Genomic DNA, 230,686 nt, shown 5'->3' on the forward strand with positions numbered 1-230,686 from the left:
GGTTTGAACGCTGGGCTTTTGAAGCGACTCTTCGAGTTTACATGCTCCGAGCACCGCTCGAACCAGGCTGCTTTGAAGAGGATGTCTGTGATCGCAGTCCGGTTCCGAGTCGACCCTGGGGGCCACTCGCCGTCCTGCGGCGACCTGGAGAACACTACCCGCACTCCACGCACCCGGCAAACCGAACCGCCTGTGTCGCCGGTCACCCGACCTCCACCTCGGCTCCCCGCTTCGGCCAACACACGCCGTTCGCCCCTTCGGAGAGCCGGATCCGGCCCCCTCCTCGCGCGCGTACGCGCGTTCCTCTATTGCCCGCGTCGGCTCCCGGACCCGCAACGCTCACCCGACCGATGAATACCCGCTCCACCGAAGCTCACTTCATGACAAATGCACGACCCTTGCCCATTACTTGCACCGGCACGGGATCGTTTCGACTCTCACCAGCAAGTTTCTAATATCACCGCAGGTCAGAGACTTGAAATAATCATTCCAGTATCGGTCTCGAGGCTCACCCGGTGACAACCACGCGTCGGTGATCACTCACTCCGCGACGAAGAATCCCGTGCGCATCTGACCTACCTTCGCAGTACTCCGTGGAGTCACGAGGCGAAGGCTCCTCGGAGGGCGCGGACCGCTTCGCCCGTCCCCGTACTCCCCCGGAGACCGAATGCCGTCCTCAGTCGGTGGCCCGTCCACCCGGTCCAATCTGATCCACACCCTCAAGGTGGTGTCCGTACTCGTCAGGGCCGGGGTCTTCTCCGTCGGCCGCCCGGACAAGATCGTCCGCCAGCTACGCCAGCTCAAGACCTGGGGGGCGACCATCGCCGGTGGTTACGCCGCCGCGGGCGAGCGGGTCCCCGACCAGATCTCCGTGATCGACGACTCCGGGGTGACGACCTTCGGACAGATGAACCGGCTGGCCAGACAGCTGGTCCACGAGCTGAGGCGCCTGGGGGTCCGCCCCGGGTCCCGGGTGGGGATCCTGTGTCGCAACCACGCCGGGATGGTGCAGGCGGCCATGGCCTGTGGCCGCCTGGGCGCCGACGCCGTCCTGTTGAACACCGGGTTGGCCGCCGGTCCGTTGGTGGACGTGATCGAACACAACGAGGTGTCGTTGCTCGTCGCGGACTCGGACTTCGAGGAGTTGTACAAGGGGTTGCCGCCGGAGATCCCACGTGTGACGTCGTGGGGGGAGACCGTGGTGCCGGGTCCGCGGATCCCGACCAAGGTCGAGGAGCCCACCGAGCCCGACCCCGTCCCGCCCGAGAGTCCGGGTCGGTTGATCGTGTTGACCTCGGGGACCACGGGGGCGCCGAAGGGAGCACGGCGCCCGACCCCGAAGGGTCCGCAAGACGCGGCCTCGGTACTGTCGCGGATCCCGTTGAACTCCAAGGACCGGATCCTGGTGTCGGCGCCGATCTTCCACACCTGGGGGCTGGCCGGTGTCCAGTTGGGCATGTCGATGCGGTCGACCCTGGTGATGCGCCGGTTGTTCGAGCCGGAGGACGTGTTGCGGACCGTTCAGGAGCAGCGGTGCACGGCGTTGTTCGCGGTACCGGTGATGCTTCGGCGGATCATGGACCTGCCCCGGTCGACGCGGGAGAAGTACGACACCTCTTCGCTGCGGATCGTGGCGTGTAGTGGTTCGGCGATGAGCCCGCAGCTGATCGGCGACTTCATGGACGCGTTCGGCGACGTCATCTACAACCTGTACGGGTCTACCGAGGTGTCGTGGGCGACCATCGCTTCCCCCGAAGACCTGCGGACGGCGCCGACCACCGCGGGACGGCCGCCGCTCGGTACGCGGATCGCGGTCCTGGACGAACGGGGTCGGGAGGTTCCCCAGGGGTCGAAGGGCGCGATATTCGTCGGCAACGACATGCTCTTCGACGGGTACACGAACGGGAGGAACAAGCGGGTGTCCGACGGTCTGATGGAGACCGGCGACCGCGGTCACGTGGACGTACACGGTCTGCTGCACGTGGCCGGGCGTGACGACGACATGATCGTCTCGGGTGGTGAGAACGTCTTCCCCCGGCCTGTGGAGGAGGCGATCGTGACGCTGCCCTCGGTGCGCGAGGTCGTGGTGACCGGGGTTCCGGACGAGGAGTTCGGACAGCGATTCGCGGCGTACGTGGTGCCCTACGAGGGACGGTCGGTGGATCCGAACGGGATCCGGCTGCATGTTCGGGAGCTGGTGGGGCGTTTCTCCGTCCCGCGTGACGTGATCGTGTTGGCGGAACTGCCGCGCAACGCCACCGGGAAGGTGCTCAAGCGACGGCTTCCGGCCGGCACTCGTCCACCCGAGGGCTCCTGACCGTTCCCGTGGGTGGAGGTCGGTTCGCGGACGCGAGCCGACCTCTTTGCTCCATTTACATTGCGCACAAGGTGATTGTGGGCTTTGACATCGGGTGCGTGGTTACTACGATGTCGAGTGATGCCCGACCGTTCCCCCGCCCCCAAGGGCGACTTCGCACTCCCGCCAGTCGACGAGCAAATGTGCTTCGCGCTGTACGCGGCGTCCCGCGCTGTCACCAACCTGTACCGCCCGTTGCTCGATCCGCTCGGTCTGACCTACCCGCAGTACCTCGTGATGATGCTGCTGTGGGAGCGAGGCGGGTGCTCGGTCAAGGAGATCGGCGCGGTGCTCCAACTCGACTACGGAACCCTTACCCCCCTGCTCAAGCGGCTGGAGACCAACGGGCTGCTCCGTCGGGATCGTGATCCCGAGGACGAGCGTTCGGTGCGGGTCACTTCCACCGACGAGGGCCGCGCCCTCCGCGCCCGCACTCGGGGCATCCCCGAGGCGATCGGGCGGGTGATCGACCTTCCGGACGAGGAGTTCGAGGCGACCAGACTCGCGTTGCGCAGGCTGACCGCCAACGTGCTCGCGGGCGAGGCACGGGTCGCCGAGGAGACCTGAGGGGGAGGAGCGGAGGACGGGCACCACGGGGGTCGTGCCCGTCCTCCGAAGGCCGGGAGGGGAATGGAGCGGGGCGGGTGGGCCGATGGCCCGCCCGCCCCGCGTCTTTCGCTCAGCACCCGTCGACGGTGTGCTCCCAGTGGCCCGGTGAGGTCTCGGTGAGGGAGGTCGTCACGGCCGGGTTCCACAGGCCGAGCGGGTCGTCGGAGCCGGCCGCGTAGACCATTCCGAACCGGTGCTCCGCGCGCCCCTCGGTGACGTGGGCGTAGTTGCTCGCGGTGACGCACTCGCCCGAGGGCGGATCGGTGGGTTCCTCCGTCGGTGGGTCGGTGGGTCCGACCCCACCGTCGATCCCCCAGAACTGCGCCGTGTACCCACTGGAGCAGACCGCGTCGAGGAAGTAGGCGCCGGCGGTGCCGCAACCCGAGCCGGGGTCGACCGGGGTTCCGTGGCCCAGACCGGAGACGGAGTAGTGGGCGATGGCTGCGTCGTCGGGCCCGCCTCCGTAGTACGAGGCCGTTGTGGATCCGGGCAACTGCTCGGTGGTGTCCGGCTCGGTGGACACACCGCCCGCGTTCGCCCACTGGGCCACCGAGGCGTCCCCGTTGGCCGGGGCGACGGTGGTGTCGGAGGTACCGTGCCAGACCGCGACCCGGGGTAGGTCGGCCCCGTCCGGTAGCTTGGCGCGGATCTCGTCGCCCCACTGTTCGGGTGTGCGGTCCTTACCCGGGTTCATGCAGGTGAAGGCGTCGACCATGCCGGTGGCGCAGCCGACGGGGACACCCGCGACGATGCTTCCGCCGGCGAACACGTCCGGGTAGGCGGCGAGGAGTTCGGCCGCCATGGCACCGCCCGCGGACAGTCCGGAGACGTATACGCGATCCGCGTCCAGTCCGTGCGCGTCGATGGCGTGTTCCACCATCGAGCGGATGGATCGGGCCTCACCGGAGTCGCGGGCCACGTCGCCGGGTTCGAACCAGTTGAAGCAGCTCGTGGCGTTGTTGGCGCTGCTCTGTTCGGCGTAGACGAGGGCGAACCCGGAGGCGTCGGCCTGTTCCGCCCAGCCGGAGTGCTGGTGGTAGGCGGCGGCATCCTGGGCGCATCCGTGCAGGAGTACGACCGCGGGTGCGCCCGCGGGGAGGTCGTCGGGGACGTACTCGTACATGGAGAGGGCGCCGGGGTCGGTGCCGAAGGAGGGCACCGGGTCCAGGGTCGCGGCGGAGGCTCGTGGGGCCAGGGCGACGATCGTCGCGGCGACCAACAGGAAGGCCGCGGCCAGGGCGATGATCGGCGGCAGGTACCTGGCGGGGGCTGACGGAGGTGGACTGCTCTGGGGGTGCATGTACGGCTCCGGGGGTCGATCAGCGGGGGTGGTTCGGCCGAACCCTGACTTGGAGCCTAGGCAGATTGTGATGTGGACAACATGTGCGAGAGACCCCGATCACTTAGGCTGTTCGAGTGGGAACCCCACAGGAGACCCCTCGCCCATGGCGGATCACCACATGTCCCATCCCAGAGGTGTGTTCATCGGAGCTATCCCCCACGGTCCCACCCCGTCCTAGTTTGCTGACATGACGACAGAGGCTTCCCCCCACACCGCCCAGGTCGACCTCACCGACAGGATCGCGCTGGTGACCGGTGCAGCCGGCGGTATCGGCCTGGCCTGTGCCCGCAGACTGTCCGCCGCCGGAGCCTCGGTACGTTTGGTCGACGTCGACGGTTCCGCGCTCACCGCCTTGGAGAAGGAGGGCGTGGGCGAGGCCGTCGAACTGGACCTGACCGACCTGGATTCCGCGGAGGAGGCGGCGCGCGGCGCCGACATCGTGGTCAACAACGCCGGAGTGCAGACGGTCGCGCCCGTGCAGGACTTCCCCCCGGATCGCTTCTCCCTGATCCTGCGGCTCATGCTGGAGTCCCCGTTCCGTCTGGTGCGGGGCTCGCTGCCCCACATGTACGAACGTGGTTGGGGCCGGATCGTCAACATCTCCTCCGTGCACGGACTGCGCGCCTCCGCCTACAAGTCGGCCTACGTCGCGGCCAAGCACGGCTTGGAGGGGCTCTCCAAGGTGATCGCTCTGGAAGGCGCGGAGCGGGGGGTGACGTCGAACTGCGTCAACCCCGGTTACGTGCGGACCGCCCTGGTGGAGAAGCAGATCGCCGATCAGGCCACGGCGCACGGTATCCCCGAGGAGCATGTGGTGTCCGAGGTGCTGTTGGCCCGGACTCCCGTGAAACGCCTGATCGAACCCGCGGAGGTGGCCGAACTGGTCGCCTACCTGTGCAGTGACGACGCCTCGTTCATCAACGGAGCGTCGCTCCCCGTCGACGGAGCTTGGAGCGCGAGCTGAACACCACCCCGGAACCCCCTCGCGGGGATGGCCCGGCGGACGCCGGGCACCAGGCGTTCTTCCTGGATCTGCTGTTGCGCGACGCACCGGCCGTGGAGTACGAGCGGCCGGTGCTTCGCGCGCGTTCGGGTGGCGCGGACGCGGACACGGTCTCGGCGTTGGAGGAGGCCAAGTTCGCGGCGCTGCGGGTGCGGTCGGTCCTGCGTGACCGGCAACGCCGTGAATCCGAATTGAGCGCGTTGTTCGAGACCGCCAACGACCTGGCGGGGATGCGCAGTCTGGACCAGGTGTTGCAGGCCATCGTGGAGCGGGCCCGGCATCTGTTGAGCACGGACGTGGCCTACCTGACCCTGAGTGACGCGGAGGCGGGGGACACCTACATGCGGGTGACCGCGGGTTCGGTGTCCGCCGTTTTCCAGAAGGTGCGGTTGGCCCCTGGCAAGGGGCTGGGCGGTCTGGTGGCCACCACCGGACTGCCGTACGTGACCGCGAACTACTTCACCGACCCCCGTTTCGAGCACGCGGAGAACATCGACCACGCGGTACGCGAGGAGGGCCTGGTCGCGATCCTGGGCGTGCCGTTGAAGATGAACGGGCGGGGCATGGGGGTGTTGTTCGCCGCGAACCGACGGGAGCGGCCCTTCGCTCACTCCGAGGTGGCGTTGTTGTCGTCGCTGGCCACCCACGCGGCGATCGCGATCGACAACGCGAACCTGATCGACGACACCCGGCGTGCCTTGGACGAGTTGCACACGGTCAACGAGAGGTTGCAGCGGCACACCGCGTCGGTGGAGCGTTCGGCCGCGGCACACGACAGGTTCACCGACCTGGTGCTGGGTGGTGGCGGGGTGCGCGAGGTCGCGGCCGCGGTCGCCGAGGTGTTGGGCGGTTCGGTGCGCATCCACGACCGGACCTCGGAGGTGTCGGTGACCGCGTCGCCCTCGGGTGAGGTGAACGATCCCTCCCCGGGCGGCGATCCCTTGGCGGAGGGGGACGACGAGGTGGCCGAGGCGGTGCGTTCCTCCTTGGCGAGCGGCCGCGCGGTGGCCGTGGACGACGCCTGGGTGGCGGCCGCGGCGGCGGGAGGCGAGCCTCTGGGCACGCTCGTGCTGCGCGGCGTGGCGCTGGACGGCACGGACCAGCGGGTGTTGGAGAGGGCCGCCATGGTGACGGCCCTGCTGCTGCTCATCCGACGTTCGGTGAGCGAGACCGAGCACCGGGTCCGCGGCGATCTGCTCAACGAGTTGCTGGAGGTGCCGGCGCGGGATCCGGTGTCGTTGCGTCAACGGGCGGCGCTGTTGCAGGCCGACCTGGACGCGCCGCACGTGCTGGTGGTGGCCGAGGCCGTGGGCGCCGATCCACATCGGCTGCGATCGGCGGCGTCGTTCGTGGCCGAGACCACGGGCGGTCTGGCGACGAGCCGGGGTGGTCGGTTGGTGTTGGCGCTTCCGGGGTCGGATCCCTCCGAGGTGGGGCGGCGGGTGTGCGCGGAGCTGTCCGCCGCCGCCAACGGTCCGGTGACGGCCGGTCTGGCCGGGCCCACCGGCGGGCTCGGGACGTTCCTGGACACGTTCACCGAGGCGGTTCGCTGCCTGCAGACGCTGCGGGCACTGGGCCGGGAGGGCGATTGCGCGACCATCGAGGACCTGGGGTTCTCCGGTCTGCTGCTCGGCCAGAACCGGGACGTGTCCGGGTTCGTCTCCGCGACCTTGGGTCCACTGCTGGAGTACGACGAACGGCGGAACACACTGCTCGTGGAGACCCTGGGGGCCTATTTCGCGGCCGGGGGCAACCTGTCCCGCGCCAAGGACGACCTGCACATCCACGTGAACACCGTGGCGCAGCGCTTGGAGCGGATCGGGCAGTTGATCGGGACGGACTGGCAGCGCCCCGACCGCGCCTTGGAGCTACAACTGGCCCTGCACCTGCACGGTCTCCTCGACAAGGGCGTGGACCTGCTCGGCGACCAGGGCGGCACTTGAGGAGAACAGCGGGCTGTAGTGGTTGTCCTCGGGCAGTTCCGTGACGCGCACGGACTCGGGGAGACCGGCGAGCCGTTCGGACGTGTACAGGCCGGGGCTCTCGTCCATGAGTCCGCGCGCGGTCCACAGCAGGTGGGCCGGGCAGGGCAGGCGGTGGATCGCGCCGAGTACCTCCTCATCGGACACGACCTGGGCACCGTCGACCCGCACGGCCTCCTCGTCGCAGGCCGACCGCTGTCGCGGTGGTTCGCCGACCAGGTCGCGTAGGACGTAGTCGTCCACCCAGGTGCTCCAGCGCCCGACGAAGGCCGGGTGCTCCTTCCAGAAGTCCCGGTAGGCGTCGGGGGACTCGAAGGTCATGCGCAGGCGGGCCATCGCCGGGCCGATGACGGCCTCGATGTCGGTTCCGGGCGGCACGGGCAGACCGAAGCCGCCGTCCACCAGGAGCAGACCGGACACCCGCTCGGGGTGGCGTACGGCCAGTAGGGCGGCGACGAACGCGCCCATGGAGTGGCCCACGACCACGGTGCGCCGTACCCCGCGGCCGTCGAGTACGGCGAGGAGGTCGTCGACGTGGGCCGCCAGTCCGTGTGGTCCGGGCAGGTGCCCGCTGGCGCCCCGGCCGCGCAGGTCCGGGGCGATGGTCGGGGGTCCCCCGAGCTTCGCGAGTTCGGTCGCGGTGCGGGCGAACGAGTGACCGTTGGCGGTGATTCCGTGGACGGCCAGGACCGGGACCCCGGGGCCGGAGCCCCAGGTCGTCACGGCCAGGTCGCCCCCGACGACGGGGACGGTGTGTTCGTCCCCGTCGCTACGGGAGGGTGTGGTCACGCGTGGTCCGCCTTTCGTGTGCGTTCGGTACGCCGGTCCCGGACGGCGGCCTTGATCCGTCCCGGGAGGGCGACGAGGCCGCCGGGGAAGAAGAACACCATCAGGACGAAGAGCGTGCCGAGGATGAAGAGTGGTTGGGAGAGCGGGGCGCCGATCCAGGTGGGCAGGGCGTCGAAGGCCCCACCCGACTGAAGGAGCCGGTGTTCGGCGTAGGTGTAGAGGGCCGCTCCGAGGAGGGGTCCCCATCGGGTGCCCGCGCCGCCCAGGGCGACCATCACCAGGAGGGTGAGGGTGAACTCGGCGGTGGTGATGCCGGGGGTGACCCCTCCGTTGACCAGGAGGTAGGCCACGCCGCCGAGGGAGGCCAGGCCACCACCGACGGTGAAGGCGACCAGCTTGTAGGGGTAGGGGTTGATGCCCAGTACCGCGACGCGCTGTTCGTTCGCGCGGATGCCCTGCCAGACCCGGCCCACGGGCGAGGCGCACAGCCACCAGACCACACCCAGGACCACGACCAGGTAGCCGACTGCCACCCAGTACAAGTTGACGGTGTTGACCACGCCCACGAACGCGTCGGGGACGGCCTCGGCGCTGAGGGAGAGCCCTTCCTCGCCGCCGGTCCAACGGCCGGGGTCGCGGGAGATGAGGATGGATCCGGCCTCGGCGAAGGCAAGGGTGACCATGGCCAACGCGATGCCGTTGACGCGCAGCGACACCGCGCCGAGCAGTAGGGCCAGGAGGGTTCCACCGGTCACCGAGATCACGGCCGCCCACAACAGGGGCAGCTCCAGGACCGACATGAGCAGCGCGGCGACGTAGGCGCCGCAGGCGAAGTAGAGGGCGTGTCCGAAGGACAGCAGTCCCACCCGCCCGTAGAGCAGGTCGTAGCTGGTGGCCAGACCACCGAAGACCAGGCACAGCGCGAGCAGGTGCAGGGTGGACGGGCTGTTGAGGGCGCCCTCGAACAGCCCGGGGACGTACAGGGTGGAGAAGGGCAGGGACAGCGCCACCACGAGGACCACGGCGGGCACCGCCCACCAGGGCAGGGAACGGCGTCGCCGCACGTCGGAGATCTCGGGCCCCTTCGAGGGGCCGGTGGTCTCACGGAGGGTCGTGTCGGTGTCGGTCATCATGCCACCCTCTCCGCGGACTTCTTCGCGGTCAGGCCGCCCTGTCTGGTGAGCAGGACCGCGGCCAGCACGGCGACCACGGCGATGTCACCGAGGCCGGCGACGGTGTAGTAGTTGGCGAACTGCTGGATGAGGCCGACGGTCACCGAGGCGATCGCGCAGCCGGTCAGCGAGGTGGTGCCACCGATCACGACCACGATGAACGCGAAGATCAGTAGCGACATCCCCTGGGTGGGTGTGACCACCCCGAAGTAGAGGCCGCCCAGGGAACCCGCCAGCGCGGCGGCGGCCCCACCGATCGCGAACACCAGGGTGAACGACTTGCGCACGTCGATGCCGAGCGCGGTGACCATGGCGCGGTCCTGCACGCCCGCGCGGACGATGAGCCCGTAGCGGGTGCGGGAGTTGAACAGCGACAGGGCGACGAACACCACGATCGCGGCGAGGATCAGCAGGTAGCGGTCCTTGGGCACGTTGACGCCCAGCAGGGGGAGCGTGCCCGACACCAGTTCCGGTTTGGGGAAGGTGTGCGGGTCGGCGCCCCAGATCGCCTGGATGAGCGCAGGAACGGCCAGGCTCAGGCCGACGGTGGCGAGGATCTGTTCGCGGTGTCTGCCGTACAGCGGCCGGATCACGCATAGTTCGACCAGGACGGCGGCGAGCGTTCCGGCCGCCACACCGAAGACCATGGCCAGCAGGAAGCCCACCCCGGCCGGGCCGGCACCGGGCAGGTACTGGGCGGCCCACCAGGTGCCGTACGCACCGATCGCCAGGAACGCGCCGTGGGCGAAGTTGAGGACGTCCATCAGGCCGAAGATCAGGGACAGGCCCGAGGCGATGAGGAAGTACAGGGCACCGAGGCCGAGCCCGGTGATGATGAGGAGTACGACGGTGCTCATGTGGTGTCCACCCGCCTGTCGGTGGGTTCGTCGGTGGCGGTCCGTGCCACGCCGAGGAGGGAACGGACGCGCTCGGCGTCGTCGAGGAGCTCCGACGCGGAGCCGGTGTGGATGACGCTTCCGGCGTCGATCACCACGGCCTGGTCGGCGACCCGGCGGACCAGGGAGAGGTTCTGTTCCACGAGCAGCACGGGGACGCTCTCGGCGGCGGTGGCCACCGCGTCGGCGACCTCGCGGACGATCCGGGGCGCCAGGCCCTTGGTCGGTTCGTCGACGATGAGCAGCCGGTTGTCGTTGAGCAGGGCGCGTCCGATGGCGAGCATCTGCTGTTGGCCTCCGGAGAGGGTGCCCGCCGGTTGGTTCGCCCTCTTGCGCAGTTCCGGGAAGAGCTCGTGGACGAGGTCGTAGCGTGGTTCGCCCGGGCGTCGTTCGGCCAAGCGCAGGTTCTCGGCGACGGTGAGGGCCGCGAAGATCCCGCGTTCCTCGGGGACGTAGCCGATGCCCTTGGTGACGATGGCGTGGGTGGGTCGTTCGGTGATGTCGGCGCCGTCGAAGACGACCCTGCCGGTGCGCGGCACCAGGCCCAGGAGTGCCTTGACCGTGGTGGTCTTGCCGACGCCGTTGCGGCCGAGGACCGAGGTGACGCCATGGTCGGGCACGGAGAAGGACACTCCCTGGAGGATGTGCGATCCCTCGATCCACACGTGCAGGTCGTCCGCTTCCAGGAGCGGCGCGGGCGCGCTCACGCGCCGTCCCCGAGGTAGGCGGCCTGGACGTCGGGGTCGGCCATGGCGGTCTCGGGGTCGGCGTAGGTGAGAAGGGCACCGTGGTGCATGACGGCCAGTCGGTCGGCCATGTCGAGGAGCACCTCCATGTGGTGTTCGACCATGAGGACCGTGCATCCCTGTTCGCGGTGCACGTCCTGGATGACGTTGGTGAGTTCGCCGATCTCTCCGGCGCTGACCCCGGCCATGGGTTCGTCGAGGAGGATGAGCCGGGGCCCGCGGGCCAGGAGGAGGGCGAGTTCGAGCTTGCGTTTGTCGCCGTGGGAGAGATCCCCGGCGAGGTGGTCGACGCGATGGGAGAGCCGGACCAGGTCCAGGACCCGGGCGGCGTCCTTTCCGCCGGCGGGGGCGGCCAGGCGCCAGAAGCGGCGGGACTCCCCCGTGCGGGCCTGGACGGCCAGACCGACGTTGGCGCCGACGGTGAGGTCGGCGAAGACACTGGAGGTCTGGAAGGTACGGCCCATGCCCAGGCGTGCCCGGCGGTGGGACGCGTGGGGGGTGACGTCCTCGCCCGCCAGCCGGATCGTGCCGCCCGTGGGCTTGGTGAGGCCGCTGACCAGGTTGAACAGGGAGGTCTTGCCCGCCCCGTTCGGGCCGATGAGGGCGACGAACCCGCCTTCCTCGACGGACATGGTGATGTCGTCGACGATGACGGCGCCGCCCACGGACCAGCTCAGGTTCCGCAGTTCCAGGACGGACGTGGCGGTGTCGGGCGCGGTCGCGCCCCCGTCGGGCGCGGTGGTCGCGCCCGACGGTGGGGTGTGGGTGCTCATGACTACTCCGCGATCGCGGGTTCGACGTCGGCGGCGGGGATCTCCGCGACGAGTTCGGGGTGGGCGTCGTCTCCCTCGCCGACCAGTTCGACCTGGTACATCGGCTGGATGAGGGCGTGGTCCTCGGAACGGATGTGGATTTCGCCCTTGACGCCGTCGAAGGTCCAGCCGGACAGGGCGTCGACGCGGTCGGCGGTCTCGTCGCCGGCGGTGGCGGCCTGCACGACCATCTGTGCGGCGGTGAAGCCGTCGGGGGTGAACAGGTCGACCTCGCCGCCGTCGGCCTCGATGGTCTCCTTGAGGATCTGCGCGATCTCGGTTTCGGAGGCCCCGTCGAAGTAGTGGGACAGGAAGGAGATGCGGTCGCCGGCCTCACCGAAGATCGGGTAGGAGGGTTTGATGTCGAGCCCGGTGACGACCTCGGTGGAGTCGAGGATGCCCTGCTGGTCGAGGGACTGCCACATGGCGGAGGCGGTCTCGCCCGCCCAGGCGACGAAGACCAGGTCGGGGTCGGCCTGGTTGACCTGCTCGGCGAAGGGGGTGAGGTCGGTGGTGTCCGGTGGGGCCAAGACGCTGTCGACGTTGGCGCCCTCGGCTTCGAGGACCTCGGTCGCGGCGCCGACGTTGTCCTGACCGAAGGCGTTCTGTTGGGCGAAGACGACGACGTCGGAGTCCTCGGGGTCGTCCATGAAGCTGGCGGCGGCGAGGATGTCCTGGTAGGTCTGGCGACCGGAGCGGAAGGTGTTGTCGTTGATCCCGGTGACGGCGTCGGTGGCGGCGGCCCCGGAGATGAACAGGATGTCGTTCTGTTCGGCCAGGGGGGCGACCTGCACGGCGATGCCCGACGCGGTCGAGCCGGCGATGATGCCGTGCCCCTCGCCGATCAGTTCGCGGGCCGCGGAGACGGCCTTGTCGGGTTCGCCGGCGTCGTCGAGGTAGGTGACCTCGATCTGGCGGCCCTCGATCTCCCGGGTGTCGTTGGTGGCATGGTCGAGGCCGGCCTCGAAGCCCTGCCGGTACTGCTCGCCGTAGGTGGCCAGCGGACCGGTCGACGAGTAGACGATGCCGACCTTGATCGGCCCTTCGCCGTCGGTGCCGGCGGCGTCGCCAGGACTGCCGCAGGCGGTCATGGTGAGCGTGGCCGCGATGGCTCCGGCGGCCAGAGGGGTCTTTCGCATGTTCTTCCTCCAGTCGGCACCCGCCGTTGGTCGCGGCGCGACCCACAGGGGGATGAGGGGTGCCATCCCGAAGTTAGATCCGTGGTGATCGGTTTCACATGTAGCTGAGGCATACATTCGAACGCGAATCGGTGTAGTTAGTGCCCACAGAGTCGAAGTCCCCTCCGAAGGGGGTGTGGACGCTACCGATCAGCAGGGGCCTTGGTCGGACCAGGCGCCCCACTCACCGCCGACGTTCGGTGGGATGGCCATGGTCCACCGTCGGGCCTCGTACACGCGTCCCTCGTACTGGACACGGTCACCGGAGTCATAGGTGGCTCCCGAGTCCCAGGCCTGGGCGGAGCACTCGGCGGGTGCCTCCGGTTCCTCCGTGTCCGCGCCCTCCTCGGGGTCGGAGCCGGCCGCCTCGTCCTCGGTCCCCTCCGGTTCCTCGACCTCTTCCGGGCCGGTGGAAACGGTGAGGGTGACCTCTCCGTCCTCGGGGAGGACCGTGCCGGGTTCCGGGTTCTGGGCGGCGACCCACCCCTCGGTGACGGTCTCGCTGGACGTCTCCACCACGGTGGTGGTCAGCTCCAGTGATTCGAGGGCGGCGGACGCCTCGTCCCGCGTCATGTCGGTCAGGGTGGGCACGATGACCCCTTCGCTGACGTGGAGGGTGATCCCCTCCTCGCGGTCGCCGTCCTCGCCCACCTCGGGGATGGTGGACAGGACGGTGCCGGGGTCGTGGTCGGCGGAGTGTTCCCGGACCACCTCGATCTCGTCGAAGCCGCTGTCCCGCAGGAGGTCGCGGGCCTCCGACTCGGTGCCGCCCACCACGTCGGGCACCTCCACGTACCTCGCCCCGATGGACAACGAGAGCAGGACCGTGTCGCCCTCGCCCAGTTCCGTCCCGGCTGCGGGGTCGGTCGCCGCGACCTCGCCGGGTTGGGCATCGTCGCTGTAGGTCTCGTCGTAGGAGTACGCCAACCCCAGCTCCAGGGCTTCGAGCTCCACCTCGGCCATCTCGGTGGTGTAGCCGAGGAGGTCGGGGAGTTCGGCGGTGTCGTCGGGCACCAAGGCCCAACCGGCGGCGACGAGCACCAAGGCCAGGACAGCCGCGATCGCGAGGAACGGGGCGCGGCGCCACAGGGGCACGGGGTGCTTCGCCGTGGGTTCGGCCTGGGCTTCGACCACCGGGATCGGTTCCGTGCCCGGACCCGTGTCGCCGGCCGGTCCGGGCAGGGACCGCGCGACCTGTTCGACCATGGCGAGGTACTGGCCGGCGTCGCGAGGCCGGTTCCTCGGGTTGGGCTCGGTCGCGTCGGCGACGAGTTCGTCCAGCTCCGGTGCCAGGCCGGGGACCAAGGAGGAAGGGGACGGCACGGTGTCGTCGTCGAACCGGTGCGAACCCGTCAACAGGGTGTGGAGCAGGCTGCCGACCGCGTGGACGTCGGTGCGGGGGGTGACCCCCTCGATGCCGAGCATCCGGAAGCCGGTGACCGTCACCCGGCCCTCACCGTCCAGGACCACGCTCCGGGGGCCGAGCCCACCGTGGACGACGCCTTGGTCGTGGGCCTCGTTGAGCGCGGTGAGCACGCCGGTGACGATCGTCAGGGCGGCGTGCGGCGCGTACCGCAGTCCCCGTTCTCCCCCTTCGAGCACCTGGGCGATGGTCTGGCCGGGGAGGTGTTCGGTGACCGTGTACACGAGGTCGCCGTCGACGCCCTCTTCCAGGATCCGGGCCAGACCGGGGGCGTCGACACGGGCGAGGGACCGCGCGCGGCCGAGGAAGGCCTGCATGTTCGCGGGGTCGGCGGCGACCTCGGGGGCGAGAAGGGTCACCGTGACGGGCCGGTCGGCGTCGGTGCCGGAGTACTCGGACACCGTTCCGTCTCCTCGGAGGCGGTCACCGATGAGCACACGGCCGCGCAGCGTGAGACCGGTGTGGGGGTCGGGGGTCATGAGTCGGATTGTACGGTGCCGAACCCTCACATAACGTCTTCGATCAGGCCGAATTCGGACGATCACCCGGCGCTAGTCTGGTACTTCCGACCCTTCCACCGCCCCTGTGAGGTGCCGTGATCCCCTCCGCCGTGATCGACCGTGCCGCCGGCGCCCTGCTGGGCACCGCGTGCGGGGACGCCCTGGGCGTCCCCTACGAATTCGCCCCTCGTCTGGCCGAGGATCGAACACCCGAGATGGTCGGCGGCGGGTTGGGTCCCTACGAGCCGGGCGAGTACTCCGACGACACGCAGATGGCGGTGTGCATCGCCGAGGCGCTCCGCGACCACGACGAACCCCGTTCCCCGGATGCGCTGGAGCGGACCGCTCGGAGATTCCTGACCTGGTTCGGCGAGGGCGCCTCCGACGTCGGTGTGCAGACCACCCGAGTCCTGGAGGACACCGTTCGGGCCCTCGCCGAGCACGGGGGCGGCGCCGCCGAGGCCATGACCCGTCGCTCCGAGCGGATGTTCGAGGCGGGGGAGCGGTGCGCGGGCAACGGTTCGCTGATGCGCACGGCTCCACTGGCCTTGGCCCACCTGGACGACCCTGAGGGTCTGGCGGAGAGCGCCACCCGGTACAGCCGGCTCACCCACGGCGACCCGTTGGCCGCCCAGGCCTGTGTGCTGTGGTCCGAGGCGATCCGGCACGCGATCGTGCACGGCACCTACGACGGAGTGCGCGGCGGGCTGGACCTGTTGCCGCCGTCGGCGCGCGGGGATTGGGAGGCGCGGCTGGTCGAGGCCGAGAAGGAGCCGCCGTCCTTCTTCGCACCCAACGGTTTCGTGGTGTCGGCCCTACAGGCGGCCTGGTCGGCGATCGTCCACAGTCCCGTGGACGAGTCCTCGCCCGACCGCTACGCCGCACCAGTGATGGCCGCGGTGCGGGCCGGCGACGACACCGACACCGTGGCCGCCATCGCCGGGGCGCTGGTGGGTGCCAGGTGGGGGCGTTCGGCCATCCCCGCCCCGTACCTGGAGCTGGTGCACGGGTGGCCGGGCTACCGCGCTGCCGAACTCGGTGAACTCACCGAGGCGATCCTGCGGCGGCACTCCAAGTTCTGACAACCGAATCAGAGGTATAGACCACTATTTGAGCTTGGATACGGCACCGGCGATGGGGGAGATGCTCGCGAGTGTGGGTTCCGCGAGTCAGGCCCTCCCATCAACGTTTCGTCCTCCATCTCCGAGAAGTCCAGGACGTTCTCGGCTCGGTCGGGCTCGCCCCCGCACGTCTTCAGGGGACGGTCGACTTCGGAATACGACCGCCCGATGGCCGGGTACGGCCTTTTCCACTACCGGCCGTGCGGCATCATGGTGCCGCACGGTGCGGAACGCGAGTGGGGAGCGGTCATGACGGAGCGGATCGAGTGGGTGCCCGCGCTGGACCACCCTGAACTGATGGCCGAGCCGGTACGCAAGGCGGTGACCCGGTTCGACGGGTCGGTCCGTGCCGGAGCGATCGATCCGGAGGTCGCGGACACGGCGGCCTTCTGCGAGCGCTACGGACAGACCCTGGACACCAGCGCCAACTGTGTGGTGCTGGCGGCCAAGCGGGGTGGCGAGATCGAATACGCCGCCTGCATGGTCCTGGCCACGCAGCGGGCCGACGTCAACGGGGTACTGCGCAAGCACCTGGGCGCGCGTAAGGCGTCCTTCGCCCCGATGGACGAGGCCACCGAGATGACCGGCATGGAGTACGGCGGCATCACCCCGTTCGGGCTGCCGGAGGGTTGGCCGGTCCTGGTGGACAAGGCCGTCCATGACACCCCTTGGGTGGTCGTGGGCAGTGGCCTGCGCCGGTCCAAGCTGCGGGTCCCCGGCCCGCTGCTGGCGGAGTTGCCCGGTGCCGAGGTCCTGTCCTTGACGCGGTAGTCGCCATCAGTCGATTTGTCGACAAAACCATCTGTGGTCAAGGCGCGGCCCAGGTCGATTTCGACCCGGGCCGCGCCGTTTTGTCGATACGTCGCCCTCTCCCCAGGTCGACATGGCCACACGGCGACTTCTCGATATGCCTACAGCGGGGCGGCATGCCCTCTAGGTTGTTGCGGTAGCGCACCGCGACAGAAGGGTTCTCGACAGCTATGGGAGACGGGACCGGCGAGGACGGGCAGGTCGTACTTCGTGGCGTGACCGAACCCGCTACGGACCAGGCGTGGTTTTGGAACCCGGAATGGCGATCGGGAGAGCGGGAGGCCGACTGGCAGATCGCCACCGGTCGAACCGAGGAGTCCGAGAGCGCGAAGTCGATGTTCGACGCTCTCGACCGGTGAGGTGGACAAGCACCTTGGGGGCAAAGACATTGCAGCCATACCGGACCCGGTGGCACCTGACACCTTCACGGGGCAGAGGAACAAAAAGAGGGCCCACTCAGCTGAGGGGCCCTCGATTCCGACCTCAGCTTCTGCGGGTCGGTACAACAGCCAGCGTGGAAACCACTCCGTAGATCGAGCGGGCGGTGGATACCAGGGACCGAGTACTTTCCATGAGCTCCCCCACCTTCTTCATGGCCTCGCAGAGGCCGCTTACGCTCCACTTGCCTTCATCGTCGAGGATGTCCAGCTTCACCAGCACGAAAGGAAGGACTAGAATGAACGCGCCCGCTACTACCACCGGAATCGGACCGGTGACGCCGACGAAACTTATGGGCTCTACGAGTTATCAGCGCTCGAAGGGCGATATTCATTCCCATTATACAGTGAATATTTCATAAGCTCGTCTTCACCGGGGTCAGGCACAGACCCTGAGGTAGGTGCGGATCGCTTCGGTGAGGTCGTCGAACTCGCCCTTCCCGGAGTCGGCGAGCAGGTCGCCGACAGGTGCGTGGGGGCGGGGGAGCGGGGCGAGATAGGGACGCACCAGGGCGCCGGCGATCTGGTCCGGGTCGGGATAGTCGTCCTCCCAGCGCTGGGAGACCTCTTGGGCTATTGAGACCCAGGTCGGCGGGCTCGGGAAGTCGTCCGCCCGACTCCGGTGCTCGACCTGGCCACTCGGGAGCGCGAGTCGCTTCGGTGCGTTGGGAATGAAGAGTTGGGCCAGGACCGAGGCCAAAGTGAGGGCGAACAAGGCCCACAGGTGTTCGGTCAGGCTTCGGCAACGTCGGTGGTGTCGACCGATAGGGTGCTGCACGGTCATCCTCCTGGTGCTTGCAGGTGGTTGATCGGCCCGGTCCGGTGTGTCAGCACCGGTCCGGGCACTTTGCTTTTCAGGAGTAAGCGGCTGTCAGGGCTTCGTCGGCCGGTGGCCCAGGTGTCGGTGGGCGAGCAGGCGGAGCAGTTCCATGCGAGTGGGGGCGCTGATCCGTTCGTAGGGGTCGCCATCGCCGGACCAGCCGATGGGCCGGTAGGCGATGAACTCCTCGTGGGGTGGTCCGCCCTCGACGGTCATCTGCCAGTGCGGGTACAGCAGTTCGCACAGGACCCGTTCGGGCATCGGAAGAACATTCGCCCGAACCACCTGACGCTCGGCCGGTTCGACCAGGTCGATCAACTGCGTGGCCAGCTCGATGTCGCCTTCTTCGTGGGCCGCACGGAGGGCTTCGCGAACCAGGGCGAGGCGTTGGTTCAGAGCGTGGGTGGGAGCGGAGACTCGCAGTGCTTCCTCGGTGGCGACCAGGAAGTCGGTGGTGCAGGTGTCGATCATCAGCACGCCACCACCAGCCGGTGAAGCCCGGCCAGAACCGTGCGAAGGACTTCCAAGGGAGCGGTGTCCAACGGCCGACGCGGCGAAGGCACCGAGGGACGGGGCGAGCGCGGAGGACGGATCGCGGCGTAGGCGCGCACGCGGGACGCCCGGTGAGAGCGACGGCGGCTCGTGATCTCAAGAGCACACCGGCGCACATACGCCGGTTTGGAGAGGTTCAGGTAGCGCGGCATGGCGCGGCCCCTTCGTCAGGTGCCAGATGGGAGGTCCGGCCGATCGAGTCATCAGGAAGAGCACCGCATGATCGTGACCGCCAAGCCTGCCCATGCGGTGCCACGCTCAGCTCCGGCGGTCTCGGGCACACTGGATGTGTGATCGCCAACCACTCCACCGCCCACGCATCGGCGCCGAAATCGCCGAATTTATAGGGGCTAAACTTTCGCGCGTGACGACTGTAACCCCCCTCTTCGTTAGATGCAATAGGGGGGCTAAAGTTCTGGTGGAGTACCCGAAGTGAGGATTCACCTTGGACGCAAGGACATTGCATGACATCGCAGCCATGCCGGACCCGCTGGACAGAGCCCGCGCGGCTTCCGCCGCCATGACCAGTTTGCAAGGGCAGAGCGTGGAGCTCTCACGCATTCGCCGAGGAGCCATCATCGAGGCTCAACAGGGCGGGATGAGGCAGGAGGGCATCGCCCGGCACCTGGGTGTGTCCCCGGGCCGTGTGTCTCAAATGAAGAAGGCGGGCGGCGAGGAGCCCGCGCACAAAGCTCCGACCGGTCCGTTGGAACCTCAGCCCCGAGTTCTCGTCCAGCGCGCTCTGCCGACGCCGCCGAGCACACGCGGCTCCAAGTCGCTCTACCTGACCGAAGCCGAACAGCAGGGGCTCACTCCCGAGCGCAAGATGCTGTTCGTGGGCCAGGAGCCGGCGAACGAACATGTCGCCCAAGGCATGCAGGTAGAACCGGGAGATCCGATCATCGCCCGCCGCAAGATGTTCTGGGCCAACAGCGTTCCGGTCAGGATCTCGACGTCGTACTTCCGAGTGGACGTCGGCGAGAACACACGTCTCGATGGGGAGGGCTTCGTCCTCCCAACGCTCCAGGCTGCCATCGAGGACCTCGGGCACCGATTCGGCCATGCGGTGGAGACCCTGACCGCACGCCCCGCCACCCCTTACGAGGCCGATCTTCTGGAGATCCCCGGCGAGTGGGTCGTGCAGGTGCTCAGGGTCAGCTACTCCACCGACGACACTCCGATCCACGCCCTTGAAACGATCTGCGCGGCTTCCCGCCACACCTTCCCCATCGGCCAAGCTGTCGACAGCGATCAGTTCTGAGCACACAAGAATCGGCCCCGGCAGGCTACCGGGGCCGTTTTCTGTCCTGATGACTTTCCCGCACGCACTGTACCCGGGGATAGGGCGGCTGTGTAGACGATCCTGACCCCACTGAGCCGTTCCACATCAAGGATTTCAGGGCATTTCCAGGTGCAAGCGCAGCCGATCCGAAGGAGGTGGGCACACCGATGCCCACAGGAAACCCGTCGTATCTTCACTTCCGGAAGTCCAGCTACAGCCAACCCACCGGCAACTGTGTGGAGGTCGCCGACCTTCCTGGTGGGACCGCTGTTCGGGACACACAGAACAGGAAGAACGGTCACCTCGACTTCTCCACTGCGGAGTGGGTCGCGCTGATGTCCAGTGTGCGCCTGTAGTAGACGAGCGTTCAGGGATCAGGGCACGTTGAATCCTCAGCGGATGGGGCGACGGAAGCGGTACCACCGGGGGTTGGTCCGGTTCATGGGCCAGCCCAGGCCTTCGGTCGACGCGTCTTCCACGTCGACCAACTCCCATTCGGGGAATCCCGCCTCGACCTCCGCTCGCGACACCCCTTCGACCATTCGTCGATAGATCGACGGGCCGAAGGCGAGCATCAGCAGGGTGGCGCCCGGGTTGGCCAGGGCCGTGACCCCTCGCCCTTCGGCGGCGCGTTGACTCTCGTCGAGGCCCTGAAAGCAACCGATGTCGAGGAACAGGTCGAAGGTGCCGAGGTCGGGGGAGAGGTCGGTCGCGTCTCCGACGAGGTAGGTGACCTCGGCGGGGCCCTTCCGGCGAGCGGCTTCGATGGCGGCGGGAACGAGATCGACGGCGGTGGTCTCCCAACCACGTCCGACGAGTTCGGGGGTGAACTGCCCACGTCCGCAACCGATGTCCAGCGCGCGACCGGGGCTGTCTCGTTCCCGGGACTCGCGTTCGAGCCAGGAACGAAGTTGCGCCCCCGCGGCGGGACCGTAGCGCTCCCAGGGGGTGAAACCAAGACGGTACATCCGCGCGTAGTCGGTCATGGGTCCACGGTAAGTCGGCTTTCGAAGACGGCGAAAGTGCCCCGCGCCTTCCGCGGAAAGCACTGGTGGCACACGCTTGCGCAGGCACGGCCCTATTTACTGACCGATCGGTCTGTAATACTGTTCCAGCAGACCCGCCATCCGAGGAGAGGACCGTCAGGTGTCCGAAGTACTGGAGAGCTACGCCCAGGGGTCGTGGTTCACCCCCACGGACGAGGGCTCGCCCTTGGCCGACGCGAACACCGGCGAGACCGTCGCCCGCATCTCGAAGAACGGTCCCGACGTCGCCGGAATGGTCGAGTACGCGCGCACCGTGGGCGGCCCGGCCCTGCGAGAACTCACCTTCCACCAGCGGGCCAACATCCTCAAGGAACTCGCCAAGCACCTCATGGGGTACAAGGACGAGTTCTACGCGCTCTCCCACCGCACCGGCGCGACCGCCCGCGACACCATGGTCGACGTCGACGGTGGCTTCGGCACCCTCTTCAGCTTCTCCAGCAAGGGCCGCCGCGAACTCCCCAACGCGAAGGTCATCCTGGACGGCCCACTCGAACAGTTGAGCAAGGGCGGCACCTTCGTCGCCCAACACGTCTACACCTCCCGCCCGGGCGTGGCCGTGCAGATCAACGCCTTCAACTTCCCCGTCTGGGGCATGCTGGAGAAGCTCGCCCCCGCCTTCATCGCGGGCCTGCCCAGCATCGTCAAGCCCGCCGGTCAGACCTCCTACCTGACGGTGGCCGTGGTCAAGCGGATGGTGGAGTCCGGCCTGCTGCCCGAGGGTTCGCTCCAACTCCTGGTGGGCAGCCACCGAGGCCTGCTCGACGACCTGGGCCCGCAGGACATCGTCGGGTTCACCGGCTCGGCGTCCACCGGCACGATCCTGCGCAACCACCCGAACGTGGTCAGCGGCGGGGTCCAACTGAACGTGGAGGCCGACTCCCTCAACTGCTCGATCCTGGGTCCCGACGTCAAGCCCGAGGACCCCGAGTTCGACCTGTACGTCAAGCAGGTCGTCACCGAGATGACCGTCAAGGCGGGCCAGAAGTGCACCGCCATCCGACGCGTCATCGTCCCGACGTCGATGGCCGAAGCGGTCACCGAGGCCCTCATCGGCAGGCTCTCCAAGGTGAGGGTCGGCGCGGCCGACAACCCCGACGTGCGCATGGGCGCCCTGGTCTCACAAGACCAGCGCGAGGAGGTCCGCAAGGCGGTCAAGGCACTGCGCACCTCCAGCGAACTGGTGTTCGGTGACCCGGAGCGGGTCGAGGTGACCGGAGCCGACGACGAGTCCGGCGCGTTCATGTCGCCGATCCTGCTGCGGGCCGAGCCCGGCGCGAGGGAACCCCACGACGTGGAGGCCTTCGGTCCGGTCAGCACGATCATCACCTACGACACCGTGGGCGAGGCCGTGGAACTGGCCGCACGCGGCCAGGGCAGCCTGGTCGGTTCGCTGGTCACCAACGACGAGGACGTGGCCCGCGAGGTCGTCCTGGGCACGGCCCCCTGGCACGGCCGCATCCTGGTGCTCAACCGCGACGACGCCAAGGAGTCCACCGGCCACGGTTCCCCGCTGCCCGTCCTGGTGCACGGCGGCCCCGGTCGCGCCGGTGGCGGCGAGGAGCTGGGCGGTGTGCGCGGCGTCAAGCACCACATGCAGCGCACCGCGATCCAGGGCTCCCCGGACATGCTCACCGCGATCACCGGCCACTGGACCACGGGCTCGCGCCGGGACATCGGCGACGTGCACCCGTTCCGCAAGGACCTCACCGAGCTGCGGATCGGCGACACCATCGCGTCGGCCGAGCGCACCGTGACCCGCGCGGACATCGACCACTTCGCGGAGTTCACCGGGGACACCTTCTACGCGCACACCGACGAGGAGGCCGCCGCCGCCAACCCGCTGTTCGGCGGGATCGTGGCGCACGGCTACCTCGTGGTGTCGCTGGCCGCCGGTCTGTTCGTCGACCCGGCCCCGGGCCCGGTGCTCGCCAACTTCGGCGTCGACAACCTGCGTTTCCTCACCCCGGTGAAGGAGGACGCGGTCATCAAGGTGACCCTGACCGCCAAGCAGATCACCCCGCGCACCAACGCCGACTACGGCGAGGTGCGTTGGGACGCGGTCGTCACCGACCAGAACGACGAGGCGGTCGCCACCTACGACGTCCTCACCCTGGTCGCCAAGGGCGACGAGTAGCCGAACGGACAAGTAGCCGAATCGCCATGTAGCCGAGTCGACAGAGCGACAGAGCGACACACGCAGACGCCGCTGGTCCGAGCACACGCTCGGACCAGGGGCGCTGTCATGCTGGGGATCTCGACGAAGGGGGAGCGACGTGCGTGAACGTGACCGACGAGTCCCGCCCCGGCGCACCACCACGCTGCGGGTGACCGAGGACTTCCACGCCCCGGTGGAGCGGGTGTTCGCGCTGATCATCAGCGAGGCCGGGTTCCTGGACGCCATGCCTCCCGGGGTGGAGGTCCTGGAGTGGCCCGAACCGTTCGAGGCCGATGCCGTCATGGATCTGCGCTGGGGCACGGCCGGGCTCTACCCGGTGCGCTGGAACGCCGTGATCGACGCCTTCGAGGCGGGGCGTTCGTTCAGCGACCTCCAGGTACACGGCCCCTTCCGATACTGGCGGCACACCCACCGGGTCGAGCCGTTCGGATCGAGCACCCGGCACACCGACGTGGTCGAGTTCTCCACCGGTCTGGGCCCGCTGGGCGACCTGGCCCTGGCCACCGCGCTCCGTGGCGCGTTCGGCCCACGCCTGCGCCGGATGCGCGCCACCCTCGAAGACCATCGGGCATGAGAAGCGCCCCGTCGGGTGCCGACTCCCTCCGGGGCGCTTCCGTTCGGCGTCACCACTTATAGGCGGGCGATGGCCTTGGCCGGGGCCTCCATGGCGTCGGCGACCACGCGCATGAAGCCCGCCGCCGCACCGCCGTCGCAGACGCGGTGGTCGAAGGCGAAGGACAGCTGCGTGATCTTGCGGACCGTCAGCTCCCCGTCGACGACCCACGGACGGTCGATGACGCGGCCGAGTCCGAGGATCGCCACCTGGGGATGGTTGATGATCGCGGCGCTGCCGTCGACCCGCAGTGACCCATAGTTGTTCAGGGTGAACGTGCCACCGGTGAGTTCGGCCGGGGTGGCCTTGCCCTCGCGGGCCCTCCGGGAGAGCTCCTTGATCTCGGTGTCCAGTTCGGCGGTGGTGAGCCGGTGCGCGCCCATGACGGCCGGGGCTACCAGGCCGCGGTCGGTCTGGACGGCCAGGCCCAGGTTGACCCCGTCGTACTGGACGAGTTCCTCGCGCTCGGTGTCCACCAGGCCGTTGAGCTCCGGGTGGGCTCGCAGACCGGCCAGGGCGAAGCGGGCGACGTAGGCGAGCAGGCCGGGACCTTCCGGATCGGACCGGCGTAGGCGCACCAGTTCGGTGGCGTCCACGTCCACCCACACGGTCGCCTCGGGGATCTCCTGACGACTGCGGGAGAGCGAGGCGGCGACGGACCGGCGGAACGCGCCCATCGGGGCTCGCCGGGACTCGGCCAGGCCGGTGCGGGTGTCGACGGCGCCCGGGGCCACCGGGGCCGGGGTGGGCGGGGGAGCGGGGGAGTGGACCGCGATCGGGGCGGACGGGGCCGGAGCGGTGGTGGAGGCACCGGCCGCCTCGATCGCGGAGCTTACGTCCCGTCGGGTGATGAGCCCGCCGGGTCCGCTTCCCTGGATGTCGGTCACGCGCAGCCCGGCTTCCCGGGCCATCTGGCGGACCAGGGGAGAGGTCACCAGGGGGACCCGACGGGTCGGGTTCGCGGGCTGGGATCCACGCGCCGGCGGACGGTCGCGGGGCCTGCGGCGCCGTCCCGTGGCCTGCGCTTCGGGGGTGCCGTAACCGATGAGGACGTTGCCCGAACCCGAGCCGGCGCGTTCCTCCTCGCGGTAGCGCTCACCCGCGGAGTCGGCGGCCGTGCCGGAGTCCACGGTGATGAGCGGCTTGCCGACCGCCATCACCTCGCCCTCCTGTCCGTGCAGGACGGTGACCGTCCCGGCGTAGGGGGAGGGGACCTCGACGATCGACTTGGCGGTCTCGACCTCGGCGATCGGTTGGTCGAGGGTGACGGTGTCGCCGACGGCGACCAGCCACCGGACCACTTCGGCCTCGGTCAGGCCCTCCCCGAGGTCGGGGAGGTCGAAGTTCTGGGCGGTCACTGGTCCTCCCACTGCAGGTCGTCGACGGCGTCGAGGATGCGGTCCACGCCGGGCAGTTGGTACCGCTCCAGCTTGGGCGGGGGGAAGGGGATGTCGAAGCCGGTGACGCGGCGGATCGGGGCGGCCAGGGAGTGGAAGCAGCGTTCGGTGACCCGGGCGACGATCTCGGAGGCCACGCTGGCGTAGCCGCTCGCCTCGGCGATCACGACGGCGCGACCGGTGGAGCGCACGGCGGCGCACACGGTCTCGTCGTCGAAGGGGACGGGGGAGCGCACGTCCACGACCTGGAGGCTGCGCCCTTCCTGCGCGGCGGCCTCGGCGGCCTCCAGCGCGGTGGGCACGGACGGCCCGTAGGCGATGAGCGTGGCGTCGGTGCCCTCTCGGCGGACGACGGCCTTGCCCAGGGCGGGCACGGGTCGGTCGAAGTCCACCTCCTCCTTGGCCCAGTAGAGCTTCTTGGGCTCCATGAACACGACGGGGTCGGGGGAGGCGATGGCCTCGCGCAGCAGGTGGTAGGCGTCCTCGGGGGTGGCCGGGGTGACGACCTTCAGGCCGGGGGTGTGCGCGTAGTAGGCCTCGGAGGAATCGCAGTGGTGCTCGACGCCGCCGATGCCGCCGGCGAAGGGCACGCGGATGACGATGGGCAGACCGACCCGGCCGCGGGTGCGGTTGCGGGTCTTGGCCACGTGGCTGGCGATCTGTTCGAAGGCCGGGTAGGCGAACGCGTCGAACTGCATCTCGACGACCGGGCGCATGCCGTTCATCGCCATGCCCACGGCCATGCCGACGATGCCGGACTCGGCCAGCGGGGTGTCGAAGCAGCGGTCCTCACCGAACTCGGCGGTCAGTCCGTCGGTGATGCGGAAGACGCCGCCGAGCGGTCCGACGTCCTCACCGAACACGTACACGGAGGGGTCCTCGGTGAGGGAGTCGCGCAGCGCCCGGTTGAGCGCCTGCGCCATGGAGAGCTTCTCGGTCGCCATGTCAGTTGCCCTCTCTGCTCAGTTCGTCGGCCAGGAAGGCGGCCTGCTCGTTCAGCTGTGGGGTGGGGTCGGCGAACACGTGCGCGAACAGTTCGGCGGGATCGGGGTCGGTGTTCTTCGCGACGCCCTCGCGCATGTGGGCGGCGACGGCCTCCGCCGCTTCGGCGATCTCGGCCCGCTTGGTCTTGGTGAGCACCCGCTTGCGCTTGAGGTACTTCTCCATGCGCGTCAACGGGTCGCGCTCCACCCACGGGTCGACCTCGCCGCCGTCGCGGTAGCGGGTGTCGTCGTCGGCGTTGGTGTGCGCCTGCATCCGGTAGGTGTGCGCCTCGACCAACCGCGGGCCCCCATCGGAACGGGCCGATGCGACGGCGCGCTCCAGGACGGCGAGGACCGCGGCGGCGTCGTTGCCGTCCACTCGCTCGCCGGGAACGCCGTAGCCGATGCCCTTGTGGGCGAGTGAGGGGGCGGCGGTCTGTCGGTCCAGGGGCACGGAGATGGCGTACTCGTTGTTCTGTACGAAGAACACGACCGGGGCCTTGAACACGGCGGCGAAGTTCAACGCCTCGTGGAAGTCGCCCTCGCTGGTGGCGCCGTCACCGCACAGCGCCATGACGACGGTGTCCTCACCGCGAAGGCGCGCGGCGTGGGCGACGCCGACGGCGTGCAGGAGCTGGGTGGCCAGCGGGGTGGCCTGGGGTGCGACGTTGTGCGCGTAGGGGTCGTAGCCGGCGTGCCAGTCGCCCTTGAGGAGGGTGAGGACCTCGACGGCGTCGACTCCGCGCGCGATGACGGCGGCGGTGTCGCGGTAGGTGGGGAAGAGCCAATCTCCGTCGGCCAGGGCGAGCGCGGCACCGGTCTGGCATGCCTCCTGCCCGTGGGAGGAGGGGTAGACGGCGAGGCGGCCCTGTCGGACGAGGGCACCGGCCTGGTCGTTGACCCTGCGGCCGATCACCAGGGAGGTGTACGCCTCCAGGAGGCGCTGGTTGTCGGGCATCGCGAGCCCGGAGCCGTCGACCGGGGTTCCGGTCTCGTCGAGCAGCTGTAGCGGCCGCTCGGAGGGGAGTAGGCCCTGGTGTTCAGCCATGCTGCAACCTCCTGGTGCGCGGAAGATCTGTATGCGGACATGGTGCTGTTTCCGGCCATCTGTTCGCCACAAACCGGACAGAATCAAGAAAATGTCATGAGGGAAGGACCAATAAGTGACAAAAGGTCTGAATATGTGACCCAGGACACCGCCGCTCGTGGACATGTGGCCCACGACTCAGGGGCGAGTGACCCTCACCCCACGTGTCGACCCATCGATTCGTCCCCACCTCGACTCGTCGCCGAACCGACACCCGGTGGGCTCACCGCGCCGCCATTCGGGTACCCGGGCGTCGTTAGCATGTACCGGTGCGGCGGACGGCCTGACCTGCGAGACGCCGCCGCGAACCGGACAACGCCAGGGCTACCAGGGGGAAACCAGACCGTGAGCGACGAGCGCGAGAACCTGACCTACGAGCTCTTCGGCACCGCCATTCGCGAGATGGCCCAGACGATCGCCGACGACGGGTACGAGCCCGACATCATCCTGTCCATCGCACGCGGCGGCCTGTTCGTCGCCGGTGGTCTGGGCTACGCCATGGACGTCAAGAACCTGCACGTGATGAACGTGGAGTTCTACACCGGCGTCGGCACCACCCTCGACATGCCCGTCATGTTGCCCCCGGTCCCCAACGTGGTGGACCTGAGCAACAAGAAGGTCCTGGTGGCCGACGACGTCGCCGACACCGGCAAGACCCTCAAGCTCGTGCACGACTTCTGCTCCGCGCACGTCGCCGAGGTACGTAGCGCGGTCATCTACGAGAAGCCGCAGTCGCTGATCAAGTGCGAGTACGTGTGGAAGCACACCGACCGCTGGATCAACTTCCCCTGGTCCGTGCTGCCTCCGGTGGTCGAGCGCCCCGACCAGGTTCGCGACGCCTGACCCCACGAATCGGCGTCGGAAGCGTCCAGCCCCGGTGTTTCACGTGAAACGCGGGGCGCTCCTCCCCGTCGACCTTTCCTTCGGCAATTATTCGGTCACCTGGGCATCACTCAGCGCAACCACGGGCAGGGGAGTGAGGGGAACACGACCGACACGGGGGACCGCCGACATGACCGACGTATCCAGCCAGGGGCCCGAAGCAGGCGACGAGCGCGAAGTGCTCACCAATCGCCAGGGCCACCCGGTCTACGACAACCAGAACCAGCGCACGGTGGGCGAACGGGGGCCCGCCACCCTGGAGAACTACCAGTTCCTGGAGAAGATCAGCCACTTCGACCGCGAGCGCATCCCGGAACGCGTCGTGCACGCGCGAGGGGCGACCGCGTTCGGCTACTTCGAGTCCTACGGCAAGTGGGGCGACGAACCGATCGAGCGCTTCACCCGGGCCAGGCTCTTCCAGGGCGCGGGTCGGCACACCGAAGTGGCCCTGCGCTTCTCCACGGTGATCGGCGGACGCGACTCCTCCGAGTGCGCGCGGGACCCTCGGGGTTTCGCCATCAAGTTCTACACCGAGGACGGGAACTGGGACCTGGTCGGCAACAACCTCGCGGTCTTCTTCATCCGGGACGCCATCAAGTTCCCGGACGTGATCCACGCGCTGAAACCGGACCCGGTGACCTTCCGCCAGGAGCCGAACCGGATCTTCGACTTCATGTCCCAGACACCCGAGTGCATGCACATGATCGTCAACCTGTTCAGTCCCCGTGGCATCCCCTCGGACTACCGGCACCAGCAGGGGTTCGGCGTCAACACCTACAAGTGGGTGAACGAGACGGGCGACACCGTCCTGGTCAAGTACACGTGGATGCCCAAGCAGGGTGTGCGCAGCATGACCGAGGCCGACGCCGCCAACGTCCAGGCGGACGAGACCGGGCACGCGACCAAGGACCTGCACGAGGCCATCGACCGCGGTGACCACCCCGAGTGGGAACTGCTCGTGCAGATGATGAGCGACGACGAGCATCCCGAACTCGACTTCGACCCCTTGGACGACACCAAGACCTGGCCCGAGCAGGACTTCCCGCCCAAGCCGGTGGGTCGCATCGTGCTCGACCGCAACGTCTCGGACAACTTCGCCGAGAACGAGCAGATCTCCTTCGGTACCGGCGTCCTCGTCGACGGCCTGGACTTCTCCGACGACAAGATGCTGGTCGGCCGCACCTTCTCCTACAGCGACACCCAGCGGTACCGCGTGGGCCCCAACTACCTGCAGTTGCCGGTCAACCAGGCCAAGCACACCGAAGTGCGCACCAACCAGCGCGACGGGCTGATGGCCTACGGGCAGGACCAGGGCGGCGAGAACCCGCACGTCAACTACGAACCCTCCATCACCGGCGGGCTCCGGGAGGGGCGGTTCCCCACCCATGACGAGCAGGGGCCGCAGATCCGGGGGCGCCTGACCCGTAAGCGCATCGGTCGCGCCAACGACTATCAGCAGGCGGGGCAGCGCTTCAGGCTGATGGAGCAGTGGGAGCGCGACGACCTGGTGCACAACTTCACGGACCTGCTCTCCCAGTGCGTGCGCCCCATCCAGGAGCGAATGGTGTGGCACTTCCTCCTGGTGGAGGACGAACTGGGACTCCGGGTCGGCGAAGGGCTGGGGATCGCGCCCGGTGACGTGGCCGGCATGGAGCCCCTGCGCGGCCAAGACCTCACCGACGAGGACCGGGAGCGGCTGGCGAACCTGGGAGCGAACGGCCCCAGGGACGTGTCCGGGTTGACCATGACCCACTGCGTCCCCAACGAACGCCACGTGGTCGAGCGCTGAGGCGCCGTCCACCGAACGACGGCGCGGCCCCGGTTCGCCGTCGAACCGGGGCCGCGTCCCGTGTGAGGGGGCTACGTCTACTTGGCCCCGGCGACCTCCTCGACGTGCAGGTCGACGCCCTGGATGTCCTTCCTCACCAGGGAGACCGCCACGAAGGAGATCACGGACAGGACCACGATGTAGACGCCGATGGTCCAGGAGGCACCGAAGTTGGTCAGCAGCAGTTCAGCGATCATCGCGGCGAAGGCGCCGCCCAGGATGGCACCGAGCGCGTAGCCGATGGAGACACCCGAGTAGCGCACCTCCGCGGGGAACATCTCGGCGTACAGCGCGGACTGGGGGCCATAGCTCAGCCCGAAGGTCAGTGTGAAGACGAAGACGCCGAGGAAGTACATGTAGATGTTCCCGGTGTCGACCATGAACCACATCGGGATTGCCCAGGCGGCGAGTAGGACGTAGCCGATCTGGAAGGTGCGCACCCGGCCGATCCTGTCGCAGATCCAACCCCCGTACAGGGTGGAGATCAGCCAGCCGAAGGACGCCAGGGTGGTCGCGAGCAGGACCGGACCGCGTTCCATGCCCAGACCGAACTCCTCGACCGGACGCGAGGCGTAGGTCGCGAGGAAGGCGATGACCAGGTAGCCGGCGGCGTTGTTGGCGACGAAGATCAGCGCGGACAGGACGACCTCGCGGGTGTTCTCACGGAACAACCGACCCAGCGGGGCGGAGGACTTGGCCCGGCGCTCCTGCATGAGCTCGAAGACCGGGGACTCCTCGACCGTCTTGCGGATGAGGTGACCGATGATGATCAGCACGAAGGACAGCAGGAACGGGATGCGCCAGCCCCATTCGAGGAAGGCGTCGGCGCCGATGATCGCGGTGATCAGCCAGACCACGAAGGTCGCCAGGATCATGCCGCACGGCACGCCGATCTGCGGGTAGGCGCCGAAGTAGCCGCGCTTGTTCACCGGTGCGTGTTCCACCGACATCAGGGCGGCACCGCCCCACTCTCCACCGGCGGAGAAGCCCTGGAGCACGCGCATGAGGATCAGCATGATGGGCGCGGCCATGCCGATCTGGGCGTAGGTCGGCAGCAGGCCGATGGCGCAGGTGGCCAACCCCATCAGGATGAGGGTGGCGACCAGGATCTTCTTGCGCCCGAAGCGGTCGCCGAGGTGCCCGGCGACGATCGCGCCGAGCGGTCGGAAGAGGAACGAGATGCCGATGGTGGCGAAGGACAGCACCTGAGCGACGGCGGGGCTGCTCTCGGACAGGGGCGCCAGGAAGAGCGGGGCGAGTACGAGGCCCGCCGCCTGGGCGTAGATGAAGAAGTCGTACCACTCGATGGTGGTGCCGACCATCGTCCCCGCGAGGACCTTTCGCCTCTCCTTCTGGTCGAGTGGCCGGGGGCCGGGGGTCGCGGCGTCGGAAGTCGCCATCAATGCTCCGTATTTCTCAGCCGGCCGTGGCCGGATTCGCTGGCGGGGCCGCGACGCACACTCCGCTCCGGCCGCGACGGGTGTCACGACACGGAGGTATTTGGACGGTATGCGCCTGAGCCCTAGGACACCATGGCATGTGAGTCAGAGCACTTTCTACACCAGGGTCCAAATATTCGCAGCTGGGACCCTATGACCTGACCGAACGGTCGGTGGGGAACCATGGTTGTTCAGGCACTTCGAACACCACGCGACCACGCGGTCACGGTGAAGGGTCGACAAATCCGCACGGCGACAAGTCCACATTCTGAGACGCCGTGGGCGCCCGCCGCGGGGTACGGACGACGGTGCGCTACCCCGCCCGGTCCACCTGACGTCGGGCTCCGCGCACCTGGGGTACGTGCCGGGTTCCCTCCCCGTGACGGAGGCCGTGGCCGAGGAGGTCCTCTCGCTGCCCCTGTACCCCTCCCTCAAGGACTCCGATCAGGAGCAGATCATCACCGCTGCGCACGAATCGCTTGACGCAGTGTGACATCCTCCCGTGGCTGTCATCCGGTTTCCGTGACAGCGCGGTACTTACCCGTGTGAGAGCCGCGCTGTGACAGTGAAGGCATGTCCACACCACCGCTCACCGAACTCGCAGTCGAAGTCGACGGGCTCTGTTACTCCTACGGTTCGTTCCAGGCCGTCAAGGACGTCTCCCTGCGCGCCGGTCGAGGTGAGGTGTTCGCCCTGTTGGGTACCAACGGCGCAGGGAAGACCACCTCGCTGGAACTGATCCAGGGCTACCGGAGGCCGGACGAGGGCCACATCCGCGTCCTCGGCCTGGATCCCTTCCGCGACCGCCGCGACCTGCGTCGACGAACCGGCTTCATGCTCCAGGAGGCCGGTTTCCTCACGGAGATGACCGTCCGCGAGATGACACACCTCTGGAGCTCCATCTCGGGTCGTGTCGACGACGTGGACTCGGTCCTGGAGCGCGTCGAACTCTCCCACCGTGCCGGGGTCCGTCTGGACAAGCTGTCCGGCGGCGAGAAGCGACGCCTGGACATCGCACTGGCGGTGTGGGGCTCCCCCGAGCTGGTGGTGCTCGACGAGCCCACCACCGGGCTGGACCCCGAGTCCCGTCGGCGCCTCTGGTCCATGGTCGACGAGCTGCGGTCGAACGGCTCCACCATCATCCTGACCACGCACTACCTCGAAGAGGCCGAGTCCCTGGCCGACAGCCTGGCCATCATGCACCAGGGACGTGTCGCCGTCGCCGGGACCAAGCGCGAGGTCCTCGCCTCGTACCCGGCCACCATCACCGCCCGCCTGCCCGACGCGGAGGCGGACCGGCTGCCCGCCCTGTCCGCCGTCCCGACCATGGAGCGGTACACCGACGGTTCGGAAGCCTCGCTGCGGATCGAGACCTCGACACTCCAGACGGACCTGACCCTCCTCCTGAACTGGGCGGAGCGCGAACGGGTCACCCTGACCGACCTGCACGCCCAAGCCGCCACCTTGGAGAACCTCTTCCACGCGATCCGGGTGGGAGACGAACGGCTCTCCTCGGACGAGCCGCCGAGCACCGACACCGAGCACCGCGTCAAGGAGGACGTGACCACGCCATGACGACGAACGAAACGCGCCCGGCCGCCCCGGACCGGACCATGATCCGCTCACGCGGGCGGTTCGCCCTCATGACGGCCTTCACCCTCACCGAACTACGACTGCTGACGCGTCGCAAGGGCGTGCTCGCGGTCGCCCTGCTCCTGCCGATGATGTTGGTCGGTCTCTCCTACCTGGGGCAGCGGCCAGAGGGCTCGGAGCAGTGGGGCGCCACACTCGGCGTGTACTTCATGTACGCGCTGATGATGACGCCGTACATGAGCACGGCGACGCAGCTCTCGTCACGTCGGGACACCCTGGTCTACAAGCGACTGCGAACCACGGAGCTGGACGGCGCGGAGCTGATCGCCGCCAACCTGCTCGCGGTCGCGGCGCTCGGCCTCACCCAGATGCTCCTGATGCTGGGCGTGTTCCTGGTGACCGGCGTCCCGGCACCCGAGAACCTGCCGTTGGTGCTGGTCGGGGTCGTCCTGGGTCTGATCCTCGCACCGATCCTGGGCACCTTCATCGTGTCCATCACCGGCAACCACGAGCGCGTCATGTTCACGATGATGCCGCTACTCATCCTGGCCGTCATCGGCGCCCAACTGCTCGACCACCCGATCGAGATCGTCTCCTGGCTCTCGATCCTCGTCCCCCTCGTCCCCGCGGCGGACCTGATCGCCAAGGGCTGGGGCGGCTCGGGAGCCGGACTCCAGACCCTCCCCCTGCCGGTGTCACCGGTGGTCGCCGACATCGTCCTCCTCGTAGAGTGGACGGCGCTCGCGATCTTCGTGACGACGCGTACCTGGCGGTGGGAGCCCCGTTCCTGACCCCCGGGCCACGAGGGTGAACGTGCCGTCATGCTCCTCGACGATCAGTTCGCCCCCGTGTTCGGCGACACGTCGACGCATGCCGACGATGCCGCTGCCCTCGTCGGCTTCGGAGGAGGTGTTCGCCGGCGGCACCCCGTCGTTGCGCACCGTGAGTTCCAGGTGATCACCCTCGCGCGACCAGCGGATGAGGCAGGTCGTCGGGGTCGCGTGCCGCAGCATGTTGGTGACCGACTCGCGGATCACGCTTCCGAAGACCGCGCTCGATCGCTCGTCCACGTCGTCGAAGTCGCCCTCGATCTCGCAGCGCACGGAGGCCGATCGCAGCAGCCGTTCGGCGGCGCGCACCTCCTCGGGCAGGTGGGTGGCCCGACGGTTGCGCACCAGTTCCCGTACGTCGTGTACGGCACCACGCGCGACCGACTGGATCTCCTCCATCTCGGTGCGGGCACGCTCCGGTTTCGCCTCGACGAGCCGTGCCGCGAGTTCGCCCTTGAACGCCACTACCTCCAGGGCCCGGCCCAGGATGTCGTGCAGGTCCTCGGACAGACGCAGCCGCTCCTCGGCGACCGCGAGCCGCAACGTCGCACGCTCCGCGCTTACGGTTCGCTGCCACAGCATGGGACCGGTCGCCTCCCAGTACCCGATGAACATGACGACGAAGAAGGAGAGCAGGGCCTGTTGGCCGCTGCCCGCTCCGGCCCCCTGCGCCTTCACCAGGTACACACAGGTCGCCGCCGCCAACCCGACGGAGAGCGCGTAGTAGGGACCGAGTCGGTTCCGGTACAGCGTGATCACGTCGGCGATCGCGGTTCCCGGCAGCAGCAGCCACATCCAGGGGACGGCGACCCACTCCGTCGCGAACCAGGTGGCCACCAGCGAGACCAGCACCAGCGTCCACGTGATGACCGCCCGGTAGGGCGGCGAGGGCCGCCAGGGCAGGACGTCGAACGTCAGGATGCGCACCAGGAAGAACAGACCGACCAGCGCCACCAGGAACAGGGCCCGGAGCAGCCCGGGAAAGACCGCGATCAGGGTGACCACCGGGACGACCACCACGAACATCATCGTGAGGTAGTGGCTCCTGCGCACGTGACGGAGGACCACACCGTCCGGGGTGATGGCCTCGTCGAGCCGTCGGCGATCGCTCATGGGGCCCGCTCCCTGAAGGGTGACGTCGGCGTGCGGACCGATCGTACAAACGATTCCCGGGCAAGGAAGGCGTCGACGGTATGAAGGGCATCCTCCTCATCTGCGCACCCGACTCGTTCACCCCGCTCCAGGCGCTCCTGGGGACAACGTGTTCCACGGGCCCGGCTTCCACGACCAGGACGTGGTGGACATCGCCCGGGACCCCACCGGTCCGTTCACCCCCGCATGAACCGCCCTGGGACTTCTCTGGCACGCGCCGCGAGGTGGCGTCGATAATGGCCCTACCGTGCGACAGGGCGTCGCACAAGGACGTTCCCGGGGAGGAAGACCTGATTCGTGTACTGCTCGCCGAGGACGAGGCGATGACCCGTGAGGCCATCGCGGCTCTGCTCGATCTGGAGCCCGACATCACGGTGGTCGGCCAGGCGGACAACGGTCGCGACGCCTTCAGGATCGCGTTGGAGTCGCGCCCGGACATCGCCATGCTGGACATCGAGATGCCCGACGGTGGACTCGTACTCTTGGGAAGACTGCGCAAGCACTGCCCCAACGTGCGCTGTGTCATCCTCACGCGCCACGCCAACCCGGGAACGCTGCGGCGGGCGTTGAAGGAGGGGGCGACCGGCTTCATCGCCAAGAGCACGTCCGCCCAGAGCCTGTCCAACGTCCTCAGGCGCGTCGCGGTGGGGGACAGGTACGTCGACCCTTATCTGGCGGCCGACGCGCTGGCGGAGCCGAGCTGTCCACTGAGCGAGCGGGAGCTGAGCATCCTGGCCGAGGTCGACCAGAGCACCACCACCAAGGACATCGCCGCCAAGCTCCATCTGGCCAACGGCACCGTGCGCAACTACCTGTCGGGGATCCTGGAGAAACTCGACGTCAAGACCCGTTACGAGGCCGCCGAGCTGGCGCGTGAGGCGGGCTGGATCTGAGCCGCCGGCGCCCAGGCCGCTCAGGAGGACATGAGCGTCACTCTGGACGAGGGTGTCGACTCGCCGAGCACCATCCCCTGCGGCATCACCATCTCCATCACCCTCGACTGCCAAGAGCCGTCGAGTCTCCTTCCCCACGGTTCGGGCCGGCCTCCACACGGAGGCCGGCCCTCCACGCGTTCGTGGACACTTGTCGACATGACGACGCGCCTCGTTGTCGACATGACGACCCTGGTGACCCAAGGGTCACCCACGGAGTCGTGCCTCGGCTCCCGTCAGGATCAGGTCCAGGGCCTGGTCGAAATAAGTGTTCTCCACCGCCAGGGCGTCGGCCTTGGCCACCGCGGCGGAGACCGCGCCCTCGTGCCCCTCGGGATGGTCGGCCTTGGCCACCCGCATGGCCACGGCCGACGTGGCCGCACCGAGGATCTGGTTCGACACCGCCCTGATCATGACCGCCTGACCCTCCTCGTCGGCACCGGACCCCTGGATCGCCTCGACGATCCGCCGTGACAGGGCGATCGCGTTGGGGCCGAGCAACGGTCTCGAACCGGCGAACTCGGCGGCCCACGTATGCTCGGTCAGGGCCATGTAGAAGCGGCGTGCGGCCTCCTTGATCGCGAGGTCCCAGGGCACGTCCGAGCCGGGGAGAGCCGAGGCGGCCCCCGCAAGGATCTCGTCCACGGCCAGGTCCACCAGATCCTCACGCCGCTCCACGTACCAGTACAGACTCGTCGCGTGCACCTCCAGTTCGGCGGCGACCTTGCGCATGGTGAGAGCCGAGGCCCCATCGCGGTCGAGTAGGGCGATGGTCCCTCCGACGATGCGGTCCCTACTCAGTGCCGGCTTCGCACGGCGTTTGCGCGGCGAGCGTTGGAAGACGCTCTCGAACTGCTGCTCGGATCCTGTATCAGCCATGCTCGACAGCATATCCGCAATCCTACGTTGTATGTATCTATCCAACGGTGTATGTTTCTGGGCATGGCAACAACGAGCTCCTCCACGCACCCCCTGTCCTCCGCCCCCTCCACCCCCGATCAGTCACGCACGACGGTCGTCGCCCCCCACGGACTCGGCGTCTTCTTCCTCCTGGCCTTCGCCTTCTCCTGGACGACCTGGTGGATCTTCCCTCGCCTGTTCCCCGGCGCCGACCCGATGCCGGCCGTCGTCATCGGGGCCTTCGGCCCGATGGTGGCCGCGATCATCGTCACCGCGGCCACCCAGGGCCGCCAGGGGGTGGGCGCGCTCTTCCGCCGCCACTCCCTTCGCCGCAGAGGCGGACTCCTGCCCTACGCGGCCGCCGTCCTGATCGTTCTCGCCATCGCCGGCTCGGCGGCGCTGCCCGTCTACCTGGGTCAGGCCGACCTTGACGAGGCCGCCCTTCGGCAGGCCCTGATGACCGTTCCGATCCAGTTCCTGGTCATCGCCCTGGTCGGTGGCGGCAACGAGGAACTCGGCTGGCGAGGCTTCGCCCTGCCGCGCCTCCAGGGAGCGCACAGCCCCCTGGCCGCGAACGTGATGCTGGGGATCATCTGGGCCGTCTGGCACGCCCCGCTGTTCTTCATGGAGGGCACCTCCCAGTCGAACATCCACTTCCCCTCGTACGTCCTGCTGTGCCTCGGGATCACCGTCGTCCTCGGCTACGTGTTCAACTCGGCCCGAGGCGGGGTGATCGCCGCGGTGATCACTCACGCCGCGATCAACGTCGCCTCGGGACTCAAGGGTGTGGCCGTGGGCGCCCCGGCCTCGCCCATCGAGGTCGGGCTGGTCCTGCTGGTCGCCCTGTTCCTTCTGGTCTGCACCCGCGGACGCCTGGGCCTGCCTCGGAACGCCGGCGTCGAAGGCTGACGACGAGGACTGACACGACGATGACGACCCTGCCCGCGCGGGCAGGGTCGTCATCGTCGTGTTCCCCACCGGGTGTGACGGAGACAGCGATCACGCATCGGTTCGCTCTTGGTTCTCGGTCGGCCCCATGGCCTCATTGCGTTCTCTAGGGTGCCGGTATGGACACACGAGTGACAGGCCTCCTTGTCGAGGACGGGAAAGTACTGCTCTTGGACCAGGACACCGACGGCCCACGCAGGTGGAGCTTGCCAGGTGGACGGGTGGAGGAGGGCGAATCGCTCGGTGACGCCCTGGTTCGCGAGATGCGCGAGGAGACAGGGATCAAGGCCGAGGTTGGGCGCCTGTTGTATCTGTGCGACCACATCGTCTCGGAAAAGGATGTGCACGTCGTGCACATCACCTTTGAGGTTCGCCGTACGGGTGGTTCTCTGGGGGACATCTCGGAAGGACTCGACTCGCGGCCGATCCGAGGAGTGGAATTCGTGAAGACCGGGGACCTACCCCACCTCGGATTCAGCGAACGCTTCGCGCGTTTGGTCGAGGACGGATTTCCCGGGGCCGGTTCCTACATGGGACCCAAGTCGGCGATCGGTCTGTGACAGGACGCTGATCAACTTCCGGTCAGGGTCAGCCAAACCGTCGTGGCCTCCGAGCTCGCCAGAAGTGGCGCGTTCCCGTGACGGCCACTCCGCTATGGCGGGAGCTACCGGGTGGCCGCCGCGGAGCTCCTGGAGCTGTTGGGCGTGCCACTGGCAAAGAGGGAAGCGTCGGCCAGAGCCGGGTCGACATGGCGATTCGATCTGTTGTCGACTTGGCGTCCTGTCGATACCCCTCAAGTACCGGGGGAGCACGGGCTCGGCAGGGGTCGGGCGTGGGGCTCCACGGTCAGATGACCGGTCGAAACAGAAAGAGCCCTGCTCTCCGAATGGAGAAGCAAGGCTCTGAACCGCACAAATCGAGTGGGCGTACCAGGACTTGAACCTGGGACCTCATCCTTATCAGGGATGCGCTCTAACCGACTGAGCTATACGCCCTCGTTCCGTCAGGAACTCTACCGTATCCCGGGGGCCTGGGCGAACCGGAGACCTCCTGGCACGAAAGAGGTGACGCGGGATGAACCACGTCCCTCTTCACCTCCCATTTTAGCCCGTTCACGACAGTGCTCGGACCGATCCGGAAGGTTCGTCGGGCCCGGCTCTCAGCAGCAGAGCCGGGCCCGACGGACGAACGAAACTACTCGGCCTCGGAGAGGGTGACGTCGACGCCACCGACCAGGTCCGCGACCAGGTTGTAGACCATCGCCCCCACCGTGGACAGGGCGGTCAGAAGCACGACGTTCAGCGCACCGACGACACCGGTGTAACCGAGGACGCGGCCGGGGGAGAACCAGGCGGCCGGGTTCAGACCCAACTCGTCGTCGCCACCGTCGCCCTCCAGGAGAGCGTTGATCATGTTGGTGAGTTCGTCGAAGACACCCAGCATCGACAGGACCGCGTAGATCACCGCGACGGCGACGAACAGGATGATGAAGCACACGAGGGCGACCACGAAGCTGAACTTCATGACCGACCACGGCTCCACCCTGGAGACGGTCAGGTGGGCCTTCCGGCTCGCCAGTGTCGCCTTGACGGCGGTCGGGCTCGCCGGCCCGGGGCTCGCCTTGGGCTCCTCGGGCGTGGACGGAGTCTCGGACTCGGGTTCCGGCGTGGACTCAGGCGTGGACTCGGACTTCACTGTGGCGCCCCCCGATTCCTGCTCGGCCGTTGTCTCCGAGGAGTCCGCAGCGGTCGGTTCCGCCGTCTCCACGTTCGAGTCCCCTGCGACACCCGCCGCGTCGGAATCTTTGCTGCTGGTGTTCGACTGATTCTCAGACATAGAAACGTTTCCGCTGGACTTTCATTGGGACGGATCGATCCGTGGGTCCCGTGGGGCCGCCGAAACGAACCCCACGGGACGTACTGCGTATAACGCGCAGTCTAGGCCTCGTTGTCGCCTTCACCCGAGACCTGACCGTCACCCGTGTCGGCGTTCGCGTTCTCGGCCGCTTCGACCGCGTCCGCGACCTCCTCGGCCTCCGCCTCTTCCGCGGCCTCCGCGTTGGCGGCCACGGCGACGATCTTGTTGCCCTTGTCGAGGTTCATCAGGCGGACGCCCATGGTGGTACGCCCGGACTGCTTGACCTCACCGGCTCCGGTGCGGATGACACCACCGGCGGAGGTGATCGCGAAGATCTCATCGACCTCCGGGTCCACCATCAGGGCGCCGACCAGCTTGCCGCGGGCCTCCACGACCTTGGCCGTCAGCACACCCTTACCGCCACGGTTCTGCGTCGGGTACTGCTCCGAGAGGGTCCGCTTGGCGTACCCGTTCTCGGTGGCGACCAGGACGTCGGTCGAACCGTCACCGGGCCGGATGACGTCCATGGACAGCAGGTAGTCGCCCTCCAGGAAGCGCATGCCGATCACACCACTGGTGGCGCGACCCATGGGACGCAGCGACTCGTCGGAGGCCGAGAAGCGGATCGCCTGGGCGTCGCTGGAGATCAGCAGCAGGTCGTCCTCGGAGAAGACCAGACGGGCGGCGATGAGCTCGTCGTCCTCGCGCAGGTTGATCGCGATGATGCCGGCCGAACGAGCGGAGTCGAAGTCCGCCAGACGCGACTTCTTGACCAGACCCTCGCGCGTGGCCAGCACCAGGTACGGCGCCGCCTCGTAGTCGCGCAGCGCCATGATCTGCGCGATCTCCTCGCCCGGCTGGAACGGCAGCAGGTTCGCGACGTGCTGACCGCGCGCGTCGCGTGCGGCCTCCGGCAGCTCGTAGGCTTTCGTCCGGTACACCCGACCCTGGTTCGTGAAGCAGAGGATCCAGTGGTGGGTGGTGGTGACGAAGAAGTGCTGGACGATGTCGTCCTGCTTGAGCTGGGCACCGCGCACACCCTTACCGCCGCGCTTCTGCGCCCGGTAGTTGTCGATGCGGGTGCGCTTGGCGTATCCACCGCGGGAGATCGTGACGACCACGTCCTCCTCGGCGATGAAGTCCTCCATGCGCATGTCACCCTCGAACGGGATGATGTGCGTGCGTCGCTCGTCGCCGTACTTCTCGACGATCTCGCCGAGTTCCTCGCGGATGATCGAGCGCTGGCGCTCCTCCGAACCGAGGATGTCGTTGTAGTCGGCGATGAGCGCCATCAGCTCGTCGTACTCGGCGGTCAGAGCGTTGCGCTCCAAGGCGGCGAGCTTGCGCAGCTGCATGTCGAGGATGGCCCGGGCCTGGATGTCGTCGATCTCCAGCAGACCCATCAGGCCGGTACGCGCCTCGTCGGCCGAGGGGCTGGCCCGGATGAGGTTGATGACCTCGTCGATGCGGTCCATGGCCCGCAGCAGCGCACGCAGGATGTGCGCCCGCTCCTCGGCCTTGCGCAGCAGGTACTTCGTCCGACGGACGATGACCTCGACCTGGTGCTTGACCCAGTGGCGGATCATCTGGTCCAGGCGCAGGGTGCGCGGCACACCATCGACCAGCGCCAGCATGTTGGCGCCGAAGGTCTCCTGGAGCTGGGTGTGCTTGTACAGGTTGTTCAGCACGACCTTGGCCACGGCGTCGCGCTTGAGCACGATGACCAGACGCTGACCGGTACGACCACTGGACTCGTCGCGCACGTCGGCGATGCCGTTGACCTTGCCGTCCTTGACCAGGTCGGCGATCTTCAGCGCGAGGTTGTCCGGGTTGACCTGGTAGGGCAGCTCGGTGATCACCAGGATCTGGCGACCGCGGCTGTCCTCCTCGACCTCGACCACGGCGCGCATCGTGATGGAGCCGCGCCCGGTGCGGTACGCCTCCTCGATGCCGCGCTTGCCCACGATGAGGCCGCGGGTCGGGAAGTCGGGGCCCTTGACCCGGGCCATCAGCTCGTCGAGCAGTCGCTCGTCGTCGGCCTCGGGGTTGTCCAGGTACCAGTAGACTCCCTCGGCGATCTCGCGCAGGTTGTGCGGCGGGATGTTGGTCGCCATACCGACCGCGATACCCGAGGAGCCGTTGACCAGGAGGTTCGGGAAGCGGGCCGGCAGGACGACAGGCTCCGAGGAACGACCGTCGTAGTTGGGCCGGAAGTCGACGGTCTCCTTGTCGATGTCCCGGAGCATCTCCATGGCCAGCGGAGCGAGCTTGCTCTCCGTGTAGCGCATGGCGGCGGCCGGGTCGTTGCCCGGCGAACCGAAGTTGCCGTTCGGGTCGACCAGGGGCATCCGCATCGACCACCACTGGGCCAGACGGACCAGGGTGTCGTAGATGGCGCTGTCGCCGTGCGGGTGGTAGTTACCCATCACGTCACCGACGACGCGGGCACACTTGAAGTAGCCGCGGTCGGGGCGGTATCCGCCGTCGTACATGGCGTACAGGACGCGCTGGTGGACCGGCTTGAGGCCGTCCCGGACGTCGGGGAGGGCGCGGCCGACGATGACGGACATCGCGTAGTCGAGATAGCTGCGCTGCATCTCGACCTGGATGTCGACGGGCTCGATCCGGTCCGTCACACGTTGCGGGGACTCCATGGGGGAGCCGCCCTCAGGGGCGTCGGGGTTATTCGCATCCGTCACGGATGTCGATCCCTTCTAAGCTTGCTGAAGCGAGTGGAACGGAGAGGACCTAGATGTCCAGGAAACGGACGTCCTTGGCATTGCGCTGAATGAAGGAGCGTCGGGACTCGACGTCTTCGCCCATCAGCACGCTGAACATCTCGTCGGCCTGGGCCGCGTCCTCCAGGGTGACCTGGAGCAGGACTCGGCTGTCGGGGTCCATCGTGGTGTCCCACAGCTCGTTGGCGTTCATCTCGCCCAGACCCTTGAAGCGCTGCACCATGTCGCGCGGGCGCGGGTCCCTCTTGCCGGCGGCGATGCCCTCCTCGATGACGCGGTCGCGTTCCGCGTCGGAGAAGGCGTAGCTCGCGTCCGAACCCTTCTGGTCCCACTTGATCTTGTAGAGCGGGGGCGCGGCCAGGTAGACGTTCCCGGCCTCGACCAGCGGCTTCATGAAACGGAACAGCAACGTCAGCAGCAGGGTGCGGATGTGCTGACCGTCGACGTCGGCGTCGGCCATGAGGACGATCTTGTGGTAGCGGAGCTTCTCCTGGTCGAAGTCCTCGTGGATACCGGTGCCCAGGGCGGTGATGATCGCCTGGACCTCCTGGTTCTTGAGGATCCGGTCGATCCGGGACTTCTCCACGTTCAGGATCTTGCCCCGGATGGGCAGGATGGCCTGGTTGTGCGGGTTACGACCACCCTTGGCGGAGCCACCGGCGGAGTCACCCTCGACGATGTAGAGCTCGCACTCCTCCGGCTTGGTGGACTGGCAGTCCGACAACTTGCCCGGCAGGGAAGTGGTCTCCAGGAGGGTCTTGCGACGGGTGAGGTCGCGGGCCTGCCGGGCGGCCACGCGGGCGCGGGCGGCCTGGCTGGCCTTGGACACGATGTCCTTGGCCTCACCGGGGTTGCGCTCGAACCAGTCGCGCAGGTGCTCGTTGGTGACCTTCTGGACGAAGGACTTGGCCTCGGTGTTGCCGAGCTTCGTCTTGGTCTGTCCCTCGAACTGCGGGTCGGCGAGCTTGACCGAGATGATCGCGGTCAGACCCTCACGGATGTCGTCGCCGGTGAGGTTGTCCTCTTTCTCCCGCAACAGCCTCTGGTCCCGGGCGTACCGGTTGACCAGGGTCGTGAGCGCGGAGCGGAAACCCTCTTCGTGGGTACCGCCCTCGGTCGTGTTGATGGTGTTGGCGAAGGTGTGCACCGACGAGGTGTAGGACTGGTTCCACTGCATGGCGATCTCCACGGAGATGCCATCGCCGTCCTCCTCGAAGGAGATGATCGACGCGTGCGCCGGCTCCTTCTTGGCGTTGATGTAGTCGACAAAGTCGGCCAGACCCTGCTCGTAGTGGTAGGTCTGCACGACGGGGCCGTCATCGGTGAACTCGGGGCGCTCGTCCCGGAGGGTGATGGCGAGCCCCTTGTTGAGGAAGGCCATCTCCTGCAGTCGACGGGAGAGCGTCTCGAACGAGTAGACGGTGGTCTCGAAGATGGAACCGTCGGCCCAGAAGGTGAGCTGGGTACCGGTCTCCTCGGTCGCCTCACCCTTGACGATGTCGCCGGTGGGAGCGGTCATCTCGTAGTGCTGCCGCCACACGTGCCCGTCCGTGCGGATCTCCACGTCCAGTGCCGTGGACAGCGCGTTGACAACGGATACACCGACACCGTGCAGACCGCCGGAGACCGCGTAGGACTTGCCGTCGAACTTTCCGCCCGCGTGCAGCGTGGTGAGGACGACCTCCACGGCCGGGCGCTTCTCCACGGGGTGGATGCCGACCGGGATACCGCGGCCGTTGTCGGCCACCCTGACCCCACCATCAGCGAGCAGGGTCACTTCGATGGCGTCGGCGTGACCTGCCAACGCCTCGTCGACCGAGTTGTCGACCACCTCGTAGACCAGGTGGTGCAGACCGCGCTCCCCGGTGGAGCCGATGTACATACCCGGACGCTTGCGTACTGCCTCAAGCCCTTCGAGAACCGTGATTGATCCTGCGTCGTAGGCCAAGTGGGAACACCCTCCTGCTGGGGACGCCTGTCGGCCGCGGCCGAACGGACGACGGTCAACCCACGGCAGGGTGATCGACAAGGGGCGGCGCACCGCGGACCCGGGGGATCACCGTTCACCGCACGGGCCGCCCGCCCACCCTCTACATGGGGGCGTGGTACCGGCTACAGGCGTCTGAAGAACCGTCCCCATGATACCCCGCCCGGTGCGACAAAGTGGCATTGGCGGCGCTGTGCCGCACCAGAACGAACGATCGGGGCGGGAGCCGAGCCCCTACACACGGGAGGGGCCACACACAAGTCCCGGCGCGCTTCAGTGCCCTCCCGCGAGCCGACGGCCCCCTCCTCCCCGGTTCGGCGACCAGGGGACGCCGGTGGGACCAAGGCGAACACCGCACCACATCTCACCCGAATCACCCCGAAAACCCTGGTCATGGGGTCATCTCCGCCGGGATCCCGGCCCCTTCACCTTGATGGTGATGACGGACCCGTCCCCGAGTTCCTCGTTAAGGCGTCGCATCAGATCCCGCACCATCGCACGTGCGTGAGCCGCCATCGTCGGTGAATCGGCGACAACGACAAGTTCACCTTCCGAATAACTTTCGGGGCGGAGATGTTCGGCATTGAAATCGCCCACGATGTCGGCCCAGCGCCCGAAGACCCCTCCGACGGCCACCTGCTCCTGCCAACCATGCTCGATCAGCCAGGTCCGGACCGCGTCCCCGAACAACTGGGGCTCGTTCCGTGACCGCAATCGGCCACGCCTTCGAGCCCTCGGGGCACCGCGGGGGACCGCACCGCGTTCCCGCGCCTCGGCCCTGGCCCGAGCGAGGGCCTGCCGGGCCAGATCCGCGCCGGAGGCCACCGGAGGAGTCGGGGAGGGCGCGCCGTCCACAGGCTGTGGACGACCGCCGACTCCGCCGGGCCCCTCTGCCCCACGCCCGGCCCCCGGATCCACAGGCTGTGGATAACGGTCACTCACCCTCGACCACCCCCCGGCGCACCCCGAACCTCGCACCATCGAGTTCCTCGGGGATGTCCGTCCCGATCGCGGCGGTCACCAGAACCTGTTCGGCGTCGCGCACCCGCTCGGCAAGGCGACGGCGCCGTTCGGAGTCGAGCTCGGCGAACACGTCGTCCAGGATCAGGACCGGGTCGTCGCCGTCGGCCCTGAGCAGGTCGAACGCCGAAAGCTTGAACGCCAGCGCGTACGACCACGACTCTCCCTGGCTGGCGTACCCCTTGGCGGGCAACTCACCGAGCCGCAGGTGGAGCTCGTCCCGGTGTGGACCCACCAGCCCGACCCCCCGCTGGAGCTCGCGCTCCCTGGCCGCGGCCAGGGCGGAGAGCAGGGTGTCCACGAGCCGTGGGCGGTCGCGCGGCAACTCGACCCCCTCCTCGACGGCCGAGGAACGGTAGGTGGGTACGGCCGGCCCACCCGATTCGGTCAGCCCCGCGTAGTTCTTCGCCACCAACGGGCGCAGTTCCTCGACCAGCCCCAACCGGGCGGCCAACAGTTCCGCCCCGGTCTCGGCCAGGTGGGAATCCCACACCTCCAGGGTGCTCAGATCCGGGGTCGCCCGCCGGCGCAACCGCGCCGACGCCGACTTCAACAGGGCGTTGCGCTGCTTGAGCACCCGTTCGTAGTCCGAACGCACCCCGGCCATACGCGGGGCGCGGGCCACCAGGAGGTCGTCGAGGAAACGGCGGCGCTCTCCGGGATCGCCCTTGACCAGGGCAAGGTCCTCGGGCGCGAACAGCACACTGCGCAGGATGCCGAGGATGTCCCGGGGTCGGCCCGCCGCCCCACGGTTCACCCGAGCGCGGTTGGCCCTGCCCGGGTTGATCTCCAGGTCGACGAGCATGTCACGCCCGTCCCGCATGACCCGGGTGCTGACGATCGCCCGTTCCGCCCCCATGCGGACCAGCGGAGTGTCGGAGGAGACCCGATGACTGGCCAGGGTCGCGACGTAACCGATCGCCTCGACCAGGTTCGTCTTGCCCTGGCCGTTGGAACCGACGAAGACGCTCACCCCCGGTTCGAGTTCCAACAGGGCCGATTCATACGACCTGAAGTCGGCCAGTTGCAGGTGGGAAACGTACATCCGGCCTTCCTCCTGGAGCGAGGGAGCTGGGTGATGGAAGGGAAGGGGTGCGGGGCGGCACGGGCCGGGCCCTGCCGCCCCGAAGGAGTCAGGGGGTCAGTCCTGTTGTTCGCCGCCGGAGTCGGTGGACTTGGTGACGGCGTGGCCCCCGAACTGATTGCGCAGCGCGGAGACGACCTTCATGGCTTCGCTGTCCTCCTGCCGGGAGGCGAAGCGTGCGAAGAGCGAGGCGGTGATGGCCGGAGCCGGGACCGCGAGGTCCACGGCGGCCTGCACGGTCCAGCGTCCCTCGCCGGAGTCCTGCACGTAGCCGCGCAGCTCCGACAGGTCCGGGTCCTGCTCCAGGGCGCGACCGAGCAGGTCCAGCAGCCAGGAACGGACGACGGTGCCCTCTCGCCAGCTCTCGAAGGTGCCGGGGACGTCCTTGACGATCCCCGAGGCGACCATCAGTTCGTAGCCCTCGGCGAAGGACTGCATCATGCCGTACTCGATGCCGTTGTGGACCATCTTCACAAAGTGTCCGGCGCCGACCGCCCCGGCGTGCACGAAGCCGCCGCCGTCGTCGGGGGTGAGGGAGTCGAAGAGGGGACGCAGACGCGCCACGTCCTCCTCACGGCCGCCGACCATGATCCCGTAGCCGTTCTGGCGTCCCCACACGCCACCGCTGACACCGGCGTCGACGTATCCGATGCCCTTGGCGTTCAGCGCCTCGGCGCGAGGAGCGTCGTCCACGTAGTGGGTGTTGCCGCCCTCGATGACGATGTCGCCCTCGGAGAGGAGTTCGCCCAGCTTCTCGATGGTGCCCGTGGTCGGGGCCCCGGCCGGAACCATGACCCAGACGACCCGTGGCGCCTGGAGTCGGTCGACGAGGGCCTCCAGGCTCTCCACGTCGCGTTCACCGGGGGAGGCGTCGTAGCCGACGACGTCGTGCCCCTTCTCCCGCAGTCGGGCGGCCATGTTGCCGCCCATCTTGCCGAGGCCGATCATTCCGAGTTGCATGTTTGGGCTCCCCCTTGGACACCTGCTGGACACGTGGAAGCCGACCGGCCGGGGAGTGGACGAGGCCACGACCCGGCCGGCGGACATCGGTCTTCGAGTCTGCCGGATCCGTCAGCCGGACAGGCGCACCGGCATGATCAGGTAGCGATATTCGGGGGCGCCACCCTCCTCGGCCGGCTTGCCGGTGAGGATCGCCGGCTTGGTCGAGGTGGTGAAGTGCAGGCGGGCCACGTCGGTGCCGATGGCGCCGAGACCGTCCAGCAGGTAGCCGGAGTTGAAGGCGATCTGGATGTCCTCACCGTCCAGGTCGGCTTCGAGGGTTTCCACGGCCTGTGCGTCCTCGCCGGTGCCGGCCTCCAGGACCAGGGCGCCCTGGGAGAAGGCCAGGCGGAGCGGCGTGTTGCGCTCGGCGACCAGGGAGACGCGCTTGACCGCCTCGACGAACTCGGCTCGCCCGACCTCGGCCACCGTGTTGAAGGTGTCCGGAAGCAGCGCGCGGTACTTGGGGAACTCACCGTCCAACAGACGGGTGGTGGTGCGACGACCACCGCCTTCGAAGCCCATCATGCCCTCACCGCTGTCACCGTCGGACAACGCGATGGAGACCTCGGCGCCCGAGGTGAGGGACTTGGCGGTGTCGTGCAGGGTCTTGGCCGGAACGAGGGCGACCGCGGAGAGTTCCGGGTTCGCGGGCTTCCAGGTCAGTTCACGCACGGCGAGTCGGTAGCGGTCGGTGGAGGCGAGCGTGATGGTCTCGCCCTCGATCTCGACCCGAACGCCGGTGAGCATCGGAAGCGTGTCGTCACGACCGGCGGCGATGGCCACCTGACTCACCGCGGCGGCGAAGACGTCGCTGCCGATCGTCCCGCTGACACCGGGCATCTCCGGAAGCGAGGGGTAGTCCTCCACCGGCATGGTGTTCAGGGTGAACTTCGCGCTGCCGCACGTCACGACGACCTTGGGACCGTCGGTCGCGATCTCCACGGTCTGTGGAGGAAGGTTTCGGGTGATCTCGGCGAGGAGTCGACCGGGGACCAGGGTCTGCCCGGCCTCCTCGATGTCGACGTCCACGGAGACCTGGGTGGAGACCTCGTAGTCGAACCCGGACAGGCGGACCCGCTGACGGCCATCGGTCTCCCCGGCATCGAGGAGGATGCCGGCCAGAACCGGCACCGAGGGGCGTGTCGGCAGTGTGCGCGCCGTCCAGGCGACAGCGTCGGCCAGTACGTCGCGTTCGACCCGGAACTTCACTTTCCGACTCACTTTCCGCACGACCGTTGGATCGGTCGCAGCCTCAACGTTGCAGCTCGTGGGTGTCTCTTGGGTCTACCGGGGGCTCCGTCGACAGGGTGTGGACGAACCGGCGTGAGGCGCAGGTCCGAGCCACGTGGAGCCGCCTCGGATCCCGTTGGGGTCACCGCTCAGATCGAGAGCGGCGCAGGACAGGGGCGAGAACACACGTTACCCGGATTCCTCCGCTGTCGCTGCCGGCTCGGGACCGGACCGCCGTCACCTCGATCTCGGGGCGTTGTCCACAGATTTTTCGCGGAGCGGTTTTGAAGCCACATTTGAGCTAAGGAAGGTGCGTAGTAGTAGTAGGGCCTGTGGATAATGTGGATAACCCTTGTTTTCGCAGGTCACTCCGGAGATTTTTGTCCACAGGACCTGTGGATGACCCTGTGTGTAACTCGGCTCGGCTGTGGACGAAAATCGGAGCCCCTAGTTTTTCCACACCCCGTCCACAGCTTCATCCACAGGTTTTCCCCAAGTTGTACACAGCAGCCGGTGGTTCGATGATCCGATGACGGGTTCTCATGTCCACAGGGCTACCCCGGGTTACCCACAGGCTCAGAGGGGTTGTCCACAGGTTATCCACAGCGTTGTCCACAGATTTTGGCCCCCTCCTGTGGATAACTTCGGGAAAAGTCAGCGAAAAAAATTTTGGGGCCCACTCACATAACGCGCGAACCTGGGCAAAGACTCTGTACACAGGGTTATCCACAGGCCCTCCCGAAGTTCTGTTCATCGCTCGTTGTCACGGTGCGTGCGTGATCCTGGCCGGCACCACTGTGAGGGGTCCGACAGTCGGCGAAGGCCCTGGAAAGCAGGGCGAACGGTCGACTTCGGGCACGGACACCACGGCTCTGGTACGACACGCGCCTATCACTCGTGATCGGCGATATCCCCGCACAAGCCTGTGGATAACTCTGTGGGGCGCTTCCTTGGGGCCGTGGAGGCTGTGGATCGCCCGGAAGCGGGCTCGTCGAGTCGACCTGTCGACCTGTGCACGGGTCGACAGGTCGACGGCGTGCCGGGGCGGGCACGAACGAGAGAAGAGGGGCACCGCTCGGCGGTACCCCTCTTCTCTCCTTATGTACGTGTCCCCTTGTCGACACGTCGCCAGGCGGTCAGGTCAGCGTGGGCTGGTCCTTGATCCGGCTGGTGAGCTCGTGCACCTGGTTGTAGATCGACCGGCGCTCGGCCATCAGGGCCCGGACCTTGCGGTCCGCGTGCATGACGGTGGTGTGGTCTCGGCCGAACTGCTGGCCGATCTTGGGCAGCGACAGGTCCGTCAGCTCACGGCACAGGTACATCGCGATCTGTCGGGCCGTCACCAGCACCCGCGAACGCGAGGTCCCGCACAGGTCCTCCAGACTCAACCCGAAGTAGGCGGCGGTCTGGGACATGATCGAGCTCGCCGTGATCTCGGGGACCTCGCTGTTGGGCACCAGGTCACGCAGTACCTGTCCGGTCAGGTCCAGGTCGACCGACTGCCGGTTGAGGCTGGCGAAGGCGGTGACGCGGATCAGCGCGCCCTCTAGCTCGCGGATGTTGGTCGAGATCTTGCTGGCGATGAACTCCAGCACCTCCGGCGGCGCCGCCAACCCCTCCTGCGCGGCCTTCTTCCGCAGGATGGCGATGCGCGTCTCCAGCTCGGGGGGCTGGACGTCGGTGAGCAGTCCCCACTCGAACCGGCTGCGCATCCGGTCCTCCAACGTCGTCAGCTGCTTGGGCGGACGATCGCTGGAGATGACGATCTGCTTGTCGGAGTTGTGCAGCGTGTTGAAGGTGTGGAAGAACTCCTCCTGCGTCTGCTCCTTGTTCTCCAGGAACTGGATGTCGTCCACCAGGAGCACGTCGATGTCCCGGTAACGGCGACGGAACCCGTCCGCCTTGCCGTCCCGGATCGAGTTGATGAACTCGTTGGTGAACTCCTCGGAGCTGACGTAGCGCACCCGCGAGCCCTCGTAGAGCCGGTGGGTGTAGTGGCCGATGGCGTGCAGCAGGTGGGTCTTGCCCAGCCCGGAACCGCCGTGGATGAACAGCGGGTTGTACGCCTTGGCGGGTGCCTCCGCCGCGGCCACCGAAGCCGCGTGCGCGAACCGGTTGCTGGACCCTATGACGAAGGTGTCGAAGGTGTACTTCGGGTTCAGGCGCGCGTAGTCACCCGGTGGGATCTCGGGGGACCGCCCCGGCGGAGACTTCGGGGAGGCTGTGAGGTCCCTCTCGGGCGGCGCGGGTGCAGGTTCGGCGGACTTCTCGGAACCCTCCGGGCGTGGAGCCGCGGAAGGTGTCGGCTCGGGGGCCGGGGCGGTGGGGAGATCGGCCGGTTCCGGGGCGACGGGGGCCTCCTGAGCCGGGGTCTCCCAGCGGTTGGGCTGCTCCCAGCCGGCCTCACCCCACCCCTGCTGTTGCCACAGCTGTTCCTGGGTGGGCCAGCCGCTGGAGGAACCCCAGGACGCGGGGGGCCCGGCGGCCGGTTCCGTGTGGCCCTCGGACACGGGAGAAGCGGCCGCCGGCGGGGAGTCGGGTCCGGGGGCGGCCGGGGGTACGCCATGATGCCGCGCCGGGTACTCCTGCCGCCGGGGCTCACCGGTGGCTGTGGCCGCCCAGGCTTCGGGTGCGGGGTCGTACCGGGGGCCTACACGCGGCTGGTCCGAGCCGAGCAGGTCGGCCTGCTCGGTGCCCTGGCCGGGGGTGTGGGCGCCCAGTGCCTCGGCCGGGTGTGGTGAGGCCGGCCGCGCGTGCTGTCCGCGGGGCTCTTGGTACGCCTGCGGTCCCTGCTGCGGGTTCGGGTTCGACGGCGGGGGACCGGGGATGGGTCGGGGCTGGTCCCGGCCCACGGGGAACCGGTCCGGGCCGCCATAGTGGCCCGGGGAGGTCGGGGTCGGAGGCGGAGTGGGCACGGCGGTGGGGTCGACGGTCACCGCGACCCGGATCTCCCGCCCCAGGTGTGCGGAGAGCGCCTTGCTGATCGCCGGGTAGAGACGGCTCTCCAGGACCTTCTTCGTGAACTCGTTGGGCGCCGCGATCAGTGCGGTGTCCTCGATCAGGCCGAGTGGACGGGTTTGAGGCAGCCAGGCGCGCTGGTGGGCGGGGAGGGCGTCGTTGTCGATCCCGTCCAACACGCTCGACCAGACCATTGCGAGGTTGACCTGTGCGTCAGCCAAGGTGACCTGCCATGGTTGCTGTCCCTTCGATGCGAATCTATTCGGGTGGGTTGCTCGGAGGCGTTGAGGGGACGGGGGAGTGGGTGTTGCGTGTCACTTCCGTGCGTGGGTCCGGGGGCCACTGCTTCCATTGTCCTCCCCTGGGGGAGGTGTCGGGGCAGGACCTCCGATGGGAAACCGGACTTCTCGTCCGGAACCACCCTGTGGACAACTCGTTCGCCGGTGGGTCGCCAAGGCTTTGACTACCTCCGGGTATCCACAGGTTCTCGCAGTTGTCCACACGTTGTGCACAGGTTTATCCACAGGATGACAGTCGGCCGTGCACAGTCGGAAGTTATCCACAATTTGCAGGTCAGGGCGTGTGTAAGGCATCCGTCCGCAGGATTTTCGAGCCCCTGGTGGGTGCCGCCGGCAAGTTATCCACAGGCTGAGGTTATCCACAGCCCCCGCCCCTTGTGGAACCCTCCCGCCCTGTGGACGCCCACTTGTCCACAGGCGTGTGGGCGATCGGCGCCCAGTGGTGCCCGACACCGGCCCCGGTGCCCTGTTCCGGTGGACCCGGACCGGCGAGGAGGGGTCTGATTTGACCCCGACCCGACCAGGTCGTATCTTCTTTATGCTTATGCCGTTGATTCTGCCTGCGCTCGTGTGTGTTCATCCACACGACGTCGCGGCCTCGGCAAACGCACTGTAAGGCCCCGCATATCATGGGGGGCCTGTCGTAGCATTTTCCTGACACGCCCCTGGAGCCAGTAGTGAGCAAGCGTACGTTTCAGCCGAACAACCGGCGTCGCGCGAAGGTCCACGGCTTCCGGCTGCGCATGCGTACGCGCGCCGGTCGCGCCATCATCGCCTCGCGTCGTCGTAAGGGACGCTCCGCGCTGACCGTGAGCCACTAGGCCACGCGAAGCCTCAAGTCTTCACTGGGACCGTCCGGCCTTCTCGCCGGCCGGTCCCTTTGTCGTGTGGCACGCCGGCCGTTCCGAGTGTGAGGTCCGGTGGTGCCCGCACCCCTCCCGGAGGAACGCCGATGTTGTCGCCACGGAACCGGATGCGTCACAGCACCGAGTTCGGATCGGTCATGCGTTCGGGGCGACGCGCTTCGAGCGACGCCCTGGGCGTGGTCTACCTCGCTCCGAAGCGTTCCGACTTCGCGGGGACCTCCGAGCGGGCGGATCCGCCACGGATCGGTTTCGTCGTGAGCAAGGCCGTCGGGGGAGCGGTGGTGCGCAAGCGCGTACAACGCAGACTGCGCCACCTGATGCGGGAACGATTGGGTGTTCTGCCAAACGGTAGCCTGCTGGTAGTACGTGCCAAACCTCTCGCCGCCCAGCTGCGCCAGGAGGACCTGGCGGTACGACTCGACAGCGCGATCGCCGCGGCCCAGCGACCCCGTGGGGCCGCGCGAGGCCGGGGCGGCCGTGGTGGGCGAAAGCCCCCCACGAGCGCCCCCGCGATCAGCGGAACAGACGGGAACCGCCGCCCCGACGAGGGCGCAGAACGGTGGACGAGCCGATGACCGAGCACAGACCGACGGCGTTCGCACGGTTGTGGATCCTGCCGATCCGCGGGTATCAGCGTTTCATCAGCCCGCTCTTTCCACCGGTCTGTCGCTTCTATCCTTCGTGTAGTGCGTACGCCGTCGAGGCGTTGCGCGTGCACGGAGCGTTGTACGGGTGGTGGCTCGCCGTCAGGCGTATCGCCCGTTGTCATCCCTTCAACCCCGGAGGACTTGATCCGGTTCCGCCGCCCCGAGGGCGCCGGAACGAGGAGTCCGAGGAGTCTACGGGCGGAACCGGGCAGACCGGCACCGCTTCCGGGGACCAGTAGCTGAACCGAATCACCGAGGAGTTGGCCGGTGCTCGACTGGCTTTACAACATCATCGGCCACGTGTTGGTCTGGATCCACTCGGGTCTGGCCCTCGTTGGTCTGGACCCCGACAGTGGGTGGGCCTGGGGCCTGTCCATCGTGCTGCTGACCGCCATCATGCGTCTCCTGATGGTGCCGCTGTTCGTCAAGCAGATGAACACGCAGCGCAAGATGCAGGAAGTGCAACCGAAGATCGCCAAGCTTCGGGAGCGCTACAAGCACGACAAGGAGCGACTCCAGCGGGAGTCGATGAAGCTGTACCAGGAGAGCGGCACCAACCCCATCATGGGCTGCCTCCCGTTGCTGCTCCAGATGCCGGTGTTCTTCTCCCTGTTCAGCGTGCTGCGTGGTGTGGCCGAGGGCAAGGTGCAGTTCGGCTTCACCCAGGAGTTGGTCGACAGCGCTCGTGAGGCGCTGATCTTCCACGCGCCCATCGCGGCCCAGTTCAACACCTCGCCCGAGGACCTCGCCGAGCTGGGGGCCACCGACCCCATCATGGCGAAGATCGTCATCGCCATCGCCTGTGTACTGATGGGCACGACGACGTTCCTGACCATGCGTCAGAGCATCAAGCGGAGCATCGCGCAGCAGCCCGACAACCCGATGATGCAGACCCAGAAGATCATGATGTACATGGCGCCCCTCTTCGGGCTCTTCGGTCTCATGATGCCGATCGGTGTTCTGGTCTACTGGGTGACCTCCAACGTGTGGACCATGGTGCAGCAGCACTTCCTGTACCGGAACCAGCCGGTTCCGGGCGAGGAGGCCCCGGCTGTGAAGGGCAACTCCACCAAGGGTTCGGCCAAGGGCATGCTCGGGCGTAAGAAGGTCGCCGAAACCGCTCCGGAGCCGACGGAACAGCCTAAGATCGAACGCAAGCAGCCGAAGAAGCAGACGCGCTCCAAGCGCAGCGGTGGATCCAAGTAGGGACCCCTGTTTCGTGTCGGCCGCGGCGACTTTCGAGTGCGCAGGCGACAATGCCCCTGAGGCGTACGACGGCCAGGGACCGACGGATATGAGGAGACGGGAACGCTGTGGGACGTAGCGAGGAAGAGAACGGCGGTGTAGCGGTGGCCCAGGCACCCGAGGCCGGTATTGATATCGAGGCCCTGGAGAACGAGGGCGACATCGCCGCGGACTACATCGAGGGTCTCCTCGACATCGCGGACTTCGACGGCGACATCGACATGGACGTCGAGGGCGACCGTGCGATGGTCTCTGTCGTCGGTGCCACCCTGGACGAGCTGATCGGTGATGAGGGTGAGGTCCTGGAAGCGCTCCAGGAGCTGACCCGTCTCGCGGTGCACCGGGCGACCGGTGAGCGCAGCCGGCTCATGCTGGACATCGGTGGATACCGGGAGGGTCGCCGCAAGGTGCTCTTCCAGATCGGCACCGACGCGGCGAACAAGGTCAAGGATTCCGGTGAGTCCCACTCGCTGGAGCCGATGACCCCGTTCGAGCGCAAGGTCGTGCACGACGCGGTCGCCGCCGCCGGTCTGCGCAGTGAGTCGGAGGGCGAGGAGCCCAACCGTTACGTGGTGGTGCGTCCGGCGGACTGACCGGAAGCCGCATCCTCGGGGGCGATGTTTCACGTGAAACATCGCCCCCGACGTATGTCCGGGGAGGGCTCCGGAGCTTCGCTCAGGTATCTTCCCTCGATTCGGGTGGCCCAGGGGATGTGTTTCACGTGAAACCCGGGGGCGCCTCACACATAGGATCGTCCCCGGGGCCTTCCCCACGAGTCGTCCCGTCCTCGGCAGTGCGAGGACGACCCCGATTCCGCGCCCAGCGCGATCCATCGGTGGGAGAGCCCTGTACGCGCGGACTGCCGTGATCCGCCGTGCGTCCCACTCGCCGTCGACCTGTGGACAGGTCGACAAGGCGATCAATGGTTCATGGAAGTGACGATGGACGAGTTCCGACAGGTGGTGACCGATGACCTCGGGCGCTGAGGAGACCGGCGCTACGCCCCCCGTACCCTCCTCACAGGCGGTGGAGGTGTTCGGCGACAGCCTGCCCGTGGCGATCCGTTTCGCTGAACTGCTCGCCGACGATGGCGTGCGCCGAGGGCTGATCGGCCCGCGCGAGGTGCCCCGTCTATGGGAGCGGCATCTCATCAACTGCGCTGTCGTTGAGGAGTTGATCCCGGAGGGGGCGGAGGTGGTCGACGTCGGATCGGGTGCCGGACTGCCCGGGCTGGTGATCGGGCTGCTGCGCCCCGACATCCGGATGACCCTCCTGGAGCCGCTGCTGCGAAGGACGGTCTTCCTGGAGGAGGCCGTCGAGATACTCGGCCTGGACAATGTGACGGTGCTCCGCGGGCGTGCCGAGGAGGTGCGTGGCGAGTTGTACACCGACTTCGTCACCGCTCGTGCGGTCGCGCCGCTGGCACGTCTGGCGGGTTGGTCGTTGCCTCTGCTGCGCAAGAACGGCAGCCTGTTGGCCCTCAAGGGGGAGCAGGCTGAGGCCGAACTCGCGGAGGCGGAACAAGACGTTTCGAAAATGCGGCCTAGCGTCTGCGATGTGATCAGGGTGGGGCGGGGTAAGGTCGATCCCGCTACCACGGTCGTTCGCGTCACGGTGACATCCGAGGGTGGTCCGTCCCCGTCCGAAGGTTCACAGAAGAAGAGACGGGGCGGCAAGAAGAAGCGCGGACGGAAGAGGTGAACTCATTCGTGCCCCACAATCCAGCCGACGACGCCGGCGTTTCACGTGAAACACCGGCGGGTGCTTATGGAGACCTGCTCGATGTTTCACGTGAAACATCGCCGGAACCAGCGGTGGGCCAGTCCCCTGTTTCAGGTGAAACATGGGGGGCCACGCACGCCGTCGCACCCGAAACGCCCATAGCGCAGGTGGCCCGTGCGGCCATGGCCGGCCAAGGACACGAAGACGCCTGGCCTCGCCCCAAGACCTGTCGCATCATCAGCGTCGCCAACCAGAAGGGGGGCGTCGGCAAGACCACCACGACGGTGAACATCGCCGCCGCCCTCGCCATGCATGGACAGCGCGTCCTCGTGGTCGACCTCGACCCACAGGGGAACGCGTCCACCGCTCTGGGCATGGAACGTGACGCCCAGACTCGATCCATCTACCACTGCCTGGTGGAGGACGAGGAGATCCGCAAGCTCGCCCAGCCGGTGCCGGACATCCCGAACCTGTGGTGTGCCCCGGCCACCATCGACCTGGCCGGCGCGGAGATCGAGTTGGTCTCGCTCGTGGCTCGCGAGGCACGTCTCAAGCGTGCCTTCGCCGCCTACGACACCACGGACCTCGACTACATCCTCATCGACTGCCCGCCTTCGCTCGGCCTGCTGACGGTCAACGCGATGGTCGCCTGCGATGAGGTCATGATCCCGATCCAGTGCGAGTACTACGCGTTGGAGGGGCTCGGTCAGTTGCTGCGCAACGTCGAGTTGGTCAAGTCCCACCTCAACACCGGGCTGTCGATAAGCACCATCCTGCTGACGATGTACGACGGGCGTACCCGTTTGTCCCAACAGGTGGCCGAGGAGGTGCGTTCGCACTTCGGGGACCTGGTCCTGAAGACGTTGGTGCCGAGAAGTGTCCGTGTCTCGGAGGCGCCGAGCTACGCGCAGTCGGTCATGACCTACGACCCCACATCCACCGGTGCGGTGGCCTACCTTGGGGCGGCGCGCGAGATCGCCCACCGCGCGGAGGGGATCAGCGCCGGCTGACGGCGACCGTTTCACGTGAAACATCCCGGCCGTCGGTCGGTCGGATCAGTACAAGGATTGTGAAGGGAATTGCCGGTGAGCCAGCAGCGGCGCGGACTGGGCAAGGGATTGGGGGCGCTCATCCCGCAGGGGCCGGCGGCCCCCGCGCCGGTGGAGAGTGTCCCGGAGGCACCCGCGCCCACCAAACCCACCACCCCCGAACCCGCGGTGGTCGAAGCCCCCAACGAACTCCCCGACGGCACCTACATCGACGAGATCGCGCTCACCTCGATCACGCCGAACCCCCGGCAGCCGCGTATCCACTTCGACGAGGAGGCCCTCGAAGAACTGAGGGACTCCATCGTCGAGGTGGGTCTGCTCCAGCCCATCGTGGTCCGCAAGCTCCAGGGCGGGAAGGATCCTCGCTATGAGCTGATCATGGGGGAGCGGCGGTTCCGGGCGAGCAAGTCCGCGGGTCTGGACCGGGTGCCGGCGATCGTTCGTAGGACCAACGACGACGAACTCCTCCGGGAGGCGTTGCTGGAGAACCTGCACCGGCAGCAGCTCAACCCGCTGGAGGAAGCGGCCGCCTACCAACAGATGCTGGACGACTTCGGGACCACTCAGGAGGAGTTGGCCCAGAGCGTGGGCAAGTCGCGGTCGCACATCTCCAACACGTTGCGTCTGCTGCGCCTCCCGGGGAAGGTGCAGAGGTGGGTGGCGGCCGGGGTGCTGAGCGCCGGGCACGCCCGAGCGCTTCTGTCGATCGATGACCCGGAGGCTCAGGAACGTCTGGCCGATCGGGTCAACAACGAGGGCCTCTCGGTCCGTACGTTGGAGGAGATCGTCGCCCTGCGCCGCAAGGGTCATGACATCGATGACGCGGAGAAGGCGCGCCGGTCCGCCGGGCGCATCTCCAACCCGCCTCAGGTCGAGGAGTGGGCGTCCCGTTTCGGGGACCGGCTCGACACCACCGTGAAGGTGGACATCGGCCGGAAGAAGGGCAAGATCGTCGTGGAGTTCGCGACGATGGAGGACCTGGAGCGGATCATCAAGCAGATCGAACCGTGATGGCGCCACCCTCGTGACCGAGCGGGGGCGTGATCCGAGGGCGGTGTTTCACGTGAAACACCGCCCTCGTTCGTGTTCGAGGGGCGCCGTCGAGGCGTCTTCGGGGGGCGCGTGTTTCACGTGAAACACGCGCCCCCCGCTTCCGAGATGTTTCACGTGAAACGCGAACGGCCTCGAAGGTGCTCGAAGCGCCAGGGTCCCCCTGGGGCGACCGGCGCGGGTCGGTTCGTACGCGGGTCGCCGAAGACGACGAAAGGCCCCCAGGTGTCACCTGAGGGCCTTTCGTGGGGTCGGTTAAAGGAACTCGCCGAGCTCCTTCTCCAGGACCCGCTTCGGCTTGGCGCCGATGAGCTGCTTGACGACCTTGCCGTCCTTGTAGACGTTCATGGTCGGCAGCGACATGACGTTGTAGGCGCGCGGCGTCTCGGGGTTCTGGTCGGTGTTGATCTTGACGACCTCGATCTTGTCGCCGTATTCCTCGGCCAGCTTGTCCAGGACCGGGGCCATCTGCTTGCAGGGGCCGCACCAGTCGGCCCAGAAGTCCACCAGCACGGGCTTGTCGCTGGCGAGGACCTCCTCCTTGAAGGTGGCGTCGGTGACGTTCTTGACGGTCGACACTTTTTGGTTCTCCTTGGTTCGACGAAACCGGGTGGGTGGAGGGTCAGTTGCCGTGTTCGGCGAGGTAACGCTCGGCGTCCAGCGCGGCGGAGCAGCCGGTGCCCGCGGCCGTGATCGCCTGGCGGTACTGGTGGTCGACCACGTCGCCCGCGGCGAAGACACCCGCGAGGTTGGTCCGGGTGGAGGGGAAGTCCGCCTTCACGTAACCCTCCCCGTCGAGTTCGATCTGGCCCTTGAAGAGCTCAACCCGCGGGTCGTGGCCGATCGCGACGAACAGGCCCGTCACGTCAAGGACGCTCTCCTCGCCGCTCTTGCGGTTGCGGACCTTGAGGCCGCTGACCCGCTCCTCACCGAGGACCTCGACGACCTCGGTGTCCCAGACGAACCTGATCTTGTCGTTTGCGAAGGCGCGCTCGACCATGATCTTGCTGGCGCGCAGTTCGTCGCGGCGGTGGATCACCGTCACGGACTTGGCGAAGCGGGTGAGGAACAGGGCCTCCTCCATCGCGGTGTCGCCACCGCCGACCACGGCGATGTCCTGGTCGCGGAAGAAGAAGCCGTCACAGGTGGCGCACCAGGAGGTGCCCCGGCCCGAGAGTTCCTTCTCGCCGGGCACGCCCAACTCGCGGTAGCCGGAACCGGTGGCCAGGATGACGGTGTGCGCAAGGAAGGTCTCGCCCCCGGCGGTGACCTCCTTGACGGGCTTGCTCAGCTCGACCTCGGTGACGTCCTCGGGGACCAGCTCCGCACCGAAACGCTCGGCCTGCTTGCGCAGGTTGTCCATGAGGTCGGGGCCCATGATGCCGTCCGGGAAACCGGGGAAGTTCTCCACGTCGGTGGTGTTCATCAGCGCGCCGCCGGCGGTGATCGAACCTTCGAAGACCAGCGGGCGCAGCTCGGCCCGGGCGGCGTAGACGGCGGCGGTGTACCCCGCCGGACCGGAACCGATGATGATGACATTGCGGACGTCGCTCACGCTGGTAGGCCCTTCAAGCAGTCGGCTTTCCTGGCCACGGTGACGTGACCGGAGGGAAGATGGTTAGCACAACCGATGGTAGGCGCACCGCATTCCCTCCGAGACATCCGTCCTGCTCGCGGGGTGGGCATGGGTCTCAGCGTTCGACGCCGCCTCCGGTCAGACCTCGGATCCCAAGGGCGATCCCACCCGCCACCGCACCCCAGGCGGCGTTCAGCACGAGCACCATCACCAGGGCGAAAGGATTGGTGAGCGGCCCCTGGAGCCGCCCGTCGAGGAGGGGCGACAGGACCGCGCTCAGCGCGATGGCGAAGACCCCGTAGGCCACACCGGTGTGGACGAGGGTGAGGAAGGGGCGCGGGACCCGCGCGATCAGGACCGCCGCGACCCACGACACGGTGATGAGGACGGTCGTGGCCACGGGGACCAAGGGGCCTTGGGCGAAGGCGTCGGCGATACCCGTGATGCGCAGCAGGGGCCGGACCAGGGCGAGCGCCCCCAGACCCAGAACGAGGGGCCACGTGATGCCGGAGAACAGTCCTTGTGGCGTGGACGGGGTGTGCTGCCGCATGGGTACCTCACAGGTCGATGTGCTTGGCGTCGTCGATGTGTCCCGACGACATCGATCCTGGATTGCGCACCCCCTCGTCGGCGTCTGCGCGGGGGCTCTCGTTCGTACGTCGGAACGCGTACCGACGCGCGTCCGTGGACCTACGGGCGAGGGAGTCCCCGCTCCCTAGAATCGACGCATGCCGGAACAGTCCACCCGCCAAGGTCTCGTCGTCGACGTCCTGTTCGGCTTCGCCGTGTTCGCTGTGGTGGCGATCGCGGTCGGAGCGGATGTCGGCGGTGAGGGGAATCAGGCCCTGGGTTACGTGATGGCCCTTGTGCTCGGCGCGCTCATGTTGTTGCGCCGACGAGCGCCCGTGATGGTCCTTCTGGCCACCTGCGTCCTGGTCATCGGCAACTACGTCATCGAACTGCCGACGATCGGACTGGCGATCCCCGCGGCCGGAGCCCTGTACTCGGCCGCCGAGGCGGGGAGGACGGAGTGGGCGGCCGGGAGTTCGATCGCTCTCCTCGTGGTGTCGACCCTGGCCCGCCTAGGACAGGGCCAGGACGTCGCCTACCTGCTCGGGTACGAACTCGCGTCCACGGTCGCGGTCATGGGCGCGGCGATCGCGCTCGGGGACGGCGCCAGACAACGTCGCGAGGGGGTACGGCAGCGGGAACGGATCGCCGTGCTGGACGCCCAGGCGCGGGACGCCGAGGCCGCCGAACTGCTGGCGCGGGAACGTACCAGGATCGCCAGGGACCTGCACGACGCGGTGGGGCACCACCTGTCCGTGGTCTCGCTGCACGCCGCGGTCGCCACCGAGGCGTTGGAGGAGGGGGAGGAGGCCGACCTGTCCACCGCTCGTGACGAACTGGCCCACGTCACCCAGGCGTCCCGTGAGGGGTTGCGCGACCTGCGCTCCACGGTCCGGGCCCTGCGCGAGCCGGGAGCGGAGGTCGAACCGATCGCGGGGCTGGCCCACCTGGAGGGGCTCGTGGAATCGGTGCGCGACGCGGGACTGACGGTGCGGGTGTCGGGTTCCGCGGGGGAGGGGCTGACGGCGTTGGTCGACGCGACCGCCTACCGGGTGATCCAGGAGGCGCTGACCAACACGTTGCGGCACGCGCGGGCTCGCCGCGCCGAAGTGCTCCTGGAACGCGACGGTGACGAACTCGTCGTCACGGTGACCGACGACGGGAGGACCATGGAGGTGCCGGTGCGGGAGGGGAGCGGACTGACGGGGATGAGGGAACGGGTGCGTATGGCGGAGGGGACCATGGCGTTCGAGGCGGTGCCCACCGGCGGTTTCCGTGTCGGTGTTCGTCTGCCGGTCGGAGGTGGCGTGTGATCCGGGTGCTGTTGGCCGACGACCAGCCACTGGTGCGGGCCGGGGTGCGGGCGCTGTTGGAACGGGACGGCGACATCGAGGTGGTGTCGGAGGCCTCCGATGGGCGCGCGGCCCTGGTCGAACTCGACCGCTTCCGCCCGGACGTGCTGCTGTTGGATCTGCAGATGCCCGCGGTGGATGGTCTGGGCGTGCTGCGGGAGCTGGAACGTCGACGTGTCGACACGTCGGGGCGCCGACATGTCGACACCCGGGTGGTGGTGCTCACCACTTTCGGGGAGGACGACAACGTGTTCGGGGCGCTGCGCCTGGGTGCCGCCGGGTTCCTCCTCAAGGACGCCGGCCCCCGGGAATTGCGCGAGGCGGTCCGAACGGTCGCCGCGGGCGACGCCCTGCTGTCCCCGGGGGTGACCCGTCGGGTCGTCGAACGTCTGGCACGGGTGGAACCCCCGCCGAACGCGGACGAACGCCTGGCCGGCGTCACCGACCGGGAACGCGAGGTCCTCGCCCTCGTCGGTCGGGGCATGTCCAACCAGGAGATCGGTGGCGAGCTCCACCTCAGCCCGGCCACGGCACGTACCCACGTGGGTCGACTGCTGGCCAAGCTCGGGGTACGGGACCGGGTGGGTCTGGTCGTGGTCGCCTATGAGAGCGGCCTCGTCCGCCCCGGAGAAGGCGGACCCGCACCGCGGTAGTCCGTTAGAGGTTTCCCTCGGCGAGGACGGCCGAGTCCAGGTCACCGCCGCGAGCGCAGGTCGGGTCGACCACGAGCACGTCGACACCCTCACCGCTTCGGATGAACAGGACCCAGGCGCGGTCGGTGCCCTCGGGCCCTTCCCATTGGGCGTCGTCGACCAGGGTGACGTGGGAGTCGGTGGTCGCCTCCACGTGGGCGACGCATTCCCGCGCCCCCTGGGGCAACTTCGCCGATTCCTCCGACTTGACGCCCATGCCGTCGTCCCCGGCCCGGTCCAGGACCTCGGAGGCCTGCGTCGTGAGACCGTCCTCGGTGTAGACGGTGCCGCTGGCCACACTCTCCGCGGAGTAGGACTGGGCGGTGTCCGGGGCGCTCTCGGTCGCGGTGTCCTCCGACAGTTGGGAGGCCGCTCCCATGTCCGGTTCATCGGACATCAGGTTTCCGATCACCGCTGTGCCGGCACCGATGACGAACACCGAAGCGGCGGCCACCATGAGGAGCTTGGGCAGACCGAAACCGCGTCGCTTCCGGTTGATCGGGGTGACGGACGCGGGCGCGTCCGATGCCGTCGGGGGTGTGGTGTCGCGTTCACCGGTGGGCCGGTCCACGTCCGTGCGTTCGGAGACGGCCTCGGAGATCCGACCGTCGAGGAGGTCGGCGACGTCCTGCGGCATCGTGGGCGCCGGGACATCGGCGAGCACGCGGGTGACCCCGGCGAGTTCGTCGATGGTGGTCGCGCAGATGGCGCAGGTCTCGATGTGGTCGGCGACAGAGCGTTCCTCGTCGGGTTCCAGAAGGTCCTCGGCGAAGAAGGCGAGTGCCTCCACCTCAGGATGGGACGTCACGATGGGTTGGCACCTCCTCTCCCAGATGTGACGTCTCGGGGAAGTCCAGGGTTCCTTAGATGAGCCAGGGAAGGAAGTAGTTTGGCGCGACCTCGCGCACATCTGCTCTTGACCGTGCCGGTGGCGACTTCGAGGATGTCGGCGGCCTCGTCGACCCGGTACCCGAGCATGTCCACCAGGGTCAGTGCCATGCGCTGGTCCAAGGGCAGTTGTTCGAGGGCGGCGTGCACGTCCAGGCGGGACTCGGTCTGGGAGGCGTGGTCGGGGGCGCCGCCGGTCCGGCCGAGTCGTTCGTTGGAGATGACGTCGAGCGTCTCGTCCTCGGTGGGGGTGGCCGGCCGGACCTTCCTGCGCCGGAGCCGATCGTGGCACGCGTTCACCACGATCCGGTGCAGCCAGGTGGTGACCTGGGACTCACCTCGGAATCGATCCGCGGCGCGGAAGGCCGAAAGGAAGGCGTCCTGAAGGGCGTCGGACGCTTCCTCGGGGTCATGCATCATCCGGATGGCGACAGCCCAGAGGCGCTCACGGTGTCGGCGAACCAGTACCGCGAACGCCTGCTCGTCACCCTGAGCGTGCCTGGACAACAGCTCCTTGTCAGGGAGCTCCTGGGCCGCTTCCATCAGCGCTGATCACATACCCCACGACTAGAGAGAACTAGAGTCCGCGTACCTCGACCTCGTTGACGCTTCCACGGTAGCGGTCGCCGTCCGCGGGTAGTTCGACGAACCAGACCACGACGTACTGTCCGGTCACGCTCTCTTCGAGCTGCACCGTCTCCGAGCCGTTGACCGAGCCCTCCCAGGCGACGGGAAGGGCGGCGTCGAGGGCCGCCGGGTCCGTGGCGGAGACGTCGTCACCGACCCGGATCTGCATACCGAAGTCCTTGTCGGGCGTGATCAGGTCGAGCTCGTGTACCTCCTTGGCCGAACCCAGGTCGATGAGCAGACCGACGCCGGCCTTCTCGGTGCCCATCGGGTCCTTGTAGCCCTCGGTGTTCCACTGGGTGCTCGGGTCGCCGTCGTGCGCGAGCCCCGCCTTGTCCCCGTGTTCGCTGCCGTCACCGAGCGGGTCGAACCCGTCGGACGCGGCGATGGGGAGGACCTCCAGTTCGGCGCTGTCGACGACGTCCTCGGTGGCGTCCGCGCTGGGGTCGGCCTCTTCACCGGAGCCCGAACGCAGGTTCGTGCCGAGTGTCCAGGCGCCCGCGACCACACCGGCGAACAACAGGACGGCCACGGCGCCGATGAGCAGGCGCTTGGTCGACGATCCCTGGTCACGGGAGTCGCGTTGTTCCATTCGCGAGGCCGCCGGGGGCCGGGACCCGCCCGAACGCGCGGCGGTGGAGCCGTTGCGGGCGCTGCGACGGGGACCGGTGGTGGTGTCGAACTCACCCGTGCGCCGGGAGGTGCCGGGTTCGGGCGGGGGGACCGCCTCCGCCGGAGCCACGGGCAGGGGGATGAGACGGGGGACCTCGGCCAGGGCCGCGCAGAACTCCGCGGGGGTGGTGATGGGCGGGCCCGGCACCATCTGACCGACCAGCTGCGGCAGGGCCGCGCGGGTGGTGATGGTGGCGAGCTGTTCGGTGATGCCCTGACGCAGTTGACCGGGAGGGTAGGGGCCCATCGGTCCTTGCGGGGCGCCGGGCAGGCCGCTCTGCGGTCCGCCCGGCCAGTAGCCGGTGAGGGCCGCGTACAGCAGGTTGCCCAGCCCCTGGGCGTCGATGGCACCGGGTTGGGGGACGTTGCTGCCCAGCAGCGCGGCGTCCACCCCGATACCGGTGACCTTGACCGCTCCGCCGCTGCTCCACATGAGCTTGCCGGGGGACAGACAAAGGTGATGGAGACCGTTGGCGTGGGCGGCGGCGATGGCCTCGGCGGCCTCGGCGACCAGACCCGCGGCGCGTTCGGGCTCCATGGGGCCCTGCTGGAGCAGTTCGGCCAGGGAGGAGCCGATGACCCACTCCTCGACCACATAGGGGATGGGTGAGGTGTCGTCGGCGTCGAAGACCTGGGTCACGCGTGCGTCGGGCACACGGCTGGTGGCCCTGGCGGCTCGCACGACCTCTGACGTTCGGGGGAAACCGTCGGCGAAGGTCCATACGGCGACCGGACGCGCCAGCGTCTCGTCGGTGGCTTTCCACCGGGTCGCACCACCGGTCTCGCTCACCACGTGGTCGAGTCGGTAGCGGTTGGCCAGCTTCGCCCCGGGTTCGATCAGGAAGGTGCTCATGATGGGAGTGACGGGTGCCAGTGCCGCTGAGTCGCGTGGTTCCCATGCGGGTTCACACGAGGGGATCGGCCCTGTCTGCTGTCCCCAGCCTCCCTTCGGGCAGCTCGGATGAACGATGCTTTGGCGGTAAAGCGGTGTCTGTCCATGCTAGGACGCGTGAACAGCCTCTTTGGAGGACATTGATTACCCATCGACCTTCCTGGACGTATTCGTATCCGACTACCCAAGGTCATCCATTCCAGGTGATCAGCGGCGTCGTAGTCGTGTCTTGAGCAAATCCAGGAAGGATGTGACTTCGGACACATTGAGGAACTTGGCCGAGACCACGAACAGTACGGCACCGACCAGGCCTCCGGCCACCATCGAGGAGAGAGCCGGCCACAGATCACCGGGCAGACCATTGAAGACCACGAGCATCAGGATGCCGAAGAGGGCCGCGGGGACGGTGGCCAGGTGCAACTTGAACAAGGTGACCACGGTGCGACGCCCGTCCAGGCCGTTGAGTCGCTTGTGGAGGATGTACCACATGATCGCCGAACCCACGATGTAGTACAGGCCGTAGGGGACCGGCAACCACACCACGATGTGCTGCGGGGTCTCCGCGAACACGAACAACAGGGCGACACCGGTGATGGCGTGCGTGATCTCCGAGGGGATCGCCACCAGGGCGGGCGTACGGGTGTCGCCCAGCGCGTAGAAGACACGCATCTGTAGCTGGAACAGCGTGAACGGGATCAACATCACGCAGAAGACCATCAGGATCCGACCGATGGCCGCGGCGTCCTCGGCGCTGGTGCTGCCCTGCGCGTAGATCATCACGCAGAACGGGATGGCGAAGACGATCATCGCCACCGCGATCGGCACGATCAACACCGAGGAGAGACGGAAGCCCCGGGAGAAGTCACTGCGGACCTGGTCCTTGCGGCCGGCCGCGACGTGTTCGCTCATTCGGGGCAGCAGCGCCGTGATCACCGAGACCGCGATGATCGCGTACGGCAGCTGGAACAGCATCGAGGCGAACTTGTAGGCCGCGATGCCCGATCCGCTGTCGTAACCCAGCTCCGCCGACATCGCCCCGGCGCGCGTGGCGACGTTGGTGGAGACGAGGGCGCCCACCTGCGCGACCACGATGTACAGCATCATCCAGGAGGCGGCGCCGGCCGCCTCGCTCAGGCCCGAACCCCGCAGGTCCAGACGCGGCCGCCAGCGGAAGCCCGCCGCGAACAGCGCCCAGATCAGCACGGCGGCCTGCACGACCTGGCCCAGCGCGGTCCCCAGGCCCAGCAGCGCGATCTCGCCCTGCGTGATGGTCTCCGGGGTCCGTCCCGGGCCGGCGATGCTCAGGAACCACAGGCAGATGCCGATGATCACGACGTTGTTCAGCACCGGAGCCCACATGGGGGCGCCGAACTTGTTCCGCGCGTTCAGCATCGCGCTGGCCAGACCGCTGGCGCCGATGAAGAAGATCTGCAGCACCAGGTACCGGGCGAGGATCACCGAGACGTCGTACTGCGCCCCGCTGAACCCGCCCGCGTAGATCCTGATGAACCACTCGGCGATCAGCACCGAGACCAGGGTCAGCACGAACAGACCGAGCAGCATCAGGGTGACCAGGCGCTGTTCGGTCTTGTCGCCGCCGTCCTGGTCGAGCTTGCGTCGCTTGACCAGGAACGGCACGAACACACTGGCCAACAACCCGCCGATGAGCAGGTCGTAGATCATGTACGGGACCATGCCCGCGGTCTGATAGGCGTCGCCCAGCAGCTGGGTGCCGATCGCGGCGGCCAGGACGATGGTCCGGACGAAGCCGGTCACACGCGAGGCGATCGTGCCGACCGCCATGATCGCGGTCGACTTGGCGATGTTGCCCGGACCGGTGTGGGACGAACCACCGATCTCGTCGCCGTCCTCCATACCGGCGCGGTCCGCGGTACCCACGTCACCGATGTCGCTCGGATCCCGGAGGGTCTTCAGACCGGTCTCGGGTTCGCCCTGGGGTTCTGAACGTTCATACGCGTCGAGCACGTCCTCCGGCATCACCATCTGGCGACCGGAGCGTTGCTTCGGAGGGTCCTCGGGTCCGTTCCGGGAACCGTCGGCGTACTGACGGGGGTTGTCGCTGGACACCGTCGGGCGGTCCTTTTCTGACTGAGTGCGGCTACGGGTTCGTGCGCCGGCGGGTACGGGGCCGGAACGAGGGGACGTTCATCATCGACGCAGCCGACCGCGGATCAGTTCCACCGCGGCGCTCAGTTCGGGCACGCGCAGCACGCGCGCGGACACGAGGAAGAGCAGGGCGCCGGCGACGCAACCCACCAGGGGAGCGCCGACGTAGGTGAACAGACCGGGACCGACGTAGGCGTCGAAGAACCAGAGCACACCGAAGCCCGCCGCGATGCTGGGGATGACGGCCAGGTGCAGGCGCAACAATGTGCCAAGCACGTGCTTTCCGTCAAGTCCCCCGATACGACGACTGATCACCTGACCGGCGATGGTCAGACCGGACAGGAACGACAGCATGAAGCCCGAGGCGACACCGACCACGACCATGTTCGGCGGCAGCAGCAGGTAGGCCACCAGTGCCAGCGCGCTGTGCACGGCGAGGTTCGCGCCACCGATGAGGGCGGGGGTCTTCGTGTCGCCCATGGCGAAGAAGACGCGCAGCATCAGCTGGAAGACCGTGAACGGCACCAGACCGAGCGACATGACCGCGAGGATCTGGCCGATGGCGACCGCGTCGGCCACCGAGACCGACCCGCGCGCGAAGGCCAGGATGGACAGCGGCTCGGCGAACATCGCGACCGCGAAGGCGGTCGGCACCAGCACGAAGGCGGAGATCCTCAGGGTGCGGGAGAAGTCCGAGCGGACCGCGTCCCAGTTCCGATCGTCGGCGTGCGCGCTCATGCGGGGCAGGAGAACGGTGATCAGCGAGACCGCGATGATCGCGTAGGGCAACTGGAAGAGCTGGTAGGCCAGGTTGTAGGCGCTGATGCCCGCGCCCACGTCCAGGCCCTCTTCGATGCTCGCGACGTTGGCGGCGTTGGCGATGTTGGTGGTGATCCACAGCCCGGCCTGGGTGAGCAGGGTGTAGAGCATCATCCAGCCGGCGGTTCGGAGCGCCTCGCCGAGCCCGGAGCCGCGCAGGTCGAGCCGGGGACGCCACCGGTAACCGGTGCGGGACAGGGCGATGAACAGGACCAGGGCCTGCATGGCCATGCCCGCCGCGGTGCCCGCGCCCAGCAGGGTCAGCTCGGAACCGGTGACCGTGTCGGGGGTCTTCCCGGGCCCGGCCACGAGTAGGAACAACCCGGCCACGCACATGATGATGACGTTGTTCAGCACCGGAGCCCACACGGCGGCGCCGAACTTGTTCCGGGTGTTGAGCATCGCGCTGAGCAGGCCGCTCAGACCAACGAAGAAGATCTGCGAGAGCAGGAAACGCGCCAGGTAGACGGACGCCTCGAACTGCAGCGGGGTGAACCGGGAACCGTACAGCCAGATCAGAGCCTCGGCGGCCAGGATCGCGACCGTGGTCACCACCAGCAACGCCAGCACCATCGAGGTGAACAGGCGGTCCTCGGTGGCCTTGCCACCGTCCAGGTCGTTCTTGCGTCGCTTGACCAGGAACGGGATGACCACGGAGGCCATCAGGCCACCGATGAGCAGGTCGTTCAGGATGAAGGGGATCGTGTGCGCCGTGTGGTAGGCGTCACCGAGCAGGTGGGTTCCGATGGCCGCGGCGAGCACGATGGTCCGCGCGAATCCGGTCAGTCGGGAGGCCATGGTGCCCACGGCCATGATCGCGCTGGAACGCATCATGCCGCCGGAGCCCTTCTCCGCCGCGGGCTTGTCCGCCACGGGTTCGGCGTCGGGCGCGGGGTCGCGTGGGGCGTCCATGGGCTCGGGGAACTCACCATCCTCGGAGGAGGGCGTCGAGCCCGGGTAGGGCCGGGTCGCGCTGTCGCCCGGGAGGGACCCGTCGAAGTGCTTACTGTGCCTCGGCGAGTAACGAGGGGGTTGTTCGTCGCCGTTAGGGGATTCGGTGACCACCGTGGATCAGGGTTCCTTTCATCGGAGGTATCGAGACGCGACTCCGGGGCCCGGAGCCTCGCGAGGGGTGCGGGCGTGGTGACGTGTGGACAAGGGAACAGGTCGACGGGGCGACATGTCGTCATGTCGCCCCGTCATCTCGTCGACACGGCTTCGGGCTTCACGCGCGGGTGTCGCCGTCATTCGACCGGTCCTCGCCGGGTTCGGTGTCCTCGGGGACGGACTCGCCCTCGGAGTCGGATGAGTCCTCGGAACGGGACGTGTCCTCGGGTTCGGTGTCCTTCGCGTCCTGCTCGGACCTCGCGTCCTCGCCGTCGCTCGGTTCCTCTTCATCCTCGTTGCCCGCGTCGCCCTCGTCGTCCTTGTCGCCGTCAGGGGCGCCGCCCTCGGCCGCGTCGGCCTTGGCGGCCTGTCGGCGGGCCCACTTGCGCAGTGCCCTCGGGGCCAGGGCCGCGACCAGGATCAGCAGTCCGATCCCGCTGATGAGCAGTGCCTGTGTGCCCAGACCCGTGGCGTTCACCTGGATCACGGTGTCCTGCGGGCTGATCGGCTCACCGTTGGAGTTCTGCAGGCTCACGTGGACCGCGGTGGTCCCGTTGATCCTCGCCGAGAGCGGCACGTAGACGGTCGTCTTGGCGCCCGGGGCGATCTGGAAGTCGGACGTGTAGGTGCCGATGCCGAGCCGTTCGGCGTTCTCCGAGTAGATCGACAGGTGCACGTAGACCGACTCGTCCTCCAGGTCGTTGGCGACGAGTACACCGGTGATCCCGGTGCTGCTGGCCAGGGTCACCGGTTCGCCCGGGATGACCCGCACGTCCTGCATCCGCTCCTGCACCGACTGACCGACCACCGAACGGGTCGCCCCGGCCAGGGCCTCGCGCTCACGCCAGTACACCGACTCCAGACGCACGATGGCCGGACGGAAGGGGTCGCTGTCCCCGACGAGGATGCTGTTGAACAGGCGCACGTCCCGACTCACGTCCTCGACCTCGCCGAGGTAGCCGGAGCCGAGCTCCTGTTCGGCGGCCCGGTCCGGATAACGCAGGCCCGACCGGGTCTCCTCCTGGTCGTCCTGGGAGGGCGGCTCGACCTCGTCCAGACGTTCGGGGGAGAGCCACGGTAGGTCCTCGGTGGCTTCGAGGACGCCGGACGCCAGTTCCGTGCCGGGGTCCCAACCGGCCGGGGGAGCGGCCACCACGACACGGTCGCCGCCGACGTTCTCACTCGCGATCATCGCGGTCTCCGCGGCGAACCGTTGCAAGGCCAGGGTGGACTCACCGGGGCCGTGCGAGGGCATGGACAGCACCTCGGTCAGGCCCGCGTCGGCGACCAGGGCGAACGGGTCGTCCTCGTCGTCCTCACCGGCCGGGAGGGGGGCCTGCGCGGTGGGGGTGGTGGAGAGCCAGGACGCGGTCGGCATCGCCGATTCGCGCAGGATGAATCGGTGGGCGTCGTGTGAGGCGTACAGCTGCTGGACGTTCTCGTCCATGAGACCGCGGGCCGGGAACGCGTACCTGGAGTCGGGCTCCATCGCCAGGGAACGGCGCACCGCCTCCTGGGCCAGGGTCAGGGAGGCGTCGGCGTCGACGTGCAGGTCGTTGCGCAACAGCGCGACCAGGTCGGTGTTGGCGTACGGGGTGGTCACGACGGTGTCGGCGGGCAGGATCCGCCGGGCCTCGCGCAGCCACACCTGGGCGGGGACGTCGGCGGCGCGCTGGTGGCGTTCCGGTTCGACCCCCTCGGGGACCTCCAGCAGATCCTCCAGGACGTCGTGTTCCTCCGCGGCGATGCGCAGGACGTCGTCCATGGTCCCAGGGTCGATCGCCCAGGTGATGGGGACACCCTCGGTCCGCGTGGGGGTCTCCTCCTCGTCCTCCTCGCCCCCTTCGGTCTCCTCGGGTGCGTCCGGGGCCTCCGTGGCGCCGTCCTCCGGAGACGCGCTCGCCTCGGGGGATGGGGGCTCCTCCGCGGTGGCGTCGTCCTCGGTGGGCTCCGCGCTGGGAGGCTCCTCGCCAGGGGACAGTTCGGCCGTCGGGCTCTCGGCGTCGGGTGAGGGCTCGTCCTCGGTGGGCTCCTCCTCCAGGCCGAGCTCGTCGACGAGGTCCTCGTCGCCGGGATCGAAGGACAGGGGGACCTGGGCGCCGGCGGCCAGGAGACGGCCCAGACGCCCCTCCTCGGTCACGGACGAGTGCAGGTCCTCGCTCAGGAAGGTGTCGTCGTCGGCGCGCTGTGGTTCGTCCATCAGCGGCCAGACCCAGGCCAGGTCGAGTTCGTCGACGTCGTCGTTCCCGGTGTAGGGGAGGAAGGTGTACTGAGCGCCCAACTGTTCGCCGTCGCCGTCCAGGGCCTCCACGACCATGGGGTACACGCCGTAGGAGCCCAGGTCGAGATCCTCCGCCGGGGTGCTGAGCGAGTACTCCAGGCCCTGGTCGGGCTCCAACGCGCCCTTGAACTCCTTCTCCGGTCCCTCCGCGTCCGGCTGCCAGCCGTCGCCGGTGGCGAACTCGTCCATCTCCTCGCGGGTGTTGAAGGAGTGCCGCGAGTAACGGATCCGGACGGTGACGTCCTCGATCGAGGTGTCGGTGGCGTTGGTCACCTCACCCGACACGCGTAGCGTGCTGTCCTCGTCGATGGCGTCCGGCGTGATCCGGTCCACGACGATCGGAGGCACCGACTCCTCGTTCTCAGGTTCCGCCGCGACGGGTGAGAGCGTGGCCGGGATCGGAAGCAGCGCGGCGGTCATGGCCATGACCGCGGCCGCGGAAGCAGTTCGACGCAACGCTTGACCGGTTTCCTGATTCGGGGCCAGGGGTCCGTCCCGCCGGGGCCGTGAAGTGACGGGGCGGGGACGGATCGGGGTGCCCGCGCGGCGCGCTCGGCGTGAGGCGGGGCCGGTGGCCGCAGGACGAAAGTGACGGGCCACCACTCCACCAGAAGATACCGTGTCCACCGAACCCGGGTTCTGGTGCGCCCGGTCGCCCGGCGCGTGGCGGGGACAGCATTTCATCCGGTGCGGGGTACGCGCCAGAGGCGACGCGAGCAGGTCGGCGATTCGCGGTCACCCCGCGAGGCCGCTTAATCTGCGTGGTGTGCCGAACACAGAGTTTTCGAGTGAGAACGACACCGCCCCTACCCGGCCCGTGGTGAACGAGCCGACCGGTGAGCAGCGGGCGGCGATCACCGCGTTGATCGACTCGATCCGCCCGATCCCCGAGGACCTCGGGGATCGTTTCGCCGCGCACGACCAACAACTCGCCCTCGTCGGTGGCCCGGTGCGCGACGCTCTCCTCGGGCGTGTCTCCAACGACGTGGACCTCACCACCGACGCCGTACCCCAGCAGATCCTGAAGCTGGTCGATGGCTGGGCGGACTCGGTGTGGACCGTCGGCATCGAGTTCGGCACGGTGGGTCTGCGCAAGAGGGGGCTCCAACTGGAGATCACCACCTATCGCAGCGAGGACTACTCTCCCAAGTCACGCAAGCCCGAGGTGTCCTACGGCACCGACATCCACGACGACCTGCTGCGCCGCGACTTCACGGTGAACGCGATGGCGGTGCGCCTGCCCGACGTCGAGTTCGTGGACCCCTTCGGTGGCCTGGCCGACCTGCGGGCCAAGATCCTGCGCACACCGGGGCGCCCGGAGGACTCCTTCAGCGACGACCCGCTGCGCATCATGCGAGCGGTGCGCTTCGCCGCCCAGCTCGGCTTCGAACTGGCTCCCGAGGTGGTCGAGGCCGCCCGGAACATGGCGGACCGGCTCTCCATCGTCTCCGCGGAGCGCATCCGCGACGAGCTCACCAAGCTCATGCTCAGCCCGAACCCGCGCCGGGGCATCGAACTCATGGTGGACCTGGGCATCGCCGAGTACGTGCTCCCGGAGATCCCCAAGATGCGCCTGGAGATCGACGAGCACCACCGGCACAAGGACGTCTACGAGCACTCGCTCACCGTCCTGGACCAGGCCATGGAACTGGAGCGTTCCCGTGGGCACGAACCCGACCTGGTTCTGCGCCTGGCCGCGCTGCTGCACGACATCGGCAAGCCCAAGACCCGTTCCTTCGAGGGCGGCAACCGGGTGACCTTCCACCACCACGAGGTGGTGGGCGCCTCCATGAGCCGCAAGCGACTCACCGCGCTGCGCTTCCCCAAGGACGTGATCACCCAGGTCGGCGCCCTCGTCGCGCTGCACCTTCGTTTCCACGGCTATGGCAAGGGGGAGTGGACCGACTCCGCCGTGCGCCGCTACGCCCGTGACGCCGGTGACCAGCTGGAGCGGCTGCACATCCTCACGCGCGCGGACTGCACCACCCGCAACCGGCGCAAGGCCGCGTCGCTCTCACGTTCCTACGACGACATGGAGCGACGCATCTCCGAACTCGCCGAACAGGAGGAGTTGGACAAGATCCGGCCCGACCTGGACGGCAACGAGATCCAGGAGATCCTCGACATCAAGCCCGGCCCCCTGATCGGCAAGGCGTACCGGTTCCTGCTGGAACTGCGCTTGGAGAACGGCCCCATGGCCAAGGAGGACGCCGCCGCGGAGCTGCGCTCCTGGGCGGCCGATCACCTCAAGGATTGAGACCCGGCTTGACGGCGGTGACGACCATCGCCATGCCGAAGACCCGTGCCGGGGTGCCCTCCAGGCCGTCCGAGACGGGCTGGAGGGCCCGCATTCGGCGGTCGAGCGGCGGCATGAGGTAGTCGATGGACCGCACCCGCAGGCCCGCGTCACGCAGCAGACGTCCCATCTCCTGGGTGGTGAACGCCCGCGCGTCCGACATCCGCTCGTGCAGCGGACGGATCCACGGCAGGAACGGGACGGTCAGCGCGGAACGGCGCCGTTCTCCCCACATGACCCCGTGGGTCTCGAACGGGAACCACCGGTTGGGCGTGGTGATGGAGAAGGCCCCACCGGGCTTGAGCACCCGGTGGATCTCGGCGAGACTCTCCTCCAGGTGGTCGAGGTGTTCGAGCACCTCGAACGCGGTGACCCGGTCGAAGGTGTTGGCGTCGAAGGCGAGTGCGTCGGCCGACATCTTGTGCAGGCCGATCCGGTCCTCCAGGTCGGTGCCGGACACACGCGCGGCGAAGTCTTCGAGGCGGGCGGGTTCGACGTCGACGGCGTCCACCCTCACGAACCCCTCGGCGAGTTCCACCGTGTAGGTGCCGTCTCCGCAGCCGACGTCGAGCAGTCGGTCACCACGGGTGGGGAGCTGCCGGCGTACCGCCCCGATCCTCTTGGTGACCCCGCGCGCTCCGAAGGCGCTGGAGGGGTTGCCGAGTCCGTAGTCGACGCTCATGGTCACCATCTCCTCATCGATCGGTCACTGCGGGGACACTACATTAAGTGACTCTTTGGCTACTCATGGATGAGTCGATGAGGCGACAGGTCGACGGGGAGACAACTCGACAGGTCGACTTCAGGAGGCGGAACGCTCCAAGTCGGAACGGGCCAGGCGGCGGGCCCGAACGGTCCAGGCCCAGCCCATCGCGAGGAAGGCCGACGCCATCACCGTGATCACCGGCACGCTCACCCCGGACAAGGGAACCAGCCCCGCGGCCAGTGCCGCGCCCAGTACGAACGTGGCGTTGAAGAGCACGTCGTATACGGAGAAGACCCGACCACGGAACGCGTCGTCGACATGTCGTTGAACCAACGTGTCGACGGTCACCTTCACGCCTTGGGAGACGAAACCCAGCACGAACGCGGCCACCGGGAACAGCGCGGGGGAGAAGGGCAGCGCGAACACCAGCAGAGCCACCGCCGCCGACGCCAACAGGGCGGCGATCCAGGAGCTCGCCCCGATCCGCGCGGTCGCCGACGGAGTGGCCACGGCCCCCAGGAAGAACCCGAGCGCGAGCAGCCCGGCGGACACGGAGAACCCGGCCAGACCGGCGACACCGCCCCCGGTGAAGGTGTTGTTGTACAGCAGCAGGGTCACCAGGCTGGAGACGCCGAACAGGATCCGGTGGCCGCCGATGGTGAGCAGCGCGGCGCGAGCCGGGACGCGCTCCCAGATGTGCCGGACCCCGGAGACCATGCCGTGCACCACGTTGCCGAGGGCGGCCCGAACCTCCTCCGGCTCCCTCTCCAGGTGCGGACCCAGCTCCCGGTAGCGCAGCGTGAGCGAGACCAGGGCGGTCCCGGCGAAGCCCAGCGCGCCCACGAACAGGATGATCCCGGTTCCCAAGGCCTGTTCGCCGCCGATCATCCCGATGGCGAGACCGACACCGGTCCCGAGGGAACTGGCGACGGTGCCGCAGGTGGGCGTGACGGCGTTGGCCATCATCAGCTTGTCGCGGGACACCACGTACGGCAGCCCCGCGGAGAGGCCGGAGAGGAAGAAGCGGTTGACGCTCAGCACCAGGAGCGCCGCGACGAAGAACGCGGGCCCTTCGCCGCCCGCGACCAAGAACGCGGTCACCGTGGCCAGGACCGCCTTGAACACCGAGGACAGCAACAGGACCTGACGGCGGGGCCACCGGTCGATGAGGACCCCGGCGAACGGGGCGACAACGGAGAAGGGCAGGAGCAACACGGCGAAGGCCGCGGCCACCTCTCCGGCGCCGGTGTGCTGTTCGGGGTTGAAGAAGACGAAGCCGGCCAGCCCGGCCTGGTAGATCCCGTCGGAGAACTGCGAGACCAACCGGGTACCGAACAGCCGACGGAACCGGGATCCCTGGAGGACCGCGCGCAGATCGCCGAAGAAGGACACCCGCCAAGGATAGGAGAGCCGACGGTGCCCGGGGAGGGGAGGAAGGGAGAGACGGGGGCGCCCGGGACCGCTACGGCCCCGGGCGGCGCCTCTTCCTGTTTCCTACGCGACCCGCGGGCTACTCGTCACCCGCGATACCGTGCTCGCCCGAGATACCGTGCTCACCCGAGATGAACTGTTCCACCGCGTCGTGGGCGTGGGCGTCGCTGTACTGCTCTGGCGGCGACTTCATGAAGTAGGAGGACGGAGCCAGGATCGGACCACCGATACCGCGGTCCATGGCGATCTTCGTGGCGCGGACCGCGTCGATGATGATGCCGGCCGAGTTGGGGGAGTCCCACACCTCCAGCTTGTACTCCAGGTTCAGCGGGACGTCACCGAACGCGCGCCCCTCCAACCGGATGTACGCCCACTTGCGGTCGTCCAGCCACGGCACGTGGTCCGAGGGGCCGATGTGCACCGCGCCGGCGTTGAGCTCGTGCGGGATCTGCGAGGTGACCGACTGGGTCTTGGAGATCTTCTTGGACTCCAGCCGCTCGCGCTCCAACATGTTCTTGAAGTCCATGTTGCCGCCGAAGTTCAGCTGGTAGGTGCGGTCCACGACCACGCCCCGGTCCTCGAACAGCTTGGACAGCACCCGGTGGGTGATGGTCGCGCCGATCTGGGACTTGATGTCGTCACCGACGATCGGCACCCCGGCCTTGGTGAACTTCTCGGCCCACTCGGGGTCGGAGGCGATGAACACCGGGAGGGCGTTGACGAAGCCCACTCCGGCGTCGATGGCGCACTGGGCGTAGAACTTGTCGGCCTCCTCCGATCCCACGGGGAGGTAGGAGACCAGGACGTCGGCCTTGCTCGCCTTGAGGGCGGCGACCACGTCCACGGCGTCCTCGGAGGACTCCTGGATCGTCTCGCGGTAGTACATGCCCAGACCGTCGTAGGTCGGGCCGCGCATGACGGTCACGCCGGTCGGCGGGACGTCACAGATCTTGATGGTGTTGTTCTCACTGGCGGCGATCGCGTCGGCGAGGTCGTGGCCGACCTTCTTGGCGTCCACGTCGAAGGCGGCGACGAACTCGATGTCGCGCACGTGGTACGGGCCGAACCGGACATGCATCAGGCCAGGGACCCGGGAGTCCGGGTCGGCGTCCTTGTAGTAATGCACGCCTTGGACGAGTGACGCCGCACAGTTGCCGACGCCCACGACGGCTACACGTACCGAACCCATTGGTCCTTGCTCCTTCTTCTTCGCGAACATGGATTCCACGGCGCATGGCGACGGCCCCACGCCGACGGCGGTCCGGGGGTCGTCATCCTGCGTCCGTATTCCGTATGTGGTCAGCAGCGCGCACGAAGGTTCTGTTCCCCCTCGGGGCCGTCGGTTACGAGGGCGAACTGTGCTTGTCTGGCTGGTTTGTCTGCTATGACTCTATCTTCGCTTTCGCCGTGAGAACGCATGTCACGTGGCACTCGAGGGGTCTCATGGCCCACAGCGAACAGGAGAAGGTGCCCACCATCCCGAGGAATTCGCACGGGTGATGTCACATCACGGCTCCCAACTGGGTCGATGGCCACGGTCGCGCATTTGAGTGATCGCCGTCACATGCGGGGTGGTGCTCATAGTCGAGGCTGTGACCTGCGACGACGCCGCCAAACCGGCGCACGGTAACAAGTCGGGCGAAGTGCGCGATACCCTCGCGCGTGGGTTGTGCAATACCGTTCGATCGCTCTACCGTGACTCATGATTTGCGTGTGCGGCCGGTAGAACCCCCGAACCGAGCCACCGCCGCGGCGACGTTCAGATCGGCCCGAAAAGGCCGCTGAGCAGGGGATGCGCACCCGCAGGCCAACGACCAGGAGGAAGTAGCGGCCAACGTCTTCGCGACCTGTTGAAAACCCTCACCCAGGGTTGGGCGTCTCTTTATCAAGCCTTGAACGACAGGCGACAGCGGTGGAAAACCAGGCTGATCCGGCCCAGAACCACGCCGGTACACCGTGAACAGGTCGCGAATCACCGATCCCCCAGGGGGGACAGTCCCCCTTCCACCAAGGAATCGTCAGGCCGACCGGCCGTGAGAGGCAATCGAGGACCACGTGAGTACCGAACGACGACGGAGTGCCGAAGGCGGCCGTCGCCGGGCCGACGGCCCGGGCGACGGTCCGCGCGGTGACGGCGGAAGGCGTAGGGCCGACGGCCCGCCCCGGGGGGAACGTGCCGGCGGACGACGCCGCCCCGATCCCGCGGACGAAGGAGGCTTCTGGGGAGGCGACGACGACGCCGCCCCGCGTAGGCCGCGCCCGCCCGAGGCCGGATCCCGCGCCGAAGGACGTCCGCGCCCCGAGGGCGGACGCCGCCGCGCCGATGGCGGCCGACCCCAACGCCCCGAAGGCGCACGACGCCGCCGCCCCGAGGACGGCGAGCGTCCGCGCCGCCCGGAAGAGGGCAGGCGTCGCAGCCCTGAGGGCGGGGACCGCCCCCGTCGTCGCCCCGACGACCCGCGCGCCGGTGGGCGCCGCAGGACCACGTCGGGCCCTCGTGACCCCCGCGAACGCGAACACGGTTCCCGCTCCGAGGGCCGCCGCGCTCCGGGCAGAGGATCCAGAGCCGCCGGAGGCGCCGGAGGCCGTGGTGGTGGCGGTGGACGCCGACGTTCCCGCGAGGAGGAACCGGACGACCGCCACTGGTTCAAGCGCTTCATGTCCAAGGCGTGGAAGCCCGCGCTGGCCTTCTGCGGTCTGATGTTCATCGCCGGTGTGGCCACCTTCGCGGTCCTGTACTCCATGGCCCCCGACGCCAAGGAACTGGACGCGAACGCCGAGAACCAGATGTCCGCCACCCAGATCTACTGGGCCGGCGCCGGGGAGGACGAGGAGGGCGAGCTCGCCCTCACCACCGGAGACGTCCAGCGCGTCGCGGTCCAGCGCGAGGACATCCCGGACACCGTCGTCGACGGTGTGCTCGCCGCCGAACAGCGCACCTTCTACGAGGACCCGGGCATCAACGTCATGGGTATCGGTCGCGCCCTGCTCTCCCGAGGCGAGGCCGGTGGTGGTTCGACCATCACCCAGCAGATGGCCCGCGGCTACTACAACGACCTTCAGGGCGAAGAGCCGCTGACCCGCAAGATCCGCGAGATCTTCATCTCGATCAAGCTCAGCCAGCAGGTCGAGCACGACGAGATCCTCACCATCTACCTCAACACGATCTACTTCGGCCGCGGCGCCTCCGGCATCGAGATGGCCGCGCAGGAGTACTTCGGCAAGAGCGTGGGCGAGCTCGACAACGCCGAGGGCGCCTTCCTTGGCCTCATCATCCAGATGCCCAGCAACTTCGAGAACCCCGAAGAGGGTTCCTGGACAGAGACCTACCTCAACGACGAGCGCTGGCCCTACGTCCAGGAACAACTGGCCCTGATGCACGAGGAGACCGGCGGCGAACGTGGTCTTCCCCGGGCCGAGGCCGAGGCCTTGGAGATCCCCGAGCGGATCGACTACAACCCCGAGGAGACGGGCGGTGACCCCAGACAGGGGTACGTCCGTCAGGCCGTGATCAACGAGGTCGAACGGCGGTACGAGGGCTCGGGTATCACCGGCGCCGACATCGCCACCAAGGGTCTGGTCATCAAGACCTCCCTGGACCAGGAACTGATGGTCGCGGCCGAGGAGGCGTTCAACGTCCTCCCCGAGAGCGCGGCCGACGACACCATGCACGGCCTCACCGCGGTGGAGCCCACCACCGGGCGGATCGTCGCGTTCAACGGTGGACCCGACGTCGCCACGGTGATCAACAACTCCCTGGTCCACCAGACCCAGGCGGGTTCGGCCTACAAGCCCTACGTGTTGGCCCGGGCCCTGTCCGACAACATCGGTCTGCGCAGCCAGTTCAACGGGGACAGCGGACGCGAGTTCCCCGGCCTGGCCAGCCCGGTGATCAACTCCGGCGAGGTCGACTACGGCAACGTGGACCTCATCCAGTCCACCGCGGACTCGGTCAACACCAGCTACGTGGAACTGGCCATCGAGGTCGGTGAGTCCCGGGTCGACGAGCTGGCGGTCGAGATGGGCGTGCACCCGGACCGGCAGACCACGTCCACCGTCGGTCCGTTGGTCGCCCTGGGCACGCACCAGGTGAACTCGCTCGACATGGCCAGCGGGTACGCCACCTTCGCGGCGGAAGGGCGGCACTTCCCCGCCCACATGGTCACCGAGTTGCAGACCGCCGACGGCACGGTGTTGGAACCCGACGACGCGGAGGAGATCGAGGCCGGCAAGGAGGTCCTCAGCCAGGCGGTCGCCGCGGACGCCACCTACGCCATGCAGCAGGCGGTCCTGGAGGGCGGTGCCGGTAACGCGGCCCTGGCCGACGGTCGCCCCGTGGCGGGCAAGACCGGTACCTCCTCCGACGCCGTATCGGCCTGGTTCGTGGGATACACCCCACAACTGTCGGCCGCGGTGGGTCTGAGCCGGGCCGAGGCCCAGCCGCTCGACTTCGGTGCCGAGCTCGGTGACGTCTACGGTGGTACCACCTCCGCGAAGGTCTGGAAGGCCTTCATGGAGACCGCCATGGAGGGGCAGGAGCACCAGCAGTTCCCCGAACCCCAGTGGGTCGGTGACGAGTTGAGCTACCTGCCCACGCCCCCTCCGAGCGAGGAGCCGAGCGACGAGCCGACCGAGGAGCCGAGCGAGGAGCCGACCGAGGAGCCCAGCGACGAGCCCAGCGAACCGGAGTGCGATCAGCTGGACCCGACCTGCGAGCAGACCGAGCCGCCCTCGGACGAGGAGGAGTGCGGTATCTGGCCGCACCAGCCGGACTGTGAGGAAGAGGAGACCGAGGAGCCCGGGTTCCCGGGTGAGAACGAGCAGCAGAACCAGGGCAGCAACAGCCTGATCAGGCCCAGGGAGTGATCCCGGACTGACCGGGCGGTACGCCGCCGGTTCACGGGGCCGGTGCCCGAGGGAGAACCTCGGGCACCGGCCCCGTTCGTTTCCCCGTTTCCCCGAACGTCGAGGCGATATCGGGCGCGTCCGAAGTATCCACAAGGCATCCCGGGTGGTATTCGGCTGCTGGTAACCTTGACTCCCGTATGGCTCAGAGTCCGAGTGGTGCGCCCCCGGTCCGATCGGGACGGTGAGACCCCGGGCTCCTGCCCTCCTGCCATGGAGATTCCATGGCCGCGACAGTCCAGAGGAGGAACGTACGCCTATGCGTCGTTACGAAATCATGGTCATCCTCGACCCGAACCTCGACGAGCGCACCGTCGCCCCGTCGCTGGAGAACTTCCTGAACGTCGTCCGCGAGGACGGCGGTTCGGTCGAGAAGACGGAGATCTGGGGCAAGCGTCGTCTCGCCTACGACATCGAGAAGAACTCCGAGGGCATCTACGCGGTCATCGACCTGACCGCCAAGACCGAGACGGTCAAGGAGCTCAACCGGCAGTTCGGTATCGCCGAGTCCGTGCTTCGCACCAAGGTTCTGCGTCCCGAGGTTCACTAGGCACTTCGGTGCCCGACCCCCTGTGCCCCGTTCGTTCTGTCCTAGGCGACAGGGATGATACGGGGACCAGGCGAACCGCCTGATCCGAACTATCTCGAACCGGAGCCGATCCATGGCAGGCGAAACCCAGATCACGCTCGTCGGCAACCTCGTCGACGACCCTGAACTGCGCTTCACTAACAGTGGAGCCGCGGTCGCCAGCTTCCGTGTGGCCTCGACGCCCCGCACCTTCGACCGTCAGTCGGGGGAGTGGAAGGACGGCGAGTCCATGTTCCTCACCTGCAGTGTCTGGCGGCAGTACGCGGAGAACGTGGCGGAGACTCTTCAGCGTGGCATGCGCGTCATCGTGCAAGGCCGCCTGAAGCAGCGTTCCTACGAGACCCGCGAGGGCGAGAAGCGCACCGTCTTCGAGATCGACGTCGAAGAGGTCGGCCCGGCTCTGCGTAGCGCCACCGCGAAGGTGACGAAGACGCAGCGCCAGGGTGGCGGCGGCTTCGGCGGCGGTGGTGGCGGTGGCGGCGGTTTCGGTGGCGGCCAGCCTCAGGGCGGCGGCTACGGGAACCAGGGCGGCGGCTTCGGCGGCCCGCAGGGCGGCCAGGGCGGCCGCAGCGGTCCTCCCGCCGACGACCCGTGGGCGACCAACGGCGGCGGTGGTGGCGGCGGCTTCGGTGGTGGCGGCGGCGGAGGATTCTCCGACGAGCCCCCGTTCTAGCCCGGCCCCACGGCCCCACGTAACACCCGACACGGAGCCCGAAACGGCACCGAGTCACCCTTTCCATGTCCCAGCCCATCCCCGGGTGGACCCCGGGGCTCTTGCGAAGGAGCACCACGATGGCTAAGCCCCCAGCACGCAAGCCCAAGAAGAAGGTTTGCCTGTTCTGCCACGAGAAGCAGTCCTACATCGACTACAAGGACACCACGCTTCTCCGTAAGTTCATCTCCGAGCGCGGCAAGATCCGTGCCCGTCGGGTGACCGGCAACTGCACCCAGCACCAGCGCGACGTCGCGACCGCGATCAAGAACGCGCGCGAGGTGGCCCTGCTGCCCTACACCAGCACCGCTCGCTAGCGGCGATATCCGAGGGAGGTTTTTGTCGTGAAGCTGATTTTGACCCACGAGGTCAACGGTCTCGGAGCCCCCGGCGATGTCGTCGAGGTGAAGAACGGTTACGGACGCAACTACCTGCTCCCCCGTGGGGTCGCCATTCGGTGGACCCGTGGTGGGCAGAAGCAGATCGACCTGATCCAGCGTGCCCGCAAGGCGCGTGACATCCGCACCCTGGACGAGGCCCAGCAGGTCGCCGGCCAGGTCAACGCTCTGACCGTGCGCCTGAAGCAGCGTGCCGGCCAGGGAGGTCGTCTCTTCGGTTCGGTCACGCCCGCGGACATCGTCGAGGCCGTCAAGGCCGCCGGTGGTCCCGAGCTGGACAAGCGCCGCGTCGAGATCAAGAACCCGATCAAGTCGGTCGGTGCCCACAAGGTCCAGGTCCGCCTGCACCCTGAGGTCTCCGCCTCGATCAAGCTGGAGATCGTCGGCGCCTAGTCGTCGACCCTTTCCAGTTCTTGAACCCCGTTCCTCCTCGGAGGGGCGGGGTTCTTGCCGTCCGGCGAACACGCCCGGCCGGCGAGAACCTCCCTTTGGCTACTCTTTGTAACTTATCGTGTTCTCTGTGTTGCGTCGTGTCCCGCGACGCTCCTCACGGAGAGGACAGCATACCGATGGCCATTGAGAGACGACCCGAGAACGACCACCCGTTCGCGGTGGGCCGCAGGACGATGCTGCGCGGAACGGTTCTGGCCGCCGGGGGAGTGCTCCTCGGTGGCGCACTGGGGGTTTCCGCCGTGGGCCGGGCTTCGGCCTCCGCGACACCCAAGGTGTACACCAGGTCGAACTGGAAGGCCCGATCGCCGAAGGGATCGGTGGACATCCTGGGCAAGGGGCCGACGCACATCGTCGTCCACCACACCGCGACCGGCAACGTGTCCGACACGTCCACCAGCCACGCCGCCGCCCTGTCCCGATCCATTCAGAAGCACCACATGGACAGCAACGGCTGGATCGACACCGGTCAGCAGCTCACCATCAGCCGAGGTGGCCACATCATGGAAGGGCGCGACAAGACCCTTCAGGCCATCGGCGACGGCAAGCACGTCCTGGGCGCGCACACCGCCGACCACAACTCGCACACCATCGGGATCGAGAACGAGGGCACCTATACCTCGGCGACCCCGCCGGAGGCGCTGATGTCGGCGTTGGTGGACACCTGTACCTGGCTGTGCCTGGTGTACCGGTTGGATCCGCAGGACGCGATCGTGGGGCACCGCGACTACAACTCCACCAACTGCCCGGGGGACAAGCTCTACTCGATGCTCCCCAAGCTCCGGAACGACGTGGGGAGCCGCCTGCGGGAACAGCTCGCTCACCTGAGCCGATACGCCGGCGAGGAACTCGCCGTGGAACAGCTGCCGAGCTTCCCCGGCGCGCCGGAGGCGGAACGGACCGCCACCTTCTACCACGGCCCCACGATCGGGGACCTCGACGCGTCCTTCTGACCCGGGCCCACCCGTCGCCGCCCTCGACACGACGGTCGGGGGCGGGTCCTGCGTTCGCGAGGGTGCCCCTCAGGGACGCGTCGCGCCGGTGACCAACCAGGCGGTACCACGCGCGCGAAGGCCGAGAGTGATGGCCCGGGCCAGGATCCATACGGCGAAGGCGATCCACAGGCCCACCAGACCCCAGGTCTGGGACGTGGCCAGGTGTGGAAGGACCAGGGCGAACGGCAGGAAGGCCAGCATCGTCCACAGGGAGGCCCACGCCAGGTAACGCTGGTCCCCGGCGCCCATCAGTACTCCGTCGAGGACCATGGTCACTCCGCTGAGCGGCTGCATCAGCGCCACGACGACCAGGGAGGCCATGATCAACCCGGCCACCCGGGGATCCGAGGTGAACGGAAGGTGCGCCCACGGCAGCACCAGGAACACCAGGACCATGAACACCAGGCCCGACAACACCCCCCATTCGATCATGCGCCGAGTGGTGTCCTTGGTGCCTCGAACATCCCCCGCCCCCAGATAGCGGCCGACGATCGACTGCCCCGCGATGGCGATGGCGTCCATGGCGAAGACCAGCAGCGCCCAGATGTTGTAGCTCACCTGGTGCGCGGCGATCGACTCGTCTCCCAACCGGGCGGCCACCGCAGTGGTCACCAGCGCCACCACACGCATGGACACACTGCGTAGGAACAGTGCGAACCCGGCCGAGGCCGAGGCCTTCAGTCCCGCCACACTCGGCATCAGGGAGACACCCTCGCGACGGGCGGCGCGGACGATGGTGGCCACGTACCAGAACGCGCCCGCCCCCTGGGCGAGCACCGTCGACCACGCGGAACCGGCGATGCCCCAGTCCAGGACCAGGACGAACGTGGCGCACAGGATCGCGTTGCCGATGTAGGAGGAGACCGCCACCATCAGCGGGGTACGGGCGTCCTGCAACCCGCGCAGCACTCCCGTGCCCGCCATGATGATCAACAGGAACGGGGTGCTGAGCAGGCTGATGCGCAGGTAGATGATCGCGTACGGGGCCACTTCGGGGGAGGCGCCGAGGAGGTCGATCATCCACGGGCCGAGCGGCCAACCGATGCCGATCGCGGCGATACCCAGCAGGACCGCGAGCCAGAGCCCGTCCACACCGTCGCGCATGCCGCCGGGGATGTCTCCCGCGCCGAACTTGCGGGCGACGGCGGCGGTCGTGCCGTAGGCGAGGAAGACGCACACCGCCGCCAGGGTCAGCAGCACCTGTCCGGCGACGCCGAGACCACCGAGGGCCTGGGTGCCGAGCGAACCGACGATGGCGGAGTCGGTGAGCAGGAAGAGCGGTTCGGCGATGAGGGCGAAGAACGTGGGGATGGCGAGGGCGAAGATCTCGCGGTCGTGGCGGTGTCGGAAGGGGGCCGCCGAGAGGAATGTGGCCATGGCAGAGCCACAGTACCGGACAGGCGTTCGACGGGTGGGGTGAGGTTGTCCACAGGCTGTCGAAGGCCTGTGGATAACCTGTGGAAAGCCTCCTCGTGAGACATCTTGCACGTCTTGGTAGAGAAGCGCGTTTTCGCAGTTCAAATGGGTTATGGGTGACTGGTGGCATAGTTATCCACAGGTGATGTGCATAACCTCTGCGCACAATGCCCCATGGGGCTGGGGATGTGATGGTAAAGGGGTGTCCACAGGCCTCCCTCACGGCGTCCCCCGTCACCCGGATGGGGCATGCTGGAAGGGTCGGCCCGGACCCGGGCCGACGCACGCGTCCGGTGTGGGGAGTAGTCCGTGAGTGTCGCCGAGCAACCACCTGAAGCAGGCGGATACGAGCGCACCCCACCGCATGACATCCAGGCCGAACAGAGCGTCCTGGGCGGCATGCTCCTGTCCAAGGACGCCATCAGCCAGGTCGTCGAGATCATTCGGTCCGCGGACTTCTACCGACCCGCGCACCAGATCATCTACGAGAGCGTCGTAGACCTGTTCTCCCGTGGCGAGCCGGTCGACGCCATCTCGGTCAACGCCGAACTGACCAAGCGCGGCGAGGCCACCCGTGTCGGCGGCGCCCCCTACCTGCACACCCTCACCGAAGCGATCCCCACCGCGGCCAACGCCGGCTATTACGCCAAGATCGTCTCCGACCGCGCGGTCCTGCGCCGCCTGGTCGAGGTGGGCACCCGCATCGCGCAGATCGGTTACTCCGGCGACGGAGAGGTCGACGACCTGGTCGACCACGCCCAGGCGGAGATCTACAAGGTCGCCGAGAAGCGCACCGGTGAGGACTACGTCGTCCTCGGCGACATCATGCCGGGCGCCTTGGACGAGATCGAGGCCATCGGCGCGAACGACGGCAGCATGACCGGTGTCCCCACCGGCTTCGCCGACTTCGACGCCCTCACCAACGGCCTCCACCCCGGCCAGATGGTCATCATCGCCGCTCGGCCCGCCGTCGGAAAATCGACCCTGGCCTTGGATTTCGCCCGTGCTGCGTCTATCAAGAACGAGATGACGTCCGTTTTCTTCAGTCTGGAGATGGGGCGCAACGAGATCGTCATGCGTCTGCTCTCCGCCGAGGCGCGGGTGCCGCTGCACACCATGCGTTCGGGGTTGATGACCGACGACGACTGGGCGCGGCTGGCCAGACGTATGGGCGAGGTGGCGAGTGCGCCCTTGTTCATCGACGACTCCCCGAACATGTCGATGATGGAGATCCGGGCCAAGTGTCGTCGGCTCAAGCAGCAGCACGACCTCAAGCTGGTGATCGTCGACTACCTCCAACTGATGAGCTCGCCCGGTCGGGTGGAGAGCCGCCAGCAGGAGGTCTCCGAGATGTCGCGTTCGCTCAAGCTTCTGGCCAAGGAGTTGGAGGTGCCCGTGGTGGCGCTCTCCCAGCTCAACCGTGGTCCCGAGCAGCGCACTGACAAACGCCCACAAGTGTCGGATCTTCGCGAATCGGGCAGCATCGAGCAGGATGCGGACATGGTCATCCTGCTGTACCGCGAGGACGTGCACGACAAGGAGTCGCCGCGAGCCGGCGAGGCGGACATCATCGTGGCCAAGCACCGTAACGGACCCACCGCCGACGTGACCGTGGCCTTCCAGGGCCACTACAGCCGCTTCGTCGACATGGCTCCGGGATAACCTCGGCGGTCGGCGAGTACGGGGTGTGATCGATTTGGTCACACCCCGTTGTATCGGTCAATCCATAAGTCGACTTATGTGCTGGCCAAAATGTCGACAAAGAGATTCGTCGACTTGTCGCCGTGGATCTCGCCGGACTCCAGGCACAGATGTCGGCCGCTGAAGCGCTCGCGCATGCGTCGGTCGTGGGTCACGATCACCAGTGCTCCGGTGTGGTGGGACAGCGCCTCCTCCAGTTCCTCCGCCGGACCGGAGGAGAGATGGTTGGTCGGTTCGTCCGGGTGATCTGTGAAAGCCGTCGGTGACGCGGTCCGAGCATGGGGACCTCCTGCCGCGTGTGTGGTCCGGGGTTGTGCGCCACGGTAGGGAAGGGATGGGTTTCGGTCATTGGCGCGCATATACGCTGCCGGCCGAAAGCCGATGGTCGCCGGTGGCGAAGGCCTTCCTGATCGCGGTGTGGGGACGCCGACGGAGCCGCGCCCACCGTGTGGAGGTGGGCGCGTGGTGCTCGGAACGTGGCGGTCCGGCGCGAGGAAGGATCTAAAGCAACATGAGTGAGACGGTGCGTCTCGTCTCAATCAAGGTCAAGGCCGTTTTCGTGAGACGGGAGTCACCCTCGCCGCTTCTCTAGAGGCGGATATTCGGTTGTCCTCATCTAGATTTATGGTCTTGCCGATTTGTCGACAAAACGATGAGCCGACTCTGTTCGGCCCGAGAACGCGAAGAGCCACCCGCGTCGTGCGGGTGGCTCTTCGGGGTGTGTGTCCGGGCGGCCGGTCAGAGCCAGCGGGCCTCGGGGCGGGTGCGTCCGCTCTCATCGGTGATCAGAACCCAGTGAAGGATGGGGTGCTCCGAAGTGGTCGCGTCGGTGTTCTCGCGCGGTCGAGGGACCTGCGTGGGCTGAGGAGCCAGGCCGGCGAGGCGGCGGCTCTGGGCAGCGGATCGATTGCGCCGACGGGTGGTCAACGAGCGGGACGGGCGCGGCGCGTGGTCGGTCCTGCGTGCCATGGAGCCCTCCTCGTTTCCTATTGAGATAGCTCATGTTAACCCTTTGTTCATCTAAGAGTCAATTCGGCACGGCGTGACGTACCTGACCACCCGGGGATTTCGCGCTCGAACCGCCTCCAAGGTGAACGCAAGATGAACAAACCGGTAACCCGGGTCGCGGCGAGGGGTCGGCCAAGGATCGGACACGAAGAAGCACCCGCCACCTAGACGGGTGCTTCGAAGCGTCGTACGCGGGTACCGGTCACTCCTTGAAGATCAGTCCCACGACCTCGAGGTAGAGCTGCTCGGGGTAGGGAATGAAGTCGATCCTGCTGAGCGCCTGGTCCTGACCCGCGGACTCCATGACGAAGGTTCCGTAGCCGAGGAACCGGCCGAGCAGGGTGCGTTCGAACCGCATGTCCGTGACCTTGCCCAACGGCATCATGTTCACCTGTCGGGTGATCAACCCCGTGGTCAGGAGCAGCCGGGCCGACGTGATGACGAAGTAGTCCACAGACCACTCCGCGACCCGCCAGACGAACCACACCAGGACCAGCAGCCACAGCCACCAGATGACGGCGAGCACGACGCCGCCGTCGGCACCGCTGCCGATCGTCTGGCTCAGGATCCCCGCGAGGATCAACGCGGCCAACACGATCGCCACCGGTCCGATGAGGACCGCGGGGTGACGTCGGATGGTCACCACGTCCTGCTCATGTGGCAGGAGATAGCGGTTGACCGATGCCGGTGCCGCGTTACTTGAGGCGACGAGCTTCATGGCACCCGCTTCCTCACGACTACGGCAGCAGTGCGTTGACGAAGCGGGACATCGACTCCGCGCCGCCCATCAGGCCGCCCAGGGCACCCTGGATCACCCCGGCCGCACTTTCCGGTTGCGTGAGTAGATAAAACAACACGAAACCGATGAGCGCGTATCCGCCCCATTTCTTCAACTTCGCCACGACTGACTCCCCTTGGAATCCACCTGACCCACCAACCCAGCAGTGATTGTTGCATCGACCATCATGCCCGTAAAGCCTTAAGCGCACCCTCGGCGTGGCGGTATGTCTGCCGTTCGCCACTTGCGGACTGTGTCCGGTTCCGGTGAGGTTGTTGTCCCTGTGAAGGACGGTCCGAAATTCCTTTTTGTCCAGAGGCAGGTCAGAAGGGGTGAAGACCGCAGACGAACGTGTTCCGGGTGGGAGGTTCCGTGGAGTTCCGCAGGTCCGGATCCCGGGGAGGGGTCACCGGCGCCGGCCCGGCGTCGGTTCCCGGTCTTCCATAGTTCTGTGTAATGCAGGGCCGAAACAGCCCACGCGAGTGGTCAACGTTGTTCGGCGAAGGCCAGGGCCAGAACCTGTAGGTGTTGTCGTGCGATGCGTTCGACGAGGTCCGGGGTGGCTCGTCCGGTCACGTCCTGGGCTCCGTGCCGAGCCGCGTCCACGCACCGGGAAACGGTGGCGGAGTGGTGAACGTTGGAGAACTCCGTGGAAAGGCGACTGACGACGGGACTGAAGTGGGGGTCGCTGGCGGCCTGGGTGGACGAGGGGGAGGGGTTCTCGGGCATCTCACTCCTTCTGGGCTGCGGGCGGAACGGCACGGGGGGTGTGCGCACGGGGGGTGTGCGCACGGGGGCTATGCGTAGCCACTGAGGGGTAGCCGGAGTGCCGCCTCGAATGTGGGGGCGGTGTTCCGGGTCTCGGTGGCCTGGCCCCTGGGGCGGGGCGGTTTCGGTCGGGCTGATCTACCCCGTTACGGGTGGTCAGGAACCATGATCACCCTAATCTGTTACGTTCCAATCTCGAAATGAATTCGGCTAAAGCAGCGCCGTGTCTCCGGTGTGATCGATCAAGCGGGCTCGACCAGGGGGGACGTCGGGCGGGGGCACGGCCATGAGGGGTCAATGCCCGATTTTCGGACGTTCATTCGGCTTCGACCAGAAAGAGCCGAAAAAGCGCCCGATCAGTGATCTGATCGGGCGCTCGGGGCGTGGGATGCGACGAAGCCGCGGCCCGGCCTCAGGAACAGCCGTAGAGGCGATCACCGGCGTCGCCGAGTCCCGGCAGGATGAAGCCCTGCTCGTTCAGGCGCTCGTCGACGGCCGCGGTCACCACGCGAAGGGTGGCCCCGTGGTTCTCCGGGAGGCTCTCCGTCAGCTTCCGCTCCACCGCGGTCAGGCCCTCGGGAGCGACCAGCAGGCAGATCGCGGTGATGTGATCGGCGCCGCGCTCGACGAGCAGCTTCAGGGCGGCGGCCAAGGTTCCACCGGTGGCCAGCATCGGGTCGAGCACGTAGCACTGGCGACCGGACAGGTCCTGGGGAAGACGGTCGGCGTAGGTCGCCGGCTGCAGGGTCTCCTCGTTGCGGGCCATACCCAGGAACCCGACCTCGGCGGTGGGCAGCAGCCGGGTCATGCCGTCGAGCATGCCGAGTCCCGCGCGCAGGATCGGAACGACCAAGGGAGTCGGGCGCGACAATTGGAATCCGGTGCTCTGCACGAGCGGGGTCTCGATGGTGACCTCTGTCACTCGGACATCTCGCGTCGCCTCGTAGGCGAGCAGGGTCACCAGCTCGTCGGTCAGCCGCCGGAAGGTCGGTGAGTCGGTCCGCACGTCGCGCAGGGTGGTCAGTTTGTGCGAGACCAAGGGGTGGTCGACGACCAGGGTTTCCAAAACGTTCTCCGGGTGAGCTGGGGCGACAGGGCGATGTGTGGGTAGAGGGGCCGGCACGAGTCTAACCGCGCGTATACCCCGACCCGGGGTGTCTCGGGCGGGCCTCGGGGCACCCCGGCCCCCGTTCGAGGTGTCGAGGCCGTGAAGAAGGGTGCCGGGATCGTATGCGGGGGCGCGCCGGAGCCTCCTGACGTGAGAACGTGGGTCCGGTCCATGGCGGACGAAGGAAGGCTGTGAGGTGGGAGTGATCGCTACCATGACACTCGCACGGGCGAGCCGGATCCCTTCGTCCGCACCGATACACCGTCCGGGTTGGGGTGACGATGACAGTGCTCGATCATGGTGACGACGACTCGGGTGACTTCGCGGCCGTCGCATACAGGGAAGAGGAGTACTGGGATGTGGATCTCCTCCCCATCGCGCTGGTGCACGACCTCAAGGGTCTGATCCACGCGCTGCGCCAACAACCGAGCATCAGCGGTTCCCTCGGACTGGTGTCCGTAGGCGACGACTTCTTCATCATCGTCCGGGTGTACGGCGAGGACGTCACCGTCTTCCTTTCCGACGTGACCGCCTCGGTGGACTGGCAGGTGGCCAGGGACGTCCTCGACTACCTGGACATCGACCTTCCCCACGACGACGACCTCGACCAGGTCCTGCCCGCGGGCGACCTGTCCGTGGTCGCGGACCTGGGCCTGGACGAGATGGAACTGGGCGCCCTCGCCGGTGACCTGGACCTGTATCCGGACGAGGTGCTCGCCAGCGTCTCCGAACGTCTCGGATTCGCTCAGGCCTTTCAGCGTGTCCTCGACGGTATGGGGTAAGGACGCCTGCGGAAGTGACCTGGAGAGACGGGAGAGTGAGCCGTGTCGACCTTCGCAGCTGTCTTCGCTCCCAACGGCGGGACATGGCGCGGAACCGAGGTCGATCTCGGTGATGTGGACGTCATCGACGACATCACCGACCTCATGCTCGACTACGAGACCGAGTGGGGCAGTGACATGGCCCTGCTCCTGGTGGAGGCCGACGACGAGTGGTTCGCCGTCGTGCGTGTGGACGTGATGGGTTCCGAGCCGCGCGTCTATCTCTCCGACGGTCGGGTCGTGCACGATCACCCGGTGGCCGGGATCCTTTCCGAGGCCGGTGGCCTGGGAGCCCCCATGCCGGTGGAGAGCGCGGGAGCCCGCCCCGATCCGCGTCCCGACGGTGACGACGGTCTGCTCTCGGACCTCGGGGTGCCGGGCGAGGAACTGCGGTCCCTCTCCGCCGATGGCGGGGTGCTGCCCGGTGACGTCCTCGCGGTGGTGGCCGAACGCACCGGCTTCGCCGAACTCCTCGACTCGATGCGGCTGTGACGGGCACCCTTCCCGGGATCGACCGTGCCACGGCCGACTCGGCGATGCTCGAAGCCCTGGTCGAGGCGGAGCGTGCCCTGAGGACCGACGACGTGCCCGTGGGCGCGGTCGTGCTGGGACCCGACGGAACGGTGCTGGGGCGCGGCCACAACGAACGTGAGGCCACGGGTGACCCGACCGGGCACGCGGAGGTACTGGCCCTGCGCGCGGCCGCCGAGGCACGCGGTGAGTGGCGCCTGAGCGGCTGCACGCTGGTGGTGACCCTGGAGCCCTGCGTGATGTGCGCGGGTGCCACGGTGCTCGCCCGAGTGGATCGCGTGGTCTACGGGGCGCGGGACGCCAAGGCCGGTGCGGTCGGTTCGATGTGGGACCTGCTCCGGGACCCTCGGCAGAACCACCGTCCTGAAGTGATTCCACCCGAGATGATCAGCGAAAACGTGGCCGAAAGGTGTTCGGGGTTGCTCACCCGGTTTTTCGCACGGCGCAGGATCCGGTAGAGTTCCTCTCGGTGGAGTCGCCTAGTGGCCGATGGCGCCCGCCTCGAAAGCGGGTAAGGGGCAACCCTTCGAGGGTTCAAATCCCTCCTCCACCGCCACCAGCCGCCCCCGGGAGCACCGGGGGCGGTTTTTTCTTGCCCCGGAAGCGTCAGGAGGGGGAGGTCCCCCCGGTCGGGCCCTTGGTCTCCCCGAGCTCGGCGATGGCCTTGTCCAGCCAGTTCACCCAGAACATCTCCAGCTCGACCCCGCCCCGCAGGACCAGCCCCTGGACCCGGTCGCGTTCGGTCCCTCGGCCTCGGGCCGCGTCACGTCGCTGGAACTCGCGGTATTCGGCGAGTCGTTCGCCGTGCAGCTCTCGGTGCCGGCGCAGTTCGGCCACGAAGTCGGGGTCCACACCCACGACGCCTGTGGCGCGTACCCGCAGCATCAGGGTGTCGCGCAGGGAACGGGGCTCCTCGGTCTCGCCCACCCAACGCTCCAGTTCGGCGCGGCCCGCGGCCAGTACCTCGTACTCCTTGCGCTGTCCCCGCGTGGGGGAGTCGTTGGGCAGGGCCCGGATCAGCTCGGACCGCTCCAACTTCCCCAGTTCTCGGTAGATCTGCTGGTGGGAGGCGGACCAGAAGTATCCGATGGAACGGTCGAAGCGTCGGGTCAGCTCCAGTCCCGAGGAGGGTTTCTCCAACAGGGCGGTGAGGATCGCGTGGGGCAGGGACATGTGCGCATTCTAGGAAGGGGCGGCCGCGGACCGGTCGGGTCCGCGGCCACGGGGGATCACAGGGAGGCGGCGAGTTCGGTGCCCTGCTTGATGGCGCGCTTGGCGTCGAGCTCGGCGGCCACGTCGGCGCCACCGATCACGTGCACGGTCCGCCCGGCGGCGGTGAGCTCGTCGGCGAGGTCCCGGCGCGGGTCCTGACCGGAGCACAGCACCACGGTGTCGACGTCGAGCACACGTTCCTCGCCGTCCACGGTCAGGTGCAGGCCGTCGTCGTCGATGCGGCGGTACTCGGCTCCGGAGACCATCTCCACGCCGCGGTGGCGCAGTTCCAGACGGTGGATCCACCCGGTGGTCTTGCCCAGGCCCTTGCCGACCTTGGTGGTCTTGCGCTGGAGCAGGTGGACCCTGCGGGGCGGGGCGACGCGTTCGGGGGCGCGCAGGCCGCCGCGCTCCTTGTAGTCGAGGTCCACGCCCCACTGGCGGAAGAAGGCCTCGGCGTCCTGGCTCGCCTCCTCACCGGTGTCGGTGAGGAACTCGGCGACGTCGAAGCCGATGCCGCCGGCGCCGATGATGGCGACCTTCTCGCCGACCTCCGCGCCGCCGCGCAGCACGTCCACGTAGCCGACCACGCTGGGGTGGTCGACACCCGGGATCTCGGGGGTGCGCGGGGAGACACCGGTCGCGACGACGACCTCGTCGTAGCCCGCCAGGTCGGCGGCGGCGACCGGGGTGTTCAGGCGTACGTCCACGCCGTGCTTGTCGAGCTGCACGCGGTAGTAGCGGAGGGTCTCGTCGAACTCCTCCTTACCGGGCACGCGGCGGGCCATGTTGAGCTGTCCGCCGATCCGGGCGGCCGCGTCGAACAGGGTGACGGTGTGTCCGACGCTCGCGGCGGAGACGGAGAAGGCGAGCCCGGCGGGGCCCGCGCCGACCACGGCGACGTTCTTGCGGACCTTGGTGGGCGAGAGTACGAGTTCGGTCTCGTGGCAGGCTCGCGGGTTCACCAGGCAGGAGGTGATCTTGAGGCTGAACGTGTGGTCCAGACAGGCCTGGTTGCAGCCGATGCAGGTGTTGATCTCCTCGGGGGCGCCGGCGGCGGCCTTGGCGACGAAGTCGGCGTCGGCCAGCATCGGGCGGGCGAGGGAGACCATGTCGGCCTGGCCGTCGGCGATGATGCGCTCGGCGACCTCGGGGGTGTTGATGCGGTTGACCGCCACCAGGGGGACGGACAGTTCCTTCTTGAGTCGCTCGGTGATCCAGGTGTAGGCGCCGCGCGGCACGGAGGTGGCGATGGTGGGTACGCGGGCCTCGTGCCAGCCGATGCCCGTGTTGATGATGTCGGCGCCGGCGGCCTCCACCCTGCGGCCGAGTTCGACGACCTCGTCGAAGGTGGATCCGTCGGGGATCAGGTCCAGCATGGACAGGCGGTAGATGACGATGAAGTCGGTGCCCACGCGCTCGCGGACCCGGCGGAGGATCTCCAGGGGCAGGCGGACGCGGTTCTCGAAGGAGCCGCCCCAGCGATCCTCGCGCTTGTTGGTGGCGGGGGCGATGAACTGGTTGATGAGGTAGCCCTCGGAGCCCATGATCTCGACGCCGTCGTACCCGGCCCGCCGGGCGAGCTCGGCGCAGCGGGCGAAGTCCTCGATGGTGCGCTCGACCTCCTCGTCGGTGAGGGCGTGCGGCACGAAGGGGTTGATCGGCGCCTGGATCGCGCTGGCGGAGACCGAGTCCTCGCTGAAGGCGTAGCGGCCGGTGTGCAGGATCTGCATGGCGATCCGGCCGCCGTCGCGGTGCACGGCCTCGGTGATGAGGCGGTGCTCGGCGACCTCTTCGTCATCGGTGAGCTTGGCGCTGCCGGTGTAGGTGGCGCCCTCGGGGTTGGGGGCGATGCCGCCGGTGACGATCAGGCCGACGCCGCCGCGGGCGCGTTCGGCGTAGAAGGCGGCCATCCTCTCGAAGCCGTTGGGGGCCTCCTCCAGACCGACGTGCATGGAGCCCATGATCACGCGGTTCTTGAGGGTGGTGAAGCCCAGGTCCAGGGGTTCCAGAAGGTGGGGGTAGTCGCTCATGGTCTCTCCTCGCGCGGTGCCTCTCGGTCGGTGTCCGGCCGACCTCCCCCTCATTATGCAACAAGTTGCACAAGGGATCGAGGCTCCGCCCCCGAGAAGGACGGGAACCTCGACCGTGTCGGTCAGGGGACCAGCGGGATGAGCTCGGGACGCTTGGCCACACGACCATCACCGGAGGAACGACCGCGGATACGGCGCGCCACCCAAGGGCCCAGGAACGAACCCAGCCAGGTGAGCTCGTCGTAGACCCGGGTCACGGCGGCGGGAGTGGGCAACGGAGGCAGCGGATCGGCCCAGGAGATGTCCGCGCCCGGCAGCTCCATCGCGTGGGCCACCGCACCGGCGATCCTTCGATGCCCCTCCGAGGAACAGTGCAACCGGTCCGGGGCCCACAGACGGCGGTCCGTGGCGACCGCGTGGCCGAAGCAGTCGGCCACCGCGACGTCGTGGCGGGCGGCGGCCGCGCGAACCCGGGCGTTGAAGTCCAGGACCCGTGGCAGCAGCGGTCTGGTCAAGGGCGCGATCTTCGTGATGTTCGGAAAGGTCAGCGTGGCCACCTTGGCCCCCGCACCGGTCAGCTCGGCGAACATCGTCTCCAGGTGGCCGATCACGACGTCGGGGTCGTACCCGGGGCGGATCAGGTCGTTGACCCCGGCGAAGACGGTCGCGACGTCCGGGCGCAACCGCAGCGCGGGTTCCAGCTGTTCGGCGTGCACCTGCCCGGCCAAACGCCCACGTACCGCCAGGTTGGCGTACTCGACCCGGGCCCCGGCGGCCACCATGTGCTCGGCGAATCGGTCGGCGTATCCCCGAAAACCGCTGCTCTCGTCACCGTCGCCGACACCCTCGGTCTGGCTGTCGCCGAGGGCGACATAACGCAGATCCCCGTCCCACCACATACCCGGTCCCCTTTCCTCGGTCCCCCGGAAAGCTACCCCCGTCGGCGCCGATCCGCCTCGCGGGGTCCGGGTGACGAGGAGCGGGACGAACATCGTGGTGTGGCGATACGGGTGATCCGGGTAGGGCGTTCCTAGCGTTGGAGCGGGGGCCCGTCGCCCGCGCCACACTCTGTCCCTGGAGGTCCGTCTTGAGCAGGAACACCGTCGCCGAACAGCTCGTACGCACCCTGATCGCCGCCGGGGTCACCCGGATCTACGGGGTGGTGGGGGACAGCCTCAACCCGGTGGTGGACGCGATCCGCGACATCGACGGCATCGAATGGGTCCATGTCCGCAACGAGGAGACCGCGGCCTTCGCCGCCGCCGCGGAGGCACAGATCGACGGCCGGCTCGCGGTGTGCGCGGGATCCTGCGGTCCCGGCAACACCCACCTGATCCAGGGTCTCTACGACGCCCAACGCAGCGGGGCGCCCGTGCTGGCCCTCGCCTCGCACATCCCCTCCCGGCAGATCGGCACCGGCTTCTTCCAGGAGACCCACCCCGAACGGCTCTTCGCCGACGTCACCGAGTTCCGCGAACTCGTCTCCCACCCGGAACAGATGCCCCGCCTGGCGCGCGTGGCCGTCCAACACGCCCTCGGTACCCCCGGTGTGGCCGTCCTCGTCCTGCCCGGGGACATCGCCGGGCGGAAGGCGAGCGGGCCCGCCGACGACACCCCCGTCACCGCCGGGCGTGCCACCGCGTGGCCCGGTGAGGACGACGTGCGCGAGCTCGCCCGGCGGATCAACGAGGCCGACAAGGTCGCCCTGTTCTGCGGGGCCGGGGTCAGGGACGCGCACGAGGAGGTCATCCAGCTCGCCGAGAAGATCAAGGCCCCGGTCGGGCACACCCTGCGCGGCAAGGAATGGATCCAGTACGACAACCCCCACGACGTCGGCATGATCGGCCTGCTCGGCTACGGGGCCTGCTACGACGCCCTCCAGGAGGCCGATCTCACCGTCCTGCTGGGCTGCGACTTCCCCTACGACGACTTCCTGCCCAAGAAGAACGTCGTCCAGGTGGACCACGACCCGCGCCGACTGGGCCGTCGCGTCCCCCTGAAACTGGGGGTGCAGGGCGACGTCGCCGCCACCCTGCGCGCCCTGCGGCCTGTGCTCCGCGCCAAGAACGACGTGCGCTTCCTCGACGAGATGCTCCGCCGGCACGAACGCGCCCTGACCCGGGTGGTGGACGCCTACACGAAGGACATCGAGGACCACACCCCGATCCACCCCGAGTACGTGGCCCGACACCTGGACGCGGCCGCGCCGGACGACGCCGTGTTCACCGTCGACACCGGCATGAACAACGTGTGGGCGGCCCGGTACGTCACCCCGAACGGCAGGCGGCGGGTGATCGGTTCCTTCACCCACGGGACCATGGCCAACGCCCTGCCGCACGCGATCGGCGCCGCGTACGCGGCGCCGGGGCGCCGGATCGTCTCCATGTCCGGGGACGGCGGCCTGAGCATGCTCCTCGGTGAGCTGATCACCGTCCAGCAGCACGGTCTGCCGATCACGACGGTGGTGTTCAACAACTCCTCGCTCGGTATGGTCCGCCTGGAGATGATGGTGGACGGCATGCCGGCGTTCCAGACCGACCATCCGCCGGTGGACTACGCCGCGGTGGCCAAGGCCGTGGGCATGCCGTCGATCAGGGTGGAGGACCCCCGGAAGGTGCGTCAGGCGCTGGACGAGGCCCTGTCGGCCGATGGGCCGGTGCTGGTGGACGTGATCACCGACCCGAACGCGTTGTCGGTGCCCTCGCGGATCACCGCCGACCAGATCACCGGGTTCGCCCTTTCGGCGGGACGAACGGTCCTCCAAGGCGGGGTCGGGGCCATGATCGACCTGGCCCGCTCCAACCTCCGCAACATCCCCCGCCCGTGACCGTCCGGCTCCCGGAAACGACGAAGGCCCCGACCGCTGTGCGATCGGGGCCTTCCGTTTGCCCTGGTGGGCCGTCGGGGGTTTCAGGGGGTCGTCCCCTTGGGAAAGCATTACGGCCCGTCCGGGAAGACGACGTGAGTCGTCGACCAGAACGGGCCGCTCGGCGGAGGATAGGGGATTCGAACCCCTGAGGGCTTGCACCCAACACGCTTTCCAAGCGTGCGCCCTAGGCCACTAGGCGAATCCTCCGAGAGCAACTGTACAGGCTTCGCGGGAGTGCTTCGAACGGGTTCGACCCGGTGGAACTCGGAGCGACGAGGGTTGCCGGAGCAGTGCCGGCTTCGGATACACTCTGGGGCAGACCCCTCGTGCGGCGTCATCCTATGAACCTCCCCAGGGCCGGAAGGCAGCAAGGATAAGTAGGCTCTGGCGGGTGCGCGGGGGGTCCTTTCTTGTTCTCGGGGGTACCCGCCCCGGATCAGCCCCTCCCGGTTTCCCCGACCCGGCGCGAGTTGTCACTCCCAGAGGGTTGAATGGGACCGTGGCAGGGACCAGGGGAGTGATCACACCGTGAGCATCGCGCTGTACCGCAAGTACCGTCCCGCGACGTTCGGTGAGGTGCGCGGCCAGGAGCACGTGACCGACCCGTTGCGCCAGGCGCTGCGGAGCGGACGTATCAACCACGCCTACCTCTTCAGTGGACCACGCGGCTGCGGCAAGACCACCAGCGCGCGCATCCTCGCGCGCTCGCTCAACTGTGAGCAGGGGCCGACCCCGGATCCCTGCGGAACCTGTGACTCTTGCGTGGGGCTCGCCCCCGACGGCGGCGGCAGCCTCGACGTGATCGAGATCGACGCCGCCTCCCACGGTGGTGTCGACGACGCTCGTGACCTGCGCGAGAGGGCTTTCTTCGCGCCGGTGAAATCGCGCTACAAGATCTACATCATCGACGAGGCGCACATGGTGACCCGCGAGGGTTTCAACGCGCTGCTCAAACTCGTCGAGGAGCCCCCGCCGCACCTGAAGTTCGTGTTCGCGACCACCGAGCCCGAGAAGGTCATCGGGACGATCCGTTCGCGGACCCACCACTACCCCTTCCGGCTCATCCCGCCGAGCACCCTCAAGGAGCTCATGGAGGACCTTCTCAAGCAGGAGGAGGTCTCCTACGACCCGGCCGCCCTTCCGCTCGTGGTGCGCGCGGGCGCGGGTTCGGCGCGTGACACCCTTTCCGTCCTGGACCAGCTGATCGCCGGTTCGGACGAGGGTGGTATCACCCGTGAGGGTGCCGTCTCCCTGCTGGGCTACACCGACTCCAGCCTGCTCGGCGAGATGGTCGATTTCCTGGGAGCGCGTGATGGCGCGGCCGTGTTCGGTCTGGTGGACCGGGTGGTCGAGGGCGGTCACGATCCGCGCCGTTTCACCACGGACCTGCTGGAGCGCTTCCGTGACCTGGTGGTGCTCGCCGCGGTTCCGGACGCCATCGACAAGGGCCTGGTCAACGTCTCTCCGGAGTCGGTGGACCAGATGAAGGAGCAGGCCGCGCGGCTGGGGCCGGCGGAACTGTCCCGGGCCGCGGAGGTCCTCAACCAGGGGCTCACGGAGATGCGGGGCGCCACCGCGCCGCGCCTGCTCTTGGAGCTGTTGTGTTCGCGGATCCTGCTGCCCGCCACCGACGGTGACCAGACCGCGCTGCTGGCCAGGCTGGAGCAGATGGAGCGCCGGCTGGCGTCCGGGGCGGTCGCCCCGGCGGCTTCCGGGCCGCAGGTGCCCGCGGCACCGATGGCCCAGGCCCCCGCGCAAGCCGCGCCCCCCGCACCCGACCCGGCCCCGGCTCCGGTGCAGCGGCCCCCGGCTCCGCAGCCCGCACGGCCCGAACCCTCCCGACCCGCCGAACCGACTCCGAGCCCGAGCGGACGGAACGAGCCCTCGGGCTGGGACGCGCCCGCGCCCTCCCGTCCTCAGGCGGCGCCGCAGCAGAGCGCGCCCGCCGGTGGCGGTGGTCCCTTGGACCTGGGCCGGCTCCAGGGTGCCTGGCACCAGATCATGGAAGCCGTCAAGGGCCGTCGCCGGTTCACGTGGATGATGCTGCACGGCGGTGACGTACAGCCGATCGGGGTCGAGGGCAACACCGTGCTGCTCGGCTTCAACAAGCCCAACGAGGCCAAGGGCTTCACCAACACCGGTAGCGACAAGGTCGTGGCCGGGGCGATCCAGCAGGTGTTGGGCATCGAGGTGCGCGTGGCACCTTCGGGAACGAGTGGTGGCGCGCAGACCCAGCGATCGCAGCCCGCGCCGCGACCGGCCGAACCCGCCGGGTGGGACGCCCCACCGCGACGGTCCGAGCCCCAGGCCGCCGCGCCTGCCTCGCCCGAACCGGCTCCGGAACCGGCGCGACCCGCGGGTTCGCCACCGGAACGGTTGCTCAGCGACCGTCCGGAGCCACCGCCGGACCCCTATGAGGACGCCGCCGCTCCGCCGCCGGAGGACTACGGGGTCGCGGCGCCGACCCGCGGTGGTGGTGTCCAGGGTGGAAACGCCCCGGGGGGTCGGGACGCGAGCCCCGCGAAGACGTCCGTTCCGGGGACGTCGCCGGCCGCGCCCGACGATGGCGCGTCCACGAACAACGCTCCTTCGGCGGGTGGCTCGCGGCAGGACGCGACGTCCAACGGTGGTTCCGGTGGCGGTACCACCCTCATCGAGACCGAGCTCGGCGGCAAGCTGATCGAGGAGATCGAGCACGAGGCACCCGGACAACTGTGAGCCGTGTGCCGCCGGCGGGGGTGTCTCCTCGGCGGAGTTTCAGGGCCGCAACGCGCGCAGGACCGTGTCGACCAGGGTGTCGGTGTAGGAGTGGTCGATCGGTCCGGTGCGCAGTAGCCACCGGTGCTGGAACGGGCCGTTGAACATCTCCACGGCCAGGTCCAGGTCGACGTCGGTACGGATCTGGCCGGAGTCCCGCGCGGATCGCAGTCGATTCCGGAAAGCCTCGATGTTGGGCCTGGTCAGGTGTTCGTAGACGGCGCGGGCGAACTCTTCGTCGTTCTGGATCTCCGCGGTGAAGGCCCGGGTGGTGCGGTCCATCGTGGGGTCGACGAACTCGTCGGCGGTCGCCCGAAGGACGGTCTTGAGGTCGGCGGCCAGGTCTCCGGTGTCGGGTAGGGGTTCACCGGCCTCCGAACCGGTGAGCCGGGTGAACACGTCGAAGACCACGGCGGCCTTGGATGGCCACCACCGGTAGATGGTCTGTTTACCGACCCGGGCGCGAGAGGCGATGGCCTCCATCGTCAGCCTGGCGTAGCCGATCTCGCCCAGGATCTCGGCGGCGGCGTCGAGGATGGCGTTGCGCGCGCGTTGGCTGCGCCGGCGGGGGTCCGGTGTGCGTCGGGTCTGTTCGGCGGTGTTGTCTGCCATGGTTCCAAGGTAGTGGCTCAAAAATGACGAGACGTCTCGTATTGACGTCGCTATGATCAAGCGTGAGTCCGTTTGGCGAGACGTAGTGTCTCGCTCTAGTCGAATAGGAGGACCCCGTGGCGAAGAACAACAACATGCTCGGCATGGGCGGGCAACGCACCACCGTCGCCCGTTCCACTCTGCGCGGTGGCAAGGCGGGGGACAAGGGCGGACCGACGGGGGACGCCCGTGAGCGCAAGGAGGAACTGCTGCGCAGGTTCCGGGAGAAGAACACCGACCCGAGGAGCGATACCTCAGATCGGTGAACCCACCGGCCAGGATCGTCCGTCGGGGTCGTCCAGCCACAACCGCTGACCACCGTCGGGACCCACGGTCAACCCGAACCGGTCCGGCTCCGGCCGGCCCAGATCGGTCCAGAGCCTCAAGGCGTCCTCGAACTCGTCCCAGATGCTGCGCGGGCCGCCCTGCTCGACCATCCACGAAGTGCCGTAGGGGTAGATCCGCACCCAGGAATCACCCCGGCGGTCGCACAGCCACAGGCCCGATCCGGTACCGATCCAGCGCCGTCGCATCCGCCAGTCCGGCACCATCACCGACAGGGCGAACGCGGACGCGAAGGTCAGCAGGGGCGATACCGGGTCCTCCTGGGTGAGGCGGTACTCGTCGGGCTGTTGCCCGGCGTCGCGTACCGGCGGTGACGAGGACCCCGGGGCGCGCAGCGCCACGAACCCCACGCCTCCGTGGAATCGGCCCAGCGCGGCGCCCCCGGCTCGACGTTCGAGGCGCATGAGCACTCCCGCGCTCTCCAACAGGCCCCACGGGCACACGATCGACCCGCCCTCGACCAGCTGTTCCAACCAGGCACCCGGCACCCGGCGCACCCCGCAGACACTGATGATCCGGTCGTACGGCGCGCCGTCCGGGTGCCCGGAATGGCCGTCCGCCAGATAGGTGGCGGGGGACAATCCGGTGTCGTGCAGTGCCCGCCGGGCCGCGCCCAGCAGACGGTCGTCGATCTCCAACGAGGTCACGGCCCGGTCGCCCAGCCGGTGGGCGAGCAACGCCGTGTTCCAACCCGTTCCCGTGCCCACCTCCAGCACTCGCTGGCCGTTGGCGAGATCGGCCAGCTCCAGCATCCGAGCGAGCACGGTCGGTGCCGAGCTGCACGAGGTGGCCGAACCCTGTCGAGATCCTCGTTGCCGAGGGACCTCAGGTCCCTCCAAGCGGGTGACGATGGCGTTGTCCGTGTAGACGGCGGCCAACCAGCGGTCCGGGTTCCCCTCGGCGCTCAGCGTGCCGCCGCGCGCGGTCACCGCGCCCGTCTCCGGGATGAACAGGTGGCGGGGCACGGCGCGGAACGCCTCCACGAGGGCGGCGTCCCTCAGCGTGCCGTCCGCGATTATCGCCTCGATCAGTGCCGAGTTGCGCTCCCTTGCGGTCAACACGTCCTCAGTCCCCTGGTCGTCGCTGGTCGGATGTGGTGTCGAAGGACACCGAAGGGGTCGAGAGACCCCGTCGCCATCATGTCAACCGAGGCCGTTCCCCGCCGCTCTCTTCGGTCTTTTCGCTGGTGAAATCGGGTCAACGGTGCGACCAAGTCCTCCCCGTGACGAACCGGGGCCCGAGCCTCTCGACCGGCTCGTCGAACGGAGCGCGAACGGCACCGGATGTACCGACTACCCTCACAGACAAGTGACATCCGGAAAGAGACCCAGCACCTCGAGTGCGGCGAGGAGACGGCCGTGAACCCTGGCGGAATGGACATGCAGGCCCTGCTCCAGCAGGCCCAGCAGATGCAACAGCAGCTTGTGGAGGCTCAGCAGGCCCTGGAGGAGGCCGAGGTCGAGGGCACCTCCGGTGGTGGCCTGGTCAAGGTCAAGCTGAGCGGACGCGGACAGGTCGAGGACATCACCGTCGACCCCAAGGCCGTCGACCCCACCGACGCGGAGGAGACCTCCCAGACCATCGCGGACCTGGTCCTGGCGGCCATCCGCGACGCCGAGGCGCAGGTCGAGCGCCTCCAGCAGGAGAAGATGGGTCCGCTGACCGAGGGCATGCCCGGAGGCGGCGGGATCCCCGGTCTCCCCGGCTTCTAAGGTTTCCTTCCGGACGGGCCGAGTCCTTGCCGGAAGGCTTGAGGAGACGGCGCCGTCCCGGTGACAGGGCCGGGGCGGCGAGGCCGGGACACCGCCTCTGCTTCGCCGGTCCCTTGTCCGAAGAGGTCACCGGCCCCCGATACGGTGGGGGATCACAAGGGGCGACAACGGCCCCGCCGGGTCGATCCCGGTTCCGACCGAGTGGGTAGGCATGTACGAAGGCGCGGTTCAGAATCTGATCGACGAGCTCGGGCGGCTGCCCGGCGTCGGTCCGAAAAGCGCGCAACGCATCGCCTTCCACCTCCTGTCCGCCGAACACGCGGACGTCAAGCGCCTGGTCAACGCGCTCGTCGAGGTCAAGGAGCGGGTCCGCTTCTGCTCCATCTGCGGCAACGTCGCCGAAGAGACCGAGTGCCGAATCTGCCGTGACACCCGCCGCGAAACCGCGATCATCTGTGTCGTGGAGGAGTCCAAGGACGTCGTCGCCATCGAGCGCACCCGGGAGTTCCGGGGCCGCTACCACGTGCTCGGCGGCGCCATCAGCCCCATCGAGGGCGTGGGACCGGACGACCTGCGCGTCAAGGAGCTCATGACCCGTCTGGCCGACGGCCAGGTGACCGAGCTGATCCTGGCGACCGACCCCAATCTGGAAGGGGAGGCCACCGCGACCTACCTGGCGCGGTTGGTCAAACCCATGGGGCTGAAAGTCACCCGCCTGGCCAGCGGTCTGCCCGTCGGCGGCGACCTTGAGTACGCCGACGAGGTCACTTTGGGTCGTGCCTTCGAAGGCCGCAGAAGCCTGGAGTTCTAGCTCACATTCGCCCGTAATGGGGACGAAATATGAGTAACCTCCGTTCGAGCGGGTAGGCCCGAGCGCTGGTGTGTCAAGACGCCACGCCCTCCCACCGCAGGTCGGAACGGGTGCGGCGAGGCGTCACTGACTACACTCCCTTGTGAATTGTCTTGATCCCAACTCCTCAGGAGCATCGATCGTGGCCCTAATCGTGCAGAAGTACGGTGGGTCTTCCGTGGCCGACGCGGAAGCCATCAAGCGAGTAGCCCAAAGGATCGTGGCTCAGAAAAAGGCGGGACATGACGTCGTGGTCGTCGTCTCCGCTATGGGCGACACGACCGACGAACTGCTGGACCTGGCCGAACAGGTCTCCCCGATGCCGCCCGCCCGCGAGCTCGACATGCTCGTCACCGCGGGTGAGCGCATGTCCATGGCACTCGTGGCCATGGCCATCGAGAACCTCGGGTACGAGGCTCGTTCCTTCACCGGTTCCCAGGCCGGAGTCATCACCACGTCGTTGCACGGCAACGCCAAGATCATCGACGTGACTCCCGGGCGTATCCAGGAAGCCGTCGGCGAGGGTGCGATCTGCATCGTCGCGGGTTTCCAAGGCGTCTCCCAGGACACGAAGGACATCACGTCCCTGGGTCGTGGCGGTTCGGACACCACCGCCGTCGCTCTCGCGGGTGCGCTCAACGCCGACGCCTGCGAGATCTACAGCGACGTGGACGGCGTGTTCACCGCCGACCCCCGTGTCGTGCCCACCGCGCAGCGCATCCCGCAGATCTCCTACGAGGAGATGCTGGAGATGGCCGCCAGTGGCACCAAGATCCTGCACCTGCGCTGCGTCGAGTACGCGCGCCAGTTCAACATCCCCTTGCACGTCCGCTCGTCGTTCAGCCAGAAGCCCGGCACGTGGATCGTTTCGGAAGTCGAGGAAAGCGAAGGCATGGAACAGCCGATCATCTCCGGGGTCTCTTTCGACCGGAGCGAAGCCAAGATCACCGTCGTAGGCGTCCCCGACAAGGTCGGTGAGGCCGCGACGATCTTCAAGGCGCTCGCCGACGCCGAGATCAACATCGACATGATCGTGCAGAACGTGTCGGCGGTCTCCACCTCGCGCACCGACATCTCCTTCACCGTTCCCAAGGACTCCGGCAAGCAGGCCGTCGACTCCTTGAAGAAGGTCCAGGACAAGGTCGGCTACGACTCCCTGCGCTACGACGACAAGATCGGCAAGGTCTCGCTGATCGGCGCCGGCATGCGCTCCTACCCGGGTGTGACCGCCCGCTTCTTCGACTCCATCGCCACTTCCGGCACCAACGTCGAGATGATCTCCACCTCGGAGATCCGTATCTCGGTCATCGTCGAAGAGGACCAGGTCGACGCCGCGGTCCAGGCCGCGCACAGTGAGTTCCAGCTCGACGCCGACCAGGTCGAAGCTGTCGTCTACGGAGGTACCGGCCGATGAGCAACCGTCTTCCCACCCTCGCCCTCGTCGGTGCGACCGGCGCGGTCGGCACCGTCATGCGTGAGATCCTCAGCCGGCGCGAGAACGTCTGGGGCGAGATCCGTCTGGTCGCCTCCGCGCGCAGCGCCGGTAAGGTCCTGAGCGTTCGCGGCGAGGACGTCGTGGTCCAGGCCCTGGCCCCCGAGGTCTTCGACGGCGTCGACGTCGCCATGTTCGACGTACCGGACGAGGTGTCCAAGGAGTGGGCGCCGATCGCCGCCGCCCGCGGCGCGGTCGCCGTCGACAACTCCGGCGCCTTCCGGCTCGACCCGGACGTCCCGCTGGTGGTGCCCGAGGTCAACTCGGACCAGGTCCGCAACCGTCCGCGCGGCATCATCTCCAACCCGAACTGCACCACCCTCTCGATGATCGTGGCGATCGGTGCCCTGCACCGCACCTACGGCGTCAAGGAACTCGTGGTCTCCTCCTACCAGGCCGCCTCCGGCGCCGGCCAGGAGGGCATCGACGTTCTGCGCGACCAGATGGCCAAGGCCGGTTCGGACCGCACCCTCGGTGACAAGGGCGGCGACATGCGCGAGGCCGTCGACGAACTCGGCCCGTTCCCGGCGCCGCTGGCCTACAACGTCGTGCCGTGGGCGGGCTCGCTCAAGGACGACGGCTGGTCCTCCGAGGAGCTGAAGGTCCGCAACGAGTCCCGCAAGATCCTGGGTCTGGCGGACCTGAAGGTCTCCGCGACCTGTGTCCGCGTCCCGGTGATCACCACGCACTCGTTGGTCGTGCACGCGACCTTCGACAGCGAGGTCGCCGCCGACGACGCCCGCAAGCTGCTGGGCGCCGCCGAGGGCGTCGAGGTCCTGGACGACCCCGCCAAGGGCGAGTTCCCGACCCCGAACGACGTGGTGGGCACCGACCCGACCTGGGTCGGTCGTATCCGTCAGTCGATCGACGACCCCAAGTCGCTGGACCTGTTCCTATGCGGGGACAACCTGCGCAAGGGCGCCGCGCTGAACACCGCGCAGATCGCCGAGGTCGTGGCCAAGGAGTTCATCCAGGCCTGATCCGTGGCGGGTCCGGGTGTCCGTTCCGGATGCCAGGCCGGTCGGGTGTGACCTGAGGGCGGTGGTTCGTCCCTCCTGCGGGAGAGACGGGCCACCGCCCTTCGCCGTGTCCGGCTCAGGTCGGGGGCCGGAGGCCGCGGGTTCGGCCCAAGGACAATTTGTAGAGAAGTCGACACTGTTCGGCGGAACCGATGAGGTCGGAGGTCTCCACCGGACGATCACCGCTGAAGTGGGTCCGTTCCACGACGAGGACCGGGACCCCGGGCGGGATGTCCAGCAGTTCGGCCTCCGCGTCACGCAGGGTGCGGATCCCGACCTCCTCCACGACCCGGTCGACGGGATGTCCCACGGAACCGAGCCGTTCGAGGGGGCCTACGTCGGCGGCGTCGAAAGGAGTGCGCAGGGTTCCGGCGGTGAGGACCGCCGGCTCCCACGAGAGGTGCAGGGTGACCGAGCGGTCGCCGTGCAGACCGCGGGAGGTGGTCCGGTACACCGGGTCGCCGTCACGCAGCCGCAGTCGGGCGGTGAGCCGGCCCGAACTGCGTTCCTGCTCGGTGCCGACCCGTTCCCGGCTCAGCCCGCCCAGCCCGGAACCCGAGGTGGCGTCGGTACGGGAGAGCCGGAACACCTCGGGGACGGCACGAACGAAGTAACCGGATCCGGGTCTGGACTCGACGAGCCCCTCGGTGACCAGGAGTCGTAGCGCGGTGCGGGAGATCTGCTCGCTGACCCGGTAGGAACGGGCCAGACGGGTACGGGAGGGCAACCGGGTTCCCGGGCTCATCTCCCCGTTGAGGATGGGGGCGCGCAGTTGTTCGGCCAGCCAGAGGTATCGGGGTCGCCTGGCCACCGTTCACCGGACCCTTGGGACGGGGGTCCCCGGGTGAGCGCGGGTTCTCGTGATTCGGTGGTCGAGGGTGCCGGTTTCCCCGGAGGTGCCGGTCGGGGGTCGGAGGGTCGAAATGTTGCTGCCAGATCGCCGAAGCTCGCCCATGGCAACCAGTAAAGCAGTGGAAAGGCCTGGTGGGGGGTGCTACCGGAAAGTAGGGGGTCCGACCGCGAGGGGCCCACGGAATCGGAACCCGTGGGACCCAAGGGGGAAACGCCCGTAACCGAAGGAATGTACTTCCTCGACGATCGTGATTATTACTCTGGGTAGTAGATTGGCCACATCATGCTTGGGGGAGTCATGATCACGAACCTGTCGGAGACACCACAGTTGGAGCGACTGGCCCAACTGACGGACACCAGTGGTCGGGCGGTCGTCTGGATGGGCGGGGTCACCGGCGTCCTCATCGGACTCGCGTTCCTCGCGGTCGTGGTGATGATCGTCGCGGCGATCGTCTCCACCCTCGCCAACGGTGACACCTCGACAGGGGGCAAGCTCCTGTGGGTGATCTTCATCCTCTGGTTCCCCTTGTTCGGGGCCATCGCCTGGTTCGTGGTCGGTAAGAAGGGCCACCTGAACCGGTTCCTCGGGATCGACAGGGGCCGGGCTCGCCACACGATCCCCGCCAGCGTCGGCCAGCACAGCGACGTGGTGCCCGACCGGGCCGGGGTCGACGCCTGAGTCGACCCACCCGCGCGGCGAAGCGAAGGGCTTGTCCACAGGCTGTGGACAAGCCCTTCGTCCTTTCTCCGCTCATCGTCTTGGAGGCACGTCGCCCTGGCTCCACGTCCGGGGGTGAGGAACGTCGGAGCAGGATCCGGCGCCAAGAGCTCATCTCAAAGGTCGTCGGTGTGCCTGGCCAGGTGCTTATGGCAGATCAGAACACGGGCGATGCGCACGCCGATGCCGCGCGCACGGTCAGCGGCGCCGCTCGCGGAAGTGGTAGGCCTTGTCGCCGTGGAGCTTGGCCGGACGCCGCCTACGGGATCCCTGGCGTGAGCGCACCGCGGGGATGCCCCGGACCAAGGGTTGGAGTGCTTCCCGCAAGGTGCGGCCACGGCCTCGGCCTGGTTCAGCCCGGCGGCTGTGTCGAGCGCCGCACCACCAGGTCAAGCGGGATCGTCTGGTGCGCGGTCGGCGGTTCGTTGTCGCGCAAACGGTCCTCAAGCACACCGACGACCCGCGAGGCGATGGCGGTCGTGTCGATGCGCAGACTCGTGATCGGGACGGTGGCCGTCTCGGCCACGGCGCCGTCGAGGGCACAGGCGACCCTGACGTCGCCGGGCACCGCGAGTCCCATCCCGAGGGCGGCGTCGAGCGCACCGGCTGCGAAGACGCTCGACGACGTCAGCACGGCATCGCACCGGGGGTGGGCCTCTAACAGCCTCGTCGCCACGACGCGTGAGCCCTCGGCACCATCATCGTTGGCGGCGACACGGATCAGCTGCCGATTCCCGGACGAGACCGCGAGCGTCGAGTAGGCCTGCAGGATCGACCTTCGGTACATGTTGTCGGTCTCGCCGACGATCAGGCCCATCATGTCCGCTCCCGTCGACTGGAGGTGCTGGATGAGCTTGATGAAAGAGGCGAAGTAGTTGACGCCGACCCACCACTCGAACGTGGAGCTGGACGGATCGCGATCGAAGGCGACGACCGGGATCCGCCGGGACTCCAGTTCGCGCAGGGTCTCGTCCTCGTAGTTCGGGTGCAGCACGACCGCGCCGTCGAGCCGTGCCGCGAGGGCGGTGAGCTCGCTGAGCGAGCTCGCGACGAACACCGTGTACCCGGCGTTCAGCAGCCCGAGGGTCACCGCTCCTGTGATGGTCGAGAACGACGTCGTCCCGGCGGTGAAACTGGTGATCGCCTCGGTCGGGCGCACCAGGATCCCGATGGTCCCGGTACGCCCCTTCGGCCGGTATCCGAGTTCGGAGGCCGCTTCCAGCACACGCCGTCGGGCGTCGACCGAGACCGGGCGTTTTCCCGAGAAGACCTGGGAGGCGGTGGTGGCGGACACTCCGGCGCGCAGCGCGACGTCGCCGAGCCGTACCTGGTCCATATCGCGTTACCTCCCGGTTTTCGCAGCCTATCCCGCGTTGATCTCCTCGGTGGACAGGTGCGAGGTCTCGCGCAGCCCGAGCGAGCAGAGCACCAGGACCAGCATGACCGAAGCCCCGTAGACGGCGACGGAGAGCGGGTTGTCGGTGGCGACCAGCAGCCACGTCGCGATGAACGAGGCGGTCCCACCGCCGAGCGCCGCACCCACCTGATATCCCGCCGACATCGCGCTGTATCGCAGTCGGGCCGGGAACTGCTCGCCGGAGAGCGTGGGGATCGGCCCCTGCGTGATGCCTGTGATGAGCCCGGTGACACCGAAGGCGATCGTTGCCATGACGATGCTGGACGTTCCGACCATCGGGAAGTAGGCGAACAGGAACATCGCCATCGCGACACCGCCGAGGATCATGACCTTCTTGCGCCCGATGACGTCCGAGAGCAGGGCGAACAGGGGCGCGCTCAGGAGCAGGACGGCGCTGTAGGAGAGCTGGCCGAGAAGTGCCTGGGTCGAGTCGTAGCCGATCGAGGTCAGGTAGGAGAGGAAGAAGGTGAAACCGATGTAGGCGATGGTGTTGTAGCCGTAGCTCACGCCGAGCACCAAGAGGATCTGCTTCGGTCGTGTTCTGAGCATCTCGACGAAGGGGATCGTGTCCGGCTTGGCGGCTGTGACCGCCTCCTCCTGCGGCATGTTGAGACGGGCGATCAGCCCGATCACGATGAGCGCCCCGCCCAGCCAGAACGGCACGCGCCAGGCGAACTCCACGAGATCACCGCCGGCGATCGCGCTCGTGGCAGCGAAGACCCCGACTCCCAGAAGCGTGCCGAGGCCAATGCCCATGCTGGTGAAGCTTCCCCACAGCCCGCGGCGGTGTCGCGGTGCGTTCTCGATGCCGAAGAGCGCGGCGCCGCCCCATTCACCGCCGGCGGCGAATCCTTGGATCAGGCGGAAGAGCACGAGCAGGACCGGCGCCCAGACCCCGATCGTGTCGTAGGTCGGCAGGAAGCCGATGGCCAGGGTCGAGAAGCCCATCGTGATCAGTGTCAGCACGAGCATCGGGCGGCGGCCGATGCGGTCACCGAAGTGCCCGATGACAATGCCGCCGAGCGGGCGCGCCAGGAATCCGGTGCCGAACGCGGCGAAGGCGTAGAGGGTGCCGACAACGGGGTCGACGTCGGGGAAGAAGAGCACGTTGAAGACGAGCCCGGCCGCGAGTCCGTAGATGAGGAAGTCGTAGTACTCCAGCGCCGTCCCGATCCCCGAGACCAGGAATGTCTTGGTCGCCGTGACCTTCGTTCCCGAAGTCTCCGGCTCCTGTCCGGTTGTGTGCATGGCTGCTCCTAAACGTTGAAGTGGGACGCGAGGATCGCGGACTCGGTGCGTCCGCCACCCAGAGAGCGGGCGATGTTCGGACGGCTGAAGTCCATGGGGAACGGGTCGTTGGAGTGCGCGGGGACGAACGGGTCGAGGTCACCGAGGTCGCCGATGAGCCCTCGCAGTGAGCCCGGTACCACCAGGGATCTACCGCTGGCGTCGATGCGCGGTACCGCCAGCGCCTCCCTCGCGGACGAGCCGCCGTCGACCAGCGCGATCACGAGCTGGGTGACGGCGCTCACGATCCGGCGCCCGCCGGACGCCCCGATCGCGGCCTTGGTCCCGTCGTCGCCGAGCACCACGACGGGACCCATGTTCGCCAGTGCGCGAGCGCCCGAGCCGATGCTGTTCGCGGCCCCCGGGGCCGCGTTGAACCAGGCCATCGCCGAGTCGAGGAGCAACCCGGTACGAGGGCACACGATGCCGCTACCGAAGTGGTTCGCCGCGGTGTGCGTGATGCTGATGACGCGCCCTTGCGCGTCCGCCGCCGAGATGTGCGTGGTGCCGCTCGTCGGCCGAGTCGCCCCGGCGGGTGACCAACTCCGCGTCGAGCGGAGCCCTGAACCGGTGGCCCGGGGGTCGTGTGCGGCGCGCGAGGCGTAGGTCAGCCAGGGCGCGCCCTCCCGCCATCCCGGTACGTCGCTCCCTTCGGTGACCTGCTCGGCGAGTTCGTCGGCGTAGGCGTCCGACAGCAGCTCTTCGACGGGGACCTCGCGGACCGCGGGGTCGCCAAGCCAGTGGTAGCGGTCCGCGAACGCGTGCCGGAGCGTGAGGGCGAGCGCCCGAAGGTCGGCGCCGGACGCGGTCGGCAGGCCTGCCCCGGGGCGGACCCGCTGCCAGACATTGAGCGCCTGGAGTTCGGTCAGCGCTCCGGAGGGGGCGTGTGGGGCGGCGACGGTCGATCCCCGGTAACGAAGCCGGCGCGCGGCCCGGACCGCGGGTTCCGCCGCGCGGAGGTCCTGGGGAGTGAGTAGACCGCCTCGTTGACGAGAGGTCTGAACCAGCCCGTCGGCGATCTCGCCGTCGACCAGGACGTCGGGGCCGGCGTGTGCGGCGGTTTCGAGCGTGCGTCCCAGCAAGGGCTGGGTGATCATGGGGTAGGCGGCGAAGGACTGTCCGTATCCGGCATCCGTCCCGGCGCCCTTCGGTAGCCCCCGCCCGTCCAGGAAGACTTCTCTGGCGACCGGGTCACTGCGCAGCCGCTCGATGTCGCCGAGCGCGGAGGTGATGAACCAGGCGTCCGGCGCGAACCCGGTGTGCGCCGCCTCGATCGCCGGTTGCAGGACGACCGTGCGGGGCAGACACCCGAACCGTGCGTGCGTCGTCAGGAGTCCAAGCAGCGTCCGGGGCACACCGGAGGCGAGCGGACCGTCGACGTTGGCGTTCCCGGCCACCGTCGCCAGCCCGAGCACCGGGGCCTGGGCCCCTCCCTCCCGTTCCTCCAGTTCGAACATCGTCGCGGATGCCCCGATCGGTGCCTTCGGTCCGAAGTCGATTTCGACCGGATCGGCGCCGTCCTCGGCCAGCACGGCGAACCCGCACCCCGCGAGCGTCGTCTCGGCAGGCTCGATGACGCCGCTGACCAGTGCTGCGGCGACTGCCGCGTCCACGGCGTTGCCGCCGTGCTCGTACATGGTCATCCCCGCCCGCACCGCTTGCTCGTGCGGCGCTACGACGGTTCCGAGGCCGTGGTCCTCTCGCGTGGCGACCGCCGGCCGTTCCGCAGTGTGCGAGTCCATCCCGCGCTCCCCTTCCAATGCGTTGCAGGTCACAGGAAGCCTAGGAGCGGAACGTTCCACGATGAATATTCTGTGTGTTGTTTGCGCAAATAACACAAAAAGCTCGTACCTGGGATAACGCGCCCATGGCCGAACGGGCTGCGTGCTCCTGAGAGGCGAGGCCGACAGGGGCGAAGCCGGCCGGTGAGGTCACATCTAAGTGTGAGAAGCCTTCGTCCCAGGGAACGCCGTTGTTCGCGGTGTTGATGTCGGACCGCTCCGTTGCGGCCCGCGGTAGCAGGTCGGCGAACGGTTCGGGGACCGGAGCCGGCGGGGCGGCGAAGGCGCGAGTTCCCCCGCCGGATCCGCCGGAGGATCGGGGGCGCGGTGGGGCCGCCCGGTCCGTGTGTTTCCAGAAGTAGGGGCTTCCTCGGAAGGCGATCCTGGCTCAGCGCCGGATCCTGTTCCGATGTTCCTCGACCCCCAAGTCGCTCTGTCTCCAAGGCGACGTGTCGCCAAGTCGCCCTGTCGCCAAAACACTGTGTAGCCAAAACGGCTTGTCGTAACGACGACCGGTCGAGCTCACACTCACGGGGTGGGCGGCCGGCTCTCCTCCAACGCCGTGTGGCGTCCGGACGCGTCACGGACGAGCCGCAGCACCGAAGTCACGGAGCGACGGGGGATGGGACCGTAGATGTGGGGGAAGCGCACGTCGGAGCCCACCCCGGGTGGGGGGACCGGGGCGGCGGACTCCCAACGGACCTCGGCGTCCAGCAGGTCGGTGTCCACCACCAGGACGACCAGGGGTTCGGCCGGGTCGGTGTAGAAGGCGTTCGCCACGGCGAGCATGGTCGCCTCGTCGGGGGAGGCGTGCAGGTATCCCTCGGTGTCCAAGGACGTGGCTTCGACGTCCCCGCCGATCGACCACCGGGAGAGCTCGGTCAGGTGCAGTACAAGGCTCATGGGCGGACGGTACCGCCCGGATCAGGGATTACCGGTGACACAGAGCCCGTAGTCGCTGATCCGATAGGCCTCACGCCACCCACCGCCGGGCATCGGGACGGTGTCGCCGCTGTCGGTCAGGGAGAGGTCCTCGGGGGTGCGGATCCCCAGGGCCTCGGCGGTCTCCAACACGAGCATCGCCAGGCGCACCGCGTTGACCTCGTCGAAGCGGTAGGCGGGAGAGACGTGGGTGACCTCCATCTCCAGATGGCGTTCCGCGGTGGCCTCGACCCAACCGAATTCCTCCGGGTCGGGCGCCTCGGGATCGTTCCGTAGCGCGTCGGCCGCGACCCGGTCCAGACCCAAGCACACGTGCTCACCGAGTTCGAAGTGGAAGACCCAGGGACCGCCCTCCTCACCGGGGAAGCGACCGTGGAAGCCGAAGGAACGTTCGTGGTCCATCGCGGTCAGTTCCGACGGCATGTCGCGAAAGACGTCGACCAACCGGCGCGCGTAGGGCTTCCAGTCGTCGAATCGGGTGATCCCCGCGATGGACATGCCGCCGACGTCGCCGGTCATGGACACCCCGAGGAAACCGGCGGTCACATCACCCCCGTGCTCACGCTGGTACCAGTACCAACCCTCGGCGGGGGAGGTCGGGACCAGGCACAGGACCGGGCCATCGCGGCCGGCGCGCAGGTCCAGGCTGTGATCGCTCCGGCGCCAGCGCAGGAAGGGAGCACCCCAGTAGGGGATCTCACCATGGAAGGGACTCTCGTCGTCGGAACCGATGACGTTCGGTTCGCCCAACCCCTGGCGCAGGGCACGGCCCGCGTCACGGAACGCCTCGACCTGCTCCCGTGCCCCGGTTCCGACCCGCCCCAACGGGAAGTGCAGGCCCACGTACTCCTCGCGGGTCACGTGGATCTCCATGAAGTCGTCGACCGGGCGCAACCACGCGTCACCGTAGGAGCGTGTGCGCAGGATCGGCCCCCACTCTCCGGCCTCCCAACGCCAGCCCTGTTCGACCGCCATCCGAGACAGGTCGGCCTCGGTCCACTTCCCGGGGTCGACATTCCAGAGCAGCGTGCCGAGGGCGCTGATCCGCTCGGCGGACCAGAGGTGGTTCGTCATACTGTGCGGCCTTTCCATGGTGATGCGTCGATCATGCCGGCTATGACGAACGCCCCGGCCGGAGGGCCCGACCGGGGCGTTCGACTTCGCCGACGCACGGAAGCGTCGCCGATGACCTACAGGATGATCCGCATGGGCTCTTCGAGGATCTCGGCGAGGTCCTTGAGGAACGCGGCGCCGACGGCGCCGTCCACCGCACGGTGGTCGACGGACAGTTCCAGGGAGATGCGGTTGTGCACCCGCACCTCACCGTCCACGACCGTCGGCTCCGGACGCATGGCGCCCACGGCCAGGATCGCGGCCTCCGGCGGGTTGATCACCGCGGAGAAGCTGTCCACGCCGAACATGCCCAGGTTGGACACGCTGAACGTGCCGCCGCTCATCTCCTGCGGCTTGAGCTTGTTGTCGCGGGCCTTGCCGGCCAGGTCACGCGTGCGGGTGGAGATCTCCGACAGCGTGGCCTTGTCCGTGTCGTGCAGCACCGGAACGACCAGACCGGCGTCCACGGCCACCGCCACACCGACGTTGACGCGGTGGTGCTGGACCAGCTTGTCCTCCACCCAGGAGGTGTTGACCGCGGGGTGGAGCTTGAGCGCGGTGGCGCACGCCTTGACGATCAGGTCGTTGAAGCTGATCTTGACGCCCGTGCTCGACAGCTGCTCGTTGATCTGGGCACGGAAGGCCTTGAGGGCCTCGGCGTCGATCGCGCGACGCAGGTAGAAGTGCGGGACCGTCTGCTTGCTCTCGGTCAGACGGCGCGCGATCACCTTGCGCACGTTGCTGGTCTTGAGTTCCTCGGAGTCGCGACCGTCGTCGAAGGACCGCGCCGCGGACGCCTCGGCGGGCGCGCTCGGAGCGGCCTTCTCCGCGGCGGGGGCGTCCTTGGCGGCGTGCCCGTCCTTGGCCGCGGCCTCGATGTCGGCACGCACGATCCGACCCTTGGGGCCGGAACCCTGGACCTTGGTGATGTCCAGGCCGTACTCCTTGGCCAGCCTGCGGGCCAGCGGGGAGGTGCGCGGACGCGGGCCGTCGACGTCGCCGGCCGGAGCGGTGGGCTCGGCGGGGGCGGAGGAGGTCGCCTCGGCGGGCTCGTCCTCGCCCTTGGCCTCGTCCTCGGGCTCGGCGGCCTTCTCCTCGGCCGCGGGAGCGTCAGAGCCACCCGACTCCTCGGGCACCGCGTCCGGGGAGTCGCCGATGATGCCGATGACCTCACCGATCGCCACGGTGTCGCCCTCGGAGGCGGTCTGCTTGACCAGGTAACCGTCCTCGTAGGCCTCGTACTCCATGACGGCCTTGTCGGTCTCGATCTCGACCAGCACGTCACCGGAGGAAACCTTGTCCCCCACCTTCTTCACCCAGGTGGAGATGACGCCTTCCTCCATGGTGTCGGAGAGGCGCGGCATGTGGATCTCGCTCATTGAATCTCCCTCTACCCGACCCGTTTGCCGACGGCGCTCAGGGTCTCCTTGATCACGGTGCTGATCGACTCGATCGACGGCAGGGCCGCGGTCTCCAGCGGCTTGGCGTAGGGCATCGGCACCTCGGCCATCGCCACTCGACGAACCGGAGCGTCCAGGTAGTCGAAGGCCCCCTCCTGGATCGAGGCGGCGATCTCCGCGCCGATCCCGTAGGTGAGCCAGTCGTCCTCGCAGATGACCGCGGAACCGGTCTTCTTGACCGAGTCCACGAAGGTCTGCCGGTCCAGCGGACGCAGGCTGCGCAGGTCGACGACCTCGACGCTGATGTCGTCCTCCTTGGCCAGCTTCTCGGCGACCTGGTTCGCGACCATGGCCATCCGGGAGTAGCCGATCAGCGTGATGTCGCTGCCCTCGCGAGTGACCGCGGCACGCCCGATGGTGGCGGCGTTGTCGTTCTCGGGCTCGGCGTAGTCGTCGGGGACCTCACCCTTGGAGTTGTACAGGCCCAGGTTCTCCAGGAACAGCACCGGGTCGTCGTCGCGGATGGCCGCGCGAAGCATCGAGGAGGCCTCGGCCGGGGTGCTGGGAGCCATCACCTTGAGGCCGGGGATGAAGGAGTAGAACAGCTCGATGTTCTGGGAGTGGGTCGCGCCCAGCTGCTGGCCGCCGCCCCCGGGGGTGCGGATGACCAGCGGAACGCTGGTCTGGCCACCGAACATCCCGTAGATCTTGGCGGCGTGGTTGATGATCTGGTCGATGGCGATCAGCGAGAAGTTGATCGTCATGAGTTCGACGACGGGGCGCAGACCGAGCATGGCGGCGCCGACGGCCGCGCCGACGAAGCCCTCTTCGGCGATCGGGGTGTCCTTGACGCGCCGGGGGCCGAACTCCTTGAGGAGACCCTCGGTGATCTTGTAGGAGCCCTCGAAGACACCGATCTCCTCGCCAATGACGAGGACGTTCTCGTCGCGCACCATCTCGGCGCGCAGAGTGTCCCGCAGAGCCTGGCGGTATGTGATCACGGACATGTGACTGGTTCCTTCCCTACTCCGCGAACACCGGGTCGGCGGGCATGCGCCGCGACTCGTTGGGAACCGGGGTGGCGTACGTGTAGTCGAAGAGCGTGGACGGGTCCGGGTGCGGGCTGTTCTCCGCGAAGTCGGCGGCCTCGGCGACCTCGGCCTTGACGGAGGCGGCGATCTCCTCGCGGAGTTCGTCCGTGAGGACGCCGGCCTTGGTCAGTTGGGCGTCGAAGATCGTGATGGGGTCGTTCTCGTCGGACCGCGCCTCGTCCTTCTGTTCCTCGGTGCGGTACTTGGCGGGGTCGACGACGGAGTGGCCCTTCTGCCGGTAGCTCCAGGCCTCCAGCAGGAACGGGGTCTGCTCCTCGCGAGCGCGCTCGACCAGCCTGGCGGTGGTGTCGCGCACGGCCAGGACGTCGCGGCCGTCCACCCGCTCACCCTCCATGCGGAAGGCGGCGCCGCGCTTGTACAGATCGGGCTCGGCGGAGGCCATGTCGACGGTGGTGCCCATGCCGGTGAAGTTGTTGATCACCACGAACACGATGGGCAGGTTCCACAGCTTGGCGATGTTGAGGGACTCGTGCCAGGCGCCGATGTTGGTGGTGCCGTCGCCCATCTGGCACATGACGACCTCGTCACCGCCGCGGTAGGTGACGGCCAGCGCCGCGCCGGTGGCCAGCGGCAGCTGTCCGCCGACGATGCCGTAGCCACCGAGCATGCGGGTCTCGGTGTCGTACATGTGCATCGACCCGCCCCAGCCCTTGGCGACGCCGTCGACGCGCCCGTAGAGCTCGGCCATGACCCGCTTGGGGTCCATGCCCTTGCCGATCGCGTACCCGTGGTCACGGTAGTTCGTGAACAGGTAGTCGCGCTCCTGGAGGGCCGTCATCAGACCGACGACGGTGGCCTCTTCGCCGAGGTTGAGGTGGCAGTAACCGCCGATCCGGGCCTGGGTGTAGGCCTGGCCGGTGCGTTCCTCGAAGCGCCGGATGAACAGCATCTGGCGGTAGTAGTCGAGGAGCGTCTCCGGCTTCTCGTTTCCGAGACCGGTCGTGTCCTTGCGGGTGCGCCGCTTGGCCGTGGAGGCCCGTGCGGTCCCGCCCTTCGGCTTGGCCGTGTCAGCCATGTCGTGCCTTTCTACGTACGAGAAGGCCTGCCCTCCCGACCTGTGGGTCGGGTGGCCTGGCCCGCTCGGGCCCCGCTGTCAGGCGTGGCCCGAGCGTGTGTCGCCGCCGGGCTCATCGGCGGCGACACAGTGGCTGTTGCGGGGAGCGTCCATCGGGGCCGTGGCGGGGCCCGCGTGTGGACGCGAAGTGAGTCGGGTCGCGTGTGCAGTTGTCGCGCCGAAACCCTTGAGGGCATTGCTTCCCGGTCTGGAGGGCGGTAAGCATGCGCGGAGAGGTGGTCCGAGTTCGTTCACCGGCCGGATGAACGACACCGTGCCACCAGGGCGTACGCGTGTAGCGGTGTGACGTGTGTCGCGCACACTCTACGTTCTGATCGATGATCGATCAATACAACTTTACGGGAGATACCCGAAGTTTCGCGCATAACACCAGATCGACCCCGGATCCCGGCACCGAGACCCGGTCCGGATCGGGTTCCTTCAGTGCCTGCCCTCGTGGGTCTTCAGCGCCGCCTCGACGTAGTTCAGGACGTGGTCGCTGAGCATCTGGCCGACGGAGGGGTCTCCCTCACGGAACGCCTTGGTGATCTGGGCGTGGTCGGCCGCCTTTGCGTGCAGTTCCATGTCGAGCCACCGCACCGAGAGCGCGGTCCACACCTCCACGCCCAGGGACTCCCAGGTGTGCAACAGCACGCTGTTGTTCGCGGCCCGCACGACCTCGCGGTGGAACTCCACGCTGTGCCGGATCTGGTCGGTGACGTCGCCCCTGGCCGTCGCGTCCCGCAGGGCCTCCACCTCGCGCTCCAGCGGCGACGGGTCCTGGGCCAGACGCGGAGCGGCCAACTGGGCGGCGACGAGCTCCAGGCCGGCACGCACGGGATAGATCTCCGCCATGTCCTGGACACCGAACGCCCGGACCCTGGCGCCCTTGTTGGGCACGGTCTCGATGAGACGCAGTGTCTCCAGCTCGCGTAGGGCCTCGCGGACCGGCGCCTGGCTCACCTTGAGTTCGGTGGCGACCCGGCGTTCGACGATGCGCTCGCCCGGCTGCCAACGACCCGACAACAGGCCCTCGACCAGAACCTGCCGGATCTGCTCCCTCAACGGCTCACGGGCCAGTTTCGAGGGATCATCCGGCAACTGCGGGAGGTCGACCATCCAGGGCCCTTCCGTTCTCCGTCCCGGGTGCGACCGGCTTCGAGGCCCGCACACCACTGTCTGACAAGCTCTTTGAAGAGTGCCACACCCTGGTGGGTCGACCGGACCTTCGGGCACGGGGTGCTAACGAAAGCCTCACGAACGGATCGCGGTCAGGTGAAGCGGTCGAATCGGCCGGGGGAGGCTTCGGCAAAGTCCGAGGTAGAAGGATCACATTCGTGTCGTCGAGGCGCCAATGGCATAGCGTGGCCGGGTAGGCTCACCTGTCGGCGATATCTGGAAAAGGCCGGATGAAATGTAGTGGACCTCACGGCCACAGCTCAAGATGCCGCCTGACCTGCGTGAACGGAATTGGAGTGGGGCCGGCGCGGGTGGGGGACATCGATGACGACGATCTGTTCGCCTTGGAATGCCGAACCTGCGAAAAGCCGGTCGCGAACACCGCGAACCAGCCTGAAGGTTCGGTCGTCGAACCGGGTGCGGGGGGAGGAAAACGCCCCTCGGTACGTTACCAACACCAGGTGTCGACCCCGAGGCCGTCAGAACCAGTCCGACAACCGCGGCTAGCCCGTCCCCCACGCCTCAGCAGTGCCACAGGCAAGCCCACGACGTGTGAGACAGCACTGAGCACATGACGCATTCTCCGAGGGCCAGGCACACACGGTCCAGACAGAAACCTCCGCCTCACGAACCGGAACGGCGCAGACCCGAACCCGGTCCGTACAGCGGTCCCATACCCGTGGTCCGAGCCGATGAGCTCGCCCCGGGGCCGCCGGTCGTGCGCGCCGTGAAGTGGCCGAGCGTGAGCGAGATCGCGTGGGGGCTCGCCTCGGACCGACTCGCGATCATGCTCTTCGTGGCGCTCATCGTCGTGACGATGCTCGCGGCCGGGCCGCTGCACCCGGTCGACAACTTCCTCAACGACGCGTATCGGCCCTACTGGGACGCGCTGCGCGAGCCGCTGATCTACTGGCCGGACAACGTGGCCTCCCGTTACGTGGCCCTGCCGGTCCTGGGCGTGACCGCGGTCCAGCTGGCCTACTGGCACCGGAGTTGGCGGCCGATCATCCTGGGGGCGGGCGGCGTCTTCGGGGTGATGTCGATGGTCTCGGTGATGAAGCTGTTCATCAACCGGGGGCACGCCAAGTACCACGACCCGGACTTCTTCGCCGGGGCGGGGAACGTGGCCTTCCCATCGGGGCACGGGGCCAACGCGATCCTCATCTACGGGCTGGTGCTGTTCCTGATCATCAGGTTCGGCGCGGCCCGACCACACATCATCAAACGCCTGGCGTACTGCATCGTGGGCATCGCGTTACTGCAGTCGACCGTGTCGATCTACCTACAGTTCCACTGGTTCACGGACCTGCTGGCCGGGATGATCGCCGGGGGGTTCGCGTTGCGGCTGACGATCCGTCTGGACCGGATGATCCCGCACGGACACACCGTCCACTGGTGGCCCTGGTACGGCAAGGAATCCGAGGTCGCGGCCTAGGTTCGACAGAAGGACACGGGGAGCGTCCGTCGAGGAGATCGACGGGCGCTCCTTTTTCTTCGGGGAACACGCCTCGATTCGGAATACCCCTAGGGGGTATGTTTCGTTGAAGGAAGTGAGCGACACCGCGGACATCCGCGCCGAAGGCACCCCTAGAGGGGGTTCGCGGGGGAAGGAATGTACACATGAACACGGGCACCCACGGTCACCCCGATCACACGGGGCACGATCACGGCCACAACGACCACGGCGGGCACGGGGGCCATGGCGACCACGCCGCCATGTTCCGAAAGCGGTTCTGGTGGAGCCTGCTCCTGAGCGTTCCGGTGGTGTTCACCAGCCACATGGTGGCCGGCTGGTTCGGCTACGACGTCCCCGACGCGCTCACCTGGGTACCGCCGCTCCTGGGCACCGTCGTCTTCCTCTACGGCGGATGGCCCTTCCTCGCCGGTGCGCCCGCCGAACTGCGCGATCGCAAACCGGGCATGATGACCCTGGTCGCCATGGCGATCACGGTCGCCTTCGGCTCCAGCCTGCTCGCCACGTTGGGTGTGGTCGGCATGGAGCTGGACTTCTGGTGGGAGCTCGTCCTCCTGGTCGTGGTGATGCTCCTCGGCCACTGGCTGGAGATGCGGGCGCTGGGCCAGGCGTCCGGAGCGTTGGAGGCCCTCGCCGAACTCCTGCCCGACCAGACCGAACGCGTGGGCGCCGACGGTGAGGTCGAGGAGATCCCCATCGCGCGACTGGTCGCCGGCGACACCGTCCTGGTCCGTTCCGGTGGGCGTGTGCCCGCCGACGGCACCGTGCTCCAGGGCCGTGCCGACGTCGACGAGTCGATGATCACCGGCGAGTCCCGCACGGTCACCCGAACCGACGGTGACCGCGTGGTCGCCGGGACCGTCGCCACCGACTCCGCCCTGCGGGTTCGGGTGGACGCCGTCGGCGACGACACCACGCTCGCCGGAATCCAACGGCTGGTCTCCCAGGCTCAGGAGTCGCGCTCACGTTCCCAGGCGCTCGCCGACCGGGCGGCCGGACTGTTGTTCTGGTTCGCGCTGTCCGCGGCCGTCATCACCTCGCTCGTCTGGGGGCTGCTCCTGGGGGATTCGAGCCAGGCCGTCGAGCGAACCGTCACGGTGCTCGTGATCGCCTGCCCCCACGCCCTCGGTCTGGCGATTCCGCTGGTCATCGCGATCTCCACGACCCTGTCCGCGCGCAACGGCATCCTGGTCAAGGACCGGCTGTCACTGGAGCGCACCCGCCTGGTGGACACGGTGCTGTTCGACAAGACCGGCACCCTCACCAAGGGCACTCCCGCGGTCCTGGACATGACCGCCATGGACGGTGAGTCGCCCGAACGCATGTTGTCCCTGGCCGGTGCCGTCGAGGCCGACTCCGAGCACCCCTCGGCGAAGGCGATCGTCAATGCGGCCCGCGAGACCGGTTCGCTCCCCAGGGCCACCGACTTCCAGTCGCTGCCCGGACACGGTGTTCGGGCGACCGTGGACGGGATCGACGTGCACGTGGGCGGGCCCGCCCTGCTGGAGTCCCTTGGGCTCACCGAGCCCGAGGAACTGGCCGAACGCACCCGTCCCTGGCGGGAGCAGGGCTCGACCGTGCTGCACGTGATCGACGATGGGGCCATCCTCGGAGCCTTGGCCCTGGCCGACGAGGTCCGACCCGAATCCGCGTCCGCCGTCCGACAACTCAAGGAGCAGGGCCTGCGGGTGGCCATCGTGACCGGTGACGCTCGCAACGTCGCCGACTCCGTCGCCGGCAGGCTCGGTCTCGACGAGGTGTTCGCCCAGGTGCTGCCCGACCAGAAGGACGCGGTGGTTCGTGATCTCCAGGAGCGCGGCCGCCGGGTGGCGATGGTGGGCGACGGGGTCAACGACGCACCCGCCCTCGCCCGTGCCGACGTCGGTATCGCCATCGGCGCGGGCACGGACGTGGCCATCGAGTCCGCCGGGGTGGTGCTGGCCTCGGACGACCCGCGAGGTGTGGTCTCCGTCCGGAAACTGTCCAACGCGGGCTATCGGAAGATGATCCAGAACCTGGTGTGGGCGGCGGGGTACAACGTCGTCGCCGTGCCGTTGGCGGCGGGTGTCCTGGCGCCGATCGGGTTCGTCCTGGCTCCGGCCGTTGGTGCGGTGCTGATGAGCCTGTCGACCATCATCGTCGCGCTCAACGCCCAGTTGTTGAGGGGGCTGGACCTGCGCCCCACCGACTGACCCGGCCCGACCTCGATTTCCAGGGCTGGAAGCCGATGCATTCGTGATCATTTCCTAGCGGCGCAGACCCCCGGCTTCAACCGTGGGGAGGAAGTCGAGTAGCCGGCGCATTCGGTGGCGAGTCGGAGTTATCCACAGCCTGTGGAAGTCAGGGGTGACACGCCTTGGCCCTATGGCGCATGGTGGCTGTATCGGGGGAGTTCGGTCTCCGTCGGCATCGCGCTGTCCACACTTCGATGGCCTCGTCGCGACAGGGCTTCGGTCCTCGTCCTTTCGGTATCCGTCCGACCCCACCCTCCGGAAAATACCGGAGGAAATGAAAGGCCTCTGCTGCGAAGACACATCGCGGCAGAGGCCTTTCACGAGAGATCGGCTGCTCTCGAACCAGCGCGGCTAGCGAGCGAAGAGCGTCCAAGTGCCACCGCTAGTTTCGCACTTCCACTCGGTGTAGTCCACGTACGGCTCGGCCAGGTACTCCTTGGCTTCGGCGACGCAATCGTCCATCGTGCCGGAGGCGCCGCCGACCACGTCCCAATCGGCCTCCGCGGCGGACGCGGTGCCCGCGCTCATCGGGAGAACGACCGCGGCGGCGCATGCGACGAAACCGGCGGCGGCAAGAGAACGCCAGGACTTCATAAAACCTCAATCTGATGCTATACGGACTGGTGGCGGCCGGTGCGACCAAGAGAAATGCGTCATCGAACAGGGAGGAGTCTCGATGCCTCGCTTTCCGATGGTTCGCAGGGCGGCGATCGGGGGCGCCTGAATCGAATATGTGCCGATCGCTTCCTGTCAAGGCTGCCTTCATCAGGGTAACTGAAGACCGCATCAATTCGAGATAAAGATATACATGAGTATTTGTCCACATGGGGAGTGCGGATAAGGAGTGCGGAGATGGGTTGCATCCCGGGTCAAGGACGCTCCGCCACAGGGGGAGGCATGGGCGGGATTCTCACCGCGACACCGAAGCGATGATCAGGGTCTTCGTCTTCACCGGCTACGAGCCTGCGGTGGCCCTGATGAGCGAGGCCCACTCGGTAGAGGGGAGGTCGGCCGCCCCTGGGTCGAGTGTTCGGAATCCCGGACCGCTGTGCCGGTGTGGGAGTCGGCGACCTCAACGCGGCCGTAGCCGGTCGCGCTGGAGTCGGGCTCGCGGAAGTTATCCACAGCCTGTGGAAAGTGGAGGTGACGCGCCCTGCTCCCATGGCGCATCGTGGCTGTATCGGGGGAACTTCGGCCTTCGACGGCATCGTGCTGCCCACACTTCGAGGCCTTGTCGCGACAAGACCCCATTCCACCGGACGGCTGCTGCGGGTAGGGTGCCGGACGGATGAATGCGAAGAAGGCCCCGACCGGAGATGTCGGGGCCTTCTTTCCGTTTCGGCTAGGGCTGCTTGTGGCAGGTGGCCGCAAGCAGTGCCGTCCACTCCGTGGAGCAGAAGGACAGATGTCCGGCCGCGCGGTTTTGAGTATCGCGTACGGCCGAACCCCTCGGGAGATCGGCGACTTCCACGCAGTTGTCGCCTCTGCCGCTGTAGCTGGACTTGCGAAAGTTCAAGGGGGTGGTTGAAGCCATGGTCGTCCTTGCTAGATGAGTGATTCCAGGTACTGGACAGAGTCCTCGGGGGAATCAGCCGAGCTGCAGATATGGCCGAAGATCGACACGTAGTTCTGGATCGCTTCTGGCTGTTCCAAGTACAGGTCCTCGGTCGCGGTCTCTATGTAAACCAACGGCAGGTCTGCCGGGTCGGGGAAGTCCAGGATCATGAAGGCGCCCTCCATGGCTGCATGCGAACCAGCTCGATCGCGGAGGACCTGGATGTCGATGTTCGGGCGTTCCGCCATGGCGGTGAGATGCCGAATCTGCTCGGTCATCACCTTGTCTCCACCCACCCGCTTGCGGAGTGCCGCCTCATCTATGACCACCCAGACGTGAGGGGCGCCTTCGGAGGCGAGGATCTCTTGGCGGCGCATGCGCCCAGCCACCTTGCGCTTGATGTCCCCATCACTGAGGACTCGGCTGCCTCGGAGGACTGCTGCGGCATAGTCGGGTGTTTGGAAAAGGCCCGGGATGAGAAGCGCCTCAAAGGTTCGGATCATGCTGGCGCCGGACTCGAAGTCGGCCAGGCCGCCGCGTAGGACGTCCTTGAAGTCGACCCACCAGCCGCGCACTCGGGACTCACGCGCGAGAGACACGATGGCTTCCTGCATGTCGTCCGGCAGCTCGTAAAGCTCGGCCAGATCCTTCATGTCGCGCACAGAGGGGAGTTTCCACTCGTTGCGCTCCATGCGGGAGAGCTTGCCGGAAGACCAGCCCAGTTCCTTGTTCACGGAGTCGATCTTGAGGTTGCGTTCCTCTCGCATGTTGCGAAGAAGCGCAGAAAGACGTCGCCGTCGTGCACTGGGGCTGTATCTACTGTCGGCCACGCTGTGTCACCTCCTAGCTCGCACGATCATAGGGCAGCCTCAGGAAAGCAGACATATTGCCCAAGTGCGAATCACATCTTGCTAATTTTGATATGTGTATTGCATCATGTCTCTACGCATTCAACCTGGCCGTCCTCATCCAGCGGCCACCTGCATCAGGAGGTGCGCGCCCATGGCGCCCTGCTGTCCGAACCCCTTGCCTGCCGACGTGACGCACCGGAGTCGTATCGACGCGATCGGTATCCACCTCGCCCCCCGTGTGGAGGCCGTGCGATGACCTACCTCGCCTCGGCCGACCTCCTGGCCGCTCGCTCCCTGGCCGCTGAATCCGCCTTCTCCCTGGACCACCGCGTCGACCTGCCGGTGAAGCGCTCCGCACTCGGAGGCAGCGTCGGGGGAGAGGGGAACCGGGCCCGCACCTTCGACTCGGGAATCGACGCCGCCGTGCTCCCCGCCCCCAAGGGCAGGCATCACCGGCCCGAACCGGCCCCCGAACCCGAACCCGTGGACGAGGACACCGGTTTCACGGTGATCGACCTGCGCGACCAGGACACCGGATTCCGGATCCGTACCGAACCCGACCACCAGCGCGGACCCGGGGCCCTGGCCATGGTCATCGAACTGGACGCCTACCGCACCCCTCCGGGCCCGCCACCCACCACGCCTTCACCGGCCGAAGCCGGGCCCGTGCGCAGGCGAGGCCGCCGGGTACGCGGGTACGTGCGCGACCTGGAACCGGACGAGCGGGCCGAGTTCGCCACCCTGCGCAACACCATCCGCGCCTACCTTCGTCGACCGGGAAGGCGGGCGGCGTGATGGAACTGTGCCAGGCCCAAGGCGCCACCGGGCGGGGTGAACACTGGTACTGCATCGGTCGGGCCGACCACCCCGGCCCCCACACCGACGACCACGGCCGAGCCCGCCACCTTCCGAGCGAAGCCCTCCAAGAACTCGCCCACCGCTGGGGCCGCACCCACCGGGTGGCCTACACCGGAAGGCTGTGGGTCGCCGTGCACCGCGACCCGCACACGCACTGGCGCACCGAGATCGAACCCACCCCCGAACTCCTCGAAGTCCGCCTACGCGAGCACCACGGCCCACCGCCGGGACCGGCGCCCGAACTCGAACCCGGAGCGGTACCGCGACAGCGAGGAGCGACCCCGTGAAAGCCGACGACACCGGCCAGAGCCGGCCCTACGACCCGACTCGCTACACCCCGGACCTCGACGAGCACGGTCAGGACACCAACCGTCCCCTGGACGAGGAGGAGACCGCAGCGCTGAATCGTCTGGACAACGGGCAGGGCTGGCTCGAACAAGGCCGCCGATTCCACCGACTCCACCGTCCGCGCACATCAGAACGCAAGCATGTCTAGACCCCCACGCCCCCGCGCGCCCGGGCCCTCCTCCGACCCACCCCGGGCACGCGGGTTCGACCTCGGTCGGGGCCGGACCCGCACGCCCGGTCGGACGCGTCGAGACCGGCCCTCGACGGCTCAGCGTGAGGCGGCGTCCACCGTGTGGCGCAACAGCAGCGCCGTGGTCACCGGGCCGACACCACCTGGAACAGGGGTGAGGGCCCCGGCCTTCTCCGACACCGCGTCGGCGTCGACGTCACCGACCAGGCCGCCCTCCTCGGTCGGGTTGGTGCCCACGTCCACCACCACCGCGCCGGATCGCACATGGTCCGCGCCGATGAGCGCCGGCCGACCCACGGCCGCGACCAGCACGTGCGCACGGGAGCACACCTCGGGGAGATCCCTCGTCCGCGAATGGCACACGGTGACCGTCGCGTTCCGATCCAACAACAGGTGGGCGAGGGGTTTGCCGACCACGGTGGACCGGCCCACCACCGCGACCTCGACACCCTCCAGGGCCACCTCGTGATGGTCCAGGATCGCCACCACCGCTTCGGCGGTGGCCGGCGCGAACGCGGTCAGCCCGGCGGCCAGCCGGCCGAGCGAGGCGGGGTTGGCCCCGTCCACGTCCTTGTCGACCGGAATCCGTTCGGCGAGCTCCGATGCCGAGACGCCCTCCGGCAGCGGTGTTTGCAGGATGATCCCGTGCACCTTCGGATCCCGACCCAGTTCGTCGAGACGATCCGCGATGACCTTCGCTGAAGCGTCCGCGCCCAGGTCCACGACATCGCAGGCGATGCCGACCTTCTCCGCTGCGCGGGCGATCGAGCTCACGTACCAGGCACTACCTCCGTCATCGGTGGCCACCACCACGGCCAGCCGGGGAGGCCTGCCCTGCTCGCTCAGTTCGGCGGCGCGTTCCCCTGTCTCACGCCGGATCCGCGCGGCGATCTCCTTGCCCGAGAGCACGGTCATCGGCGGATCACCTCGCGCACCTGTTCGGTCACCCGGTCGGCGTCCGTCTGGACGGCGTCGACATCGTCCGCCGACTGAGAGAGACGAAGCGCCATGTCCGAGTCCTTGACGCTCGGCCGGTTGATCTCGATGTTCACCCGGCTGGTGCCGGCCGCCGCCCGAGCGGCGTCCGCGGCGGCGGCCAGGTCGGTGACCAGGTTGCGGTTGCCGATCGGAATCAGCTCTTCGGCCAGGTCGACGATTTTCCGGGCGATGGCGATCACCCTCATCGGCGGTCGACCGGCCCCCGCGGCGGCGTCGGAGATCGCCTCCTTGCGGGCGGCCTTCTCCTCTTCGGTGCCTCGGGGGAGCCCGTAGGCGTCGCCCATGGCCCCGAAGGCGGTCTCGTCGGCGTCGGCGCACTCCAGGGACCTGGCCACGAGTTCGTCCGCGCTCTCGGTGATCCGGGAGATGTCGTCGGCGTGCTCGGCGTACTTCTCCCCGGTGCTGTACCGGGCGACCATCGCGATCAGGGCGGCTCCCTGTGCCGCGTGGAGCGCCGCCGCGGCTCCACCGCCGGGGGTCGGTTCCTTGGCCGACAACCTGGCCAGGTAGTCGCCGATCTTCTCCGCGGACAGCATGAGGCATCACCCGTTCGGTGGTGTTCGTCGGTGTTCGGGGGTTACTTGAAATCCTGTCACGCACCCGGACCCGGAGGTGGCCCGATCGCCTGATCCGACTTGGTGCAGAGCACTTGTTCCATTCCGCCCCTATCGGAGCCCGAATGGCTTTACCGTCGGCAGGAGCAGGCCAGGGAGGAGCTCACGTGTACTGCGACTACTGCGGGTCCTGGAACGGCGGAGTGAACCAGAAGTGCCGGAACTGTCTACGTCCCCTGGGTGTCCGAGGGCGACCGTCCTCATGGATCGGAAGGTCCTAGTGCCTCCGGTGCATCCGGACCCCACCGAAGTCATCGAGGCCTGGATCCCCCATGACGCCCGTTGGCAGACCCAGGCTCGCGAGCACGCACGTCACGGATCGGAGCACCTGCGCGTCTACGTCACCGAGTTGGTGCGCGACCACCGTGATGGGACGAGGCCCATCAGCGACGACTTCGACCTGCGCACCCTGAAGGCCGTGGTGGAGGATCTTCAATCGAGCGGGTTGAGCGACGTGGACTGGCGTCGGGTCGCCCAAGCGCTCACCCACCCGGGTCTCCGGTGATATCGGAAGTGACAGGTTCCGGCCACCGGTCTGGACCTGTGCGGTGGCGGGTGACAACATTGGTGCGTCGTGTTCGCCCTCTTGTAGCGGGAGGGGGCTCACGGCGAGGCCGCCGTCTCGACCGGTTACGAGGCGGCGGCCGTCCACGCCCGCGACGCGAGCGCGGGGCCGAAGGTTTCACGTGAAACATCCGGCCCCCATTCGGCGCTCCGGCCTGCGATCACGCTCCGCCCCGAAGGCCGTGCACCCGCTCCGGCAGGTCCAGGCAGTGGCCCATGGCGCGCAGCCAACGATTGCCTCGAAGCCCCGGCTCCAGAGAGGACAGCGCCGCCGCGTACTTGCTGAACCGGGCCTCTCGTAGCCCCAGTCGGTGTAGTCGGCGTTCGGTCCGGGTGAGCCCGCCCCGGGTCTTGATCTCCAGCAACACCACGTCCGGGCGCATCCGCACCGACCAGTCCCCCCGGTAGCCGACGAGCTCGGTGTCGACCGTGACGCGCTCCTGGCCGCAGGACGACACCATCGTGGAGCGGCGGTAATCCGTCACCGCGGCGGGCAGCAGCGTGTCGGGTGCCTCCATCCGGTAGGTGGCCAGGGAACGGTCGAGGAACTCCCGCGTTCGCGGGGTCAGCCGGTCCGAGGGCGCCTCCATCGGCAGCTCGATCCGCACCTTGTCGGTGATGCCGCGCGCCCCCTTCAGCTTCACCTCGAACATCTTGGTGCCGGTGTCCACGTAGGTGCGGGTGCGCACCTTGTACCGGAGCCGCCGACCCTGGCGGTGGTCGTGGAAGGTGCCCAGGTCCGGGGTGTCCATGTAGGTGGACGAGTACAGGAAGGAGGTCCGGCCCCCGATCTCCAGAACGCTGAAGTCCCGCTCGGCGCCCGCGAAGAGTTCCGGCATCAGTTCGATGGGAACCAGGTACTTGCGGCAGGTCCGGGACACCAGGGCGGCGCGCGCGTTCATCTCGGCGAGGGACACCGGGCGCAGCCCGGCGAGGCCGGGCGGGGGCCCGCCGGGAGAGAACTCGGGGGAGCGTACGACGGCGAGGGACCCCGCCGGGCCGCCGGTGAGCAAGGGTCTCATCGTTCACCCCACCAGGCCGGCATGGAGTGACGACGCTCGCCCGGCAACGGGCCCGGGGCCGCTTCGAGCTTCGGTTCCAGGAACCGCACGTCCACCACCATGAGGTCGCGCACGTAGTCCACCTCGGTGACCTCCACGTGCCGAACCTTGCCGCGCAGCCGTCCCTCCAAATCCTGCCGGAGCGCGATGGGGTCCTCGTGCACCACGTCCAGCGTCATGATCCGCCGTTGGGTGCGGGGCAGGAGCTTGGGGTGGCCGGCCAGGTACAGGACACCCAGCAGCAGGATGTTCAGACCCACCATCACCAGCGGGGGCGCGATCGCGTTGATCAGACCCAGGGCGATCGCGACGAAGTAGTAGCCGATCTCGCCCTGACTGATCAGGTCCGACCGCAGCCGCAGGATCGACAGCACACCGAACAACCCGAAGCCGACCGCGAGTCCCACCTCCTGGCGGGCCATCATCGCCACCACGGCGAAGATGCCGACGTTCAGTGCCACGTAGGCCAACAACAGGTCCCGGCGGCCGTGCCGACGGAAGTAGAGGACATAGGACAACACCGTGATCGCGGCCAGGTCGACCGCCAACGCGAACCAGATCATGGTCATCATCCTGGGCACCGGCCGTGAGGTGATCATGAGTGCCGGATGAGGAAACCCTCATGATCGCCCGACCGTCATTTCGCGGAACGATCGGTGTAGCGGAAGTGTCGTCCAACGGTCGGGGTGCCCGACGAACGGGGCCGCCCGGCGGCCGGCACCACTCGACGACCGCCCGACGACCGACGACCGATGACCGACGACCGACCGCTCAGCCGGTCAGCCGGTATCCCATGCCCCGCACCGTCACGATCCGCTCCGCGCCCACCTTGCGGCGCAGCGCCCGCACGAAAACGTCCACCACGTTCGACCCGGGGTCGTAGTCGTAACCCCACACGTGCGACAGCATCTGCTGCCGGGTCAAGACCTGTCCTGGGTGGCGCATGAGCAGCTCCAACAGGGCGAACTCGCGAGCGGTCAGGTCCACGGTCGATTCGTCCACCGACGCTCGTCGGGTGCGCAGGTCCAGGGACAACCCGCCGGCGCGCAGCACCGTCAGGTCCGCCGTGCGTTCGGTACGCATCCGCAGCCGCACCCGGGCGAGCAACTCCTCGAACCGGAACGGCTTGGTGACGTAGTCGTCCGCCCCGATCTCCAGCCCGGTCACGGTGTCGCGCACCCCGTCCCGCGCGGTCAGGATCACCACGGGGGTCTCCACACCCATCGACCGGAGCCGGCGCAGCACGTCGAACCCGTCGGTGTCGGGCAGCCCCAGGTCCAACAACATCAGGTCGAACCCGCCGGTGACGGCGTAGTCCACGGCCTCCGCGCCGGTGCCCACCACGGTGGTGGTGAATCCGTTCGCGGTCAGGCCCTTGCGGACGAACGAGGCGATCCGCTCCTCGTCCTCGACGATGAGTACGCGACTCACGCGCGCTCCCTTCCAATGGTTCTGTCGACCGGGATGACCAGGGTGAACGTCGATCCTTGGCCGGGTGCCGAACGCAGGTCGACCCTGCCGTGGTGCGCCTCGGCGATGGCGCGGACGATGGCCAGGCCCAGTCCGGCGCCGCCGTCGCCGCCCCGCGCGGTCCGCCCACCACGGGAGAACCGTTCGAAGATCCTGCCGTGGTCCTCGGCCGGGATGCCCGATCCCTCGTCGGACACCCACAGGCGGACGTCCGAACCCACCAAGGCGGAACCGATCCGCACGGTGGACCCCGCGGGGCTGTACCGGACCGCGTTGGCGGCCAACTGCACCATCGCCTGGGTGACCCGCTGCGGGTCGAGCCGGGCCGTGCCCTCGGCGATGGTCTCCAGCCGCCACGACCGGTCGCCCAACGGGCGCACCTTCGCGTCGATGTCGCTGGTCAGTTCGGCCAGCGAGACCGACTCGGGGCGCGCGAAGTCGGGCTGTTGCGCCTTGGCCAGCAACAGCAGGTCCTCCACGATCCGCCCCATGCGGTCGAGTTCGTCGGTGACCAGCCGGACGACCTCCTCGCGTTCCTCGGGGGAGTCGCCCATGAGTTCGAGGTGTCCGCGCACGATGGTGATGGGGGTGCGCAGTTCGTGGCCGGCGTCGTCGACGAACCGCCGCTGGGCGGTGAAGGCCCCCTCCAACCGGTCCAGCATGCTGTTGAACTGCTCGGCCAGGGCGGCGATGTCGTCCCGGCCGGACACCTCGATCCGCTGGGTGAGGTCCTCCTCGCCGATCGCGGCGGCGGTGCGGCGCACCAGCCGGACCGGGGCGAGGATGCGTCCGGCCACCCACCAGGCCGCCGTGCTCGCGGCGAGCAGACCCAGCGCGCTCACCAGGGCGATGGTGCCCATGGTGGAGCCGGTGGCGGCGTGGTCCTCTTCGGTGAAGTAACCGATGACGAACCAACCGGCCGGGCCCTGGACGCCCTCCGGGGGCAGAGCGCGGACCTTCTCCCACTCGACCGGACCCGCCGGGGTGTCGAGGGTGCCGCGCGCGTCCGGGGACTCCAGGATCGCCGCCACGGACTCCGGGTCGGCGGAAAGGTCGTGCGGCGGGTCCTGGCCCTGCCGGATCCGCCCGGGTTCGGTCGTCGTCTCCTCTTCGCTCCCGGCGGCGCCCCCTCGTCGCCGGGGGGTCTCGGTGGTCTCGCCCTCCTCGACCCAACCGAAGAGGATCTCGGAGTCGTCGGGGTGCTGCCGCTCAAGGTGGACCCGGATGAGGGTGCCCACGTCGGTGAAGGGTTCCCCGGTCAGTGGGTCGATGCCCACGGACGCGAACTCCTCGAACTCGCCGGTCTCCTGACTCAGCGCCCGATCCACGCGTTCGTCCACCCTCGCGGTCAGCGCGCTCCATGTGACGACGTTGACCATCAGGAGCACGGCGGCCATGAGCAGGACCACCCAGGCCATGATGATGAGTCGTGCGGGAACGCGGCGACGGTGGGGGAGTTCCGGTTGGGGGCCGCGCATCACCAGGGTCGGGAACACGGAGGTGCCTTCGCGGTCACCTGCCGGCGGTACCCGGATGGTGGTGGCGTCGGGGTTGTCCTCGGGATCAGTCGTCATCGTCATCGTCCCCGAACCGCTGGTCCTGGCACAGCTCCCACCAGTCGTCCCATTGGTCCTCGCCCCAGCTCTCGTGTCCGGAGCCCTCGTCGAGGCAGTCGAACGGGAAGCCGGTCGGTGCGGGCTCGGCGGTCGGCTCGGAGGACGGCCCGGCCTCCGGGCTCGGCTCGGTCGGCTCGCCCGACTCCTCGGTGACGGGTGGAGGCGGGGAGACCACGCCTTCGTCGGTGGGCTCGGCGGTGGCGCCCTCGGGCGACTCACCGACCACCACCTCCGAGGCGGGGACCGGATCCGCGGAACGCAGGAAGAACGCCCAGACCAGGGCGGCGGCCGTCACGAGGATGACCGTCAACGTCCCGGTGACCAGGGGCACCAGAGGTGATCTCATATCGACAGAGTTTCCTCGTCCCGCAGGAAGACAGGATGAAGCGAAGATGAAGAAGGCTTCATCCTCCCAGTTCGACCGGGCGCGGAACAGGAGCCCCATCACACCGAACGGGCCCCACACGCGGTGGGGCCCGAGGGGAATCGAGGGTCTCAGTAGCGGCGGCCGCGCAACTCCGCGACGAGGACGGCGGCCTGGGTACGGCGCTTGAGGTCCAACTTGGCCAGCAGCGCCGACACGTAGTTCTTCACGGTCTTCTCCGCCAGGTACAGCCGCTCGCCGATCTGCCGGTTGGTCATGCCCTCACCGATGAGGTCGAGGATCTGCCGTTCCTGCGGGGTCAGCTCCGCCAGCGGGTCGGGTTCGGCCTGGGCGCCGCGCAATCGCTCCAGCATCGCACCCGTGCTCCCGGAGTCCAGCAGGGAGCCGCCGGCGGCGACGGTACGCACCGCGCCGACCAGGTCCGCGCCGTGGATCTGCTTGAGCACATACCCCGCGGCCCCGGCCATGACGGCGTCGTACAGCGCGTCCTCGTCGGCGAAGGAGGTGAGCATCAGGCAGGCGATCTCGGGGTGGTCGGACCGGATCTCCCGACAGACCTGGACCCCGGAGCCGCCGGGCAGCCGCACGTCCAACACCGCGACGTCGGGAAGTACCACGGGGATCCGTGCCAGCGCCTGTTCGGCGGTCCCGGCCTCACCGACCACGGTCATGTCGTCCTCGGTTTCGAGGAGGGCAGCCACGCCGCGCCGGACGACCTCGTGGTCATCGACGAGGAAGACCCTGATCTGTTTCCGAGCGTTCTCGGCTCCACCGATCGTCATCGGTCCTCCCTCTCCTCGCGTCCGCGTGCTCGCGACACCACTCCGAGGAAGACGTTAATACGTATACGGGGTTCATCGGGGGTCTTAAGCCATCGAAGTGGCCGGTCAAAGGTCCCAGAACCGACCAAACGTGGTTCGAGTGCCGCGGGGGTCGATCACGGGTGGTGCGGACGTGATCACGGTCGTGTCATGGTCACCGTATCGCCAATGCGTACCCCCGGGGGCGATGGGCCCCCGGGGAACATGGGAACACGAGTTCAGGGACGGTGCCCGGCCCACGGGCGGGTCAGTTCGAAGGCTCGGCAGGCCCGCAGGACCCGGGGATCCGAGTGTCGTGGACCCACGATCTGGAGGCCGATCGGCAACCCCGAATCACTGAACCCGCACGGCACGCTCGCCGCCGGCTGCTGGGTCATGTTGAACGGATAGCTGAACCCGGCCCAGGAGGTCCACCGTCGCCCGGACAGCTCGGGCGGCGACTCCAGCCCGGCCTCGAAGGCCACCATCGGCATGGTCGGCGTGAGCAGTAGGTCGTAGGTCTCGTGGAAGCGGCCCATACGAGCACCCATGGCCATTCGCAGGGCCATCGCGGTCAGGTAGTCGTGCGCCGAGTAGGACAACCCTTCCTCGATGATCTCGCGCAGCCCCGGGTCCTGGAGGTCGCGCTCACGGTCGGTGAGCTTCTCGGTGGCCTTGGCCGCGCCCGAGTACCAGAGCACGTGGAACTCCGCCATGGAATCGGGCAGCCCCGGGTCGGCCTCCTCCACCTTGGCGCCGAGCTCCTCGAACACGCGCACGGCGTCGGCGACCGCGCGGGCCACCTCCGGGTCCACGTTCAGCCCGCCCAAGGTGGGGCTGTAGGCGATCCGCATCCCTCGGACCAGTTCGCGCGGGTCCTCTCCGCGTCCGGCGCCGGCCAGACCGGGGGCGGGGGTAGGCATCGCCATCCAGTCGCGGGAGTCGAAGCCGGAGATCACGTCCAGCATCAGCGCCATGTCGCCGACGGTGCGGGTCATCGGACCGGTGTGCGCCAGTGATCCGAACGGGCTCGCCGGGTAGTGCGGCACCAGCCCCCACGTGGGCTTGATCCCGCAGACCCCGGTGAAGCTCGCCGGGATGCGGATGGACCCGCCCCCGTCGGTCCCCGTCGACAGTGGGCCCATCCCCGCGGCGACCGCCGCCGCCGAGCCGCCGCTGGAGCCGCCCGGGGTGGTGGACAGGTCCCAGGGGTTACGGGTGATCCCGGTGAGCGGGTTGTCGGTGACCCCCTTCCACGCCAGTTCGGGGGTGGTGGTCTTGCCGACGAACACCGCCCCGTGCTCGCGCAGGCGGGCCGTGACCGGGGAGTCCTCCTCCCACGGGCCCTCCTGGGAAGAGGTCACCGACCCCTTCAGGGTGGGCCACCCCTTCGTCAGGTGGATGTCCTTGATGGAGGCGGGCACCCCGTCGAGCTTCCCGACCGGTTCACCGCGTCGCCACCGTTCGGCCGAGGCGCGTGCGGCCTCGCGGGCCTCCTCGGGGCGCACCAGGCAGAACGCGTTGAGCGCCGGGTTGTCCTGCTCGATGCGTTCGAGCACGGAGTCGACCGCCTCCACCGGGGAGAGTTCCCCGGTGGAGTAGGCGCGCAACAGTTGTTCGGCGGACAGGTCGGCCGGTGTGCTCGCACCGGAACGGGCGCGGGGGACCGCGGGGTCGGCGCCGGGCGCGTCCCCCGTGGTGCCGGTGGCCGTGTCGGCGGCCGTGCCCGTGTCTTCGCTCCCGGATCGTTCGGAACGGATCGTCACTTCAGCCTCCCAAGTCACGCGAGGGGTCAGCCGGGTACGTAGCCCCGGTCCTTGTCCACGACGTTGCGCAGTTCCCGCCCGTCCAGGTAACGGGCGAGGTTGTCCAGGAACAGTTCGACCAGGTCATCGCGCCACCCGACCACGTCACCGGACATGTGCGGCGAGACGAAGGACCCGGACAGGCCCCACAGCGGGTTGATGGCCTTGAGCGGTTCCCGTTCGAAGACGTCCAGGGCCGAGCCGGCGATCGAACCCTCTTGGAGGGCGTGGACCAGGTCGGACTGGACGACGATGGGGCCGCGGGCGATGTTGATCAGGCGCGCGGTGGGCTTCATGAGGTCGAGGAAGTGTCGGTCGACGAGGCCTCGGGTGGCGTCGGTGAGCGGCGCGGCGACGACCACGTAGTCGGCTTCGGGGAGGGCCTGGAACAGCGTGGGGCCGCCGCCGTCGGTGTGTTCCGCCAGGCTGGAGGCGACCACGTGACCGAAGTCGGGATCGCCGTCGCGAGCGTGACTGCCGGAGGCACGGACCTCCATCCCCACCGCGGCGAGCTTGCGCCCGATCGCTCGACCGATGGGTCCGGTACCGATCACCAGCGCGCGTTTGCCGGTGACGCGTTCGGTCTCGCGGTGCAGCCACCGGTGCCGGCTCTGTAGCTCCGACGTGCGGTGGAAGTCCTTGGCGAAGGCGATGACGAGGCCCAGCACGTATTCGGCGATGTGCTCGTCGAAGACCCCGCGCGAGTTGGTGACCACGGCGTCGCTCTCGACCAGCCCGGGGAACATCAGGTTGTCCACCCCGGTGGTGGCGGCGTGCACCCACCGCAGTCGGTCGGCCTTGGACCAGGATTCGGCGAGCGCCTCGGTGAACAGGTCCCAGACCAGGAGCGCGTCGGCGCCGGGAAGGGCGGCGGACAGTCCTTCGGCGTCGGTGTAGACGACCTCGCCCAGCCCCGGGTGGTCGTCGAGGCGTTCGTGCCCCGGTGGAAGGTCCTCGCCATGGAGGACGAGCAGACGCGGTCGTTCGGGTGCGGAGACGGTGGTGGAGCCGGGAGGACGGTTCACTGGCACGAGCTTTCCGGTAGCGACTGGTGATGCGGTGCCGTCGGGGTGTTGGTTCGCCCTGCACCGGAAACGCTAAGGAGCCCACATGGGATTGTCAACAATCCACAAAAGGGCTGTTCTTGGGCAAAAGCGCACCTTGCGCCCGCAACGGCACTGGCGGGATACCCGTTCGGCTCAGGTCTATTGCCCGACTCCGGAGGTTGATCGTAAGATTGTCGACAATCAACAGCACCGTGACCTCGACGGCCCGAACGGCCCCTCGGGTCGGTCTCCCAGGAATCATGTAGGCCCCGCCGAAGGGAACCCACTTGCCCAGGTACATGACCGTCACGCTCACCCGACGCGGTGTCTCCTGCGTCGCCGAACTCCTCGACAAGGAAGCGCCCCGCACGTGTGAGGCGGTGTGGAACGCCCTCCCGCAGGGCGACGCCGTCCAACACGCCAAGTACGCGCGCAACGAGGTCTACACGATGGTGCCGCGGTTCGCCGATCCCGAACCCGGTCAGGAGAACCCCACCGTCACCCCGATCCCCGGTGACCTCGTCTACTTCTCCTTCGACTCCGGCATGCTCGACCAGTCCTTCAAGGAGGACAAGGGCATCGGTCACCTGCCGGGGGTCATCGACCTGGCCCTCTTCTACGGCCGGAACAACCTGCTGCTCAACGGAGACGTGGGCTGGGTCCCCGGCAACGTGTTCGCCACCGTGGTGGAGAACCTGCCCGCCATGGCCGAGGCCTGCAACGACGTCTGGCGCTCCGGCAGCGTCGGTGAACGTCTCCTGTACGAACGGCTCGACCGCTGAACCGCGGCCACGAGACCACAGCGGCCGCGGCGCCCACCGCGCACCCGCGGCCCGTGCCGGCACATCCGGAACACCGCACACGGCTGGACAGAGCACATCAACGGGAGGTGAGTGACCGATGAGAACCGAGGGAACCGGGTCGGAGCCCCACTACGGCACCGAGCACACGAACTCGACGGTCCCGGCGCGTCAGGCCGGACCCGAGACAGAGCCGGAAACGACCGGACGGGCGCCTGAAGGGGCGCCCGGGCAGGCGAACGACCCGAAGGTCGTCGAACTGTCGGCGGCCACCACGACCCCCTGGCAGGCCGGGGTGGGCGTGATCGCCCCCTACGACTTCGCGCTCGACCGCGAACTGTGGCGATGGACGCCCGACGACGTGTCCTTGCACGTCACCCGCCTCCCCTACGTCCACGTTCCGGTGACGGTCGACCAGGCGGCGGCTCTCAGCAAGGGCAAGGCGGTGACCCGCGCCGTCAAGGCGCTCATGGCACCCGAACCCCTGGCCGTCGGCTACGCCTGTGCCTCAGGCAGCTTCGTGCACGGGGCCGAGGGCGAACGCGAACTCCACCGCACCATGCTGGCGGCCGGCGCCCCATGGGCCGCCACCACGTCGGGTGCCCTGATCGAGGCGCTCAAGGCCCTCGACACCGACCGGATCGCGGTGGTCACCCCGTACGTGGACAGCGTGACCGACCGACTCCTGGACTTCCTCGCCGAACACGGTGTCGGCGTCACCTCCAGCGTCGGACTCGGCCTGCTCAGCCACATCTGGAAGGTCACCTACGCCGAGGTCGCCCACGCGGTGCACGAGGCGGACCACCCCGACGCCCAGGCCGTGTACATCAGCTGCACCAACGTCCTCACCTACGACATCATCGCGCCCCTGGAGCGCGAACTGGGTAAACCCGTCATAGCGGCCAACCAGGTCACCATGTGGGCGGTCATGAACGCGGCCGGCCGCCGCGCCGTCGCACGCGGACAGAGCCTGATCGACGTGGCCGCGCCCAGTGCCGCCTGACGGCACCACCGACCACCGACCACCGGCCACGGAGAGCGCCTCGAACCAGAGGAGAGACATGACCCGCGTCGGATTCCTGTATCCCGGCCACAGCGCAGAAGACGACTACCCGGCCTTCGCCGACCTGCTCGACGACGTCGAACTACCCCTCGTGCACACGCTCATGCGCGAGGACGCCCACCGTGTGGACGCCCTCCTTGACGTGGGCGGTGAGGGCGTGCTCGCCAAGGGGGCGCAGGAGCTCGCCGCCCTGGAGGTCGAGGCCGCGGTCTGGGCCTGTACCAGCGGCAGCTTCGTGTTCGGCTGGGAGGGGGCACAACGCCAGGTCCAAGGGGTGCGCGACGTGGTGGGCGTGCCCACGTCCAGCACCTCCTTCGCGTTCGTGCACGCCCTGCGCCAGCTGGGGGTCTCAAGGGTCGCCATCGCCGCGACCTACCCCGACGACGTCGGTCAACGGTTCGTGGACTTCCTCGACGACGCGGGTGTCTCGGTGGTGTCCCTGGCCAGCCACGGCATTCCCACCGCCGCCGAGGTGGGGCGCCTGGAACCCGACGACGCGGTCGACTTCGTCATCACCAACGACCACCCGAGGTCGGAGGTGGTCCTGGTGCCGGACACCGCCTTGCACAGCGCCGACCTCATCGACCCCATGGAGGCGCTCCTGGGCAAGACGGTGCTCACCGCCAACCAGGTGAGCATCTGGGAGGGGCTTCGGTTGGTGGGGCGGTGCGGTGCGCGCAACGGGCCCGGCAACCTGTTCCGATCGGGCGCCTCCACTGTCAGGGACCCGTTCGTCGCCCGTTAACCTCGGGGGCCGGTACATGTCCGGTTCGTCCGCTTGAGTCCGGCCCCCGTGTTCGCGGTCGAGGTGTCGACCGCCCGTCAGGAATCCGAATCGAGTCCCGAGAAGGGAAGACCCCATGTCATCCCCTGGTCAGCTCAGACCCGTTCCACGGCGCTCCACCGCCGAGCTGATCGCCGACCAACTGCGTTCGGCGATCATGTACGGCTCCCTCTCCCCGGGGGACCAGCTGGGCGAGGCCGAGCTCGCCGGGCGCTTGGGGGTGAGCCGGGGACCGCTCCGCGAGGCGATGCAGCGTCTGGTCCAGGAGGGTCTGCTCCGCAGCGAACGGCACAGGGGCCTGTTCGTGTGCGAGCTGACCCCCACGGACGTGCGGGACATCTACGTCGCCCGACTCGCGGTGGAACGTGCCGCCTGCGAGCTGATCATGAGGGGCAACCGGGGTGAGGCCCTGGCCCGCCTCACCCCCGCCGTCGACCGGTTGGCGCAGGCCGCGGCCAAGGGGGACCGTGAGGAGATGAGCGACGCCGATCAGGAGTTCCACCGGACCCTGGTCAGCTGCTCGGGCAACTCGCGGTTGGAGCGCATGGCGCAGACGCTGCTGGTGGAGACCCGTATGTGTCTGACGGTGATGCAGGACGTCTACCCGGAACCGGAGGAGCTCCTGGAGGAGCACCGGCGGATCCTGGACACGATCGTCGAGGGCGAGGAGGAACGTCTGCTCGCCCTGATCGAGTCGCACATGATCGACACCGTCGAACGGATCAACGCCGAGGGCGGGAACGGACCCGGGGACGGTGACGAGGGAGGCACCGGGGAGACCGGAGCGCTCCCCGAGACCGGCTCGGGGAACTGAGCCCGCGCGGTGAAAAGGGAACAAAGGGTCGGATTCCGAGTGACTCGGAACCGACCCCTTTTTCATGCTCGATCGGGGCGTAGTGACTCCGTGCGAATAAATCGGTTGAATGGGTTGCGAAACGGTGGGTGGCCCGTGCTAGCTTCTATTTCGGGCAGCGCATTAAGTCCATTTAGGGCATAGGCCTTGGGGTGAGTTCCGTCGGGACACGGCCCAAGGGCCCGTGTCGGACTTCGCACCGAGGTCGAGTACCTCCCGCCGGCCCCTCACACCCCTCGACGGTCCCGAGCCGTCACCGTCCCCACGGTGGAAGGAAACCCCAAGTGTTCGGACACCACGGTCCCGCGAGCGCCTCCGGCGCGCGCACCGCCGTGCTGTCCGACTCCTTGCGTCGGACCATGTTGTTGCTCGGACTCCTGGCCGGGGCCTTGGTCGCGGGCTGGGTCCTCGGCGTCACCGACGCCGAGGCGGAGGAGGTCTCCGTGGGGGCGGACACCGTGACGGTGGACGCCGCGGTCACGGACGCCGTCGGTCCGGTGGTGGACACCCTGGAGACGGAGACCGAGGAATCGGTCGATCAGACAGAGGTGGCCGAGTCATCGCAGGCCACCGAGGTTCCCCAACCGCTGGAAGCCGTCGAGGCCCCCACCGTCGTCGAGACCTTCGAGACGACGGAGACCGCGGAGGTCGCGGAGACCGGGCAGACCAAGGAGCCACGACGGCTGACCGACACCGTCGCCCAGACCGGTCGGGAGGCCACCGTCTCTGTGCGCGAGGTCTCCGAGACCGAAGTTCCGGAGATCGTGGTCGACGGCGATGACCTGGCGGAACCCGTTCAGCGGGCCGTCGACGAGATCACCCGGACGGTCGACGATCGGCTCGACCGGGTGGAGACCCCGCCCCGGCGGGAAGCGGCACCGGGCCCTGCCTCGGGCGAGGAACCGGCGACGCAGCCGGAGTCCGTGGAGGACCGGGACGACGTACTCGTCATCCCTGAGAGCCAGCGTTCCGAGACCGTCGTCGACCTGCTCGAACACGCTGATCCGACCGTGACCGGGTCCGACACGGCCACGGGTGACACGCCCCTCCGCGACCAGCACGGATCCACCCCGACCGGCACCGCCTCGCAGGGAGCGGTCACCGGGCTCGCGGGCCACCTGTCCTCCGTGGGCACCCTCATCCCGGCCCTCGCCTTCGAGGACGCCGCCCGGCACGTCCTGCGCGCGGTTCCCACCGCCGTCGCCGACGAGCCCACCTTCGCCCCCGACTAGCGGGTCCCCTCCGGCATCCAGGGTCCTTCCGCCCAGGTGCCTCCCCGTCGCCTCGACACGCCCCGGCTCGAACCGGAAGCGGACCGACGCGACCCACGGACCCGCCCAGTCCCGGCCCGCCACCACGGCACGTTCCGGCCGATCACCTGGGGGCCGACGTGAGCCCCGCTCTCACCTTCGCGCACCATGCGTGCCCGACGAAAGCGGAGTTCAGGTCGGTCAACGGTCCACCGGACCCGAAGACCGAAACTCCCCCGATCGAGGGCCGCCCCACCCCGAACGTGTGGCGCCATCCGATCGGGGCCCGCAAACCAAGACATCCGGAAGGACTCCCATGCGCAACACCGCCCGCACCACCGCCAAGGCCCTGCTCATCGCCGCCGGCACCGCCGGCTTCGTCACCCTCGGCAGCGGCTTCGCGGCGGCGGACACCGTCGGGGACGTCACGGGCGCTCTCGGCACCGACTTCCCGGGGCAGCTGCCCGCCGTCGACACCGCCCTCCCGACCACGGCCCTGCCCGAGGTCGACCCCACTCTGCCCTCCGCCGCCCTGCCCGGGGTCGCCGTTCCCGAGGTCAACGGGGTCGTGGGAGCCGCCCAGGACCAGGTCGACTCCGTCGAGGGGACCGTTCCGCGCGTGAACGTGCCCGAGGTGGACACCGACGGCTACCTGGCCGCCGCCCAGGGCACCACCGTCATGGTCGACTTCCTCTCCCAGCAGGCCCGCGGTGACGTCGACGCCGTCGCCGCCGAGGCCGGTTCCGTGGTCGACCAGACCGTGTCGGGCGTGGGCACCGACCTGGACGGTGTGGACGACCACGCCGTGGACACCGCCACGGGCGTCACCGACGGCACCGTCGAGGACCTCGACGTCCCCGCGACCGACGTCGTGGACACCGAGGTGCTGCCCGAAGCCCCCGCGGCCGGCGGGGTGGAGGACACCGTCGAGGGTCTCACCGAGGCCGACGACCTGGCCGAGCTGGAGGTCGTCGACACCGAGATCCTGCCCACCGACGAGCTGCCGACCGACGCCCTGGACACGGACGTGACCGGTGCCGACCCGGTCGGCGGCACCACCGACGCCCTGGGCACCGACCTGACCGACGGCCTGCTGTAGCCGTCGGTTCGACCGCGCGCCCCGCGCTGTGACACGCGGGTGCGCGCGGCCCCGGGCGGTTCGAGGGTTGATCCGCTCCGGAACGGGCGTGGTGGGTTCCGTGGGGGGTCCGACCACGCCACCCGGAGCAAGCGGGATCAGGGGGCCCTACCGCCCGGGGTCTCACCGGAAGGTCCCGGGAGGGGACGGCGTGTACCCGTGGCAGCGACGGGGAGCCGGCGTCACCCTTCCCGGGACCCTCGCGAACAAGGCCGCCGCGCCCCGAGGTACGGGGCGCGGCGACCCATGTCCGAAACCGCGCTTCTCCTTTCATTGGAGGGATATCAAGGAGGCGCGAATAGGTGATTATCGGCTATTGCTGAAATCGTGTTCCGGTCTTTCTCTTTCGGGGTCTACCGGCTAGGAAATTCCGCCGATCCCCACGTATTTGACGTCGAGGAACTCGTCGATGCCGACTCGCCCGCCCTCACGACCCAGCCCGGAGTGCTTCACCCCGCCGAACGGGGCCGCCGGGTTGGACACCACGCCCTGGTTCAGCCCGACCATGCCGGTCTCCAAGGCCTCACTGACTCGGAACGCGCGGTTCAGGTCCCGGGTGTACAGGTAGCTGACCAGGCCGAACTCGGTGTCGTTGGCGGCGTGGAGTACTTCCTCCTCGGTGTCGAAGGGCATCACGGGCGCCACGGGACCGAAGATCTCGGTGGTGGACAGCTCCGCCGCGAACGGCACGTTCGCCAGCACCGTCGGCTGGTAGAAGTGCCCCGGCCCGTCCCCAGGGCCACCGCCCACCAGTACGTTCGCCCCACGTTCGACGGCGTCGTCGACCAGGCTCTGCACCTTCCGCCGAGCCTTCTCGTCGATCAGCGGACCCACGTCCGCGTCCTCGTCCAGGCCCCGACCCAGCCGGAGCGCGCCCATGCGTTCGCTGAGTCGGGCCGAGAACTCCTCCGCGATCCCCGACTGGGCGTAGATCCGGTTGGCCGCCGTGCACGCCTCCCCGATGTTGCGCATCTTGGCGAGCATCGCTCCGTCCACGGCCGCGTCCAGGTCGGCGTCGTCGAAGACGATGAAGGGCGCGTTGCCACCCAGTTCCATGGAGGTGCGCAACACCTGGCCGGCGCTCTGCTCCAGCAACTTGCGACCCACCGCCGTCGACCCCGTGAACGACACCTTGCGGATCCGGCCGTCGGTGAGCAGGGGTTCGGTGAGCCCGCCCGCGTCCGTGGTGGGCAGGACGCTCAGGACCCCCTCCGGCAGACCCGCCTCGGTGAGGATGTCGGCCAGCGCCAGCGCCGACAGAGGGGTCTGCTGGGCCGGCTTGAGGATCATCGTGCACCCCGCCGCGATGGCCGGCCCGATCTTGCGGGTTCCCATCGCCATGGGGAAGTTCCAAGGGGTGATGAGCATGCAGGGGCCGACCGGCTGTCGCATGACGAGGAAGCGCGACTTGCCATCCGGTGAGATGGAGAAACCACCCTCGATCCGCACGGCCTCCTCTGAGAACCAGCGGAAGAACTCGGCGGCGTAGGCGATCTCGCCGCGCGCCTCCGCGAGTGGCTTGCCCATCTCCAGGGTCATCAGAACCGCCAGGTCCTCCTGGCGCTCCATCAGCAGTTGGTAGCTCCGGTACAGGATCTCGCCGCGCTCCCGGGGTGAGGTCTTGGCCCACTCCGGCTGGACACGCGTCGCGATGTCCAGGGCTTCGAGCCCGTCCTCCTTACTCGCGTCGGCGACATCGCACAGAACCTTGCGGGTGGAAGGGTCCTCCACGGGGAATGTGGACCCCGTGGACGCCTCACGCCACTTCCCCCCGAGGAAGAGCGTCTTGTTCACCTGTGCGACGACCCGTGCTTCCCGATCCGACATGCCTTGCTCCTCAGTCGACTTGTGGTCAGAGAACTGCCCGGCGTGCGTCCGCTGGACACCGCCGCGTCCCGGATGTTTCCATAGCAGTGTCGATTGTCAACAATCCTACGGAACTCGATACAAGGAATTGAGGCCATCGCATGGCGGAGCTCTCCCCGGTCCTCAAGCAGGCGACCCCGGTCGTCGCCGCACGAGGTGAGGGTGTCTACATCTACGACGAGGACGACCGCCGCTTCCTGGACTTCACGGCCGGGATCGGTGTGACCAGCACCGGACACTGCCACCCCAAGGTGGTCGCCGCCGCCCAGGAACAGGTCGCGACCCTGATCCACGGCCAGTACACCACCGTGATGCATCGTCCCCTGCTGCGACTCACCGAACGCCTCGGCGAGGTCCTGCCCGAGGGCGTCGATCGGCTGTTCTACGTCAACTCCGGCAGCGAGGCGGTCGAGGCGGCCCTGCGTCTGGCCCGCCAGGCGACCGGACGCCAGAACGCCGTCGTCTTCCAGGGCTCCTTCCACGGGCGCACCATGGGCGCCGCCTCCCTGACCACCTCCGGCACCAAGATCCGCGCGGGCATCGGGCCCCTCGTTCCCGGTGTCGTGGTCTCGCCCTTCCCGTACGCCTACCGGCTGGGCATGTCCGAGGCCGACGCCGTCGCCTACGCCCTGCGTGAGCTCGACTACCAGTTCGCCACGGTCACCTCGCCCAAGGACACCGCGGCGGTGTTCATCGAACCGGTCCTCGGAGAGGGCGGCTACGTCCCGGTCCCGGACGCGTTCCTCCAAGGGTTGCGCGAGCGCGCCGACCGGCACGGGTTCCTGCTGGTCATGGACGAGGTGCAGACCGGTTTCGGTCGCACCGGAACGTTCTGGGGGCACGAGCCCTCCGGTGTTCGCCCGGACATCGTCATCACCGCCAAGGGGCTCGCCAGCGGGTTCCCGCTCTCCGCCATCGCCGCCTCCAGCGCGATCATGGACAAGGCCTGGCCCGGATCCCAGGGCGGGACCTACGGCGGCAACGCCGTCGCCTGCGCCGGTGCCCTGGCCACCTTGGACGTCATCCAGGAAGAGGGACTGGTGGAGAACGCCGCCCGTCAGGGTGAGCGCCTGCAGCAGGGGCTGGCCAAGATCGCCGAGGCCAACCCGGCCATCGGCGACGTGCGAGGTCGCGGCCTGATGCAGGCCTGCGAGTTCGTGAAGGCCGATGGTTCACCCGACGGGGAGACCGCCCAGCGTGCCCAGCAGGCCGCCGCCCAGAACGGTCTGCTCCTGCTGACCTGTGGCCCGGCCGGCAACGTCGTCCGGTTCATCCCGGCGCTGATCGTCGACGGCGGCCAGGTCGACACCGCCCTAGAACTGTGGGCGGCATCCGCGGAGGAAGCGGTCTGACCTGCACGGATGCCGCCGGTCCGCCGGCGGCGTCCGGATGGCCCGCGTCACACCGGAAATTGGCGCGAACCCACTCCCACAGCGTGATAGAGTCGGAGACGTCGCAAGGGAGAGCCCAGCTCGAACAAGCGACACACAACTGAAAACCTGCACTCGTAGCTCAATGGATAGAGCATCTGACTACGGATCAGAAGGTTGGGGGTTCGAATCCTCCCGAGTGCGCCACCTTGAGACAGTGGAGAAGAGACCCGGCTCGCCAAGGCGAGTACCGGGTCTCTTCTTGTGTTGCCTCGAACCCCACGTCGGGCATGCGCAAGCAGCCCGGACGGCCTCCTTCGTGACGGAAGGATGCATACTCCGATGCCGCCACAACCCATCATCGTTCTCCCCGTCGAGCAGGACGGGTGAGCACTGGTCATGGCAGTGTTGTCCACATCGGAGACATGGGTGGTCCGCACTTCGATCGACAGGGGCCGGCACCGAGTGGCCCGCCTATTCCATTGGTTCGTCCGTTGTTCGACGTTGGGTGTTCAACCGCAGGGTCACGAGCAGGGCCACACCGGCCGCGATCAGGGCGATGGCCCACGAACCCACCGGGGCCAAGGCCGTTTCGCACCAGCCCGAGCCGATGGTGGTCTGGTGGGACAGGTCCTCGTAGGAGAACCACCCGAAGGACCGCTCGGGCATGGGGTAGGACCACCAGCCCGCTCCGCAAGGTCCGGTGGGGACCAGTCCGAGCGCGCCTCCAGCGGCGATCAACGCTATGGCGAGCGCGCGGATGATCTGGACGGGGGACATGGTTCTCCTCGAAGCCGGGGGTGCCGGGTAGGACGCTCCCATGCCCTCTCCGGTTGCCGTGGGCCCGGAAGGCCGGTCTGGTAGCGTGCCCGCTCCGAACTCTGGGATCGCTCCCAGATGGTGACCCCCTCTGGAGGCCCCATGACCGCCTCGCCCACGCCGGCCCGTAACTGGGCCGGCAACCTCACCTACACCAGCCCGCGTATCCACCGGCCGACCAGTGTCGACGAACTCTCGGCCCTGGTTCGGGAGACCACACGGATCCGGGCATTGGGCAGCGGGCACTCCTTCAACCAGGTCGCGGATTCGGAACACGACCTGGTCCGGTTGGACGCGCTCCCCAAGGAGATCGAGGTCGGCGATGACACCGTCACCGTCTCCGGAGGCACCCGGTACGCGGACCTGGCCGCAGAGCTGCACCGGAGGGGGCTCGCGCTGGGCAACCTGGCGTCGTTGCCGCACATCTCGGTGGCCGGCTCCTGCGCCACCGGCACGCATGGGTCCGGTGACCGACAACGGTGCCTGGCGGCGGCGGTCCGCGGGATCGAGCTGATGGGCGCCGATGGGGAGACGGTCCGGTTGGGCCGGGGCGACGACGCCTTTCCCGGATCGGTGGTGGCGCTCGGCGCGTTGGGGATCGTCACCCGGATCACCCTGGAGATCGAACCCACCTTCGAGGTCTCCCAGCGGGTCCGACTCGACGTGCCCCTGGACGAGGTCGCGGAGAACTTCGACGCGGTCTTCGGGGCGGCCTACAGCGTCAGCCTGTTCACCGACTGGCGCGAGCGAAGTGGGAGGGTCTGGCTGAAGCGACGCGTGGACGAGCCCGGGGACGCGTGGTCCGGCGGTCGTACGGCGAACGTTCCCCAGCACCCGGTCCCGGGCGTACCCACCGAACCCGCTACCGAACAGCTGGACGTGCCCGGCCCGTGGTGTGATCGGCTGCCGCACTTCCGTCCGGAACTGCCCCCGAGCGCCGGTGCCGAACTCCAGTCCGAGCTCTACCTGCCTCGGGAGGCCGCTCCCGAGGCCTTCGCGGTGCTCAGGGAGATCGGCCACCACATCGCCGAGGTGCTGTACGTCGGGGAGGTGCGCACGGTCCGCGCCGACGACCTGTGGCTGAGTCCTGCTCACGGCCGCGACTCGGTGACCTTCCACTTCACCTGGCATCGGAACCCGGAGGCGGTGACCCCGGTCCTGCGGGAGGTGGAGGAACGGCTCGCCCCGCTGGGCGCGCGCCCGCACTGGGGCAAGCTCACGACACTGCGGCCCCTGGAGGTCGTTGGTAGGTACGAACGGGCGACCGACTTCGCCGGCCTATTGGAGCGCTTCGACCCGACCGGGAAGTTCCGCAACCCCTTCGTCGATTCCTACTTCCCCCGGGGTTGAGTCGGGGGCGGATTCACTCCCAGGCCAGGCGGCGGGCGGTGGAGACCTCCAGGGGTGCGCTGCCCTGGTGTGCGGCCAGCAGGGCCCGACCCGCCTCGTTGCGTGTGTGCACCGCCTCGCCCAGGGACACCCACCGGTTCCACGCCCGCTCGAAGGCCAGCGCCCCCTTCTTGTTGCGGGCCAGGACCGACGGCACCGCGTGCAGGACCGCCACGGTGGTGTCTTCCCCCGCCCCCTCGGCGGGTGTGGTGAGCACATGTCGGGGGATCAGGTAGCGCAGGTCACCGACCAAGGGTGCGAGGACCTCGTCCAGGGACTCGGCGAACAGTTCCGCAGCAGCCGGGTCGGTGAGGGTGAATCGGTACACCCCGTCGGTGTCCACGTGCACACGCACCCCTTGTGCTCCGGTGTCGGACAGGTCCGCCGAACACAAAGCCTCGGCGACCGCGCACGCGTAGCGGGAGGTGTCCACCGGTCGGCGAGCCAAGGATCTGAGGCGTGCGGCCTCTCGGCGGGTCCGGCCGAGCCGGCGCCACCAGTGGATGCCCGCGGCCGTACCGAAGACGAGGGCGAGCACGATCGGCCACTGTGTGAAGGCCGCCGCCACCAGGCACACGGCCATGAGCGAACTGAGCACCCAAGTGGGAAGCAGGTCCCGGCCCGCGGGGAGACGTCGGGGTACGGGCACGATGCCCTGTTCGCCCACCAGCACCTCGGGTGGTCCGGGCACGGCCACGTCCACTCCGGCTTCCGCGATCTCGGCCCGGATCTCTCGCCGCTCGTACACCCGCAACGTCGGCAGCAAGGTGTCCTCGTAGCCGGTGCCGAGTCGCCACCGGTCCCGGGTGCCGTCCCGGTCGGCCGCCCGCTTCAGCATTCGCGTGTTGAGCGGGGCCGTCTCCGCGGGCGGTTCGTAGGGGGAGAGCTCGGGGTCCACATGCGCGACCCCGCTCATCACCGCACCGTCGGCGCCCACACCCAGGTAGCCCTCGTGTTTGCGTACGAACCGGTCCCAGTCGGCCGCCCCGCGCGGGTGTTCGTGGCTCACGCACACCACGGTCCAGGTGTGCGCGACCTTCTCCGGCCACTCCGGATCCAGCCGCAGCGCACGCCCCCGGCTCTGCACCACGGCGGTGGGGGTGGTGGCGGTGGTCAGGTCCACCACCGTGTTGACCCCGCGCGCGTCCCACCCCTCGCCGAGCAGGGCGCGTGTACCCACCAGGACCTGGGAACGGCCGCTCTCCAGGAAACGCGTCACCGCCCCCACCCAGGTACGTGAGGACCAGGAACCCTCGACCACGTGCAGTCCGTCCACCTCACGGACGGACAGGTCGGCCCTGGGCACTTCCGCGCGGGCGAAGTCCAGCAGCGCCATCGCGGTGCCGGCACCGGCCGCGACGGTGCGTCCGGTGACCAACACGGGATCCAGGTCGCGGGTACGCGGGTCCTCGGCCAGCCGGACCACCTGGAGCCAGGCCGAACCGGCGTCGTCGGGAAGCACCCCGCGCAGCGCCGCGAGGGCTCGCGCGGTGGCGCGTTCGTGGTCGCACAGCACCAGGGCGCGCAGCCGCGTTCCGATGGCGTCCCGTTCCGTGGCGAGGATGTCCACGGTGGCCAGGGACTTGGCGGAGCTGCGAGCCAGCACCCGGTCCACCGGTGAGGCGCCCCTGCGGATTCCACGGCGGGTCAGGTGGTATCCCACGGAGGGCAGGGCGGTGCGGATCCGTTCGCGTGCCTCCTTGTCCTGTGGGGTGTCGGGGTTCAGGCAGTGGCGGGCGTAGTCCCCGATCAGGGTCGTCCAGTCCTCCGCCCGTGGCGGGTGCCGATGTTGTTCGTACACGCGGGCGCCGTCCGGTCGGGCGATCAGTCCCTCGTGGTGCAGCCGCAGCACGGCGTCGGTAAGTTCGGGGTCGTCCGTGGCGAGGGTCCCCCAACCCAGGCGCCCACCCTCGGCGGTGTCGCGGGAGACGAAACGGGCGTCCAACCAGGGCAGGAAGTCGGTGCTCGCGAAGCCGGGTTCGAGCAGCTCGGTGCACATCGTGCTGAATCGGGTGCCCTGGCCGGCGAGGTACTCGTGTTCGGTGAGGGTGGGTTCGATGACGTACACGAGCTCGGCGAAGGGCGCCAGGTAGCCGTCACGGACCAGGGCGGGGATGGACGCACCGGTGATGGGCGACCCGAAGAGTCGGTCGACGAGATCGCGTTCGGTGCCGGTGAGACTGCCCGCCGGCGTGCCGGTCAGCCCGATCACGTGGGCGTCTGGGAGTTCGTCGAGGATCTCGGCGAGAAGACGCCCCCACACTTGCAGCAGGTGGTGGCACTCGTCGAGCAGAAGGGTGAGCGGACCCGCGTCGTGCAGGGCGTCGATCAGGGCACGGCCGTTGGGGTGCAGTCGGTCGCTGACGGGGGTCGGCGAGCGCCCCTCCTCGTCCGTTTCGGCGTCGGGGTCGAAGACCGCCAAGGACTGGTAGGTGAGCACGTTGACGGCGTCCCCGAGGGAGCGGTCACCGCCGGCGTCGCAGCCCTCGGGGCGTTCAAAGGATTCCCAGTGCCGGATCCACTGGCCCTGGATGGCGGTGTTGGGCGCCAGCACCACGGTTCGGCGTCCTAGCCTTCGGGCGGCCTCCAACCCGACGAGGGTCTTGCCCGAGCCCGGCGGGAGCACGATCCAGGTCCGCCGGTCCCCACGGCCCCAACGGTGGTCCACCTCGTCGAGGGCGGAGAGTTGGTAGGGGCGTAGCTCCCCGGGCCAAGCGGCCTCCGCCATCCTCATCGCCGTTTCGGACATCCCCTCAGGGTAGGTGGGAGGGCCCCGAACCCACCGGTCGGGGCCGTGACCGGTGGGTTCGGAGTCCGTTCAGACGGCCGGGGCGGGAGTGCGACGGGCGGCGTACAGGAACACCGCCAGTGCGCCCACCGCGGTCAGCAGCATCACCGTGGTCATGCTGACCAGGGTGGCGGCGCCGGTCAGGCCGGCGGTGGCCGCGAGACCGGATCCCACCGCGAACTGGAGCGTGCCCAGCAGCGCCGAGCTCGTTCCGGCGATCTCCGAGGGCTGCCCGGAGAGCGCCATCGCCGTGGCGTTGGGCGAGATCAGCCCGGTGAAGAGCATCATCACGAACAGCGCGGCGGTGACGTTCAGCAGGTCGGCGTGTCCGGAGACCGCCAGGAGACCCATGACCAGCACCGAGGCGATGGCGCCCAGGAGCCCCACGCCCAGCCGGCGGCGCAGCTCCATCCGTCGGATCAGCGCCACGTTCACCTGGTTGCCGAGGATCATCCCGAGCGTGGTCACCCCGAAGACCAGACTGAACTGCTGGGCGGTCGCGTCGAACTGGTTCTGCGAAACGAAGGAGAACGCCGAGATGTAGGTGAAGCTCATCCCGAAGCTCAACGCCAGGACGGCGGTGGGCGCGATGAATCCGGGGTCGCGCAGCAGCCGAATGAAGGTCCGGGCGAGCACACGCGGGTCCTGCCTGGTGCGACGCTCCTCGGGAAGGCTCTCCGGGAGGGAGAAGTACACCAGCGCGAACGTGAGAGCGCCGGCCAGGCCCAGCGTCCCGAAGATCAACTGCCAAGGACCCAGGTACAGGAGCTGCCCCCCGAGCAGTGGTCCGAGCATGGGCGCCAGCCCGGTGACCAGCATCAACCGAGAGAAGAAGGTGGCGGCGGTGTCGCCGTGGAACACGTCTCGCACGACCGCGCGGGACACCACCAGGCCGGCCGCCGCGGCCAGCCCCTGGACGAACCGCAGCACCATGAACGTCTCGGTCGACGTCACGAACATGATCGCGAAGGTCACCGCGGTGAACACACCGGTGCCGACCAGGAGGGGCATACGGCGTCCCCAACGGTCGCTGAGAGGCCCCGCGACCAACTGACCCAGGGCCAGGCCGGCCATGACGGCGGTCAGGGTGAGCTTCACCCGGGATTCGGTAGACCCCAGGTCGGCGGCGATCTGCGGGAGCGCCGGCAGGTACAGGTCGGTGGCGAGCGGCCCGATGGCGGACAGCGCGGCCAGGACGAGAACAAGCAGGGCGGCGGGACGCGTCGGAGTCGCGACGGCGGTGTCCGGCCGCTCGTTCGGACGCACAGTGGTCAGGCTCACGAGCTCTCCAGAACAGGGTGGAAGAAGGTACAGGGCGACCTGGGGGTCGTGTGTTGGGTCGGCGCCGTGAGCCACCTTCGGGTGGGGCACCTGGGACGTGCCCTACGTGGGGACACTTCCGCGTGCAACGGATGTCCAAGGGATGGTGATCCCGACTTGACCAAGGATTCCCGGTGATCCGAACCACAGGCCCGCAAACCCTGCCACCGCGGGTTTCCCGTATTCGTGAGCGCGCTCACTCACCTGTTCGTCGGGGCGCGGGGTGCCCTTCGTCGCGCATCGGAGCCGATCGAAGAGGTCGTGCCGCTCAGGACTCCGGGGCGGAAGGGGTGGGTTCGCGCGGGGTCGACCGGTCGCCGACTCGGGGATGTACCACCCGAACGATTCGGCGCGGGACCCACCGCGCTCTCCAAGGGGAATGTCGCCTGGGACCGGTGCCCGTCACGGTCCCAGGCGAGTGGTCAACTCTCGTCCCGCTCCGAGGTCGCGCGCAGCCGGGCGTCCTCGGCGGCACGGGCCGCGCGGCGCAGCCGGTGCCAGGAGGTGGCCCAACGCAGACGTTCGCCCTCGTCGGTGCCGACGCAGGCGGTCACGAAGGCCATCAGGAACACGTAGCCGGGGAGTTCGGTGCCCTCAAGGGCCCGGCGGAACTTCTCGGCGCTGACCACGCCGCCGCACTTGAACTCCAGTTCCAGGTAGGACCAGTCGCCGGCCCAGGCGAGGTAGCGGCGCATGGTCAGCAGGAACTCCGCGGGGTCGCGGGCCTCCATGGGGTTGGGACGCTGCTCCGATTCGGAGTGGGTGTCGGTCGTGGGCGTGCTCATGAGGTCGACCCGGACACGGGCCACCCGACCGGACCTGTGCAGCGAACGGTTCGGGCCTGTCGGTTCGAGGAGGTCTGGGACACTCACTCGGTCTCCTTTTCGGCTGTCGTGATGACGGCCAAGGGCATGGAAAGGGCACTCCCGCGCTCGTACGACACGAGCGCGGACAAGGGTGTTTCGTGAACGTCGACCGTCGGATTGGGATGTTGTGGCGGGAACACCGACCGATCGGTTACAGGGAAATGTACCGGATGAAGAGGACGCGCGAAAGCGCTTGCCGCCTGGGTTCACGGGAGGCGTACGTCTCTTTCATGCAGGGGAGCTTCGGTACGTGACGTCCCGTTGGGGTCTTTTCTAGGAAACCGGCGCAAAGGTGATCTGGGGCACCGGCAAAAACGTCTGCAATGTCGGTAACTTTCTTTTCCCTGTTCACTCTGGCGTGTCGAGAAAACGATCTTTCTCGTGGATGGAATTGAAAGTCCGAAACTGGATATCAGGCCTGGCCGAAACTAGGGCTTCCATGGCCGAAGGTCCCACCACGATCGGTTCCAGGATCAGGGGTTCCACCAGAGGGCGGTCGCGTCGTCCCGAACCTTGCCGCGTGGGAACCGCAGACCCGAGGGGTCGGCCCCTTCCAGGGATCGCACCCGCTTCAACAGGGCAGCGGGGCCCTGTTCCCGGGCCAACTCGAAGATCCCGGACCAGGAGAGGTCACCGAAAACCTCCACCGACCGGCTCGCCCCGTCGGTCATCGCCAGGAAAGGCGCCCGGGGCAGCGTGCCGGTCAGCGCCTCTTCGGCGGCCCGCGGATCGGCGCCCGCCGTCCAGAACCCGTTCGGAACGTTGCGCCAGGCCCTGATCGCGGTACCCGGACCCACACGTGGGCGCAGGTCGTCGAGACGGGTGTCGGCCACCACCCGGATCCGACCGTCGGCCTGGGACAGCAGCACGGAGTCGGACAACACCAGGTACTCCAGGGCGTCGTCGTGCACCCGGACCGCCACCACCGTCGCCGAAGGTGTCTCCTGAACGGTGAGGTCGCAGGTTCCCGAGTGCGCGGTGGACACGGCCGTGATCGCCTCCACCAGCGCCTCACGCATCGGCAGACCGGACTCCATCCCCGCCAACAGCAGGGCCCCGAGCCTGTGTGTGTACCAGGCGACCCCGTGCGAACAACCGTTGTCCTCGTCCCGCGGGGCGCTGACGCCATCGAGCAGCACCGCGGACGTGGTGGTGACCGCGGCGAAGTCCTCGTTGGGACGGTCGGGGGTACCGGCTTCGGTTGCGAGGAGGAAGGGCACGAAGCGGTCCTACCCGGGACAAGGGCCCGCATCCGTGTCGGCGGGGTCGTCCGGATCACACCGGCCGACCCCGCGTGGACGATCGGCTCAGCGCACCAGGACCGTGGCGTGGATGTCCAGGTGACCCTGCTCCCACAGCCAGTCCATGGCGGCCAGGCTGACCCGGGCGCAACCCTTGGAGGCCGGCTGCGCGGGGACGCTCGGGTAGCCGTGCACGGCGATGCCGCCGTTGAAGTACTTGGGTCGGTAGAGCGCTCCGTAGGGCCCTGGGTCCCAGGAGTCGACCTCGCGGAAGACCGGGTAGGAGCCCTCCGGGGTGACGGCGATCCGCTCGTCGCCGTCGGAGCCCTCGTAGGGCTGACCGGATCCGGTGGAGGTGTGGATGACGCGCTGGACCTCGCCGTCGGTGACGACCAGCAGCAACTGCCGTTCCAGGTCGATCTCCACCACCGCGCCGGAGTCGGAGGAGGCGGAGGGGACGATGCCCTCGTCGAGGACACCGCGGGTGGCCGGGCCGACGATGCCGTCCCGGTCGATGCCGGCGGCCTTCTGCAGGGCCAGGACCGCGTGCTCGGTGTGCATGCCGAACTCGCCGTCCGAACCGTCGATCCAGTAGCCGAGTTCGTTCAGCCGGTCCTGGAGTGCGCGCACCTGCTCACCGGAGTCACCGGGCCGCAGGTCCGCGGTGATCGCGGTGGCGGACGGGGCCGCCGCCGAGGTGGAGGCCGGGGCCGGTGCGGCGTGCGCCGGGGAGGCGATCAGGGAGGCGCTCAAGGCCAGGGCACAGGCCGGGCCGAGGAGGAGGGTCGTGCGGACGGGGTTCCTTGCGAAGAGTGATCGAGGGGAGACCATACGTTCCATTTACCCATAGATTCGGGTTTCCCGGGCCTTCGCCCCGGAAGCTGTGGACAACTCGAATCGACCTCGAATCGACATCGCAGGTCATGGCGTTCCAGGGCCGGAGAATCGAGACACATGGCCCGCCCGGACGGTCGATCGACGGTGGCCCAAGGCGCTTCGATCCGATGCCACGACGACCTGCCGGCCCTATCCACCGACCCGACCTGCCGGGTCGGGTCGGGAACTCAGGCGAACTTGGAGCTGCGCACCGGTCCGGAGGTCATCGAGGGCAGCCTCGGGCCGTCCGCCCACCTCCGTGCCACCGCCTCGGTGAAGGACACCACCTCGGGGTCGCTCTCCTGCGGTTCGGCCGCGACGATCTCCTCGGCGATCTCCTCCTCGGGACGCTCGTCGACCGGTTTCCGGTCGAGGTCGCCGTCCACGACGCGCAGGCTCTCGTCCCAGGGAGGGTTCACGGTCTGGTGCAGCACCGAGACCACGTCGGCGGCTACACCGGGTGGGTCGGTCCAGCAGGAAGCGTGCTCGAACAGGACCTGGCCGGGCGAACGAGGAACGAGGGCCCGACGAAGTTCCATGTCGGTGTCGGTGAGGTCGTAGGCCACCACCAGGGCGTCGGATCGTTCCGGTTCGATGGGGACCACGGGTAGGTCGAGCAGCCGTGCGGTGGCGAGCCCGAGGATGAGGCTGGAACGGTCCGGCAAGGGCATCACCGCGTCGGGAACGCGACCGCCGGCGGTGAGGACCGCGGCGAGATCGGCGATTCCGGTGCGGCAGCTCTCGTAGCCGTCGCCGAGATAGGCGAAGCGTCCGGTCATCCCCTCGTCGAAACCATACGGAGAGACCTGGCCCAAGACAGCGCCCGTCAGCGCGAAATGCCATCCACGCAGATCACGGTGGTCCATGGGGCCGGCCTCCCGGGCCGCCTCGGCCCTCTCCACCATGAGGGCGATCCGGTGATGGGCCAGGTCCCAGGACTCGTCCTCGGGGGTGGAGAGACGGTCGAGGAGCTCGCGCGCGGCGTCGATGTCGCCGGAGCACAACGTGTTGTACGCCAGGAGGTATCCGCCGGGCCAGTCCGGAAGTGGGCCGTCCCAGGCCCGTAGCTCGCGTGCGGCGTCCTCGTGGCGCTCCAGGTCCTCCAGGGCCGAGGTGAGTTCCCACAGGATCGGGACGGCCTCCGGCGCGTTCACCCGGCCCGTTCGCAGCGCGGGGACCGCAAGGTGCGGCAGGCCCGCCTCCAGACACGCGTAACCGAAGTCGTAGCAGGCCTGCGGGGTGTCCGGCCGTTCGACGAGTGCCTCCGCCGCCGTGCTGAGGTCGGGGAGGTTCGCCGCGCGCCCGACCGCGCCCACGAAGCGCCCGACGTCGGCCGGGCGGAGGTCGTCCGCCCGGCCGCGTAGTGAGTTCACCGCGGAGCCCACGTCACCGGACTCCAAGGCCCGCCATGCCTGGTCGAGATCTGCCGTCAAGATGTCCCTCTCGTCACTCGGGTGCGGGATACCGGACCGCGTCCCACCACGTTCCGATGACCGCCCGTGGCGCGGGGTTCTGGGGAACACGTTCCCGCGGTTCGAGGGTACGAAGCGGGCCGAACGCCAGTTCCGCGATGCGGAGATGTGGTGTTTTTGCCGAGAGTTGATGACTCAGAGTGAATGTGGGAGCGAGTTCCGTTGCATAAAGGAGGGTCCGTGCACATTTCGCCGAATGAGGGGAAGCGGACATGAGGATGACGGTGGGTCGGATGACCGTGACGATGGCCGCGGCCGCCGCGGGTCTACTGGCCGCGACGCAGTCGACGGTCGCGCACGCGGAGCAGACCGAGGGGATGGAGCCGACGGGCCAGGCCGAGGCGACCGAGGGGACGGGCGGAACGGAGGAGACCGAGGGCTCCGAAGGGGGCGGCGAGCAGGAGGTCCAAGAGCCCGAGACGTTCACCAGCGAGTTCACGGTCGACGCGACCCCGGACATGGTCGTGGACGCCGAGAACCAGCCGGTCGACGGCGAGGAGGGCGCGACCGGGACCTTCGGACTGCGGCTCAACAGCGATGAGGAGATCATCTGCTACGACATCGAGTTCTCCGGCGTCACCGAACCCTTCGAGAGCTCGGCCGAGACCGCGACCCACCTTCATGAGGCGGCCGAAGGCGAGTTCGGTCCGCCGCGTGTGGTCTTCCCCGACCCACAGGACCAGGGTGACGGCACCTTGGTCGGCTCCGGCTGCGTGCAGGGACCCTTCACCACCGGTGAGGAGGACGCGGAAGCGGGCACGGACACCGGTGAGGGCTTCACCGTCGCCCAGATCGAGGAGAGTCCCGAGAACTTCTACGTTGACACGCACACCGCCGACTACCCGGACGGGGCGGTCCGCGGTCAGCTCCCGGCCGAGGAGAGCGGCTCCGAGGAAGGCTCCGGCGGTGGCGAAGGCTCCGGCGGTGAAGAGGGCAGTGGGTCCGAGGAGGGCGGTGGATCCGGTGACGGTAGCGGCTCCGAGGGCGATACCGGCACCGAAGGTGGAGATACCGGTACCGAAGGCGGTGAAGAGGGCGGTGGATCCGGTGACGGTAGCGGCTCCGAGGGTGACACCGGCACCGAAGGTGGAGACACCGGTACCGAAGGCGGGGAAGGCTCCGGTGGCGGCAGCGGCACCGAAGACGGTGGCGGAAGCACCGAGTGACCGATCCGCGCCAGGACGGCCCGACCTTCGGCCGTGAGGCGACGTGGCGGGGCCCCGACCGATCGGGTCCCCGCCACGGCCCCGACCGGTCACGGATGAACGCCGTCATGCCCCGCGGCGCGGCTCGCAGCCTTGGCGGCCACCTGATCCCCTAGGAGGACTTACCCTTCTCGACGGCGAGGCGACGTGCCCGACGCCCTCCGTACACGCAGCGCCGCATCAACTGGTCGAGGGGGCCCGGGTGGTCGCGCGATTCCAGGAAGGCGGCCACCAGCAGGCTCACCGACCACGCCAGCGCGGCCACCACGAGAGCCCCCGCGGCGCCCACCGCGTCGCCCAATCCCACCAACTGGGTGTGCAGGGCCACGGCGACCAGGACCGAGTTCAGGAGATAGAAGGTGAGCGAACGCTTGCCCATGGCGGCGACGGACATGGTCAGTGGGCCTTGGGTCCGGTCCAGCCTGATGCTCCACAAGGCGAACAGGGCCGCGTAACCGGCGCCGCCCAGTACCCCGGTGAGCACCTGGAGGGCCATGTACAACCCCTCGGTGATCACGTCCGGGGAGAGCACGCCCACGGCGGTCAGGGCGGAGGGCACCGCACTGAGCACCGACACGCCGATACCGATCACCGCGATCTTGGTGAGCAGCCCCTTGTGCGCGGCCGGGTCGTCCAACAGCCCGGAGCGGCCCGCCCGGTAGCCCAGGACCACCAAGAGCAGCAGCGGGTACGCGAAGGCGATGAACACCGGGCCGAAGGGCAGCCCCACCACGCGGCCGATCCAGTCCTCGACGGTCAGGTATCCGGGCAGCGCGTACCCCTCCGGTCCCTGCGTCGCGCTGCCCACGCTCATCCCGACCATCGCGACCGGCACGGTGATCGCGTAGAACACGGCGAACACCACCGCCGCCCGCACGATCGCCTTGTCGGAACGCAGCAGCAGCCAACCGGTGACCAGCGCCGCCAGACCGTAGGACGTGAGGATCTCGCCGGGGAAGACGAGGAAGGCGTGCACGGCGCCGAACAACAGCAGGAAGAAGCCCCGTCGTCGCAGCAGCCCGCGGACCTCCTGGTCGGAGGTGCCCTTGGCGCGCTGCCGGGAGACCATCCAGGCCATCCCGTAGCCGAACAGGATGGCGAACATCGGGAAGGAACGGTTGTCCAGGAACAGCGTGGTGAACAGGGCGGCGATCCGGTCCTGGACGGGTTCGCAGGACACGTCCACACCGAATCCGACCCCGGAGTACACACCGGCGTAGGCCATGGCGATGAGCAGCAGCATGACGCCGCGCGCCAAGTCGGGGGCGAGTTTGCGCGCCGCCCTCGGCGCAATCACGGAACCGGTGGAACCGTCCGTCGGTGCCGACATGTCGACATGTCCTCTCTCGGTCGATCTCGATCGATGTGTTCCCGGGCCGGGTGCTGCCGGCGGACCTCAGTCTCCATCCGGGGAGGGGGCCGGCGCATCGGTCGGCAGGCCGGCCGACCGGCCGGATCGGGGCCGCCACGGTAGGTCGGTCGGCCACGATCGGATCCGACCGACGGGAGGGCCTCGGAGTGGGGAGCCGTCGAAAGCGGGTAGGTCGTGTGGGCGGGGCGCCCCGTCAGGCCCACGGCGCGGTGCCCCGCCAGAACCTCGACGATCCGGGAGGCGGCATGAGCCGGTTCTTCATGAACGAGCGCGAGACCCTCGTCGAACAGGCGTTGGAGGGGCTCGTCGAAGCCCACGGCGGCCTGGTCGACGTGCACACCGATCCACTGTTCGTCACCCGGCGCGTGCCCGCCACGGGCAAGGTCGCGCTGGTGTCGGGCGGTGGTTCCGGGCACGAACCCCTGCACACCGGCTTCGTCGGCCAGGGCATGCTCGACGCGGCCGTGCCGGGGGACGTCTTCGCCAGTCCCACGGCCCTTCAGGTGCGCGCGGCGATCCAGGCCGCCGACACCGGTGAGGGAACGGTCATGGTGATCAAGAACTACACCGGCGACGTCTTGAACTTCTCCATCGCCGCCGAACTCCTCTCCGAGACGCACCGGGTCGAACAGGTGCTGGTCGATGACGACCTGGCCACGCAGAAGGAGGACGAGGGAGGACCCGGCCGGCGCGGAACCGCCGCCGTGGTCGCGGTCGAGAAGATCTGCGGAGCGGCGGCCGAGGCGGGTGCCCCCGTCGTCGAGGTGCGGGAACTGGGCCGGCAGGTGGTGGCGCGGTCGGCGACGCTCGGTGTCTCGTTCGAGGCGTGCACCAACCCGATGACCGGACGGCGCTCCTTCGACCTGGAGCCCGAAGAGATGGAGTTCGGCGTGGGCATCCACGGTGAACGCGGCATCGAGACCAGACCGACCACCGGTGCCGCGGAACTCGTGGAGAGCCTGGTGACGCCCCTGGTGGAGTCGGTGGGGCTGCGCCGTGGCGACTCGGTCCTGGCGATCGTCAACGGACTGGGCGCCACCCACGGACTCGAACTCGGAGTGGCGGCCCGCGAGACCCGACGGGTCCTGGACGGGCGGGGGATCGGTGTCGCCCGCTCCCTGGTCGGCCCGTACGTGACGTCGTTGGACATGAAGGGGTTGTCGATCACGCTCACGGCTTTGAGCGACGACCTGGTGAAGTTCTGGGACGCGCCGGTGCGTACCCCGGCGCTGGTGTGGTGACGGGAGTGGTGGACATGACGGGTGACGGGAACGCGGCCGACCTGACCGGCGCGGAGACCAGGACGTGGCTGCTCGCGTTCGCCGAACGGGTGATCGCCGACGCCGACGAGCTCACCGAACTCGATCGGAAGGCCGGTGACGGCGACTTCGGATGGAACATCTCCTCCGCGCTCAAGCGGGGCCGGGAGGGGTTGGCGGGGATCGATGGCGACCACCCGGCCCAGGTGTTCCAGACCGTGTCCGACGCCTTCCTCGCCTCCGGTGGAACCAGTGGTCCGCTGTTCGGGCTGTGGTTCGGTCGGCTCGGTTCGGGACCCTCCGCGCCCTGGGACGTGCCGGAGTTGGGCGCGGCCTTCGGCAGGGCCACCGGGGCGGTGCGCAGGCTCGGCAAGGCCGAAGTGGGGCACAAGACCATGGTGGACGCGATGGCGCCGGCGACCGACGCGCTCACCGAGACCTCCACGGTCGGCTGGCGGGAGGCGGTGTCGGACGCGGCGCGAGCCGCCCGCGCGGGCGCGGACTCCACCGGTGGGATGATCGCGCGCCGAGGACGAGCCAGCTACCTGGGCGAACGCGCGCAGGACGTGCTCGACCCGGGCGCGGTGGCCGTGGCGTGGTTCTTCGAGTGCGCCGAGGGGGCCTGAGGAGAGGGTGTGCCCCGGGGCCGATAACCTCCCGTTCCGCGGACCGAGAACACTGAGAACGCGGATCGAGCACGCGGAACGGGAGCGAGGGACGGGCATGAGCGAAACCAGGGCCGATGCCGGCGACCACAGGGGCGACCACAAGGTCATCGTGATCACCGGGGCCGGCGCGGGGATCGGCCGCGTCACCGCGCGACGCCTCCTCGACGAAGGTCATTCGGTGGTCCTGGCGGGCCGTCGTGCCACCACCTTGGCGGAGACCGCCGAGGGCCGTCCCGGGGCGATCGTCGTGGAGACCGACGTGACCTCGCCCGACTCGGTGCGGTCGTTGTTCCGGGCGGTGCGCGAACGACACGGTCGCGTGGACGTGCTGTTCAACAACGCCGGTGTGTTCGGGCCCGCGGCGTCGGTGGACGAGGTCACCGACGAGGACTGGCGGGAGGTCCTGGACACCAACGTCACGGGGGCGCTGTACTGCGCCCGAGAGGCCGCGTTGCTCATGCGCGATCAAGTACCCCGGGGCGGCCGGATCATCAACAACGGGTCCATCTCGGCGCGGGTGCCCCGGCCGTCGAGCGTGGCGTACACCGTGAGCAAGCACGCCATCAGCGGACTCACCGCCTCCATGAACCTGGACCTGCGTGGTCACGGCATCGCGTGCACCCAGATCGACATCGGCAACGCCGCCACCGCGATGACGGCGGAGTTCGGTGCCAACGCCCGCCAGGCCGACGGTTCGGTGCGCCCCGAACCCACCATCGACGCCGCGCACGTCGCCGACACCATCGCGCACATCGTGTCCCTGCCGTTGGACGTCAACGTGCCCACCCTGACGGTGATGGCCCGGGAGATGCCCTTCGCGGGCCGCGGCTGACCTCGGTACGTCGACGAGAATCCACGCGCCCCACCGTTTCCGGACCTCCCGAAATCATGGGTGGGGGCGTTACCCGTTGTGCTAACGTCGCTTCCTCTAGGCGACCCGGACCTGGCCCCCTGGCCCAGGGACGTGCCGATTGCACGTTCTTCAGCCGTCAAGGGGAGTCGCGCCCATGCGTGTCCACTTCGCGGTGTACGCCCGAGGGCTACGCCGCCATTCGACCCACCGTGCCGCGCTCGTCGCCGGCTTCATCACCAACTCGGTCTTCGGCGCCATCAACGCGATGGTCCTGCTCGCGGTGTTCTCCGCGCGCCCACAGATCAATGGGTACGACGCCTCCGACGCCGTCACCCAGGTGTTCGTCGGGCAGATGCTCATCACGGTCACCATGATCGTCCACACCGGTCCCTCACTCGACCTCGCCGAGCGCATCCGCACGGGTGAGGTCGCCAACGACCTGCTCCGCCCGATCTCCCTCCAGGGGTGGTGCCTGTCAGAGGACCTGGGCCGATCCACCTGCGGTTTCCTCTTCCGCGGGGTGCCGACCTTCCTGGTCGGCGTGGTCCTGTTCGACACGGTGCTGCCCTACGAGATCACGGGCGCGCTCGCGTTCCTGACCTCGGTGGTCCTCGCCGCACTGGTCGGCTTCGCCCTGCGCTACCTGTACTCGCTCTGCGGGTTCTGGATGTTGGACAGCCGTGGAGTGTGGGCGGTCGCCGGGCTGGTCGGGCCGATCCTCGCGGGGATGATCCTGCCGCTGCCCCTGTTCCCACCGGCGATCGGAGACGTTCTACGGCTGCTGCCGTGGGCGTCGATGGTGCAGATCCCCGCCGAGATCCTGCTCGGCAAGGAGTCACTGCCCGGGGGTGGAATTCTGAGCGGTCTGGCCCTCCAGGCGCTGTGGGCGGCGGTGCTGCTCGGTCTGGGGGCCTGGATCACCGCCACGGCCACGCGCAGGGTGGTGATCCAGGGTGGCTGACACCAAGGGCCGCGCCGGAATCCCCGGGGACGGGTGGTCCGAGCCCGGAGGTGGGCGGACCGGTCGGGTCCGGTACACCGCCACGACACTCCTACGGCCGTTCGCCGACTACCGGCGGCTGGCCTGGCTGTGGGTTCGGGCCTTCGCGCAGTATCCGCTCTCCCTCGTGCTCATGTCCTTGGCCGTCACGGTCAGCGTCCTCACCCAGGTCGGCGCCGTGGTGATCCTGTTCGGCCACGCCGGCACCCTAGCCGGATTCAGCGTGATGGAGGGGTTGTTGGTGTTCGGGCTGGCTTCGAGCGCCTTCGGGACCGCGGACATGTTCGCGGGTTCGGTGGAACGCCTGGGAACCCACATCCGATCGGGGACCCTGGACACCATGCTCATCCGGCCGGTGTCCCCACTGGTCCAGGTGGCCGCGGACGAGTTCTCACCGCGACGGTTGGGCAAGGTCGTCCCGGCCCTGGCGATCCTGGGGGTCGCCCTGTCCGAGGTCGACGTCGAGTGGTCCGTGGCCAAGGTGGGACTGCTGGTCCTGATGGTGCTCTCCGGCACGCTGATCTGCGCCGCGATCTGGGTGATCACCGGATGCCTGCAGTTCTTCATCGCCGGTGCGCGTGAGGCCGCCAACTCACTCACCTACGGAGGGCAGGCCCTCACCGAATACCCGATCGCGATCTACGGGCAGGAGATCGTCCGCTCGGTCACCTACGTGGTGCCGCTGGCCTTCATCAGTTGGCAGCCGGCACTGCTCGTCCTCGACCGCCCCGACCCCCTCGGAATGCCCGAGCAGCTGCGTTACCTCGGGCCGGTCGTCGCGGTCCTCCTCTGTGTCTGCGCCGCCCTCACCTGGCGGTTCGGGCTGCGTCACTACCGATCCACCGGGAGCTGAGAGATGACCCCGAACGAGACCCTCCACCGTGAGGCACCCGGAGAACCGATCATCGAGGTGGTCGGTCTGGGACGTGACTTCGTCCTGTCCGAAGGCCTGTTCCTGCGCCGGACCCGCCGCCGGGTCAGCGCGGTCGGCGACGTCACCTTCACGGTCCGGGCCGGGGAGATCGTCGGATACCTCGGTCCCAACGGCGCCGGGAAGTCCAGCACCATGAAGATGCTCACCGGCATCCTCACCCCCACCTCGGGGACCGTTCGGGTGGCGGGCCTGGAACCGGCCCGCCGACGCACCCGGTTGGCCGCGGAGATCGGGGTGGTGTTCGGACAGCGCACCACCCTGTGGTGGGACCTTCCCCTGCGCGACAGCCTGTCCCTGACCCGGCACCTGTACCGGGTACCGGAACGCGAGCACGCGGAACGACTGGCGGAGCTCACCGAACTCCTCGAACTCGGCCCCTTCCTGGACACGCCGGTCCGACAACTCAGCCTGGGCCAGCGCATGAGGGGCGACCTCACCGCCGCCCTCCTGCACGCTCCACGGCTGCTGGTCCTGGACGAACCGACCATCGGGCTGGACGTGGTGAGCAAGTCGACCATCCGCGAGTTCCTGCTGCGGACCAACGCCGAGCGGGGCACCACCATCCTCATCACCACGCACGACCTGGGTGACGTGGAGCGTCTGTGCGACCGGGTGATGGTGATCGACCACGGTCGGTTGGCCTTCGACGGCGGCCTTCCCGAACTGCGCGCGACCGTGCCGGTACCGCGGGTCCTGGTGGTCGACCTGGCGGCTCCGGCGCCGAGGATCGAGGTTCCCGGGGCCCATACCGTACGGGTAGAGGGGCCCAGGCAGTGGTTGGAGCTGCGGGACAACCCCGCCAGGGTGATCGCCGAGGTGGCCGGGGAGCACGAGGTGGTCGACCTGACCCTGCGCGAACCCGACATCGAGACGGTGGTGTCGTCGCTCTATCGAGGGACGGTACCGGTGGAGCGGGCGGACGGAGCCTGAAGCGTGTGGACGCGATGTGACGTGGCGTTCGGACGCGGTGGGGGAGTGGGCACCACGCGTGGTGGTGGTATCACCACTATGGAATCCGAGGACGGTACCCGAAAGACTCGGTCGTATGGACAGAACCCTTCCGAGCCCGGTGCGTTGGTCCACGTTCCTGTGGGCGTCGGCGATCGCGGCGGGCATCATCGAGACCTCCCTCGCGGTGGCGCCCGGGCTGGCGGAGGGCGCCGCGGTGCCGTGGCTCGCCCTGTCGGTCCGCGGGCTGCTCTACACCTTCTCCGCCCTGTTGGTCGTCTGGTTCGCCAGGGGACACCACTGGTCCAGGGTGACGCTCGTGGTGTTGATGACCGGTGTGGGTCTGGCGAGCGTGCTGGCGTCCATGGGGCTGGGGGTGCTGTCCGGCCTGGGTGTGTTCGCCGGCCTCGGTTATGAGGGCCCGGGTGCCGCGTTGGCGCTCCGGGTCGTCCACACCGTCGTGTACGTGGCGGCGGTCGTGGTGGCCACCGTGATGGCGTTCCTCCCGGCTTCGGGCCGCTACTTCGCCGCCACCGGTGTCGAAGACGATCCCCTCCACTCGGAGAACGTCGGACGATCGGACGTTGAGGGCACCGTCATCGACCGCGCCCTGCTCGCCGGCGGCTGATCGGCCGAGCCACAGAGCCACAGAGTCACCGAGCCACCGACCGGTTCGGCCTTCGGGCCACGGACCGGTCGTCCACAGGGTGAGAGTCGGCCTGTCCTCGCCCGATGTGTTCGGCCTACCGCGGACGTATGGGGAGCTTCGCTCTTCGCGCGCCTCGGCGTGCCCTCCCACCACCTTCACCACCTCTCAGCCGTCCGGTTGCCGCGCTTCGCCCCATACCGGGAAAATGGTGCACATGACGCTGCTCTCCTACGGCATGTGGCTCGGGGTCACGTTCGGTGTGCTCTCCTGTGTCGCGTACACGGTCGCCGCCGTGGCCCAACGCAGGCTCGCGGTCCGGCTCTCCGCGCCGCTCACAGGAGGACGGCAGTTCGGTCTGTTGCTGCGGCACCCGCTCTGGTGGGTGTCACTGGTCTTCAACGGAGGTCGTGCCGGGTTCCAGGTGGCGGCGGTCGGTTTCGCCCCGCTCACCGTGGTGCAACCCCTCGGCGTGCTCGTCCTGGTCTTCGGTATCCCCTGGTCGGCCCGGCTGGAGCACCGGCGGGTGAGCTCGGCGGAATGGCGTGGGGCCGCCTTCACGATGGTGGCCCTGGGCGTCCTGCTCGCGGTCACCGTCACCGGGGACGTGGGCGGGGTGATGTCGGAATCGGACTCCGTACTCGTCGGGGCGGGCACGGTCCTGCTGATCTCCGCCGTCGCCTGGTTGGCGGGCAGGATTCCTTCGATGGCCTGGCGAAGCTATCTGCTGGCCGGGGCCGCCGGGGTCGCGTTCGGGGTCTCCTCGGCCGCGGTGAAGACCGCCGTGTGGGCCTTCGGAGACTTCGGGGTCACCGCGTTCGTCCACCCCGCGACCCTGGCCACCCCGGTGATCGCGGTCTTCGGGCTCTTCCTGGCCCAAGCCGCCTACCAGGGTATGGATCTGGGCGCGCCGCTCGGCATCACCACGCTCGCCAATCCGGTGGCGGCGGCGGTCGTGGGTGTGGCGTTCATGGGGGAGACCTACGCCGGCGGCGTTCCCGGCGCGGTGACCGCCGTGGTCTGCGCTCTGGTCGCCGCACACGGGATCCGGTTGCTCACCGTCCGCTCCGATGGTTCGTCCGGCCCCCTTTCCGAGACCTGCGAACCCGGATCTGCGAAGTCGGAGCCTTGGTCCGGTCTCGACCGCCGCCCCTGACCGGGCCTCACCCCGATAGGCCCTCGAAGTAGCCCCTCGCACCCCTGCGGAGAGCTGGGCCCACCTCCTCCCTCTCCGTTTCGACGGTGGCCTCGAACGCGTTTTCGTTGCGTTGTTTCGTCACTATCGTGATACGTCGAGCACATTGCGTAGGCGCTGTTTCGTCGCCCCTGGCATGCATGGAGCGTTTCAGGTGGCGGTGACGAAACGAACGGATCAGAGTTTCATTCGTGCCGCACGAGCCGCCTGAAGCCATGCTCCCGCGTTGGTGACGCCCCTCATGGGCCGGCCCGTCACCGCTCCGGCCGACCACGTGCCCGACAGCCGACGGCACCATCGACCCGCCGGAGCGGACCATCCTGTTGGTGGCGCCCGAGGCGCACCGACCGGCCCACGCGAGCCGAACCCGCCCGAGCCCGTGGGCACCCTCCTTCGGCCCGCGACCGCGCGAACAGGCAGTCGGAACGGGCACGGCGCCGCGCCCCCCACCGCGGCGCGCGAGGTGGATCCCGGACGATCCGAACCGGGCATCCTCGATGGACCGGCACCCGAGGGCGTCTCCACCGAGGTGGTCGTGGTCGACGTCCTCTCGACCGCCATCGAACCGACCGGCGACGGCTTCCAGGGGGACACCGCCCCCTGGCCGCCCTCTCCCCGCTCCGAGATGGGCCTTCCCGGCGACCGTCCATGTCGGATCGTCGATCTCCGGTGGTCACATGTCCGGATCCCCTGGGTTCCGTACGCATCGCCGTTCCTCCTGGGGGCCGCTCGTCGCAGGGATCGACCGGCGCCCGAACAGAGCCGTCGCGCGATCGGGACGCTCGTCGGAACGCCGAGCCGGCCTCTCGCTCGGGTCACCCGGGGTGGTCTTCTCGTGGGTCGGGCACAGGGTCTCGCCGGTGACGTTCGCGCACCTGGAGACCCCTTGGCGGCTCTGACCCTCGGACGCGGCGAGCCGTCGTGCCTTCGCGCCCCCGACCTCGATGGGCGGGTGCGCGTCGACACGAACCGGCCGGGTGGGACTCTTTCCGGCCCGCCTTTGGCGGCCCCACCGGTGGACGTCCCCCGAGGCGACCTCATGATCCGGACCTCGGCGCGATTCCCTCGTGCGGGCACCCCCGCGGTGCCGTTCGTGGTGCGGACCCCGGCGGAACGGCGGCTCGAACCTTCGTGGGCCGTGACCAGTGCGGCCGTGGCGTCGCGGTACGCGTCCGGTCTCGCGCTGAACGCGGTGACGCCGGGTGGGCAGAGGGTCGTCGCGAGGTACCTGTCCACCTCCAAGGAGGTCGCCGGGTACGTGTTCGGGCTCGGCGGCATGGCCAATCTCCCTTGTGGTGATCGCATCGACGCACCCCGGCCGTATCGAGACCGGAACGGTCGCGTCGGTGGTCACCCGGCTCGATTACCTGAGGACCGTTTTCCGCACCGTTCTTCGCTGTTCCCGTCGTTCCTCGAATCGGTGTCGACGGCGGTTCCGAACATCGGTCCTGGTCGCTCTGCTGGAACCTCCTCCGGGGTGTCGGGTGTTCACGCGTCGATCGGTCCAAGGCATGACCTGGAGCTTCAGGTCGGGGGACCGGGATCGGCGCCGGTCCGGGTGGTCGCACCCCGACCCCCGTCACCGTCTTCGAAGGCTCGGGACGACCCGGCTCCGATCGACCCGGTTCCGTCCTCGGCCCGGCAGCGCGCTACCGGTGTGCGGTCCACCGGCGGTAGCGGTATCGGGGTCGAGGCGGTGAGGGACCGATGGTCGGGTCGAGGTGGGCAACGGTGACCTCCCGCCGAGCGGGGACGGGGGAGGGACCGGATGGTCTTCCGGTGCCCCCACCTTCCACTGAACACGACCGGGGATCGACTGCCAAGCCCCGATCTCCGGCCTGTGGACAACCCTTCCGAACCCGGAAGGGTGTCCGGTTCAGTACAGGTCGAGATGCGGTTCCGGAGCCGGATCGGGAACCGGGACCTTCCAGGTCAGCACGGTTCCGGAGACCTCACCGCGCCTGGCCTCGAACTCCCCGCCCAGGGCCAGGGCCCGCTCCTTCATGTTGCGCAGCCCGCTGCGGCGACCCGTCTCCGGCAACCCGATCCCGTTGTCCGTCACGCTCAACGCCAGGGTGGTCGAACGGCCGGTGACCGCCCTCTCCTCCACGACCACGGACACGTGTACCTCCGAGGCCTGGGCGTGTCGGGCCACGTTGGTCAACCCTTCCCCGAGCACCGCCAGGAGTTGCTCGCCCACGTCCTCGGGGACCGACGCGTCGATCGGCCCGTCCAGACCCACCCCCGGATGACAACCGAGACTGTGCGCGGTGTTCTCCGCCAGTCGCAGGATCCGACCGCGCAACGACGTGTCCTGCCGACTCGGTGGGTTCTGCAGGTCGAAGATGGTGGAGCGGATCTCCCTGATGGTGCCGTCCAGCTCGTCGATGGTGAGCTGGACCCGTTCCTCGGCCTCGGCGGAATCGATCAGCCGGACCGTGCTCATCAGGGTCATCGCCGAGGCGAACAATCGCTGGATCACCACGTCGTGCAGGTCCTTGGCGATCCGGTCGCGCTCCTCCAACACCACGATCCGCTCGGTGTCGCGGCGGGCGTCCGCCAACTCCAGGGCGACCCCCGCCTGCGCGGAGAACGAATGCAACATCCGGCGGATGTTGGCGTCGAACGGAGCCCGTTCGAGGAGCTTGCCGAGCAACAACACGCCTCGGGTGTTCCCCGGGGTGCCCAACGGCACCAACAACCCGGGACCGTACCCGCGGTGCGTCAGCATCGGGCATTTGGCCTGCCGTAGATCGGGAATGGTGACGGCCTCCCCGGACTCGTACACCCACCCACAGACGGAGTCGTGGATCTCGACCGGCGTCCCCAGGATCTCCTGGGCGACCGGACCATCCGCGAACTCCGCGAAGAGGTGATCGCGCGCGTGCGGGTCGGGCAGCATCACCACCGCCGTGTCCGCCCCGCTGATCTCCCTGGCCTGGGCCGCCATGTAGGTCAGCACCTGGTTGGTGTCCGCGCCCGAGAGCAATCGCGTGGTGATCTCGCTGGAGGCGCCCAGCCAGCGTTCGCGCAGCCGGGTCTCCTCGTACAGGCGGGCGTTCTCGATGGCGACGCCGGCGGCGGTGGCCAGCGCGGTGACTATCGCCTCGTCCTCCTCGTCGAACTCCTCGCCGTTCTCCTTCTCCGTCAGGTAGAGGTTGCCGAACACCTCGTCGCGGACCTGGATCGGCACCCCGAGGAAACTCGACATGCCGGGGTGCCCCTCGGGGAACCCGCCGAACTCCGGGTGGTCGCGCAGATCGGACAGGCGCAGCGCGGCGCGGTCGTACAGGGGCGCGCTCAGCACGCCCCTGCCATGAGGGAAGCGACTGATCCGTTCGACGTGCTCCCGGCTCAGCCCCACGGGAATGAACTCGGTGAAGTTGCCGTCCTCGCCGATCACTCCGAGTCCGGCGTACCTGGCCTTCGTCAGCTGTGCGGCGGCCTCTGTCAGCCTGCGCAGCACGGTGGCCAGGTCCAGATCACCACCGATGGTCAGCACCGCCTGGAGCAGGGAATGCACTCGTCCCTGGGCGGATGGTCCTGTTCGTGCCCCGGAACGCATCTCCGCGAGGAGTTCGCCCAGGGGCTTGGGGGACAACCGGTGGCTCTGGGGGATCTCGGTCATGTGTGGTTCAACCTCCGCAGAGCCGTTGAGGGGTTGAGGGCTAATACTCGAATTGTCGTTGGTTTTTTCCCGTTTTGCCACATCTGGCTGCTCTGAAGCCTGTCTGTGGGGCGGATAAATTACTTCGAAAACGCGGACGACGGTTGGGTAATTCATGCTAACGTCGCGGTCAGTCAGCGCGGCAAGCCCTCTCTGACCTGGAGTCGAGCATCTGGAACACGATGTTTCCGGTGCCATTCACATGAACCCCACAGGCTGTCGGGACCCGGGCATCGCCTCGGGGAGGACCCACGGTACGGCGGAAGGAAACCTCGGTGTCTGGATACCACGGTACGGTCGGCGCCACCGGCGTCGGTCCCGCCGTGTGGCCGGAACCACTCCGCAGGGTCCTGCTGCTCGCGGGGTTGGTCACCGCGATCCTGTTCACCGTATGGCTCTCCTCCGCTCCGGCACACGCCGAGGAACTCTCCCTCTCCGAACCCGCGCTGCCCTCGACGGGCGCCGTCGTGGAACGGGCGGAGGGACTCGGCCCGGTCGGTGACACCGTCGCCGAGGTAGGGGGCCACGCGACCCGAGCGGTCGGCGGTGCCTCGGAGGCCGCACAAGCGCTCCAGGCCAAGACCCCGGATCCGGTGCCGCACGTTCACGAGGCCGTGCGTTCGGCCTCGCTGCCCGAACCGGGTGGGCTTCCCGAGACGCTCGCCCCGGTCACCGGTCAGGTCGACCACCCCGAGTCCCAGGACACGGACGGCCCCGATGAGACCGGCGTGACCACCGAGACGGGGCAGAACCCCGAAGAGCCCGAGGTCGAAGAGACCATGGCGCGCCTCGATGCCCCGCCTCCTCACGAACGGGCCGTCCCCGACCCGGTCCAGGCGACCGATGTGGCGGACTCCGACGACGAGAGTGATGTCCTGGGTCCGGACGTCCTCGACGCCTCCTCCGCCGGCGGTGCCGCGCCCGCCACGGCGCCCACCGCCACCGGCGGCACCGCGACCGCGCACGCCGTCGCCGGCTACCTCGCCACCGCGGCCGCTCCGGCACCCGCCCCCGGCCTGTTCGAGGCCGCCCGACACGTCCTGCGTTCGGCGCCCGTCGAACCCACGGACGAGTCCACCTTCTCCCCGGACTAACGGACCCCCACAGGTCCACCGCGCCGCCACGCCCCGAGCGTTTCCACACGCTCCTCATTCCTTCGGCGTCCCACCGCGCGCGATCGGCCTTCTCCCGGCACACCCTTCCCAGCCACGCGTCTGGGGGCTGACGTGAGCCCCGCACCTCCTGCGAGGTTCACGTCAGCCGGTGGTCCGCCAGACCGACCGACTGAATCCGGCAAGAACCGACCCCGCCCCTTCCATGGGCGCGATGGTTCGACCGCCGGAACAAGCCTTCCGGCCCCGATCCCCCGGCCAGGGAGACGGGCCACCGTGACGGGGCGTGACATCGCCCCGCCGCACCCGAATGAACCGACACGAGAACCACTCTGGAAGGACACACATGTTCCACACCGCCCGCTCCTCCGCCCAGGCCATGCTGTTGGCGGCCGGCACCGCCGGATTCGTCGCCCTCGGCGCCGGGATCGCGGGGGCCGACACGCTCGGCGGTGTCACGGACGGCCTCCCCCTGGGAGACCTGGGAAACCAGGTCCCCACCGCCCTGACCGAAGGCGTCGGTACCCCCGTCGGTGACCTGGTCCAGGTCCAGCCCGGCGAGATCTCCGCCCAGCCCGATGTCCAGCACCAGTCCGGAACCCCCACCGACACCGTCGGACACGTCGTCGGTGACGGTGTCTCCGCCGAAACCCCGATCGAGACCGGCGAGGAGAACGCCGCCGAACTCGGCCCGCTCGGTCTGGACGGAGCCACCGAGACCCTGCCGCTGACCGACGCGGCCGGGGCCTCCCCGGTCGGCGGTGCCGTCGACCCCCTCTCCGGGCTGTTGGGGGGTACGGGGCTGCTCGACGCCCTCCCCCTGAGCGGTGGCGGACAGACCCTCCCGCTGAACCACTCCGAGTCGCCCCTCGACCTGGGGCACCACGCCTCCGTCGTCGAGGACACCGCGGGTGAGTTGGGGAGCCGGGTCAAGACCGGGGTGCAGGAGACCGACGCGCACCTGGTCGGCCTCGACGAGGTCGACCTCGACCGGGTCGGTGGGACCGTCCCCATGAGCGACCCCGTCGGGCTCGACGCGGGTGAGAACGCCGACCTGACCGGCGGAGTCACCACCCTGTTGCCCGCGGACGTCGCCGAGACCCTCCCGATGAGCGGATCCGAGGACCTGGCCGCCACCGATGTGGTCGACGGCGTGGACGCAGGGGCGCTGAACCAGGCCACCGAGCCCGTCACCGACACCGCCGCCGAACTCGAACTGCCGCTCCCCGTGGGCGACTCGGCCGGGACCCTGCCGCAGAGCGGTGCCACGGACCTGGTGGGCGATCTGCTGCCGCAGACCCCCGGCGGCGACCTCGTCGACGTCCAGGGTCTGCCTCAGTTGGGAGAGCCCCAGGTCGGCACCGACCAGTTGCCCGTCTCCACCGACGAACTGCCCGTGGCCGAGGGTTCCGCCGCGGACCTGGGGTTGGGCCTGAGCTGATTCCGAACGTGCGCCCACCCACAGCGGTGGGCGCACCACCTTGGGCGATACGCGTGACCGCCTCCGTCGATCGGCCATCGGGTTGAACTGTGAGGGTTCCCCGGAATCCGCCGGTGGGCACGGGTCGGCTCTCGCCGCCCGAGGTGCGCGGTGTGCCCCGGCCCAGGAGGCCGGGGGCGCGCCGAGTCCTCACCCGGACCGCCCGCTCCGGTCCGGGGAGAGAGGACGACACAGGGGTTCCGAGAGCGTTCGGGGCGTCGGGGCGGACCCCGGCGCCCCGTTCTCCCGCCGCGCATCGGGTGCCGCACATAGGGCGCGGTCGGCTCCGGCCATGGGGCGTTCCGATCCGGTGCCCTTCCCCTAACCCGTGGTCCTCCCCGAACCCGTGGTCCTCCCTGAACCCGCGGTCCTTCCCGGACCCGACCGGCCCCCTCGACCCCACCGAACCCGTGAACGCCGAAGGGCCCCGCCGTTCACGGCGGAGCCCTCCACGTCGAGGTCGATTCGTGTGACCGCTACCAGTCGTCCTCGCCGGTACCGAACCCGAGCCCGTCCTCACACGGGTTGGACGTGGCGTCACGGCCCTCGCCCGGACGGGCGGACGGCGATCCCGTCGCGTCCTCCTCGCCCACACCCTCTTCCTCCAGCGCCTCGCCGTTCTCCACGACCGACCGGTCCACCGGGGTCGGAGAGGACGTCGGCGGCTCTTGCGGGACCGAAGCGTCATCGGCGGCGAGCAGTTCCGGCAGAGGACGGTCCTCGCGCACGGCCCGGAACAGTTCCTCGGCGTCCTCCTGGTTCCACATGACCCGGTTGGGGTCGTACGGAGCCTGGTACCAGGGCACGGTGTGGAACTCGATGTCGGACAAGTCCACGTCGGCCATGGTGACCGCGATGGACAACATGCGATCGAGCGAGAGCTCACGGTCGGTGGCGCTGTGTTGGGCCACCGCCTGCAGGACCCCGTTGAGCTTGCGCGGGCTGGCCAGCACGTCGCTGCTGGTCACCTGGTCGGCGAGCGCCGCCATGAACATCTGTTGTCGGTCGATGCGGCCGATGTCCCCACCGTCGCCGATGTCGTAGCGGGCCCGGACGAAGGACAGGGCCTCCTCCCCGCGGAGGGTCTGCTGACCGGCTTCGATGTCGAGCTTGGACCGCTCGTCCCGCATGGGCTCGGGGATGCACATGTCCACCCCACCGATGGCGTCCACCACGTCTCGGAAGCTCGCGAAGCTCAGGTGGACGAAGTGGTCGACCCGAATGTCGGTGAGCGACTCGATGGTCCGCACGACACAGGGCGGGCCACCGTGGTACATCGCGGCGTTGATCATGCCGAAGTAGCCGTAGGTGCCCTCGGTCTTGGCGTAGGCGTCGCATTCGGGAAGCTGCACCAGGGAGTCGCGCGGGAAACTGATCACCGACACGCGTTTGTCCGGCGAGATGTGCGCGAGCATCAGGGAATCGGAGCGTTCGCCCTCGAACTCCTCCGTGTAGGCGGGACTGTCCTCCTCGTATCCATCGGATCCGATGAAGAGGATGTTGACCGCGTCGCTGATCTTGTCCGGTCGGTCCTCCTCGCTGAGTACCGAACCGATGTCGTGCTGCGTCATCTCCGAACGCAGTGAGTGGTAGTAGCCGTAGGCGGTGGCGGCGCCCAGACACAGGAGGATCGCGACCGAGGCCGCGGTCCACAGGACGACGCGGCGCAGACGGCGGTGCCCCTTCTTGCCGGTCGCCACGGTGGCCGTGGCGGTGGCGGCGGACTCATCACCGGCTCCGGTGGCGCCTTGTTCCTCGCCGCCTGCCTCGCCGTCCGTCTCGGGTGCGCTCTCGGGGCTCGCCCCGGTGACGTTCGAGGTGGCCTGGGCGGTCACTTCCTCGGCGCCTTCGGACGGTTCCGTCTCGGAGCTCTCGGCACCCTCGTCATCCGGAGTGGTGTCGTCCTCGGTCCGGTCCCGCGAAGCGTCCTCACCGGACTTCTCCGTGGCCGCCACGGACTCGTCGACGTCGTCGACGACGGGCGCCGGAGCGCTCTCACCATCAGGCGTACTCACACCGTCCGGTGCCGACGCTCCGTCCGTTGCCTCTTCCGGTGCCTCGTTCGGATCCTCGGCGCGAGGCTCCTCGGCCACGGTCTCGGGTCCCCCGGGACCGTCTTGTTCCTCGGAGTCTCTCCGGTCCTCGGACACGGGATCGTTCTCCGGGATCTCGTCTGGTGTCTGGTCCGCGCCGGAATCGGCGGAGTTCTCGTCAGCGGGCATCGTGACAATCTCGGTGAGTTCGGACGGCTGGACGTGCCAACGGACGGACACCGACCCGAGCGGGTCTCGCGTCCGGATCCGAGGAATGGCGGAGGTCGCGCAGGGGATGCGCGCGGGATGTCCGGAATCCGGGCCGAAAAGTCATCGAGGGAAGATGTGGCACCCGTGGAAGAGGGTGCGGCACCGATGGGCAGGGGGCGGCTAAGACACCAGAACCCGCGCGTGGCAGTGATCCTAGGTGAAGTTCTCGCAGAGTGCGCGTTCGGGTTGTCCACGCGCGCGGTTCCTGACCACAATTGCGCCGCACAAGTTCCTTCGTCGGATGGAAGTCCACGGAGGTTTTCCTGCCCGACTTTCTCACGTGTGACCGCAAGAATCACTTCTGACCCGCCGTGGGAACATCGGTTCGGAGCGTCCCGGTGGGCGTGCGCGCAATGATGCGGTTCCGCCTGGAGAACGCTCCCGATCGGGGTGCGTGGAGTCGCGTGTCCCGTGACGAACCGGGGTCAGTCGTCCCAGAACGCGCTTTCCTTCTCAGGGCTCGCCGGTGTGGCGGTGCGTCCGCTGGTCTTGCCGGAGGGCTTGGTGCCACCCTTGGTCGTCTTGGTGGTCGTCTTACGGGCCGGGGTGCTCTTGGCGGGCGCGCTTCCGGTGTGCCGGGGACGCGCGGTGACGGAGCTCTTCTCGATCGGCGCGGCGGGCTTGGGCGTCTCCCCGGAGTGGATGCTCAGGGCCTCTTCCTCCACGCTCAGCATCTTGCGCATCGCGGAGGGGATCTCTGGGAGGCGGTCCGCTCGCAGGTGGGCGCCGAGGACGTCCAGAGCGTGGTCGCACAGGACCCGCTTGGCGGTACCGGAGCCGACGCCACTGAGTTGTTCGACCTCTGGCAGTTCGTGTTCGCGCAGTAGCCGGACGACGGCGGCGAGCCGTTCACGCGTCTTGCGGTCGGTCATCGACATGACGGTGAGCTCGGCGTCGCGCAGGAACTCGGTCTTGTCGCCGTCGCCGTCACGTTCGGCGATGAACGCGCTGGTGAGACTACGGGCGGAGTTGCGGGTGCCGGACCGGAGCTCGGCTCGGCGGATCTGTCTGGCGTGCAGGGCCGTGACGACGGCGCTCGTGACCAGGCTGATGCCGGCACCCAACAAGACGAGCACGGCGGGGTTCTCAAGAATGTCCACGGGAGGCCTTTCCGGACGGGGCCGCACGGGGCAGGGGTTGCGGAGGTGGGGGCGTGCGGGGAGGTGCTCGGGTGCGTGACTATTCGGTAGTTCGGTACATCTTGTCAAGTGTCATGACATGCCGGGCACACGAAAATAGACGCCCCCGCAGATCAGGGAGGCCGGTGGGGATCGGTGTCGAATCGCCCTCGCCCATCACTTACCCGGGAGTTCGTGGTCGAACACGACCGTCCACAGGCTGTGGATAATCGCCCCGCCCTCCAGGTCGTGAGCCCGCCCGTGCTCCCGGCCGGGGCCGTCCATGAGTCGACCCGAGCCGATCCGTGACATCCGGGGACCGGTTCAGGACGGGCCGAAGCGCCGGCGGAGGCCCTGAACCCTCCGCCTAACCCGCGAGCAGCTTGTTCACGGCGTCGGGGGAGAGGACCTCCTCGGTGACCATCGCCGCGCATCCGCGAACCCCGGCGTCGTCCCACAGGGTGCTCGGAACTATCCGCAAACGGCGAGTGGACAGCGCGGTGCACTGTTGGAAGACCACCTCGCGCACCCCCGCGACCAGGTGGTCGTAGGCCCCAGAGAGGTCGCCGCCGAGCACGATCACCTCCGGGTTCAGTAGGTTGACCGCCCCCGCGAGGGCCTCACCCAGCCGTCGCCCCGCGTCGCGTACCAGGGTCACGGCCACCGGATCCCCGTCCTGGGCCAGCGTCACCAGCTCCGGCAGTCCCGCGACCGCCCGCCCTTCCCGCGCCGCGAGGGTCAGCAGGCGTCGGCCACCGATCACCGCCTCCAGGCAGTCGGTGTTGCCGCAGCGGCACGGCAGGCCGCCACCGTCGCGCACGGGGATGTGCCCGAGCTCCCCGGCCGCGCCGAGGGCCCCGCGCAGTAGGTTGCCACCGGAGATCAGCCCCGCGCCGATCCCCGTGGAGACCTTCACGAACATCATGTCGTCGGTGTGGCCGTGGCCGCCCGAGATGTGCTCACCCAGGGCCATCACGTTCACGTCGTTGTCCACCATGACCGGGACCGGGAAGCGTTCGGCCACGAGCGGGGCCAGGGCCACGCCGGCCCACTTGCCCAGGACGGGCCGATCATCCGCCCGACCCGCGTGGAACTCCACGGTTCCGGGCAGGCCGATCCCCACGCCGTGGACGTCGTCGGGGGAGCGTTCGAGGGACGCGATCTGTTCGCTCCATGTGTCCAGTAGCCAGGGCACGGTTGCGTCGGGTCCCTGTTCCATGTCGGGCGAGCCCGGCGTGCGGACCAGCACCCGACCGTCCAGATCGCACACGGCGGCCTGGCTGCGGACCATGCCCAAGGCCCCGGTCAACACCAGGCCGTGGGAGGCGTTGAACTCCAGCAACGTGGGTGGCCGGCCACCACTGGAGGCGGCGCGGGTGCCCTCCGTGACCAGGCCGTTCTCGATCAGCTCGGTGATCCGCAGGGCGACGGACGGGCGCGAGAGGCCGGTCGCTCGGGCGATCTCCGACCTGCTGGTGGCGCTTCCCGTACGGATCATCTCCAGGATGTGGCCGCTGGTCGCGGTGGAGGACAGGCGTCCTGGGGTTCTGGCCATGCCTCATTGAACCATTCACCAGGTCGGTCGCCGTGAAGACCGTGTGCTTATGTAAATTATTGTTCTGAAGTGTGATTGGTTTTTTACCATAGTGGGATTAAGGTCGAAACAGGGTCGTTGGTCCCCCCGGCCACGACGTTCCGGACCCCGCACCGGAAGTCCTCGGACCCGCGCCCCGGCACCCCCCGATCACACCTCTCCTCCCTCCCTCTCGCAGGAGCCGACCGAATGCAGCAGCCCGTGCCCCGCCACCCCACCGACCTGGTGGTCTTCGGCGGAACCGGCGATCTGTCGATGCGCAAACTCCTTCCCTCCCTCTACCTCCTGGACCGTGACGGTCACCTGGACGAGGGGACACGCGTCATCGCCGTCTCCAAGGACGGACTGACCGACGCCGACCTGCGCGACAAGGCGGCCTCCGCGGTACGTGGCCACAACGCCGTCCAGGTGGTCGAACCCGAGGTCCTGCGCCGCTTCCTGGGGCGTCTCCGGCACGTCACGGTGGACGTCGGCGGAGACCCCTCGGGCTGGACGCGTCTGACCGAGGCGCTCACCTCCGGCCGGGACCGGGTCTTCTACCTCGCGGTGCCGCCGATGATCTCCGGCGCCATCTGCCATGGCCTGCGCGACGCCGACCTGGTCACCCCGGAATCCCGAGTGGTCATGGAGAAGCCGCTGGGCCGCGACCTGGTCTCCTCACAGGTCGTCAATGACGAGGTGGGAGCGGTGTTCGACGAGTCCCGCATCTACCGGATCGACCACTACCTGGGGAAGGAGACCGTGCAGAACCTGCTCGTGCTGCGGTTCGCCAACGTCTTCCTCGAACCCCTATGGAACTCTCGCTGGATCGACCACGTGCAGATCACCGTGGCCGAGACCGTCGGCGTCGGCGGCCGTAGGGGCTACTACGACTCCTCCGGTGCCATGCGCGACATGGTCCAGAACCACCTGCTGCAGCTGCTCTGCCTGACCGCGATGGAACCGCCGTCCAGCTACGACCGCGACGCCGTCCGCGACGAGAAGCTCAAGGTCCTGCAGTCCCTCAAACCCGTGGCGGGGGACCAGGTCGCCCGGCACATCGTGCGCGGGCAGTACACCCGCGGAGAGGTCCAGGGAGAAGAGGTCCTCGGCTACCTGGACGAGGCGGGCGGGCCGCCGACCAGTGACACCGAGACCTACGTGGCCCTGCGCGCCGAGGTGGCGAACTGGCGGTGGGCGGGCGTCCCCTTCTACCTGCGCACCGGCAAACGCATGGCGAACGCCGACTCGGAGATCGTGATCCGGTTCCGGGACGTGCCGCACACGATCTTCCCCGGCGCCGGTACGCCCAGCGACGCCGGCTCCCTCGTCATCCGACTCCAGCCGGACGAGGGCATCCACCTGACCATGCTGGCCAAGACACCCGGCGCCGGAGCGCTGAGGTTGCGGCCGGTCCCGCTCGAACTCAGTTTCGCCGACACCTTCGCCACCCGCTCACCCGAGGCATACGAGCGGCTGCTGATGGACGTGTTGGCCGGGGACTCCACCCTCTTCATGCGCCGCGACGAGGTCGAGGCCGCATGGCGATGGGTGGACCCGATCATCCAGGCCTGGGACGACCTCGGTGTCGCCCCTGAGCCCTACCCCGCCGGAAGCGCCGGCCCCGCGGGCGCCGACCGGCTCATCGGCCGCACCGGCCGTACGTGGCACGAAGAGGAGAGAGCCCGATGACCGCGCACCCCGACCTCCACCCTGTCGTCGCAGAGGTGACCCGCCGCCTCGCCGACCGCAGCGTCGACACCCGATCGGCCTACCTGGAACGGATCCGTGAGGCCGTGAGCAAGGGGCCGGCCCGTTCCTCGATGGGTTGCGCCAACCTCGCCCACGGGTTCGCCGCCTGCGGTGTGGGCGACAAGCTCGCCCTTTCCGGGGACGTCACCCCCAACCTGGCGATCGTCTCCGCCTACAACGACATGTTGTCCGCGCACCAGCCCCTGGAGTCCTACCCCGCGATCATCAAGGCCGCGGTGTCCGAGGCCGGCGGCGTCGCCCAGTTCGCGGGTGGTGTCCCCGCCATGTGCGACGGCATCACCCAGGGCCGTGAGGGCATGGAACTGTCCCTCTTCAGCCGCGACGTGATCGCGATGGCCACCGGCGTGGCGCTGTCGCACGACATGTTCGACGGGGCGCTCATGCTCGGTGTGTGCGACAAGATCGTGCCCGGCCTGCTCATCGGCGCACTGTCCTTCGGGCACCTTCCGGTGGCCTTCGTGCCGGCCGGCCCCATGGCCTCGGGGCTGCCGAACCAGGAGAAGGCGCGGGTCCGACAGAAGTTCGCCGAGGGACAGATCGGGCGCAAGGAGCTGCTCCAGGCCGAGTCCGCCGCCTACCACTCACCCGGCACCTGCACCTTCTACGGCACCGCCAACTCCAACCAGATGCTCATGGAGGTCATGGGCCTGCACCTGCCAGGCGCCAGCTTCGAGCAGCCGGGAACCCCGCTCCGCGAGGCCCTGACCAAGGAGGCCGGGCGCCGCGTACTCGGCCACACCGCGTTGGGGGAGGAGCACACCCCGCTCGGTGAGCAGGTCGACGAGAAGGCCATCGTCAACGCGGTGGTCGCGCTGCTGGCCACCGGCGGCTCCAGCAACCACACGCTGCACCTGGTGGCGATCGCCCGCGCCGCCGGTATCCGGCTCACCTGGGACGACTTCGCGGACCTGTCCGAGGTGGTGCCGCTGCTCACCCGCATGTACCCCAACGGTGCCGCGGACGTGAACCGGTTCCACGAGGTGGGCGGCATGGCCTTCCTCATCGGGAGCCTCCTCGACGCCGGTCTGCTCCACGAGGACGTGCACACCATCGTCGGCCCGGGACTGGACCGCTACCGTCAGGTGCCCCGCCTGGACGAGAACGGTCTGACCTGGGTGGACGGGCCGAAGGACAGCGCCGACAAGACGGTACTGCGCGGCGCGGGCGACCCCTTCGCCCCCGACGGCGGTCTGCGCATGCTCTCCGGCAACCTCGGCCGTGCCGTCATCAAGGTGTCGGCCGTCGACCCCGAACGGCGCGTGATCGAGGCCCCCGCCAAGGTCTTCGCCGACCAGGCCGAACTGCAGAAGGCCTTCACCGCGGGAGAGTTGACCGGTGACTTCGTCGCGGTGGTGCGCTTCCAGGGGCCGCGTGCCAACGGAATGCCCGAGTTGCACAAGCTCACCCCGCCGCTCGGGGTCCTACAGGACCGGGGCCAGAAGGTGGCCTTGGTGACCGACGGGCGTATGTCCGGGGCCTCCGGGAAGGTGCCGGCCGCCATCCACGTGTCCCCGGAGGCGGAGGCGGGCGGTCCGTTGGCCAGGATCCAGGACGGCGACCTCATCCGGCTGGACGCGGTGAACGGCACACTGGAGGTCCTGACCGACCTGGAGGGCAGGGAGGACGCTCGTCCCTCCGTCGACTCCTCGGTGGGCACCGGGCGTGAGCTCTTCGCGGCTCTGCGCGCAGCGGTCGGCCCGGCCGAGTCCGGCGCCGGCGTCTTCGGTCACTGAGGAATCCGCGCGCCGGGGACCCGCACGACCCCACCCGTACCGAACCTGTACTTGGAGAAGCACATGACGACCGTTCCCCGCTCCGGTGAGGACCTGTTCGCCCTCGCCCCGGTCATGCCGGTGGTGGTGCTGGAGAACGCCGAGGACGCGGTGCCCGTGGCCCGCGCACTGGTGGCGGGCGGCCTGCCCGGCATCGAGGTCACCCTTCGGACACCCGCCGCGCTGGACGCGATCGAGCGCATCGCCGAGGAGGTGCCCGAGGCGGTGGTGGGCGCCGGCACGGTGGTCTCCGCCGACCAGGCCGACGCCGCCGCGAAGGCGGGGGCGCGGTTCCTGGTCAGCCCGGGGTGCACCCCCGACCTGGCGCGCGCCATGTCGGACACCGGGCTGCCCTCGCTGCCGGGGGTGGCCACGGTGTCGGAGGCGATGACCCTTTTGGAGTCGGGCCTGACCGCGCTGAAGTTCTTCCCGGCGGAGGCGTCGGGCGGGGCACGGTTCCTGAAGTCCCTGGGTGGACCGCTGCCGCAGGTGCGCTTCTGCCCGACCGGTGGGATCACCCTCCAGAGCGCGCCGGACTACCTCGCCCTGCCGAACGTGGGCTGTGTGGGCGGGAGTTGGTTGACCCCGACCGACCTGGTCGCCGGGGCCCGTTGGGACGACATCACGGCCCTGGCCCGCGAGGCCGCCGCGCTGCGTTCCTGAACCTCGATACCACGGACCTCGATACCGCGGAGCGCACACCGCCGACCGTCGCTGGGAAGCCGACGGTCGGCGGTGTCATGTCTCGGTGCGAAGCGGATCTTGATGCCGGACAAGGGGCATGAAAGCGGATAAGTTTCGTGGAGGGGGTGCCTGAACGCTCCGTAACGGGCATACTGCACTGCATTCACTTGCGTCACTATCACGTGACTCCGTGACCACCCCCCGATCCCCCCATCGAGGTGCAGACATGGGCGCGACCATGAACCGCGTTAACCTGACGACCGCCGCGTTGACCCTGGCGCTATCGGCCTGCGGATCCGAACCCGAGGACACCGTGGACACGATCGACTCCGGTGCCGAGACCACCCCCGAGGTCCACCGGGCCCTGAGTTTCACCACCACGACGACAGACGGCGCCGAGTTCGAGGGTGAGTCCCTGACCGAGTCCGACGCCGTCCTGTGGTTCTGGACCGCGGACTGCGAGGAATGCCCGGGCCAGGCCTCCGTGGTCTCGGCCGCCGACCGGGTGCACGAGGACATCGACTTCCATGGCGTCGTCGGTCGTTCGGAAGAGGAAGCCGCCCTCCTCTTCGAGACCGCACACGGGATCGACGACATGACCAACCTGGTCGACGAGTTCGGCACCATCTGGGGTGGCTTCGAGGTGATCAGCCCGCCCTCGTTCGTCTTCCTGCGATCCGACGGCACCCACACCACCGTTCCCGGCGCGATGAACGTGGACGAGCTGAACGCCGCCATCGAGGACGAACTCACCTGAGGGCCCGACCCGCCCTCGGTCGTCGGTCGGAGCGCGGGAGTCCACGAGCGCACAACCCCGTCCAAGACCCGCTCCAGACCCAAGGAGAACTCGTGGTCGGGGCCGTAGACCGCCCGGTGTGCCCGGCCATTCGGCGGCGGGAACGGGAGGGAGGGGACCGGGCGGGGCCGGGTCCGGTAGGGCGGGCCTCACGGGGTCAGGAGGTGGTGGTGCGGTGTCGGTGGAGGATTTCGAGGACGAAGCCGGGGACGAGGAGGGCACCCCACCGTTCGGGAGCGACCCAGTCGAGTCTTTGGCCTTCGGTGAGGGTCAGGGAACGGGGATCGCCCTCCCAAGTGGCGGAGAAGAAGGTGAGGTGTTGCCCGGAGCCGTTGACGTCGGGGGCCTCGCAGAACTCGGTGAGTCCTTCGACGGTGAGGCCGGCCTCCTCCTGGAGTTCGCGGACGATCGCCTCGCGCGGGGCCTCCCCTTCCTCGCAACCACCGCCCAGAGTGCTCCAGTGGCCGGGCCAGGCGATACCGGGAATGTCGTCGCGCAGGTGCAGCAGATATCGTCCGGCGCCGTTGGTGATGATGGCCATCGCGCCGTGGGTGGCAGGAGCGGTCGTCATGTCGCTCACGCTAGGCCACGGGACGTCGCGAGGCCCATCCGGTGGGCGGGAGCGTTCGTCCCGAGGACGGTGGTCAGGGTTTGGCCGGACAGCCCACCAGGTGATCCTCGACCACGCCGGTGGCCTGGAGGTAGGAGTACGTGATGGTGCCGCCGACGAAGGTGAACCCGCGCCGCTTGAGGTCGCGGCTCAGCCGGTCGGCGAGCGGGGTGGTCACCGGAACCTCCTCGGGTGTGGTCCAGTGGCCCACCACCGGGGTGCCGTCCACTCGGTCCCACAGGTAGGCGTCGAAGCTTCCGAACTCCTCGCGCACCCGTAGGAAGGCCTGGGCGTTGCGTACCGCCGAACCGACCTTGAGCCTGTTGCGGATGATCCCCGGGTCCGACAGCAACCGGTCCGTTTCGGTCTGTCCATAGCCGGCGATCCGATCGAAGTCGAAACCGTCCATCGCCCGCCGATAGTTCTCGCGCTTGTTCAGCACCGTGGCCCAGGACAGGCCGGCCTGAGCACCCTCCAACACGAGCATCTCGAACAGGTAGCGGTCCTCATGGGAGGGTCGCCCCCATTCGCCGTCGTGGTAGGAGGTCATGAGCTCGGAGGTGGTCCGGGCCCAGGAACAGCGCGGATCGTCGACGTCGGGCACTGGGGCTCCTCATTGGCTGGTCGATGCGGGGCACGTCCATCGTCCCCGAGATCGACGACCATCCGACACGTGGCGCGTTCGGTAAAACACGTTGAGCCGTTCGTCGGAGGCAGCGAAGATGCTTGGGTGACGAACACGAACGCCGGGACCGTACCGACCGGCGCCCCTCGGGTGCGCCTGGTGGAGATGACCGAACCCATCCTGGTCGCCCTGAAGAAGGGGGACGTCTCGACCGCCGGGAGACTGGTGGGCGCGGAGTTGGGGCCGCACTTCGCCGAGAAGGAGATGCTCTGGCTCAGCGGCTACCGGCTCGACCAGCTACGGGCGGTACCGGAGCGTGCCGGTTGGTTGACCAACGTCGTGGTGGACGCCGACGACGGCGGGGCGGTCGGCCACGCGGGATTCCATGGACCACCGGACGAGCGCAGAAGTGTGGAGATCGGATACTCCGTCGTGCCGGAACTGCGGCGTCGGGGTTACGCCCGGGCGATGGTGGTGGAGCTGCTGCGGCGGGCCGACGCGTCGCCGGACGTGATGACGGTACGTGCCGCGATCAGTCCGGACAACGTCGGATCGCTCGCCACCATCACCGGCTTCGGCTTCGAAAGGGTCGGTGAGCAGTGGGACGAACGTGACGGACTGGAGTACATCTTCGAGCGTTCCTCACCCTTGCCGGAGGAATCGACTCGGGGGTAGCGTTCCCCTAATTACCTCGACATCAAGACAATCACGGTTTCGCCTCGACACCCTCGGAGGACGCACGTGAGTGCCCTGGAGATCACCGAATTCAGACGTGTCCACCGGCGAAAAGGGAACGCGGACTCGGTAGCCCTGCGCGGCGTCACCCTCGACATTCCCGAAGGCGAGACGCACGGGCTGCCGGGACCCAACGGCGCGGGCAACGGAACCCTGGACCGAACCGAGAGGAACGTATGACGACCCCCGACACCTCCACCGCACTCGGCTTCGGTCTCCACCATGTCCAGATCGCCCTCCCGCCAGGTGGTGAGCAGGACTGCCGTGCCTTCTACGTGGGCGTCCTCGGCTTCGTCGAGATCCCCAAGCCCCCGGTTCTGGCGGCCCGCGGAGGCCTGTGGGTGCGCGCCGACGCCCTGGAGATCCACCTGGGAGTCGAGAAGGGGTTCGCCCCGCAGCGCAAGGCGCACCCCGGCATCCTCGTGCGTGAGATCGACACCCTCGCCGAGCGGATCACCGCAGCCGGACACGAGGTGACCTGGGATGACGCCTTCCCCGGTTATCGACGTTTCTACGTTTTCGACAACAACGGCAACCGGCTGGAGTTCCTCAGCCCGCGGGAGTGAGCGCGAGTACCCGCCGCTCGGGCCGGGAAGCGACGTCCGGCCCGAGCACGCGTCCTCGAATCCTCAGTCCGTGCCGTGCCAGGATGACCACAGGGACGCGTACGCACCACCGGCGGCGATGAGTTCGTCGTGCGGCCCGATCTCGGTGATCCGACCGTCCTCCACCACCGCCACCCGGTCCGCGTCGTGCGCCGTGTGCAGCCGGTGCGCGATCGCGATCACCGTCCGGCCCTCCAACACCGCCGCCAGGGACCGTTCGGCCGCTCGCGCCGTCCGCGGATCCAACAGTGAGGTGGCCTCGTCGAGCACCACCGTGTGCGGGTCGAGCAGCACCACCCGGGCCAGCGCCACCTGTTGGGCCCTGGCCGGGTCCAGGTCCGCGCCACCCGAGCCCACCGGGGTGTCCAACCCCTCGGGCAGCTCCCGGACCCAGTCGGCGTCCACCGCGTCCAACGCCGCGAGCAGCCGGGTGTCATCGGCGTCCGGGGCGGCGATCGCGACGTTCTCCCGCAACGAACCCGTGAACACGTGGTGCTCCTGGTCGACCAGGACGACGCGTTCGCGCAGCACTCCGGGGGAGAGGTCGCCGACGGGCACCCCGCCGACCAGTACCCGGCCCGAACCGGGCACGTCCGCGCCGGACAACAGCCGTCCGATGGTGGTCTTGCCCGCCCCGGAAGGACCCACCACCGCGATCCGCTCACCGGGGCGGATCTCCAGGTCGATGCCGCGCAGTACGTCGTGGCCCGGCACGTAGGCGTAGTGCACGTCCACCAGTTCGATCCCGTCGCCCTCGGGCTCGGGGCCGGGCCCGGTGGACTCCTCCGGTAGCCGCTGGACACCGCGCAGCCGGGCGAAGGACGCCGTGGCCCGCTGAATCTCCTCGACCCACTGGGTCAACCGGATCATCGGGTTCACCGCCTGCTCGATGTAGAGCAGGCACGTCACCAGGGCGCCCAGTTCGATCCCGCCGTCGAGGTAGACCAGACCGCCCACCAACAGGGCGATGGCGCTCGGCATCATGAAGCCGCTCTCGGTGACGGGGAACAGGACCGTGCGCAGACGCAGGGTGCCGCGTCGCGCCCGGTACAGCAGCCCCACGTCCCGTTCGGTCACCTCGATCCGATCCCGCTGAACGCCCAGGCCCTCCACCGTGCGCCCGCCCTCGGCGGTGGCGGACACGTTCTCCAAGGTCCCGGACAGCGCCGCGCCCTCCGCCAGGTACGCCCGCCGGGATCGTCGCAGGTACCAGCGGATCACCGGGATCACCAGCGGGATCGAGATCACGAGGCACGCCCCCAGCAGCGGGCTGATCCAGAGGATCGCGCCGAACAGCACCACGAGCTGGAACACGTACAGCGCGATGTCGGGGAGGGCACCGCGCAGCGTCTGCCCCACCGTCGCCACGTCCGCCGAGGCCCGGGTGGTGAGGTCGCCGGTGCCGGAGCGTTCCACCACCCGTGTGGGCAGCGCCAACGTCCGCCCGACGAAGTCCTCGCGCAGTCGCCGTAGGACGTGTTCGCCGAACCGATAGGTGGAGCGACGCGCGTACCGGGTGAGAACGAGTTGTGCGCAGGCCGCCACCACCACACCGGCGGCCATGAGGTCCACGACGTCCAGGGTGGCGGTGCCGTCCTCCACCATGTCGATGATCAGCCCCAGCAGGTAGGGGCCGACCAACCCCGCGGCGCCCGCGAGCAGGGTCAGGACCACCAACCGGGTGACCCGTCCACGTTCGACGCGCAGCAGTTCGGCGGTGTCGCGGCGTACCTGGGTCCGGTCGGCGACCGGGAGCCGTTCGCTCATGCCCCGGCCTCCTCGTTCCCCTCGTGGGCCCGGTGCTTCTCGATCTCCCCGGCCTCCTCGTCCGTGTCGTGTCCCGAGGGGTCCTCCTCGTCGGCACCGCGCAGAACCAGGGCCCGGTAGTCGCTCCTGCTCTGGGCCAGCTCCCCGTGCGTGCCGACGGCGACCACCTCCCCGTCCAGGAGAAGGACGACGCGGTCCGCCCGATCGAGCAGCAGCGGTGAGGTTCCCACGACCACGGTGGTGCGCCCGGAGCGTGCCTCGTGGAGACGTCCGGCGATCGTCGCCTCGGTGTGCGAGTCCACCGCCGAGGTGGGCTCCACCAGCACCAGGACCTCGGTGTCGGCGAGCAGGGCACGGGCGAGCCGGATCCGCTGGCGCTGCCCTCCTGAGAGGTTGCGTCCCTGGGGTTCCACCCATGAGTCCAGGTCGTTCGGCATCGCGTCGACGACGTCGTCGGCGGCGGCCACGTGCAGTGCCTCGCGCAGTTCCGAGTCGGCGTGGCCGCCGTGCGGATCCAGGACCTCGCGCAGTGGACCCGCGAACAGGTAGGCACCGTTGTCGCTGAGCAGTAGGCGTTCGCGGACCTCGGTGAGCTCCACGTCGCGCAACGGGACCTCGCCCCAGAGGACCTCCGAGTCGATGTAGCGGCACAACCGGTCCGCGACGGCGGCCGCCTCCTTCGGGGACGCGGAGACCAGGGCCGTGGTCGTGCCGGGCACGACCCTCACCCCGGAGTCCGGATCCTCCAGACCGGACCCGGGCACGGGACCCGGTCGATCCACCCCGCTTCCGGCCAGCGGCGGCTCCAGTTCGAGGACCCGTAGCACCCGTCGGACCGAGACCAACCCCTGGGTGACCCCACTGGCGCCCTCGATCAGGAAGAACACCGGCACGATGAGGATGGCCACGTACGCGTAGACCGCCACGGTCTCGCCCACGGTGATCTGCCCGGCGACCGTCAACCGGGCAGCCACCCAGGTCACCACGCCCAGGAACACCACGGGCAGACAGGCGCTCACCGCGTGGAACCAGCTGGTGGTCTCGCTGACCCGATACCCCTGATGGAGCAGGGCCCCGGACCGCTCTTCGTAGCGGCGGGCGAAGTGCTCCTTGCCGCCGATGCCGCACAGCACTCGAAGCCCGGACACGATGTCGGCGGCCAGCGCGGTGGTGGCGCCCTGGTGTTCGCGATAGGTCCGCTGACGTCCCTGCAACCGACCGAGGAGGGGCCCGACCACCAACGCCAGCACCGGGACACCCAACACCACGATCGCGGCCAACGGCGGCGACATGGTGAAGAGCAGGATCGTGACCCCCGCGTACCCGAGGACCGCTCCGACCCCGGGTCCGGTCATGGTGAGGATGTGCGCGATGAGGAGCACGTCCGAGGCCTGGACGGTGGACAGCTCCCCTGAGGTGACCCTCCGGGCCAGGGAGGAGCCCAGTACGGTCGAGTGCCGGGTCACCACGCGCATTGTTCGGTGCGCGGCGTCCATCCGCACCATCGACATGGTGCGGTGCCGCAGGATCGACAGGGTCGCGTTGAGGACGGTCACCACCACCAGGACCGCCACCCACAGGACGAGGGCACCGGGGTCCCGAGCCCTCAAACCGTCGTCGATGGCGCGGGCCAGCAGGTACGGCGGGACCAACAGGGCGCCCATCCACAGGGTTCCGTAGAGGGCTCCGCGCAGCACCCGCCAGGGCTGACAGGAGATGAGCCACCACACGAAGCGTGCCGAACCGCGAAGGTCGGGTGCACCGGTGGGAGGAAGGGCGGAACGGGGGAGGGGCAGGCTTCCCCAAGGGCCGGGGACGTTCGTCGTCTGGGCCAATCGGTCCTCCTGGAGGGGCCTGTGGGCCTTCATCGAATCAGAGGCCGGGCCCGGGCCGTACCCCAGGGTGGGAGACGTCCGAGAGAGACGTGAGGGGGACGCGCGCTTCGAGTACGAGGTCTCCGTTCCCCCTCTCGTCCCCGATTCGAATGGTGATTCCGGTGATTTCGGCGCCGAGCTGAGACGAATTCGTATAACGCCTGCGTCACGAATGGCCGAGATACTCATATATCGACTGAGAACGCGCATTATAAGTCGTTGGCGAGCCGCCGAACAGGATGAGGTGACCACAGATGGCCGACCCGGCCGACGAAGGCGGCGGGAACAGGAGGAGGATCCTGCTGCTGGGCGGTGCGGCGGCGTTGGTCCTCGTCGTCGTGGCGACCGCCCTCATGGTGGGAGACCGTTTCACCTGCGGAGGCCCGGGCAGCGGCGTTCGGCAGATCCAGGGCGAGTGCGTCGGTATCACGGACGGCTCCTTCGAATTCGCCGACGAGTTCGAGCATGTCTCCGGGCTCATTCGGGCCGAGAACGAACGTGTCGACGCCCTCGCCGACGGGCAGCCCATCGTCCGCGTCGCCTTCCTGGGCACCCTCAGCTTCGAGGAGGTCGGCCCGATGGACCCGACCCGGATGCGCGGAGCCCTGGAGGGCGCCTACACCGCGCAGATCCGCGCCAACGACACCCGCGCCTACGGTGACCCCACCCCCCAGATCCAGCTGGTCCTGGCGAACATGGGCGGGCGGCAGGGGTCTTGGGAGCCGGTCGTGGAGGACCTGGTCGCCATGGCGCAGGACGAGGAGCGCCCCCTCGTCGCCGTCACCGGTCTGGGGGTCAGCATCGAGTCGACCAAGAGCGTCGCGGAGGAACTCCACCGGTACGACATCCCCATGGTCTCCTCCGCGGTCACCGCCGACGGGCTCGCGCACGGACCGGAGGGCATCGACGACGCCGGCGACGAAGAGAACCCCGCCTTGCCCGGGGTGATCCGGGTGGCGCCCAGCAACAACGAGTACGTCAAGGCGCTGGGGACCTACCTGGAAGGTCTCGACGAACCCGCCCGCGCCGTCATCGTGCACGACCAGACCGAACCCGACCTGTTCGTCTCCACCCTCAAGAGCGCTTATGACGAACACCTGAGCGCGTACACCGAGGGGCGCTCCGTCCAGACCTACAGGGGCACCACCGTCGGTGACACCCCGCCCGCGGGTCTGTTCTCCGACGTGTCCGGCAACGTGTGCGCGACCGACGCCGACACCATCCTCTTCGCCGGACGCGCACCCGACCTGGACGCGTTCCTGGACAGCCTCAGGTACAGCGTCTGCGATCGCGAGATGCGGGTCCTCTTCGTCTCCACCGGGATGAGCATGCTCAACCAGGAGGAGGAGATGCGGATCGTCGAGGAACAGGACATCACGCTCGTTTACGCCACCGGCCTCGACCCGCGCTGGAACGACGCGCCCGCCGGTTCCCCGGGCGTTCCGGAGGGTTACCCGGCCTTCCGCGACGCCTACCGGGAACACTTCGGCGAGCACGACACCGACCTCGAACGGCTCGCCAACGGCTACGCGCTCGTCAACCACGACGCCGTGGCGGTGGCCGCCGCGGCCATCCGGATGACCAACGAGCAGGGCAACGAGCCGGTGGCACCGAGGGCCGAGGCCGTCCGGGACCGGCTCATGCTGCTCAACACCCGCAACAGCCAGGTCACGGCGGGTGGTGGCACGCTCAGCTACAGCCCCGAGAGCGCGGGCGATGCCATCGGACGGTACGTTCCGATCGTCGAGCTGCCGTTCGACGCCGACGCCGAACCGAAGCCGGAACCGCACGTCATCGCCGGAGGGGAGAGCGCGCCCTGAGCCACCGTTCGTGGCGGCGTCATCCCTCCTGAGCGGAGAGTGAGCGTGTGACACGCGGCGGGACGCGCGATAGAACAGCACGGACGTCCCCGATGCCGTGATCCGGCGCCGACGAACGAGGAGCACGTTCCCTTGACCGACAACCCGTTCCTGTCACCCAGCACACTGCCCTACGGGCTCCCGGACTTCGCGAGGATCCGCGAAGAGCACTACCGGCCCGCCTTCGACCAGGGCGTGGCCGAGCACCTCGCCGAGGTCGCGGCGATCGTCGCCGACCCCGCCGAACCCACCTTCGAGAACACCATCGCCGCCCTGGAACGCTCCGGGCGCACGTTGCGGCGGGTCGAGACCGTCCTGCACACCCTCGCCGGTTCGGACGCGACCGACGCCATCCAGGAACTCGAAGCCGAACTCGCCCCCAGGGCCACCCAGCACCAGGACGCCATCCTGCTCGACCGCGGGCTCTGGGAGCGCATCAAGCGGGTCACCACCACCGATCCGGAGGAATCCCGGCTACTGGAGCGGTACCGGCTCGACTTCGTCCAGGCCGGCGCCGACCTGGACGACGCCGAACAGGAGCGGATGCGCGAACTCAACACCGAGATCTCCGAGCTCGGCACGGAGTTCGCCCGTGACCTGGTCCGGGCCTCCACCGAGTCCGCCCTGGTCACCCGGGACGTCTCCGACCTCGACGGGCTCGACGAGGCCTGGCTCCAAGCCATCGAGAACGATGGCGAGTACGTGCTGCCGCTGCTCAACACCACCGTTCAGCCGGCCCTGGCCCGGCTGCACGACCGCGCCACTCGCGAGAAGCTCTACAAGCTCAGCGTGGAGCGTGCCCCGGAGAACCTGGAGATCGCCAAGCGCGTCGCGACGATCCGCGCCGAGCAGGCCAGACTGCGCGGCTACCCCGACCACGCCGCCTACAAGGTCGCGGACCAGACCGCCAAGACCGTCGACGCGGTCGAGGAGCGTCTCGGTCAGCTGGTGGGGCCGGCACGGCGCAACGTCGAACGTGAGGCCGCCGCGCTGGCCGAGCACGCCGGTCACGACATCGAGCCGTGGGACTGGCCGTACTACGCCGAGCAGGTCCGCAAGGCCCGCTACGACTTCGACGAGAACGCCCTGCGCCCCTATTTCGAGCTGGGCCGGGTGATCGAGGACGGGGTCCTGTACGCGGCCACGCGCCTGTACGGCGTCACCTTCACCGAACGCTCCGACCTGCGCGGATACCACTCCGACATGCGGGTGTGGGAGGTCTTCGACGGTGACGGTGACGGTGACGCGCTGGGTCTCTTCCTGTTCGACCCCTACGCCAGGCCGACCAAGCGCGGTGGCGCGTGGATGCACAACCTCGTCGAGCAGTCCTACCTGATGGACGAGCGGCCCGTGGTGGTGAACAACCTCAACATCACCAAGCCGGTGTCGGGGCCGACCCTGCTCACCTTCGACGAGGTGGAGACCGCCTTCCACGAGTTCGGCCACGCCCTGCACGGACTGCTGTCGGCGGTTCGCTACCCGCGGGTGGAGGGCACGAGCGTTCCGCGCGACTTCGTGGAGTTCCCGTCCCAGGTCAACGAGATGTGGGCGACCTGGCCGGAGATCCTCGCCAACTACGCCAAGCACCATGAGACCGGCGAGCCCGTCCCGACCGAACTGGTGGAGCGGCTCAGCGCGGCGGAGAAGTTCAACCAGGGCTTCTCCACCTTCGAGTACCTGGCCGCCGCGTTGCTGGACTGGTCCTGGCACCGCATCGAGCCCGGGACGACCGTGGACGACGCCCTGGCCTTCGAGAACGAGGCACTGGAGAAGGTGGGCGCCCTGCACCCGCTGGTCCACCCCCGCTATCGGACCTCGTACTTCATGCACGTGTTCTCCAACGACTACAGCGCCGGCTACTACTCCTACGTGTGGAGTGAGGTGCTGGACGCCGAGAGCGTGGAGTGGTTCAAGGCCAACGGCGGACTGCTCCGGGAGAACGGCGACCGTTTCCGGCGCAAGGTGTTGGCCGTGGGCGGCAGCGTCGACCCGATGGAGGCCGTGACCGAGTTCCTGGGCCGTGAGCCCGGTATGGAGCCGCTGCTGGCCCGCAAGGGCCTGAAGTAGACGGTAGGGGCCGCTCCGATCTCGGAGTGGCCCCCTACGCTCAGCGGCGGTCGGCCCTGTGGGCCGCGAAGTTCGGGCCGGTCCGCTCATGCAGCACGATGCCGACCGAGACCGACACGTTGAGGGACTCGGTGGAGGTGAGCATCGGGATGGAGATGGAAGCGGAGGCCGCCTCCTCGAACATCTCCGAAGCGCCGCCCTTCTCACCGCCGAACAGCAGCGCGAGCCGATCCGGGTTGTCCCCGAGGGACTTGAGCGGCACCTCGCCGTCGGCGTCGAGCACCACCATCGGGACACCCTCCTTGCGGACGAAGTCGATGGTCTCCTCGCGAGTGGCCAGGACCACCGGCAGGGAGAAGATGTAGCCGCGGCTGGAACGGATCAGTCGTCGGTCGGCGACGCTGGTGAGGTCGCTGTCGACGAGCACGATCCCGGAAGCGCCCAAGGCCAGCGCCGAACGCGTGATGGCACCGATGTTGCCGACGATCTTCACCCCGTCGAGCACGATGACGTCCCCGCCGCGCTTGGCGAGATCGCTGAACCGCGACGGCCGCGGCACCCGCGCGATACCGAAGGTCTTGGGCTTGCGTTCGCCCTTGAAGACCTGGTTGACGACCGAGGTGGCGAACAACCGGACCGGGATGTTCCGCTCCCGGCACAGGTCCATCAGCTCCTCGGGCGGCGGCTGGGTCTCGATCCCGTAGATCTCGGCGAACTCCACACCGGCCTTGAGGCACTGGACGAGGGGCTCGGGGTCCTCGATCAGGGTCGTCTTGATGTTGGCCCTGGAACTCTTGGTGACATCGAGGATCCTTCGGACCGCCGGATCGGAGGCGCTTTCGATGATTTCCAAGTTGTCCATGGGCCCGTTTCTCGTGTGCTGTGGGTGTGTCGGTTGGGTCGTTCCCCAACCGACCGAACTCCTCAGTCTGCCACGCTTCCCGGAGCGACCCTTCCGACCCATCCGACTCGATCGTCCTAGGGACGTCGCGGTTCTCCCAGCCCCGCGCGTTCACGGACCCGTCGGCCGACCCCCTCCACCGCACGGAGCGCGTCCCGCACGTCCCGGTGCGATGGGGTGAAGGGCAACCTGTGGATGGTCTCCTCCGGAGCCATGGCGGCCTCCACCACCCGGTCCAACACCGAATCGTCGGCGTCGCCCAAGCCCGCCTCGGTGAGTGTGGTGGGGAGCCCCACCCGTGCGGTGAACTCCGCGAACTCCTCCACCTCGGCGGTGGCGGCACCCTCCAACAACAGCTGGGTGAGGGAGCCGATGTTCACCTTCTCCCCGTGCGCCAGGTGATGGGTCTCGTCGACCGCGGTGAGGCCGTCGTGCACCGCGTGCGCGGCCGCGAGCCCCCCGGATTCGAAGCCCAGTCCGGACAGGAGCGTGGTCGCCTCGACGACCGCTTCGACGTCGGGGGTCACCAGGTTCCGGTCCACGGCGTCCAACGCGGGCAGCGCGGATTCCCACAGGATGTCCCAGGACAACCGGGCCAAGGTGGTCCCGGCCCGGGTGGGGCGACCCTCCACCATGTTGGCCGCGTCGGTACCCCGAAGGGCACGGGCCTCGATCCAGGTGGCCAACGCGTCCCCGACACCTGCTGCGAGGAACTTCGTGGGAGCTTGCGCCACGAGTTGGGTGTCGACCACCACCAGAGCCGGGTTGCGGCCATAGAACCGGTAGGACTCGAAGGAGCCCTCCTCGGTGTAGACCACGGACAGGGCCGAGGTGGGGGCGTCGGTGGAGGCCACCGTCGCCGCGCTCACCCACGGGACACCCGCGTTGTCACCGGCTGCCTTGGCCGCGTCGATCGCGGCGCCGCCGCCGAGGCCGATGACGACGTCGTGGCCGCCCTTCCCGATGACCTCGGCCACTCGTTCCGACTCCGCCCGGGTGGGTGTCCCCCCGAACCGTTCGAAGGTGAGCGGCACCTTCGCCCGAGCGAAGGTACGTTCCAGGATCTCGCCGGTCAGACCACGCACCACGTCGTCGGTCAGGACCAAGGGTCTCTTTCCCAGCGCGCCCACCAGGGAACCGAGTTCCTCCAACGCGCCCCGCCCCTGGACGTAACGGCTCGGTGAGGCGAAGACGCGCAACGACGGAATGTGTTCGGACATGGTTTCCCCCTTCGAAAGCGGTGCTCTCCTCTGCCCTGGCCGCGATCCCGATGACTCAAACGTTCCGTGTCCCAGGCGGCGCCGCCTCGGATCCGACGCTCAGACCCGGCTCGCGCGCCGGGGCACGATGTGGCCCTTGCGGTGGGCCACGCGCAGCAGGTACACCGTGATCGCGCCGCAGAACAGCACCGCGAAGACACTGCCCTCGGGGCCGAAGGCGCCCCCGCTGATCATGGTGAGACCGCTCGTCTCCCCCGCCAACAGCCCGGCGAAGGCGTCCTCACTGCCGGAGACGGCGGTGCCGAAGACCCCGGCCTGCGCCGTGTTCCAGCCGAGGTGCAGGCCGATCGGCAGCCACAGGGAACGCGTGGCCGCGTAGGCGGCACCGAGCATGAGACCGGCCTCCAGGGAGATGGCCAGCGCGCCCCACAGGGTCGCGTTCGGGTTCACCAGGTGCAGCCCGCCGAAGAGCACGGAGCTGACGGCGAGCGCACCCCAGGTCCCGGTGACCTCCTCCACGACGCGGAAGAGCACCCCGCGGAACAGCAACTCCTCCGCGACCGCGACCGCGCACATCAGCCCGCACACGGCGAGGAACGCCTCGAACGACCCCCACCCGGTGATCCGGTAGCCCCCGAAGACGGCGACGGCCGCGATGGTCGCGGTGAACACGCCGAGACCGGCCGCCGTCCCCCACCCGAGGCCGCGGGCCGCACCCTCACGGGAGAGTTCCAGCGGCTCCCTCCCCTCGATCCGGCGGATCGCGAGCCGGTAGGCCCACAGACCGAGGGCCGCCGCCGCGACGCCGAGGGGCAGGGCCCACACCGACGAGCCCACCGCGCCCGTCACAGTCGGGAGGATCGCGGCCAAGACGCCGAACAGGAGTAGGAGGAGCGCCAAGCGCGGGGCCACCCGGCGGAGACTGCGAGGGGTGGACGCGGGTGCGGCGTCGTTGGACATGTCGGGACCACTTCCTGGAACGCGGAGCGCGGGGGCGCTCCGACCGGTTCCCAGGCTAGGAAGAGGACCCCGTCGACCACATCACCCCCGCGAGCGCGATTCGGTGGCTCTAGCGGGGGACCCGCCCCTCAGCCCTGCCGCACCAGCCCCGAGCGGTAGGCGAACACGACGGCCTGGACCCGGTCGCGCAATCGGAGCTTGGTGAGGATCCGCGACACGTGGGTCTTGACGGTCTCGTGCGCGATCGTCATCCGCTCGGCGATCTCCCCGTTGGACAGTCCCTCCGCCATGAGGAGCAGCACCTCGTGCTCGCGTTCGGTCAGCGGCTCGGTGTGCACCGCAGGAGGGGCGGGGGCGGCGGGACGGATCCGCAGGGCGTACTCGCCGATGAGCCGACGGGTCACAGCCGGTGCCAGCAGGGCCTCTCCTCGGGCGACCGTGCGCACGCCCGCGATCAGTTCTTGCAATGGGGCGTCCTTCAACAGGAACCCGCTCGCACCCGCACGCAGCGCCTCGTAGACGTATTCGTCCAGGTTGAAGGTCGTCACCACCAGGACCCGCACCGGGTGGGGGCCCGGCTGCTCCGCCAGGTGGGCGGTCACCTCGATGCCGCTCAGACCGGGCATGTGGATGTCCATCACCGCGACGTCGGGCCGCAGATCCCGGATGGCGTTCAGCGCCTCGGCGCCGTCGCCGGCCTGCCCCACCACGACCATGTCCGGTTGGGCGTCGAGCACCGCGGCGTACCCGGCGCGCACCACTTCGTCGTCCTCGCAGACCACGACGCGGATGGATGAACCGTTCACGACTTCCCCCTGGGAACGCTGGCGTGCACCGTGAAGCCCCCGTCGTCGGAGGGACCCGCGCGCAGCTCCCCGCCGACGGCGCCCACCCTCTCGCGCAGGCCGGTCAAGCCGCGGCCGCCGCCGAGGCGGGGTCGGGACGATCCGGTCCCCTCGGTCGGGGACGCGCCGCCCTCGGTGGTGATCCGGGCGCCGACCGCCTCGCCCCCGTGGTCGATGCGGACGACGACGTGCCTGTCGGGCGCGTGCTTGAGCGCGTTCGTGACGGACTCCTGGACGACGCGGTACAGGGCTTCCTCCTCCTGGGGCCGCATCGGGCGGGGATCGCCGTCCTCGACCAGGTCCACGTTCTGCCCCGCCCTGCGGGAGCGCTCGATGAGGCCGGCGAGTTCGCCGAGCGAGGGCCCGGACGGGTCCTCGCTCGCGTCCAGGACGCCGAGCAGGTGCCGGAGATCGTCCAAGGCGCGCCGCCCCGACTCCCCGATACCGACCAGGGCGGTCCCCACCCGGTCGGATGGCCCGAGCAGGTAGCCCGCCGTATCGGCCTGGACCACCATCGAGGTGACGTGGTGGGTGACGACGTCGTGCAGGTCGCGGGCGATACGGGCCCGTTCGGCGGCAGCGGCGTCGGCCTCCATCCGGCGGCGGCGCTCCTCGGCGTCCAAGGCCCGGGCGCGCACCCACCCGCCGAGGGCGCAGCACGCGGCCAGGACGAGACCGAAGGCGAAGTAGTCGGCCACGGTGGCACGTGAGCCCGCGAGGTACAGGGAGTGACAGAGGAGCGCGTAGGCGGCGACCGCTCCCACGACCACCGGCACGGGGCGGCGCGGCGGGAGTGTGCCGACGGTGTACAGGGCCACGATCAGCGCGAGGGAGGCGAAGGCGGTGGGGTAGCGCAGCAGCTGGAAGGCGGTGAACGCGGCGGCGACCACGACCAGGCAGGCGACGGGGAACCGGCGCCGGAGGGCGAGGGGCGCGGTCTGGGCGGCGATGAGGGCCAGGCCCAGGGCGTCCAAGGACCGGTCGTCCGGCAGCTCCGCCAGGTCGACTCCCTGGTGGGCGATTCCGGGTACGAAGGACAGGGCCACGAGGGCCGTGGGGAGTAGGGCGTCGATGACTCTCACTCTTCGCACGGGGCGGAGCACCCGTTCCCTCCACGCCGTCGTCTCGGACACCCGAGCAGACTATCCCGCACCGCCGCGGGGTCGGACGGAAGGCGTCGCACGAGTGGCCGCGGCTCAGGGACCTCTCGACCGCACTACGCAGGAATCGGCCGACCTCATCCCCGGGCGAACCGGTCACTGGAACCCGGGAGGAATGGTCATGAGGTCGATCCCCCAGAACAGTGGCAGCATGTTGAGCACTCCCGCGATGATGAGGATCAGGGCGATAATATTCAGCCAGAAACCGGTTTTGACCATTTCCATGATCGTCACCTTTCCGGTGCCGAACATGATCGCGTTCGGAGGGGTGCCCACCGGAAGCATGAATGCGCAGTTCGCGGCCATCGCGCAGGGGACCATCAACGCGTACGGGTGGATATTCAGGGAAACGGCGAAAGCCGCCATGACCGGAAGAATCATCGTTGCCGTCGCAGCGTTCGAGGTGATCTCCGTCAGGAAGAGCACCAGCGCGGTCGCGATGATGATGATCAGGATGACGTTGACCCCGTCGAGCATACGCAGTTGCTCGCCGATCCATGAAGAGAGTCCGGTTTCGACGAACCCCGCGGCGATAGCCAGTCCACCACCGAACAACAAGAGGATTCCCCAGGGGACCTTCTTCGAGTCCTCCCACTGGAGGATCCTCTGCTCTCCCTTGCTGCGAGTCGGCAACGTGAACAGGATCACCGTTGCGACTATCGCGATGACACCGTCGCTGATTCCCGGGAGAAGGCCTTCCCAGATGAATGATCGAGTCACCCACATGAAGGCGGCGCCAAGGAAAACGACGAGTACGGCCTTTTCCTCGGTGGACATTCTACCGAGAGATCTCCTCTCTCCTCGGATGATTTCTTTGCCGCCGGGAAGATGCTTGAACCTGACCTTGAATACGATGCCTGTCAGGTAGAACCACGCGAAGGCAAGGAGAATGACGACGATCGGAAGCCCGAACACCATCCATCCACCGAACGAGATGCTCTCACCGAAGAGCTCCCCGACAGTCGCCGCAAGAATAGCGAGCGGTGGTGTACCGATAAGCGTACCGAGGCCGCCGATGGTGGCCGCGTAACCGATGCCGAATACCATGGACTTCTCGAACTTCGGCAGGTCTTCGGCGAATTCTCCACCCCGCAGGGAACGGGCGGCCTGATATACCACCGCCATTCCGACAGGGATCATCATCATGGTGGCGGCCGTGTTGGATACCCACATCGACAGGAAACCTGCCGCGACCATGAAGCCGAGGATGATACGACGCGGACTCGTGCCGATCACCGAGACGATCGAGAGCGCGATACGTTGATGAAGATTCCATTTCTCCATCGCGATCGCGATCGAGAAACCCCCGAGGAACAGGAAGATGATGTCATTGCCGTACGCTGCGACTACGGAATCACCGTCCAACGCACCGGTCAGCGGCAGGAGCGCGACCGGAAGCAAGGACGTGACCGGGATGGGTATCGCCTCTGTGATCCACCAGGTCGCGACCCAGAGAGTGGTGGCGAGGACCGCCCTCCCCTCCGGCGAGAGCCCCGCGGGTTCGAAGAACACAAGTGTCGCCACGAACAGCAATGGACCGAGTAGCAGGCCGATGAGGCGTGCGGGTGTGTAGCCGGGGCCGGGGCCACCGGACTCTCCATCCGCTTCCGAAGTCGATTCCGAGCTCTCGGTACCGCCATGGGTCTCGGCGGGACCATCGCCGTCGTTCCCGCCGGCCGCCACCGGATTCGCGCGTGGTGACTTCCTGCGATACGAGAAGGTCAGGAGCTCTTTGATCTCTCGGTGTGATACCCACAGGTTTCCCCATATGGAATGCAGATAAGAGTTTGCCATTTCATGCCTTCTTGGTCTTTTGCGCGGCTCGGCTTGCTGGGGGAAAGCGGCTCTGGCAGCATCAGATTCGACGCCGGCCATGAAGGAAAATGGGTTCGTATATAATTCGCAAGGGGGAAGAGCCCATTTTTATTGTGGAATCGGTTCCTTTGGGGTACTCGTTGTTCAGATGTTCGTGCGTACCGCCTCGGAGCGTTCTTATGTGATGCCGAAGACGGCGGCTCCCGTGGACAAGGGTCGGCCCGGGAGCCACCGTTCTCGGGCGGTCAGTCGTGCAGGCCCCGGAGGACGTGGTGGAACTCGGCCTTGCCTTCGAGCCCGATGCCCGGAAGGTCACCCGGCGCCACACGACCGCGGGTGATCACCGCGTCGTCGGTGAAGCCCCCAGTGGGCTGGAACTCTCCGGGGTAGGACTCGTTGCCACCGAGCTTGAGGGCCGCGGCGATGTGCAACGAGAACTGGTGCCCGCCGTGCGGAACGCACCGGCGGGCGGACCAACCGTGCTGGGCGAGCATGTCCAGGACCCGGCGGTACTCCGTCAGTCCGTAGCTCAGTGCCGGGTCGACCTGGATGAAGTCGCGATCCGGGCGCATCCCGCCGTAGCGGATCAGGTTCCGGGCGTCCTGCAACGAGAACAGGTTCTCGCCGGTCGCGATCGGATTACGGTAGTTCTCCGACAGCGTCGCGTTCAGACCGTAATCCAGTGGGTCACCGACTTCCTCGTACCAGAAGAGGCCGTACCGGTCGAGGGCCCGGCCGTAGTCCAGCGCGGTCCGCAGGTCGAACCTGCCGTTGGCGTCCACCATCAGACGCGACCCGTCGCCGTCCAGAACGTCGATGACCGCCTCGATGCGATCGAGGTCCTCGGCCAGGTCGGCGCCGCCGATCTTCATCTTGACGATCTCGTACCCGGAGTCCAGGAAGCCGCGCATCTCGTTCTGCAGGTCTTCCAGGGTCTTGCCGGGCGCGTAGTAGCCGCCGGCGGCGTAGACGAAGACGTCCTTGTCCGGGTCGCCGTCACCGTAGTGATCGGAGATCCACCGGTACAGCGGTACACCCGCGGCCTTGGCGGCGAGGTCGTGCAGAGCCATGTCCACCACGCCGACGGCGACGGAGCGTTCACCGTGTCCACCGGGCTTCTCGTTGCGCATCATGACGTCCCACGCCTGGGCGGGAGAGAGTTCGCCGTCCTCGTCCAGCAGATCCTCCGCCGCGGCGTTCCGCAGCCGCGGCAGCATCCGCTCGTTCAGGATGGCCGTGGCGTTGTACCGCCCGTTGGAGTTGAAGCCGTAACCCACCAAGGGCTCGCCGTCGACCAGTACGTCACTGACCAGTGCCAGGACCGTGCAGTCCATCTTGCTGAAGTCGATGTACGCGTTGCGCATCGACGAGCTGATCGGGATGGTCCCCACGTGGGCGGAAACGATTCGCATAGCACTCTTCCTGCGAAGATAGATCTTATAAGGTTCTTATAAGTTATGCGGAGCCTATACTGGCCGAGACGAGGGCCACAAGCCCGTGGGCGGAAATTCTGTGAGAGAGGTCACGATGACCAGCGCGAACGTCTTCTCCAGCAAGGGCGGGCTGGCCTACACCGAGCTGCGCCGTCGCATCACCTCCGGTGAGCTGGCCCCGGGGTCACGTTTGTCGCAGTACGAACTGGCGGAGGAGATGGGGATGAGCATCACCCCTCTGCGTGAGGCGGTGAGACGGTTGGCCAGCGAGGACTGGGTCGTGATGGACGCCCACCGAGATGTTCGCGTGGCACCCATGAGCGCATCCGAAGCGCGTGAACTGCTGGAGGTCCGTTTCTCGCTGGAACCCTCCGCCACCGAGCTCGCCGCTCTACGCAGGACGGAACGGGAGATCGCCGCCATGCAGGCGGCGGCCAACGAACTCTTGCCGGTCACCCGCACCTGGGGCGAGGAGGCCATCGCGGCGCATCGGGCCTTCCACCGGGCGATCTACGCCGCTTCCCACAACGACGTGATGATCAGGCTTCTGGACGACCTGTGGGACAAGGCGGACCGTTATCGGCGGATCGGTCTGGAACTGCCCGCGGGTGCCGAGCCGCGCACGATAGACCTGAACCAGCACCACAGGATCTTGGAGCTCGTCATCGTCGGCGACGGCGCCGCCGCGGCCGGGCTGGTGCGCTCCCATATCCACAACAGCCTCGGGGCCATGGTCACGGACACCCTCGAAGGCCGAGAACATGCCTACCACTCCATTGCCGAGAGATCGGCCTGAGGCCACCCGAAGCGCCGGTCACACGAGCACTCGGCCCGCCACGCCCCGCCAACGGATCCGGTGGGATCGGGCTCATCGACGAGGGCGGGCTCCCGCCTGGATGAGCCCGGAGTGGTTTCGGGTAAAGCGAAGGGGCCTCGCGCCGAAGCACGAGACCCCTTCTCATCAAGCGGAGGATATGGGATTTGAACCCATGAGGGGGTTGCCCCCCAACCGCATTAGCAGTGCGGCGCCCTAGGCCTCTAGGCGAATCCTCCTGGCTGCGACCAGACTACAGAGCGCGGGGGCCGGGCGCAAAACGAACCCTCCGGACGGATCCGGGGCGAGGAGACCGGGATGTTCCGGTCTCCCCTGTGGATCAGGGTCGCCGGGGTTCAGGGACGTCGGAGACGCGGTAGGAATCCGCCTGGAGTTCCCACAGTTCCCGGTACAGGCCACCGGCGGTCATGAGTTCGGTGTGGGTGCCCTGGGCGGTCACCCGGCCGTGTTCGAGCACGACGATGTGATCGGCCATGCGTACCGAGGCGAGGCGATGAGTGATCAACACGACCGTGGCACCGGTGCGCCGGGCGTGCGTGTGGACGGAGGCGAAGAATCCGTGCTCGGCGCGGGCGTCCATGGCGGCCGTGGGTTCGTCGGCGATGAGCAGGGGAACCTCGTCGCCGTCATCGCCTCGGTAGAACGAACGGGCCGCGGCGAGCCGTTGCCACTGCCCTCCCGAAGGTTCCACGCCGTGGGCGAATCGCTTGTCCAGCAGGGTTCCCCAACCGTGCTCGAAACCCGCCACGACACGGTCGGCCTGGGCGGCCTCGGCGGCGCGGGTGAGGCGTTCGGTGTCCTCCGGGCTGCTCATCACGGTGTTGCCGCGTGCGGTCAACGGCCAGTGTGTGTGGTCCTGGGCGATGACGGAGATCCGTGTGCGAAGGCTCACCCCGTCCACCTCGGACAGGTCGGTGTCGTCCCAGCGCACACCGCCCTTCTGTGGTGTGTACAGGCCGGAGAGCAGCTTGGCGAGGGTGCTCTTCCCGGATCCGTTCTCGCCGACCAGGGCGATCGTCCGACCCCGGTGGAGGGTCAGGTTCACATCCTCCAGGGCGGGCCCCTCGCCCGACGGGTATCCGAAGGTCACGTCGCGCAGTTCGATCCGGTCGAACCCCTCCGGGGCGGTTCGCAGGCCGGGGCGTGGCAGTCGATCCGCGGCCTCCCGCTGGAAGGCCACGAAGTCGGAGAAGTACAGGCCCGACTCGTACACCTGGGTCATCGCGTGCAGGGCGTTGCCCAGCGCACCCTGGGCCACGCGAACGGCGACGACGGCGGCCCCGGCCACGGCGATCGGTACGGCCCCCTGGACCAGCAAGAGGGCCAGCGCGGCGAAAACCACGGCGGTGACGAGACCGCTCACGGTGTCACCGGCCAAGCGGACGGCGGCCTGGCGGGTGGCCAACCCCAGGTGGATGTCCAGCTCTCGGTGGGCGACCCTGTCGAACTCGGAGAGCAGTCGGTGCTCCATGGTGAAGGAACGGACCTCGGCCGCGCTCTCCCGAGCGGTCATGAGCTGGTCGAGCATGTACTTGCGGCGTCGTCCCTCGGTGAACGCCAGGATCATCCGGTAGCGCATCCGGGCGGAGGCCGCGGCGGCCCCACCATTGGGGCACCAGGGCGAGCAGCAGGAGCGGCACCAGAGCCGGGTGCAGGGTGGCCAGGACCCCGGCCGCGGCGACGATGCCCACCGACCCGGTCAGGAGGTCGACGGCCTGTCGGACCAGGGTGCCCGCCTCGGCGCAGCCGCGGGTGTGGGAGCGGAACAGGTGGTCGTGGAACTCGCTGTCGTCGAAGGCCCGTAGCTCCACGGAGGTGGCGTCGCGCAACAGGCGCCGTTCGGCGGCCAAGACGACCCTGGGTTCCAATCGGGCCTGGGCGCGCCCGGCGAGGGCGCCACAGCCGCCTCGGAGGAGGAGCGCCAGGGCGAGCAGCCCCAGGGAGGGGAGCGCGGAGACCACTCGTTCGGTGGTGGGGACCTGTGTGAAGAACTCGCCGAGGACCGAGGTGGTGGCGATCAGGGCCCAGGCCGTGGCGGCGCCGGAACCGAGGTTGAACAGGACGGTCGTGACGACGTCGCGGGGGCCGCTCCGCCAGGCCAGAACGGCGGCCTTGGCGAGGAGCGAGGGCATGTGGCGGGCGATCCGGAGCCAGGAGGCGTCGAGCATCGCGTCGCCGTGTCGGTTCCACCGGGGTGGGGTGAGTTCGGGTAGGTCCAGGCCTTCCTTTGGGGGCGGAGTGGCGGGGGAGTGGCGTTTGCTCACGGGGTTCCTCCTGGCGGCCGGACGGATCGGACGGGCCGATGATGCTTCGACCGACCACCGTTCGGGGGAGCCGTGGGACGTTGTGGACCGTCCGCATCGCATGGGTGTTCGATGCGTCCTGCGGGCAGCCGGGAGAAGGACGAGTGAGCGACGCGGCGGAATTCGGGAGAAAGTCGCGATCCGAATCCCTGTACGAAACGGCCCCGCACGAAGTCGTGGGTCGGGCTCCCGAAGCCGGTGGGGTCGTGTCCGAGAAGGGGCGAGGTTCTTCAGGCCGTCGGGAAACCTGGTGGCCCGGTCGGGGCGCCGTGGTCCGGCCGGGTCCCGATGGTGGAGGTCAAGCGGTGGTGCGTTCGATGATGAGGTCGGCGTCGCGGCGCAGTTTCTCCACGGAGCGGGAGAGTGTGCTCTTCACGGTCCCGATGGTCACGCCCATGCGTTCGGCGATCTGTGCCTCGGTGAGGTCGTCGTAGTAACGCAGGACCACCGTGGCGCGCTGACGTTCGGGGAGACGTTCGATGGCGCGCCCCACGACGTCGGCGAGGTCGCTGCGCCAGGTCGGGTCGTCCACGCGCTGCTCGGGGATCTCGTCGGTGGGGTAGACGTCCAGGCGCTTGCGGCGCCACTCGGAGATCTGCGCGTTGACCATGGCCCGGCGGACGTATCCGTCGCGGGCGCGGGGGTCGGCGATCCGGCCCCAGGCGAGGAAGGTCTTGACCAGCGCGGCCTGGAGCAGGTCCTCGGCGTCGGCGTGGCTGTTGGTGAGGGAACGGGCCATGCGGAGCAGCGCGGGCCCGCGTTCGGACACGTAGCGGCTGAACTCCTCGGAATTGGGAGTCCGGGTCGTTCCCGTCACGTGGACCACCGCCCTTCACGGGTGGCGCTGACTCTCGTCGAGCGGCATCGCTGTGTGCACGGCGGTGTACGTCCGCCTTTGGTCCTCAACTGTCACATAGTGAACGCAAACGCCCAGGCAGCTTGATACCACGTGCCGACAAACCGCGTGAAAGCGACATGAATCAGGTCGTGTTCGCGGGGCGCTTCATCGACACGAGCGGGCGCGTGTCGGCGTGTGAACGGCCGATCGCGCGACTCGGGGTCACAATGGGTCACGGATGGACGAGTCGGGCGGCAGGGGGCGCGAGGGACATGTCAGTGATCATGGACAGTGGTCGGGACCGTCGGCGGTTCACGGCGGCGTTGCTCGGCTCGGTGGCGGCACCCGAACCCACACCCGTCCACCACCGCGTCGTCCGCGGCGTGGTCGTGGACGCCACCTCGTACATGCTCTGCCTGGCCACCCCGAACGGGGAGGAACGCTTCCTCTTCGAACGGGGCACCACCTTCTGGCGCGGCGGTGAGGTCCTTCCCACCGAACTGAGGCCCGGCGACGACGCCGTGGTGCTGTGTTCGCACGACGGGAGGCTGATCGCCGAACGGGTCTGGGCGCAGACGGCGCGTGCGAGCGGGGTCATCATCGCCCGTGAGGGCGACACCCTCGAAATCGACCCCGGGCACGGGCGTCCTCGGCTCACCGTGGTCATGCCCTACCGCACGTCCGGGCGCGTCTCCGTCCGGCATCCGCGGCTGGAGCCCGGCTACCTGTTCGACGTCGTCGGCGTCTGGCGCGGTGGCGCGGTCTGGGCCGCGCGACCGGCGACCACACAGCCTCCACACCCACTCGACTCGGCCCCGCGCAGGCCGCTCACCCGCGAACACTCCAGCACGATCGAGGGCATCGCCACCTGGTACGACCCGGCCTGGGGGCGCTCCGCGCACCTGGATCCGCGAGCCCACGCGGCGGGTGCCGCCTATCCGTCCCTGGACCGGGCCGACCACGAGGGACGGTGCGACCGGCGCACCCCCTGCCTACCCCTGCCGTTGCTGTCGACCGGCGCCACCCTCAGCATGCGCAACGACTGCACTCGGGAGACGGCGGTCGTGCCCGTCCTCGACTGCGCCGCCGCCGACAGTTGGTTCTGCGACCTGTGCCCGTCCTGTGGGACGCACGCGGCGGGACGCATCGCCTCCCTCACCATGATCTCCTTCGTCGCCCTGGGCGGGCGGCTGGAGGCCGGCTGCTTCAACGCGACCGTGACCGTCGCGAACCAGGAGGGGTGAGTAGATGTTCCCGGAGATCCTCGCAGCGGTCCGCGAGGTCCAGCTGCCACTGTTGGCGGCGCTGCTGCTGATGGGCGCGGTGGCCAAGGCCGCCCCGCGTTCGCAGGGCACAGGAGTCGCCGTGTTGGTGCCGCAGGGATGGCGCCGTCCCGTCACGGTCCTCACCTGCCTGCTGGAGGTGGTCCTGGCGGTGGCGTTGCTGACCCTCACCGGGCCGCTCGGCGAGGTGGCGCGAGTGCTCACGGTGTTGCTCTTCGCCGCTTCCGTCGTTGTCCTGTCGGTGGTGCGAAGGCGCGACCCGGAGGCGGGCTGCGGATGCTTCGGCGGTCTGAGCCGCGAACCGATCGGGTGGCGCACGCTCACCCGCGCGTCCCTGCTCGCGGTGGCGGCCGCCACCACCGTCGGCCTGGCGCCGAACGGCTGGGACGTGGCGGCCACGCCCACCCTGACCCACGGCGTCGTGATCGGGGTGGAACTGCTCCTGCTCGCGGCTCTCAGCCCGGAACTGCGCGAGGCCCTCGGCCGGACGGTCGGTGCCGACTCGTGCGCCCTGCGGGAGCACTCCCCACGTCGAAGCCTGAGCCGGTTGCGGCGCAGCGACGTCTGGCGCACCAACGCCAAGGTGATGCTCTCCACCGAACCCGAGGACACCTGGCGGCACGGCTGCTGGCGCTTCCTGCGCTACGACGGGATGCGCCACGGCCAACGGGTGGACGTGGTCTACGCGGTGCGCGTCGGTGGACCGCGCCGGACCGGCGTGCGCGCGGCCCTCGTGGACCGTCAGAGCGGCTCGGTGATCGCCACCTTCGGCGCGGTCACCACCCTCGACCTCCAGGGACCGCCGCGCAGGCTGCCCCGACCGCGTCAGGCGGCCAAGAGGGACGAGGTCGAGGGCCGGGGTGTCGCCAGACCGGACACGTTGGCCAAGGAACCTCCGGGCGAGGCCGGGCGAGGGATGCCCGGTGACCCCGAGGGGGAGCCGATCCAGGTCTGACCGGACTTCGCGTCTCGGCGCCGGTCAGCCGAGCATCTGTCCTTGACGTTCGACGGCGGCCTCGGTGAAGTCCACGAGCATTCGCTCGTACTCCTCGGGGTCGCCCGGTCCCATGATCGACGTGGTGCCGAGCAGCGCGCCGTTGCGGTACATCACGGTGTACATGTTGTTCTCTCCGCCATCGTCGGTGACCTGGATGGCGAAGGAACGGGACTCGTCACCGAACTCTGGGAGTTCGAGGTCGCGGACCCCGTATTCGGAGCTGCTGCCGTCCTCATAGGTGGCGGTGTACTCCGAGCAGGTCTCCGGCGGCCGGGTCCCCAGGGCCTCGGTGGCGGACTCCTCGTCGAGTTCGACGAGGATGTGCGAGACCGAGCCCCGCTCCCACTCGTAGGCGGCCACGGACGCGGGCGCGTCGCGTACCGAATCCAGGTCGCCCCAGCGGTTGGCGGCGTCCAGGCACTCGGGTTTGTCCAGCTCCGTGGAGGCCCGCACCTCCTCGGAGTACTGCACTGTGACAAGCTCGGAATAGGTGCCGCTCTCGCTGCTCTCGGCCAGCAGGGTCGCGTCCCGGACGTTGACCGGCTGGGCCTCGTGCAGTGCCGCGGAGGCCTCCGCGTTGGGGTCGTCGCCCTGATCCTGTTCCTGACCGCCGCAGGCGGCCAGGAGGACCACCCCCGAAACGGCCACGGCCGTGCGGGTGAATTGACGCAAACGCATGGTGGTTTCTCCTGGTTTGTGCGATATTTCCGCTTGGAGCGGTGGCCAACCCGGACATCTCATTGCCGAGAGTGTCTCGGGGCTAGCACAAAGTATTGAGGAAGGACAATGGTGTCGGAGTCGAAATCGCCATATCTGCGGGCGGTACTGGAGTCCATTCCCGCCTACAAGCCCGGCCGCAAGGTCGTCGGTCCCGACGGGCGCTCCATGAAGCTGTCCTCCAACGAGAGCCCCTACGGTCCGCTCCCGTCCGTTCGTGACGCCATCACCCGGGCCACCGTCGACCTGAACCGCTACCCGGACCCGGGCTCGACCGAGCTCACCGCACGACTCGCCGTCCACCTCGACGTGCCGGTAGAGCACGTCGCCCTCGGCGCCGGTTCCGTCGGGCTGCTCCAGCAGCTCCTGGAAGCCGTCGGCGAGCCGGGCGCGGAGGTCGTCTACGCGTGGCGTTCCTTCGAGGCCTATCCGCTGTTGGCGGAGCTGTCCGGGGTCACGTCGGTCCGGGTGCCCCTCAAGGACGAGGCCCACGACCTCGAAGCCATGCTCGCCGCCATCACCGACGACACCCGCATGGTGCTGGTGTGCAACCCGAACAACCCGACCGGCACCACGGTCCGGGAACGGGAACTCGTCGACTTCCTCGACCGCGTCCCCGACCACGTCCTCGTGGTCCTGGACGAGGCCTACCGCGAGTACGTGCGCGACCCCGAGGTCCCCGATGGCATCGCCCTGTACGCCGACCGGCCGAACGTCGCCGTGCTGCGGACCTTCTCCAAGGCCTACGGTCTGGCGGCCGTCCGACTCGGGTTCCTCGTCGGTCATCCCCACGTGACCGCGGCGGTGCGGAAGACCCTCGTGCCCTTCGCGGTCAACCACCTGGCCCAGGCCGCGGGCGTCGCCTCCCTGGACGCGGAGGACGAGCTCCTGGAACGGGTGGCGACCACCGTCAAGGAGCGTGAGCGTGTCCGTGAGGCCCTGCTGGCCTCCGGGTGGACGGTGCCCCCGACCGAGGCCAACTTCGTGTGGCTGCGTGCGGGGGAGGCCACCCTGGACTTCGCCGCGGCCTGCGCCGAGGTCGGGGTCTCGGTGCGGCCCTTCGACGGTGAGGGTGTTCGCGTCAGCATCGGCACGCCCGAGGAGAACGACACGTTCCTGACGGTCGCCACCGCCTACGCCAAGCGTCGCTGAACCCTCGTCACCGGGTCATAAGCCGACGGGGGCGGGCTCCCGAAAGGGAACCCGCCCCCGTCGACGGTACGTACGTGCGGCTACTTGCCGGCCGAGTCCTTGTCCAGCTTCTCCACGATCAGCCGGTAGAGCTGACGTGGGCGGCCGGGCTGCAGGGTGCGGTTCGGCGGCAGAGGCCAGGCCAGGCCCTCCTCCACCAGGGTGCGCAGCAACCGGCGCGCGGTCCGGGAGGTGACCCCGAGCATCCGCCCGGCGTTCTCCGCGTCGACGACCAGGGGGCCGTCCTCCTCGGCGATCTTCTCCGAAAGACGCACGAGGGTCTCACGGCCCTTGGTGCGCAGGGGTTCGGAGGAGTGCCGTGCGGGGGCGCGCTGGGCCGGGACCAGGGATCGTCCCTCACGGTCCACCGCGAAGCTCTGTCGGGAGGCCTGGGCGCGGTTGAGGGCCGCGCGGGCGTGCGACTCCGCGTCCTGGGTGGTGCGGCCCATACCGATGCCCACCTCGATCGCGATGCCCAACTCCGCCTTGATCCGTTCGACGAACGGCGGCTGCCGGAACCCCTCGGTCGCGGTGACCAGAGAGCCACGGGTGGCCGTGATCATGAACGAGTGGTCGTCCAGACGGTGGGCCGTCGCGTTGATGCGGTGCGCCTCCTGCAACAGCAGTCGGTGCAGGGAGAGCCGCAGTTCCTCACGCCAGTAACGCGGCGTGGACCGTCGGGAGGAGTCGCGCAGGGTCGGTACGTCGACCACGACGACACCCAGCTGGGCCTCTTCCAGGCGGTGGTGGGCGCCCAACAGCCCGGCGGTCTGCAGCGCGCTGCGCACCCCGGCGTTGGTGGGACGCAGCCTGATCACCGGAACCCCGATGGCCTCCAGACGCTCGGCGACCCCGCGTACGCAGGTGATCGCCATCCGGGTGGCCTTACGCCGCCAAAGCCCCTCGTGGAACGAGGTGAGTTGGGCGGTGTTGGTCAGTTCCTCGTGCACGTGGATCCCGTCCACGGGCAGGTCGACCTCGGAGTAGGCCTCCACCACGTCGGCTCGGCTGAGCACGTCCAGACTCGCTCTGGTCGGGTCGAAGCGGTCGTCCAAGGTCGCTCGGAGCAAGGCCTCGTGCAGGCTCGCCCCACCGAGTGGCACGAAGGTCGCGGGCATGGTCAACACGCCGGCCTTCCTCGCGAACTCGTAGGGGACGGGGCTGGCGAACAGATAGGCATCGATCGCCGACCCCAGCCTGACGACCTTGTCCGTCGCCTCTTGCTCATCTCGATACGCGGCGGCGATGAGTCTGGCGTTGAGAGGTCCTGTTGACCCAGGACCCATGAGCATGACCCGTTCGACCACCTCATGGGGTCCTATGACGCCGATCGTCAAATCGCCAGTACGCTGGGCACTCACCTCGGGTTGCTCCCCGCTACCATTCCACGCTCTTCACTATGTGCGCCCACTGGTTTCCCGACCCGATCTCTGTCACGGCATGATTGCCGAGATCGTACCCATTGTGCGGGGCCAAAGAAGATCGTTTTCCATATCAACGCCGAAAGCCCGGGTGGAGGGAAGCCCCCCACCCCGGCTTGAACTGCGCGAACGACTCTTTACGAGCCGGTGACGCGCTCCACGTCCCCGCCTAGCGCGGCGAGTCGCTGCGCGAACTGAGAGTGACCGCGGTCCACCAGATAACCAGGCGCAACGATTGTCTCACCTTCGGCGACCAGTCCGGCGAGAACCAGAGCGGCACCGGTCCGCAGGTCGTGGGCGATCACCTCGGCGCCGCGCAGGTTCGTGGAACCGTGCACGATGGCGCGGGTGCCCTCGACCTCGATCTTGGCGCCCATCTTGTTGAGCTCGTCCGCCAGCGCGAAGCGACCGTCGTAGATGGCCTCGTGGATGTAGCTCTCACCCTCGGCCAGGGTGGCCAGGGCCATCAGCGGCGACTGGAGGTCCGTGGCGAAGCCCGGGAACGGCGAGGTCACCGCGTTGATCGGGCGCAGCGGCACGGACGGGTCCCTCTGGACGTGCAGGACCGCACCCTCCTGGGAGAAGCCCACACCCATCTGCTCGAGCTTCCAACGGGCCACACCCAGGTGGTCCAGGTTGGCACCCACCAGGCTGACCTCGCCACCGGTGGCGGCGACGGTCATCGCGAACACGCCGGCGTCGATGCGGTCGGCCATGATGCTGTGCTCGACGGCGGTGAGCTCCTTGACGCCCTCGACGGTGATCAGACCGGTACCGCCACCGCTGATCTTCGCGCCCATGGCGCTGAGGAAGTCGATGACGTCCAGGACCTCGGGCTCAAGGGCCGCGTGCTCGATCACGGTGGTGCCGGGAGCCAGCACGGCGGCCATGATGAGGTTCTCGGTGCCGGTGTGGGACGGGGTGTCCAGGTACAGCCGGCCGCCGCGGAGCTTGCTCGCCTCCACGTTGATGTGGTTGCGCTCAAGGTCCTCGGTGACCTCGGCGCCCAGACGCGCGAAACCGCGGTAGTGGAAGTCAAGGTTGCGGCTGCCGAGGTTGCAACCGCCGACGCCCTCGATGCGCGCACTGCCGGTGCGGTGCATCAGGGCCGGAACGAAGAGCACGGAGCCACGGAAGCGGGCCGCGATCTCGGCGGGCAGGACCGCCTTCTCGGGGTCATTGAGCCCGGACGCGTCGATCACGACGGTGCGCTCGGCCTCGTGGAACGCGACCTTGGCGCCTACGTGTTCGGCGAGTTCGAGCGCGCGGTACACATCCTCGATGACGGGGACGTTCCTCAGAACGGTACGTCCTTTGGACGCCAACAGGGCGGCCCCGATCATCGGCAGGACGGCGTTCTTCGCGCCTTGGATGAACGCCGTTCCGCTGAGGGGGCGTCCGCCGCGGACGCGGTAACGAACCTCCTGGCCCATGCTCATGTGCTCCTTCGTGAGGCAGATGTGAAAAAAGGTCACCCTCGTCGGGTTCGCCTATGTGGGTTTAGACGCGGGTTTCCCCTGGAACGTTGCGACCAACTTGCGCGTGACCTGCGCGGCCAGTGAACCGGTAGGTTCGCGATGACTCTATAGCAAGGGTCGGCGGGCACCGGCCCAAAACGTGGTATACCCGCAGATCACGGATAGAGTCCCACAAACGCCCAAAGAGGCGTTACGCCTGAGGGAGAGACCAGGGGTCGTGCGTATGGGACACCGTTTACCTCGGCGTCGTGCACAACTCGATCCACCATACGTGCTCCCGAACCTCGATCGGCGCCTGCGTGGGCCGAATCACCCCCGCGTTTCGGCTCACACGCGCGATTCCGTGCCGGTCAACCGCTCGTAGATCTCCATGTAACGGGACAGAGTGCGTTCCACCACGTCGTCCGGAAGTTCTGGTGGGGGTGTGTTCGCGGCACGGTCCCATCGGCGTCCCGCGAAGACGGGCCCTCGGCGACCGCCCAGGGCCCGTCACGTCGTCCCGCCGCGTGGGAACCCGAATCAGAGTTCGGCGGCGGCGCGCTCGGCGATGTCGGAACGGTAGAAGGAACCGCGCAGTTCGATCCGGCTCGCCGCCTCGTAGGCGCGCTCACGGGCCTGACGCAGGTCCGTGCCGGTGCCCACCACGTTCAGTACTCGACCACCGTTGGACTTGACGTCGCGTACACCGTCCCAGGCGGTGCCCGCGTGCAGCACGTAGGCACCCTCCAAGGCGTTGGCGGCGTCCAGACCACCGATGAGGTCGCCCTTGACCGGGTCGCCCGGGTAGCTCTCGGCGGCGATCACGACGGAGACCGCCGCGCCCGACTTCCACTGCAACGAACCGATCGAACCCAGCCCACCGGTGTCGGTGGCCTGCAGGACCGCGCCGATCGGGGTGGCCAGCCGATCCAGTACGACCTGGGTCTCCGGGTCGCCGAAGCGCGCGTTGAACTCCACCACGCGCAGACCCTTCGAGGTCAGGGCCAGGCCGACGTAGAGCAACCCCTGGTAGCGGTGGCCGCGCCGGTTCATCTCGGACACGGTCGGTCGCACGACCGACTCCATGACCTCGTCCACCAGCCCGGCGGGCGCCCACGGCACGGGAGAGTAGGAGCCCATCCCACCGGTGTTGGGACCCTGGTCGCCGTCGTGGGCGCGCTTGAAGTCCTGGGCCGGCAGCAGCGGCAGCGCGTGCGCGCCGTCGGTGAGCACGAACAGCGACACCTCGGGCCCGTCGAGGTACTCCTCGATGACGACCCGACCGCACTCCCGGGCGTGCTGTTCGGCGACGGCACGGTCCTCGGTCACCACGACACCCTTGCCGGCGGCCAGCCCGTCGTTCTTGACGACGTAGGGCGCCCCGAACTCGTCGAGGGCATCGGAGACCTGACCGGCGGTACGGCACACGCGGGCCTTGGCCGTGGGCACCCCCGCGGCCTCCATGACCTCCTTGGCGAAGGCCTTGGACCCCTCCAGCCGAGCGGCCTCCTTGTCGGGACCGAACACCGGAATGCCGCGGTCGCGCAGCGCGTCGGCCACGCCCGCCACCAGCGGGGCCTCCGGACCGATCACGACCAGCTCGGTGCGGATACGCGCGGCGAGCTCGGTCACGGCCAACCCGTCGGTCACGTTGATCACGTGGTTCTCGGCCAGGTCGGAGATGCCCGGGTTGCCGGGGGCGCTGTGGATGCTGGTGACGCCCGGGTCAAGGGAGAGGGCACGGACGAGTGCGTGTTCGCGGCCTCCGCCGCCGAGAACGAGGGCTTTCACTGAAGGGGGCCTCTTCTTCTGTATGGAGGAAGGACGATGGTCGCCGGATCAGACCAGCGAGCGCAGTGCGAGGGTCTCGTCACGCCCGGGGCCGACACCGATGGCGGAGATCGGTGCCCCCGCCATCTCCTCCAGAGTACGCACGTACGACTGTGCGTTCTTGGGGAGTTCGTCGAATTCCCGGACGGCCGTGATGTCCTCGGACCACCCGTCGAAGTACTCGTAGATCGGGGTGGCGTGGTGGAAGTCGGTCTGCGTCATCGGGATCTCGTCGTGGCGGACCCCGTCGACGTCGTAGGCCACGCACACGGGGATGCGCTCCAGACCGGTGAGGACGTCGAGCTTGGTCAGGAAGAAGTCGGTGACGCCGTTGACACGGGTGGCGTAGCGGGCGATCGGAGCGTCGAACCAGCCGCACCGGCGGTTGCGTCCGGTGGTCACGCCGTACTCGCCGCCCTGGGTGCGCAGCCACTCGCCCTGCTCATCGTGGAGCTCGGTCGGGAACGGGCCGGAGCCGACACGGGTGGTGTAGGCCTTCAGGATGCCGACGACCTTGGAGATGCGGTTGGGGCCGATGCCCGCGCCCGCGGCGGCACCGCCGGCGGTGGGGGAGGAGGAGGTGACGAACGGGTAGGTGCCGTGGTCGATGTCCAGGAGGGTGCCCTGGGAACCTTCGAGGTAGACGGTCTTGTCCTCGTCCAGCGCCTTGTTGAGGATCAGGGAGGTGTCGGCGACGTAGGGACGCAGCTGCTCGGCGTAGCCCAGGTACTCCTCGATGATCGGCTCGGCCTCCAGGGCACGCCGGTTGTACACCTTGGTGAGGAGCTGGTTCTTGTCGTGGAGGGCGAGCTCGATCTTCTTACGAAGGATCTTGGCGTCGAACATGTCCTGGACGCGCACGCCCTGGCGGGAGACCTTGTCGGCGTAGGCCGGGCCGATGCCGCGGCCGGTGGTGCCGATCTTGCCCTTGCCCAGGAAGCGCTCGCTGACCTTGTCGAGGGCCCGGTGGTAGGGCATGATCAGGTGCGCGTTGGCCGAGATGAGCAGCCGGGACGTGTCCACGTTCCGCTCCTGCAGACCGCGCAGCTCCTCGAACAGAACCCCGGGGTCGATGACGACGCCGTTGGCGATGACGGGTACGACGTTGGGGGAGAGGATGCCGGAGGGCAGCAGGTGCAGGGCGTATTTCTGGTCCCCGATGACCACCGTGTGCCCGGCGTTGTTGCCACCCTGGTAACGGACCACATAGTCCACCTGCCCACCGACCAGGTCGGTGGCCTTGCCCTTGCCCTCGTCGCCCCACTGGGCACCCACGAGCGTGATCGCCGGCATTGATCTCTACCTCTTCGCTCGATACCTGAACGGGGCTTTTCCCACCCCGGACATGGATCAACCCCTGGCGCAAGGCAGCGACAGGGGCCGTTGCGTATTGAGGGTACACGACCGGTGGATCCTGGTCAGGTGCGCCTCGGGGCGTCTGGGACGCGCCGTTCGGTGGTGCCGGATGGTGCGGGGGAGAAGGGACCGGATCCCCTCTCCCCGTGCTCCCCTCAGCCGTTGAGGGCCTCGTCCGCCTCGGGGCTGGACTCGCGCAGGAAGGTCGAGCAGCGCTCGGCCTCTTCGGCGTCGCCGATTGCCTCGGACGCCTTACCCAGAGAGTGCAGCGCGCGCAGGAAACCGCGGTTGGGCTCGTGCTCCCACGGGATCGGTCCGTGCCCCTTCCAACCGGAACGGCGCAGCTGGTCCAGCCCCCGGTGGTAGCCGGTGCGGGCGTAGGCGTAGGCGGCCACCGGCCTTCCGTCGGCCAGGGCCAGCTCGGCCAGGCGAGCCCAGGCGGCGGAGTAGGACGGGAAGCGGCCGGCGACCGGGGTGGGGTCGTCGGCCGCGGCCAGGGCGTCGCGGGCTTCGGTGTCCTCGGCCAGACGTGTCTCGGGCGGCTCGTTCAGCAGGTTCTGGTGCAGGTTCATACGTCCCATCCTGCCATCGAGGTCAGTTCGATTCCGCTCCCCGCCACCGAGCCCGAGCGGTGGAGCCGTGCGTCACCGCGTGCGCGGCCACCGCGGCCAAGGCGAGGCCGACCGCCAGCGCCGGAACGGTCGCCCCGGGTAGGAGGTCCGGGGCCCGCCAACCGTCGGAGCCCACGTACGCGTACGGGCTCACCCGGTACAGGCCGGGAACCATGTTGCAGGCCGCCGCTCCCAGGAGGATCCCGACGAGAACGAGCAGCCCGGAGGGCACCGCGTTCAGGAAGGGTGCCAGCAGGTACACGGCCGAGACCGCCAGCAGGACGTTCGTGACCAGGAACCACGAGTTCTGGGCATCCGCCGTGGTCGACAACAGCACCGGTGCCAAGGTCGTGGACAGCAGTACGCCGAGCGCGGCCACCGCTGCCGCCCTGACCCGCGTCCGGGCCCCGCCCAGGCGTTCCCACTCCCATAGACGAGGGCGGTTCGCCCGGACGCCCGCCGTGGCCGCGCACACGCACAACAGTTCGGCGATGGGGATCCGTTGTTCCTCGTTGGGCCAGTCGAACACCGCGATCGGAACCACGGCCCCGGTCAGGGCCAGGCCGAGCACCGTGGCCACGACGGCCGAGACCAGTGCGACGAGCATCGGAACCAGGGAAGGGCGTAGCGCTACGGCCACCACGGCAGTTCCTCCGGCTCCACCTCACACGCGGCCAGACGGTCCCCGTCCCGGGCGATCCACGCACGGACCTCGTCGGGGTCGGCATCGGCGAACAGGCCGTCCTCGGAGGTGTCGCCCTCGAACGCCCGCGAAGCGAGCCAGGCCTGAAGCCCCGTTATCACGGCCGCCCTCCGTTCTCGGGCCCGCGCGTTCCGGTCCATGGCGGCCACACCCTCGGAACCGCACACGAACAGGTCCGGTACCAGCCACGCGGCCGCGTCTCCGGGCACCTGTCGGTACGGATCCCAACCTGGATGGACGCGCATCCAGAGCACCCCGTGAGCGGGACCATCGAGTACTTCGCCGTCTCCGGTGGCCAGACCGTGGTCGCGAACCTCGTTCGGGGCGGCGTCGGCCTGCCCATGGGCGGCGAAGACCGGGGCGGCCAGGTCGATGATCAGAGCGAGTTCGTCCGCGTGCCCCTCGTGTACGCAGTAGCGGATCCCGTCGCGCTCCGAGCAGACCTCGTCTCCGTCCTGGGCGTAGGCCAGGAGCGGGAACGTGTACAGGTGGGGCAGGAGCGCGGCCGAGGCCAGGAGCACGACCCCCGACACGTGCGGGACCGAGAACCGCCGGGGGACACGTAGGAACCAGGCGGTCGTCCATGCCGCGATGGTCACCGCCAGAAGGAAGAACCCCAGTCGGTAGGAACCGAGCGGAACGCTCTCCCGCATGCCCACGAAGGGCACGAACGGGAGTTGGAGGGACGTCGCCGTCCAGGGGTCGGCGACCACCGGTAGGGCGGTGAGCACGAAGACCGTGGCGATCGCCACGGGGACGCCGAACAGCCCGCGCGCGAACAGCCCGCACAGGTAGCCGAGCAGGGTGAGCGCCACGAAACCCGCCAGGGCGCCCAGCACCGGTATGGGGCTGACCACTCCCGCACCATGCGTGGCGACCGCGACGGTCAGTGGGATCAGTCCCACGAGGTAGGCGCCCAGGCACCACCCGGTGAGCAGTAGCGCGTGCCGCAGCGGAACGTCCCGTCCCAGACGGGGCTGCCAGGGTTGGGCGAAGACCAGGCTCGCCCGGGTGAACCTGGCCGCCACCAGGGCCGCGGTCCCGGCCGCCACCACGACCGGCAGCCGGGCCTGGGCCCCCACCTGGCCGGAGAGGTACACCCAGTCCAGGGCTCTCCAGGAGAGTGGGCTCCAGGTCCCGGCGAGGGTCAGGGCGAGGATCAGGCCGGCCGGGGCCAGGCACAGGAGCGGTGGGAGCGGCCAGAAGAGCGCGGACGCCTTCACCCGGCCTCGGAGCGTGGTCACGGACCCTCCCCGACCCGCTCGATCAGCCGGTCGTACGCCCGCTCGAACTCGGAACCGTAGGGGCTTCCCACGGAACCGTCCTCGATGAGCGCCTTCAGCTCCGGGAAGGTGCCGTGGAACTCGATCCGTCCGCCCGCGAGTACCCCGACGCGGGAGCACAGGTGTGCGACGTCCTCGATGAGATGCGTGGAGACCAGTACGGTCCGGTCCTCGCCCAACCCGGCGACGACCTCGCGCACGCGGAGCCGTTGTCCGGGGTCGAGCCCGGCCGTGGGCTCGTCCAGGACCAGGACCCGAGGATCGTGGGCCAGTGCCGCGGCGATGCCGACGCGCTGACGCTGACCACCGGAAAGGGTGCGTGTGGGTCGGTCGGCGAGGTCGGACAGGTCGACGGACTCCAGTGCCCGTAGCGCCGCCGGCCCGCACTCGCGCCGACCCAGTCCGTGCACCCATGCCGCGTACGCGACCGTGTCCGCCACGGTCAGCTCACCGGCCAGGGAGAAACGCTGGGGTACGAACCCCAGTGTTCGACGGGCCCGGGACCGGCCGACCGTGGTGGACAGGTCGTGTTCCCCGATGAAGAGGCGTCCCTCGCGCACGGGGAGCAACGTCACGATGAGCGACAGCAGGGTGGTCTTGCCCGCCCCGTTCGGTCCGAGGAGCCCGGTGACACCGGGCTCCAGGGTCCAGGTCAGGTCGTTCAGGACCTTCTGGCGACCTCGATAGCCGAAGTCCAGTCCCTCAAGGGTGACCCGCATGGGTCCGTCCATTTCCATTCGCGAGGAGAGGGAACCGGAAACGAATTCCGGTCAGCACCTGTTGACCCTTCCGGACGACAGTTTGTTACCGCTCGAACTCCTGGCCTCGGTGAAGTAGGTGCCGTTGCCGTCGCAGCCGCCCGAGGCGGTGAGAGAGCCGTTGGAGAACCCGGTCCGGCTCGTCTCGGCCACGACCTTGTCGGGCCAGGCGGGGCGGTGCTTGCGTACCTGGACGGTCAGGGTCACGGTGCCACCACAACCGGCCCGGGATCCGCTTCCGGAGATGGTGCCACCAGAAACGCGGGGATTGTCGGCGCCCAGACCACAGGCCGCCGACGTTCGCTCCACCGCGCTTTCGTCCGGAGAGGAGGCCCAGGCGGTTCCGGCCACCGATGACCCGGTGAGCATGGAACCGATCACGAGTGCGCCAATGGCGGCGATGCGTAGCCCACGGTCACTGTCTTTCACGTTTCCTCATTCCGCGCGGGGAGGCGTGATGGTGGAATCCCCGAAAACCTATCGGGCGTAACCGTACGTTCGGGATCAGTGGCGGATCGCTGTGCCTTTTGTGTCGATGCGCGGTGAAAGGCGGTGTCGGATTCTCCGTGCCGGGAATTCCAGGTTCAGGTGTCGGCGCGGTACGGAAAAGCCGGTGCCCGGTGACCGACAACGGTCACCGGGCACCGGTGCGGGCCGCCGACGGGGCGACGCCGTGGGGTCCTACTTCATCTTGTTGCCGGCGGACTTCAGGTGCTGGGCCGCCTGGGCGATGCGGTCGGCCATGCCGACCTCGGCGGCCTTGCCGTAGGCGCGGGGGTCGTAGAGCTTCTTGCTGCCGATCTCACCGTCGATCTTGAGCACACCGTCGTAGTTCTTCATGATGTGGTCGACGATCGGGCGGGTGAAGGCGTACTGCGTGTCGGTGTCGATGTTCATCTTCACCACGCCGTAGCCGATCGCCTCGTGGATCTCTTCCAGGGTGGAGCCGGATCCACCGTGGAACACGAAGTCGAAGGCGTTGGTCTTGCCGTGCTTGGCGGCGATGGCGTCCTGGGCGTTCTTCAGCACCTCGGGGCGCAGCTTCACGAAGCCCGGCTTGTAGGCGCCGTGCACGTTGCCGAAGGTCAGGGCGGTCATGTAGTAGCCCTTCTCGCCCAGGCCCAGGACCTCGGCGGTGCGCAGGGCGTCCTCCGGGGTGCTGTACAGCTTCTCGTTGATCTCGCCGACGATGCCGTCCTCCTCACCACCGACGACACCGACCTCGATCTCCAGGATGATGCGGGCCTCCTTGGCGGAGGCGAGCAGCTCCTCGGCGATCTGGAGATTCTCCTCCAGCTCGACCGCGGAACCGTCCCACATGTGCGACTGGAACAGCGGGTCCTGGCCCTTGGCCACGCGCTCCTTGGAGATCTCCAGCAGCGGACGGACGAAGCCGTCGAGCTTGTTCTTGGGGCAGTGGTCGGTGTGCAGGGCGATGTTCACCGGGTACTTCTCGGCGACGACGCGGGCGAACTCGGCGAAGGCGACCGAGCCGGTGACCATGTCCTTGACCGAGGCACCGGAGAGGAACTCGGCCCCTCCGGTGGAAATCTGGACGATGCCGTCGCTCTCCGCCTCGGCGAAGCCGCGCAGGGCGGCGTGCAGCGTCTGGCTGGAGGTCACGTTGATGGCCGGGTAGGCGAAGCCCTCGGACTTCGCGCGGCTCAGCATCTCGGTGTAGACCTCGGGGCTGGCGATGGGCATGGCTTGACTCTCCCTGGTTCGGCCTGGAGCGAGCGTCCGCCGGTGCCGCACTGCGCGTGCCGGCGGGACCCCACATGCGGTGCCCGGTGGAAGCCCGTCCGTCGGGGTGGCCCATGGACCGGGCCGTGCGTGCGTGCGTCCACCAGGTGTCGTCACAAGTATCTCGAATCCCCGGAGCCGTTGAAAAGGTCTAGACCAAAATGTCCCGGGGTGTCGGCGTACCCGCAGCTTACGGGGGGCGAACGGCGCTCGTCATGAGGGGTACGAGAGAAGTACGGATTGCATCCCGATTTGGGGCTCCATGTGAGCAAGCAGGAGCTTCGAGATGACTGCTGTCGCTTTTTGCCGTGATACGCGCTACATTCGTCGCCGTGGGAAGGCATAGGAATGATCCGCGAGGCGTTGGCCAGGTGATGGCCATCGTCGGAGCCGTCCTGCTATTGGTCACTCTGGTGGCCCTCGGCGGGTACTTCTTGTACCGATCGCTGCCCGGAACGGGTGCGGGCGTCAGCGCCAACGCGTCCGAGGCCGCGGCCGAGCCGGTGGATTCCGGCGATATGGGCGCTCTGTACATACGTGTGGTGGGCGAGTCGAGCGACGTGTTCGTCCGGGTGCCCGGCGGCGACGTGCTCATGGACCAGGAACTACAGCAGGGCAACTCCGTGCACTACGCGGAGAACACACAGGGCCTTGAGGTCAGCATCGGAGACCCGAGCGCCGTCGAGGTCTACGTCAACGGCGTCGAACAGGACGTCTCCGGCAAGGACCCAGACCACAGCTTCACCCTGACCCCCTGATTCGCCCCGAGACCACCGAACCCTTGAGCCCCGAGCACTCGATTCCTTCGAGGGTCCTGGGGCGGGGTCGATCCGGACCCCGCCCGCCGAGATCACACGTCCAGGTCGGACACCTCGAAGACGGGCCGGTACTCCAGACCCTCCTCCTCCAGGCGGGCACGCGCGCCACGGTCCACGATCAGCGCGACCGCCACCACCTCGGCTCCGGCCTCTCGCAGGGCCTCCACCGCGGTCAGCACCGAACCGCCGGTCGTGGAGGTGTCCTCCAACGCCAGCACCCGACGCCCCGCGACGTCGGGACCCTCGATCCGACGCTGCAGACCATGTGCCTTGCCCGCCTTGCGCACCACGAAGGCGTCCAGCCTGCGACCCCGCGCGTGCGCGGCGTGCACCATGGCGGTGGCCACCGGGTCCGCGCCCAGGGTCAGACCGCCCACCGCGTCGAACTCCAGGTCCGCGACGGTGTCCAGCAGGACCGAACCGACCAGCGGCGCGGCCTCCCCGTCCAGGGTGATCCGGCGCAGGTCGACGTAGTAGTCGGCCTCCTTGCCGGAGGAGAGGGTCACCTTTCCGCGCACGACCGCCTTATCGTTGATCTGGCGCAGGAGTTCATCACGTTCGTTCATGATCAGTGAGCCTAGAACACCCGGTGGGGGTCCGCGGACCTGGCATCCCACCTCGAAGGAGGCGACCTTGACCCAGAGCACAGACGTCATGAGGGTGGAGACCACCGTCGATGGTCGAGAGGGGGCCGAACGGTTGGCCGGTTCGGTCGTCGAACACCACCTGGCGGCGTGCGCGCAGGTGAGCGGGCCCATCCGCAGCTTCTACCGCTGGGAGAACGAGGTGCGATCCGACGAGGAGTGGATGGTCGTGGTCAAGACCGCCGCCGACCGCCTGGACGACCTGGTCGCCCACCTGGTGGAGGCGCACCCCTACGACGTGCCCGAGATCGTCGCCGTGCCGGTCACCGGTGGAAACCCCGAGTACCTGTCCTGGGTGCGGGACGAGACCCGCGGGAGCGGCGTCGCGTGATCGCCGTCCTCCTGCCCCCCACCCTCGGTGTGCCCCTCACCCCGCCCGGAGTGGAGAAGGCCCTCGCCGACACCGGACACCACCCGGTCCTGCCGGAGGTGATCGGCGACGACACCCCGCCGCACGCCGCCCGCTACGTGGCCCTCGCCAGCCTGGAGATCAACCGCCTGGTCGCCACGGAAGCGCCCATCGTCCTGGTGGCCCAGGGCGACACGGGCCCGCTGCTCGGTGCGGTGGGGGCCGCCCAGCGCGCCGCCCACCGTCCGGTCCTGGGCTACGTGCTGATGGACGCTCCACTGCCACGCCCCGGAAGTCCCACACGCGCGGAGATCGCACGTACTCAGGGGTTGGCCGACCTGCCCGTCCCGGCCGAGGAACCCGCCGCCTATCGGAGCGAGCACCTGCCCACCGTCCCGGATTGGCCGGACGCGCCCTGTGGATACCTGCTGACCGACCCCGCCTACGCCCATCCGGCGCATCTGGCCGGCATGCGCGGGTGGGAGGTCCGAGACGCGACGGCCGCCCCGGAAACGGCCGGAGAGGCGCTGGCGGAGCTCGTCGCCGAACTCTTGCGCTGAGCGGATAAAACCAGGTGACAGAGTGTGTCGGCGGCAGCAGAATCTCCGAACATGATCGCCGACCACTTTCCCCCGATGGGGATACGCCTGACCACGCCCCGACTCACGTTGCGGATGCCGACCGACTCCGACCTCGCGGCGCTGGCCGAGGCCGCCGTGGCCGGAGTCCACGACCCGGACACCATGCCGTTCATGTTCCCCTGGACCGACCAGCCTCCGAAGCGGTTGGCCCAGGGCGTGATCCAGCACAACTGGCGGACCCTGGGGTCCTGGACACCCGAGTCGTGGTGCTTCAACGGGATCGTCGAGTTCGAGGGCCGTGTGGTCGGTATCCAGGACATGAGGGCCAGGGACTTCGCGATCCTGCGCCAGGTGGGCACCGGTTCGTGGCTGACCCGGAGCGCGCAGGGACGTGGGATCGGTACCGAGATGCGCGCCGCCGTCCTGCACCTGGCGTTCGAGGGACTCGGCGCGCTGGACGCGGTCACAGGCATGTTCGAGACGTCCCTGGCGTCCCAGGGCGTCACCCGAAAGCTGGGGTATCGGCCGGATGGCGTCCACTACGTCCAGGTGCGCGGCGAACGGGTCCGGGAACTGCGGTATCGGTTGACCAGGCAGGACTGGGAAAAGCACCGGACGGTTCCGGTCGAGGTCGAGGGCCTGGGCCCCGCGCTTCCCCACTTCGGTCTGGGCGACCTACCCGACTGACTTCGCCTCCGTGTCTGGTGAAGGCGGTAGAGCGCGTGCTTTCCTTGACGGGTGCTCGCGCACGAGGCCGGACCGAACGGGGAGGTATGCGATGAACGACCACGTGTACGGAGGATTCGTGCCGGGAGTGGCCGCTGGCATCCCCGCGGCCCCGTACGCGGTCAACCGCCCCGGACCCCGTCAGCCCACCGCGCCGAACCACGCGCCCGGAAGCCCGAACGAACCGCTCTGGCCTCAGGCGCCCCGTCCCGTGGCCAGGATGCCGGTTCGGGGCCCCATCGCGGCCGACGCCTACGCGGACGCGTTCCTCAACGGAAGGCCCCACCCGTACGCGGTGCCGCGTTTCCCGTTCCCACCGAACCCACGCCACCCGTAGACCCTTCCCGAGTCCACGCGGGGATCTTCCTATGGAGGTCAGCCCTGCTCGGCTTCGCGGAGCTTTTCCTGGAGCCAGTCGGGGATGTGCTCGGGGTCTCGGGGGAATTGCTTGAGATCTTCGACGTAGAGTTCGGGGTCCGGAGTGAACTGGAACTTCGGTTGTTCGTCGTAGTTGAAGTCAACGGTGAAGCTGCTCGGTCGGGTGATGGTGTACGTCATCGTGAACCAGGTGCCTTTACCCTCCTGGTACATGCCATGGCGTAGTTTTTCGCAAGTTTCGATGATCGAAACAGGAGAACCGATCCGTTCGGATGTTCCGTCCTCGTAAATTGCTGTTAGTCGACTGCTCCCGTATCCAGCTACGGCCATGTCTTCGTATACGAGACGATCTCCTTTTTCTGGTTGGGAATCGAGGATACCTCCACCGATCTCTTTGAGGAGTTCCCGCTGTTCGATGGGATTGATGCCACCGACCGGATAGCGGGCCATTCGTTCTCCTTTTGTTCCTGGTAGAGGAGGATGATCTGGAAGAAGCGGGTAGCGCCGTCGCGGAGTCTCCACCTACCCAGATTCAACGTCGGGTCGGCTCCTGACCCAAGTAGTCCAAGAGCCCCTTGAACCGCCGCCATGGTTCCCGTGGTGCCCCTTCCTCAAGGGGAAACCAGAGGACGGAGGACCACAGCGGTCCGATCGTCTTGGCGGCGACGGGTGCCGCCATCGCCTTGGCCCGGCCCACTTGGGCGACCATCTCGGGACCCAAGGCCAGTCCCAACGGGACGGAGGCGCCGCCGAGCACCGGCCGGTAGTGGGTGTCGACGGCTCCGGGGACCCTGTGCGCGGTCAGACTCTGGAAGGAGTCCGGGAGTTCGGCCAAAAGCTCGGGCAATGCCGTGTGGTCGGTGTTGCCGGCGACCAGGCTCAGGCTCTCCTTCACCCCTTCGACCACGCGGGACACGTTCAACGTGCCGGCGAAGCCGGGCCCCGAGAAGACCACACGGGTGGGGTTCGGTGCCCGACCACGGCACAGGTCGGTGAGCCGGCGGGGGTCCCAGGCCATCAGAGCGGGTTCGTTGGTGCCCCAACCGGTAGGCGGCCCTCCGCACATGAGCTTGGTTGTATGCTCCACCATCTCGCCCAGACGTAGGTCGGCTTCGGCCGGGTGGATGAAGTGCAGGTCCAAGGCGAGTCCGGGATCGCCTCGCCGTTCGGCCAACGCCGGCGGGGCGCCATCCCGACGTGCCTGGAAACCGAGGTCGTCTTCCCAGGTCAGCGGCATCCCGGTGAGTCCGTCGTAGTGGCCGTTTCCGGGACCTTCGACGACCCAACGGCAGCCGGAAGCAGTCAGCACCTTCCGGAGCGAATGCGTGATGTGAGCGGAGGCCGGGGTGAGTACCTGGAGGCCACGAGAGTCCCGGGCCCCAGCGGAGAGTGTGTCCGCGATCGCCGCGGACAAGCCGACGACCGGCGAGTCGACCGCCACGATTCGGCTCTTCTCCGTCTCCACCAACGCGGACGGATGGTCGGCGCCCCCTGTGGGCAAGCCCATCGCCCAGTTCCACCGAGGTTCGATGGGCCACACCTGCCCGCCGTGATGTTCGACCAGGGTTGCCGCGAACCGGTGGGCCGCCTCCGCAGCCCGGGGGTTGTCCGCAGGTGCGCGAACCTCCACCCACCAGGCGTTGTGGGTGAGGTGGTCGGCGGCTTCGTCACCGAGTAGTCGACGCACGTCCGTGGTGGCCTCTACTGCCTGGGGCATCTCCACGGACACGAAGGGGCGGCCATCCTCGTCCCGTAGGCGTACCACCGAAGCCTTGCTCGCACCTCGGATGGTGAAGTCCGGATGAGCGTTTTCGAGAGCACGGATCACCGAGCGTGCGTGGGGAAGCTCCTCGGTCAGGGCGACCACGTTGTACGTCACTGAAGTTCTCCGGATGCCGGGGGCGGTCGGGTTACTCTTCCTCGGCTTCGCGGAGCTTTTCCTGGAGCCAGTCAGGAATGTGATCGGGGTCCCGGGGGAAAAGCTTGAGATCTTCGACGTAGAGCTCGGGGTCCGGAGTGAACTGGAATTTCGGTTCTTCGTCGTAGTTGAAGTCGACCGTGAAATTGCTGGGGCGGGTGATGGTGTACCTCATGGAGAACCAGGTGCCTTTGCCTTCCTGGTACATGCCGTAACGCAATTTCTTGCAAGGGGCGATGATCGATGCGGGAGGCCTGATCGGATCACGGGTTCCATTCTCATTTACGGCGATAAGGCTATTGTTTCCATATCCGCCAACAAGCTTACTTTCGTATATTAGCTGCGTTCCGATTTCAGGATGAAGCTCGAGGATTTCTCCACCGATTTCCTTCAGGATTTCTTGCTGTTCAATAGGATTGATGTCGCCGATGGGGTATCGGGCCATTTTTTCCTCTTTCTAAGGTGGTCCATCTGGAAGGTTATCGTAGAGTAGCTGTACTTGTTGTATTCCGTTAATGGACCAGTCTACTACGACTTCAGAAGGTGGCGGAGGGATCTTCTCTCCGGTGTCCGGGTCCTTTATCGGTTTCAGGTTCGGGTCCTGTGTGAGATGGACCTGGATCTTAACATCGGGCGGTTTGGGCCCTGATTCCAGAAGGGACTCCCAAGCCTTAATTTGCGCCTCGTAGTCCTTTCCGAGTCCTCTCTTCAGGGCTCCCTGGTCATTGGTGAGAAGCCCGTGCCATGTCCATTCTGCTCTCCGGAAGCTTCCTTGGATTCCAGGGAGAACCTTTCGTTCCTGATTGACAATATCCAGCATTGGAGCCTGGTTCAAGCGTTCTCCGGGGCCGAGGAATTCGCTTGACCCGAAAATGTGCCCGCCATTCCATTTTCCAATGTCCCAGAGCTGGATCTCGTGCGCTTCTGGAGGGCGCCCGTTGTCTACCTTGAACTTTTCTCTTAGCTGGTCGTTCAGTACTTCGAAGTACCGTTTTCCCATCTGATTAACATTGGTTTGTTCGGTTCCATTCCTTTTCTGTCTTCCGGGTTCCAGAGTGCCTTCAGCATAGACGGTCCTGCCGTTGGCATCGGTTTTGAAAATGTACTCGCCGTTGCCGACCTTGACGCGGTAGGTGGCGTCCGGCCTCGGGTTGAGGAACTCGGGGTGCTTTGAGTCCGATTGCGCGTCGGTTTTGATCTCGATGATCTTTCCGTTCGCGTCGGTGGTGTAGGTGTCTCCTGGCTTGCCATCGGCATCGAGTAGCACGTACGTTTTATTCGGTTTTGGATCGAACCCATCACCAAATCGCTCGTTGGGGCCGGGGAACCCTGTTTCTCCTGGCTTGAGCTCGGTGGGCTTCACCGGGGTATTCGGGGAGTTTCCTCGGGGGCCCAGCTCGCCACTCGCCTGGTTGGAGCCTCCGCCCCCGTTACCGCCACCTCGGCCGGTGCCCCCGCTGCCATGGGAACCGCCATCACCGTTGCCATTGCCCGAGGAGCTCTCCGTGATGCCGCCTCGGCCGGTGGTGGGGGTATCGACGCCACCACCGCTGCCACCACTACTGCCACCGGCGCTGTTGGTGAAGGTGGAGTTGCTCGACATGGACGGACCATTGCCGGTTCCCACCAGTTCGGGCGTTCGATGCGCGTCGACGATCTCGTTGCCCTGACGGCGGTTGATCTCCTCCAACAACATGTCGGGATCCTCCGCGTGGCGGCGGACGTAGTCCTCCAGATCACGCAGGCCGGTCTCGACTTCGGAGGCCGACACCCCTGAGTCGATCTCCCCGTCGTCGGACCGGGACCGGTCGGACGACGCACCGTCGGTGTCGTCCTGCGGCCTCGTGGGGGTGGGTGACCGGTCGACGGGGGTGTTCGGCGGGGTGGAACCGCCTTCACCGATGCCGTCCAAGGCGTCGCGTGTCCTGACGAGATCGGCCAACCACGCCCCGCCGGGGAGACTGCTCCAGAAACCTCCACCTCCACCTCCTCCAGAGCCTCCGCCTCTGGACAGGTCCAGGTGGGGGACCCCGGGGAGGTGGAAGTCGGCGTCATCGTGGAACCGGGGGATGTCCATCGTGCCGACGTTGTTGGTGGCCCGCAGACCGGTCCGCAGACCCGCCAGGAGCATGGGGACACCCACGGGGGCACCGACACCGGTCGCGGAGAGAACGATGCCGCCGACGATGAGTCCGACGTTGACGACGGCCTGGGAGACCACGTAACCCTTGCGTTCATCCCACTCGTCGGTGGGGACGATGCCCTGTCCGACCTCGCGGATGGCGGGAAGGAAGTTGTCCGTCCACTCGCCGAAATCGTCCACACCCCATTGCTCGCCCTCGGGCTTGGTGGGGTCGTAGAAGCCGGTCAGGAGTGAGAGCCCTTCGAGGTTCTCCTCCATGTAGCCGGTGAAGTTCGAGCGTCCCTGTTCCCCGAAGATCGGCATGCCCCACTTACCGTCGTGCCAGGTCCCGGTGACACCACCGACGTCCTGAGCCGCACCCACGACGATGTCGGCCACGCCGTCCCAGGCGTCCACGACGAAACCCCTGGACACGTTCTGTGCGGTCCCCCAGGGCATCTCCATGCCTTCGGGAATCTCACTGAAGCCGTAGGGGATCTCGTTGCCGCTGTAGCCGTCCCCCTCCATCTCGTCGTACCGGGTGAAGGTGGGCCCGTCGAAGAGGGCGGTGATCTCGTTGGCGCACGCGATCTCCGCCTCCTCCCATTCCTGACGGGTCCTGGCGACCTCGTCGACGAGGTCGTTGTGCTCCTGGACGAGGTCCTCGTCGTCCCGCCAGTCCTCGTCCTCGTTGATCCGCGTGCGCATGGCCGTGGCGTCGCCGCGCAGACCATGGAGTTTGCTCTTGAACGTGCGGACCTCGTTGGCGAAGTCGATCAGCGCGGCGGCCAGGCCGCCGGTACCGGTCTCCACGGTGTCGCCGT

The 230,686-nt window shown here is 68.4% G+C and carries 205 protein-coding genes, 5 tRNA genes, 1 other RNA gene and 2 pseudogenes (1 of these 213 cut by a window edge); 93 read left to right on the forward strand and 120 right to left on the reverse strand.

All coding sequences use genetic code 11. The features are described 5' to 3' along the window. Positions 1-667: 667 nt before the first annotated feature. Entirely contained in the window at positions 668-2,317 is a 1,650-nt protein-coding gene (locus tag ACWGSK_RS15595) for an AMP-binding protein (RefSeq protein WP_358508596.1), read from the forward strand. A 120-nt stretch (positions 2,318-2,437) separates the two neighbouring features. Further along, positions 2,438-2,923 carry a MarR family winged helix-turn-helix transcriptional regulator gene (locus ACWGSK_RS15600; protein WP_358508598.1) on the forward strand — a complete coding sequence of 162 codons (486 nt, stop codon included), beginning with the start codon at positions 2,438-2,440 and terminating at the stop codon, positions 2,921-2,923. A gap of 112 nt (positions 2,924-3,035) precedes the next feature. Here ACWGSK_RS15600 and ACWGSK_RS15605 read toward each other — a convergent pair whose 3' ends face one another. Beyond that, a complete protein-coding gene (locus tag ACWGSK_RS15605) occupies positions 3,036-4,265 on the reverse strand; it encodes an extracellular catalytic domain type 1 short-chain-length polyhydroxyalkanoate depolymerase (RefSeq protein WP_452456085.1) in 1,230 nt (409 codons plus the stop codon). Between the two features lie 229 nt (positions 4,266-4,494). Here ACWGSK_RS15605 and ACWGSK_RS15610 point away from each other — a divergent pair, with 229 nt between their 5' ends. After that, positions 4,495-5,271: a 3-hydroxybutyrate dehydrogenase gene (locus ACWGSK_RS15610; RefSeq protein WP_358508602.1), complete on the forward strand. Its 777-nt coding sequence runs from the start codon at positions 4,495-4,497 to the stop codon at positions 5,269-5,271. Next, positions 5,256-7,253, forward strand: a complete 1,998-nt coding sequence (locus tag ACWGSK_RS15615; protein WP_358508604.1) for a helix-turn-helix domain-containing protein — start codon at positions 5,256-5,258, stop codon at positions 7,251-7,253. The genes ACWGSK_RS15610 and ACWGSK_RS15615 overlap by 16 nt, the downstream gene beginning before the upstream one ends. Here the strand turns inward: ACWGSK_RS15615 and ACWGSK_RS15620 are convergent. From ACWGSK_RS15620 to ACWGSK_RS15650, 7 genes are all read right to left on the reverse strand, one after another. Next, on the reverse strand, positions 7,179-8,081 hold the full coding sequence (locus ACWGSK_RS15620) for an alpha/beta fold hydrolase (RefSeq protein WP_358508606.1): 903 nt from the start codon (positions 8,079-8,081) through the stop codon (positions 7,179-7,181). The genes ACWGSK_RS15615 and ACWGSK_RS15620 overlap by 75 nt on opposite strands. Then, complete coding sequence (locus tag ACWGSK_RS15625; protein WP_358508733.1) at positions 8,078-9,211, reverse strand: branched-chain amino acid ABC transporter permease; 1,134 nt, start codon at positions 9,209-9,211, stop codon at positions 8,078-8,080. Before ACWGSK_RS15625 ends, ACWGSK_RS15620 begins: the two co-directional genes overlap by 4 nt. Next, the gene (locus tag ACWGSK_RS15630; RefSeq protein WP_452456086.1) at positions 9,211-10,110 is read right to left on the reverse strand and encodes a branched-chain amino acid ABC transporter permease; all 900 of its coding nucleotides are present in this window, start codon (positions 10,108-10,110) and stop codon (positions 9,211-9,213) included. The genes ACWGSK_RS15625 and ACWGSK_RS15630 overlap by 1 nt, the downstream gene beginning before the upstream one ends. Then, a complete protein-coding gene (locus ACWGSK_RS15635; RefSeq protein WP_358508610.1) occupies positions 10,107-10,856 on the reverse strand; it encodes an ABC transporter ATP-binding protein in 750 nt (249 codons plus the stop codon). Before ACWGSK_RS15635 ends, ACWGSK_RS15630 begins: the two co-directional genes overlap by 4 nt. Then, complete coding sequence (locus ACWGSK_RS15640; RefSeq protein ID WP_452456087.1) at positions 10,853-11,668, reverse strand: ABC transporter ATP-binding protein; 816 nt, start codon at positions 11,666-11,668, stop codon at positions 10,853-10,855. The genes ACWGSK_RS15635 and ACWGSK_RS15640 overlap by 4 nt, the downstream gene beginning before the upstream one ends. A gap of 2 nt (positions 11,669-11,670) precedes the next feature. Continuing rightward, the gene (locus ACWGSK_RS15645; RefSeq protein ID WP_452456088.1) at positions 11,671-12,846 is read right to left on the reverse strand and encodes a substrate-binding domain-containing protein; all 1,176 of its coding nucleotides are present in this window, start codon (positions 12,844-12,846) and stop codon (positions 11,671-11,673) included. 189 nt (positions 12,847-13,035) lie between these two features. Further along, complete coding sequence (locus tag ACWGSK_RS15650; RefSeq protein WP_452456089.1) at positions 13,036-14,787, reverse strand: PASTA domain-containing protein; 1,752 nt, start codon at positions 14,785-14,787, stop codon at positions 13,036-13,038. 116 nt (positions 14,788-14,903) lie between these two features. Here ACWGSK_RS15650 and ACWGSK_RS15655 point away from each other — a divergent pair, with 116 nt between their 5' ends. The 3 genes from ACWGSK_RS15655 to ACWGSK_RS15665 all read left to right on the forward strand — a co-directional run bounded on the left by ACWGSK_RS15655 (position 14,904) and on the right by ACWGSK_RS15665 (position 17,098). Then, complete coding sequence (locus ACWGSK_RS15655; protein ID WP_358508617.1) at positions 14,904-15,890, forward strand: ADP-ribosylglycohydrolase family protein; 987 nt, start codon at positions 14,904-14,906, stop codon at positions 15,888-15,890. Positions 15,891-16,178: 288 nt separating this feature from the next. Next, positions 16,179-16,700: a YbaK/EbsC family protein gene (locus tag ACWGSK_RS15660; protein WP_087103395.1), complete on the forward strand. Its 522-nt coding sequence runs from the start codon at positions 16,179-16,181 to the stop codon at positions 16,698-16,700. Between the two features lie 254 nt (positions 16,701-16,954). After that, a complete protein-coding gene (locus ACWGSK_RS15665; protein ID WP_452456090.1) occupies positions 16,955-17,098 on the forward strand; it encodes a hypothetical protein in 144 nt (47 codons plus the stop codon). 124 nt (positions 17,099-17,222) lie between these two features. Here ACWGSK_RS15665 and ACWGSK_RS15670 read toward each other — a convergent pair whose 3' ends face one another. The 3 genes from ACWGSK_RS15670 to ACWGSK_RS15680 form a co-directional block, all read right to left on the reverse strand. Continuing rightward, a complete protein-coding gene (locus tag ACWGSK_RS15670) occupies positions 17,223-17,399 on the reverse strand; it encodes a hypothetical protein (RefSeq protein WP_358508621.1) in 177 nt (58 codons plus the stop codon). A gap of 156 nt (positions 17,400-17,555) precedes the next feature. Continuing rightward, complete coding sequence (locus ACWGSK_RS15675) at positions 17,556-17,954, reverse strand: hypothetical protein (protein ID WP_358508623.1); 399 nt, start codon at positions 17,952-17,954, stop codon at positions 17,556-17,558. A 93-nt stretch (positions 17,955-18,047) separates the two neighbouring features. Beyond that, positions 18,048-18,467, reverse strand: coding sequence for a hypothetical protein (locus tag ACWGSK_RS15680; RefSeq protein ID WP_358508624.1), 420 nt, complete (start codon positions 18,465-18,467; stop codon positions 18,048-18,050). 559 nt (positions 18,468-19,026) lie between these two features. Between ACWGSK_RS15680 and ACWGSK_RS15685 the strand changes: the two genes are divergently transcribed. After that, a complete protein-coding gene (locus ACWGSK_RS15685; protein ID WP_452456091.1) occupies positions 19,027-19,809 on the forward strand; it encodes a GntR family transcriptional regulator in 783 nt (260 codons plus the stop codon). A gap of 188 nt (positions 19,810-19,997) precedes the next feature. Then, positions 19,998-20,186: a DUF397 domain-containing protein gene (locus tag ACWGSK_RS15690; RefSeq protein WP_358508628.1), complete on the forward strand. Its 189-nt coding sequence runs from the start codon at positions 19,998-20,000 to the stop codon at positions 20,184-20,186. Positions 20,187-20,222: 36 nt separating this feature from the next. Here ACWGSK_RS15690 and ACWGSK_RS15695 read toward each other — a convergent pair whose 3' ends face one another. Continuing rightward, on the reverse strand, positions 20,223-20,816 hold the full coding sequence (locus ACWGSK_RS15695) for a class I SAM-dependent methyltransferase (protein ID WP_358508630.1): 594 nt from the start codon (positions 20,814-20,816) through the stop codon (positions 20,223-20,225). A 160-nt stretch (positions 20,817-20,976) separates the two neighbouring features. Between ACWGSK_RS15695 and paaZ the strand changes: the two genes are divergently transcribed. Further along, positions 20,977-23,010: a phenylacetic acid degradation bifunctional protein PaaZ gene (gene paaZ, locus ACWGSK_RS15700; RefSeq protein WP_358508632.1), complete on the forward strand. Its 2,034-nt coding sequence runs from the start codon at positions 20,977-20,979 to the stop codon at positions 23,008-23,010. 139 nt (positions 23,011-23,149) lie between these two features. Further along, positions 23,150-23,626 carry an SRPBCC family protein gene (locus ACWGSK_RS15705; RefSeq protein WP_452456092.1) on the forward strand — a complete coding sequence of 159 codons (477 nt, stop codon included), beginning with the start codon at positions 23,150-23,152 and terminating at the stop codon, positions 23,624-23,626. A 56-nt stretch (positions 23,627-23,682) separates the two neighbouring features. On the opposite strand, the gene ACWGSK_RS15710 is transcribed toward ACWGSK_RS15705, so the two are convergent. The 3 genes from ACWGSK_RS15710 to pdhA (ACWGSK_RS15720) are packed head-to-tail and all read right to left on the reverse strand — an operon-like array spanning position 23,683 to position 27,093. Then, positions 23,683-25,023: a dihydrolipoamide acetyltransferase family protein gene (locus ACWGSK_RS15710; RefSeq protein WP_358508636.1), complete on the reverse strand. Its 1,341-nt coding sequence runs from the start codon at positions 25,021-25,023 to the stop codon at positions 23,683-23,685. Beyond that, positions 25,020-26,006: an alpha-ketoacid dehydrogenase subunit beta gene (locus ACWGSK_RS15715; RefSeq protein ID WP_358508638.1), complete on the reverse strand. Its 987-nt coding sequence runs from the start codon at positions 26,004-26,006 to the stop codon at positions 25,020-25,022. The genes ACWGSK_RS15710 and ACWGSK_RS15715 overlap by 4 nt, the downstream gene beginning before the upstream one ends. 1 nt (position 26,007) lies before the next feature. Further along, positions 26,008-27,093: a pyruvate dehydrogenase (acetyl-transferring) E1 component subunit alpha gene (gene pdhA / locus ACWGSK_RS15720; RefSeq protein WP_452456093.1), complete on the reverse strand. Its 1,086-nt coding sequence runs from the start codon at positions 27,091-27,093 to the stop codon at positions 26,008-26,010. Between the two features lie 384 nt (positions 27,094-27,477). Between pdhA (ACWGSK_RS15720) and ACWGSK_RS15725 the strand changes: the two genes are divergently transcribed. Both ACWGSK_RS15725 and ACWGSK_RS15730 read left to right on the forward strand, forming a co-directional pair. Next, positions 27,478-27,975 carry a phosphoribosyltransferase gene (locus ACWGSK_RS15725; RefSeq protein ID WP_358508641.1) on the forward strand — a complete coding sequence of 166 codons (498 nt, stop codon included), beginning with the start codon at positions 27,478-27,480 and terminating at the stop codon, positions 27,973-27,975. Positions 27,976-28,144: 169 nt separating this feature from the next. Further along, the gene (locus ACWGSK_RS15730) at positions 28,145-29,803 is read left to right on the forward strand and encodes a catalase (protein ID WP_358508643.1); all 1,659 of its coding nucleotides are present in this window, start codon (positions 28,145-28,147) and stop codon (positions 29,801-29,803) included. Between the two features lie 77 nt (positions 29,804-29,880). Here ACWGSK_RS15730 and ACWGSK_RS15735 read toward each other — a convergent pair whose 3' ends face one another. Further along, a complete protein-coding gene (locus ACWGSK_RS15735) occupies positions 29,881-31,242 on the reverse strand; it encodes an MFS transporter (RefSeq protein WP_358508645.1) in 1,362 nt (453 codons plus the stop codon). Between the two features lie 307 nt (positions 31,243-31,549). Between ACWGSK_RS15735 and ACWGSK_RS15740 the strand changes: the two genes are divergently transcribed. From ACWGSK_RS15740 to ACWGSK_RS15750, 3 genes are all read left to right on the forward strand, one after another. Further along, the gene (locus tag ACWGSK_RS15740; RefSeq protein WP_452456200.1) at positions 31,550-31,774 is read left to right on the forward strand and encodes a DegT/DnrJ/EryC1/StrS family aminotransferase; all 225 of its coding nucleotides are present in this window, start codon (positions 31,550-31,552) and stop codon (positions 31,772-31,774) included. Between the two features lie 80 nt (positions 31,775-31,854). Further along, positions 31,855-32,856, forward strand: a complete 1,002-nt coding sequence (locus tag ACWGSK_RS15745; protein ID WP_452456094.1) for an ABC transporter ATP-binding protein — start codon at positions 31,855-31,857, stop codon at positions 32,854-32,856. After that, positions 32,853-33,665 carry an ABC transporter permease gene (locus ACWGSK_RS15750; RefSeq protein ID WP_452456095.1) on the forward strand — a complete coding sequence of 271 codons (813 nt, stop codon included), beginning with the start codon at positions 32,853-32,855 and terminating at the stop codon, positions 33,663-33,665. The genes ACWGSK_RS15745 and ACWGSK_RS15750 overlap by 4 nt, the downstream gene beginning before the upstream one ends. Here ACWGSK_RS15750 and ACWGSK_RS15755 read toward each other — a convergent pair. Beyond that, positions 33,570-34,817, reverse strand: coding sequence for a sensor histidine kinase (locus tag ACWGSK_RS15755; protein WP_452456096.1), 1,248 nt, complete (start codon positions 34,815-34,817; stop codon positions 33,570-33,572). The two genes, ACWGSK_RS15750 and ACWGSK_RS15755, sit on opposite strands and share 96 nt — an antisense overlap. A 275-nt stretch (positions 34,818-35,092) precedes the next feature. On the opposite strand from ACWGSK_RS15755, the gene ACWGSK_RS15760 reads away from it, so the two are divergent. After that, positions 35,093-35,749 (forward strand): response regulator transcription factor, encoded by a 657-nt coding sequence (locus ACWGSK_RS15760; RefSeq protein WP_452456097.1) that lies wholly within the window; start codon positions 35,093-35,095, stop codon positions 35,747-35,749. 246 nt (positions 35,750-35,995) lie between these two features. Here the strand turns inward: ACWGSK_RS15760 and ACWGSK_RS15765 are convergent, their stop codons facing one another. Continuing rightward, complete coding sequence (locus tag ACWGSK_RS15765) at positions 35,996-36,679, reverse strand: TetR/AcrR family transcriptional regulator C-terminal domain-containing protein (protein ID WP_452456098.1); 684 nt, start codon at positions 36,677-36,679, stop codon at positions 35,996-35,998. Between the two features lie 39 nt (positions 36,680-36,718). On the opposite strand from ACWGSK_RS15765, the gene ACWGSK_RS15770 reads away from it, so the two are divergent. Both ACWGSK_RS15770 and ACWGSK_RS15775 read left to right on the forward strand, forming a co-directional pair. Next, complete coding sequence (locus ACWGSK_RS15770) at positions 36,719-37,597, forward strand: CPBP family intramembrane glutamic endopeptidase (RefSeq protein WP_358508659.1); 879 nt, start codon at positions 36,719-36,721, stop codon at positions 37,595-37,597. Positions 37,598-37,755: 158 nt separating this feature from the next. Then, entirely contained in the window at positions 37,756-38,196 is a 441-nt protein-coding gene (locus ACWGSK_RS15775) for an NUDIX domain-containing protein (protein ID WP_452456099.1), read from the forward strand. Between the two features lie 361 nt (positions 38,197-38,557). Here the strand turns inward: ACWGSK_RS15775 and ACWGSK_RS15780 are convergent. From ACWGSK_RS15780 to dnaA, 9 genes are all read right to left on the reverse strand, one after another. After that, positions 38,558-38,631: transfer RNA gene (locus tag ACWGSK_RS15780), tRNA-Ile, on the reverse strand. A gap of 199 nt (positions 38,632-38,830) precedes the next feature. Continuing rightward, positions 38,831-39,472, reverse strand: a complete 642-nt coding sequence (locus ACWGSK_RS15785) for a DUF3566 domain-containing protein (protein ID WP_358508663.1) — start codon at positions 39,470-39,472, stop codon at positions 38,831-38,833. Positions 39,473-39,573: 101 nt separating this feature from the next. After that, on the reverse strand, positions 39,574-42,192 hold the full coding sequence (gene gyrA, locus ACWGSK_RS15790) for a DNA gyrase subunit A (protein ID WP_358508665.1): 2,619 nt from the start codon (positions 42,190-42,192) through the stop codon (positions 39,574-39,576). Positions 42,193-42,241: 49 nt separating this feature from the next. Further along, positions 42,242-44,179 carry a DNA topoisomerase (ATP-hydrolyzing) subunit B gene (gene gyrB / locus ACWGSK_RS15795; protein ID WP_358508667.1) on the reverse strand — a complete coding sequence of 646 codons (1,938 nt, stop codon included), beginning with the start codon at positions 44,177-44,179 and terminating at the stop codon, positions 42,242-42,244. Between the two features lie 438 nt (positions 44,180-44,617). Next, the gene (locus ACWGSK_RS15800; protein ID WP_358508735.1) at positions 44,618-45,073 is read right to left on the reverse strand and encodes a DUF721 domain-containing protein; all 456 of its coding nucleotides are present in this window, start codon (positions 45,071-45,073) and stop codon (positions 44,618-44,620) included. Positions 45,074-45,152: 79 nt separating this feature from the next. Next, positions 45,153-46,283, reverse strand: coding sequence for a DNA replication/repair protein RecF (gene recF / locus ACWGSK_RS15805; RefSeq protein WP_452456100.1), 1,131 nt, complete (start codon positions 46,281-46,283; stop codon positions 45,153-45,155). A 96-nt stretch (positions 46,284-46,379) separates the two neighbouring features. After that, entirely contained in the window at positions 46,380-47,282 is a 903-nt protein-coding gene (gnd, locus tag ACWGSK_RS15810; protein WP_452456101.1) for a phosphogluconate dehydrogenase (NAD(+)-dependent, decarboxylating), read from the reverse strand. A gap of 111 nt (positions 47,283-47,393) precedes the next feature. Beyond that, complete coding sequence (dnaN, locus tag ACWGSK_RS15815) at positions 47,394-48,533, reverse strand: DNA polymerase III subunit beta (protein ID WP_452456201.1); 1,140 nt, start codon at positions 48,531-48,533, stop codon at positions 47,394-47,396. Positions 48,534-49,690: 1,157 nt separating this feature from the next. Continuing rightward, positions 49,691-51,706, reverse strand: a complete 2,016-nt coding sequence (gene dnaA / locus ACWGSK_RS15820; RefSeq protein ID WP_452456202.1) for a chromosomal replication initiator protein DnaA — start codon at positions 51,704-51,706, stop codon at positions 49,691-49,693. Between the two features lie 782 nt (positions 51,707-52,488). Here dnaA and rpmH point away from each other — a divergent pair. The 8 genes from rpmH (at position 52,489) to ACWGSK_RS15860 (ending at position 58,351) form a co-directional block, all read left to right on the forward strand. Next, entirely contained in the window at positions 52,489-52,632 is a 144-nt protein-coding gene (rpmH, locus tag ACWGSK_RS15825) for a 50S ribosomal protein L34 (protein WP_033303406.1), read from the forward strand. A gap of 131 nt (positions 52,633-52,763) precedes the next feature. Next, positions 52,764-53,252, forward strand: coding sequence for a ribonuclease P protein component (rnpA, locus tag ACWGSK_RS15830; RefSeq protein WP_452456102.1), 489 nt, complete (start codon positions 52,764-52,766; stop codon positions 53,250-53,252). Then, the gene (gene yidD, locus ACWGSK_RS15835) at positions 53,249-53,563 is read left to right on the forward strand and encodes a membrane protein insertion efficiency factor YidD (RefSeq protein WP_084392256.1); all 315 of its coding nucleotides are present in this window, start codon (positions 53,249-53,251) and stop codon (positions 53,561-53,563) included. Before rnpA ends, yidD begins: the two co-directional genes overlap by 4 nt. A 28-nt stretch (positions 53,564-53,591) precedes the next feature. Then, on the forward strand, positions 53,592-54,530 hold the full coding sequence (yidC, locus tag ACWGSK_RS15840; protein WP_452456103.1) for a membrane protein insertase YidC: 939 nt from the start codon (positions 53,592-53,594) through the stop codon (positions 54,528-54,530). 143 nt (positions 54,531-54,673) lie between these two features. Beyond that, positions 54,674-55,162 carry a Jag family protein gene (locus ACWGSK_RS15845; protein ID WP_358508737.1) on the forward strand — a complete coding sequence of 163 codons (489 nt, stop codon included), beginning with the start codon at positions 54,674-54,676 and terminating at the stop codon, positions 55,160-55,162. A 376-nt stretch (positions 55,163-55,538) separates the two neighbouring features. Then, entirely contained in the window at positions 55,539-56,270 is a 732-nt protein-coding gene (gene rsmG / locus ACWGSK_RS15850) for a 16S rRNA (guanine(527)-N(7))-methyltransferase RsmG (protein ID WP_358508681.1), read from the forward strand. A 203-nt stretch (positions 56,271-56,473) separates the two neighbouring features. Further along, positions 56,474-57,301, forward strand: coding sequence for a ParA family protein (locus ACWGSK_RS15855; RefSeq protein WP_358508739.1), 828 nt, complete (start codon positions 56,474-56,476; stop codon positions 57,299-57,301). 75 nt (positions 57,302-57,376) lie between these two features. Beyond that, the gene (locus ACWGSK_RS15860) at positions 57,377-58,351 is read left to right on the forward strand and encodes a ParB/RepB/Spo0J family partition protein (protein WP_358508683.1); all 975 of its coding nucleotides are present in this window, start codon (positions 57,377-57,379) and stop codon (positions 58,349-58,351) included. Between the two features lie 294 nt (positions 58,352-58,645). On the opposite strand, the gene trxA is transcribed toward ACWGSK_RS15860, so the two are convergent. The 3 genes from trxA to ACWGSK_RS15875 all read right to left on the reverse strand — a co-directional run bounded on the left by trxA (position 58,646) and on the right by ACWGSK_RS15875 (position 60,516). Continuing rightward, positions 58,646-58,969 (reverse strand): thioredoxin, encoded by a 324-nt coding sequence (trxA, locus tag ACWGSK_RS15865; RefSeq protein WP_358508685.1) that lies wholly within the window; start codon positions 58,967-58,969, stop codon positions 58,646-58,648. A 43-nt stretch (positions 58,970-59,012) separates the two neighbouring features. Then, a complete protein-coding gene (gene trxB, locus ACWGSK_RS15870; protein WP_358508687.1) occupies positions 59,013-59,945 on the reverse strand; it encodes a thioredoxin-disulfide reductase in 933 nt (310 codons plus the stop codon). Positions 59,946-60,081: 136 nt separating this feature from the next. Next, the gene (locus ACWGSK_RS15875) at positions 60,082-60,516 is read right to left on the reverse strand and encodes a hypothetical protein (RefSeq protein WP_358508689.1); all 435 of its coding nucleotides are present in this window, start codon (positions 60,514-60,516) and stop codon (positions 60,082-60,084) included. A gap of 178 nt (positions 60,517-60,694) precedes the next feature. Here ACWGSK_RS15875 and ACWGSK_RS15880 point away from each other — a divergent pair, with 178 nt between their 5' ends. Both ACWGSK_RS15880 and ACWGSK_RS15885 read left to right on the forward strand, forming a co-directional pair. After that, positions 60,695-61,849, forward strand: coding sequence for a sensor histidine kinase (locus ACWGSK_RS15880; RefSeq protein ID WP_358508691.1), 1,155 nt, complete (start codon positions 60,695-60,697; stop codon positions 61,847-61,849). Then, positions 61,846-62,541 (forward strand): response regulator transcription factor, encoded by a 696-nt coding sequence (locus tag ACWGSK_RS15885; protein ID WP_358508693.1) that lies wholly within the window; start codon positions 61,846-61,848, stop codon positions 62,539-62,541. The genes ACWGSK_RS15880 and ACWGSK_RS15885 overlap by 4 nt, the downstream gene beginning before the upstream one ends. A 4-nt stretch (positions 62,542-62,545) precedes the next feature. On the opposite strand, the gene ACWGSK_RS15890 is transcribed toward ACWGSK_RS15885, so the two are convergent. From ACWGSK_RS15890 to ACWGSK_RS15915, 6 genes are all read right to left on the reverse strand, one after another. Next, entirely contained in the window at positions 62,546-63,388 is an 843-nt protein-coding gene (locus tag ACWGSK_RS15890; RefSeq protein ID WP_358508695.1) for an anti-sigma factor, read from the reverse strand. Beyond that, positions 63,385-64,011 (reverse strand): RNA polymerase sigma factor SigM, encoded by a 627-nt coding sequence (gene sigM / locus ACWGSK_RS15895; protein ID WP_358508697.1) that lies wholly within the window; start codon positions 64,009-64,011, stop codon positions 63,385-63,387. Before sigM ends, ACWGSK_RS15890 begins: the two co-directional genes overlap by 4 nt. Before the next feature lie 34 nt (positions 64,012-64,045). Further along, positions 64,046-65,620, reverse strand: coding sequence for a protein kinase family protein (locus ACWGSK_RS15900; RefSeq protein ID WP_358508699.1), 1,575 nt, complete (start codon positions 65,618-65,620; stop codon positions 64,046-64,048). A gap of 246 nt (positions 65,621-65,866) precedes the next feature. Next, positions 65,867-67,663 carry a murein biosynthesis integral membrane protein MurJ gene (murJ, locus tag ACWGSK_RS15905; protein ID WP_358508741.1) on the reverse strand — a complete coding sequence of 599 codons (1,797 nt, stop codon included), beginning with the start codon at positions 67,661-67,663 and terminating at the stop codon, positions 65,867-65,869. Positions 67,664-67,828: 165 nt separating this feature from the next. Continuing rightward, the gene (gene murJ, locus ACWGSK_RS15910; protein ID WP_358508701.1) at positions 67,829-69,670 is read right to left on the reverse strand and encodes a murein biosynthesis integral membrane protein MurJ; all 1,842 of its coding nucleotides are present in this window, start codon (positions 69,668-69,670) and stop codon (positions 67,829-67,831) included. Positions 69,671-69,830: 160 nt separating this feature from the next. Next, positions 69,831-72,449 (reverse strand): DUF6049 family protein, encoded by a 2,619-nt coding sequence (locus ACWGSK_RS15915; protein ID WP_452456104.1) that lies wholly within the window; start codon positions 72,447-72,449, stop codon positions 69,831-69,833. A gap of 310 nt (positions 72,450-72,759) precedes the next feature. Here ACWGSK_RS15915 and ACWGSK_RS15920 point away from each other — a divergent pair, with 310 nt between their 5' ends. After that, positions 72,760-74,250 carry a CCA tRNA nucleotidyltransferase gene (locus ACWGSK_RS15920; RefSeq protein ID WP_358508705.1) on the forward strand — a complete coding sequence of 497 codons (1,491 nt, stop codon included), beginning with the start codon at positions 72,760-72,762 and terminating at the stop codon, positions 74,248-74,250. On the opposite strand, the gene ACWGSK_RS15925 is transcribed toward ACWGSK_RS15920, so the two are convergent. The 3 genes from ACWGSK_RS15925 to ACWGSK_RS15935 all read right to left on the reverse strand — a co-directional run bounded on the left by ACWGSK_RS15925 (position 74,240) and on the right by ACWGSK_RS15935 (position 77,615). Further along, positions 74,240-74,971, reverse strand: a complete 732-nt coding sequence (locus ACWGSK_RS15925; RefSeq protein ID WP_452456105.1) for a class I SAM-dependent methyltransferase — start codon at positions 74,969-74,971, stop codon at positions 74,240-74,242. The genes ACWGSK_RS15920 and ACWGSK_RS15925 overlap by 11 nt on opposite strands. Positions 74,972-75,091: 120 nt before the next feature. Next, on the reverse strand, positions 75,092-76,387 hold the full coding sequence (locus ACWGSK_RS15930; protein ID WP_452456106.1) for an MFS transporter: 1,296 nt from the start codon (positions 76,385-76,387) through the stop codon (positions 75,092-75,094). A 118-nt stretch (positions 76,388-76,505) separates the two neighbouring features. Then, entirely contained in the window at positions 76,506-77,615 is a 1,110-nt protein-coding gene (locus tag ACWGSK_RS15935) for an inositol-3-phosphate synthase (protein ID WP_358508711.1), read from the reverse strand. 866 nt (positions 77,616-78,481) lie between these two features. Here ACWGSK_RS15935 and ACWGSK_RS15940 point away from each other — a divergent pair. The 6 genes from ACWGSK_RS15940 to ACWGSK_RS15965 all read left to right on the forward strand — a co-directional run bounded on the left by ACWGSK_RS15940 (position 78,482) and on the right by ACWGSK_RS15965 (position 84,433). After that, positions 78,482-81,292 carry a transglycosylase domain-containing protein gene (locus ACWGSK_RS15940; protein ID WP_452456107.1) on the forward strand — a complete coding sequence of 937 codons (2,811 nt, stop codon included), beginning with the start codon at positions 78,482-78,484 and terminating at the stop codon, positions 81,290-81,292. Positions 81,293-81,590: 298 nt separating this feature from the next. After that, a complete protein-coding gene (rpsF, locus tag ACWGSK_RS15945) occupies positions 81,591-81,881 on the forward strand; it encodes a 30S ribosomal protein S6 (RefSeq protein WP_067598220.1) in 291 nt (96 codons plus the stop codon). Positions 81,882-81,993: 112 nt separating this feature from the next. Further along, complete coding sequence (locus tag ACWGSK_RS15950; RefSeq protein WP_358508715.1) at positions 81,994-82,593, forward strand: single-stranded DNA-binding protein; 600 nt, start codon at positions 81,994-81,996, stop codon at positions 82,591-82,593. Positions 82,594-82,712: 119 nt separating this feature from the next. Further along, positions 82,713-82,949, forward strand: coding sequence for a 30S ribosomal protein S18 (rpsR, locus tag ACWGSK_RS15955; protein ID WP_067598213.1), 237 nt, complete (start codon positions 82,713-82,715; stop codon positions 82,947-82,949). Positions 82,950-82,976: 27 nt separating this feature from the next. Then, positions 82,977-83,423: a 50S ribosomal protein L9 gene (gene rplI, locus ACWGSK_RS15960; protein ID WP_067598210.1), complete on the forward strand. Its 447-nt coding sequence runs from the start codon at positions 82,977-82,979 to the stop codon at positions 83,421-83,423. Between the two features lie 176 nt (positions 83,424-83,599). After that, on the forward strand, positions 83,600-84,433 hold the full coding sequence (locus ACWGSK_RS15965) for a peptidoglycan recognition protein family protein (RefSeq protein ID WP_358508718.1): 834 nt from the start codon (positions 83,600-83,602) through the stop codon (positions 84,431-84,433). A gap of 69 nt (positions 84,434-84,502) precedes the next feature. On the opposite strand, the gene ACWGSK_RS15970 is transcribed toward ACWGSK_RS15965, so the two are convergent. Beyond that, positions 84,503-85,852: an MATE family efflux transporter gene (locus tag ACWGSK_RS15970; protein ID WP_358508720.1), complete on the reverse strand. Its 1,350-nt coding sequence runs from the start codon at positions 85,850-85,852 to the stop codon at positions 84,503-84,505. 348 nt (positions 85,853-86,200) lie between these two features. On the opposite strand from ACWGSK_RS15970, the gene dnaB reads away from it, so the two are divergent. Beyond that, a complete protein-coding gene (dnaB, locus tag ACWGSK_RS15975; RefSeq protein ID WP_067598201.1) occupies positions 86,201-87,553 on the forward strand; it encodes a replicative DNA helicase in 1,353 nt (450 codons plus the stop codon). 777 nt (positions 87,554-88,330) lie between these two features. Here dnaB and ACWGSK_RS15980 read toward each other — a convergent pair. The 5 genes from ACWGSK_RS15980 to upp all read right to left on the reverse strand — a co-directional run bounded on the left by ACWGSK_RS15980 (position 88,331) and on the right by upp (position 91,212). Then, positions 88,331-88,561 carry a hypothetical protein gene (locus tag ACWGSK_RS15980; protein ID WP_358508722.1) on the reverse strand — a complete coding sequence of 77 codons (231 nt, stop codon included), beginning with the start codon at positions 88,559-88,561 and terminating at the stop codon, positions 88,331-88,333. A gap of 241 nt (positions 88,562-88,802) precedes the next feature. Beyond that, the gene (locus ACWGSK_RS15985; protein WP_067598195.1) at positions 88,803-89,318 is read right to left on the reverse strand and encodes a PH domain-containing protein; all 516 of its coding nucleotides are present in this window, start codon (positions 89,316-89,318) and stop codon (positions 88,803-88,805) included. A 19-nt stretch (positions 89,319-89,337) separates the two neighbouring features. Then, on the reverse strand, positions 89,338-89,502 hold the full coding sequence (locus ACWGSK_RS15990) for a hypothetical protein (RefSeq protein ID WP_358508724.1): 165 nt from the start codon (positions 89,500-89,502) through the stop codon (positions 89,338-89,340). Positions 89,503-89,864: 362 nt separating this feature from the next. Then, positions 89,865-90,107, reverse strand: a complete 243-nt coding sequence (locus ACWGSK_RS15995; protein WP_358508726.1) for a hypothetical protein — start codon at positions 90,105-90,107, stop codon at positions 89,865-89,867. 451 nt (positions 90,108-90,558) lie between these two features. Next, complete coding sequence (gene upp, locus ACWGSK_RS16000; protein WP_358508728.1) at positions 90,559-91,212, reverse strand: uracil phosphoribosyltransferase; 654 nt, start codon at positions 91,210-91,212, stop codon at positions 90,559-90,561. Between the two features lie 323 nt (positions 91,213-91,535). Between upp and ACWGSK_RS16005 the strand changes: the two genes are divergently transcribed. From ACWGSK_RS16005 to ACWGSK_RS16020, 4 genes are all read left to right on the forward strand, one after another. Continuing rightward, positions 91,536-92,036, forward strand: coding sequence for a tRNA adenosine deaminase-associated protein (locus ACWGSK_RS16005; RefSeq protein ID WP_067598185.1), 501 nt, complete (start codon positions 91,536-91,538; stop codon positions 92,034-92,036). A 42-nt stretch (positions 92,037-92,078) separates the two neighbouring features. Further along, complete coding sequence (locus ACWGSK_RS16010) at positions 92,079-92,567, forward strand: tRNA adenosine deaminase-associated protein (protein ID WP_358508730.1); 489 nt, start codon at positions 92,079-92,081, stop codon at positions 92,565-92,567. A 44-nt stretch (positions 92,568-92,611) separates the two neighbouring features. Further along, positions 92,612-93,064: a nucleoside deaminase gene (locus ACWGSK_RS16015; protein ID WP_358508743.1), complete on the forward strand. Its 453-nt coding sequence runs from the start codon at positions 92,612-92,614 to the stop codon at positions 93,062-93,064. A gap of 10 nt (positions 93,065-93,074) precedes the next feature. After that, positions 93,075-93,162, forward strand: a tRNA-Ser gene (locus ACWGSK_RS16020). 50 nt (positions 93,163-93,212) lie between these two features. On the opposite strand, the gene ACWGSK_RS16025 is transcribed toward ACWGSK_RS16020, so the two are convergent. From ACWGSK_RS16025 to ACWGSK_RS16035, 3 genes are all read right to left on the reverse strand, one after another. Next, positions 93,213-93,779: a PadR family transcriptional regulator gene (locus ACWGSK_RS16025; protein ID WP_358508731.1), complete on the reverse strand. Its 567-nt coding sequence runs from the start codon at positions 93,777-93,779 to the stop codon at positions 93,213-93,215. 56 nt (positions 93,780-93,835) lie between these two features. Then, entirely contained in the window at positions 93,836-95,851 is a 2,016-nt protein-coding gene (locus ACWGSK_RS16030; RefSeq protein ID WP_358508580.1) for an NADPH-dependent 2,4-dienoyl-CoA reductase, read from the reverse strand. 122 nt (positions 95,852-95,973) lie between these two features. Further along, complete coding sequence (locus ACWGSK_RS16035) at positions 95,974-96,750, reverse strand: SGNH/GDSL hydrolase family protein (RefSeq protein ID WP_358508578.1); 777 nt, start codon at positions 96,748-96,750, stop codon at positions 95,974-95,976. A 188-nt stretch (positions 96,751-96,938) separates the two neighbouring features. Between ACWGSK_RS16035 and ACWGSK_RS16040 the strand changes: the two genes are divergently transcribed. After that, positions 96,939-98,678, forward strand: coding sequence for a pyruvate dehydrogenase (locus ACWGSK_RS16040; protein WP_452456108.1), 1,740 nt, complete (start codon positions 96,939-96,941; stop codon positions 98,676-98,678). A 164-nt stretch (positions 98,679-98,842) separates the two neighbouring features. Here the strand turns inward: ACWGSK_RS16040 and ACWGSK_RS16045 are convergent. Further along, a tRNA-Ser gene (locus ACWGSK_RS16045) sits at positions 98,843-98,927 on the reverse strand. Positions 98,928-99,035: 108 nt separating this feature from the next. On the opposite strand from ACWGSK_RS16045, the gene ffs reads away from it, so the two are divergent. Together ffs and ACWGSK_RS16055 are read left to right on the forward strand one after the other, a co-directional pair. After that, positions 99,036-99,131: signal recognition particle sRNA small type (gene ffs / locus ACWGSK_RS16050), an RNA gene on the forward strand. Between the two features lie 117 nt (positions 99,132-99,248). Continuing rightward, positions 99,249-101,438 (forward strand): DNA polymerase III subunit gamma and tau, encoded by a 2,190-nt coding sequence (locus ACWGSK_RS16055; RefSeq protein WP_452456109.1) that lies wholly within the window; start codon positions 99,249-99,251, stop codon positions 101,436-101,438. Positions 101,439-101,477: 39 nt separating this feature from the next. Here ACWGSK_RS16055 and ACWGSK_RS16060 read toward each other — a convergent pair whose 3' ends face one another. After that, on the reverse strand, positions 101,478-102,089 hold the full coding sequence (locus ACWGSK_RS16060) for a TetR/AcrR family transcriptional regulator (RefSeq protein WP_358508572.1): 612 nt from the start codon (positions 102,087-102,089) through the stop codon (positions 101,478-101,480). A 116-nt stretch (positions 102,090-102,205) separates the two neighbouring features. On the opposite strand from ACWGSK_RS16060, the gene ACWGSK_RS16065 reads away from it, so the two are divergent. After that, positions 102,206-102,394, forward strand: a complete 189-nt coding sequence (locus tag ACWGSK_RS16065; RefSeq protein ID WP_358508570.1) for a DUF6243 family protein — start codon at positions 102,206-102,208, stop codon at positions 102,392-102,394. Here the strand turns inward: ACWGSK_RS16065 and ACWGSK_RS16070 are convergent. Continuing rightward, positions 102,383-103,531, reverse strand: a complete 1,149-nt coding sequence (locus tag ACWGSK_RS16070) for a methyltransferase domain-containing protein (RefSeq protein WP_452456203.1) — start codon at positions 103,529-103,531, stop codon at positions 102,383-102,385. The genes ACWGSK_RS16065 and ACWGSK_RS16070 overlap by 12 nt on opposite strands. A gap of 315 nt (positions 103,532-103,846) precedes the next feature. Between ACWGSK_RS16070 and ACWGSK_RS16075 the strand changes: the two genes are divergently transcribed. From ACWGSK_RS16075 to ACWGSK_RS16090, 4 genes are all read left to right on the forward strand, one after another. Next, positions 103,847-104,185 (forward strand): YbaB/EbfC family nucleoid-associated protein, encoded by a 339-nt coding sequence (locus ACWGSK_RS16075; RefSeq protein WP_067598433.1) that lies wholly within the window; start codon positions 103,847-103,849, stop codon positions 104,183-104,185. Between the two features lie 211 nt (positions 104,186-104,396). Beyond that, positions 104,397-104,996: a recombination mediator RecR gene (gene recR, locus ACWGSK_RS16080; protein WP_358508569.1), complete on the forward strand. Its 600-nt coding sequence runs from the start codon at positions 104,397-104,399 to the stop codon at positions 104,994-104,996. A 181-nt stretch (positions 104,997-105,177) separates the two neighbouring features. Then, positions 105,178-106,449 carry an aspartate kinase gene (locus ACWGSK_RS16085; RefSeq protein ID WP_358508568.1) on the forward strand — a complete coding sequence of 424 codons (1,272 nt, stop codon included), beginning with the start codon at positions 105,178-105,180 and terminating at the stop codon, positions 106,447-106,449. Further along, positions 106,446-107,507 carry an aspartate-semialdehyde dehydrogenase gene (locus ACWGSK_RS16090; protein WP_358508567.1) on the forward strand — a complete coding sequence of 354 codons (1,062 nt, stop codon included), beginning with the start codon at positions 106,446-106,448 and terminating at the stop codon, positions 107,505-107,507. Before ACWGSK_RS16085 ends, ACWGSK_RS16090 begins: the two co-directional genes overlap by 4 nt. Positions 107,508-107,622: 115 nt before the next feature. Here ACWGSK_RS16090 and ACWGSK_RS16095 read toward each other — a convergent pair whose 3' ends face one another. Continuing rightward, positions 107,623-108,357 carry a GntR family transcriptional regulator gene (locus ACWGSK_RS16095; RefSeq protein ID WP_358508566.1) on the reverse strand — a complete coding sequence of 245 codons (735 nt, stop codon included), beginning with the start codon at positions 108,355-108,357 and terminating at the stop codon, positions 107,623-107,625. A gap of 339 nt (positions 108,358-108,696) precedes the next feature. On the opposite strand from ACWGSK_RS16095, the gene ACWGSK_RS16100 reads away from it, so the two are divergent. Then, positions 108,697-109,077 (forward strand): PLD nuclease N-terminal domain-containing protein, encoded by a 381-nt coding sequence (locus ACWGSK_RS16100; protein ID WP_358508565.1) that lies wholly within the window; start codon positions 108,697-108,699, stop codon positions 109,075-109,077. A 203-nt stretch (positions 109,078-109,280) separates the two neighbouring features. Here ACWGSK_RS16100 and ACWGSK_RS16105 read toward each other — a convergent pair. The 10 genes and pseudogenes from ACWGSK_RS16105 to ACWGSK_RS16150 form a co-directional block, all read right to left on the reverse strand. Beyond that, positions 109,281-109,437 (reverse strand): annotated as a pseudogene (locus ACWGSK_RS16105) (IS5/IS1182 family transposase); the annotation flags it as partial. A gap of 31 nt (positions 109,438-109,468) precedes the next feature. Beyond that, entirely contained in the window at positions 109,469-110,452 is a 984-nt protein-coding gene (locus tag ACWGSK_RS16110; RefSeq protein ID WP_358508564.1) for a LacI family DNA-binding transcriptional regulator, read from the reverse strand. Between the two features lie 27 nt (positions 110,453-110,479). Beyond that, positions 110,480-111,781 carry an MFS transporter gene (locus ACWGSK_RS16115; RefSeq protein WP_358508562.1) on the reverse strand — a complete coding sequence of 434 codons (1,302 nt, stop codon included), beginning with the start codon at positions 111,779-111,781 and terminating at the stop codon, positions 110,480-110,482. 8 nt (positions 111,782-111,789) lie between these two features. Then, positions 111,790-113,562, reverse strand: a complete 1,773-nt coding sequence (locus tag ACWGSK_RS16120; RefSeq protein WP_452456110.1) for a gamma-glutamyltransferase — start codon at positions 113,560-113,562, stop codon at positions 111,790-111,792. A 567-nt stretch (positions 113,563-114,129) separates the two neighbouring features. Beyond that, entirely contained in the window at positions 114,130-114,504 is a 375-nt protein-coding gene (locus ACWGSK_RS16125; RefSeq protein WP_358508558.1) for a DUF952 domain-containing protein, read from the reverse strand. A gap of 21 nt (positions 114,505-114,525) precedes the next feature. Further along, entirely contained in the window at positions 114,526-115,617 is a 1,092-nt protein-coding gene (locus tag ACWGSK_RS16130; protein WP_452456111.1) for a hypothetical protein, read from the reverse strand. Positions 115,618-115,733: 116 nt separating this feature from the next. Next, entirely contained in the window at positions 115,734-117,035 is a 1,302-nt protein-coding gene (locus ACWGSK_RS16135) for a dihydrolipoamide acetyltransferase family protein (protein ID WP_358508554.1), read from the reverse strand. 11 nt (positions 117,036-117,046) lie between these two features. Beyond that, positions 117,047-118,063, reverse strand: a complete 1,017-nt coding sequence (locus tag ACWGSK_RS16140) for an alpha-ketoacid dehydrogenase subunit beta (protein ID WP_304077291.1) — start codon at positions 118,061-118,063, stop codon at positions 117,047-117,049. Between the two features lie 16 nt (positions 118,064-118,079). After that, on the reverse strand, positions 118,080-119,183 hold the full coding sequence (gene pdhA, locus ACWGSK_RS16145; protein ID WP_358508551.1) for a pyruvate dehydrogenase (acetyl-transferring) E1 component subunit alpha: 1,104 nt from the start codon (positions 119,181-119,183) through the stop codon (positions 118,080-118,082). Positions 119,184-119,663: 480 nt separating this feature from the next. Next, positions 119,664-120,341, reverse strand: a complete 678-nt coding sequence (locus ACWGSK_RS16150) for a GntR family transcriptional regulator (protein ID WP_358508549.1) — start codon at positions 120,339-120,341, stop codon at positions 119,664-119,666. Positions 120,342-121,119: 778 nt separating this feature from the next. On the opposite strand from ACWGSK_RS16150, the gene ACWGSK_RS16155 reads away from it, so the two are divergent. Together ACWGSK_RS16155 and ACWGSK_RS16160 are read left to right on the forward strand one after the other, a co-directional pair. Then, positions 121,120-121,836 (forward strand): phosphatase PAP2 family protein, encoded by a 717-nt coding sequence (locus tag ACWGSK_RS16155; protein ID WP_358508591.1) that lies wholly within the window; start codon positions 121,120-121,122, stop codon positions 121,834-121,836. Positions 121,837-122,021: 185 nt separating this feature from the next. After that, a complete protein-coding gene (locus ACWGSK_RS16160) occupies positions 122,022-124,067 on the forward strand; it encodes a heavy metal translocating P-type ATPase (protein ID WP_452456112.1) in 2,046 nt (681 codons plus the stop codon). A gap of 393 nt (positions 124,068-124,460) precedes the next feature. On the opposite strand, the gene ACWGSK_RS16165 is transcribed toward ACWGSK_RS16160, so the two are convergent. From ACWGSK_RS16165 to ACWGSK_RS16175, 3 genes are all read right to left on the reverse strand, one after another. Beyond that, positions 124,461-124,637, reverse strand: a complete 177-nt coding sequence (locus tag ACWGSK_RS16165; RefSeq protein ID WP_452456113.1) for a hypothetical protein — start codon at positions 124,635-124,637, stop codon at positions 124,461-124,463. A gap of 814 nt (positions 124,638-125,451) precedes the next feature. Then, positions 125,452-125,643, reverse strand: a complete 192-nt coding sequence (locus ACWGSK_RS16170; RefSeq protein WP_452456114.1) for a DUF397 domain-containing protein — start codon at positions 125,641-125,643, stop codon at positions 125,452-125,454. 11 nt (positions 125,644-125,654) lie between these two features. Continuing rightward, positions 125,655-126,494 (reverse strand): helix-turn-helix domain-containing protein, encoded by an 840-nt coding sequence (locus tag ACWGSK_RS16175; protein ID WP_452456115.1) that lies wholly within the window; start codon positions 126,492-126,494, stop codon positions 125,655-125,657. Between the two features lie 273 nt (positions 126,495-126,767). On the opposite strand from ACWGSK_RS16175, the gene ACWGSK_RS16180 reads away from it, so the two are divergent. The 3 genes from ACWGSK_RS16180 to ACWGSK_RS16190 are packed head-to-tail and all read left to right on the forward strand — an operon-like array spanning position 126,768 to position 127,869. Next, entirely contained in the window at positions 126,768-127,310 is a 543-nt protein-coding gene (locus ACWGSK_RS16180; RefSeq protein WP_452456116.1) for a hypothetical protein, read from the forward strand. After that, positions 127,310-127,660 carry a hypothetical protein gene (locus tag ACWGSK_RS16185; RefSeq protein WP_452456204.1) on the forward strand — a complete coding sequence of 117 codons (351 nt, stop codon included), beginning with the start codon at positions 127,310-127,312 and terminating at the stop codon, positions 127,658-127,660. Before ACWGSK_RS16180 ends, ACWGSK_RS16185 begins: the two co-directional genes overlap by 1 nt. Beyond that, a complete protein-coding gene (locus ACWGSK_RS16190; protein ID WP_452456117.1) occupies positions 127,657-127,869 on the forward strand; it encodes a hypothetical protein in 213 nt (70 codons plus the stop codon). Before ACWGSK_RS16185 ends, ACWGSK_RS16190 begins: the two co-directional genes overlap by 4 nt. A 120-nt stretch (positions 127,870-127,989) precedes the next feature. On the opposite strand, the gene ACWGSK_RS16195 is transcribed toward ACWGSK_RS16190, so the two are convergent. After that, entirely contained in the window at positions 127,990-128,826 is an 837-nt protein-coding gene (locus ACWGSK_RS16195; RefSeq protein ID WP_452456118.1) for a bifunctional 5,10-methylenetetrahydrofolate dehydrogenase/5,10-methenyltetrahydrofolate cyclohydrolase, read from the reverse strand. Further along, positions 128,823-129,446 (reverse strand): cyclodeaminase/cyclohydrolase family protein, encoded by a 624-nt coding sequence (locus ACWGSK_RS16200; protein WP_452456119.1) that lies wholly within the window; start codon positions 129,444-129,446, stop codon positions 128,823-128,825. The genes ACWGSK_RS16195 and ACWGSK_RS16200 overlap by 4 nt, the downstream gene beginning before the upstream one ends. A 298-nt stretch (positions 129,447-129,744) precedes the next feature. On the opposite strand from ACWGSK_RS16200, the gene ACWGSK_RS16205 reads away from it, so the two are divergent. Further along, the gene (locus ACWGSK_RS16205) at positions 129,745-130,029 is read left to right on the forward strand and encodes a hypothetical protein (RefSeq protein ID WP_452456120.1); all 285 of its coding nucleotides are present in this window, start codon (positions 129,745-129,747) and stop codon (positions 130,027-130,029) included. A 220-nt stretch (positions 130,030-130,249) separates the two neighbouring features. Here the strand turns inward: ACWGSK_RS16205 and ACWGSK_RS16210 are convergent, their stop codons facing one another. The 8 genes from ACWGSK_RS16210 to ACWGSK_RS16245 all read right to left on the reverse strand — a co-directional run bounded on the left by ACWGSK_RS16210 (position 130,250) and on the right by ACWGSK_RS16245 (position 138,250). Beyond that, positions 130,250-131,110: a polyphosphate polymerase domain-containing protein gene (locus ACWGSK_RS16210; protein WP_452456121.1), complete on the reverse strand. Its 861-nt coding sequence runs from the start codon at positions 131,108-131,110 to the stop codon at positions 130,250-130,252. Then, entirely contained in the window at positions 131,107-131,712 is a 606-nt protein-coding gene (locus tag ACWGSK_RS16215) for a DUF4956 domain-containing protein (protein ID WP_452456205.1), read from the reverse strand. Before ACWGSK_RS16215 ends, ACWGSK_RS16210 begins: the two co-directional genes overlap by 4 nt. A 208-nt stretch (positions 131,713-131,920) precedes the next feature. After that, positions 131,921-132,580 carry a response regulator transcription factor gene (locus ACWGSK_RS16220; protein ID WP_358508528.1) on the reverse strand — a complete coding sequence of 220 codons (660 nt, stop codon included), beginning with the start codon at positions 132,578-132,580 and terminating at the stop codon, positions 131,921-131,923. Continuing rightward, entirely contained in the window at positions 132,577-134,193 is a 1,617-nt protein-coding gene (locus ACWGSK_RS16225; protein ID WP_452456122.1) for a sensor histidine kinase, read from the reverse strand. Before ACWGSK_RS16225 ends, ACWGSK_RS16220 begins: the two co-directional genes overlap by 4 nt. Continuing rightward, a complete protein-coding gene (locus ACWGSK_RS16230) occupies positions 134,183-134,581 on the reverse strand; it encodes a hypothetical protein (protein WP_452456123.1) in 399 nt (132 codons plus the stop codon). Before ACWGSK_RS16230 ends, ACWGSK_RS16225 begins: the two co-directional genes overlap by 11 nt. Before the next feature lie 149 nt (positions 134,582-134,730). Further along, positions 134,731-135,402 (reverse strand): response regulator, encoded by a 672-nt coding sequence (locus ACWGSK_RS16235; RefSeq protein WP_067598083.1) that lies wholly within the window; start codon positions 135,400-135,402, stop codon positions 134,731-134,733. Positions 135,403-135,659: 257 nt separating this feature from the next. Beyond that, complete coding sequence (locus ACWGSK_RS16240) at positions 135,660-137,186, reverse strand: amidase (protein ID WP_452456124.1); 1,527 nt, start codon at positions 137,184-137,186, stop codon at positions 135,660-135,662. 26 nt (positions 137,187-137,212) lie between these two features. Then, entirely contained in the window at positions 137,213-138,250 is a 1,038-nt protein-coding gene (locus tag ACWGSK_RS16245; RefSeq protein WP_358508520.1) for a D-2-hydroxyacid dehydrogenase, read from the reverse strand. Positions 138,251-138,570: 320 nt separating this feature from the next. Between ACWGSK_RS16245 and ACWGSK_RS16250 the strand changes: the two genes are divergently transcribed. From ACWGSK_RS16250 to ACWGSK_RS16275, 6 genes are all read left to right on the forward strand, one after another. After that, positions 138,571-139,053, forward strand: coding sequence for a DUF3830 family protein (locus ACWGSK_RS16250; RefSeq protein WP_358508585.1), 483 nt, complete (start codon positions 138,571-138,573; stop codon positions 139,051-139,053). Positions 139,054-139,171: 118 nt separating this feature from the next. After that, the gene (locus ACWGSK_RS16255) at positions 139,172-140,074 is read left to right on the forward strand and encodes a maleate cis-trans isomerase family protein (RefSeq protein ID WP_358508518.1); all 903 of its coding nucleotides are present in this window, start codon (positions 139,172-139,174) and stop codon (positions 140,072-140,074) included. Positions 140,075-140,132: 58 nt separating this feature from the next. Continuing rightward, entirely contained in the window at positions 140,133-140,879 is a 747-nt protein-coding gene (locus ACWGSK_RS16260; RefSeq protein ID WP_358508516.1) for a maleate cis-trans isomerase family protein, read from the forward strand. Between the two features lie 115 nt (positions 140,880-140,994). Beyond that, positions 140,995-141,732 carry a GntR family transcriptional regulator gene (locus ACWGSK_RS16265; RefSeq protein ID WP_358508515.1) on the forward strand — a complete coding sequence of 246 codons (738 nt, stop codon included), beginning with the start codon at positions 140,995-140,997 and terminating at the stop codon, positions 141,730-141,732. Between the two features lie 323 nt (positions 141,733-142,055). Next, positions 142,056-143,003 (forward strand): hypothetical protein, encoded by a 948-nt coding sequence (locus ACWGSK_RS16270; RefSeq protein ID WP_452456125.1) that lies wholly within the window; start codon positions 142,056-142,058, stop codon positions 143,001-143,003. A 334-nt stretch (positions 143,004-143,337) separates the two neighbouring features. Beyond that, positions 143,338-144,120 (forward strand): hypothetical protein, encoded by a 783-nt coding sequence (locus ACWGSK_RS16275; protein ID WP_452456126.1) that lies wholly within the window; start codon positions 143,338-143,340, stop codon positions 144,118-144,120. A gap of 399 nt (positions 144,121-144,519) precedes the next feature. Here the strand turns inward: ACWGSK_RS16275 and ACWGSK_RS16280 are convergent, their stop codons facing one another. Next, on the reverse strand, positions 144,520-145,986 hold the full coding sequence (locus tag ACWGSK_RS16280) for an NAD-dependent succinate-semialdehyde dehydrogenase (protein WP_452456127.1): 1,467 nt from the start codon (positions 145,984-145,986) through the stop codon (positions 144,520-144,522). Positions 145,987-146,126: 140 nt separating this feature from the next. Between ACWGSK_RS16280 and ACWGSK_RS16285 the strand changes: the two genes are divergently transcribed. Next, entirely contained in the window at positions 146,127-147,377 is a 1,251-nt protein-coding gene (locus ACWGSK_RS16285) for an aspartate aminotransferase family protein (RefSeq protein ID WP_452456128.1), read from the forward strand. A gap of 149 nt (positions 147,378-147,526) precedes the next feature. Continuing rightward, positions 147,527-147,602 (forward strand) — tRNA-Arg (locus tag ACWGSK_RS16290). Positions 147,603-147,869: 267 nt separating this feature from the next. Here the strand turns inward: ACWGSK_RS16290 and ACWGSK_RS16295 are convergent. Beyond that, positions 147,870-148,175, reverse strand: a complete 306-nt coding sequence (locus tag ACWGSK_RS16295) for a hypothetical protein (RefSeq protein WP_452456129.1) — start codon at positions 148,173-148,175, stop codon at positions 147,870-147,872. Between the two features lie 141 nt (positions 148,176-148,316). Between ACWGSK_RS16295 and ACWGSK_RS16300 the strand changes: the two genes are divergently transcribed. After that, on the forward strand, positions 148,317-149,564 hold the full coding sequence (locus ACWGSK_RS16300; RefSeq protein ID WP_452456130.1) for a D-arabinono-1,4-lactone oxidase: 1,248 nt from the start codon (positions 148,317-148,319) through the stop codon (positions 149,562-149,564). A 13-nt stretch (positions 149,565-149,577) separates the two neighbouring features. On the opposite strand, the gene ACWGSK_RS16305 is transcribed toward ACWGSK_RS16300, so the two are convergent. From ACWGSK_RS16305 to ACWGSK_RS16330, 6 genes are all read right to left on the reverse strand, one after another. After that, positions 149,578-152,352: a DEAD/DEAH box helicase family protein gene (locus ACWGSK_RS16305; protein WP_452456131.1), complete on the reverse strand. Its 2,775-nt coding sequence runs from the start codon at positions 152,350-152,352 to the stop codon at positions 149,578-149,580. A 69-nt stretch (positions 152,353-152,421) separates the two neighbouring features. Beyond that, the gene (locus ACWGSK_RS16310; RefSeq protein WP_452456132.1) at positions 152,422-153,672 is read right to left on the reverse strand and encodes a multidrug effflux MFS transporter; all 1,251 of its coding nucleotides are present in this window, start codon (positions 153,670-153,672) and stop codon (positions 152,422-152,424) included. Between the two features lie 461 nt (positions 153,673-154,133). Next, positions 154,134-154,583, reverse strand: coding sequence for a hypothetical protein (locus tag ACWGSK_RS16315; RefSeq protein ID WP_452456133.1), 450 nt, complete (start codon positions 154,581-154,583; stop codon positions 154,134-154,136). 467 nt (positions 154,584-155,050) lie between these two features. Beyond that, positions 155,051-155,797, reverse strand: a complete 747-nt coding sequence (locus ACWGSK_RS16320; protein ID WP_452456134.1) for a protein phosphatase 2C domain-containing protein — start codon at positions 155,795-155,797, stop codon at positions 155,051-155,053. Positions 155,798-155,884: 87 nt separating this feature from the next. Further along, positions 155,885-156,649, reverse strand: a complete 765-nt coding sequence (locus ACWGSK_RS16325; RefSeq protein ID WP_452456135.1) for a L,D-transpeptidase family protein — start codon at positions 156,647-156,649, stop codon at positions 155,885-155,887. Positions 156,650-156,882: 233 nt separating this feature from the next. After that, positions 156,883-158,127, reverse strand: coding sequence for a hypothetical protein (locus ACWGSK_RS16330; RefSeq protein WP_452456136.1), 1,245 nt, complete (start codon positions 158,125-158,127; stop codon positions 156,883-156,885). Positions 158,128-158,378: 251 nt separating this feature from the next. Between ACWGSK_RS16330 and ACWGSK_RS16335 the strand changes: the two genes are divergently transcribed. Next, entirely contained in the window at positions 158,379-159,332 is a 954-nt protein-coding gene (locus ACWGSK_RS16335; RefSeq protein WP_452456137.1) for a CHRD domain-containing protein, read from the forward strand. Between the two features lie 151 nt (positions 159,333-159,483). On the opposite strand, the gene ACWGSK_RS16340 is transcribed toward ACWGSK_RS16335, so the two are convergent. Continuing rightward, positions 159,484-160,701, reverse strand: a complete 1,218-nt coding sequence (locus ACWGSK_RS16340; RefSeq protein ID WP_452456138.1) for a DUF418 domain-containing protein — start codon at positions 160,699-160,701, stop codon at positions 159,484-159,486. A 287-nt stretch (positions 160,702-160,988) separates the two neighbouring features. On the opposite strand from ACWGSK_RS16340, the gene ACWGSK_RS16345 reads away from it, so the two are divergent. From ACWGSK_RS16345 to ACWGSK_RS16380, 8 genes are all read left to right on the forward strand, one after another. Beyond that, positions 160,989-161,984: a dihydroxyacetone kinase subunit DhaK gene (locus ACWGSK_RS16345; RefSeq protein WP_358508489.1), complete on the forward strand. Its 996-nt coding sequence runs from the start codon at positions 160,989-160,991 to the stop codon at positions 161,982-161,984. Positions 161,985-161,998: 14 nt separating this feature from the next. Continuing rightward, the gene (locus ACWGSK_RS16350) at positions 161,999-162,628 is read left to right on the forward strand and encodes a DAK2 domain-containing protein (RefSeq protein WP_452456139.1); all 630 of its coding nucleotides are present in this window, start codon (positions 161,999-162,001) and stop codon (positions 162,626-162,628) included. A 97-nt stretch (positions 162,629-162,725) separates the two neighbouring features. Then, on the forward strand, positions 162,726-163,502 hold the full coding sequence (locus ACWGSK_RS16355; protein WP_452456140.1) for an SDR family oxidoreductase: 777 nt from the start codon (positions 162,726-162,728) through the stop codon (positions 163,500-163,502). Between the two features lie 175 nt (positions 163,503-163,677). Beyond that, complete coding sequence (locus ACWGSK_RS16360) at positions 163,678-164,484, forward strand: ABC transporter permease (RefSeq protein ID WP_452456141.1); 807 nt, start codon at positions 163,678-163,680, stop codon at positions 164,482-164,484. Next, positions 164,477-165,376, forward strand: a complete 900-nt coding sequence (locus ACWGSK_RS16365) for an ABC transporter permease (RefSeq protein ID WP_452456142.1) — start codon at positions 164,477-164,479, stop codon at positions 165,374-165,376. Before ACWGSK_RS16360 ends, ACWGSK_RS16365 begins: the two co-directional genes overlap by 8 nt. Positions 165,377-165,379: 3 nt before the next feature. Further along, positions 165,380-166,387, forward strand: a complete 1,008-nt coding sequence (locus ACWGSK_RS16370; protein WP_452456143.1) for an ABC transporter ATP-binding protein — start codon at positions 165,380-165,382, stop codon at positions 166,385-166,387. Between the two features lie 115 nt (positions 166,388-166,502). Then, positions 166,503-167,033: a hypothetical protein gene (locus tag ACWGSK_RS16375; RefSeq protein WP_452456144.1), complete on the forward strand. Its 531-nt coding sequence runs from the start codon at positions 166,503-166,505 to the stop codon at positions 167,031-167,033. A gap of 235 nt (positions 167,034-167,268) precedes the next feature. Beyond that, positions 167,269-168,207 carry a DMT family transporter gene (locus ACWGSK_RS16380; RefSeq protein WP_358508477.1) on the forward strand — a complete coding sequence of 313 codons (939 nt, stop codon included), beginning with the start codon at positions 167,269-167,271 and terminating at the stop codon, positions 168,205-168,207. Between the two features lie 1,915 nt (positions 168,208-170,122). Here the strand turns inward: ACWGSK_RS16380 and ACWGSK_RS16385 are convergent. Beyond that, positions 170,123-171,874, reverse strand: a complete 1,752-nt coding sequence (locus ACWGSK_RS16385) for a sensor histidine kinase (protein WP_452456145.1) — start codon at positions 171,872-171,874, stop codon at positions 170,123-170,125. A 314-nt stretch (positions 171,875-172,188) separates the two neighbouring features. Here ACWGSK_RS16385 and ACWGSK_RS16390 point away from each other — a divergent pair, with 314 nt between their 5' ends. Together ACWGSK_RS16390 and ACWGSK_RS16395 are read left to right on the forward strand one after the other, a co-directional pair. After that, positions 172,189-173,007, forward strand: coding sequence for a hypothetical protein (locus ACWGSK_RS16390; protein WP_358508473.1), 819 nt, complete (start codon positions 172,189-172,191; stop codon positions 173,005-173,007). 364 nt (positions 173,008-173,371) lie between these two features. Next, positions 173,372-174,466, forward strand: a complete 1,095-nt coding sequence (locus tag ACWGSK_RS16395; protein WP_358508471.1) for a hypothetical protein — start codon at positions 173,372-173,374, stop codon at positions 174,464-174,466. 515 nt (positions 174,467-174,981) lie between these two features. Here ACWGSK_RS16395 and ACWGSK_RS16400 read toward each other — a convergent pair. The 3 genes from ACWGSK_RS16400 to ACWGSK_RS16410 all read right to left on the reverse strand — a co-directional run bounded on the left by ACWGSK_RS16400 (position 174,982) and on the right by ACWGSK_RS16410 (position 179,481). Then, complete coding sequence (locus ACWGSK_RS16400; RefSeq protein WP_358508469.1) at positions 174,982-176,727, reverse strand: LCP family glycopolymer transferase; 1,746 nt, start codon at positions 176,725-176,727, stop codon at positions 174,982-174,984. 506 nt (positions 176,728-177,233) lie between these two features. Beyond that, a complete protein-coding gene (locus ACWGSK_RS16405) occupies positions 177,234-177,908 on the reverse strand; it encodes a hypothetical protein (RefSeq protein ID WP_358508467.1) in 675 nt (224 codons plus the stop codon). Between the two features lie 385 nt (positions 177,909-178,293). Next, positions 178,294-179,481: an ROK family transcriptional regulator gene (locus ACWGSK_RS16410; RefSeq protein WP_358508465.1), complete on the reverse strand. Its 1,188-nt coding sequence runs from the start codon at positions 179,479-179,481 to the stop codon at positions 178,294-178,296. Positions 179,482-179,709: 228 nt separating this feature from the next. Between ACWGSK_RS16410 and zwf the strand changes: the two genes are divergently transcribed. The 4 genes from zwf to ACWGSK_RS16430 all read left to right on the forward strand — a co-directional run bounded on the left by zwf (position 179,710) and on the right by ACWGSK_RS16430 (position 184,485). Further along, on the forward strand, positions 179,710-181,191 hold the full coding sequence (gene zwf, locus ACWGSK_RS16415; RefSeq protein ID WP_358508463.1) for a glucose-6-phosphate dehydrogenase: 1,482 nt from the start codon (positions 179,710-179,712) through the stop codon (positions 181,189-181,191). Continuing rightward, positions 181,188-183,005, forward strand: coding sequence for a phosphogluconate dehydratase (gene edd / locus ACWGSK_RS16420; protein ID WP_358508461.1), 1,818 nt, complete (start codon positions 181,188-181,190; stop codon positions 183,003-183,005). The genes zwf and edd overlap by 4 nt, the downstream gene beginning before the upstream one ends. Positions 183,006-183,068: 63 nt before the next feature. Next, positions 183,069-183,707 (forward strand): bifunctional 4-hydroxy-2-oxoglutarate aldolase/2-dehydro-3-deoxy-phosphogluconate aldolase, encoded by a 639-nt coding sequence (gene eda, locus ACWGSK_RS16425; protein WP_358508460.1) that lies wholly within the window; start codon positions 183,069-183,071, stop codon positions 183,705-183,707. Between the two features lie 259 nt (positions 183,708-183,966). Further along, on the forward strand, positions 183,967-184,485 hold the full coding sequence (locus ACWGSK_RS16430) for a thioredoxin domain-containing protein (RefSeq protein WP_358508459.1): 519 nt from the start codon (positions 183,967-183,969) through the stop codon (positions 184,483-184,485). Between the two features lie 196 nt (positions 184,486-184,681). Here the strand turns inward: ACWGSK_RS16430 and ACWGSK_RS16435 are convergent, their stop codons facing one another. Further along, positions 184,682-185,095 (reverse strand): NUDIX hydrolase, encoded by a 414-nt coding sequence (locus tag ACWGSK_RS16435; protein ID WP_358508457.1) that lies wholly within the window; start codon positions 185,093-185,095, stop codon positions 184,682-184,684. A gap of 73 nt (positions 185,096-185,168) precedes the next feature. Further along, positions 185,169-185,738, reverse strand: a complete 570-nt coding sequence (locus tag ACWGSK_RS16440) for a DNA-3-methyladenine glycosylase I (protein ID WP_358508455.1) — start codon at positions 185,736-185,738, stop codon at positions 185,169-185,171. A 126-nt stretch (positions 185,739-185,864) separates the two neighbouring features. Between ACWGSK_RS16440 and ACWGSK_RS16445 the strand changes: the two genes are divergently transcribed. Next, entirely contained in the window at positions 185,865-186,434 is a 570-nt protein-coding gene (locus ACWGSK_RS16445) for a GNAT family N-acetyltransferase (protein WP_358508453.1), read from the forward strand. Positions 186,435-186,670: 236 nt separating this feature from the next. Next, positions 186,671-187,060 (forward strand): VOC family protein, encoded by a 390-nt coding sequence (locus ACWGSK_RS16450; RefSeq protein ID WP_358508451.1) that lies wholly within the window; start codon positions 186,671-186,673, stop codon positions 187,058-187,060. A gap of 63 nt (positions 187,061-187,123) precedes the next feature. Here the strand turns inward: ACWGSK_RS16450 and ACWGSK_RS16455 are convergent, their stop codons facing one another. Continuing rightward, on the reverse strand, positions 187,124-188,866 hold the full coding sequence (locus tag ACWGSK_RS16455) for an ABC transporter ATP-binding protein (RefSeq protein ID WP_358508449.1): 1,743 nt from the start codon (positions 188,864-188,866) through the stop codon (positions 187,124-187,126). Then, the gene (locus tag ACWGSK_RS16460) at positions 188,863-190,701 is read right to left on the reverse strand and encodes an ABC transporter ATP-binding protein (protein WP_358508447.1); all 1,839 of its coding nucleotides are present in this window, start codon (positions 190,699-190,701) and stop codon (positions 188,863-188,865) included. Before ACWGSK_RS16460 ends, ACWGSK_RS16455 begins: the two co-directional genes overlap by 4 nt. Positions 190,702-190,994: 293 nt before the next feature. Between ACWGSK_RS16460 and ACWGSK_RS16465 the strand changes: the two genes are divergently transcribed. After that, on the forward strand, positions 190,995-192,560 hold the full coding sequence (locus tag ACWGSK_RS16465) for an ABC transporter substrate-binding protein (protein WP_358508445.1): 1,566 nt from the start codon (positions 190,995-190,997) through the stop codon (positions 192,558-192,560). 132 nt (positions 192,561-192,692) lie between these two features. Further along, a complete protein-coding gene (locus ACWGSK_RS16470) occupies positions 192,693-194,666 on the forward strand; it encodes a M3 family metallopeptidase (RefSeq protein WP_452456146.1) in 1,974 nt (657 codons plus the stop codon). A gap of 40 nt (positions 194,667-194,706) precedes the next feature. On the opposite strand, the gene nshR is transcribed toward ACWGSK_RS16470, so the two are convergent. From nshR to ACWGSK_RS16505, 7 genes are all read right to left on the reverse strand, one after another. Next, positions 194,707-195,528: an NshR/TsnR family 23S rRNA methyltransferase gene (nshR, locus tag ACWGSK_RS16475; protein ID WP_358515996.1), complete on the reverse strand. Its 822-nt coding sequence runs from the start codon at positions 195,526-195,528 to the stop codon at positions 194,707-194,709. Between the two features lie 116 nt (positions 195,529-195,644). Continuing rightward, a complete protein-coding gene (locus tag ACWGSK_RS16480; protein WP_452456147.1) occupies positions 195,645-196,787 on the reverse strand; it encodes a glycerol dehydrogenase in 1,143 nt (380 codons plus the stop codon). Positions 196,788-196,886: 99 nt separating this feature from the next. Beyond that, on the reverse strand, positions 196,887-197,747 hold the full coding sequence (locus ACWGSK_RS16485; protein WP_452456148.1) for a CPBP family intramembrane glutamic endopeptidase: 861 nt from the start codon (positions 197,745-197,747) through the stop codon (positions 196,887-196,889). 128 nt (positions 197,748-197,875) lie between these two features. After that, positions 197,876-198,553 carry a response regulator gene (locus ACWGSK_RS16490; protein WP_452456149.1) on the reverse strand — a complete coding sequence of 226 codons (678 nt, stop codon included), beginning with the start codon at positions 198,551-198,553 and terminating at the stop codon, positions 197,876-197,878. Next, positions 198,550-199,725, reverse strand: a complete 1,176-nt coding sequence (locus ACWGSK_RS16495; RefSeq protein WP_358515984.1) for a sensor histidine kinase — start codon at positions 199,723-199,725, stop codon at positions 198,550-198,552. The genes ACWGSK_RS16490 and ACWGSK_RS16495 overlap by 4 nt, the downstream gene beginning before the upstream one ends. 123 nt (positions 199,726-199,848) lie before the next feature. Next, a complete protein-coding gene (locus tag ACWGSK_RS16500; protein ID WP_452456206.1) occupies positions 199,849-201,546 on the reverse strand; it encodes an SLC13 family permease in 1,698 nt (565 codons plus the stop codon). Between the two features lie 266 nt (positions 201,547-201,812). Then, on the reverse strand, positions 201,813-202,979 hold the full coding sequence (locus ACWGSK_RS16505) for an enolase C-terminal domain-like protein (protein WP_452456150.1): 1,167 nt from the start codon (positions 202,977-202,979) through the stop codon (positions 201,813-201,815). A gap of 115 nt (positions 202,980-203,094) precedes the next feature. On the opposite strand from ACWGSK_RS16505, the gene ACWGSK_RS16510 reads away from it, so the two are divergent. Then, positions 203,095-203,796: a GntR family transcriptional regulator gene (locus ACWGSK_RS16510; RefSeq protein WP_452456151.1), complete on the forward strand. Its 702-nt coding sequence runs from the start codon at positions 203,095-203,097 to the stop codon at positions 203,794-203,796. A 170-nt stretch (positions 203,797-203,966) separates the two neighbouring features. On the opposite strand, the gene ACWGSK_RS16515 is transcribed toward ACWGSK_RS16510, so the two are convergent. The 4 genes from ACWGSK_RS16515 to ACWGSK_RS16530 form a co-directional block, all read right to left on the reverse strand. Further along, positions 203,967-204,053, reverse strand: a tRNA-Ser gene (locus tag ACWGSK_RS16515). 101 nt (positions 204,054-204,154) lie between these two features. Continuing rightward, complete coding sequence (locus tag ACWGSK_RS16520; RefSeq protein WP_452456207.1) at positions 204,155-205,306, reverse strand: ABC transporter ATP-binding protein; 1,152 nt, start codon at positions 205,304-205,306, stop codon at positions 204,155-204,157. Then, positions 205,203-206,099, reverse strand: a complete 897-nt coding sequence (locus ACWGSK_RS16525; RefSeq protein ID WP_452456152.1) for a hypothetical protein — start codon at positions 206,097-206,099, stop codon at positions 205,203-205,205. The genes ACWGSK_RS16520 and ACWGSK_RS16525 overlap by 104 nt, the downstream gene beginning before the upstream one ends. 337 nt (positions 206,100-206,436) lie before the next feature. Then, positions 206,437-206,964: a SigE family RNA polymerase sigma factor gene (locus tag ACWGSK_RS16530; RefSeq protein ID WP_358513014.1), complete on the reverse strand. Its 528-nt coding sequence runs from the start codon at positions 206,962-206,964 to the stop codon at positions 206,437-206,439. A 284-nt stretch (positions 206,965-207,248) separates the two neighbouring features. Between ACWGSK_RS16530 and ACWGSK_RS16535 the strand changes: the two genes are divergently transcribed. Together ACWGSK_RS16535 and ACWGSK_RS16540 are read left to right on the forward strand one after the other, a co-directional pair. Continuing rightward, a complete protein-coding gene (locus ACWGSK_RS16535; RefSeq protein WP_452456153.1) occupies positions 207,249-208,220 on the forward strand; it encodes a hypothetical protein in 972 nt (323 codons plus the stop codon). A 4-nt stretch (positions 208,221-208,224) separates the two neighbouring features. Next, entirely contained in the window at positions 208,225-209,214 is a 990-nt protein-coding gene (locus tag ACWGSK_RS16540; RefSeq protein ID WP_358513010.1) for a MauE/DoxX family redox-associated membrane protein, read from the forward strand. A gap of 24 nt (positions 209,215-209,238) precedes the next feature. Here the strand turns inward: ACWGSK_RS16540 and ACWGSK_RS16545 are convergent, their stop codons facing one another. Then, positions 209,239-209,934 (reverse strand): hypothetical protein, encoded by a 696-nt coding sequence (locus ACWGSK_RS16545; protein ID WP_358513008.1) that lies wholly within the window; start codon positions 209,932-209,934, stop codon positions 209,239-209,241. Between the two features lie 108 nt (positions 209,935-210,042). On the opposite strand from ACWGSK_RS16545, the gene hisC reads away from it, so the two are divergent. Next, positions 210,043-211,125, forward strand: coding sequence for a histidinol-phosphate transaminase (gene hisC / locus ACWGSK_RS16550; protein ID WP_358513006.1), 1,083 nt, complete (start codon positions 210,043-210,045; stop codon positions 211,123-211,125). An 80-nt stretch (positions 211,126-211,205) separates the two neighbouring features. Here the strand turns inward: hisC and ACWGSK_RS16555 are convergent, their stop codons facing one another. From ACWGSK_RS16555 to fbaA, 11 genes and pseudogenes are all read right to left on the reverse strand, one after another. Next, on the reverse strand, positions 211,206-212,471 hold the full coding sequence (locus ACWGSK_RS16555) for a transcriptional regulator (RefSeq protein WP_067605658.1): 1,266 nt from the start codon (positions 212,469-212,471) through the stop codon (positions 211,206-211,208). Between the two features lie 251 nt (positions 212,472-212,722). Then, positions 212,723-214,018, reverse strand: a complete 1,296-nt coding sequence (murA, locus tag ACWGSK_RS16560) for a UDP-N-acetylglucosamine 1-carboxyvinyltransferase (RefSeq protein WP_358513020.1) — start codon at positions 214,016-214,018, stop codon at positions 212,723-212,725. Between the two features lie 372 nt (positions 214,019-214,390). Further along, positions 214,391-214,507 (reverse strand): annotated as a pseudogene (locus tag ACWGSK_RS16565) (phosphoribosylaminoimidazolesuccinocarboxamide synthase); the annotation flags it as partial. Between the two features lie 75 nt (positions 214,508-214,582). Continuing rightward, the gene (purD, locus tag ACWGSK_RS16570; RefSeq protein WP_358513003.1) at positions 214,583-215,833 is read right to left on the reverse strand and encodes a phosphoribosylamine--glycine ligase; all 1,251 of its coding nucleotides are present in this window, start codon (positions 215,831-215,833) and stop codon (positions 214,583-214,585) included. Between the two features lie 48 nt (positions 215,834-215,881). Continuing rightward, the gene (locus ACWGSK_RS16575; protein ID WP_067605670.1) at positions 215,882-217,165 is read right to left on the reverse strand and encodes an adenylosuccinate synthase; all 1,284 of its coding nucleotides are present in this window, start codon (positions 217,163-217,165) and stop codon (positions 215,882-215,884) included. A gap of 218 nt (positions 217,166-217,383) precedes the next feature. Beyond that, positions 217,384-217,800, reverse strand: coding sequence for a DUF3151 domain-containing protein (locus ACWGSK_RS16580; RefSeq protein ID WP_358513001.1), 417 nt, complete (start codon positions 217,798-217,800; stop codon positions 217,384-217,386). A gap of 22 nt (positions 217,801-217,822) precedes the next feature. After that, positions 217,823-218,482, reverse strand: a complete 660-nt coding sequence (locus ACWGSK_RS16585) for a hypothetical protein (protein WP_452456154.1) — start codon at positions 218,480-218,482, stop codon at positions 217,823-217,825. Further along, positions 218,470-219,786: an ABC transporter permease gene (locus ACWGSK_RS16590; RefSeq protein ID WP_452456155.1), complete on the reverse strand. Its 1,317-nt coding sequence runs from the start codon at positions 219,784-219,786 to the stop codon at positions 218,470-218,472. Before ACWGSK_RS16590 ends, ACWGSK_RS16585 begins: the two co-directional genes overlap by 13 nt. Then, positions 219,783-220,544: an ABC transporter ATP-binding protein gene (locus tag ACWGSK_RS16595; protein ID WP_358512995.1), complete on the reverse strand. Its 762-nt coding sequence runs from the start codon at positions 220,542-220,544 to the stop codon at positions 219,783-219,785. The genes ACWGSK_RS16590 and ACWGSK_RS16595 overlap by 4 nt, the downstream gene beginning before the upstream one ends. Positions 220,545-220,595: 51 nt before the next feature. Then, a complete protein-coding gene (locus ACWGSK_RS16600; protein WP_452456156.1) occupies positions 220,596-221,012 on the reverse strand; it encodes a hypothetical protein in 417 nt (138 codons plus the stop codon). A gap of 252 nt (positions 221,013-221,264) precedes the next feature. Further along, a complete protein-coding gene (gene fbaA / locus ACWGSK_RS16605; protein ID WP_358512991.1) occupies positions 221,265-222,287 on the reverse strand; it encodes a class II fructose-bisphosphate aldolase in 1,023 nt (340 codons plus the stop codon). Positions 222,288-222,700: 413 nt separating this feature from the next. On the opposite strand from fbaA, the gene ACWGSK_RS16610 reads away from it, so the two are divergent. Further along, positions 222,701-223,084 (forward strand): RodZ domain-containing protein, encoded by a 384-nt coding sequence (locus ACWGSK_RS16610; protein WP_358512989.1) that lies wholly within the window; start codon positions 222,701-222,703, stop codon positions 223,082-223,084. A 92-nt stretch (positions 223,085-223,176) separates the two neighbouring features. Here ACWGSK_RS16610 and pyrE read toward each other — a convergent pair whose 3' ends face one another. Then, positions 223,177-223,710 (reverse strand): orotate phosphoribosyltransferase, encoded by a 534-nt coding sequence (gene pyrE / locus ACWGSK_RS16615; RefSeq protein ID WP_358512987.1) that lies wholly within the window; start codon positions 223,708-223,710, stop codon positions 223,177-223,179. A 67-nt stretch (positions 223,711-223,777) separates the two neighbouring features. On the opposite strand from pyrE, the gene cutA reads away from it, so the two are divergent. The 4 genes from cutA to ACWGSK_RS16635 all read left to right on the forward strand — a co-directional run bounded on the left by cutA (position 223,778) and on the right by ACWGSK_RS16635 (position 225,781). Further along, positions 223,778-224,119 carry a divalent-cation tolerance protein CutA gene (gene cutA, locus ACWGSK_RS16620; RefSeq protein ID WP_358512985.1) on the forward strand — a complete coding sequence of 114 codons (342 nt, stop codon included), beginning with the start codon at positions 223,778-223,780 and terminating at the stop codon, positions 224,117-224,119. Further along, complete coding sequence (locus ACWGSK_RS16625; RefSeq protein ID WP_358512983.1) at positions 224,116-224,697, forward strand: hypothetical protein; 582 nt, start codon at positions 224,116-224,118, stop codon at positions 224,695-224,697. Before cutA ends, ACWGSK_RS16625 begins: the two co-directional genes overlap by 4 nt. 51 nt (positions 224,698-224,748) lie before the next feature. Further along, positions 224,749-225,405, forward strand: coding sequence for a GNAT family N-acetyltransferase (locus tag ACWGSK_RS16630; RefSeq protein ID WP_452456157.1), 657 nt, complete (start codon positions 224,749-224,751; stop codon positions 225,403-225,405). A gap of 91 nt (positions 225,406-225,496) precedes the next feature. Next, positions 225,497-225,781, forward strand: a complete 285-nt coding sequence (locus ACWGSK_RS16635; protein WP_452456158.1) for a hypothetical protein — start codon at positions 225,497-225,499, stop codon at positions 225,779-225,781. A gap of 38 nt (positions 225,782-225,819) precedes the next feature. Here the strand turns inward: ACWGSK_RS16635 and ACWGSK_RS16640 are convergent, their stop codons facing one another. The 4 genes from ACWGSK_RS16640 to ACWGSK_RS16655 all read right to left on the reverse strand — a co-directional run. After that, on the reverse strand, positions 225,820-226,272 hold the full coding sequence (locus ACWGSK_RS16640; protein ID WP_452456159.1) for a hypothetical protein: 453 nt from the start codon (positions 226,270-226,272) through the stop codon (positions 225,820-225,822). A gap of 82 nt (positions 226,273-226,354) precedes the next feature. Then, positions 226,355-227,701 (reverse strand): DUF6177 family protein, encoded by a 1,347-nt coding sequence (locus tag ACWGSK_RS16645; RefSeq protein WP_452456160.1) that lies wholly within the window; start codon positions 227,699-227,701, stop codon positions 226,355-226,357. Between the two features lie 31 nt (positions 227,702-227,732). After that, the gene (locus ACWGSK_RS16650; protein WP_452456161.1) at positions 227,733-228,185 is read right to left on the reverse strand and encodes a hypothetical protein; all 453 of its coding nucleotides are present in this window, start codon (positions 228,183-228,185) and stop codon (positions 227,733-227,735) included. Positions 228,186-228,197: 12 nt separating this feature from the next. Continuing rightward, on the reverse strand, positions 228,198-230,686 hold the 3' portion of the coding sequence (locus ACWGSK_RS16655) for a hypothetical protein (RefSeq protein WP_452456162.1). It continues 31 nt past the right edge of the window; only the last 2,489 of its 2,520 coding nucleotides appear in the window; the start codon falls outside the window, past its right edge; it ends in the stop codon at positions 228,198-228,200.

Source organism: Nocardiopsis sp. NPDC055551 (assembly GCF_053619415.1).

Coding starts and splice junctions, on each gene's coding strand:
- ACWGSK_RS15595 (WP_358508596.1), top strand. CDS start 668: ATGCCGTCCTCAGTCGGTGGCCCGTCCACCCGGTCCAATCTGATCCAC.
- ACWGSK_RS15600 (WP_358508598.1), top strand. CDS start 2,438: ATGCCCGACCGTTCCCCCGCCCCCAAGGGCGACTTCGCACTCCCGCCA.
- ACWGSK_RS15605 (WP_452456085.1), bottom strand. CDS start 4,265: ATGCACCCCCAGAGCAGTCCACCTCCGTCAGCCCCCGCCAGGTACCTG.
- ACWGSK_RS15610 (WP_358508602.1), top strand. CDS start 4,495: ATGACGACAGAGGCTTCCCCCCACACCGCCCAGGTCGACCTCACCGAC.
- ACWGSK_RS15625 (WP_358508733.1), bottom strand. CDS start 9,211: ATGACCGACACCGACACGACCCTCCGTGAGACCACCGGCCCCTCGAAG.
- ACWGSK_RS15630 (WP_452456086.1), bottom strand. CDS start 10,110: ATGAGCACCGTCGTACTCCTCATCATCACCGGGCTCGGCCTCGGTGCC.
- ACWGSK_RS15640 (WP_452456087.1), bottom strand. CDS start 11,668: ATGAGCACCCACACCCCACCGTCGGGCGCGACCACCGCGCCCGACGGG.
- ACWGSK_RS15645 (WP_452456088.1), bottom strand. CDS start 12,846: ATGCGAAAGACCCCTCTGGCCGCCGGAGCCATCGCGGCCACGCTCACC.
- ACWGSK_RS15650 (WP_452456089.1), bottom strand. CDS start 14,787: ATGACCCCCGACCCCCACACCGGTCTCACGCTGCGCGGCCGTGTGCTC.
- ACWGSK_RS15660 (WP_087103395.1), top strand. CDS start 16,179: ATGACGGAGCGGATCGAGTGGGTGCCCGCGCTGGACCACCCTGAACTG.
- ACWGSK_RS15680 (WP_358508624.1), bottom strand. CDS start 18,467: ATGATCGACACCTGCACCACCGACTTCCTGGTCGCCACCGAGGAAGCA.
- ACWGSK_RS15685 (WP_452456091.1), top strand. CDS start 19,027: ATGCCGGACCCGCTGGACAGAGCCCGCGCGGCTTCCGCCGCCATGACC.
- ACWGSK_RS15690 (WP_358508628.1), top strand. CDS start 19,998: ATGCCCACAGGAAACCCGTCGTATCTTCACTTCCGGAAGTCCAGCTAC.
- ACWGSK_RS15695 (WP_358508630.1), bottom strand. CDS start 20,816: ATGACCGACTACGCGCGGATGTACCGTCTTGGTTTCACCCCCTGGGAG.
- ACWGSK_RS15715 (WP_358508638.1), bottom strand. CDS start 26,006: ATGGCGACCGAGAAGCTCTCCATGGCGCAGGCGCTCAACCGGGCGCTG.
- pdhA (WP_452456093.1), bottom strand. CDS start 27,093: ATGGCTGAACACCAGGGCCTACTCCCCTCCGAGCGGCCGCTACAGCTG.
- ACWGSK_RS15730 (WP_358508643.1), top strand. CDS start 28,145: ATGACCGACGTATCCAGCCAGGGGCCCGAAGCAGGCGACGAGCGCGAA.
- ACWGSK_RS15735 (WP_358508645.1), bottom strand. CDS start 31,242: ATGGCGACTTCCGACGCCGCGACCCCCGGCCCCCGGCCACTCGACCAG.
- ACWGSK_RS15745 (WP_452456094.1), top strand. CDS start 31,855: ATGTCCACACCACCGCTCACCGAACTCGCAGTCGAAGTCGACGGGCTC.
- ACWGSK_RS15750 (WP_452456095.1), top strand. CDS start 32,853: ATGACGACGAACGAAACGCGCCCGGCCGCCCCGGACCGGACCATGATC.
- ACWGSK_RS15755 (WP_452456096.1), bottom strand. CDS start 34,817: ATGAGCGATCGCCGACGGCTCGACGAGGCCATCACCCCGGACGGTGTG.
- ACWGSK_RS15760 (WP_452456097.1), top strand. CDS start 35,093: ATGGCCCTACCGTGCGACAGGGCGTCGCACAAGGACGTTCCCGGGGAG.
- ACWGSK_RS15765 (WP_452456098.1), bottom strand. CDS start 36,679: ATGCTGTCGAGCATGGCTGATACAGGATCCGAGCAGCAGTTCGAGAGC.
- ACWGSK_RS15770 (WP_358508659.1), top strand. CDS start 36,719: ATGTTTCTGGGCATGGCAACAACGAGCTCCTCCACGCACCCCCTGTCC.
- ACWGSK_RS15775 (WP_452456099.1), top strand. CDS start 37,756: ATGGACACACGAGTGACAGGCCTCCTTGTCGAGGACGGGAAAGTACTG.
- ACWGSK_RS15785 (WP_358508663.1), bottom strand. CDS start 39,472: ATGTCTGAGAATCAGTCGAACACCAGCAGCAAAGATTCCGACGCGGCG.
- recF (WP_452456100.1), bottom strand. CDS start 46,283: ATGTACGTTTCCCACCTGCAACTGGCCGACTTCAGGTCGTATGAATCG.
- gnd (WP_452456101.1), bottom strand. CDS start 47,282: ATGCAACTCGGAATGATCGGCCTCGGCAAGATGGGCGGCAACATGGCC.
- dnaA (WP_452456202.1), bottom strand. CDS start 51,706: ATGGTCTGGTCGAGCGTGTTGGACGGGATCGACAACGACGCCCTCCCC.
- rnpA (WP_452456102.1), top strand. CDS start 52,764: ATGTTGTCGCCACGGAACCGGATGCGTCACAGCACCGAGTTCGGATCG.
- yidD (WP_084392256.1), top strand. CDS start 53,249: ATGACCGAGCACAGACCGACGGCGTTCGCACGGTTGTGGATCCTGCCG.
- rsmG (WP_358508681.1), top strand. CDS start 55,539: ATGACCTCGGGCGCTGAGGAGACCGGCGCTACGCCCCCCGTACCCTCC.
- ACWGSK_RS15855 (WP_358508739.1), top strand. CDS start 56,474: ATGGCCGGCCAAGGACACGAAGACGCCTGGCCTCGCCCCAAGACCTGT.
- ACWGSK_RS15875 (WP_358508689.1), bottom strand. CDS start 60,516: ATGCGGCAGCACACCCCGTCCACGCCACAAGGACTGTTCTCCGGCATC.
- ACWGSK_RS15880 (WP_358508691.1), top strand. CDS start 60,695: ATGCCGGAACAGTCCACCCGCCAAGGTCTCGTCGTCGACGTCCTGTTC.
- sigM (WP_358508697.1), bottom strand. CDS start 64,011: ATGGAAGCGGCCCAGGAGCTCCCTGACAAGGAGCTGTTGTCCAGGCAC.
- ACWGSK_RS15900 (WP_358508699.1), bottom strand. CDS start 65,620: ATGAGCACCTTCCTGATCGAACCCGGGGCGAAGCTGGCCAACCGCTAC.
- murJ (WP_358508741.1), bottom strand. CDS start 67,663: ATGGTGATGCCGGAGGACGTGCTCGACGCGTATGAACGTTCAGAACCC.
- ACWGSK_RS15925 (WP_452456105.1), bottom strand. CDS start 74,971: ATGAGCGTCGACTACGGACTCGGCAACCCCTCCAGCGCCTTCGGAGCG.
- ACWGSK_RS15935 (WP_358508711.1), bottom strand. CDS start 77,615: ATGGGTTCGGTACGTGTAGCCGTCGTGGGCGTCGGCAACTGTGCGGCG.
- rpsF (WP_067598220.1), top strand. CDS start 81,591: ATGCGTCGTTACGAAATCATGGTCATCCTCGACCCGAACCTCGACGAG.
- ACWGSK_RS15950 (WP_358508715.1), top strand. CDS start 81,994: ATGGCAGGCGAAACCCAGATCACGCTCGTCGGCAACCTCGTCGACGAC.
- rpsR (WP_067598213.1), top strand. CDS start 82,713: ATGGCTAAGCCCCCAGCACGCAAGCCCAAGAAGAAGGTTTGCCTGTTC.
- ACWGSK_RS15965 (WP_358508718.1), top strand. CDS start 83,600: ATGGCCATTGAGAGACGACCCGAGAACGACCACCCGTTCGCGGTGGGC.
- ACWGSK_RS15970 (WP_358508720.1), bottom strand. CDS start 85,852: ATGGCCACATTCCTCTCGGCGGCCCCCTTCCGACACCGCCACGACCGC.
- ACWGSK_RS15980 (WP_358508722.1), bottom strand. CDS start 88,561: ATGGCACGCAGGACCGACCACGCGCCGCGCCCGTCCCGCTCGTTGACC.
- ACWGSK_RS15985 (WP_067598195.1), bottom strand. CDS start 89,318: ATGAAGCTCGTCGCCTCAAGTAACGCGGCACCGGCATCGGTCAACCGC.
- ACWGSK_RS15995 (WP_358508726.1), bottom strand. CDS start 90,107: ATGCCCGAGAACCCCTCCCCCTCGTCCACCCAGGCCGCCAGCGACCCC.
- ACWGSK_RS16005 (WP_067598185.1), top strand. CDS start 91,536: ATGACAGTGCTCGATCATGGTGACGACGACTCGGGTGACTTCGCGGCC.
- ACWGSK_RS16015 (WP_358508743.1), top strand. CDS start 92,612: ATGCTCGAAGCCCTGGTCGAGGCGGAGCGTGCCCTGAGGACCGACGAC.
- ACWGSK_RS16025 (WP_358508731.1), bottom strand. CDS start 93,779: ATGTCCCTGCCCCACGCGATCCTCACCGCCCTGTTGGAGAAACCCTCC.
- ACWGSK_RS16030 (WP_358508580.1), bottom strand. CDS start 95,851: ATGAGCGACTACCCCCACCTTCTGGAACCCCTGGACCTGGGCTTCACC.
- ACWGSK_RS16035 (WP_358508578.1), bottom strand. CDS start 96,750: ATGTGGTGGGACGGGGATCTGCGTTATGTCGCCCTCGGCGACAGCCAG.
- ACWGSK_RS16060 (WP_358508572.1), bottom strand. CDS start 102,089: ATGGCAGACAACACCGCCGAACAGACCCGACGCACACCGGACCCCCGC.
- ACWGSK_RS16075 (WP_067598433.1), top strand. CDS start 103,847: ATGGACATGCAGGCCCTGCTCCAGCAGGCCCAGCAGATGCAACAGCAG.
- recR (WP_358508569.1), top strand. CDS start 104,397: ATGTACGAAGGCGCGGTTCAGAATCTGATCGACGAGCTCGGGCGGCTG.
- ACWGSK_RS16090 (WP_358508567.1), top strand. CDS start 106,446: ATGAGCAACCGTCTTCCCACCCTCGCCCTCGTCGGTGCGACCGGCGCG.
- ACWGSK_RS16100 (WP_358508565.1), top strand. CDS start 108,697: ATGATCACGAACCTGTCGGAGACACCACAGTTGGAGCGACTGGCCCAA.
- ACWGSK_RS16110 (WP_358508564.1), bottom strand. CDS start 110,452: ATGGACCAGGTACGGCTCGGCGACGTCGCGCTGCGCGCCGGAGTGTCC.
- ACWGSK_RS16115 (WP_358508562.1), bottom strand. CDS start 111,781: ATGCACACAACCGGACAGGAGCCGGAGACTTCGGGAACGAAGGTCACG.
- ACWGSK_RS16120 (WP_452456110.1), bottom strand. CDS start 113,562: ATGGACTCGCACACTGCGGAACGGCCGGCGGTCGCCACGCGAGAGGAC.
- ACWGSK_RS16125 (WP_358508558.1), bottom strand. CDS start 114,504: ATGAGCCTTGTACTGCACCTGACCGAGCTCTCCCGGTGGTCGATCGGC.
- ACWGSK_RS16130 (WP_452456111.1), bottom strand. CDS start 115,617: ATGACGAACCACCTCTGGTCCGCCGAGCGGATCAGCGCCCTCGGCACG.
- ACWGSK_RS16135 (WP_358508554.1), bottom strand. CDS start 117,035: ATGAGCGAGATCCACATGCCGCGCCTCTCCGACACCATGGAGGAAGGC.
- ACWGSK_RS16140 (WP_304077291.1), bottom strand. CDS start 118,063: ATGTCCGTGATCACATACCGCCAGGCTCTGCGGGACACTCTGCGCGCC.
- pdhA (WP_358508551.1), bottom strand. CDS start 119,183: ATGGCTGACACGGCCAAGCCGAAGGGCGGGACCGCACGGGCCTCCACG.
- ACWGSK_RS16150 (WP_358508549.1), bottom strand. CDS start 120,341: ATGGTCGACCTCCCGCAGTTGCCGGATGATCCCTCGAAACTGGCCCGT.
- ACWGSK_RS16160 (WP_452456112.1), top strand. CDS start 122,022: ATGAACACGGGCACCCACGGTCACCCCGATCACACGGGGCACGATCAC.
- ACWGSK_RS16165 (WP_452456113.1), bottom strand. CDS start 124,637: ATGAGCGCGGGCACCGCGTCCGCCGCGGAGGCCGATTGGGACGTGGTC.
- ACWGSK_RS16170 (WP_452456114.1), bottom strand. CDS start 125,643: ATGGCTTCAACCACCCCCTTGAACTTTCGCAAGTCCAGCTACAGCGGC.
- ACWGSK_RS16180 (WP_452456116.1), top strand. CDS start 126,768: ATGACCTACCTCGCCTCGGCCGACCTCCTGGCCGCTCGCTCCCTGGCC.
- ACWGSK_RS16185 (WP_452456204.1), top strand. CDS start 127,310: ATGGAACTGTGCCAGGCCCAAGGCGCCACCGGGCGGGGTGAACACTGG.
- ACWGSK_RS16195 (WP_452456118.1), bottom strand. CDS start 128,826: ATGACCGTGCTCTCGGGCAAGGAGATCGCCGCGCGGATCCGGCGTGAG.
- ACWGSK_RS16200 (WP_452456119.1), bottom strand. CDS start 129,446: ATGCTGTCCGCGGAGAAGATCGGCGACTACCTGGCCAGGTTGTCGGCC.
- ACWGSK_RS16210 (WP_452456121.1), bottom strand. CDS start 131,110: ATGAGACCCTTGCTCACCGGCGGCCCGGCGGGGTCCCTCGCCGTCGTA.
- ACWGSK_RS16215 (WP_452456205.1), bottom strand. CDS start 131,712: ATGATCTGGTTCGCGTTGGCGGTCGACCTGGCCGCGATCACGGTGTTG.
- ACWGSK_RS16225 (WP_452456122.1), bottom strand. CDS start 134,193: ATGACGACTGATCCCGAGGACAACCCCGACGCCACCACCATCCGGGTA.
- ACWGSK_RS16230 (WP_452456123.1), bottom strand. CDS start 134,581: ATGAGATCACCTCTGGTGCCCCTGGTCACCGGGACGTTGACGGTCATC.
- ACWGSK_RS16235 (WP_067598083.1), bottom strand. CDS start 135,402: ATGACGATCGGTGGAGCCGAGAACGCTCGGAAACAGATCAGGGTCTTC.
- ACWGSK_RS16250 (WP_358508585.1), top strand. CDS start 138,571: ATGACCGTCACGCTCACCCGACGCGGTGTCTCCTGCGTCGCCGAACTC.
- ACWGSK_RS16255 (WP_358508518.1), top strand. CDS start 139,172: ATGAGAACCGAGGGAACCGGGTCGGAGCCCCACTACGGCACCGAGCAC.
- ACWGSK_RS16260 (WP_358508516.1), top strand. CDS start 140,133: ATGACCCGCGTCGGATTCCTGTATCCCGGCCACAGCGCAGAAGACGAC.
- ACWGSK_RS16265 (WP_358508515.1), top strand. CDS start 140,995: ATGTCATCCCCTGGTCAGCTCAGACCCGTTCCACGGCGCTCCACCGCC.
- ACWGSK_RS16275 (WP_452456126.1), top strand. CDS start 143,338: ATGCGCAACACCGCCCGCACCACCGCCAAGGCCCTGCTCATCGCCGCC.
- ACWGSK_RS16280 (WP_452456127.1), bottom strand. CDS start 145,986: ATGTCGGATCGGGAAGCACGGGTCGTCGCACAGGTGAACAAGACGCTC.
- ACWGSK_RS16285 (WP_452456128.1), top strand. CDS start 146,127: ATGGCGGAGCTCTCCCCGGTCCTCAAGCAGGCGACCCCGGTCGTCGCC.
- ACWGSK_RS16295 (WP_452456129.1), bottom strand. CDS start 148,175: ATGTCCCCCGTCCAGATCATCCGCGCGCTCGCCATAGCGTTGATCGCC.
- ACWGSK_RS16300 (WP_452456130.1), top strand. CDS start 148,317: ATGACCGCCTCGCCCACGCCGGCCCGTAACTGGGCCGGCAACCTCACC.
- ACWGSK_RS16305 (WP_452456131.1), bottom strand. CDS start 152,352: ATGTCCGAAACGGCGATGAGGATGGCGGAGGCCGCTTGGCCCGGGGAG.
- ACWGSK_RS16325 (WP_452456135.1), bottom strand. CDS start 156,649: ATGGTCTCCCCTCGATCACTCTTCGCAAGGAACCCCGTCCGCACGACC.
- ACWGSK_RS16335 (WP_452456137.1), top strand. CDS start 158,379: ATGAGGATGACGGTGGGTCGGATGACCGTGACGATGGCCGCGGCCGCC.
- ACWGSK_RS16340 (WP_452456138.1), bottom strand. CDS start 160,701: ATGTCGGCACCGACGGACGGTTCCACCGGTTCCGTGATTGCGCCGAGG.
- ACWGSK_RS16345 (WP_358508489.1), top strand. CDS start 160,989: ATGAGCCGGTTCTTCATGAACGAGCGCGAGACCCTCGTCGAACAGGCG.
- ACWGSK_RS16350 (WP_452456139.1), top strand. CDS start 161,999: ATGACGGGTGACGGGAACGCGGCCGACCTGACCGGCGCGGAGACCAGG.
- ACWGSK_RS16355 (WP_452456140.1), top strand. CDS start 162,726: ATGAGCGAAACCAGGGCCGATGCCGGCGACCACAGGGGCGACCACAAG.
- ACWGSK_RS16360 (WP_452456141.1), top strand. CDS start 163,678: ATGCGTGTCCACTTCGCGGTGTACGCCCGAGGGCTACGCCGCCATTCG.
- ACWGSK_RS16370 (WP_452456143.1), top strand. CDS start 165,380: ATGACCCCGAACGAGACCCTCCACCGTGAGGCACCCGGAGAACCGATC.
- ACWGSK_RS16375 (WP_452456144.1), top strand. CDS start 166,503: ATGGACAGAACCCTTCCGAGCCCGGTGCGTTGGTCCACGTTCCTGTGG.
- ACWGSK_RS16380 (WP_358508477.1), top strand. CDS start 167,269: ATGACGCTGCTCTCCTACGGCATGTGGCTCGGGGTCACGTTCGGTGTG.
- ACWGSK_RS16385 (WP_452456145.1), bottom strand. CDS start 171,874: ATGACCGAGATCCCCCAGAGCCACCGGTTGTCCCCCAAGCCCCTGGGC.
- ACWGSK_RS16395 (WP_358508471.1), top strand. CDS start 173,372: ATGTTCCACACCGCCCGCTCCTCCGCCCAGGCCATGCTGTTGGCGGCC.
- ACWGSK_RS16400 (WP_358508469.1), bottom strand. CDS start 176,727: ATGCCCGCTGACGAGAACTCCGCCGATTCCGGCGCGGACCAGACACCA.
- ACWGSK_RS16410 (WP_358508465.1), bottom strand. CDS start 179,481: ATGGCCAGAACCCCAGGACGCCTGTCCTCCACCGCGACCAGCGGCCAC.
- zwf (WP_358508463.1), top strand. CDS start 179,710: ATGCAGCAGCCCGTGCCCCGCCACCCCACCGACCTGGTGGTCTTCGGC.
- edd (WP_358508461.1), top strand. CDS start 181,188: ATGACCGCGCACCCCGACCTCCACCCTGTCGTCGCAGAGGTGACCCGC.
- eda (WP_358508460.1), top strand. CDS start 183,069: ATGACGACCGTTCCCCGCTCCGGTGAGGACCTGTTCGCCCTCGCCCCG.
- ACWGSK_RS16430 (WP_358508459.1), top strand. CDS start 183,967: ATGAACCGCGTTAACCTGACGACCGCCGCGTTGACCCTGGCGCTATCG.
- ACWGSK_RS16435 (WP_358508457.1), bottom strand. CDS start 185,095: ATGACGACCGCTCCTGCCACCCACGGCGCGATGGCCATCATCACCAAC.
- ACWGSK_RS16450 (WP_358508451.1), top strand. CDS start 186,671: ATGACGACCCCCGACACCTCCACCGCACTCGGCTTCGGTCTCCACCAT.
- ACWGSK_RS16455 (WP_358508449.1), bottom strand. CDS start 188,866: ATGAGCGAACGGCTCCCGGTCGCCGACCGGACCCAGGTACGCCGCGAC.
- ACWGSK_RS16465 (WP_358508445.1), top strand. CDS start 190,995: ATGGCCGACCCGGCCGACGAAGGCGGCGGGAACAGGAGGAGGATCCTG.
- nshR (WP_358515996.1), bottom strand. CDS start 195,528: ATGGACAACTTGGAAATCATCGAAAGCGCCTCCGATCCGGCGGTCCGA.
- ACWGSK_RS16480 (WP_452456147.1), bottom strand. CDS start 196,787: ATGTCCGAACACATTCCGTCGTTGCGCGTCTTCGCCTCACCGAGCCGT.
- ACWGSK_RS16485 (WP_452456148.1), bottom strand. CDS start 197,747: ATGTCCAACGACGCCGCACCCGCGTCCACCCCTCGCAGTCTCCGCCGG.
- ACWGSK_RS16500 (WP_452456206.1), bottom strand. CDS start 201,546: ATGGCAAACTCTTATCTGCATTCCATATGGGGAAACCTGTGGGTATCA.
- ACWGSK_RS16505 (WP_452456150.1), bottom strand. CDS start 202,979: ATGCGAATCGTTTCCGCCCACGTGGGGACCATCCCGATCAGCTCGTCG.
- ACWGSK_RS16510 (WP_452456151.1), top strand. CDS start 203,095: ATGACCAGCGCGAACGTCTTCTCCAGCAAGGGCGGGCTGGCCTACACC.
- ACWGSK_RS16520 (WP_452456207.1), bottom strand. CDS start 205,306: ATGGAGCACCGACTGCTCTCCGAGTTCGACAGGGTCGCCCACCGAGAG.
- ACWGSK_RS16535 (WP_452456153.1), top strand. CDS start 207,249: ATGTCAGTGATCATGGACAGTGGTCGGGACCGTCGGCGGTTCACGGCG.
- ACWGSK_RS16540 (WP_358513010.1), top strand. CDS start 208,225: ATGTTCCCGGAGATCCTCGCAGCGGTCCGCGAGGTCCAGCTGCCACTG.
- ACWGSK_RS16545 (WP_358513008.1), bottom strand. CDS start 209,934: ATGCGTTTGCGTCAATTCACCCGCACGGCCGTGGCCGTTTCGGGGGTG.
- hisC (WP_358513006.1), top strand. CDS start 210,043: ATGGTGTCGGAGTCGAAATCGCCATATCTGCGGGCGGTACTGGAGTCC.
- murA (WP_358513020.1), bottom strand. CDS start 214,018: ATGGGCCAGGAGGTTCGTTACCGCGTCCGCGGCGGACGCCCCCTCAGC.
- ACWGSK_RS16575 (WP_067605670.1), bottom strand. CDS start 217,165: ATGCCGGCGATCACGCTCGTGGGTGCCCAGTGGGGCGACGAGGGCAAG.
- ACWGSK_RS16580 (WP_358513001.1), bottom strand. CDS start 217,800: ATGAACCTGCACCAGAACCTGCTGAACGAGCCGCCCGAGACACGTCTG.
- ACWGSK_RS16595 (WP_358512995.1), bottom strand. CDS start 220,544: ATGCGGGTCACCCTTGAGGGACTGGACTTCGGCTATCGAGGTCGCCAG.
- fbaA (WP_358512991.1), bottom strand. CDS start 222,287: ATGCCCATCGCCAGCCCCGAGGTCTACACCGAGATGCTGAGCCGCGCG.
- ACWGSK_RS16610 (WP_358512989.1), top strand. CDS start 222,701: ATGGCCATCGTCGGAGCCGTCCTGCTATTGGTCACTCTGGTGGCCCTC.
- pyrE (WP_358512987.1), bottom strand. CDS start 223,710: ATGAACGAACGTGATGAACTCCTGCGCCAGATCAACGATAAGGCGGTC.
- ACWGSK_RS16630 (WP_452456157.1), top strand. CDS start 224,749: ATGATCGCCGACCACTTTCCCCCGATGGGGATACGCCTGACCACGCCC.
- ACWGSK_RS16635 (WP_452456158.1), top strand. CDS start 225,497: ATGAACGACCACGTGTACGGAGGATTCGTGCCGGGAGTGGCCGCTGGC.
- ACWGSK_RS16640 (WP_452456159.1), bottom strand. CDS start 226,272: ATGGCCCGCTATCCGGTCGGTGGCATCAATCCCATCGAACAGCGGGAA.
- ACWGSK_RS16650 (WP_452456161.1), bottom strand. CDS start 228,185: ATGGCCCGATACCCCATCGGCGACATCAATCCTATTGAACAGCAAGAA.